Source organism: Amycolatopsis sp. NBC_00348 (assembly GCF_036114655.1).
Classification (GTDB): Bacteria; Actinomycetota; Actinomycetes; order Mycobacteriales; family Pseudonocardiaceae; genus Amycolatopsis.
In genome coordinates this window covers 674979-899045 of the sequence record NZ_CP107994.1, presented here as the reverse complement: position 1 = coordinate 899045, position 224067 = coordinate 674979, and the positions used below count along the sequence as shown (strand labels likewise).

At 71.0% G+C, this 224067-nt stretch carries 226 protein-coding genes, 1 tRNA gene and 3 pseudogenes (2 of these 230 running past the window's edge); 113 read left to right on the top strand and 117 right to left on the bottom strand.

Going from position 1 to position 224067, the window contains the following annotated elements; all coding sequences use genetic code 11:
• The 6 genes from OHS58_RS04375 to OHS58_RS04350 form a co-directional block, all read left to right on the top strand.
• Positions 1-683, top strand: partial view of a GntP family permease gene (locus OHS58_RS04375; protein WP_247054053.1) — the end only. It extends 706 nt beyond the left edge of the window; only the last 683 of its 1389 coding nucleotides appear in the window; its start codon lies off the left edge, out of view; the stop codon is at positions 681-683.
• A gap of 78 nt (positions 684-761) precedes the next feature.
• Entirely contained in the window at positions 762-1889 is a 1128-nt protein-coding gene (locus OHS58_RS04370) for a lactonase family protein (RefSeq protein WP_328647222.1), read from the top strand.
• Between the two features lie 71 nt (positions 1890-1960).
• On the top strand, positions 1961-3244 hold the full coding sequence (locus tag OHS58_RS04365) for an extracellular solute-binding protein (RefSeq protein ID WP_328647221.1): 1284 nt from the start codon (positions 1961-1963) through the stop codon (positions 3242-3244).
• Positions 3244-4194 carry a carbohydrate ABC transporter permease gene (locus OHS58_RS04360; RefSeq protein WP_328647220.1) on the top strand — a complete coding sequence of 317 codons (951 nt, stop codon included), beginning with the start codon at positions 3244-3246 and terminating at the stop codon, positions 4192-4194. The genes OHS58_RS04365 and OHS58_RS04360 overlap by 1 nt, the downstream gene beginning before the upstream one ends.
• Positions 4185-5060 carry a carbohydrate ABC transporter permease gene (locus OHS58_RS04355; protein ID WP_328647219.1) on the top strand — a complete coding sequence of 292 codons (876 nt, stop codon included), beginning with the start codon at positions 4185-4187 and terminating at the stop codon, positions 5058-5060. Before OHS58_RS04360 ends, OHS58_RS04355 begins: the two co-directional genes overlap by 10 nt.
• 1 nt (position 5061) lies before the next feature.
• Positions 5062-6432: a beta-N-acetylhexosaminidase gene (locus OHS58_RS04350; RefSeq protein ID WP_328647218.1), complete on the top strand. Its 1371-nt coding sequence runs from the start codon at positions 5062-5064 to the stop codon at positions 6430-6432.
• 9 nt (positions 6433-6441) lie between these two features.
• Here the strand turns inward: OHS58_RS04350 and OHS58_RS04345 are convergent, their stop codons facing one another.
• The 3 genes from OHS58_RS04345 to OHS58_RS04335 all read right to left on the bottom strand — a co-directional run bounded on the left by OHS58_RS04345 (position 6442) and on the right by OHS58_RS04335 (position 10523).
• A complete protein-coding gene (locus tag OHS58_RS04345) occupies positions 6442-7173 on the bottom strand; it encodes an alpha/beta hydrolase (protein ID WP_328647217.1) in 732 nt (243 codons plus the stop codon).
• 184 nt (positions 7174-7357) lie between these two features.
• Positions 7358-9115: a M64 family metallopeptidase gene (locus OHS58_RS04340; RefSeq protein ID WP_328647216.1), complete on the bottom strand. Its 1758-nt coding sequence runs from the start codon at positions 9113-9115 to the stop codon at positions 7358-7360.
• A gap of 88 nt (positions 9116-9203) precedes the next feature.
• Positions 9204-10523, bottom strand: coding sequence for an amidohydrolase family protein (locus tag OHS58_RS04335; RefSeq protein ID WP_328647215.1), 1320 nt, complete (start codon positions 10521-10523; stop codon positions 9204-9206).
• A gap of 79 nt (positions 10524-10602) precedes the next feature.
• On the opposite strand from OHS58_RS04335, the gene OHS58_RS04330 reads away from it, so the two are divergent.
• The gene (locus OHS58_RS04330) at positions 10603-11058 is read left to right on the top strand and encodes a MarR family winged helix-turn-helix transcriptional regulator (RefSeq protein WP_326951190.1); all 456 of its coding nucleotides are present in this window, start codon (positions 10603-10605) and stop codon (positions 11056-11058) included.
• A 21-nt stretch (positions 11059-11079) separates the two neighbouring features.
• Here OHS58_RS04330 and OHS58_RS04325 read toward each other — a convergent pair whose 3' ends face one another.
• Both OHS58_RS04325 and OHS58_RS04320 read right to left on the bottom strand, forming a co-directional pair.
• On the bottom strand, positions 11080-11748 hold the full coding sequence (locus tag OHS58_RS04325; RefSeq protein ID WP_247054077.1) for a response regulator: 669 nt from the start codon (positions 11746-11748) through the stop codon (positions 11080-11082).
• A complete protein-coding gene (locus OHS58_RS04320) occupies positions 11745-13382 on the bottom strand; it encodes a sensor histidine kinase (protein WP_328647214.1) in 1638 nt (545 codons plus the stop codon). The genes OHS58_RS04325 and OHS58_RS04320 overlap by 4 nt, the downstream gene beginning before the upstream one ends.
• A 91-nt stretch (positions 13383-13473) precedes the next feature.
• Between OHS58_RS04320 and OHS58_RS04315 the strand changes: the two genes are divergently transcribed.
• A complete protein-coding gene (locus OHS58_RS04315; protein WP_328647213.1) occupies positions 13474-14841 on the top strand; it encodes a cation:dicarboxylate symporter family transporter in 1368 nt (455 codons plus the stop codon).
• A gap of 137 nt (positions 14842-14978) precedes the next feature.
• On the opposite strand, the gene OHS58_RS04310 is transcribed toward OHS58_RS04315, so the two are convergent.
• The gene (locus tag OHS58_RS04310) at positions 14979-15380 is read right to left on the bottom strand and encodes a winged helix-turn-helix transcriptional regulator (RefSeq protein WP_326952041.1); all 402 of its coding nucleotides are present in this window, start codon (positions 15378-15380) and stop codon (positions 14979-14981) included.
• Positions 15381-15485: 105 nt separating this feature from the next.
• Here OHS58_RS04310 and OHS58_RS04305 point away from each other — a divergent pair, with 105 nt between their 5' ends.
• Entirely contained in the window at positions 15486-16904 is a 1419-nt protein-coding gene (locus OHS58_RS04305) for a DHA2 family efflux MFS transporter permease subunit (protein ID WP_328647212.1), read from the top strand.
• 57 nt (positions 16905-16961) lie between these two features.
• On the opposite strand, the gene OHS58_RS04300 is transcribed toward OHS58_RS04305, so the two are convergent.
• The 4 genes from OHS58_RS04300 to OHS58_RS04285 form a co-directional block, all read right to left on the bottom strand.
• Positions 16962-17405: an SRPBCC family protein gene (locus tag OHS58_RS04300; RefSeq protein ID WP_326952040.1), complete on the bottom strand. Its 444-nt coding sequence runs from the start codon at positions 17403-17405 to the stop codon at positions 16962-16964.
• A gap of 4 nt (positions 17406-17409) precedes the next feature.
• Positions 17410-18132, bottom strand: coding sequence for an anti-sigma factor family protein (locus tag OHS58_RS04295; RefSeq protein ID WP_247054088.1), 723 nt, complete (start codon positions 18130-18132; stop codon positions 17410-17412).
• Complete coding sequence (locus OHS58_RS04290) at positions 18129-18683, bottom strand: sigma-70 family RNA polymerase sigma factor (protein WP_247064425.1); 555 nt, start codon at positions 18681-18683, stop codon at positions 18129-18131. The genes OHS58_RS04295 and OHS58_RS04290 overlap by 4 nt, the downstream gene beginning before the upstream one ends.
• 144 nt (positions 18684-18827) lie before the next feature.
• Positions 18828-19331, bottom strand: a complete 504-nt coding sequence (locus OHS58_RS04285; RefSeq protein WP_328647211.1) for a COG4315 family predicted lipoprotein — start codon at positions 19329-19331, stop codon at positions 18828-18830.
• Positions 19332-19552: 221 nt separating this feature from the next.
• Here OHS58_RS04285 and OHS58_RS04280 point away from each other — a divergent pair, with 221 nt between their 5' ends.
• Positions 19553-20146, top strand: a complete 594-nt coding sequence (locus tag OHS58_RS04280) for a fibronectin type III domain-containing protein (RefSeq protein WP_328647210.1) — start codon at positions 19553-19555, stop codon at positions 20144-20146.
• Positions 20147-20159: 13 nt separating this feature from the next.
• On the opposite strand, the gene uvrA is transcribed toward OHS58_RS04280, so the two are convergent.
• Positions 20160-23021 carry an excinuclease ABC subunit UvrA gene (uvrA, locus tag OHS58_RS04275; protein WP_326951199.1) on the bottom strand — a complete coding sequence of 954 codons (2862 nt, stop codon included), beginning with the start codon at positions 23019-23021 and terminating at the stop codon, positions 20160-20162.
• Positions 23022-23095: 74 nt separating this feature from the next.
• Entirely contained in the window at positions 23096-24343 is a 1248-nt protein-coding gene (locus OHS58_RS04270; protein WP_328647209.1) for an acyltransferase family protein, read from the bottom strand.
• Between the two features lie 129 nt (positions 24344-24472).
• On the opposite strand from OHS58_RS04270, the gene OHS58_RS04265 reads away from it, so the two are divergent.
• Positions 24473-25150: an MBL fold metallo-hydrolase gene (locus OHS58_RS04265; protein ID WP_326951201.1), complete on the top strand. Its 678-nt coding sequence runs from the start codon at positions 24473-24475 to the stop codon at positions 25148-25150.
• 194 nt (positions 25151-25344) lie between these two features.
• The gene (locus OHS58_RS04260) at positions 25345-25833 is read left to right on the top strand and encodes an AMIN-like domain-containing (lipo)protein (protein ID WP_328647208.1); all 489 of its coding nucleotides are present in this window, start codon (positions 25345-25347) and stop codon (positions 25831-25833) included.
• Between the two features lie 18 nt (positions 25834-25851).
• Here the strand turns inward: OHS58_RS04260 and OHS58_RS04255 are convergent, their stop codons facing one another.
• The 5 genes from OHS58_RS04255 to OHS58_RS04235 all read right to left on the bottom strand — a co-directional run bounded on the left by OHS58_RS04255 (position 25852) and on the right by OHS58_RS04235 (position 29476).
• Positions 25852-26631, bottom strand: coding sequence for a DUF1684 domain-containing protein (locus tag OHS58_RS04255; RefSeq protein ID WP_328647207.1), 780 nt, complete (start codon positions 26629-26631; stop codon positions 25852-25854).
• Between the two features lie 21 nt (positions 26632-26652).
• Positions 26653-27279, bottom strand: coding sequence for a hypothetical protein (locus tag OHS58_RS04250; RefSeq protein WP_328647206.1), 627 nt, complete (start codon positions 27277-27279; stop codon positions 26653-26655).
• Positions 27280-27314: 35 nt separating this feature from the next.
• A complete protein-coding gene (locus tag OHS58_RS04245; RefSeq protein WP_328647205.1) occupies positions 27315-28280 on the bottom strand; it encodes a hypothetical protein in 966 nt (321 codons plus the stop codon).
• 223 nt (positions 28281-28503) lie between these two features.
• Positions 28504-28650, bottom strand: a complete 147-nt coding sequence (locus OHS58_RS04240; RefSeq protein WP_328647204.1) for a hypothetical protein — start codon at positions 28648-28650, stop codon at positions 28504-28506.
• A 112-nt stretch (positions 28651-28762) separates the two neighbouring features.
• Positions 28763-29476: a Crp/Fnr family transcriptional regulator gene (locus OHS58_RS04235; RefSeq protein WP_326951207.1), complete on the bottom strand. Its 714-nt coding sequence runs from the start codon at positions 29474-29476 to the stop codon at positions 28763-28765.
• An 89-nt stretch (positions 29477-29565) separates the two neighbouring features.
• On the opposite strand from OHS58_RS04235, the gene rnhA reads away from it, so the two are divergent.
• The 4 genes from rnhA to OHS58_RS04215 all read left to right on the top strand — a co-directional run bounded on the left by rnhA (position 29566) and on the right by OHS58_RS04215 (position 35086).
• Positions 29566-30045 (top strand): ribonuclease HI, encoded by a 480-nt coding sequence (rnhA, locus tag OHS58_RS04230; protein WP_326951208.1) that lies wholly within the window; start codon positions 29566-29568, stop codon positions 30043-30045.
• Positions 30046-30096: 51 nt separating this feature from the next.
• Positions 30097-30477, top strand: coding sequence for a YchJ family protein (locus tag OHS58_RS04225; RefSeq protein WP_328647203.1), 381 nt, complete (start codon positions 30097-30099; stop codon positions 30475-30477).
• A 168-nt stretch (positions 30478-30645) separates the two neighbouring features.
• A complete protein-coding gene (locus tag OHS58_RS04220) occupies positions 30646-31878 on the top strand; it encodes a hypothetical protein (RefSeq protein ID WP_328647202.1) in 1233 nt (410 codons plus the stop codon).
• Between the two features lie 124 nt (positions 31879-32002).
• Positions 32003-35086: a glycosyl hydrolase 2 galactose-binding domain-containing protein gene (locus OHS58_RS04215; protein WP_328647201.1), complete on the top strand. Its 3084-nt coding sequence runs from the start codon at positions 32003-32005 to the stop codon at positions 35084-35086.
• Between the two features lie 60 nt (positions 35087-35146).
• Here the strand turns inward: OHS58_RS04215 and OHS58_RS04210 are convergent, their stop codons facing one another.
• Entirely contained in the window at positions 35147-36538 is a 1392-nt protein-coding gene (locus OHS58_RS04210; RefSeq protein ID WP_328647200.1) for a carboxylesterase/lipase family protein, read from the bottom strand.
• Positions 36539-36566: 28 nt separating this feature from the next.
• Here OHS58_RS04210 and OHS58_RS04205 point away from each other — a divergent pair, with 28 nt between their 5' ends.
• Positions 36567-37055: a hypothetical protein gene (locus OHS58_RS04205; RefSeq protein ID WP_326951214.1), complete on the top strand. Its 489-nt coding sequence runs from the start codon at positions 36567-36569 to the stop codon at positions 37053-37055.
• Here the strand turns inward: OHS58_RS04205 and OHS58_RS04200 are convergent.
• Positions 37052-38629, bottom strand: a complete 1578-nt coding sequence (locus OHS58_RS04200; protein ID WP_328647199.1) for a beta-N-acetylhexosaminidase — start codon at positions 38627-38629, stop codon at positions 37052-37054. The genes OHS58_RS04205 and OHS58_RS04200 overlap by 4 nt on opposite strands.
• A gap of 139 nt (positions 38630-38768) precedes the next feature.
• Between OHS58_RS04200 and OHS58_RS04195 the strand changes: the two genes are divergently transcribed.
• Entirely contained in the window at positions 38769-40652 is a 1884-nt protein-coding gene (locus tag OHS58_RS04195; protein ID WP_328647198.1) for a Na+/H+ antiporter, read from the top strand.
• Between the two features lie 10 nt (positions 40653-40662).
• Entirely contained in the window at positions 40663-41349 is a 687-nt protein-coding gene (locus OHS58_RS04190; RefSeq protein ID WP_328647197.1) for a histidine phosphatase family protein, read from the top strand.
• On the opposite strand, the gene OHS58_RS04185 is transcribed toward OHS58_RS04190, so the two are convergent.
• Both OHS58_RS04185 and OHS58_RS04180 read right to left on the bottom strand, forming a co-directional pair.
• On the bottom strand, positions 41333-42076 hold the full coding sequence (locus tag OHS58_RS04185) for an ABC transporter permease (protein WP_328649768.1): 744 nt from the start codon (positions 42074-42076) through the stop codon (positions 41333-41335). The two genes, OHS58_RS04190 and OHS58_RS04185, sit on opposite strands and share 17 nt — an antisense overlap.
• 17 nt (positions 42077-42093) lie before the next feature.
• Positions 42094-42594 (bottom strand): MmpS family transport accessory protein, encoded by a 501-nt coding sequence (locus OHS58_RS04180; RefSeq protein ID WP_442875514.1) that lies wholly within the window; start codon positions 42592-42594, stop codon positions 42094-42096.
• Between the two features lie 190 nt (positions 42595-42784).
• Here OHS58_RS04180 and OHS58_RS04175 point away from each other — a divergent pair, with 190 nt between their 5' ends.
• Positions 42785-43216 carry a YybH family protein gene (locus OHS58_RS04175; protein WP_328647195.1) on the top strand — a complete coding sequence of 144 codons (432 nt, stop codon included), beginning with the start codon at positions 42785-42787 and terminating at the stop codon, positions 43214-43216.
• A 174-nt stretch (positions 43217-43390) separates the two neighbouring features.
• On the opposite strand, the gene OHS58_RS04170 is transcribed toward OHS58_RS04175, so the two are convergent.
• Entirely contained in the window at positions 43391-43813 is a 423-nt protein-coding gene (locus OHS58_RS04170) for an NUDIX hydrolase (RefSeq protein ID WP_328647194.1), read from the bottom strand.
• 9 nt (positions 43814-43822) lie between these two features.
• Here OHS58_RS04170 and OHS58_RS04165 point away from each other — a divergent pair, with 9 nt between their 5' ends.
• The 4 genes from OHS58_RS04165 (at position 43823) to OHS58_RS04150 (ending at position 47692) form a co-directional block, all read left to right on the top strand.
• Positions 43823-44536 (top strand): helix-turn-helix domain-containing protein, encoded by a 714-nt coding sequence (locus OHS58_RS04165; protein WP_328647193.1) that lies wholly within the window; start codon positions 43823-43825, stop codon positions 44534-44536.
• A 104-nt stretch (positions 44537-44640) separates the two neighbouring features.
• The gene (locus OHS58_RS04160; protein WP_326952022.1) at positions 44641-45618 is read left to right on the top strand and encodes a LacI family DNA-binding transcriptional regulator; all 978 of its coding nucleotides are present in this window, start codon (positions 44641-44643) and stop codon (positions 45616-45618) included.
• 784 nt (positions 45619-46402) lie between these two features.
• Complete coding sequence (locus OHS58_RS04155; protein ID WP_247054136.1) at positions 46403-46984, top strand: DNA-binding protein; 582 nt, start codon at positions 46403-46405, stop codon at positions 46982-46984.
• Between the two features lie 51 nt (positions 46985-47035).
• Positions 47036-47692, top strand: coding sequence for an RES family NAD+ phosphorylase (locus OHS58_RS04150; RefSeq protein WP_326951223.1), 657 nt, complete (start codon positions 47036-47038; stop codon positions 47690-47692).
• 13 nt (positions 47693-47705) lie between these two features.
• Here the strand turns inward: OHS58_RS04150 and OHS58_RS04145 are convergent, their stop codons facing one another.
• From OHS58_RS04145 to OHS58_RS04135, 3 genes are read right to left on the bottom strand one after another with little or no spacing between them, the layout of a single operon-like run.
• A complete protein-coding gene (locus OHS58_RS04145) occupies positions 47706-48038 on the bottom strand; it encodes a hypothetical protein (RefSeq protein ID WP_247054140.1) in 333 nt (110 codons plus the stop codon).
• Positions 48039-48086: 48 nt separating this feature from the next.
• Complete coding sequence (locus OHS58_RS04140) at positions 48087-50042, bottom strand: S9 family peptidase (protein WP_328647192.1); 1956 nt, start codon at positions 50040-50042, stop codon at positions 48087-48089.
• 52 nt (positions 50043-50094) lie between these two features.
• Positions 50095-51057, bottom strand: a complete 963-nt coding sequence (locus OHS58_RS04135) for a TerC family protein (RefSeq protein ID WP_326951225.1) — start codon at positions 51055-51057, stop codon at positions 50095-50097.
• A 315-nt stretch (positions 51058-51372) separates the two neighbouring features.
• Between OHS58_RS04135 and OHS58_RS04130 the strand changes: the two genes are divergently transcribed.
• The 3 genes from OHS58_RS04130 to OHS58_RS04120 all read left to right on the top strand — a co-directional run bounded on the left by OHS58_RS04130 (position 51373) and on the right by OHS58_RS04120 (position 55989).
• The gene (locus OHS58_RS04130) at positions 51373-54234 is read left to right on the top strand and encodes an alpha/beta fold hydrolase (protein ID WP_328647191.1); all 2862 of its coding nucleotides are present in this window, start codon (positions 51373-51375) and stop codon (positions 54232-54234) included.
• Positions 54231-55163: an ABC transporter permease gene (locus tag OHS58_RS04125; protein ID WP_328647190.1), complete on the top strand. Its 933-nt coding sequence runs from the start codon at positions 54231-54233 to the stop codon at positions 55161-55163. The genes OHS58_RS04130 and OHS58_RS04125 overlap by 4 nt, the downstream gene beginning before the upstream one ends.
• Before the next feature lie 61 nt (positions 55164-55224).
• Positions 55225-55989, top strand: coding sequence for an enoyl-CoA hydratase/isomerase family protein (locus OHS58_RS04120; protein ID WP_328647189.1), 765 nt, complete (start codon positions 55225-55227; stop codon positions 55987-55989).
• A 147-nt stretch (positions 55990-56136) separates the two neighbouring features.
• Here OHS58_RS04120 and OHS58_RS04115 read toward each other — a convergent pair whose 3' ends face one another.
• A complete protein-coding gene (locus OHS58_RS04115; protein ID WP_328647188.1) occupies positions 56137-56640 on the bottom strand; it encodes an SRPBCC family protein in 504 nt (167 codons plus the stop codon).
• A 236-nt stretch (positions 56641-56876) separates the two neighbouring features.
• Between OHS58_RS04115 and OHS58_RS04110 the strand changes: the two genes are divergently transcribed.
• Positions 56877-58283, top strand: a complete 1407-nt coding sequence (locus OHS58_RS04110) for a S28 family serine protease (protein ID WP_328647187.1) — start codon at positions 56877-56879, stop codon at positions 58281-58283.
• Between the two features lie 66 nt (positions 58284-58349).
• Positions 58350-58739 carry a VOC family protein gene (locus OHS58_RS04105; protein ID WP_328647186.1) on the top strand — a complete coding sequence of 130 codons (390 nt, stop codon included), beginning with the start codon at positions 58350-58352 and terminating at the stop codon, positions 58737-58739.
• A gap of 1 nt (position 58740) precedes the next feature.
• On the opposite strand, the gene OHS58_RS04100 is transcribed toward OHS58_RS04105, so the two are convergent.
• The 6 genes from OHS58_RS04100 to OHS58_RS04075 all read right to left on the bottom strand — a co-directional run bounded on the left by OHS58_RS04100 (position 58741) and on the right by OHS58_RS04075 (position 64242).
• Positions 58741-59088, bottom strand: a complete 348-nt coding sequence (locus tag OHS58_RS04100) for an MmcQ/YjbR family DNA-binding protein (RefSeq protein ID WP_326951230.1) — start codon at positions 59086-59088, stop codon at positions 58741-58743.
• Positions 59085-59483, bottom strand: a complete 399-nt coding sequence (locus OHS58_RS04095; RefSeq protein ID WP_328647185.1) for a type II toxin-antitoxin system VapC family toxin — start codon at positions 59481-59483, stop codon at positions 59085-59087. The genes OHS58_RS04100 and OHS58_RS04095 overlap by 4 nt, the downstream gene beginning before the upstream one ends.
• Positions 59480-59752 (bottom strand): type II toxin-antitoxin system VapB family antitoxin, encoded by a 273-nt coding sequence (locus OHS58_RS04090; protein ID WP_328647184.1) that lies wholly within the window; start codon positions 59750-59752, stop codon positions 59480-59482. Before OHS58_RS04090 ends, OHS58_RS04095 begins: the two co-directional genes overlap by 4 nt.
• 92 nt (positions 59753-59844) lie before the next feature.
• Positions 59845-62001 (bottom strand): excinuclease ABC subunit UvrB, encoded by a 2157-nt coding sequence (gene uvrB / locus OHS58_RS04085; protein ID WP_326951233.1) that lies wholly within the window; start codon positions 61999-62001, stop codon positions 59845-59847.
• Between the two features lie 46 nt (positions 62002-62047).
• Positions 62048-62662 (bottom strand): carboxymuconolactone decarboxylase family protein, encoded by a 615-nt coding sequence (locus OHS58_RS04080; RefSeq protein ID WP_328647183.1) that lies wholly within the window; start codon positions 62660-62662, stop codon positions 62048-62050.
• A gap of 11 nt (positions 62663-62673) precedes the next feature.
• Complete coding sequence (locus OHS58_RS04075) at positions 62674-64242, bottom strand: DUF5685 family protein (protein WP_328647182.1); 1569 nt, start codon at positions 64240-64242, stop codon at positions 62674-62676.
• A gap of 117 nt (positions 64243-64359) precedes the next feature.
• Here OHS58_RS04075 and OHS58_RS04070 point away from each other — a divergent pair, with 117 nt between their 5' ends.
• From OHS58_RS04070 to OHS58_RS04060, 3 genes and pseudogenes are all read left to right on the top strand, one after another.
• Positions 64360-64878 carry a DUF402 domain-containing protein gene (locus OHS58_RS04070; RefSeq protein ID WP_326951236.1) on the top strand — a complete coding sequence of 173 codons (519 nt, stop codon included), beginning with the start codon at positions 64360-64362 and terminating at the stop codon, positions 64876-64878.
• 133 nt (positions 64879-65011) lie between these two features.
• Positions 65012-65770, top strand: a pseudogene (locus tag OHS58_RS04065) (sensor histidine kinase); the annotation flags it as partial.
• Entirely contained in the window at positions 65767-66408 is a 642-nt protein-coding gene (locus tag OHS58_RS04060; protein ID WP_247054180.1) for a response regulator, read from the top strand. The pseudogene OHS58_RS04065 and the gene OHS58_RS04060, both read left to right, overlap by 4 nt.
• Here the strand turns inward: OHS58_RS04060 and coaE are convergent.
• A complete protein-coding gene (coaE, locus tag OHS58_RS04055) occupies positions 66405-67589 on the bottom strand; it encodes a dephospho-CoA kinase (RefSeq protein ID WP_328647181.1) in 1185 nt (394 codons plus the stop codon). The two genes, OHS58_RS04060 and coaE, sit on opposite strands and share 4 nt — an antisense overlap.
• A gap of 159 nt (positions 67590-67748) precedes the next feature.
• On the opposite strand from coaE, the gene OHS58_RS04050 reads away from it, so the two are divergent.
• Together OHS58_RS04050 and OHS58_RS04045 are read left to right on the top strand one after the other, a co-directional pair.
• The gene (locus OHS58_RS04050; protein WP_328647180.1) at positions 67749-67994 is read left to right on the top strand and encodes a hypothetical protein; all 246 of its coding nucleotides are present in this window, start codon (positions 67749-67751) and stop codon (positions 67992-67994) included.
• A 144-nt stretch (positions 67995-68138) separates the two neighbouring features.
• Positions 68139-68387, top strand: a complete 249-nt coding sequence (locus tag OHS58_RS04045; RefSeq protein ID WP_247054187.1) for a hypothetical protein — start codon at positions 68139-68141, stop codon at positions 68385-68387.
• A 10-nt stretch (positions 68388-68397) separates the two neighbouring features.
• Here OHS58_RS04045 and OHS58_RS04040 read toward each other — a convergent pair whose 3' ends face one another.
• Together OHS58_RS04040 and OHS58_RS04035 are read right to left on the bottom strand one after the other, a co-directional pair.
• Complete coding sequence (locus tag OHS58_RS04040; RefSeq protein WP_326952008.1) at positions 68398-68844, bottom strand: OsmC family protein; 447 nt, start codon at positions 68842-68844, stop codon at positions 68398-68400.
• Between the two features lie 5 nt (positions 68845-68849).
• Positions 68850-69476: an HD domain-containing protein gene (locus OHS58_RS04035; protein ID WP_328647179.1), complete on the bottom strand. Its 627-nt coding sequence runs from the start codon at positions 69474-69476 to the stop codon at positions 68850-68852.
• 210 nt (positions 69477-69686) lie between these two features.
• Between OHS58_RS04035 and OHS58_RS04030 the strand changes: the two genes are divergently transcribed.
• Entirely contained in the window at positions 69687-70301 is a 615-nt protein-coding gene (locus OHS58_RS04030; RefSeq protein WP_326951590.1) for a TetR/AcrR family transcriptional regulator, read from the top strand.
• 367 nt (positions 70302-70668) lie between these two features.
• On the opposite strand, the gene rpsA is transcribed toward OHS58_RS04030, so the two are convergent.
• Positions 70669-72171: a 30S ribosomal protein S1 gene (gene rpsA, locus OHS58_RS04025; RefSeq protein WP_328647178.1), complete on the bottom strand. Its 1503-nt coding sequence runs from the start codon at positions 72169-72171 to the stop codon at positions 70669-70671.
• A 336-nt stretch (positions 72172-72507) separates the two neighbouring features.
• On the opposite strand from rpsA, the gene OHS58_RS04020 reads away from it, so the two are divergent.
• From OHS58_RS04020 to OHS58_RS03995, 6 genes are all read left to right on the top strand, one after another.
• A complete protein-coding gene (locus OHS58_RS04020) occupies positions 72508-73359 on the top strand; it encodes a class I SAM-dependent methyltransferase (protein WP_247054195.1) in 852 nt (283 codons plus the stop codon).
• Positions 73356-74267 (top strand): GNAT family N-acetyltransferase, encoded by a 912-nt coding sequence (locus OHS58_RS04015; RefSeq protein ID WP_328647177.1) that lies wholly within the window; start codon positions 73356-73358, stop codon positions 74265-74267. Before OHS58_RS04020 ends, OHS58_RS04015 begins: the two co-directional genes overlap by 4 nt.
• Positions 74268-74287: 20 nt before the next feature.
• On the top strand, positions 74288-75208 hold the full coding sequence (locus tag OHS58_RS04010) for a GNAT family N-acetyltransferase (RefSeq protein WP_326951591.1): 921 nt from the start codon (positions 74288-74290) through the stop codon (positions 75206-75208).
• Positions 75209-75315: 107 nt separating this feature from the next.
• Positions 75316-76008, top strand: coding sequence for an ABC transporter ATP-binding protein (locus OHS58_RS04005; protein WP_328647176.1), 693 nt, complete (start codon positions 75316-75318; stop codon positions 76006-76008).
• Positions 76005-77900: a YhgE/Pip domain-containing protein gene (locus OHS58_RS04000; protein WP_328647175.1), complete on the top strand. Its 1896-nt coding sequence runs from the start codon at positions 76005-76007 to the stop codon at positions 77898-77900. Before OHS58_RS04005 ends, OHS58_RS04000 begins: the two co-directional genes overlap by 4 nt.
• Positions 77897-78469, top strand: coding sequence for a TetR/AcrR family transcriptional regulator (locus OHS58_RS03995; protein WP_328647174.1), 573 nt, complete (start codon positions 77897-77899; stop codon positions 78467-78469). Before OHS58_RS04000 ends, OHS58_RS03995 begins: the two co-directional genes overlap by 4 nt.
• A gap of 173 nt (positions 78470-78642) precedes the next feature.
• Here the strand turns inward: OHS58_RS03995 and OHS58_RS03990 are convergent, their stop codons facing one another.
• The 3 genes from OHS58_RS03990 to polA all read right to left on the bottom strand — a co-directional run bounded on the left by OHS58_RS03990 (position 78643) and on the right by polA (position 83832).
• Complete coding sequence (locus OHS58_RS03990; protein WP_326952002.1) at positions 78643-80250, bottom strand: S1 family peptidase; 1608 nt, start codon at positions 80248-80250, stop codon at positions 78643-78645.
• Between the two features lie 114 nt (positions 80251-80364).
• On the bottom strand, positions 80365-80898 hold the full coding sequence (locus tag OHS58_RS03985; protein WP_326952001.1) for an EF-hand domain-containing protein: 534 nt from the start codon (positions 80896-80898) through the stop codon (positions 80365-80367).
• A 192-nt stretch (positions 80899-81090) separates the two neighbouring features.
• Positions 81091-83832: a DNA polymerase I gene (gene polA / locus OHS58_RS03980; protein ID WP_328647173.1), complete on the bottom strand. Its 2742-nt coding sequence runs from the start codon at positions 83830-83832 to the stop codon at positions 81091-81093.
• 62 nt (positions 83833-83894) lie between these two features.
• Between polA and OHS58_RS03975 the strand changes: the two genes are divergently transcribed.
• Both OHS58_RS03975 and OHS58_RS03970 read left to right on the top strand, forming a co-directional pair.
• Positions 83895-84335 carry a PaaI family thioesterase gene (locus OHS58_RS03975; protein WP_247054211.1) on the top strand — a complete coding sequence of 147 codons (441 nt, stop codon included), beginning with the start codon at positions 83895-83897 and terminating at the stop codon, positions 84333-84335.
• 3 nt (positions 84336-84338) lie between these two features.
• A complete protein-coding gene (locus OHS58_RS03970) occupies positions 84339-85310 on the top strand; it encodes a LysR family transcriptional regulator (protein ID WP_326951254.1) in 972 nt (323 codons plus the stop codon).
• Here OHS58_RS03970 and OHS58_RS03965 read toward each other — a convergent pair.
• Positions 85276-86088, bottom strand: a complete 813-nt coding sequence (locus OHS58_RS03965; protein ID WP_328647172.1) for an alpha/beta hydrolase family protein — start codon at positions 86086-86088, stop codon at positions 85276-85278. The two genes, OHS58_RS03970 and OHS58_RS03965, sit on opposite strands and share 35 nt — an antisense overlap.
• A gap of 538 nt (positions 86089-86626) precedes the next feature.
• On the opposite strand from OHS58_RS03965, the gene OHS58_RS03960 reads away from it, so the two are divergent.
• The 5 genes from OHS58_RS03960 to OHS58_RS03940 all read left to right on the top strand — a co-directional run bounded on the left by OHS58_RS03960 (position 86627) and on the right by OHS58_RS03940 (position 91456).
• Positions 86627-87784 (top strand): branched-chain amino acid ABC transporter substrate-binding protein, encoded by a 1158-nt coding sequence (locus tag OHS58_RS03960; protein ID WP_326951256.1) that lies wholly within the window; start codon positions 86627-86629, stop codon positions 87782-87784.
• A gap of 112 nt (positions 87785-87896) precedes the next feature.
• Positions 87897-88859, top strand: coding sequence for a branched-chain amino acid ABC transporter permease (locus tag OHS58_RS03955; RefSeq protein ID WP_326951997.1), 963 nt, complete (start codon positions 87897-87899; stop codon positions 88857-88859).
• Positions 88856-89983 carry a branched-chain amino acid ABC transporter permease gene (locus tag OHS58_RS03950; RefSeq protein ID WP_326951258.1) on the top strand — a complete coding sequence of 376 codons (1128 nt, stop codon included), beginning with the start codon at positions 88856-88858 and terminating at the stop codon, positions 89981-89983. The genes OHS58_RS03955 and OHS58_RS03950 overlap by 4 nt, the downstream gene beginning before the upstream one ends.
• On the top strand, positions 89980-90753 hold the full coding sequence (locus OHS58_RS03945) for an ABC transporter ATP-binding protein (RefSeq protein ID WP_326951259.1): 774 nt from the start codon (positions 89980-89982) through the stop codon (positions 90751-90753). Before OHS58_RS03950 ends, OHS58_RS03945 begins: the two co-directional genes overlap by 4 nt.
• Entirely contained in the window at positions 90743-91456 is a 714-nt protein-coding gene (locus OHS58_RS03940) for an ABC transporter ATP-binding protein (protein WP_247054225.1), read from the top strand. Before OHS58_RS03945 ends, OHS58_RS03940 begins: the two co-directional genes overlap by 11 nt.
• Before the next feature lie 44 nt (positions 91457-91500).
• On the opposite strand, the gene OHS58_RS03935 is transcribed toward OHS58_RS03940, so the two are convergent.
• Positions 91501-92040 (bottom strand): DUF4352 domain-containing protein, encoded by a 540-nt coding sequence (locus OHS58_RS03935; protein ID WP_328647171.1) that lies wholly within the window; start codon positions 92038-92040, stop codon positions 91501-91503.
• Between the two features lie 33 nt (positions 92041-92073).
• Positions 92074-92688, bottom strand: a complete 615-nt coding sequence (locus OHS58_RS03930; RefSeq protein ID WP_247054229.1) for an ANTAR domain-containing response regulator — start codon at positions 92686-92688, stop codon at positions 92074-92076.
• Positions 92689-92862: 174 nt separating this feature from the next.
• Here OHS58_RS03930 and OHS58_RS03925 point away from each other — a divergent pair.
• A tRNA-Leu gene (locus OHS58_RS03925) sits at positions 92863-92936 on the top strand.
• Positions 92937-93091: 155 nt separating this feature from the next.
• On the opposite strand, the gene OHS58_RS03920 is transcribed toward OHS58_RS03925, so the two are convergent.
• From OHS58_RS03920 to OHS58_RS03910, 3 genes are all read right to left on the bottom strand, one after another.
• Entirely contained in the window at positions 93092-94483 is a 1392-nt protein-coding gene (locus OHS58_RS03920; protein WP_328647170.1) for a tyrosine-type recombinase/integrase, read from the bottom strand.
• Positions 94480-94695, bottom strand: a complete 216-nt coding sequence (locus OHS58_RS03915; RefSeq protein ID WP_328647169.1) for a helix-turn-helix transcriptional regulator — start codon at positions 94693-94695, stop codon at positions 94480-94482. Before OHS58_RS03915 ends, OHS58_RS03920 begins: the two co-directional genes overlap by 4 nt.
• Positions 94696-95102: 407 nt before the next feature.
• A complete protein-coding gene (locus OHS58_RS03910; protein WP_328647168.1) occupies positions 95103-96680 on the bottom strand; it encodes a hypothetical protein in 1578 nt (525 codons plus the stop codon).
• A gap of 191 nt (positions 96681-96871) precedes the next feature.
• Here OHS58_RS03910 and OHS58_RS03905 point away from each other — a divergent pair, with 191 nt between their 5' ends.
• Together OHS58_RS03905 and OHS58_RS03900 are read left to right on the top strand one after the other, a co-directional pair.
• The gene (locus tag OHS58_RS03905; protein ID WP_328647167.1) at positions 96872-97639 is read left to right on the top strand and encodes a DUF4145 domain-containing protein; all 768 of its coding nucleotides are present in this window, start codon (positions 96872-96874) and stop codon (positions 97637-97639) included.
• A 369-nt stretch (positions 97640-98008) separates the two neighbouring features.
• On the top strand, positions 98009-98578 hold the full coding sequence (locus OHS58_RS03900) for a hypothetical protein (protein WP_328647166.1): 570 nt from the start codon (positions 98009-98011) through the stop codon (positions 98576-98578).
• Between the two features lie 85 nt (positions 98579-98663).
• Here the strand turns inward: OHS58_RS03900 and OHS58_RS03895 are convergent, their stop codons facing one another.
• From OHS58_RS03895 to OHS58_RS03865, 7 genes are all read right to left on the bottom strand, one after another.
• Positions 98664-98888 carry a hypothetical protein gene (locus OHS58_RS03895; RefSeq protein ID WP_328647165.1) on the bottom strand — a complete coding sequence of 75 codons (225 nt, stop codon included), beginning with the start codon at positions 98886-98888 and terminating at the stop codon, positions 98664-98666.
• 155 nt (positions 98889-99043) lie between these two features.
• Positions 99044-99937, bottom strand: a complete 894-nt coding sequence (locus OHS58_RS03890) for a phosphoadenosine phosphosulfate reductase (protein WP_328647164.1) — start codon at positions 99935-99937, stop codon at positions 99044-99046.
• A complete protein-coding gene (locus OHS58_RS03885) occupies positions 99937-100263 on the bottom strand; it encodes a hypothetical protein (RefSeq protein ID WP_328647163.1) in 327 nt (108 codons plus the stop codon). The genes OHS58_RS03890 and OHS58_RS03885 overlap by 1 nt, the downstream gene beginning before the upstream one ends.
• Before the next feature lie 268 nt (positions 100264-100531).
• Entirely contained in the window at positions 100532-101491 is a 960-nt protein-coding gene (locus OHS58_RS03880; protein ID WP_328649767.1) for an arsenic resistance protein, read from the bottom strand.
• Positions 101492-101615: 124 nt separating this feature from the next.
• Complete coding sequence (locus OHS58_RS03875; RefSeq protein WP_328647162.1) at positions 101616-101933, bottom strand: hypothetical protein; 318 nt, start codon at positions 101931-101933, stop codon at positions 101616-101618.
• On the bottom strand, positions 101930-102700 hold the full coding sequence (locus tag OHS58_RS03870; RefSeq protein ID WP_328647161.1) for a MerR family transcriptional regulator: 771 nt from the start codon (positions 102698-102700) through the stop codon (positions 101930-101932). Before OHS58_RS03870 ends, OHS58_RS03875 begins: the two co-directional genes overlap by 4 nt.
• 138 nt (positions 102701-102838) lie before the next feature.
• A complete protein-coding gene (locus OHS58_RS03865) occupies positions 102839-103678 on the bottom strand; it encodes a helix-turn-helix domain-containing GNAT family N-acetyltransferase (protein WP_328647160.1) in 840 nt (279 codons plus the stop codon).
• 98 nt (positions 103679-103776) lie between these two features.
• Here OHS58_RS03865 and OHS58_RS03860 point away from each other — a divergent pair, with 98 nt between their 5' ends.
• The 4 genes and pseudogenes from OHS58_RS03860 to OHS58_RS03845 all read left to right on the top strand — a co-directional run bounded on the left by OHS58_RS03860 (position 103777) and on the right by OHS58_RS03845 (position 108773).
• Positions 103777-105099, top strand: coding sequence for an FAD-dependent oxidoreductase (locus OHS58_RS03860; protein ID WP_328647159.1), 1323 nt, complete (start codon positions 103777-103779; stop codon positions 105097-105099).
• An 8-nt stretch (positions 105100-105107) separates the two neighbouring features.
• Positions 105108-106340: an MFS transporter gene (locus tag OHS58_RS03855; protein WP_328647158.1), complete on the top strand. Its 1233-nt coding sequence runs from the start codon at positions 105108-105110 to the stop codon at positions 106338-106340.
• Positions 106337-107421 (top strand): annotated as a pseudogene (locus tag OHS58_RS03850) (flavin-containing monooxygenase). The gene OHS58_RS03855 and the pseudogene OHS58_RS03850 overlap by 4 nt, the downstream one beginning before the upstream one ends.
• A gap of 65 nt (positions 107422-107486) precedes the next feature.
• Positions 107487-108773: a hypothetical protein gene (locus OHS58_RS03845; RefSeq protein WP_328647157.1), complete on the top strand. Its 1287-nt coding sequence runs from the start codon at positions 107487-107489 to the stop codon at positions 108771-108773.
• Here OHS58_RS03845 and OHS58_RS03840 read toward each other — a convergent pair.
• Complete coding sequence (locus OHS58_RS03840; RefSeq protein ID WP_328647156.1) at positions 108770-109108, bottom strand: ArsR/SmtB family transcription factor; 339 nt, start codon at positions 109106-109108, stop codon at positions 108770-108772. The genes OHS58_RS03845 and OHS58_RS03840 overlap by 4 nt on opposite strands.
• 106 nt (positions 109109-109214) lie before the next feature.
• Between OHS58_RS03840 and OHS58_RS03835 the strand changes: the two genes are divergently transcribed.
• Genes OHS58_RS03835 through OHS58_RS03820 form a run of 4 tightly spaced genes read left to right on the top strand, consistent with a single transcriptional unit; the run spans position 109215 to position 110765 of the window.
• Positions 109215-109364: a hypothetical protein gene (locus tag OHS58_RS03835; protein ID WP_328647155.1), complete on the top strand. Its 150-nt coding sequence runs from the start codon at positions 109215-109217 to the stop codon at positions 109362-109364.
• 26 nt (positions 109365-109390) lie between these two features.
• Positions 109391-109606, top strand: coding sequence for a hypothetical protein (locus OHS58_RS03830; protein WP_328647154.1), 216 nt, complete (start codon positions 109391-109393; stop codon positions 109604-109606).
• A complete protein-coding gene (locus OHS58_RS03825; protein ID WP_328647153.1) occupies positions 109603-110223 on the top strand; it encodes a hypothetical protein in 621 nt (206 codons plus the stop codon). The genes OHS58_RS03830 and OHS58_RS03825 overlap by 4 nt, the downstream gene beginning before the upstream one ends.
• A complete protein-coding gene (locus OHS58_RS03820) occupies positions 110193-110765 on the top strand; it encodes a M28 family metallopeptidase (protein ID WP_328647152.1) in 573 nt (190 codons plus the stop codon). The genes OHS58_RS03825 and OHS58_RS03820 overlap by 31 nt, the downstream gene beginning before the upstream one ends.
• Here OHS58_RS03820 and OHS58_RS03815 read toward each other — a convergent pair.
• The 4 genes from OHS58_RS03815 to OHS58_RS03800 form a co-directional block, all read right to left on the bottom strand.
• Positions 110755-111267 carry a DinB family protein gene (locus OHS58_RS03815; protein WP_328647151.1) on the bottom strand — a complete coding sequence of 171 codons (513 nt, stop codon included), beginning with the start codon at positions 111265-111267 and terminating at the stop codon, positions 110755-110757. The two genes, OHS58_RS03820 and OHS58_RS03815, sit on opposite strands and share 11 nt — an antisense overlap.
• A 78-nt stretch (positions 111268-111345) precedes the next feature.
• A complete protein-coding gene (gene arsB / locus OHS58_RS03810) occupies positions 111346-112431 on the bottom strand; it encodes an ACR3 family arsenite efflux transporter (RefSeq protein WP_328647150.1) in 1086 nt (361 codons plus the stop codon).
• 32 nt (positions 112432-112463) lie between these two features.
• Positions 112464-112868, bottom strand: coding sequence for an arsenate reductase ArsC (locus OHS58_RS03805; RefSeq protein WP_328647149.1), 405 nt, complete (start codon positions 112866-112868; stop codon positions 112464-112466).
• Between the two features lie 17 nt (positions 112869-112885).
• A complete protein-coding gene (locus OHS58_RS03800; protein ID WP_328647148.1) occupies positions 112886-113533 on the bottom strand; it encodes an arsenate reductase/protein-tyrosine-phosphatase family protein in 648 nt (215 codons plus the stop codon).
• A 130-nt stretch (positions 113534-113663) separates the two neighbouring features.
• Here OHS58_RS03800 and OHS58_RS03795 point away from each other — a divergent pair, with 130 nt between their 5' ends.
• Together OHS58_RS03795 and OHS58_RS03790 are read left to right on the top strand one after the other, a co-directional pair.
• The gene (locus tag OHS58_RS03795) at positions 113664-114074 is read left to right on the top strand and encodes an ArsR/SmtB family transcription factor (protein WP_328647147.1); all 411 of its coding nucleotides are present in this window, start codon (positions 113664-113666) and stop codon (positions 114072-114074) included.
• 417 nt (positions 114075-114491) lie between these two features.
• A complete protein-coding gene (locus OHS58_RS03790; protein ID WP_328647146.1) occupies positions 114492-115112 on the top strand; it encodes a hypothetical protein in 621 nt (206 codons plus the stop codon).
• Between the two features lie 445 nt (positions 115113-115557).
• Here OHS58_RS03790 and OHS58_RS03785 read toward each other — a convergent pair whose 3' ends face one another.
• Both OHS58_RS03785 and OHS58_RS03780 read right to left on the bottom strand, forming a co-directional pair.
• Positions 115558-116235, bottom strand: a complete 678-nt coding sequence (locus tag OHS58_RS03785; RefSeq protein ID WP_328647145.1) for a hypothetical protein — start codon at positions 116233-116235, stop codon at positions 115558-115560.
• A 519-nt stretch (positions 116236-116754) separates the two neighbouring features.
• Entirely contained in the window at positions 116755-117618 is an 864-nt protein-coding gene (locus tag OHS58_RS03780) for a hypothetical protein (protein WP_328647144.1), read from the bottom strand.
• 561 nt (positions 117619-118179) lie between these two features.
• Here OHS58_RS03780 and OHS58_RS03775 point away from each other — a divergent pair.
• The 3 genes from OHS58_RS03775 to OHS58_RS03765 are packed head-to-tail and all read left to right on the top strand — an operon-like array spanning position 118180 to position 123094.
• Positions 118180-118767, top strand: a complete 588-nt coding sequence (locus OHS58_RS03775; RefSeq protein WP_328647143.1) for a hypothetical protein — start codon at positions 118180-118182, stop codon at positions 118765-118767.
• Complete coding sequence (locus tag OHS58_RS03770) at positions 118764-120938, top strand: ATP-binding protein (protein ID WP_328647142.1); 2175 nt, start codon at positions 118764-118766, stop codon at positions 120936-120938. Before OHS58_RS03775 ends, OHS58_RS03770 begins: the two co-directional genes overlap by 4 nt.
• Positions 120939-120973: 35 nt before the next feature.
• On the top strand, positions 120974-123094 hold the full coding sequence (locus OHS58_RS03765) for a hypothetical protein (protein WP_328647141.1): 2121 nt from the start codon (positions 120974-120976) through the stop codon (positions 123092-123094).
• 230 nt (positions 123095-123324) lie between these two features.
• On the opposite strand, the gene OHS58_RS03760 is transcribed toward OHS58_RS03765, so the two are convergent.
• Entirely contained in the window at positions 123325-124134 is an 810-nt protein-coding gene (locus OHS58_RS03760) for a hypothetical protein (RefSeq protein WP_328647140.1), read from the bottom strand.
• Complete coding sequence (locus OHS58_RS03755; protein ID WP_328647139.1) at positions 124131-124268, bottom strand: hypothetical protein; 138 nt, start codon at positions 124266-124268, stop codon at positions 124131-124133. Before OHS58_RS03755 ends, OHS58_RS03760 begins: the two co-directional genes overlap by 4 nt.
• 655 nt (positions 124269-124923) lie before the next feature.
• Here OHS58_RS03755 and OHS58_RS03750 point away from each other — a divergent pair.
• Positions 124924-125391, top strand: coding sequence for a hypothetical protein (locus tag OHS58_RS03750; protein ID WP_328647138.1), 468 nt, complete (start codon positions 124924-124926; stop codon positions 125389-125391).
• Positions 125392-125520: 129 nt separating this feature from the next.
• On the opposite strand, the gene OHS58_RS03745 is transcribed toward OHS58_RS03750, so the two are convergent.
• From OHS58_RS03745 to OHS58_RS03735, 3 genes are read right to left on the bottom strand one after another with little or no spacing between them, the layout of a single operon-like run.
• Positions 125521-128850, bottom strand: a complete 3330-nt coding sequence (locus OHS58_RS03745) for a tetratricopeptide repeat protein (RefSeq protein WP_328647137.1) — start codon at positions 128848-128850, stop codon at positions 125521-125523.
• Between the two features lie 16 nt (positions 128851-128866).
• Complete coding sequence (locus OHS58_RS03740; RefSeq protein ID WP_328647136.1) at positions 128867-129649, bottom strand: 5'-methylthioadenosine/S-adenosylhomocysteine nucleosidase family protein; 783 nt, start codon at positions 129647-129649, stop codon at positions 128867-128869.
• The gene (locus tag OHS58_RS03735; protein WP_328647135.1) at positions 129646-130389 is read right to left on the bottom strand and encodes an NUDIX hydrolase; all 744 of its coding nucleotides are present in this window, start codon (positions 130387-130389) and stop codon (positions 129646-129648) included. Before OHS58_RS03735 ends, OHS58_RS03740 begins: the two co-directional genes overlap by 4 nt.
• A 93-nt stretch (positions 130390-130482) precedes the next feature.
• Between OHS58_RS03735 and OHS58_RS03730 the strand changes: the two genes are divergently transcribed.
• Positions 130483-130641 carry a hypothetical protein gene (locus OHS58_RS03730; RefSeq protein WP_328647134.1) on the top strand — a complete coding sequence of 53 codons (159 nt, stop codon included), beginning with the start codon at positions 130483-130485 and terminating at the stop codon, positions 130639-130641.
• A complete protein-coding gene (locus OHS58_RS03725; protein ID WP_328647133.1) occupies positions 130628-132340 on the top strand; it encodes an nSTAND1 domain-containing NTPase in 1713 nt (570 codons plus the stop codon). The genes OHS58_RS03730 and OHS58_RS03725 overlap by 14 nt, the downstream gene beginning before the upstream one ends.
• 486 nt (positions 132341-132826) lie before the next feature.
• On the opposite strand, the gene OHS58_RS03720 is transcribed toward OHS58_RS03725, so the two are convergent.
• Positions 132827-133513 carry an HU family DNA-binding protein gene (locus tag OHS58_RS03720; protein WP_328647132.1) on the bottom strand — a complete coding sequence of 229 codons (687 nt, stop codon included), beginning with the start codon at positions 133511-133513 and terminating at the stop codon, positions 132827-132829.
• A 481-nt stretch (positions 133514-133994) separates the two neighbouring features.
• Here OHS58_RS03720 and OHS58_RS03715 point away from each other — a divergent pair, with 481 nt between their 5' ends.
• Positions 133995-135122, top strand: a complete 1128-nt coding sequence (locus tag OHS58_RS03715) for a glutathione-independent formaldehyde dehydrogenase (RefSeq protein ID WP_328647131.1) — start codon at positions 133995-133997, stop codon at positions 135120-135122.
• Positions 135123-135186: 64 nt separating this feature from the next.
• Here the strand turns inward: OHS58_RS03715 and OHS58_RS03710 are convergent, their stop codons facing one another.
• Both OHS58_RS03710 and OHS58_RS03705 read right to left on the bottom strand, forming a co-directional pair.
• Positions 135187-135666 (bottom strand): pyridoxamine 5'-phosphate oxidase family protein, encoded by a 480-nt coding sequence (locus OHS58_RS03710; RefSeq protein WP_328647130.1) that lies wholly within the window; start codon positions 135664-135666, stop codon positions 135187-135189.
• Between the two features lie 32 nt (positions 135667-135698).
• Positions 135699-135842 (bottom strand): hypothetical protein, encoded by a 144-nt coding sequence (locus OHS58_RS03705; protein ID WP_326951297.1) that lies wholly within the window; start codon positions 135840-135842, stop codon positions 135699-135701.
• Positions 135843-135882: 40 nt separating this feature from the next.
• On the opposite strand from OHS58_RS03705, the pseudogene OHS58_RS48670 reads away from it, so the two are divergent.
• Positions 135883-136134: pseudogene (locus OHS58_RS48670) on the top strand (hypothetical protein); the annotation flags it as partial.
• 160 nt (positions 136135-136294) lie between these two features.
• Here OHS58_RS48670 and OHS58_RS03700 read toward each other — a convergent pair.
• Positions 136295-136492 (bottom strand): hypothetical protein, encoded by a 198-nt coding sequence (locus OHS58_RS03700; protein WP_328647129.1) that lies wholly within the window; start codon positions 136490-136492, stop codon positions 136295-136297.
• Positions 136493-136541: 49 nt separating this feature from the next.
• Entirely contained in the window at positions 136542-137978 is a 1437-nt protein-coding gene (locus OHS58_RS03695) for a DNA-binding protein (RefSeq protein ID WP_328647128.1), read from the bottom strand.
• Between the two features lie 319 nt (positions 137979-138297).
• On the opposite strand from OHS58_RS03695, the gene OHS58_RS03690 reads away from it, so the two are divergent.
• Complete coding sequence (locus tag OHS58_RS03690) at positions 138298-139692, top strand: DNA-binding protein (protein ID WP_328647127.1); 1395 nt, start codon at positions 138298-138300, stop codon at positions 139690-139692.
• Between the two features lie 10 nt (positions 139693-139702).
• Here the strand turns inward: OHS58_RS03690 and OHS58_RS03685 are convergent, their stop codons facing one another.
• The 13 genes from OHS58_RS03685 to OHS58_RS03630 all read right to left on the bottom strand — a co-directional run bounded on the left by OHS58_RS03685 (position 139703) and on the right by OHS58_RS03630 (position 151104).
• Positions 139703-139897, bottom strand: coding sequence for a recombination activating protein 1 (locus OHS58_RS03685; protein WP_326951301.1), 195 nt, complete (start codon positions 139895-139897; stop codon positions 139703-139705).
• A gap of 71 nt (positions 139898-139968) precedes the next feature.
• Positions 139969-141651, bottom strand: coding sequence for a PQQ-dependent dehydrogenase, methanol/ethanol family (locus OHS58_RS03680; RefSeq protein WP_328647126.1), 1683 nt, complete (start codon positions 141649-141651; stop codon positions 139969-139971).
• Between the two features lie 16 nt (positions 141652-141667).
• Complete coding sequence (locus OHS58_RS03675; protein WP_326951303.1) at positions 141668-142123, bottom strand: MSMEG_3727 family PQQ-associated protein; 456 nt, start codon at positions 142121-142123, stop codon at positions 141668-141670.
• Between the two features lie 137 nt (positions 142124-142260).
• Positions 142261-144480, bottom strand: a complete 2220-nt coding sequence (gene katG, locus OHS58_RS03670) for a catalase/peroxidase HPI (protein ID WP_328647125.1) — start codon at positions 144478-144480, stop codon at positions 142261-142263.
• Positions 144481-144497: 17 nt separating this feature from the next.
• Positions 144498-145046: a manganese efflux pump MntP gene (locus tag OHS58_RS03665; RefSeq protein WP_326951305.1), complete on the bottom strand. Its 549-nt coding sequence runs from the start codon at positions 145044-145046 to the stop codon at positions 144498-144500.
• 80 nt (positions 145047-145126) lie between these two features.
• Positions 145127-145201, bottom strand: coding sequence for a pyrroloquinoline quinone precursor peptide PqqA (gene pqqA, locus OHS58_RS48665; protein WP_442788329.1), 75 nt, complete (start codon positions 145199-145201; stop codon positions 145127-145129).
• A gap of 122 nt (positions 145202-145323) precedes the next feature.
• The gene (gene pqqE, locus OHS58_RS03660; protein WP_328647124.1) at positions 145324-146424 is read right to left on the bottom strand and encodes a pyrroloquinoline quinone biosynthesis protein PqqE; all 1101 of its coding nucleotides are present in this window, start codon (positions 146422-146424) and stop codon (positions 145324-145326) included.
• Positions 146421-146696, bottom strand: a complete 276-nt coding sequence (gene pqqD, locus OHS58_RS03655) for a pyrroloquinoline quinone biosynthesis peptide chaperone PqqD (RefSeq protein ID WP_326951308.1) — start codon at positions 146694-146696, stop codon at positions 146421-146423. The genes pqqE and pqqD overlap by 4 nt, the downstream gene beginning before the upstream one ends.
• Positions 146696-147400, bottom strand: coding sequence for a pyrroloquinoline-quinone synthase PqqC (gene pqqC, locus OHS58_RS03650; protein WP_328647123.1), 705 nt, complete (start codon positions 147398-147400; stop codon positions 146696-146698). Before pqqC ends, pqqD begins: the two co-directional genes overlap by 1 nt.
• Positions 147397-148290 (bottom strand): pyrroloquinoline quinone biosynthesis protein PqqB, encoded by an 894-nt coding sequence (pqqB, locus tag OHS58_RS03645; RefSeq protein ID WP_328647122.1) that lies wholly within the window; start codon positions 148288-148290, stop codon positions 147397-147399. The genes pqqC and pqqB overlap by 4 nt, the downstream gene beginning before the upstream one ends.
• A gap of 133 nt (positions 148291-148423) precedes the next feature.
• The gene (locus OHS58_RS03640; protein WP_328647121.1) at positions 148424-148846 is read right to left on the bottom strand and encodes a YkvA family protein; all 423 of its coding nucleotides are present in this window, start codon (positions 148844-148846) and stop codon (positions 148424-148426) included.
• A gap of 172 nt (positions 148847-149018) precedes the next feature.
• Entirely contained in the window at positions 149019-149711 is a 693-nt protein-coding gene (locus tag OHS58_RS03635; protein ID WP_328647120.1) for a class F sortase, read from the bottom strand.
• Complete coding sequence (locus OHS58_RS03630; protein ID WP_328647119.1) at positions 149704-151104, bottom strand: ferritin-like domain-containing protein; 1401 nt, start codon at positions 151102-151104, stop codon at positions 149704-149706. Before OHS58_RS03630 ends, OHS58_RS03635 begins: the two co-directional genes overlap by 8 nt.
• A 558-nt stretch (positions 151105-151662) precedes the next feature.
• Between OHS58_RS03630 and OHS58_RS03625 the strand changes: the two genes are divergently transcribed.
• Complete coding sequence (locus OHS58_RS03625) at positions 151663-152193, top strand: sigma-70 family RNA polymerase sigma factor (RefSeq protein ID WP_326951957.1); 531 nt, start codon at positions 151663-151665, stop codon at positions 152191-152193.
• Between the two features lie 6 nt (positions 152194-152199).
• On the opposite strand, the gene OHS58_RS03620 is transcribed toward OHS58_RS03625, so the two are convergent.
• The 4 genes from OHS58_RS03620 to OHS58_RS03605 all read right to left on the bottom strand — a co-directional run bounded on the left by OHS58_RS03620 (position 152200) and on the right by OHS58_RS03605 (position 157013).
• Complete coding sequence (locus OHS58_RS03620) at positions 152200-152529, bottom strand: hypothetical protein (protein ID WP_326951956.1); 330 nt, start codon at positions 152527-152529, stop codon at positions 152200-152202.
• Positions 152526-154025: a nickel/cobalt transporter gene (locus OHS58_RS03615; protein ID WP_328647118.1), complete on the bottom strand. Its 1500-nt coding sequence runs from the start codon at positions 154023-154025 to the stop codon at positions 152526-152528. Before OHS58_RS03615 ends, OHS58_RS03620 begins: the two co-directional genes overlap by 4 nt.
• Entirely contained in the window at positions 154022-155335 is a 1314-nt protein-coding gene (locus tag OHS58_RS03610; protein ID WP_328647117.1) for a tetratricopeptide repeat protein, read from the bottom strand. The genes OHS58_RS03615 and OHS58_RS03610 overlap by 4 nt, the downstream gene beginning before the upstream one ends.
• 64 nt (positions 155336-155399) lie before the next feature.
• A complete protein-coding gene (locus tag OHS58_RS03605; RefSeq protein ID WP_326951319.1) occupies positions 155400-157013 on the bottom strand; it encodes a DUF4331 domain-containing protein in 1614 nt (537 codons plus the stop codon).
• Between the two features lie 246 nt (positions 157014-157259).
• On the opposite strand from OHS58_RS03605, the gene OHS58_RS03600 reads away from it, so the two are divergent.
• Positions 157260-158390 (top strand): HoxN/HupN/NixA family nickel/cobalt transporter, encoded by a 1131-nt coding sequence (locus OHS58_RS03600; protein WP_328647116.1) that lies wholly within the window; start codon positions 157260-157262, stop codon positions 158388-158390.
• Positions 158391-158429: 39 nt separating this feature from the next.
• Here the strand turns inward: OHS58_RS03600 and OHS58_RS03595 are convergent, their stop codons facing one another.
• Together OHS58_RS03595 and OHS58_RS03590 are read right to left on the bottom strand one after the other, a co-directional pair.
• A complete protein-coding gene (locus OHS58_RS03595; RefSeq protein ID WP_328647115.1) occupies positions 158430-159101 on the bottom strand; it encodes a fasciclin domain-containing protein in 672 nt (223 codons plus the stop codon).
• A 110-nt stretch (positions 159102-159211) separates the two neighbouring features.
• On the bottom strand, positions 159212-160795 hold the full coding sequence (locus OHS58_RS03590; protein WP_328647114.1) for a molybdopterin-dependent oxidoreductase: 1584 nt from the start codon (positions 160793-160795) through the stop codon (positions 159212-159214).
• 198 nt (positions 160796-160993) lie between these two features.
• On the opposite strand from OHS58_RS03590, the gene sigK reads away from it, so the two are divergent.
• The 3 genes from sigK to OHS58_RS03575 all read left to right on the top strand — a co-directional run bounded on the left by sigK (position 160994) and on the right by OHS58_RS03575 (position 164230).
• The gene (gene sigK / locus OHS58_RS03585; protein WP_326951323.1) at positions 160994-161611 is read left to right on the top strand and encodes an ECF RNA polymerase sigma factor SigK; all 618 of its coding nucleotides are present in this window, start codon (positions 160994-160996) and stop codon (positions 161609-161611) included.
• Positions 161608-162300, top strand: a complete 693-nt coding sequence (locus OHS58_RS03580; protein WP_328647113.1) for an anti-sigma factor — start codon at positions 161608-161610, stop codon at positions 162298-162300. The genes sigK and OHS58_RS03580 overlap by 4 nt, the downstream gene beginning before the upstream one ends.
• A gap of 133 nt (positions 162301-162433) precedes the next feature.
• Positions 162434-164230, top strand: coding sequence for a GAF domain-containing SpoIIE family protein phosphatase (locus tag OHS58_RS03575; protein ID WP_328647112.1), 1797 nt, complete (start codon positions 162434-162436; stop codon positions 164228-164230).
• Between the two features lie 42 nt (positions 164231-164272).
• On the opposite strand, the gene OHS58_RS03570 is transcribed toward OHS58_RS03575, so the two are convergent.
• From OHS58_RS03570 to OHS58_RS03560, 3 genes are all read right to left on the bottom strand, one after another.
• The gene (locus OHS58_RS03570) at positions 164273-164581 is read right to left on the bottom strand and encodes a hypothetical protein (RefSeq protein WP_328647111.1); all 309 of its coding nucleotides are present in this window, start codon (positions 164579-164581) and stop codon (positions 164273-164275) included.
• Between the two features lie 156 nt (positions 164582-164737).
• Positions 164738-165049, bottom strand: a complete 312-nt coding sequence (gene trxA / locus OHS58_RS03565; protein WP_326951326.1) for a thioredoxin — start codon at positions 165047-165049, stop codon at positions 164738-164740.
• 86 nt (positions 165050-165135) lie between these two features.
• On the bottom strand, positions 165136-166890 hold the full coding sequence (locus OHS58_RS03560; protein ID WP_328647110.1) for a cytochrome c biogenesis protein DipZ: 1755 nt from the start codon (positions 166888-166890) through the stop codon (positions 165136-165138).
• Between the two features lie 163 nt (positions 166891-167053).
• Between OHS58_RS03560 and OHS58_RS03555 the strand changes: the two genes are divergently transcribed.
• Positions 167054-167509, top strand: coding sequence for a hypothetical protein (locus OHS58_RS03555; protein ID WP_326951944.1), 456 nt, complete (start codon positions 167054-167056; stop codon positions 167507-167509).
• 79 nt (positions 167510-167588) lie between these two features.
• Here OHS58_RS03555 and OHS58_RS03550 read toward each other — a convergent pair whose 3' ends face one another.
• Complete coding sequence (locus OHS58_RS03550; RefSeq protein ID WP_328647109.1) at positions 167589-167861, bottom strand: hypothetical protein; 273 nt, start codon at positions 167859-167861, stop codon at positions 167589-167591.
• A gap of 355 nt (positions 167862-168216) precedes the next feature.
• On the opposite strand from OHS58_RS03550, the gene OHS58_RS03545 reads away from it, so the two are divergent.
• Positions 168217-168888, top strand: a complete 672-nt coding sequence (locus OHS58_RS03545) for a fasciclin domain-containing protein (protein WP_326951942.1) — start codon at positions 168217-168219, stop codon at positions 168886-168888.
• Between the two features lie 260 nt (positions 168889-169148).
• Here the strand turns inward: OHS58_RS03545 and OHS58_RS03540 are convergent, their stop codons facing one another.
• A complete protein-coding gene (locus tag OHS58_RS03540) occupies positions 169149-169334 on the bottom strand; it encodes a hypothetical protein (RefSeq protein ID WP_328647108.1) in 186 nt (61 codons plus the stop codon).
• A 110-nt stretch (positions 169335-169444) separates the two neighbouring features.
• Here OHS58_RS03540 and OHS58_RS03535 point away from each other — a divergent pair, with 110 nt between their 5' ends.
• The 3 genes from OHS58_RS03535 (at position 169445) to OHS58_RS03525 (ending at position 171895) form a co-directional block, all read left to right on the top strand.
• The gene (locus OHS58_RS03535; protein WP_326951334.1) at positions 169445-170446 is read left to right on the top strand and encodes a ferritin-like domain-containing protein; all 1002 of its coding nucleotides are present in this window, start codon (positions 169445-169447) and stop codon (positions 170444-170446) included.
• A gap of 76 nt (positions 170447-170522) precedes the next feature.
• Positions 170523-170867 (top strand): Sec-independent protein translocase TatB, encoded by a 345-nt coding sequence (locus OHS58_RS03530; RefSeq protein ID WP_326951939.1) that lies wholly within the window; start codon positions 170523-170525, stop codon positions 170865-170867.
• A 50-nt stretch (positions 170868-170917) separates the two neighbouring features.
• Positions 170918-171895, top strand: a complete 978-nt coding sequence (locus tag OHS58_RS03525; RefSeq protein ID WP_328647107.1) for a beta-ketoacyl-ACP synthase III — start codon at positions 170918-170920, stop codon at positions 171893-171895.
• 19 nt (positions 171896-171914) lie between these two features.
• Here OHS58_RS03525 and OHS58_RS03520 read toward each other — a convergent pair whose 3' ends face one another.
• The 3 genes from OHS58_RS03520 to OHS58_RS03510 form a co-directional block, all read right to left on the bottom strand.
• Positions 171915-172313 carry an ATP-binding protein gene (locus tag OHS58_RS03520; RefSeq protein ID WP_326951337.1) on the bottom strand — a complete coding sequence of 133 codons (399 nt, stop codon included), beginning with the start codon at positions 172311-172313 and terminating at the stop codon, positions 171915-171917.
• Between the two features lie 89 nt (positions 172314-172402).
• Positions 172403-172546, bottom strand: coding sequence for a hypothetical protein (locus tag OHS58_RS03515; RefSeq protein WP_328647106.1), 144 nt, complete (start codon positions 172544-172546; stop codon positions 172403-172405).
• A gap of 92 nt (positions 172547-172638) precedes the next feature.
• A complete protein-coding gene (locus OHS58_RS03510; RefSeq protein WP_328647105.1) occupies positions 172639-173220 on the bottom strand; it encodes a TetR/AcrR family transcriptional regulator in 582 nt (193 codons plus the stop codon).
• 115 nt (positions 173221-173335) lie between these two features.
• Here OHS58_RS03510 and OHS58_RS03505 point away from each other — a divergent pair, with 115 nt between their 5' ends.
• Both OHS58_RS03505 and OHS58_RS03500 read left to right on the top strand, forming a co-directional pair.
• Complete coding sequence (locus tag OHS58_RS03505; RefSeq protein ID WP_326951593.1) at positions 173336-174859, top strand: MFS transporter; 1524 nt, start codon at positions 173336-173338, stop codon at positions 174857-174859.
• Between the two features lie 9 nt (positions 174860-174868).
• Positions 174869-175369, top strand: coding sequence for a universal stress protein (locus OHS58_RS03500; protein WP_328647104.1), 501 nt, complete (start codon positions 174869-174871; stop codon positions 175367-175369).
• A 9-nt stretch (positions 175370-175378) separates the two neighbouring features.
• Here the strand turns inward: OHS58_RS03500 and OHS58_RS03495 are convergent, their stop codons facing one another.
• The 3 genes from OHS58_RS03495 to OHS58_RS03485 are packed head-to-tail and all read right to left on the bottom strand — an operon-like array spanning position 175379 to position 177284.
• Complete coding sequence (locus OHS58_RS03495; protein ID WP_328647103.1) at positions 175379-176281, bottom strand: alpha/beta hydrolase fold domain-containing protein; 903 nt, start codon at positions 176279-176281, stop codon at positions 175379-175381.
• Positions 176282-176289: 8 nt separating this feature from the next.
• Positions 176290-176721, bottom strand: a complete 432-nt coding sequence (locus OHS58_RS03490) for a DUF3237 family protein (RefSeq protein ID WP_328647102.1) — start codon at positions 176719-176721, stop codon at positions 176290-176292.
• On the bottom strand, positions 176718-177284 hold the full coding sequence (locus OHS58_RS03485) for a TetR/AcrR family transcriptional regulator (RefSeq protein ID WP_328647101.1): 567 nt from the start codon (positions 177282-177284) through the stop codon (positions 176718-176720). The genes OHS58_RS03490 and OHS58_RS03485 overlap by 4 nt, the downstream gene beginning before the upstream one ends.
• 82 nt (positions 177285-177366) lie before the next feature.
• Here OHS58_RS03485 and OHS58_RS03480 point away from each other — a divergent pair, with 82 nt between their 5' ends.
• A complete protein-coding gene (locus OHS58_RS03480; protein ID WP_326951933.1) occupies positions 177367-178029 on the top strand; it encodes a HEAT repeat domain-containing protein in 663 nt (220 codons plus the stop codon).
• Positions 178023-179042, top strand: coding sequence for a MerR family transcriptional regulator (locus OHS58_RS03475; protein WP_328647100.1), 1020 nt, complete (start codon positions 178023-178025; stop codon positions 179040-179042). The genes OHS58_RS03480 and OHS58_RS03475 overlap by 7 nt, the downstream gene beginning before the upstream one ends.
• Here OHS58_RS03475 and OHS58_RS03470 read toward each other — a convergent pair.
• From OHS58_RS03470 to OHS58_RS03460, 3 genes are read right to left on the bottom strand one after another with little or no spacing between them, the layout of a single operon-like run.
• On the bottom strand, positions 179026-179463 hold the full coding sequence (locus OHS58_RS03470) for a response regulator (protein WP_326951346.1): 438 nt from the start codon (positions 179461-179463) through the stop codon (positions 179026-179028). The genes OHS58_RS03475 and OHS58_RS03470 overlap by 17 nt on opposite strands.
• Positions 179460-181016, bottom strand: coding sequence for a sensor histidine kinase (locus tag OHS58_RS03465; RefSeq protein ID WP_328647099.1), 1557 nt, complete (start codon positions 181014-181016; stop codon positions 179460-179462). Before OHS58_RS03465 ends, OHS58_RS03470 begins: the two co-directional genes overlap by 4 nt.
• Positions 181013-182209, bottom strand: a complete 1197-nt coding sequence (locus OHS58_RS03460) for a PP2C family protein-serine/threonine phosphatase (RefSeq protein ID WP_328649766.1) — start codon at positions 182207-182209, stop codon at positions 181013-181015. The genes OHS58_RS03465 and OHS58_RS03460 overlap by 4 nt, the downstream gene beginning before the upstream one ends.
• 315 nt (positions 182210-182524) lie before the next feature.
• On the opposite strand from OHS58_RS03460, the gene OHS58_RS03455 reads away from it, so the two are divergent.
• Complete coding sequence (locus tag OHS58_RS03455) at positions 182525-182932, top strand: hypothetical protein (RefSeq protein WP_326951348.1); 408 nt, start codon at positions 182525-182527, stop codon at positions 182930-182932.
• A 25-nt stretch (positions 182933-182957) separates the two neighbouring features.
• Here the strand turns inward: OHS58_RS03455 and OHS58_RS03450 are convergent, their stop codons facing one another.
• Positions 182958-183683 (bottom strand): SDR family oxidoreductase, encoded by a 726-nt coding sequence (locus OHS58_RS03450; protein WP_328647098.1) that lies wholly within the window; start codon positions 183681-183683, stop codon positions 182958-182960.
• A gap of 89 nt (positions 183684-183772) precedes the next feature.
• On the opposite strand from OHS58_RS03450, the gene OHS58_RS03445 reads away from it, so the two are divergent.
• The 3 genes from OHS58_RS03445 to OHS58_RS03435 all read left to right on the top strand — a co-directional run bounded on the left by OHS58_RS03445 (position 183773) and on the right by OHS58_RS03435 (position 187604).
• On the top strand, positions 183773-184627 hold the full coding sequence (locus OHS58_RS03445) for a LysR family transcriptional regulator (protein WP_328647097.1): 855 nt from the start codon (positions 183773-183775) through the stop codon (positions 184625-184627).
• A gap of 422 nt (positions 184628-185049) precedes the next feature.
• Entirely contained in the window at positions 185050-187092 is a 2043-nt protein-coding gene (locus OHS58_RS03440; protein ID WP_328647096.1) for a cellulose binding domain-containing protein, read from the top strand.
• Between the two features lie 119 nt (positions 187093-187211).
• Positions 187212-187604 (top strand): hypothetical protein, encoded by a 393-nt coding sequence (locus tag OHS58_RS03435; RefSeq protein ID WP_328647095.1) that lies wholly within the window; start codon positions 187212-187214, stop codon positions 187602-187604.
• Here the strand turns inward: OHS58_RS03435 and OHS58_RS03430 are convergent.
• The gene (locus OHS58_RS03430; RefSeq protein ID WP_328647094.1) at positions 187488-187994 is read right to left on the bottom strand and encodes a hypothetical protein; all 507 of its coding nucleotides are present in this window, start codon (positions 187992-187994) and stop codon (positions 187488-187490) included. The genes OHS58_RS03435 and OHS58_RS03430 overlap by 117 nt on opposite strands.
• A 133-nt stretch (positions 187995-188127) precedes the next feature.
• Here OHS58_RS03430 and OHS58_RS03425 point away from each other — a divergent pair, with 133 nt between their 5' ends.
• Positions 188128-189306: a sialidase family protein gene (locus OHS58_RS03425; protein WP_328647093.1), complete on the top strand. Its 1179-nt coding sequence runs from the start codon at positions 188128-188130 to the stop codon at positions 189304-189306.
• Between the two features lie 45 nt (positions 189307-189351).
• On the opposite strand, the gene OHS58_RS03420 is transcribed toward OHS58_RS03425, so the two are convergent.
• Complete coding sequence (locus OHS58_RS03420; RefSeq protein WP_328647092.1) at positions 189352-190539, bottom strand: cytochrome P450; 1188 nt, start codon at positions 190537-190539, stop codon at positions 189352-189354.
• Entirely contained in the window at positions 190536-191984 is a 1449-nt protein-coding gene (locus OHS58_RS03415) for an MFS transporter (protein WP_328647091.1), read from the bottom strand. The genes OHS58_RS03420 and OHS58_RS03415 overlap by 4 nt, the downstream gene beginning before the upstream one ends.
• Positions 191985-192146: 162 nt before the next feature.
• Here OHS58_RS03415 and OHS58_RS03410 point away from each other — a divergent pair, with 162 nt between their 5' ends.
• The 5 genes from OHS58_RS03410 to OHS58_RS03390 all read left to right on the top strand — a co-directional run bounded on the left by OHS58_RS03410 (position 192147) and on the right by OHS58_RS03390 (position 196633).
• Positions 192147-192722, top strand: coding sequence for a TetR/AcrR family transcriptional regulator (locus OHS58_RS03410; protein ID WP_328647090.1), 576 nt, complete (start codon positions 192147-192149; stop codon positions 192720-192722).
• A gap of 80 nt (positions 192723-192802) precedes the next feature.
• A complete protein-coding gene (locus tag OHS58_RS03405) occupies positions 192803-193825 on the top strand; it encodes an amidohydrolase family protein (RefSeq protein ID WP_328647089.1) in 1023 nt (340 codons plus the stop codon).
• Positions 193826-193834: 9 nt separating this feature from the next.
• Positions 193835-194746: an amidohydrolase family protein gene (locus OHS58_RS03400; protein WP_328647088.1), complete on the top strand. Its 912-nt coding sequence runs from the start codon at positions 193835-193837 to the stop codon at positions 194744-194746.
• Positions 194747-194768: 22 nt separating this feature from the next.
• Complete coding sequence (locus OHS58_RS03395; RefSeq protein ID WP_328647087.1) at positions 194769-196124, top strand: MFS transporter; 1356 nt, start codon at positions 194769-194771, stop codon at positions 196122-196124.
• Positions 196125-196201: 77 nt separating this feature from the next.
• Positions 196202-196633 carry an ATP-binding protein gene (locus OHS58_RS03390; protein WP_247054377.1) on the top strand — a complete coding sequence of 144 codons (432 nt, stop codon included), beginning with the start codon at positions 196202-196204 and terminating at the stop codon, positions 196631-196633.
• Between the two features lie 28 nt (positions 196634-196661).
• Here the strand turns inward: OHS58_RS03390 and OHS58_RS03385 are convergent, their stop codons facing one another.
• The gene (locus tag OHS58_RS03385; RefSeq protein ID WP_328647086.1) at positions 196662-197075 is read right to left on the bottom strand and encodes an STAS domain-containing protein; all 414 of its coding nucleotides are present in this window, start codon (positions 197073-197075) and stop codon (positions 196662-196664) included.
• A gap of 559 nt (positions 197076-197634) precedes the next feature.
• Here OHS58_RS03385 and OHS58_RS03380 point away from each other — a divergent pair.
• Entirely contained in the window at positions 197635-198042 is a 408-nt protein-coding gene (locus tag OHS58_RS03380) for a histone-like nucleoid-structuring protein Lsr2 (protein WP_247054381.1), read from the top strand.
• A 204-nt stretch (positions 198043-198246) separates the two neighbouring features.
• Here the strand turns inward: OHS58_RS03380 and OHS58_RS03375 are convergent, their stop codons facing one another.
• Positions 198247-198852, bottom strand: coding sequence for a TetR/AcrR family transcriptional regulator (locus OHS58_RS03375; protein ID WP_326951362.1), 606 nt, complete (start codon positions 198850-198852; stop codon positions 198247-198249).
• Positions 198853-199054: 202 nt separating this feature from the next.
• On the opposite strand from OHS58_RS03375, the gene OHS58_RS03370 reads away from it, so the two are divergent.
• From OHS58_RS03370 to OHS58_RS03335, 8 genes are all read left to right on the top strand, one after another.
• Positions 199055-199507 carry a (2Fe-2S)-binding protein gene (locus tag OHS58_RS03370; RefSeq protein ID WP_247064444.1) on the top strand — a complete coding sequence of 151 codons (453 nt, stop codon included), beginning with the start codon at positions 199055-199057 and terminating at the stop codon, positions 199505-199507.
• On the top strand, positions 199494-200456 hold the full coding sequence (locus tag OHS58_RS03365; RefSeq protein WP_328647085.1) for an FAD binding domain-containing protein: 963 nt from the start codon (positions 199494-199496) through the stop codon (positions 200454-200456). The genes OHS58_RS03370 and OHS58_RS03365 overlap by 14 nt, the downstream gene beginning before the upstream one ends.
• The gene (locus OHS58_RS03360) at positions 200453-202642 is read left to right on the top strand and encodes a xanthine dehydrogenase family protein molybdopterin-binding subunit (protein WP_328647084.1); all 2190 of its coding nucleotides are present in this window, start codon (positions 200453-200455) and stop codon (positions 202640-202642) included. The genes OHS58_RS03365 and OHS58_RS03360 overlap by 4 nt, the downstream gene beginning before the upstream one ends.
• A 312-nt stretch (positions 202643-202954) precedes the next feature.
• Entirely contained in the window at positions 202955-204337 is a 1383-nt protein-coding gene (locus tag OHS58_RS03355) for an FAD-binding oxidoreductase (RefSeq protein WP_328647083.1), read from the top strand.
• The gene (locus tag OHS58_RS03350; RefSeq protein WP_326951916.1) at positions 204334-205773 is read left to right on the top strand and encodes a carboxylesterase/lipase family protein; all 1440 of its coding nucleotides are present in this window, start codon (positions 204334-204336) and stop codon (positions 205771-205773) included. Before OHS58_RS03355 ends, OHS58_RS03350 begins: the two co-directional genes overlap by 4 nt.
• A 133-nt stretch (positions 205774-205906) precedes the next feature.
• The gene (locus OHS58_RS03345) at positions 205907-207184 is read left to right on the top strand and encodes a sensor histidine kinase (protein WP_326951367.1); all 1278 of its coding nucleotides are present in this window, start codon (positions 205907-205909) and stop codon (positions 207182-207184) included.
• A 98-nt stretch (positions 207185-207282) separates the two neighbouring features.
• Positions 207283-208704, top strand: coding sequence for an APC family permease (locus OHS58_RS03340; protein WP_328647082.1), 1422 nt, complete (start codon positions 207283-207285; stop codon positions 208702-208704).
• Positions 208705-208811: 107 nt separating this feature from the next.
• On the top strand, positions 208812-209246 hold the full coding sequence (locus OHS58_RS03335; RefSeq protein WP_328647081.1) for a hypothetical protein: 435 nt from the start codon (positions 208812-208814) through the stop codon (positions 209244-209246).
• Position 209247: 1 nt separating this feature from the next.
• On the opposite strand, the gene OHS58_RS03330 is transcribed toward OHS58_RS03335, so the two are convergent.
• The 5 genes from OHS58_RS03330 to OHS58_RS03310 form a co-directional block, all read right to left on the bottom strand.
• Positions 209248-209925 (bottom strand): GNAT family N-acetyltransferase, encoded by a 678-nt coding sequence (locus OHS58_RS03330; protein WP_326951913.1) that lies wholly within the window; start codon positions 209923-209925, stop codon positions 209248-209250.
• Between the two features lie 95 nt (positions 209926-210020).
• Complete coding sequence (locus OHS58_RS03325) at positions 210021-210683, bottom strand: hypothetical protein (protein WP_328647080.1); 663 nt, start codon at positions 210681-210683, stop codon at positions 210021-210023.
• A gap of 89 nt (positions 210684-210772) precedes the next feature.
• Positions 210773-211177, bottom strand: coding sequence for a VOC family protein (locus OHS58_RS03320; protein ID WP_247054401.1), 405 nt, complete (start codon positions 211175-211177; stop codon positions 210773-210775).
• A 69-nt stretch (positions 211178-211246) separates the two neighbouring features.
• Entirely contained in the window at positions 211247-211819 is a 573-nt protein-coding gene (gene pspAB / locus OHS58_RS03315) for a PspA-associated protein PspAB (RefSeq protein ID WP_326951373.1), read from the bottom strand.
• Positions 211820-212022: 203 nt separating this feature from the next.
• Complete coding sequence (locus OHS58_RS03310; RefSeq protein WP_328647079.1) at positions 212023-213030, bottom strand: zinc-dependent alcohol dehydrogenase family protein; 1008 nt, start codon at positions 213028-213030, stop codon at positions 212023-212025.
• Between the two features lie 88 nt (positions 213031-213118).
• Here OHS58_RS03310 and OHS58_RS03305 point away from each other — a divergent pair, with 88 nt between their 5' ends.
• The 5 genes from OHS58_RS03305 to OHS58_RS03285 all read left to right on the top strand — a co-directional run bounded on the left by OHS58_RS03305 (position 213119) and on the right by OHS58_RS03285 (position 217709).
• Positions 213119-213448 (top strand): ArsR/SmtB family transcription factor, encoded by a 330-nt coding sequence (locus OHS58_RS03305; protein WP_328647078.1) that lies wholly within the window; start codon positions 213119-213121, stop codon positions 213446-213448.
• A 79-nt stretch (positions 213449-213527) separates the two neighbouring features.
• Positions 213528-213968 carry a MarR family winged helix-turn-helix transcriptional regulator gene (locus tag OHS58_RS03300; RefSeq protein WP_326951376.1) on the top strand — a complete coding sequence of 147 codons (441 nt, stop codon included), beginning with the start codon at positions 213528-213530 and terminating at the stop codon, positions 213966-213968.
• Entirely contained in the window at positions 213965-214768 is an 804-nt protein-coding gene (locus OHS58_RS03295; RefSeq protein WP_326951907.1) for an ABC transporter ATP-binding protein, read from the top strand. Before OHS58_RS03300 ends, OHS58_RS03295 begins: the two co-directional genes overlap by 4 nt.
• Entirely contained in the window at positions 214728-215549 is an 822-nt protein-coding gene (locus OHS58_RS03290) for an ABC transporter permease (protein WP_326951906.1), read from the top strand. Before OHS58_RS03295 ends, OHS58_RS03290 begins: the two co-directional genes overlap by 41 nt.
• A 36-nt stretch (positions 215550-215585) precedes the next feature.
• Positions 215586-217709, top strand: coding sequence for a transglycosylase domain-containing protein (locus OHS58_RS03285; protein ID WP_328647077.1), 2124 nt, complete (start codon positions 215586-215588; stop codon positions 217707-217709).
• Between the two features lies 1 nt (position 217710).
• Here OHS58_RS03285 and OHS58_RS03280 read toward each other — a convergent pair whose 3' ends face one another.
• On the bottom strand, positions 217711-218136 hold the full coding sequence (locus OHS58_RS03280; RefSeq protein ID WP_326951380.1) for a nitroreductase/quinone reductase family protein: 426 nt from the start codon (positions 218134-218136) through the stop codon (positions 217711-217713).
• Between the two features lie 201 nt (positions 218137-218337).
• Between OHS58_RS03280 and OHS58_RS03275 the strand changes: the two genes are divergently transcribed.
• Positions 218338-218742 carry a zinc-ribbon domain-containing protein gene (locus tag OHS58_RS03275; RefSeq protein ID WP_328647076.1) on the top strand — a complete coding sequence of 135 codons (405 nt, stop codon included), beginning with the start codon at positions 218338-218340 and terminating at the stop codon, positions 218740-218742.
• 3 nt (positions 218743-218745) lie between these two features.
• On the opposite strand, the gene OHS58_RS03270 is transcribed toward OHS58_RS03275, so the two are convergent.
• Positions 218746-219354: a PhoU domain-containing protein gene (locus OHS58_RS03270; RefSeq protein ID WP_328647075.1), complete on the bottom strand. Its 609-nt coding sequence runs from the start codon at positions 219352-219354 to the stop codon at positions 218746-218748.
• Positions 219355-219479: 125 nt separating this feature from the next.
• Here OHS58_RS03270 and OHS58_RS03265 point away from each other — a divergent pair, with 125 nt between their 5' ends.
• The 3 genes from OHS58_RS03265 (at position 219480) to OHS58_RS03255 (ending at position 221426) form a co-directional block, all read left to right on the top strand.
• Positions 219480-219920 carry a single-stranded DNA-binding protein gene (locus OHS58_RS03265; RefSeq protein ID WP_326951382.1) on the top strand — a complete coding sequence of 147 codons (441 nt, stop codon included), beginning with the start codon at positions 219480-219482 and terminating at the stop codon, positions 219918-219920.
• A 194-nt stretch (positions 219921-220114) separates the two neighbouring features.
• On the top strand, positions 220115-220402 hold the full coding sequence (locus tag OHS58_RS03260) for a hypothetical protein (RefSeq protein WP_247054422.1): 288 nt from the start codon (positions 220115-220117) through the stop codon (positions 220400-220402).
• 46 nt (positions 220403-220448) lie between these two features.
• A complete protein-coding gene (locus tag OHS58_RS03255) occupies positions 220449-221426 on the top strand; it encodes a pirin family protein (RefSeq protein ID WP_328647074.1) in 978 nt (325 codons plus the stop codon).
• Positions 221427-221471: 45 nt separating this feature from the next.
• Here the strand turns inward: OHS58_RS03255 and OHS58_RS03250 are convergent, their stop codons facing one another.
• Positions 221472-222149, bottom strand: a complete 678-nt coding sequence (locus OHS58_RS03250) for a GntR family transcriptional regulator (RefSeq protein WP_328647073.1) — start codon at positions 222147-222149, stop codon at positions 221472-221474.
• 2 nt (positions 222150-222151) lie between these two features.
• Here OHS58_RS03250 and OHS58_RS03245 point away from each other — a divergent pair, with 2 nt between their 5' ends.
• Entirely contained in the window at positions 222152-223819 is a 1668-nt protein-coding gene (locus OHS58_RS03245) for a thiamine pyrophosphate-dependent enzyme (RefSeq protein ID WP_328647072.1), read from the top strand.
• Here OHS58_RS03245 and OHS58_RS03240 read toward each other — a convergent pair.
• Positions 223816-224067, bottom strand: partial view of a pyridoxal phosphate-dependent decarboxylase family protein gene (locus OHS58_RS03240; protein WP_328647071.1) — the 3' end only. Its footprint extends 1134 nt past the window's final position; only the last 252 of its 1386 coding nucleotides appear in the window; its start codon lies beyond the right edge, outside the window; its stop codon occupies positions 223816-223818. The two genes, OHS58_RS03245 and OHS58_RS03240, sit on opposite strands and share 4 nt — an antisense overlap.

The window sequence follows — 224067 nt, the reverse complement described above, 5'->3', positions numbered from 1 at the left end:
AGCACGAGAACCCGCCGTCGCTCGGCCTGGTCGGCGGCATCATCGCGGTGCCGCTGGTGCTGATCCTGGCGGGCACGTTCGGCAGCATCTGGCTGCCCAAGGGCTCGACGCTGGCCGGGGTCGCCGCGTTCATCGGGACGCCCGCCGTCGCGCTGACCATCGCGGTGCTCCTGGCGTCGTGGCTGCTCGGGCACCGGCGCGGGATCAACGGCAAGCAGCTCGGTGAGCTGTCCGCCGCGGCACTGCGGCCGGTCGCGATGATCCTGCTGGTCGTCGGCGCGGGCGCGTTCTTCGGCGCGGTGCTCTCGGCCACCGGCATCGGCACCGCCGTCGCCAAGTCGCTGGGGGACGCCGGCCTACCGGTGATCCTCGCCTCGTACGTGATCAGCTGCGGCATGCGGATCGCCCAGGGATCCGCGACGGTGGCCATCGTGACCACGAGTGGCATCGTCGCGCCGACCGTCGCCGAGCTGCACTACTCCCAGGCTCAGCTGGCGCTCATCGTCGTGGCCATCTCGGCCGGGTCGATCATCGCCTCGCACGTCAACGACGGCGGGTTCTGGATCGTCTCGCGCTACTTCGGGATGACCGTGCCGGAGACGCTGAAGACGTGGACCGCGCTGGAGACCGTGCTTTCGGTGTCGGGCTTCGCGGTCGCCGCACTGGCCATGCTCGTGGTCTAGACCACAGCGGAATTTCCACTACACTGGACCGATACGCCGCCACGTTCGCCGTCACCGATACCCTTGGGAGACACCACGATGGCCGAGCTTTCCCGTCGCACGTTCCTCGGCGCGGCCGGTGCCGCCGGCGCCGCCACCGTCCTGGGCGCGCAGTTCGCGTCCGCCGCCGCGCAGGTCTGCACCGCTGGAGCCACTGTGTACGTCGGCAGTTACACCAGCGGGGCCGACGGCCACGGCCTGGACGTCACGAGCCGTTCCGGCGCCGCGCTGACCCAGGTCCGCACGGTGCCGGGGATCAGCGACACGTCCTGGTTCGGCCGCAGCGCCGACGGCAAGACGCTGTACGTCACCAACGAGGGCGACCCGAACGGGTTCGTCTCGGCGCTGAACATCACCGACGTCACGAACCCGAAGCTGCTCAACAAGGTTTCGACGAAGGGCAGCGCGCCGACGCACCTGAGCGTGCATTCGAGCGGGAAGTACGTGCTGGCGGCCAACTACGGCACCGGCAGTGTCGTCGTGCTGCCGATCCTGACGGGCGGGAAGCTCGGCGCGGCCACGGATCTGGCCCAGCACCAGGGATCCGACCGCGCGCCGAACGCGCACCAGGTCGTCAACGACCCGAGCGGGCGCTGGGTGCTCTCGGTCGACCTCGGCGCGGACTCGGTGTACGTCTACTCGCTCGACGTCGCCACCGGGAAGCTTTCGCAGCACCAGCAGCTGAAGCTGCCCACCGGCGCCGGGCCGCGGCACCTGGCGTTCGACCCCACCGGGAAGTTCGCCTACATCGTGCAGGAGCTGCGGCCCGAGATCACGGTGGCGAGCTGGGACGCCGCGGCAGGCACGCTCAAGGCGCTGTCGGTCGTCCCGGCCGTGCCGGCGGGCAGCACCGGCGACCTGTACCCGGGTGAGATCGTCGTTTCGCGCGACGGGAAGTTCGTCTACGCCACGGTGCGCGGGCCCAACACCCTGGCCACGTTCGCCGTCTCCGGCGGCGGCGCGACGCTCAAGCTGGTGTCCACTGTGTCCAGTGGCGGCAACTGGCCGCGGCACGTGTCCCTCGATCCCGCCGAGGCCTGGTTCTACGTCGCGAACCAGCGCTCCGGCACCGTCACCTGGCTGCCGCGCGACCCGGCCACCGGCCTGCCCGGCGCGGTCGCCGGCAGCCTGGCCGTCGGCAGCGTCAACTCCACTTACTTCGTCTGAGCACCGGTCGTGAGTGCGTAACAGTGTTCTAACACTGTTACGCACTCACGACCTCCCACTGGAGGGACCCCATGAGACTGCGCCGCACCCTGCCCGTCGTCGTCGGCCTCGCGTTGCTGGCCGGCTGCGCCCCCACCCAGTCCGCGCCCGCGGGCGCCGGCGCGGACGACAAGACCGGCACCGTCCGCGTCTGGCTGTTCGACGAGGCCAGCCGCGCGCCGAAGGAGGCGGCGGTCAAGGACGCGATCGCCGAGTTCAAGGCCGCGCACCAGGGCGTCGAGGTGGACGTCCAGTGGGTGCCGGTCGAAGGCCGCGCCGACAAGTTCTCCGGCGCCTTCAACGACCCGGCCAACGCGCCGGACGTCGCCGAGTTCGGCAACACCGACGTCTCCAACTACGCCGCCACCGGCGCGCTCGCCGACCTGACCGGCGACCTCGCGTCGTGGAGCGAGGGCAAGGACCTCATCCCGACCGTCGTCGACACGGCGAAGTCCGGCGGCAAGACCTACGGCCTGCCCTGGTACACCGGCGTCCGCGCGTTGTACTACCGCACCGACGTCTTCACCGAGCTGGGCCTCAAGCCGCCGACGACGCTCGCCGAGCTCACCGACGACGCCCGCAGGGTCCGCGCGGCGAAGCCGGACCTCTACGGCATCTCCGTCGGCGGCAAGTACACCTACGCGATGCTGCCGTTCCTCTGGGCCAACGGCGGTGAGCTGGCGCAGGAGAGCGACGGCAAGTGGAAGTCGACGGTCACCGGTGAGCAGGCCAGGTCCGGCGTCACCCAGTACGCGGACCTGCTCAAGGACGACATCTGCCCGCCCGCGCAGTGCGCGAACCTGACCGGCACCCAGAGCGTCACGGCGTTCGCGGGCGGCAAGGCCGGGATGACCGTCGGCGGCGACTTCAACCGCAAGGCCGTCGACCAGGGCGCGGTGAAGGGCAAGTACGCCGTCGTGCCGATCCCGGGCACCACGGCGGGCAGCGTCGCCCCGGCGTTCGCCGGCGGCAACCTGCTGGGCGTGTTCAACGCGAGCAAGCACCGCGGCCTGGCCTTGGAGTTCATCGAGCTGCTCGGCGGCGCGAAGTACCAGGAGAAGATGTACACGGCGATGGGCAACCTGCCGACGCTGAGCTCGGTGCAGCAGAAGCTCGCCGCGAACGACCCGTTCCTCAAGCCGTTCGTCGACACCCTCAAGGCGGGCACGAAGTTCGTCCCGGCGACGCCGGCGTGGTCCAAGATCGACAGCCAGAACGTGCTGCCGACCGCCGTGCAGCAGATCGCCACCGGCGGCAAGGACCCGGCCGCCGCGCTGACCGACGCCGCCGCCGCGATGGACAAGGCCTTCGGGTAGTGGTCGCCCAGCAAACCCGTCCGGTTGTCGCGGCGCCCGCCAAGGCGCCGCGACGGCGGCGGCGGGACGGCCGGGCCGCGATCCTGTACCTGCTGCCCGCGGGCATCCTGCTCGCCGCGCTGCTCGCGTACCCGATCTACGAACTGGTCCTGATCTCGTTCTACGACTACGGCCAGCCGCAGGCCGCGGGCAACGCGCCGCTGGTGTTCCTCGGCTTCGCGAACTACGCCGACCTACTGTCGCAGGTGCAGTTCTGGACGGTGCTCGGCAACACGGTCGGGTTCGCCGCGGCCTGCGTGCTCGGCAGCTTGCTGGTCGGCACCGGGCTCGCCGTCCTGGCGAGCCGGGTGCGCGCGCTCCCCCGGATGCTGCTGTTCCTCGCCGCGCTCGGCGCGTGGTCGACCCCGGCGATGGCCGGCTCCTACGTCTGGCTGTTCCTCTTCGACACCGACTTCGGGCTGGTCAACGGGGTGCTCTCGGGGATCGGGCTGCCGTTCGAGCACCACTCCTGGACGTTCGGCACGATCGGCGCGTTCGGCCTGGTCGCCGCCGAGGTCGTCTGGTGCTCGTTCCCGTTCGTCATGGTGACGATGTACGCCGGGATCAAGGGCATCCCGGACGAGGTCCTGGAGGCCGCGTCGCTCGACGGCGCGTCGGCCTGGCGCTCGACGTGGGCGATCGTGCTGCCGATGGTGCGGCCGCTGCTGGTGATCGCGACCGTCCAGTCGATCATCTGGGACTTCAAGGTGTTCACCCAGATCTACGTGATGACCAACGGCGGTGGCGTGGCCGGGCGCAACCTGGTCCTCAACGTCTACGCCTACCAACAGGCCTTCGCCGGGCAGGAATACGGCCTCGGCTCGGCGATCGGAGTCGTCATGACGCTGTTGCTGCTGTCCGTCACCGGGCTCTACGTCCGCTCGCAGCGCCGGAGCGCGGCATGGCTGTGATCGCGAGCCGGCGCGTCCGGCGCGTCCGCCGTCCGGGCCGGCTGATCGCCGAGATCGTCACGGTCGTGATCGCCGGGATCGTCGCGTTCCCGCTGTACTGGATGCTGCTCTCGGCGTTCAAGCCGCCGGGCGAGATCCAGTCGGCGAACCCGAAACCGTGGACGTTCAGCCCGTCGTTCGACAGCTTCCAGCGCGTGCTCACGGTGTCCGGCTTCGGGCGGTTCTTCCTGAACAGCCTGGTGGTGGCCCTGGTCGTCGTGGTGCTGTCGCTGCTGCTGTCGTTCCTCTCGGCCGTCGCGCTGACGCGGTTCTCGTTCAAGGGCCGGACCGTGCTGCTGGTGATGATCCTGGTCGCGCAGATGGTGCCGGTGGAGGCGCTGACCATCCCGTTGTTCTTCCTGATGCGCCAGATCGGCGGCGTGGCGCCGGCGTTCGGGCTGAACGAGCTGGGGTCGCTGGTGCTGGTGCACCTGGCCTTCAGCCTGCCGTTCGCGATCTGGATGCTGCGCGGGTTCGTCGCGGCGGTGCCGGTGGAGCTGGAGGAGGCGGCCAAGCTCGACGGCGCGTCCCGGATGCGCTTCACCTGGCAGATCCTGTTCCCGCTGGTCGCGCCCGGGCTGGTCGCGGTGAGCGTGCTGGCGTTCATCCACGCGTGGAACGACTTCCTCTTCGCCAAGACGTTCATCATCTCCAAGACCGAGAACCAGACGCTGCCGCAGGCGATCCTGGTGTTCTTCAAGCCGGAGGACACCGACTGGGGCGCGGTGATGGCGTCCTCGACGCTGATGACCGTGCCGGTGCTGGTGTTCTTCGTCCTCGTCCAACGACGGCTGGTGTCCGGCATGGCCGGCGCCGTGAAGGGCTGACATGTCTTTTGCCACCTTGCTCCCCCGCCCGGTTTCGGTGACGCCCACCGCGGGTTCGTGCCCGTGGCCCGCGCCGGTCGAGGTGCGGCCGGCGGACCTGCCCGCCGAGGGCTACCGGCTGGAGATCGCGCCGGACGGCGTCGTGTTGTCCTGCGGTGACGCGGCCGGGGAGGTCTACGGGCGGCAGACGCTGCGCCAGCTCGTGGGACCTGACGCGTTCCGCGCGGCTTCGCTCGGCCGGGAACTCTCGATCCCGTGCGGCGTGGTCGAGGACCACCCGCGCTTCGGCTGGCGCGGCTGCCTGCTCGACGTCGCCCGGCACTTCCGCACCAAGGCCGAAGTGCTGCGGTTCGTCGACCTGCTGGCCGCGCACAAGCTCAACGTGCTGAACCTGCACCTGACCGACGACCAGGGCTGGCGCTTCGAAGTCCCCGGGTTCCCCCGGCTGACGTCGGTGGGCGGCTGGCGGCCGTCGTCGATGGCGGGCAGCGGGGGCGCGCAGGACGGCCGGCCGCACGGCGGTTTCTACACCGGCGACGACCTGCGGGAGATCGTGGCTTACGCCGCCGAACGGGCGATCACCGTGGTCCCGGAGATCGACATCCCCGGCCACGCCCGTGCGGCGCTGGCGGCGTACCCGGAGCTGGGCACCGAGGCGTCCTACGAGATCTGGACCGCCTGGGGCATCAGCACTTCCCTGCTCGATCCGTCCGAGTCCACTTTGGACTTCTTCCGCACGGTGTTCGACCACCTGCTGGAGATCTTCCCGTCCCCGGTGATCGCCCTGGGCGGCGACGAGACGCCGGGCGCGACCGACGAGCACCGCAAGTTCGTCCGGCTGCTGGCCGAGCACCTGGTGGCCCGCGGCCGGACGCCGATGGGCTGGGACGAGGTCCTCGACGTCGGCGGCCTGCCCCCGATGGTGATCGGCTCCTGGCAGAACGAGACCGCAGGGCAGCAGGCCGCCGCGGCCGGGCACGACGTCGTCATGTGCCCCGAGCAGCACGTGTACCTGGACCACCGCCAGTCCGCGCACCCGGACGAGCCGATCCCGGTCGGCATGGTGCACACGCTGGAGGACGTCTACGCCTACGAACCGGCGTTGAGCGGACCGCGGCTGCGGGGGGTGCAGGCCCAGGTGTGGAGCGAGCACCTCGACAGCGTCCGGCGGGTCGACTACATGGCTTTCCCACGGCTGTCGGCGTTCGCCGAGGTGGCGTGGAGCAGCGGGCCGCGCGACTACGCCGAGTTCCTGCCGCGGCTGCGGGACCACCACCTGCCGCGGCTGGACGCACTCGGCGTCGAGTACCGGCCGCTCGACGGGCCACAGCCGTGGCAGACCCGGCCGGGAGTGCCGGGCCGGCCACGCTGAACCGCCGCCTTACCTCAGGTGCCGGCCGAAGAACCGGTTCCCGTCGTCGCCCTCGAACGCCGGAATGCCGGTGTGCCCGCCCATGTTGGCGTGCAACGTCTTCTCCTTCGAACCGAAGGCGTCGAAGACGTCCAGGGCGAGCTGCCGGTCGTTGCCTTCGTCGTCCCACTGCAGCAGGACCAGCAGCGGGATGGTGACCTGACGGGCCTCGTCGAACATGCTCCGGGGCACGTAACTCCCGGCAAACAGCCCCGCGGCCACGATGCGCGGCTCGACCACCGCCAGCCGGATGGCGATCGCGAGCACCCCGCCCGAGAACCCGACCGGGCCGCCGATCCCGGGCTGCGCGAGGAGGGCGTCCAGGGTGGCCCGCCATTCCGGGACCGCCCGCTCGACCAGCGGGAGGATCAGCCGGTCGACGATGTCGCCGGTGACCGGCTCACCGGCCCCCAGCGCCCGCTGCAGGTCGGCGCGGGCCTCGTCGACGGCGGCGAACCGGGGCCGGTCACCGCTGCCGGGCAGCTCGATGGTGGCCGCGGCGTAGCCCGCCGCCACCGCGGCCCGGGCCCGGGCCGCCAGCCGGGGGTACATCCTGCGCAGGCCGCCGGGGTGGCCGAGCAGGATCAGCGGAGTCGGCGCGGCCGTGGTTTCGGGCGTCCACAGGATGCCGGGGATCTCGCCGAGGGTGAACTCGCGCTCGAGGACGCCGTCGTCGAGGCGTTGTTCTGAGGTGAAGTACATGGTCGTGCCTTTCGGGAGTGCGCTGAACGGCGCTCCTCAGGCGACCTATCGCCCGGCCGTGACCCTGGAGGGGAGCACCCATGTCGTAACTGCGGTCACGGGTACCACCTCCTCGTTCTCTGGCACGGCTGCCGGGACGGTAGCAGTGGCCGCCGTGGATCGCCAACGGGTTTACGCACGCGCGTCACGGCAGCAGCGTGACCGTGAACGACTTCGTCGGGCCGACGTTGCCTGCCGCGTCGGTCGAGCGGTACTCGATGCGGTGACGGCCGTAGCCCGGGGTGCGGGGCGCGAACGGCGACACCGTCAGCCCGCCCGGGCCGAGGTTGCCGTACGCCAGGCCGTCGATCTCCGTTCCCCGCGGGGTGAACAGGAACGGCGCGTCCGGGTCCGTCGGCCAGCCGTAGTACTTGTGCCAGCCGTCGCCGTCCACGCGGAACTCCGGCATACCGTCGGACGCCGTCAGGCGCATCGTGAACGAGCCGTGGAAGACGTGGTCCTCGCCCGCCGGCAGCTCGGCCGTCGTCGTCGGGCCGGACGCGTCCACCGCCCAGGTCAGGGTCGTGCCGCCGGTGGTCGCGGTGAGGGTGTGCGCGCCGCGGGACTCGCCGAGGGCGAAGTCGGGGCCGCTCGCGACCGGACGACCGTCGAGCTTCCAGTGCACGGACGGGATCGAGCCGGTCGGCTCACCGGTTTCGACGTAGACGACGTCGTGCCCGCCGACCGGCTGCGACGTCGGCGTCGACCCGACGACCGCGGGGCCACCGGAAGGTGCGGTGGTCACCGTCGGGTCGACGGTCCACGTGCGTGTCGCCGTCGGCCGGGCCGCCGGGTCCCGGACGAACGGCGTCGGGTCGGTCACCTTCGCCGTCAGCGTGTGCTTGCCCGGCGAAACGCGAACCTGCCGCAGGTCGAGCGCGTCGGAGCCACGCACGGGACGGCCGTCGAGGGTCCAGGTGACGTCGAGGCGGTGACCGACCGGGTGCATGGTCCGGATCCACACGACGCGGTCGGCGCCGATCGTCCCGGCCGGGGTGCCGTCGCCCAGCAGCGGCACCTTCGCGGAGATCCGCTGGGTCATCCGCTCGCGGCCGACCTGGTCGTAGGCGTAACCGAGGGTCTTCATCATCGAGTGCGCACTGGGCCGCCACACGCCGGTCTGGGTGTAGAGCCCGCCTTCGTAACGCCCGATCGTGCCGCCGGACTCGCTGGGCTCGCCGAGCCAGCGGTACCACTTCGCGTGCTGCTCACGCATCTGCTGCTCGGTCAGCGTGGTGTGGTGGATCGACGCGGGCTCGCCGCCGTCGTACGCCCCGCCCGGGACGCCGCGCGCGTAGTAGTCGTACTCGTCGTCGAGGCCGCCGAGCGAGTGGCCCAGTTCGTGCGGCGAGATGAGCGCCGACAGCGCGTTGCCGCCCGACGCCGTCGCGTAGGTGCCGCCCGCGCCGCCGTAGGTGGTGCTGTTGCCCAGCGCGAGGATCTGCCGGTTGGCCTTGGTCGTGCCGGGCACGAGGTCGGCGTAGCGCTGGGCGGCCGCGTCGTCGACGGTCAGCAGCCGCTGCACGCTCCCGGCGTCACAACCGCCCCAGAACCCCATGTTCAGCGGGGTGTTCCGCTGCGGCGCGTCCAGCCCGGGGTCACAGTCCACACCGGACTCCGGCGAGGCGATCGACACGGCGTAGACGTTGAAGTAGCTGCGGTAGGACTTGAACGGCTCGAGCGACCAGAGCGTGTTCATGTGCCGCGCGACGTCGGCCTGGAACTTCGGCTGCTCGGCCGCGGTGTAGCCGTCGCCGAGGACGACGAGGTTGAACCGCTGCGCGACCGGCCCGGTCACCTGGACGTCGGTGACGGTGCCCGCGGGTTCGCCGGCGTACGCCGGGGTGGCGACCCCCGCTGCCAGCAGCAGCACCGCAGCGACGAGACCGGCCCAGTTCCGCATGCGGCTTTCCCCTTCATCGGCAGGTTCCCGTTGTACCGCAATGCTTTCCCCACCGGAACCCCCGGAAGTCGCGCCGCGGTATAGGGCGTTATACGGGAAGCCGCGACCCGTCGAGGGGAATGCCGGCGGCCGCGGCGATCCGGGCGCGGGAGCGCAACGCGCGTTCTCGCAGCTCCTCGAGGTCGACGCCGACCAGCGCGCCGCCGCGTTTGACGATTTCCCCGGCGACGAGCACGGTGTCGACGAGCCCGGGATGTCCGGCGGACAGGATCGCGCCCGCCGGGTGGTTGACCGGGAAGAGCGTCAGGTCGTCGGCGCGCAGCAGCACGAGGTCGGCCTGCTTGCCCGGGGTGATGCTGCCGGTCCGGTCGCCGAGCCCGAGGGCGCGGGCGCCGTCGACGGTGGCGAACTCCAGCACGTCACGGCTGGTCAGCGACGGCGGCCGGCCGTGCGCGGTGTCGAGGCCGCGTTGCACGCCGAGTGCGGTGCGCATGGCCGAGAACATGTCGCCGCCGGCCGTGGGGCAGTTGTCTACGGACAGCGTCGGGCGGATGCCCGCGGCGAGCACGCGGCCGGTTTCCGGCCAGCCGAGGCCCATCTTCAGCTCGACGTCGGGGCTGATCGACACCGAGGAGCCCGCGTCGGCCAGCATCGCCAGCTCGTCGTCGTCCAGGCCGTTGCCGTGCACGATCGTCGTCCGGTCGTCGAGCAGCCCGTGCTCCCCCATCGCCGCGATCGGCCGGCGGCCCGTCGTCGCCCCGGCGCGGACGTGCGCGTGGACGCTGACCCGCAGCCCGAGGTCACGGGCCGCGGCGACGTCGGCGGCCGTGGTCTCGATGGTGGTCCGCTGCGGGCCGCGCAGGCCGGCCGCCATCGTCACGAGCCCGTCGTCGCCGGGGCACCGGTCGCGCATCCGGGCGAGCTCGGCGGCGACCGGACCGTCGGTGGCAATGCCAGCGCCGTAACAGAAAACGCTCCGCCCGGGCGACTGGCGCAGGGCGTCGAGCGCCGCGTCGCCGTGGGCCGGGGTGTCGGTGCAGTGGCACCAGTCCAGCAGCGTGGTGACGCCCGAGTGCAGCGCCTCGAGCCGGCCGAGCAGCGTGCCGACGAGCACGTCCTCGGGCCGGTAGAGCGGCCGCAGCAAGCCGTGCATCGCCGGGCCGTACCGGGCGAACGTCCAGTCGGCGGCGAGCCCGCGGAACACCGCCTGCCACGTGTGCCGGTGGGTGTCGACGAAGCCGGGCAGCACCAGCATGCCGGTCGCGTCGAGCACGTCCGCGCCCGGCGCGTCGACCCGCTCGGCGACGGCGCTGATCCGGCCGTCCTCGACGAGCACGTCCCCGCGCGGCAGGTCGCCGATCGCCGGGTCGACGCTGATGATCGTGCCGCCGCGCACCAGAGTTCCCATGATTCCCCTTTGCTCAGTTGACACATCAACTGTAGGTCGCCTCCAGTTGACACGTCAACTCTCGGGTACGCTTCGCGTCATGACGGAGACTCCGGAGCTGACCCCCGACGAGTGGGAGTTCTGGCACTCCTGGACGCAGGCTCAGCGCCTGCTCACCCGGGAGCTCGACCGCGGCCTGCAACGCGACTCCGGCATTTCGAAGGCCGAGTTCAGCGTGCTGCTGACCCTGCAACGCGCACCCGGGCACGAACTGCGCGTCAGCGAGCTCTGCGCGTCCCTCGACTGGGAGAAGAGCCGCGTCTCGCACCAGCTGACCCGGATGGAGAACCGCGGTTTCGTGGCACGCACGGAGTCCGGGACCGGCGGCCGCCGCACGCGGGTCGGGCTGACCGCCGAAGGCGACCGCGCCGCACGGGACGCCGTCGCCGGGCACGCCGGCAACATCCGCCGCTACTTCCTCGACACGCTCACCCCCGGCCAGGCCGCGGCCATCCGGGCCTGGAGCGAGCAGCTGACCGGCCGCCTGGAGCCGTGACGCGCCGGTGCCGTGACGCCGTCACGCGCGGGTCAGGCGGTACCAGACCTCGGGCCGGCCGACCTGGCCGTAGTGCGGCTCGCGGTGGGCCATTCCGTTGTCCGCCAAGTACTCCAGGTACCGGCGGGCCGTGACGCGGGACGCGCCGATCGCCGCCGCCGCCGCGCCCGCCGACAGGCCGTCCGCCGCCCCGCCCAGCGCGTCGGTGATCGCTTCCAGCGTCTGGACGCTCATGCCCTTCGGCAGCGGCGGTTGCTCGGTCGTGCGCAGCGTGCCCAGGGCGCGGTCGATCTCGGCCTGGCCGGACACCTCGCCGGACGCGTCGCGGAATTCGGCGTAGCGCTCCAGTTTTTCGCGCAGGGTGGCGAAGGTGAACGGCTTGAGGAGGTACTGCACGACACCGACCGACACCGCGGCCTTCACCAGCGCGAGGTCGCGCGCCGACGTCACGGCGATGACGTCGATCGGCAGCCCGGCCGCGCGCAGCGAGCGGCAGACCGCCAGGCCGTGGGTGTCCGGCAGGTAGAAGTCCAGCAGCACCAGGTCGACCGGCTCGCGTTCGCAGAACCGCAGCGCGTCGCCACCGGAGTGGACCACGCCCGCCACGGAGAACCCCGCGAGCCGCTCGACGTACACGCGGTGCGCCTCGGCGGCCACCGGTTCGTCCTCCACCACCAGCACCCGGATCACCGGCCGGCCTCCTGCCGCGGCAGGCGCACGGTGAACACCGCGCCGCCGTCCCGCCCGACGTCGACCGTACCGCCGTAGCGGCGCACCGCCTGCCCGACGAGCGCGAGCCCGAGGCCGTGTCCTTCCCCGGCCTTCGTCGACCAGCCGCGGCGGAAGACGTCGGCGTCGTCGGGGACGCCCGGACCGGTGTCGGCGACGCGCAGCAGCAGCTCGTCCGCGTCGGACCGGGCGGTGACGACGACCGCCGGCCGGCCGCCGCCATGCACCGCGGCGTCGATGCCGTTGTCGATCAGGTTGCCGAGGATGGTGACGAGGTCGCGCGCGGCGACGCCGTGGGTCGCGTCGTCGATCATCGTGTCCGGCGTGATCGTCAGCTCCACTCCGCGTTCGCTCGCCTCGGCCGCCTTCCCCAGCAGCAGCGCGGCGAGCACCGGTTCGGCGACGGCGCCGACGACGCGGTCGGTCAGTTCCTGGGCGAGCGCGAGCTCGGCCGTCGCGAACTCGACGGCCTGCTCGGGTTTGCCGATCTCCACCAGGGAAACCACGGTGTGCAGCCGGTTCGCGGCCTCGTGCGCCTGCGACCGCAGCGCTTCCGCGAGCCCGCGCGCGGTGGTCAGCTCCCCGGTCAGCGACTGCAGTTCGGTGTGGTCGCGCAGGACCACGACGGTGCCCTGCGCCCGGCCGCCCGCGCGGACGGCGGTCGTGCTGACCAGCAGCACGCGCGCGTCGGTCAGGTGCAGCTCCTCGGCGCGGGTCTCGGCCGAGCCGAACGCCGTCACCAGCTCGGCGGGCAGGCCCAGCGCGCCCAGCTCCCGGCCGACCGGGTCCGCGTCGAGTCCGAGCAGGACACGCGCGCCGTCGTTGCAGAGCCCGACCTTCCCGTCGCGGCCGACCAGCAGCACCCCTTCACGGACCGAGTGCAGCACGGCTTCGTGGTACTCGAACAGGTTGCTCAGCTCGTCCGGCGCGATCCCGCGCGTCTGACGGCGGAGCCGGGCGCTGATCAGCCAGCCGCCGAACGCGCCCACCAGCAGCACCGAACCCGCGACGCCGAACAGCGGCCAGAGCCGTTCGCGCAGCTCGGCCGAGATCGCCGCGACGGTGATCCCGACGGCGACCAGCGCGATCACCCGCTGGCCCGCGCCGAACACCGGGACGACCGTGCGGATCGACGGGCCGAGGGAGCCGGTGTAGGTCTCGGTGAGCGGCTGCCCGCGCTGCGCCAGCGCGATGTTCCCGATGTAGTGCTGCCCGATCAGGGCCGGATTCGGGTGGGTGAAGCGGATCCCGGCCGGGCTCATGATCGTGATGAAGTCGACGCCGGTGTCGGCCTGCACGCGCACCGCGAACGGCTGCAGCGTGGCGCTCGGGTCCGGCGCGCCCACCGCGGCGATGACGGACGGCGCGTCGGCCACCGTCGCGGCGACGGCGCGCACCTGGTCCTTGGCGTTCTGGTCGGTCGCCCGCCACGCGTCGAGGTAGGCGAACGTGATCCCGGCGCCGGCGAGCACGCAGAGCACCACCAGCTGCAGCACGAGCAGCTGGCGCGCCAGGCTCCAGCGGGACGACGTCGGGGACACCTCCTCATACCAGCACACCGGGGCCCGGGTGTCCGAACGGGACGGTGCGATCATCGCGCGAACTCAATGAACACAAGTGAGCCGGGTCACCTCCGTGCGCCTACAGTGTGCCGCAACCTGGAACACCCCTGAGCTGGAGGCAACGGTGCCGACCCCACCGACAACCGAGGAGACCCCGCGCAAGCGGGACAAGACCCACTACCTGTACCTGGCCGTGATCGTCGCGGTGGCCCTCGGGATCCTGGTGGGTTTCCTCTTCCCCGGCTTCGCCAAGGGCCTCAAGCCCCTCGGTGACGGCTTCGTCAACCTGATCAAGATGATGATCACGCCGATCATCTTCTGCACCATCGTCATCGGCGTCGGCTCGGTCGCGAAGGCGGCCAAGGTCGGCAAAGTCGGTCTGATGGCGCTGTTCTACTTCATCATCATGTCGACCTTCGCCCTGGCGATCGGCCTGGTCGTCGGCAACATCCTGCACCCGGGCACCGGCCTGCACCTCAACCCGGCCGACGTGAAGAGCGTCCAGAAGTCCGCCACCGGCGCCGAAGGCCCGGTCGACTTCCTGCTCGGCATCATCCCGAAGACCTTCGTCTCCGCCTTCACCGACGGCGAAGTCCTGCAGGCCCTGCTGGTCGCGCTGTTCGTCGGGTTCGCGCTGCAGAAGCTGGGCCCCAAGGGCGCCCCGATCCTGCGCGGCATCGAGCACATCCAGCGGCTGGTCTTCCGCGTCCTGTCCATGATCATGTGGGCCGCCCCGATCGGCGCGTTCGGCGCCATCGCCGCGGTGGTCGGCGCGACCGGCTGGGCCGCCTTGAAGAGCCTCGCCGTGATCATGATCGGCTTCTACGCCACCTGCCTGATCTTCGTGTTCGTGATCCTCGGGATCGTGCTGTGGCTCGGCGCCCGGGTGTTCATCTGGAACCTGCTGCGCTACCTCGGCCGCGAGTTCCTGCTGATCCTCTCGACGTCGTCCTCGGAGTCGGCGCTGCCGCGGCTGATCGCGAAGATGGAGCACGTCGGCGTCAGCAAGTCGGTCGTCGGCATCACGGTCCCGACGGGCTACTCGTTCAACCTGGACGGCACGGCGATCTACCTGACCATGGCGACGCTGTTCATCGCCGCCGCGCAGGACGAGCCGCTCTCGATCGGTTCGCAGATCGGCCTGCTGGCGTTCATGATCATCGCGTCGAAGGGCGCTGCGGGCGTCAGTGGCTCGGGCATCGCGACGCTGGCGTCCGGGCTGCAGTCGCACCGGCCGGAACTGGTCAACGGCGTCGGCTTCATCCTCGGCATCGACCGGTTCATGTCGGAGGCCCGCGCGCTGACGAACTTCGCCGGCAACGCCGTCGCGACCGTCCTCATCGGAAACTGGACGAAGGAGTTCGACCGGGAGAAGGCCGAGCGGGTCTTCGCCGGGCAGGAACCCTTCGACGAGGCGACCATGCTCGACGACCACAGCCACGCGGCCGGCACCGACGACCTGGACGACGCGGCCGAGCAACCCGCGAAGTAACCCCACCACGTTCGTGCTCACGCCCCCGCTGAGCACGAGCCACGCGGGCCGCGGTGCGAGTTCCCCGACTTCGCACCGCGGCCCGTTTCCACGTCTTCAGGGCGGCACTTTCACGTGAAAGTGCCGCCTCCGGCGTCTCAGCAGGCGGCGTGGCCGTCGTAGACGACGCGGGCGGCGGCGATCGACTCACGGTGCCGCTCCGCCCAGCCGAGCAGGCCGCTCAGGGACTGGTACAGCTCCTTCGCCATCGGCGTGGCCTCGTACTCCACGCGCGGCGGGACCGTCGGGTAGACCGTGCGCACCAGCAGGCCGTCACGCTCCAGGTTGCGCAGGGTCAGCGTCAGCATCCGGCGGCTGATGCCCTCGACCGCGCGCTCCAGCTCGGTGAACCGCACCGGGCCGCGCATGGCCTCCAGCAGGATGCCGATCGGCCACTTCCCGCTGACCCGGTTGATGACCTCGAGCAGCGTGCAGGCCTCGAGTTTCGCCGGGTCCACCTCCGCTGCCTGGACAGGTACACCGATGTTCCCCTGGGACATGGAAGTGCCTCCTTCACGGCGTCCCCATGGTCACACATGATGGGCACTGTTACAAGAAGTGCCCTGGAGACGACCAGGGGAAACGCTCGACTGGAGGGGCCTGCCATGGCCGAGAACCGTCCCACCCGATCCCGCGGCCTCGCCTTGGCGGTGCTGTGCGCCGCGTCGCTGATGGTCGTGCTCGACAGCAGCATCGTCGCGGTGGCGCTGCCCGCGATCCAGACCGACCTCGGCTTCACCGCCGCCGGGCTCGCCTGGGTCGTCACCGCTTACCTGGTCGCCTTCGGCGGCCTGCTCCTGCTCTCCGGCCGGCTCGGCGACCTGCTCGGCCGCCGCCGGGTCTTCCTCGGTGGCCTGGGCCTGTTCACGGCGGCGTCGCTGGCCGCCGGCCTCGCCGGGAATCCGACCGTCCTGGTCGCGTCGCGGTTCGTGCAGGGCGTCGGCGGCGCGCTGGCGTCGGCCGTGGTGCTCGGGATGATCGTCACGATGTACCCGGAGCCGCGGGCCCGGGCGAAGGCGATCGGCGTCTACAGCTTCACACAGGCCGCGGGCGCGTCGATCGGGCTCATCGCGGGCGGCGCGCTGACCCAGGCACTGACCTGGCACTGGACGTTCTACGTCAACCTGCCGATCGGCGCCGTCGCGCTGGTGCTGGCCGTCCGGGTGGTCGAAGCGGACCGCGGCAGCGGCCTGCGGGCGGGCCTGGACGCGCTCGGCGCCGTCCTGGTCACCGCCGCCGTGATGCTCGGCGTCTACGGGATCACGGGCTACAACCGGATCGCCCTGGGCGCCGCCGTCGTCCTGCTCGCCGGATTCGTGGTGCGGCAGGCGAAGGCGCGCACGCCGCTGCTGCCGTTGCGGCTGTTCCGCAGCCGCGCGGTCACCGGCGCCAACCTGGTGATGGTCCTGATGGTCGCCGGGATGCTCGGTTTCCAGTTCGTCACCGCGCTGTACCTGCAGCAGGTGCTCGGCCTCGACGCGCTGCGCACCGGCGTCGCGTTCCTGCCGGTGCCGGTCGTGATCGCCATCGCGTCGCTCGGCTTCGCGGGCAAGCTCGCGGAGCGGTTCGGGCCGCGCACGGTGCTGTTGTCCGGCCTGGGCCTGGTGATCGCCGGCCTGCTGCTGCTCACCCGGGTTTCGGTGCGGGGCGACTACTTCACCGACGTCCTGCCGCCGTTGCTGGTGATGGGTCTCGGCGCCGGCGTGGCGATCCCCGCGTTGATGGGCCTGGCGATGTCGGGTGCCGCGCCTGCGGACTCCGGAGTGGCGTCCGGGCTGATCAACACCACGCAGCAAGTGGGGGCGGCGATCGGCACCGCGGTGCTGGCCACGGTGGCCGCGTCTCGCACGGCGAGCCTGGGCTCGGTGGACCACCGCGAGGCGCTGGCGTCGGGCTTCCGGCTGGCCTACGGCACGAGCGCGGGGTTCCTGATCGCGGCGATCGCGCTCGGGGCGGCGGTGCTGGCCCGCCGTCCACACCGGAGCGCCACCGAGCCGGAGGTGTGCGTCGCCGGTTCCGCGTGATCGGGGCGCGTTATCGGGGCGACGACCCGGGTTCTCCCGGCCGGGTCGCCGCCCCGCTCACGCGAGGTAGGTGCTCAAACCCCGGTGACCCCGGCGCATCATCAGCGCGTGGTTCACGCGGAAGAGTGGCCGGGCCACCGTGTCGAACCGCCGCAGCAACGCCTTGCGCGCGTGGACGTCCTGGGTGATCTCCAGCAGCGTCCCCGCGCCCGTCGCGCGGACGGTGCCGGCCAGCACCCCTTCGAGGTCTCCGCTGAGCCTGACCCGCATCAGGCCCGCCCGCTCGTCCTGGTGGTCGCGGTGCATCCGGACGACCAGCCGGAACGGGAGCCGCGAACGGCAGACCAGTTCGGCGGTGTCGTCGTCCACCCGGCGCACCGTGCGGACGTCCGACCACCACCGCGGGTAGCCGGCGAGGTCGGTGACCGCGCCGAACACCCGCTCGGGCGCGGTACCGGGCAGCAGCCAGGAGCTGCTGAACCGGTAGCGCGCGCCCGTCACGACCTCACACCTGGGCCGAGACCAGCTTCCGGCCGTCCACCGTGACGATGTCGACCGACTTCACGTCGTCGGGCGCGACCAGCGCGGACCCGTCGAGCGAGAAGCCCTGGCTCTCCCATTTCTCGGACACTTTCCAGCTGCCGGCGGTGACCGCTTGGCCTTCCTTGGTCACGACCTGCAGCAGGCACTGTTCCCCGGCCTTGACGCCCTTGACGGCGACGTTGACCTTGACCCAGCCCGCGAAGGGCGCCACCGACGCGGCCAGCTGCACGCCGGTCGTCGGATCCCGCCCTTCGACGCTCTTCGTCCCCGCCGGGGTGTCCGGGGGGAACGCCGGCGCCGCGATGCTCGAGTCGGACGTCTGCCGCCCGACCAGGATCCCGCCGCCGAGTGCGGCCACGACCAGCACCGCCGCCGCGACCAGGGCCAGGCCCCGCCGGGACGCCGGCCGCGACGCGGTCCGCGCCGGCGCCGCCGTCTCCTCTTCGCGCACCCGCCGGAGGGTCTTCTGCAGCAGCAGCTCCCCGCCTTCGGGCGGCCCGTCGAGGAACGCCTCGGGCGGCACCTCGTCGAGCGACTCGCGCAACGCCACGAGCTCGTTCAGGTCGAACCTGCACTGGGCGCAGGTTTGCAGGTGCCGTCGTTCGAAGTCGGCCGCCTCCGCCGGGTCGAGCGCCCCGAGGGCGTACGCGCCGAGCTGTGTATGACTTTCGTCCACCGCGTTCACCGCGCCACCTCCGTTCCGCTTCCCGAGATCATCGAGGCTCTGAGAGCCCTGAGTGCGTAGTACGACCTTGATTTCACGGTACCCGGTGCGACGCCCAGTGTTCTCGCCGCTTCGGCCACCGTCCGTCCCCGGTAGTAGATCTCCACCAGGACCTCTCGATGTTCGTTGGACAACCCGTCCATCGCACCGAGCACCGTCATCGAGTCGACCACGCCCTGGGCGTGATCGCGCTCGACGGACGGCGTGGGCACGCCTTCGGCCGGTTCGGCCACTTCCTGTGGCCGTGCCGCCCGGGCTCGCGCCCGGTCGGTGACCAGGTTGCGCGCGACGGTCAGCAACCAGCCGCGCACCGAGCCCTTCCCGTCGTTCTGCAGGTCGTCTGCGTGTTTCCACGCCCGTACCAGCGTCTCCTGGACCACGTCCTCGGCTGCCGCACGATCACCGGTCAGCCTCGTCGCGTAGGCCAGCAGGCTCCGCCCGTGTTCGGCGTAAAGCTGCCGAATCAGGTCTTCGCCTTTGGCCTTCTTCGGCCGCCTGCCTCCGATCGCCACCCTCGTCCTCCCGACGGTGTTCTGAGTCGGCGAGGACAGTACTGCAACCCGCAGCGCCACCGGCGGTGCGTGGGTCGAGCGCAGCGCGACCATGGTGTTCATCGGCTGCCCGTCCTTCCTCGTTCTGCCCGGAAACCGTCGGTATCAGTAGCCGGAGCCGCCGGCCACGGCCGGGGCGGTGATCTTGCTGCCGTCCGGGGCGACGGCGAACCAGGTGCCGTTGACGCCCTGGCCGTTCGCCTGCTCCGGTGCCTTGTCGCCCGAGAACTCGTACAGCGGCCAGCCGTTCAGCGTGAGCTGCTTGCTGCCGTCCTTGCGGGCCAGCGTGCCCACCTGGGTGTCCTGGATGCCCTTGAGCATCGGCGCGGCCTCCCCGGCGAGCACCGGCGGCCAGGTGGCCGCGCACTCACCGTCGCAGGTGGACGTCGGCGGCTGCGACATGTCCTTGTCGAACCGGTACAGCGTCTTGTCGGAGGCGTCCGTGACGACCGCCCCGATTCCCGGTACCGTCGCGGCGGCCAGCATCACGTGGCCGGGCTGGCCGTGTTCCGGACCCTGGGCCCCCGACGCCATGTCGCCACAGGCCGACAACGGTGCGACGACGGCGAAAGCGGCAGCGCAGACGACGGCCGTCCGGATGCGGTTCATCACGTTCTCTCCTCGGTGAGGGCGGCACCGCCGTGCGGCGGACCTCGACACCTCAGACACGGACGCCCGCGGGAAACGGTTCAGCGGGAGTTCGCGCGGTTCGGTGCCGGTTCGCGGGTGGATTGGTGGGTACCGGTGACCGGCACGGTCTTGTCGCCGTGCGGGCGGGTTCCTAAGCTGATCACCGTTCCGCCGCCGCCCCCGTCGTCCCGGGAGCCGCCGTGTCCGCGAAACCCCTCGTCCTGGTGGCGCTGCTGGCCGCGGGCTGCGCCGCGACGCCGTCCCCGGCCCCGCCACCGTCGTTCACCGCGACGCTGACGTCCCCCACCGACGTGGTGCTGTCGTGGCCCGACGACGACGCCGCCGGGCACCGCGTGGAGTACGCGAACGCCCCGGCCGGGCCGTGGACGACGCTGCAGTTCCTGCCGCCGCACGCGACGAGCTACCACCACCCGGACCTGATCCCGGAGACGCCGTTCTACTACCGGGAGCAGCCGTTCACGGGCCCGGTGTCGGCCGAGACGACCGCGGGCGCGCCGGCGGCCACGGACGCGACGGCGCTGCACGCGGTGGCGGACGGCGACGCGGTGACGTTCACCTGGGCCGACCGCTCGGCCGACGAGGCCGGGTTCCTGCTCGAGATCCGCCGCCCGGGCGAGCCGGGCTTCTCGCCGATCGAGGTGACGGACCGGGACACGACGACGTGCGCCCTGTCCACCCTCCCGGGTGAACAGGGCTCGGCCTACCGGCTCCGGGCGCTGCACTACGGGCCGCTCTCGCCGGTGGTCCACGAGACCACCGGCAAGGAGCGGTGACGCGCTACTCGGCCTACTCGGCCGTGAGGACGTGGCGCAGGAACTCGCCGGTGTAGCTGGTCTCGACCCCGGCCACGTGCTCAGGCGTGCCCTCGGCGATCACCGTGCCACCGCCGTTGCCGCCCTCCGGGCCCATGTCGATGATCCAGTCGGACGTCTTGATCACGTCGAGGTTGTGCTCGATCACGATCACCGAGTTGCCCTTGTCGACCAAGCCGTTAATCACGCCGATGAGCTTGTTGATGTCCTCGAAGTGCAGACCGGTGGTCGGCTCGTCGAGGATGTAGACCGTCTTGCCGGTGGAGCGCTTCTGCAGCTCGCTCGCCAGCTTCACGCGCTGCGCCTCACCACCGGACAGCGTCGGCGCCGGCTGGCCGAGCCGGACGTATCCGAGGCCGACGTCGACCAGGGTCTGCAGGTGCCGGTGGATCGCCTTGATCGGCTCGAAGAACTCCGCCGCCTCTTCGATCGGCATGTCGAGCACGTCCGAGACGGTCTTGCCCTTGTAGTGCACCTCGAGGGTCTCGCGGTTGTACCGCGCGCCCTTGCAGACCTCGCACGGGACGTAGACGTCCGGCAGGAAGTTCATCTCGATCTTGATCGTGCCGTCGCCGGCGCACGCCTCGCAGCGGCCGCCCTTGACGTTGAACGAGAACCGGCCCTGCTGGTAGCCGCGCACCTTCGCCTCGGTGGTCGCCGAGAACAGCTTGCGGACGTGGTCCCAGACGCCGGTGTAGGTGGCCGGGTTGGACCGCGGGGTCCGCCCGATCGGCGACTGGTCGACGCGCACCAGCTTGTCGACCTGGGCCAGGCCGTTGATCCGGGTGTGGCGGCCCGGCACCTGGCGGGCGCCGTTGAGCTTGTTCGCCAGCACCGTCGCCAGGATGTCGTTCACCAGCGTCGACTTGCCCGAGCCGGAGACGCCGGTGACCGAGACGAGGCAGCCGAGCGGGAACGAGACGTCCAGCCCGCGCAGGTTGTGCTCGCGCGCGCCGATGACGGTCAGCTGCCGCTTCTTGTCGATCGGCCGCCGGATCGCCGGGACCTCGATCCTGCGGCGCCCGGACAGGTACTGCCCGGTGAGCGACTCCTTGCTCTTCAGCAGCTTCTTGTACGGTCCACTGTGGACGATGTGGCCGCCGTGCTCGCCGGCGCCCGGGCCGATGTCGACCACCCAGTCGCTGGAGCGGATGGTGTCCTCGTCGTGCTCGACGACGATCAGCGTGTTGCCCAGGTTGCGCAGCCGGGTCAGCGTCTCGATCAGCCGGTGGTTGTCGCGCTGGTGCAGGCCGATCGACGGCTCGTCCAGCACGTACAGCACGCCGACCAGGCCGGAGCCGATCTGCGTGGCGAGCCGGATGCGCTGCGCCTCGCCGCCCGACAGCGTGCCCGACGCGCGGTCGAGCGAGAGGTACGTCAGGCCGACGTCGAGCAGGAACCGCAGGCGGGCCTGGATCTCCTTGAGCACGGCCCCGGCGATCATCGACTCGCGCTGGCCGAGCTCCAGCTCGTCGAGGAACTGCGACGCCTCGGCGATGGAGAGCCCGCAGACCTCGGCGATCGACATGTCACCGCGGGTCTTGTGCTGCAGCGTGACGGCGAGGATCTCCGGCTTGAGCCGGGTGCCCTGGCAGGTCGGGCACGGCACCTCGCGCATGTAGCCCTCGTACCGCTCGCGCATGTACTCGGACTCGGTCTGCTCCTGGCGCCGCTCGAGGAACGGGATGACGCCCTCGAAGCTGGCGTAGTACGACCGCTGGCGGCCGTAGCGGTTCTTGTAGCGGACGTGCACCTGCTCGTCGACGCCGTGCAGCACCGCCTTCTGGGCGCGCGCGGGCAGCTTGCGCCACGCCGTGTCCATCCGGAACCCGATGGTCTCCGACAGCGACTCGAGCAGCCGGACGAAGTAGTCCGCGCTCTGCCCGCCCGCCCACGGCGCGATCGCGCCCTCGGCCAGCGACAGCTCGTCGTCCGGCACCACCAGCTCCGGGTCGACCTCCTTGCGGATGCCGATGCCGGTGCACACCGGGCACGCGCCGTAGGGCGAGTTGAAGGAGAACGAGCGGGGCTCGAGGTCCTCGATGGCCAGCGGGTGGCCGTTCGGGCAGGCCAGGTTCTCGGAGAAGCCGCGGATGCGGTGCGGGTCGTTCTCCGGCAGGTCGACGAACTCGAGCTCGATCAGCCCGTCGGCCAGCCGCAGCGCCGTCTCGACCGAGTCGGTGAGCCGCTGGCGCGAGCTCGACTTCACGCTCAGCCGGTCGATCACCACGCCGATCTGGTGCTTCTCCTGCTTCTTCAGCTTCGGTGGGTCGGTGAGCGGGTGCACCGTGCCGTCGACGACCACGCGCGCGTAGCCCTGCTGCTGCAGGTTCTCGAACAGGTCGACGTACTCGCCCTTGCGGCCGCGCACGACCGGCGCGAGCACCTGGAAGCGGACGCCCTCGTCCATCTCCAGCACCTGGTCGACGATCTGCTGCGGGGTCTGCTTGCTGATCGGCTCGCCGCACTTGGGGCAGTGGGCCTTGCCGGCGCGGGCGTAGAGCAGCCGGAGGTAGTCGTAGACCTCGGTGATCGTGCCCACGGTCGAGCGCGGGTTGCGCGAGGTGGACTTCTGGTCGATCGACACCGCGGGCGAGAGGCCCTCGATGAAGTCGACGTCCGGCTTGTCCATCTGCCCCAGGAACTGGCGGGCGTACGCGGACAGCGACTCGACGTACCGGCGCTGCCCCTCGGCGAAGATGGTGTCGAAGGCGAGGCTCGACTTACCGGAGCCGGACAGACCCGTGAACACGATCAGGCTGTCGCGGGGCAGGTCGAGATCCACGCCGCGGAGGTTGTGCTCGCGGGCGCCGCGAACAACGAGGCGATCAGCCACGCCAGGGTCCCTTCAGTGTCATTCTCAGCTGGTTGCCGGCTCGGTCGGAGACTGCACGAGCGGCGGCCTCCATGCTACGAGCCACCACCGACAAAAACCGGCTCCGAGTCCGTGACCTGCGGTTCTTCCGGCTTGCGACGGCGATCCCGGCGAGCGGTGAGCCACCGGTGGACCGGCCGTTCGACGCCCGCGGTGATCGCCCAGCCCGCCAGCACGGCGGCGGCCACGACCGCGGGGAGCCGCAGCCAGCCGGGGACGCCGAGGTTGATCAGGGCGCGCGCCAGGATGTAACCCAGTTCCTGGTGCACCAGATAAAGACCATACGAGATGCCCGCGAGCCAGGTGACGGCCGGGGCGATCCGGCGCAGCCCGGGGAAGCGCCAGTCCGGTCCGCGCGCGGCGAAGCAGACGCCCGCGAGCAGCACGGCGAACCCGATCGTGGACGGCCAGCGCTGGGCGTCCTGCGGCAGTTCGCGGTGGAACGGGAACACCTGCAGGTCCTGCGCCACGCAGGTGGCGAGCACGAACAGCGCGATGTGCCAGTGCGCGAGCCGCTCCTTCGACCACAGCCAGAGGGCGGCGCCGATGGCGAAGACGTGCGCGCGGTGCAGGCCCAGGCCGTAGAAGACGGAGTCGACGACCTTCTGGTGCGTGGACGGCTCCAGCGACGGCGGGACGATCGCGAACCGGATCACCAGCGGCACCAGGATCAGCGCCCACAGCAGGCCGACGGTCACCCGGTGTGTCCGCCACGCCCGCGGCCACAGCAGCGCCGCGCAGGCGAAGGCCGCGAGCTGCACGGGGAGTGTCCAGTAGGAGCCGTCGAGGTAGTAAAACCACTCGAAGCGGTAACCCCATTCGGGGACCATGCCCAGGTTGGCGAGCAGGTCGGCCCAGGTCGGGATGTACCAGGGCGAGGGGTCCGTCGGCAGGCCCTGCGGCACGCCGAAGAGGAAGCCGGTCAGGCCCGGCGGGAACGGCAGCCCGCTGAAGCGGATGGCGGCGTACCGCGTCACCAGGTAGGTGACGAGCACCGCGACCAGGTAAGCGGGCACGAGCCGCGCGACCCGGTTCCACAGCCACCGGCCCGGATGGCCCTTGCGGAGGCTCGCACACACGAAGAACGCGGAGATCACCAGGAGGATCGCCGCCCCGAACTGCGCGGTCACCCGCACGGGGTACCCCGTGAGCTCCGGGTGCAGAAGTGCACCCTGGTGGGTGACATGTCCGAGGATGACCGCGAGGACGGCGAAGACGCGCAGGAGGTCCCAGCTGATCCGGCGTACGCCTCGCACCGGGGTCGGCGTCGGAGTCGTCGGCACGGTCTTCCCTGGGTCGGCACGGGTCGGCGCGGGGGTCGGCTTGCGGGGCTCCGGCGAGCCTACGTGGCGAGGTGAGCGCACGCTTGTGCGGGTGGAACCGCTTGCGGTGCCCCGACTACCGTGGGCGGGGTGAACATCGTGGAGACCTACACCGGGCACGTCGACCCGGGCGGCGACGCCTCCCGGCGGACCCTGGACGCGCTGACCATCACCAAGCTGTCCGTCGGTCCGATGGACAACAACGCGTACCTGCTGGTGTGCCGGGCAGACAACGAAGCCCTGCTCATCGACGCGGCGAGCGACCCCGAGCGCATCTCCGACCTGATCGGCCACGGCCCGGACCGCCCGGCCCTGCGCACGGTCGTCACGACCCACCAGCACCAGGACCACTGGCAGGCCCTGGGCGCGGTGGCCGGGGCCAACGGCTCGAACACCGCGGCGCACCCGCTGGACGCCGAGCCGTTGCCGGTCCCGCCGGACTTCCTGGTGGAGCACGGAGACACGCTCACGGTGGGCAAGGTCACCCTTTCGGTGATCCACCTGCGCGGTCACACCCCGGGCTCGATCGCCCTGCTTTACCGGGATCCCGCGGGCCACCCGCACTTGTTCACCGGCGACTCGCTCTTCCCGGGCGGCGTCGGGCGGACGACGTCCCCGGAGGACTTCTCGACGCTGGTGGACGACGTGTCGTCCCGGATCTTCGACGAGCTGCCGGACGACACGTGGTTCTACCCGGGCCACGGCGACGACTCGACGCTGGGCGCGGAGCGCCCGAAGCTGGCCGAATGGCGCGAACGCGGCTGGTGACGTGCCGAACGCGGTCGTGAGTGGGGAAACAGCGTCAGAGCACTGTTTCCCGCTCACGACACGTTCGGAGCAGCCGGATAACGCTTGGGCCGCCGATCCCGGGCACCGGGCAACTCCCCGGACGAACCGGGCGTCCCCCGCATGACCCCAGCGCTGGGGCTTCCACCGGTTCGCACCCGCCAGGAGGCCCACCCATGTCCAGACCCGTCAGACGCGCCCTCGTCGCCGTCACCATGTTGCTCGCCGCCGCGGTGACCGCGGCCGCGGCGCCCGCGAACGCCGCCGTGTCCAGCGTTCCCACCCTGACCGCCATCCGGACCGGGGCCAACCCCGGGTTCGACCGGATCGTGCTCGACCTCACCGCCGGCGGCGCGCCCAGCCCCAGCTACCAGCTGTTCGACGAGCTCACCGCCGACCCGACCGGGGACGTCGTGTGGCTCACCGGGCAGTACTTCATCAACGTCACCGTGCCGTTCGCCGCCGCGCACGACGACAACGGCGTGCCCACCTACACCGGGCCGCAGAAGTTCCGGACGTGGAACCTGCGCAACGTCATGGCCGTCGCCGTCACCGGGGACTTCGAAGCCCAGCTGACCGTCGGGCTCGGCGTGCGGTCGCGGACGACGGTGAACGTCTTCACGCTCACCGCGCCCAACCGCGTCGTGATCGACGTCGCCAGCTGAAGCCTGGGGCAGACCCCGTCAGCGCTCGTACGGGGTCTTCTCCCCCGCCTCCACCGCGAAGGCCAGGTGGTTGCCCGCCGGGGGCAGGGGGCACGTCGCGAAGTCCGTGAACGCGCACGGCAGGTTGACCGCGCGGTTGAAGTCCAGCGTCACCGTGCCGTCCGCGGCCGGCGCGCCGACCGGCAGCGAGCGGTTGGCCGCGTACGTCGTGACGCCGCTCGTCCCGTCCGTGAACAGGATGCTGAAGCCGCCTTCCTTGCCGTTGAACGCGGTCAGCGTGTGCGACACGCCGTCGTGCTCGAAGTGGACCAGGCCCGGCGCGGTGTAGACGTGGCTCAGGCCCTCGACCACCGCACCCACCGTGGTCGGCCGCGGCGCGTCGAACGGCTCGAAGCGGCCGGACAGCACCCACGACGGCGACGGCTCGTACGCCGGGACGCCGTGGAAAGCGCGCAGCACCTCGGCCTTCGGGTCGTGCACCCGGATCAGGTACCCCGAGCGGCGGGCCACCTCGATCTCGACGTCGCCGGCCAGCACGCGCGTGCCTGCGCCGCTGTTGACCAGCTCGAAGCGCCGGACGTCCGTGATCGGGGTGCCGTCGTGCTCGAGCGAGGCGCCGGCCGGGTCGACGTACGCCGCGTCGGCGTCCTGCCACCAGCGGCCGGGGATGCCCGGGTACTCGCGCGGGGCGTCGGTCAGCCAGTCCAGCGACACCAGCGCCAGCCAGCCGTGCGGTGCGGCGAGGTCCGACTCGCGCCCGGTCTTCCAGTCCTGCCACTCCTGCGTGAACGTGCTCATCGCTGGGCCCCTTCCCGTCGGCTACACAGGAGGCAACCCGTCCCCCGCCCCACTATTCCGCGTCCCAGCATCCGGACGGGCGTGCAGCCAGCCGATCTCCCGCCCGCCGCCGGCCGCGACGACGACCCGCCGGAACACCGCCGGGTCCAGGTCGTGCTCGCCCTCACCGGCGACCTCGTCGTAGAGCCGGTCGGACACGATCAGCACCTGGTCCGCCTCCGGGGCCGCGGTCATCGCTGCCTTCAGCTCGTCCGAGTCGCACAGCCAGGACGACAACGCGACCGCGGCGCCGCCGAAGTAGGGCGGGCGCAGCACGACGTCGCCGTGGGCGACCGCCAGCCGCAGGCGCAGCCGGCCGAACTCGTTGAGGTGGCGGTTGCGGCGGCCCAGCGCCTCGGCCACCAGCTCGACCAGCCCGGTCGCGACCCACCGCGGCGGCACCGCCGGCGGGATGACCAGCGTCGTGTTGTCCCCTTCCGGGCGCCGATACCAGCTCGGGGTGCGGTACGGCACCGGGACGCGCTCGAACACCTCGTCCAGCACCGCGTCGAGGGTGACGGCGAGGTGCACCGAACGCGCGGTGCGGCCGCGGCTCGGGGCGACGATCCCGATCCGGACGACGGTCGCGGCCAGCGGGACGGTGCGCACGGCCTCCTCATTCCTCCCGGCTCATTCAGTCCGGCTCAGTCACCCCGGGGGTCGAACGACCACTGCAGGCCGTAGCTCAGCCCCTGGTGCAGCTCGTGGAACTCCAGCCCCACCTCGCCGACCCGGTTGACGGTCAGCGCGTCCCCCGAGTCGACGCCGTCGTCGACCACCCGCCCCGGCACGCCGTTGAGCCGCCACACCCGGGCCGGCGGATCGGCGCGGTCGAAGCGGACGCGGACCGAGAACTCCTCGCAGCGGCGCAACGGGGTGAGGGCGTAGTACGGCCGCAACGACGTCCGCTGCGGCGTGAACCGGATGCCGTACTCGTGGCGCTGGCCCAGCCGCAGCGGGCTGGGCAGCCGCATGACGAACTGCGCGTGGCTCGCCGAAACCTGCTTGGCCTCGACGATCTCGCCGCCGAAGAGCACGTCGGCGGTGATGTCGGGCACCGGGTCGGTGCCGGGCACGGCCGGGACGCTGAAGGACAGGACCAGCTCGTCGAGCTCGTCGACCTCCGCGACGATCCGGCGTTCCTCCTGCAGGTCCGGGAGTTCGCGGTCGAAGCGGAGCATCACCTTCATCGACTCGACGTACCAGCCGGCCAGCGGATGCAGGTCCCGGCCCCGGCTGGGTTCGCCGAGCAGCTCGTCGAGCCGGCGGAAGGCGAGGTCGATGCGCCGGCGCGCGGTGCGCGGGTCCCGGTCGAGCATGCCGGCCAGCCACGAGATCCGCCGGTCCAGGAACTCCCCGGCCGCCTCCTCGTGCAGGCCGAGTGCCGCCAGCGCGGCCAGCCGCAGGTCCGCGGGCAGCCGGCCGCAGAGCTCGGTGAGCCGCAGGACGAGCTTGTGCCGCGCGGCGGCGGGCGAGTCGGCCTCGGCGATCCGGCACGCTTCGCGCAGGCACGGCCCGATCCGCTGGTGCAGATCGGTGGCGTCCAGACCGCGGCCGCGGCGCAGTTCGTTCAGCTCGCGCACGAACGGGAAGGAGTTCTCCGCCGTCACCCGGCCCTCCTTCTCACTGCGGCAGAAAGAGAGTCGCAGAACGGCTCGTCACCTTACCAGCGGCAGTTCCGCGGCGGCATGACAAATAGCGGACAGTTGCGTGCGGGCGAATAGCCCGGCCGGTCGACCCCCCACGAGCCGGCCGACCGGGCCGCACCGCGGGTGCGTCAGTTCGCGCCGAAGATCAGCGCCCAGATCGAGTGGCTCTCCATCACACACCTCCTCATCGCTGCACCCAGGACGAGGCGGGGATCGGTGCCGCCGGTTCCGCCGCGGTTCCGGAGGCCACCAGCAAACCCGCTACGACGCCGGCGGCGAACGCGGCGGAAACGGATTTCACCAGGGTCCGGATTTTGCAGTAGACGTTCACGACAAGCACTCCCCCGAGCCTCGCTCAAAAACGGAATCCGGCCGGTGGCATCTCTTTCTTTTCCGGCCGATCCCAGAATCGCGCGAGGCGGGCGGTTCTCAGAGGCCCGTTGTCACGGGCGTTGTGTGCCGTTCGGCTCAGAACGGGCCAGCGCGCGCAGGACGCGCATCCGGCGGATGAGGATGCGGCGGCGGCCGGTCTCCACGACGCCCCGCTCCCGCAGGACGGCCAGCGCCCGCGCGACGGTCCGGCGGGCGGCGCCGACCTGCCCCGCCATGTCCTCCTGCGAAAATCCCGCCTCGATGAGGATGCCGTCGGCCACGGTACGGCCGTGCTCGTCGGCCAGCCGCACCAGGTGGACCGCCACGCGACGGCTCACGTCGTACGCCGCCGAGTCGACGCGGGCGGCCTCGGCGGCGCGCAGCCGGACCGCGACGGTCTTGATCGTCGCGATGGCGATCTCGGGCCGGGCCCGCAGCGCGGCGAGGAACCGGTCGCCGGTCAGCTGGACGACGTGGCACGGTTCGATGGCGCGGCACGACACCGTGCGCGGCCAGCCGTTGATCGCCGCCAGCTCGCCCAGCACCTCGCCGGGGCCGCGCAGCCCGAAGAGCACCTCGCGGCCGTCCTCGACGATCGTGGAGATCCGTACCCAGCCCGAGACCAGCACGTGGACGTGGTCGGACGGGTCGCCTTCCATGAGCACGACGTCGTCCGCCCGGAAGCGGCGGCGGACGCCCTGGGCGAGCAGGTACTCGCGATCGGCGTCGGTGAGGTACCCCAGCAGCGCGCCGTCGGTCGTGTCACTCGCGTCGTGCCCGTTCATCGGAGCGCCTCCCACTCCGTTCCGGATCTCCACCGTAACCCGGCGTGGTGGCCCGGGGCGAGGGCAAGACGACCGGTAGGGTCGCCGCCGTGGCAGGCGAGGACGGACAGGCCGTGGAGATCTACACCGACGGCGCGTGCAGCGGAAACCCGGGACCCGGCGGCTGGGGCGCGGTGCTGACGTACGGGCGGCACGAGCGCGAGCTGTACGGCGGTGAAGCCACCCCGACGACGAACAACCGCATGGAGCTGACGGCGCCGATCCGCGCGCTGGAGAGCCTGAAGCGGCCGTCGCAGGTCCGCGTGTTCACCGACAGCACGTACGTGCGCAACGGCATCACGCAGTGGCTCCCGAGGTGGAAGAGCAACGGCTGGAAGACGGCGGCGCGCGAGCCGGTCAAGAACGCGGACCTGTGGCAGCGCCTGGACGAAGCGGTCCGCGAGCACGAGGTGGAGTGGCTCTGGGTGAAGGGCCACGCGGGCCTGCCGGGCAACGAGCGCGCGGACCGCCTCGCGGTGCGCGGCGCCCAGGAGGCGCGGGAAAGCGGCAAGCCGGTCAACGCGGGTTAGTCCACAAAGGACGGCTGCCGCCCGCTCGGCGCGCCGTGGCACAATTCCGGGATGTCTCCCGCTTCCTGCCCGTGTGGCCTCACCGGGTCCTACGCCGCCTGCTGTGGCCGGTTCCACGACGGCGGCCTGGCGGCGCCGACCGCCGAGCTGCTGATGCGGTCGCGGTTCAGCGCCTTCGCCGTCGGGGACGCCGGTTACCTGCTGCGCACCTGGCACCCGGACACCCGGCCGCGGAAGCTGGCGCTCGACGCCGGCCAGGAGTGGACGCGGCTGGAGATCCTCGCCCGCACCGGCGGCGGCCTGCTGCACAACGAGGGCACCGTCGAGTTCCGCGCGCACTACCGCCACCGCGGCCGCGACGGCTTCCTGGAGGAGAACAGCCGCTTCCGCCGCGACGACGGCCGCTGGGTCTACCTCGACGCGGAAGCCTGACGCGGCCGCGTCGAGCAGGCGACCGGAAGCCGAGCGTCGCGCACGCCGGACGACGCGCCCGGCCAGCTACAGCAAGCCGCGGCAGCCTGAAGCCGGGCGGACCGGATCAACGGCAGTCGCCGAAACCCGTCCCGCGAACCGCCGTAGCCGTGCTAAAACAGTGCGGCGATGGGAAAACTGACGCGCCGCGCGCGGGCGAAGGCGGACTACTTCGGCTTCATCGGTGCCCGGGAATGGCCGCTCGCCGCGTCCGGGCTCGGGGTGTTGCTCGGCGTCGTCACCATTCTGCCCAGTGCCGTCGGCGTCGTGCTGTCGGTCGTCGCGCTCGCGCTCGGCGTCACCACCTTCACCCGGGACGTCCGGCTGCTGCGCCGCCGCTGGGCCGGGTTCGAGTTCACCGCGATCGCCGCGCCCTTCCCCACCGGTGACCTGCCGCCGCCCGCCGCTTATCCGCCGTCCGAGTACCTCGCCGTGCCCGCGCGCGGGACCGCGCTGGTCAGCGCCGCGATCGACCGGGACCTCTGGGCGGGGCAGCACACGATCACCGTCGCCGAGGAGCCCTACCGGCTGCCGCCCGCGCTGAAGGCGACCGCGCCGCACGTGCTTCCGCTGCGCGCCCGCGGGCGGTTGCTCTTCAACGGCCCCGTCGTCGGCATGCACGGCGACCCGCTGCCCGCCGCCGGCTCGCGACCCGCGCCGATCCGGCTGCACCGCGCGCGGTTCTTCGACGCCGTCTGCTCGAACGAGCTCGGCACGCTGCGCATCACCCGCGGCGAGACCGGCGAGGAGTACGACCTGCGCAAGGCCGAGCTCACCGACTCCGCGGGCGCGCTGCGGACGTTGAGCAGCAGCGCGCTGACGGACCTGGTCGGCGTCTCCACGGTCGCCTTCACCACCGACGGCAAGCTCGTCACCGTCCGGCAGTCGTCGCTCAACGCCGCGAGCGGGCTGCTGCTGGCGCCCTCGGGCAGCGGCTCGCTCGAACCCCGTGACCTGCGGACGCCGGCCGGCGAGCCCAGGCCGCTGCTGCACGACGCCGTCCGCGCGGGCATGGAACGCGAGCTGTGCGAGGAAAGCGGCCTCAAGCCCGAAGACCTCCGCGAGACCCGGCTGGTCGGCTTCGCGCGCTGGATGGAACGCGGGGCGAAGCCGGAGTTCTTCGGGCTGACCGAGCTGGACGTCGACAGCACGGACGTCGCCGGACGCCGGCCGGTCAGCGGCGAACGGCTCTACAGCGCCGGATTGACGCTCTTCGACGTCGATCTCGCGGTGGTCGGCGCCGCGCTGGCCGGCGGTGTTCCGCTGAGCGAGGCACTCCCGCGGCGGATCTGGGAAGACGGCTCGCTGCCGCTCCTGCTGGCCCTGCGCGCGGCGGCCGCGTGGCACGCGGCGCGGGCCTGACCAACCGGACGAACACCCCTGTTCCCGGAGTGACCGGACCGCTACTATCGTCCGCAATTGTTAGGAAAGTTCCCTAACGATGGTCACCGTCCCTCGCCGCCGTGGTGCCTAGGAGGCGCAGCTAGTGAGTCATCGGCAAAGAACAACCTTACGGCTGCTGGCGGCGGTCACGCTGGCCGTCGCGCTGGGCGGGGCGGCCGTTCCGGCGGCCAGTGGGCAGGTGGCGGCGAAAGCCACCGTCGCCGCGGCCGGCCCGGCCACCGCGGTCCCCGGTTTCCTGATCCAGACCTCGGCCCAGGTCAGCGACGACTCGGCGGTGTCGAAGCCCGGCTTCAACACCGCCGGCTGGTACCCGGTCGGCCCGCGCTCGACGGTCTACGCCGGGCTGCTGGCCAACGGCAAGTACGCCGACCCGTTCTACTCGACGAACATGAAGAACGTGCCGACCGCGGACTTCAAGGTCCCGTGGTGGTACCGGACCGACCTCACCGTCACCGACACCACCCAGCGCACCTACCTCGACTTCAGCGGCGTCCTGTCGAAGGCCGACGTCTGGGTCAACGGGACGAAGATCGCGGACAAGGCGCAGGTCAACGGCGCCTACACGCGGCAGGACCTGGACATCACCGCGCAGGTGAAGGCCGGCACGAACAGCGTCGCGTTCAAGGTCTACCCGAACGACCCGGACAAGGACCTGTCGATGGGCTGGATCGACTGGGCGCAGACCCCGCCGGACCAGAACATGGGCATCGTGCGCGACGTCCTGGTCCGCCGCAGCGGGCCGGTCGCGCTGCGCGGCGGCCACGTCGTGACGAAGCTGACCGGCACGACGCACGCCGACCTCACGGTCAAAGCCGACGTCCGCAACGACTCGGCGGCCGCGGTCTCGGCGACCGTGTCCGGCACGGTCGCCGGCAAGACGATCAGCCAGACGGTTTCCCTGGCGGCCAAAGAAAAGAAGACAGTGACCTTCCCGGTCGTCGGGATCGACAACCCGCAGGTGTGGTGGCCGGCCGGAATGGGCGGGCAGCCGCTCTACGACCTCGACCTCAGCGCGAACGTCGGCGGCACGGCGTCGGACACCTCCCACGAGAGCTTCGGCGTGCGCGAGGTGAAGTCGACGGTCAACTCTGCCGGCGGCCGGGCGTACACGATCAACGGGCGCCCGCTGCTGATCAAGGGCGGCGGCTACTCGCCGGACCTGTTCCTGCGCTGGAACGCGCAGTACGCGGCGGACAAGCTGGCCTACGTCAAGGACCTCGGGCTCAACACCGTGCGCTTGGAAGGGCACATCGAGCCGGACGAGTTCTTCGACCTCGCCGACCGGATGGGCGTGCTGACGCTGCCCGGCTGGGAGTGCTGCGACAAGTGGGAGGGCCAGGTCAACGGCAGCGAGAAGGGTGACCCCTGGACCGCCGCCGACTACCCGATCGCCAAGGCGTCGATGACCGCGGAGGCCGAGCGGCTGCGCGATCACCCGAGCGTCATCTCGTTCCTGATCGGCAGCGACTTCGCCCCCGACGCGACGATCGAGAAGAACTACCTCGACGCGCTGAAGGCCGCGGACTGGGCCACCCCGATCGTCCCGGCCGCGTCGGCGAAGTCGTCGCCGCAGCTCGGCGCGTCCGGCATGAAGATGAACGGGCCGTACGACTACGTCCCGCCGAACTACTGGTACGACAAGGCGCACACCGACCTCGGCGGGGCGTTCGGCTTCAACTCCGAAACCAGCGCCGGGCCGGACATCCCGACGATGGACACGCTCAAGCGGATGATGTCGCCGAGCGAGCTGGACACGTTGTGGAAGAGCCCGTCGACCGCGCAGTACCACCGGTCGTCGTCCTCGACGTTCGCCAACCTGAAGCTCTACGGCGACGCGCTGACCGGCCGCTACGGCAAGCCGGCGAGCCTGGACGACTTCGTCCGCAAGGCGCAGCTGGCGCAGTACGAGAACGTCCGCGCCGAGTTCGAGTCGCACTCGCGCAACTTCAGCGACAGCTCGAACCCGTCGACCGGGATCATCTACTGGATGCTCAACAGCGGCTGGACGTCGCTGCACTGGCAGCTGTTCGACGCCTACCTCGACCAGAACGGCTCGTACTTCGGGGCCAAGAAGGCGAATGAACCGCTGCACATCCAGTACTCCTACGACAACAAGTCCGTCGTGGTGGTCAACCACAACCACGACGCGGCGGCGAACCTGACCGCGTCGGTCAAGCTGTACAACCTCGACGGGACGGAGAAGTTCACCCAGTCAAAGACCGCTCTCTCGGTCGGCGGTGACGGCGCGAAGACCACCGCGCTGACCATCCCCGCGGTGAGCGGCCTGTCGACGACGTACCTGGCGAAGCTCGTCCTGACCGACCCGTCGGGCAAGGAGGTCAGCCGCAACGTCTACTGGCTGTCCACCAAGGCCGACACGCTCGACTGGGACAACAGCGACTGGTACTACACGCCGACGACGTCGTACGCCGACCTGACCGGGCTGAACAGCCTGGGCCAGGTGGCGGTCGACACCACCGCGAACTCGGCGGCGAACTCCGACGGCACCACGACCACCAAGGTGACGCTGAAGAACAGCTCCACCGGCAAGCTGCCGGCGTTCTTCGTCGACGCGCACGTCCTCGGCGCGGCGGGCGCACCGGTGCTGCCGGTGACGTGGACCGACAACCAGGTCAGCCTCTGGCCCGGCGAGTCGGCCACGCTCACCGCGACGTACCGGACCGCGGACCTCAAGGGCGCGACGCCGTCCGTGCGGGTCGCGGGCTGGAACACCGGCACGAAGACGGTCCCCGCGAACGGCACCACCGATCCGGGCACCCCCGGCACCCCGGCTGACTACCAGGCCGAGGACGCCACGATCACCAGCGGTGTCGCGGAGTCGAACCACGCCGGGTTCACCGGCAGCGGGTTCGTCAACTACGACAACGCGACCGGCAGCGCGGTGGAGTTCTCCGTCGACGCGGCGGCCGCCGGCCCCGCCGACGTCGTCCTGCGGTACGCCAACGGCACCACGGTGAACCGCCCGATGGACGTCTCGGTGAACGGCACGAAGGTGGCGTCCGCGCTGTCCTTCGGCGGCACCGGGAACTGGGACACCTGGCAGACGGTCACGGTCCACGTGACGCTGACCGCCGGGCCGAACAAGATCAAGACGACCGCGACGACCGCCAACGGCGGCCCGAACGTCGACAAGATCACCGTCTAGCCCAAGTCCGTGAAGGACTCCTTACCGGCTCTTAGCGCCGGTAAGGAGTCCTTCACGGCTTTACAAGGTGTCCCAGAGCAGGCGCTGGGCGCGGTCCGGGTCGGGGACCGTGGTGCTGACGTCGTCGAAGAGGCGCGTGATGCGCTCGGACGGCGTGTAGCGCGGCCAGCCCGGGTCGCCCGTGGCGATGAAGCGCACCCAGGCGCTCGACATCTCCGTCGCCAGTGCCTGCAGGCGCTCGGTGGGGCGCGGGCGGCCGGCGAAGAGGAAGCGCCAGTTCTTGTTGCCGATGTCGTCGAACATCAACGGCAGGTCCAGGCCGTGCGGCGCGCCCAGGCCGCGGCCGCGGGGCGCGATCCGCCAGTCGAGGCGGTACATCCAGGCGTCGCGCTGCTTCTCGGCGAACCGGATCGCCGGGATCCACCAGTCCCCCGCCGTCAGCGCCCGGTTGCGGACCTGCTCGTCCGGCCAGTCGAGCAGCTCGGCGTACGCCGCGACGGCCTTGTCGATCGCGGCGGGCCCCAGCATCGTCGAGCCGGCGCCGAGGAGCTTCGCACCGCCCGACTGCAGCCAGCTGAACAGGTCTTCCTCGTCGGCCGTCGTCCCGATGAGCAGCGGGACTTCGCGGACGCCGTCGAGCGGGCGCGAAGGCAGCAGGTCGCCGTCGACGACCACGCGGTAGGTGACCTTGGTGCCCGAGGCGGCCGAGACCCGTTGCTGCGCCTGGAGAACCCGCGTCACCGGCAACGTCGCCAGCTCCGCAGCCGAGACGTCCAGCTCCTTCAGGACGGCCGACGCGATCGCCGCGCCCTCGGCCGGGGTGTGCACCACCGCGCCGACGCCGGTGCCGCTCTGCACGATCGCCTGGTGGACCAGGCCGCGCGTGGCGGGCACGGCCAGCAGCGTCCCGACCGTGCGACCGCCGTTGGACTGCCCGGCCAGCGTCACCCGCGCCGGGTCGCCGCCGAACGCGGAAATGTTGTCACGCACCCATTCCAGCGCGGCGACCTGGTCGCGCAGCGAAAGGTTCGCGTCGGCGACGCCGGGCAGGTGCAGCATGCCGAGGACGCCGAGCCGGTAGGCGACGGTCACGACGACCACCCCGCGCCGGGCCAGCGCCGACCCGTCGAACTGGTGCGGCGCGCCCATCACGCCGCCACCACCGTGGATCCACACCAGCACCGGGTACGGACCGGGCCCCTCCGGCGAGTAGACGTTGACGTAGAGGCAGTCCTCGTCGCCGGTGAAGCCCCGCCCGGTCAGCTCGGGCTGCGGCGCCCGCGGGGCCCACCGGGTCGCGTCGCGGACGTCGGACCAGGGCGGCGCCGGCCGCGGTGCGCGGAACCGCAGCGCCCCCACCGGCGGCTCGGCGTACGGCACGCCGAGGAACGTCCTGACCCCGTCCCGCGCGGAGCCGCGCACCGCGCCGCCCGCGATCTCTGCTATCGTCACGAAGCCAGCCTAGGCGGACAATGCCCGCATGGTGATCCGCGTCCTGTCGGTCGTCCTGCTCCTCGCCCTCACCGCGTTCGGCGCGGCCGCGGTCGTGACGGGCATCGCGGAACAGCACGCCGCCGACACCGCGTACCTCGCCGACTTCTCGCGGCCCGGCGCCGAGTGCGGTGCCGGCGAAGCGCACTTCGACGAGTCCGACGGCCTGGTGCTGGCGTGTATGCCGCGCGGCGGCTCCTCGGTGCGCTACCCCGGGTTCAGCGAAGCCCAGAACCACGCCGTCGAAGCGCTCGCGAAGGACCTGGGCGCCGACTCGCTCTCGACGGTCGACCGGGCCCGCATCCAGCAGCGCGTCGACGAGTTCGCCGCGACCTTGCCGGCCGCCGCCCGCCCGCACTACGACGAGGGCGTCTCACTCGGCCCGGTGTGGGGCGCCGGGCTGGCCTGGGCGGGCGGCGCGGCGGCCCTGCTCGGAGTGCTCGGCCTGTACTTCCGCCTGCGCCGCCGCCGCGGCTAGGAACCGGCCGGCCAGGGCACCTGCGGCGACTTGTAGTACTTGAGCCCCAGCAGTTTCCAGAGCGGTCCCTGTGCGGCGAGCCGCTTCGAGAACGCCGTCCAGTCGTGCGTGCTCTGCGGCGACCAGCCGAGCTCGGCGATCGCCGCGAGCCGCGGGAAGGCCAGGTATTCGACGTCCGCGCTCGTCGTGACCGTCTCCGTCCACAGTGGAGCTTCGACGCCCGAGACGGCGGACTCGGCGACGCCGGACAGGTACGCGCCGGGGTTCCAGTCGTAGGCCTTCTTGACCTCGACCAGCCCGGCCCAGTCCTGCCCGATCGGCGAGCTCGACGTGTACTTCATGTCGAGGTAGGCGTGGTTCGCCGGGGACAGCACGAGCTTCGTCCCGTTCCTGGCCGCCGTCGCCACCGCGCTGTTGCTCGTGGTGGTGTCCCAGAACTGCGCGACCGTGCCGGCCGCCGGGGTCGCGTTGACGACGTCGTGCCAGGCCAGCGCGCTCTTGCCGTGTGACGCGGTGATCTGCTGGACGCGGTTCATGAACGTCTTGTAGTCGGCCGGTTTCGTCGACTGCGCCTCGTCCCCGCCGATGTGCAGGTACTTCCCCGGGGTCAGCGCCGCCAGCTGGCCGATGACGGCGTCGAGGAACGTGTACGTGATCTCCTTCGACGTGCACAGCGAGCTGAACCCGACGTCGGTGCCGGTGTAGAGCGGGCGTGCCTTGCCGTCGCAGTTCAGCTCGGCGTAGGAGGCCAGCGCGGCGTTCGTGTGGCCCGGCATGTCGATCTCCGGGACGACCGTGATGTACCGCGCCTGCGCGTAGGCGACGATCGCGGCGTAGTCGGCCTGCGTGTAGTAGCCGCCCGGCCCGCCGCCGGTCTGGGTGCTGCCGCCGTAGGTCGCCAGCCGCTCCCAGCCGTTGATCACGATCCGCCAGCCCTGGTCGTCGGCCAGGTGCAGGTGCAGCGTGTTCACCTTGTAGCGGGCGAGCTGGTCGACGTACCGCTCGACCTGCGCGACGGAGAAGAAGTGCCGGGCGACGTCGAGCATCGCGCCGCGGTAGCCGAACCGCGGCTGGTCGGTGATCCGGCCGCCGGCCAGCACCCACGGCCCGGCCGCGGTGGTGGCGCCCTGCGCGGCGGGCGGGAGCAGCTGCAGCAGCGTCTGGACGCCGGCGAACAGGCCCGCGGCCTGCCGGGCCCGCACGACCACGCCCGACGCCGTGACGTCGAGCTGGTAGCCCTGGTCACCGACCGAATCCGGCGCGCCCGAGAGCAGCAGCCGGACGCCGTCGGTGCCCGACGGCGGCGTGTGCACCGGGATCGCGTAGCCGGTCGACCGGCGCAGGGTCGTCGCGAGCTGGTCCCCGATCGCGGCGACGTCGGCGGAGATCGCGACGCCGGAACCGAGTGTGTAGCTCACCCCGCTCGCCGGGACGGCGCTCGCGGGCGCCGGGACGACGCTGGTGAACGGGACGGACGCGGCCGAGGCGGTGGCCACCCCGCCGGCCAGTGCCGCGGCCGTCAGCGCGGCCACCAGGCCGAGCCGCAGCAGACGTCGTGTTCGCGAAACCGCCATCAAAACCCTCCATGATCGGACGAAACGGATCAAGCAGGGCTTCAGGAGCCGGCGGCGTCCACTCGCTGAGCCAGGGAGGATTCAACCAGAACCGACCCGCGCGGCACACCGCCACGGCGGTCCGGGTGATGATTACCCCGTGCACATCGCGGCAGAGATAGTGGCCCTGGTCGTGACCGTCCTCGTCGTCAGCGCGCTCGCGCGGCGGCTGGACTGGTCCGCACCCCTGTGCCTGATCGTCGTCGGCGTCGGCGCGTCCTACGTGCCGGGCGTGCCCGAGTACCACCTGGACCCCGAGGTCGTGCTCCTCGGCCTGCTCCCGCCGCTGCTGTACTCGGCCGCCATCCAGACGTCCCTCGTGGACTTCCGCAAGAACCGCGGCGCGATCGGGCTGATGTCGGTCGGGCTGGTCGTGTTCACCGCCTTCGGCGTCGGGCTGGTCGCCTGGGCCGTGGTCCCCGACCTGCCGCTGGCCGGCGCGATCGCGCTCGGGGCGATCGTCGCGCCGCCGGACGCGGTCGCCGCCAGCGTCGTCGCCCGCCGCGTCGGCATGCCCCGCAAGCTGATCCGGCTGCTGGAGGGCGAGAGCCTGTTCAACGACGCGGCCGCGCTGGTCGCGCTGCGCACGGCCATCGCCGCGCTGGCCGGCTCGGTCAGCATCTGGCAGGTCGGCGCCGACTTCCTGCGCGCGGCCATCGGCGGGATCGTGGTCGGGCTGGTCATCGGGTTCGTGGCCGCGTTCATCCGCGCGCGGATGAACGAAGCGGTGCTCGACACCGCGCTGTCGTTCGCGGTGCCGTTCATCGCCTACATCCCGGCCGAGGCGATCCACGGATCCGGTGTGCTCGCGGTGGTCGTCGCCGGGCTGATCCTCGGGCACAAGGCCCCGAAGATCCTCTCCGGCTCGGCGCGCCTGGCCAGCAGGCTGAACTGGCAGACCATCGCGTTCCTGCTGGAGAACATGGTCTTCCTGCTGATCGGCCTGCAGCTGCGGCGGATCCTGTCCGAGGTCAGCGAAACCGGGTTGTCGCTCGGGTTGCTGACCTGGATCTGCGTCGCGGTGCTCGGCGCGACGATCGCCACGCGGATGCTGTGGATGCTCGGGATCGGCACCGTGAAACGGCTGGAACGGCGGCTCATCCCGAAGCGGCAGAAGGCGAAGATCTGGCCGTGGCGCTACTCGGCGGTGATCTCCTGGGCGGGGATGCGCGGGGTGGTCACGCTCGCCGCCGCGTTCGTGCTGCCCGCCGACACCCCGCAGCGGGCCGTGCTGGTGCTCGCGGCGTTCGTCGTCGTGGCCGGCACCCTCGCCGTGCAGGGCATGACGCTGCCGCCGCTGATCCGGCGGCTGCGCCTGCCCCGGCCGGACCCGGCGGAGGACGCGCTGCAGGAGGCGTCCGTGCTGCACGACATGACCACCGCGGCCCTGCTGAAGCTCGAGGAGATCCAGCAGCCCGACGACCCGCCCGAGATCATCCAGCGCATCCGCGACCGGCTGCAGAACCGGTCCGACTCGGCGTGGGAGCAGCTGGGCCGCCAGAGCGTGCTGGCCGAGACGCCCAGTGACGCCTACCGCCGGCTGCGGATCCAGCTCCTCGAGGTCGAACGCGACCAGTTCCTGAAGGCCCGTGCCGCCGGCAGCGCCGACGACGACGTCCTGCGGAAGGTCCTGGAGCGCCTCGACATAGAGGAGTCCATGCTCGACCGCGCCGAGGAGGAACCCGAGGTCGAGGGCCGCGAGCTGCGCACCCCGGCCGCGACGGCCGGCTCGTGCAAGCACCTGGCCCACGAGTGGGTCGACAAGGACCCCAGCTCGCCGGACACCTGCGCGGCCTGCGTCGAGGAGGGGACGACCTGGGTGCACCTGCGGATGTGCCTCAAGTGCGGCAACGTCGCGTGCTGCGACTCCTCGCCGCGCCGCCACGCGACCCGTCACTTCCACGAGAGCCGGCACCCGGTGATGCGCAGCTTCGAGCCGGGCGAGACGTGGCGATGGTGTTTCGTGGACAAACAGCTCGGCTAGGGTCGGGGCCATGAGCACGCCCGAGCAGGAGATCGAGTACCGGCAGCACCGGTTCACCCCGCCGTCCGGCGCCACCGAGATCTTCCTGGTCCGGCACGGCGAATCCGCGCCGGCCCGGGCCAGCGCCCCGTTCGACCTGGTCGACGGCCAGGCCGACCCGGACCTCGCGCCGGAAGGGCGCGACCACGCCCGGCGCGTCGGCGACCGGCTGGCCGGTGAGCGCATCGACGCGATCTACGTGACGACGCTGCGCCGCACGGTGCAGACCGCCGCGCCGCTGGCCGAGAAGCTGGGGATCACCCCGGTCGTCGAGCCGGAGCTGCGCGAGATCCACCTCGGCGACTGGGAGAACGGCCTGTTCCGGAAGTACACGACCGACGGCCACCCGATCGTCGACCGGCTGTGGGCCGAGCAGCGCTGGGACGTCATCCCCGGCGCGGAGTCCGACGAGGCGTTCGGGGCCCGGCTGCGCGACGCGCTCACCCGCATCGCCGCCGCCCACCCCGATCAGCGCGTCGCGGTCTTCACCCACGGCGGCGTGATCGGCGAGGTGTTCGCCCAGGCCGGCCGCTCGGTCGAGCGGTTCGCCTACCTCGGCGCGGACAACGGCTCGATCTCGCACCTGGTGCTGCACGGCGACAACTGGATCGTGCGGCGCTTCAACGACACCGCGCACCTGGCTAACCCGCTCGGCTGAGCTTCCCGGCCGCGACGCACTGCACGGTCACCAGGATCGCCACGGCCTCCGCGGCCAGCAGCCCGATCAGGACGAGCACCTGCGTCGTGCCCGCCTGAATCGGGCCCGCGCCGCCGAGCAGGACACCGACGTACGCGCCGGGCAGCGTCACCAGACCGACCGTGCGCGTCTGGTCCAGGGCCGGGATGAGTGCGTGCCCGGCTGACGGGCGGCAGATCTCGAGGGCGGCCGGGCGGGGCATGAAGCCGAGGGCGAGGGCGGCTTCGTACTCGCCGTGGCGGGCCTCGAGTTCATCGAGGGCCCGGCGCGCGGCCTGCGACGTCGCCGTCATCGCACCGCCGATGACGATGCCGGCGATCGGCACGACCGCGATCGGGCGCAGCGGGACGACCCCGGCGCCGAGGACCAGGGCGAGCACCGGGGCGACGCCGGCCGCGATCGCGAGGGCCGTCCACGGCAGGTTCGCCCAGCCGCCGGCGCGGCGCGCGGACGTCGCCGCGGCGATGCCGAACATGAGCAGCACGAACAGGCCGGTCAGCGGGTTCGAGCGCAGGATCGTGGTGATCACCAGCGACACGAGGGCCAGCTGGGCGACCGCGCGGACGGCGGCGATCAGCACCGCCCGTCCCTGGCCCAGCTCACCCCAGCGAACGATGGCGGCCCCGGCCGCGGTGAGCAGGACCAGCACCGCCACCAGGGCGGGCCCGAAGGTGATCACACCGCCGATCCTGCCTTACGCGGCTTTCAGACGGCGCAGCTGAACTGGCGTCCCGGCGCGCTCACGCCCTTGTCGGCGAGCACGACGCCGTCGACGACGATCCGGCAGCGCAGCTCGCCGGGGCCGGGGTTCTGGGCGGCGATGCTGTAGAACTCGGTGCGGTCGGCCGGGCCGACGCGGGTGAAGGTGGTCGACCACGGCGTGGTGACCTCGGTCTGCTGGGCCAGCGTCGACCCCGCGGCCGAGTAGGTGACGTTGCGGGCGCCGTTCGCGCCGAGCAGCTCGTAGACGACGGAGTGGGTCACGGTGCGGACCGCGGCCGGCGCGACGGGGGCGGCGACGGGCTCGTCCCGCACCGGGCCGCCGCCGGACCGCGGCACCACGTACGACGTCACCGCGAAGGCCAGGGCGAGCACCCCGAGCACGACGACGACGTTGCCCGCGGGCCGGCAGCGGCCGCGGTCCCGCTCGGCGGACTTCGCGTGCTTCGCACGCTTCACGGTCTGAGTCACGATGGGAACACTCATGGAGAGGTCTTCTCTCGTCGAGCGCACTTCCGTCGAGTACGTCGTCTACATCTCGCCGTGACCTAACTCCGCGTTAACGCCTGGTCGGCAAGAAGTCCAACTTTCACCCAATCGGGTGCGCCGTGGACCTCACATTCCCACGGGCTGCGTCGTCGTTATCAGTGAAGGTCCACAACCGAAGGGGACGACGATGACGACAACGGCACACGACGCGATCCGGCAGCAGGTCGGCAAGATCGTCGAGGGGATCCAAGCCAAGGATCTCGACGCGCTGAGGCGGATCTACGCGGCGGACGTCGTGTCGTTCGACGTCGAGCCGCCGCTGCAGCACGTCGGCGTCGAGGCGAAGCTGAAGAACTGGGCGAGAGCGTTCACGTTGTTCTCGGAGGTGAGGTACGAAGTACGCGACCTGACGCTGACGGTGGGTGACGACATAGCGTTCGGCCACTGCTTCGGCCGACTCAGCGGCACCCTGGGCGACGGAACGGCGACGAACGGAATGTGGGTCCGGGCGACGTTCGGCTTCCGCAAGATCGAGGGCGCCTGGCTGATCGTCCACGACCAGGCATCGGTGCCATTAGACATGCCAAGCGGCCGCGGCGTCGTGGACCTGGAGCCGTGAGCCGCGTGGCCATCCACCAACCCGGCTTCGGGTCGGCATCGTCGGCCTCGAGCCGTGAGCGGTGTCGTCAATCCACCAACCCAGCTCCGGCAAGCACCCACAACACCCGCTGACCGGCGGGCGGACACACGAAACGACCACGGCATCGCCGACCTGCAGCCATGAGCCGCGTGGTCAATCCACCAGCCCGGCGTCAGCGAGCATCCGCAGCACCCGCTGACCAGCAGGCGGGCACACCGGCGCGTCCGCCGTGCTCAGCCAGGCCGCCTCCGCGATCTCCCGCGACGGCGCCGGCTCGCCCTCGTGCGCGGCCGTGTAGCAGGTCATCCGCACCAGGCGGCCGTCGGCGAACCCGTCGGCCTGCTCCTCCATCGCGGCGAAGAACCGGAAGCTGAGCGGGTCGAGCGTGATCCCGAGCTCCTCGCGGATCTCGCGGCACAACCCCGCGACGTCGCCTTCGCCCGGCTCGCGCTTGCCGCCCGGCAGGTAGAACTTCGTCTTCCCGGTGGTGCGGACCGACAACAGCCGCCGGTCGCGGACGTGGATCCAGGCCAGCGAGTCGATGGGCGGCGCGAAATTGTCGGACCCCAGGTGCATGATCGGAGTATGTACGAAGAGGTCGCGCCACCCCCGCCGCTGCGGGGCGTCGCCCGCTGCGTGTGGCGGTCGGCCGCCTCGGCGCCGAAGCGGATCGTGCCCGACGGCTGCCTGGACCTGGTCGTCGGCGCGAGCGGGGTGTTCGTCGCGGGCCCGGACACCCGGGCCTGGTCGTCGGTGACCGTGCCCGGCGAGGTCATGCACGGCGTGCGGTTCACCCCGGGCCGCGCGGCGGCGGTGCTCGGCGTGGCCGCCGACGAGCTGCGCGACCACCGCGTCCCCCTGCGCGAGCTGTGGGGTCACGAGGGTGAGCTGCTCACCGAGCGGCTGCTTTCCGGCGAACTCTCCCCAGCGGCCGCGATCGCCACCCGATTGCCGGACGCCCCACCGCCCGACCCCGCGGTGGCGGCACTGGTCGCCCGGCTGGACGCCGGAGCCACCCGGGTCGCGGAGGCCGCCGGTCAGGTCGGCGTCGCCGAACGCCGGCTGCGGCGGCGCTTCGTCCAGGCGATCGGCTACGGGCCGGCCACCTACCTGCGGGTGAGCCGGTTCCAGCGCGCGGTCTCGCTGGCGATGCGGGCGCCGGGGCTGGCCGCGCTGGCCGCCGCCGCGGGGTACGCCGACCAGGCCCACCTCAGCCGGGACGTCCGGGCCCTGACCGGCCTGACCCCGCGCGCCTACTTCGCCGGGCGGTCCACAGTGGACGAGGTCCGTTCGGCCTAACGGCGAGGGTGCCCCGGCCCGGATCGGTGAGCGGACGGTGAACGACCACCGGGAGCGCTATCCTCCCCCTCGAAGTGTGACCAGGGCTTCGATCGGGAGGGCGTGTGGCCACCATCAGTGACGTCGCGGCGAGGGCCGGCGTCTCCACGGCGACCGTGTCGCGCGCGCTCAACGGCAAGTCCACAGTGGACCCAACGCTGGCCGCGCGGGTGCAGGAAGCCGCCACCGAGCTGGGCTATCACCCGAACGGGCTGGCCCGGAACCTGCGCCGTCAGGAGACGGCGGTGCTCGCGCTGATCATCTCCGACGTCGAGAACCCGTTCTTCACGGCGATCGCGCGCGGTGTCGAGGACCTCGCGCAGCGGTCCGGGTACTCGGTGGTGCTCTGCAACTCCGACGAGAACGAGGACAAGGAGCGGCGCTACATCGAGGTCGCGCTGCAGGAGCGGGTCGCCGGGGTGGTGCTGTCCCCCACCGGCCGGTCGACGAACGTCGAGGGCCTGCACCGCCAGGGCACGCCGCTGGTGGCGGTCGACCGGCCGCTGCCGGAAGCGGCGGGCGACCAGGTGCTGGTCGACACGCGCCACGCGGCGGCGGAAGCGACCCGGCACCTGCTGGCGGGCGGCTACGACCGCATCGGTTGTCTGACCGGCCCCGCGGGCGTCCGCACGGCCGACGACCGCCTGGCGGGCTACGCCGACGTCGTCGGCGAGGAGAACGCCGTGTTCCGGCGGGCGGAGTACCGCGCGGAAGGCGCCCGCTTGGCGGCGCTGGAGCTGCTGGACGAGCCGTCCCCGCCGGACGCGCTCCTGGTCGCGAACAGCACGATGGCGATCGGGGTCCTGGAGGCCCTGTCGTCCCGCGGCCTGCGTTCGGGCCGCGACATCGGCATCGTCTCGTTCGACGACGCCCCGTGGACAACCCTGATCGACCCACCCCTGACGGTGGTCGCCCAACCGGCGTACGAGGTCGGCCGGGTAGCGGCACAGCTGCTGCTGGCCCGGATCTCGGACAGCACCCGCGACACGACGACGACCACGCTGGAAGCACGTTTGATCGAGCGGAAGAGCTCCCGCCGCTGACCCGCACGACCCCCTCGCACACCTGAGACCAGCTCCGGGCAGCGTCGGAGCGCGCACCTGACGGGTCGGCTCACGCACACAGCCAGTCGCCCGCGTACCTGGAGAGTCGGCTCGCGTACCTGGAGAGTCGGCTCGCGCGCCTGAACGGTCGGCTTGCGCACCCGAACACCGGCACCGCACTCGGTGGGTCGGCTCTCGCACTCCAGGGCCGGTTCCCGGCAGAGCCGGCTCGCGCGCCAAGAAGATCAGCTCACACACCAGGCGGTCGGCTCACGCACCTGGAGCATCAGGTCGCGCAACTGCCGGCCCACGTACCCAGACTGTCGGCTCGCGTACCCAGACTGTCGGCTCGCGTACCCAGACTGTCGGCTCGCGTGCCCGGAGCGTCGGGTCGCGTGGCCGGAGGCTCGGGGCGCGGGCGTTCGGCGTGGACTCGCGTGAAGCTGGACCGGGGACAAACGTGCCTGGGGGGCCGGCTCGTGCCAGGCCCCCCAGGCACGCCCCACCCCCTGTGTCCCCCATGACCGGCGCCAACTCGCCGGATCCTGTGAGCACGGAGCGGAAATCGTTTACTCACACGGAACCTAAGTCGGCGGAGGCGGGGTGTCAAGCGCATGGGCGACTGGACAACCTCGCCCGATGCGGGCAAACTTTGCGGAAGTTGCCTACTCAACGTGTTGGATGATGTGCGTAAAGTGTCGATCTCTGGTGAATTCGCCCACAGATAGGGCACGAACCCGCACGAACCCGCACAGCCGCGCTGTTTCGGGTTAACCTGAGCGGCATGTCTGTAGCGCTGGAGAACATCCTCGCCAAGGCGGGTCTGAAGGTCGACGCGAACGAGTTCCTCACGCTCGTCGAAGACGCCGCGCGCAGGCTTTCCCCACCGAATCCCGATCCCTCGCACTACTTCTCGGCCGATCAGCGCGCCGCGCTCACCGATGTCGGCCTGGATCTCTCGCCGCGGCGGGAAGAGGAACCGGACTTCCGGGCGCGCACCGTCGCCGCCCACGCCGTGCTCGCCGAAGGCGCCCTGAGCGTCAACGAAGCGGCGAAGACCCTCGGGGTCGACGACAGCCGCATCCGGCACCGCCTCAAGGAAGGCCGGCTGACCGGCTGGAAGGACAGCGGCTGGCGGCTCCCGGCGTGGCAGTTCGCCGGCTCGGGTGTGCTGCCCGGCCTCGAGGTCGTGCTCAAAGCCCTGCCCGAGGACCAGCCCGCGCTCGTCGTCGCCGCGTTCATGAGCACCCCCCAACCCGATCTGGTGATCAACGACCACCCGGCGACCCCGCGCCAGTGGCTCCTCTCGGGTGGTGACCCGGAGCACGTCGCGCGCCTCATCGCCACGCTCGGCTCGCCGTTCTAGGCTGGACCTCCCCGAGCAAGATCACCGACAAGGACGGACCACCCCCGACCCATGGCCCGGCTACCGCTGCCGCCCGCCCGATCCGTCTTGGTCCGGCAGCTGAATCGCGCCAGTGACGTGGTGACGGTCCAGCCCGCGACCAGGCTGGTGCGGATCTTCACGGCGCACGGCAACCACCCTCAGCAGTGGAACTCGTTCCGCTACACCGGCCCGCTCCCGCACGGCCGGTTCGACCAGCAGTCGCCCGGCCGCGGCGGCGCGCCGGTCACCGACCCCGCCAACGGGGTGCTCTACTTCGGCCTCACCGTGCGCACGTCGATCGCCGAGGTCTACCAGACCAGCTCGACGGTCGACCGCCGCACCCGCGGCCCCCGGCTGGTCGTGGTCCGCCCGACCCGCACGCTGCGTCTGCTCGACCTGACCGGCCTGTGGCCGACCCGCGTCGGCGCGTCGCAGGAGATCTCGAGCGGGCCGAAGAAGCTGACGCAGGCCTGGGCCCGGGCGATCCGCGCGGCCTTCAGCGACCTCGACGGCCTCTGGTACCGCTCCTCGATGGACTCCGGCGACCCGGCGATCTGCCTGTGGGACCCGCCGGCCGGCGCGGCCCTGCCGATCGCGCCGGACGTCCTGCTGCCCCTCGACCACCCGGGCCTGGACGTCCCGCTCGGCCGCGTCTGCGAAGAGCTGAACTACACGCTCCTGAACTGAGCGCCGGGCCCGCTCAGCCGAGCGTGCCCCGCGGGCAGACGAACCCGACGATCTCCGACGCGATCAGCCCGGCCTGCTCGGCCGGGTCGGCGTCGAGGATCGCGCGCGTCTCCGCCTCCGACGTCCGGAAGAACGCCACCCCGGTCACCGGCAGCGCGGCCGACGGCTCCGGGATCGCGCCCGCGAGCCGCAGCGACCCGGCCGCCTGCTGCTGCCGGGCGGCCGCGAGGTGGCGGGCCCGCAGTTCACGAGCCATCTCCTCGGAGATCTCGTCGGCGCGGGGTCCCTTGCGAAACAGCACCATGCGCCAGGTCTCCAGCTCGAAGTCCACCTCGGGCAGCGTCATGGGTACGAAGATTCGCAGGCGGCCGGGGCCGGGACAAGACCGGTGCGGTTACAGGTGCCGCGCCCACCACTCGAGGATCGCGTCGAACCGCTGGACGCGGTGACGCGGCCGGCCGGAGCGGGACAGCTCGTGGCCTTCGCCGGGGAACAGCAGGAACTCCGCGTCCGCGCCGGCGCGCCGCAGCGCGACGAACATCCGCTGCGCCTGCTCCAGCGGGCAGCGCCAGTCCTCCTCCGAGTGCACCACCGCGAACGGGATACGGATCTTGTCCGCGTAGCTGAGCGGGCTGCGGTCGCGCTGCACCTCGGGGTCGGCGCCGATGTAGGAGTCGACGAACGTGTAGCCGATGTCGGAGCTGCCGGCCATCGAGTCCCACGCGTTGACCGCGCGCTCGCTCCACGCCGCGCGGAACCGCTCGCCGTGGTGGGAAGCCAGCCAGCTCGTCATGAACCCGCCGTACGAGCCGCCCATGATCCCGACGCGCGAGGCGTCCAGGTCCGGGCGCTCCAGCGCCTTGTCGAGCAGGGCCAGGACGTCGTCGGCGTCGACCGTGCCGAAGGCGTGGGTGATCGCGTGGCCGTGCTGCTGGCCGTAGCCCGCCGAACCACGCGGGTTGCCGAGCACCACGGCGTACCCGGCGGACGCGAACACCTGCGCCTCGTCGAACACCGCCCAGTCCTGCTGGGCGAACGGGCCGCCGTGCACCACGCGCAGCACCGGGTGCGGGCCCTCGCCTTCGGGCAGCACCAGCCAGCCGTGCACCGGGTAGCCGTCCGGCGCGGTGGTCTCCAGCTCGAGAACCGGGCGGAGTCCCTTGTCCCGCAACGGCTTCGAGTAGTCGGTCAGCACCCGCGGGGCGACCGCGCCGAGCACCACGAGGTCACCCGAGGTCTCCAGGGTGGCGACGACCGCCGCGATCACCGGACCGTCCACAGTGAACGACCGGACCGCGGAGCGGTCCGCGTAGACCACGGTCAGGTCCGCCAGCGGCGCGTCGACGGCGTCGAGCGGGACCGCGCGCAGCTCCACCGCGCCGCGGTTGCGGACGGCCACGAGCACGTCGCCCTCGCGCGGCGCCGGCGGCCCGGCGGATGCCTCGCAGTCGACCGTCTCGATGTCGGTGAGCCGGCGCGCCTCCACCGGTCCGGCGCCGAACGCCGGCGTCGCGGCGTAAAGCCCCGTCGCCGCGGCTTCGCGGTGGTCCTCGAAGGACTGTCCGAAGTAGAACAACGTGCCGCCGGGGCCGAACACCGGGCGCTCCGAGTACCCCTCGCCGCGCACGAGGACCTCGGGTTCGCCGCCCTCGGCGGAGATCGCGCAGATGTCGCGCACGTCGCTCTCGGCCGCGTCCCAGTCCGGCGCCGCGGTGAAGACGATCCGGCTGCCGTCCGGCGTCCACACCGGCTGGGCCGGTTCGAACTCGCCCGACGTCAGCGGTTCCAGGGCCGGCTCGTCGCCCGCTTCGAACGCCGCCACGGCGTCGACGGCGAACAGGCGTTGCACGCGGTCGCGGAGGAAGCCGATGTCGTCGATCCGGTAGTCCATGCGCGTGATCCGGCGCGGGGCCTCGGCCGCCGGCTCCGGCGTCTCGCCGTCGGCGTCTTCGGTTCCGTAGCGCCCGGCCTCGGGCACCCGCGCGACGAAGGCGACGCGCCGGGAGTCCGGGGCCCACACCGGCTCGCCGGCGCCGAGGTGCAACGACGTGAGGCGCCGCGCGTCACCGCCGTCGGCCGGCATCAGGTGCAGCTGCGGGCGCCCGTCGGCCCCCTCGCCCTCCCCGGCGCGCAGGAACGCCACCCAGCGCCCGTCCGGGGAGATCGACGGCGCAGAGTCACGCGGACCGTGCGTCCACGCGGACTCGCCGCCGTCGAACGACACGCGCCGCAGCGCGCTGTGCGCGGCGTTCGTCTTCAGGTCGGGGTTCTGGACGGCGGTCAGCAGCAGGTCTCCGCGCAGGGCGGGACGGCCGGGGACGACGAGGCTTTCGATGTCGGCAGGGCGCACCCGTCCGACGGTACCCGAATCCCTTAGCGGTGCGAACGACTTTCGTCGGTCGTCACGCGGTCACCTGTTTGCGCTCGTCGCGCCGCGCCTTCGCGAGGCTCGTCACCGTCGTGACGGTGAGGACGACGATGATCACGCCGAGGGAGATCCAGTTGTTGATGTCCAGCCAGTCCGGCACCACGTGGTACTCGTGCAGCGCGTGCAGGAACAGCTTCGCGCCGATGAACGCGAGGATCACGGCGAGGCCGTAGGTCAGGTAGACGAGCTTCGTCACCAGGCCGCCGAGCAGGAAGTACAGCTGCCGCAGGCCCATCAGCGCGAACGCGTTGGCGGTGAAGACGAGGAACGCCTCCTGCGTGATGCCGAAGATCGCCGGGATCGAGTCGACGGCGAACAGCAGGTCCGCGGAGCCGATGGCCACGATCACCAGCAGCATCGGCGTGATCATCCGCTTGCCGTTGATCTTCACGGTGTACTTGTGGTCGTGGTAGTCGTCGGTGACCGGGGCGATCTTGCGGACCTGCCGGGTGACGGCGTTCTCGTGGTACTCCTCGTCCTCGCCCTTGCCGCGCAGCATGCTGATCGCGGTCCAGACCAGGATCGCGCCGAAGAGGAAGAACACCCAGACGAACTGCTCGATCAACGCCGCGCCGACGGCGATGAACACACTGCGCATCGCCAGCGCCAGCAGGATCCCGACCAGCAGCACGCGGTGCTGGTGGATGGCGGGCACCTTGAACGACGCCATGATGATCATGAAGATGAACAGGTTGTCGACGCTCAGCGAGTACTCGGTGATGTACCCGGTGAAGAACTCGACACCCGGGTCGTGCCCGGCGAAGAACCACACGCCGGCGCCGAAGAGCACCGCGCAGGACACGTAGAAGACCACCCAGCGCGCGGCTTCACCCGTGGTGACCGCGTGCGGCTTGTGATCGACGATGACCAGGTCGAGCGCGATGAGCGCGAGCAGGCCACCGATCGTGGCGATCCACAGCCACAGGGGGACAGTCATGGAACCAGAACCTCCGGATAGCGCGCATGAGCAACTAACCGGAGGTCTCTTCCGCCGGTGCGAACACCGGCCGACGGTGCCGGGGGCGCATGGCCACCGTGCTGACGACACCGCCGCGAAGGAATACTCCCCTCACAGCGCGTCCAGTTTGCCGGTTCTCCCCGCCCGAGCGCCAGCCGGAATCGCGCACGTCACCAGGTTGGTCCTGTAATTCCGGTCACTTCGGTCCACCAGGTGGTCCCGAGCGTGTGATCAGCGTGTGATCGACGTGAGTTGCGGAGGGCACTCTCAGGAAACTTCACATACGGTCACCCCGTGCCCCGACTCCCGCTCCCGCGCTCCCGCCGCGGCCGCCTCACCGCGCTCGGCGCCGTCGTGGTGGTCCTGGCCGCCGCGACCGTCCTCTGGGCGACGCGCGACACGGCCCCGCCCGCGGTGCCCACCCAGGACGCGCTGATCGACATGCCCGCCGCGCCGGGTTCGGCCGACCAGGTCAAGATCGACACGACCACCTACCTGCCCGCCACCGTGCCCGCGCCCGCGGTGCTGCTCGCGCACGGCTTCGGCGGCGACAAGACCAGCGTCGCCGACGACGCCCGCGAACTCGCCCGGAAGGGCTTCGTCGTGATGACGTGGTCCGCGCGCGGGTTCGGCAAGAGCACCGGCAAGATCGGGCTGAACGACCCGGACGGCGAAGTCGCCGACGCGAGCCGGCTGATCGACCGGCTCGTCGCGCAGCACCAGGTGACCACGGACAGCAGCGGCGACCCGAAGATCGCCGTCACCGGCGCGTCCTACGGCGGTGCGCTGTCGCTGCTGCTGGCCGGCACGGACAAGCGCGTCGACGCGATCGCGCCGGTGATCACCTACAACGACCTCGGGCAGGCCCTCGTCCCGAACGCGGCCGCCCCGAAGGCACCGGCGGCGGGCACCCCGGCCGCCGGGGCGTTCGCGACCGACGGCGTGTTCAAGAAGAGCTGGGCCGGCATCTTCTTCTCCGCCGGCTCCGGTCCCGCCTCGAGCGGTGCGCCGTCGGCCGACGCGCCCGAAGCCGGGCAGGCGACCGACACCGGGTCTACCGGCGCCGCCGGGGCCGCAGCCGCCGTCCCGGCCGCGCCTTCGGGCGGGGGCGGGCCGCGCGCCGGGTCGGCCGACCCGTGCGGCCGGTTCACCGCCGCCGTCTGCAAGGCCTACACCGAGCTGGGCACCACCGGCGCGTCCAGCCAGGCGAGCCTCGACCTGCTGCGCCGCGTCTCCCCGGTGTCCGTGACGAGCAAGATCACCGTGCCGACGATGCTGGTGCAGGGCGAGAGCGACACCCTGTTCGGCCTCGACCAGGCCGACGCGACCGCCCGGCAGATCACCGCGGCGGGCGGCAAGGTCAAGACCGTCTGGTACACCGGCGGCCACGACGGCGGCAAGCCCGGGCCGCAGCTGCGCGGGAAGATCGGCGACTTCCTCTGGACCGCCGTCACCGGCGGCGACCCCGGCACCGGGTTCAGCTACGACGTCCAGGGCACGTTGCGCGCCAACGGAACGCCGTCGGTGCGCACGGTCAACGCCGCCGCCTACCCCGGCCTGACCGGCCCGGCCACCGAGCGGCGGCTGCTGCCGATGTCCGGCCCGGTCCAGCCGGTCGTGCGCCCGGCCGGGGCGAACCCCGCGGCGGTGAGCGGGATCCCCGGGCTCAACGGCCTCGCGAGCAGCACGTCGCGGCTCGGCGCGCTGTTCAGCAACGACCCGCCCGGCCAGGCCGCGCAGTTCACCACCGCGCCGGTCGACGGGCAGGTCGTCGTCAGCGGCGCCGCCACCGTGCGGCTGCAGGTCGCCGCGGACCCGGCGCAACCGCAGCCGGAAGCCGTGCTGTTCGCGAAGCTCTACGACGTCGGCCAGGACGGCTCGCGGGTGCTGCCGGCGAACGCGATCGCCCCGTTCCGGGTGAGCGGGCTGCCCGCCAACGGCAACCCGGTCGAGGTCACCGTGACGCTGCCGGGCATCGTCCGGCCGATCGAGGGCGGGCACTCGCTGCGGCTGGTCGTCGGCACCACCGACCAGGCGTTCGCCGCGCCGGCCGCGCCCGCGGTGTTCCGCGTCGCGCTCGCCGGCGGCGGCGCCGCGCTGGCCCTGCCGGTCGTGCCCGGGACGTCGGTCGGCACCCCGGCCCCGGTCGGGCAGATCGTCGGCATCGCCGTCACCCTGGCGATCGCCCTCGCCGCGGTGCTGTTCGCGGCCCTGCGCCGGCGCCGGGCGACCGACGTCGACCCGGAGCTGGCCACCACGCCGCTGGTCATCGAGGGCCTGCGCAAGACGTACGCGGGCGGGTTCGTCGCCGTGAACGACCTGTCGTTCCGCGTCGAACCGGGCCAGGTGCTGGGCCTGCTCGGGCCGAACGGCGCGGGCAAGACCACCACGCTGCGGATGCTGATGGGCCTGATCACGCCGACCGAAGGCAGCATCCGCGTGTTCGGCCACAAGATCACCGCCGGCGCGCCGGTGCTCTCGCGCATCGGCTCGTTCGTCGAGGGGTCCGGCTTCCTGCCGCACCTGTCCGGCCGCGAGAACCTCCGGCTGTACTGGGCGAGCACCGGGCGGCCGGCGGAGAAGGCGCACTTCGGCGAGGCGCTGGAGATCGCCGGGCTCGGCAGCGCGGTCGACCGCCGGGTGCGGACCTACAGCCAGGGCATGCGGCAGCGGCTGGCGATCGCCCAGGCGATGCTCGGCCTGCCGGAGCTGATGGTGCTCGACGAGCCGACCAACGGGCTCGACCCGCCCCAGATCCACCAGATGCGCGAGGTGCTGCAGCGCTACGCCGCGACCGGGCGCACCGTGGTGGTGTCCAGCCACCTGCTGGCCGAGGTCGAGCAGACCTGCACGCACGTCGTGGTCATGCACCGCGGCGCGCTGGTCGCCTCGGGCGAGGTCGGCGAGCTGGCCGCGGCCGGCGGCGAGGCGACGTTCCGGGTCGACGACCCGGCCGCGGCCGCCGCGGCGCTGAAGGCGATCGCCGGGGTCAGCACGGTCGACGTCGAAGGCGATCTCGTGCACGCCGACCTCGACGGGCTGCCGCGTGCCGAAGCGGTCGCGGCCCTGGTCCGCGCCGGGGTCGCCGTGGAGCAGGCCGGGCCGCGGCGCCGGCTGGAAGACGCGTTCCTGCAACTGGTGGGAGACCAGTCGTGAACAGCTCGAACTCAGGGGTCCACACGGACCCGCACGCGCTGGACGAGCTGAGCGACCTCGCCTCGAGCGAACACGCCGGGGTCGGGCCGGACGGCGCCGTCGCGGGCTACTCCGCGCGGCGGACGCTCGGGCTCGGCGTCGAACTCCGGCGTCAGCTCAAGCGGCGGCGGACGCAGCTGCTGCTCGGGTTCGTCGCGATCCTGCCGTTCATCCTGGTGATCGCGTTCGAGGCGGGGCAGTCGAACCCGAACCGGCGCAGCGGCGGGTTCGTGGACCTGGCCACGGCCAGCGCGCCGAACTTCGTGGTGCTGGCGCTGTTCGTGTCGGGCACGTTCCTGCTGCCGATGATCGTCGCGCTGTTCTTCGGCGACACCATCGCGAGCGAGGCGTCGTGGTCGAGCCTGAAGTACCTGCTGGCGATCCCGGTGCCGCGGCACCGGGTGCTGCGCCAGAAGGCGATCGTGTCCGGGCTGCTGTCGGCGGCGGCGCTGATCCTGCTGCCGCTGGTCTCGCTCGTCGTCGGCGTCATCTGGTACGGCGCGGGCGACGCGATCAGCCCGACCGGCGACGCGGTGTCCTTCGGCGACAGCCTGCTCGCCATCGCACTGTCCACTGTGTACATCATCCTGCAGCTGGCCTGGGTGGCCGGGCTCGCGCTCGCACTGAGCGTGACGACCGACGCCCCGCTCGGCGCGGTCGGCGGCGCGGTGCTGGTGGCGATCCTGTCGCAGATCCTCGACCAGATCACGGCGCTGGAAGGCCTGCGCAACTACCTGCCGACGCACTACGGGTTCTCCTGGATGGACCTGATCTCCACCGACGTCGACTGGACGAACCTGGCCAGCGGCCTGCTGTCGGCGACGATCTACGGCGCGGTGTTCTTCCTCTACGCGGGCCGCCGGTTCGCCACGAAGGACATCACCAGCTGAGGCGGCCCGGCCGGGCGGTTTCCGCTCGGCCGGGGTCGTCCCGGCGCGGTACGGTCGCGCTGTGCCGATCACCGTGGAGACCCAGTCCGACGTCGCCGTGCTCCGGATCGACCACGGCAAGGGCAACACCCTCGACACCGATTCCTGCCGGGACCTCGTGCTGCGGCTGGAGGAAGCCGGCGCGGCCCGCGCGGTGGTGCTGACCGGCACCGGCGGCATCTTCTCCGCCGGCGCCGACCTCCGGCGCATCAGCGACGGCGGCGCCGCGTACGTGTCCGAGTTCCTGCCGCTGCTGTCGGACGCGCTGCTGGCGGTGTTCGGCTTCCCGCGTCCGGTCGTCGCGGCGCTCAACGGCCACGCGATCGCCGGCGGCGCGGTCCTCGCCGCGGCGTGCGACCACCGCGTGCTCACCACCGGACCCGGCCGGATCGGCGTCACCGAACTGCTCGTCGGGCTGCCGTTCCCGCTCGCCGCGCTGGAGATCCTGCGCTGCGCGTACGGCACGACACCACTGCCGTCGCTGACCTACTCGGGCGCGACCGTCGGCGGCGAGGACGCGCTCACCCGCGGCCTGGCCGACGAACTCGCGCCGCCGGAGGAGGTCCTCGAGCGGGCCGTCGCCATCGCGGCCCGGCTCGGCGACCTGCCCGCCGAGCCGTTCGCGCACACCAAAGCCCAGATCCGGCAGCCCTACCACGAGCGGATCGCGGAGTACCGCCACGCCGACGACCCGCGGATCGAGCGGATGTGGCGGGCGCCCGAGGCGCTCGGCGCCGTCAAGTCCTATGTGGACAAGGTGCTGGGCGGCCAGGCGCGGCCGGAGTGAGTCTGCTCGATGTGCTTCGTGATCCAGGTGGTTCCTGACGGTGCGGGCGGGTCGCCCTCGTACCGGGGTTGTACTCGGGCGGGCCGCCCGTGCCGTCAGGGGCCGCCTGGGCGCGAAGACCGCGAGCGTGACTCGCTCCGGCCGCGCCTAAACCGCGCGGACGCCGGACTCGGCGAGGGACTTGATGCCTTCGACCGTCCGCTGCATGTTGTCGTGCAGCTCGCCCAGGCGCATCGCGACGATCTCTTCTTCGTGCTCCGGCATCGAGCCGATGATGGTCGTCAGGTTGGACGGGCCCGGGCCGATCTGCGCCCACTGGCGCAGGATGGTGCCCTCGCCGTCCGGGACCAGCTGGAACTTCCACGACGCGGCCGGGTCGGCCACGTCCATCACGGCCCACGCGAACAGCCGGCCGGGCTCGAAGCCGGTGATGGTCGAGACCGTCTCCCACTCCCCCGCGACGGGGTGGGAGTTGCGGCCGCGGAACTGGGCGCCGAGGCCGGGCGCGCTGCCTTCGACCCAGCCGCCGCCCTGGAACTCGGTGGAGAAGCGGGCCGGCAGGTCGACGTCCAGCAGCCAGTGCCAGACCTCGGCCGGCGACGCCTCGATGCGGACCTCGACCTGGGTGGTCGGGCAGTCGGAAACCTTCATGGCGGACCCCTCGCTCGATGCCGGTGCCTTCTGGATCCGGACGGTAACGTGGCGCCGATCACCCGGACAACTTGCACAATGCGCGCGACTGCGCAGCGGCGAGGACGCCACCCGGGAGCCGCGGTACCCGCCGAAAGTCGGTTTCCGGCGAAGGGTGCGCCCGGTCAGCCGATTGCCCACCCCGGCCGGTTCTGTGAGGGTCCCACGCAGTGGTCCGAAGCCGGGGAAGGTGCTTCATGCGCAGACTGTTCACCGCCTGTTCGGCGGCCGTGCTGGCACTGGCCGCGCTGACGGGCCTCGCGCCGTCGGCCGGCGCGGCGACCGACATCGAAGCGGCCCTGCGGGGCATCCCCGGCCTGACGATCGTCAAGGAGGACCCGGCGCCGGCGGGGTTCCGGTTCTTCGAGCTGACCTTCACCCAGCCCGCCGACCACCGCCACCCCGGCGCAGGCACGTTCCAGCAGCGGTTCACCCTGCTGCACCGCGACTTCGCCGCCCCGACGGTCGCCTTCACCAGCGGCTACAACGTCAGCACCGCGCCGAACCGGTCGGAGCCGACGCAGATCGTCAACGGCAACCAGCTTTCGATGGAGTACCGCTACTTCACGCCGTCACGGCCGCAGCCGGAGAACTGGGCGCAGCAGCTGACGATCTGGCAGGCCGCCGCCGACGAGCACAGCGCCGTGCAGGCGTTCAAGGCGATCTACCCGGGCAAGTGGCTGGCCACCGGCGGCAGCAAGGGCGGCATGACCGCGACGTACTTCCGGCGCTTCTTCCCCGACGACGTCGACGGCACGGTCCCCTACGTCGCGCCCAACGACGTCATCGACCCGATCGACGTCTACAACAAGTTCCTCTCGCGCGTCGGCAACGATCCCGGCTGCCGCGACGCGCTCAAGGCCATCCAGCGCGACGCGCTGAAGCGGCGTGACGAGCTCGGCGCGATCGCCGCGGTGGACGCGGCGAAGCGGGGGCTGACGTTCTCGATCGTCGGCTCGGCCGACAAGTCCCTCGAGATTTCGGTGATCGACTCGTACTTCGCGTTCTGGCAGTACCAGACGCAGGCGGACTGCGCGACGGTGCCGAAGCCCGGCGCGCCCGCGGCCGACGTCTACGCCTGGTACGAGCGGGTGGAGAGCCTCAACACCTACTCCGACCAGGACCTCTCGCCCTACATCCCGTACTACTACCAGGCCGCGGTCCAGCTCGGCGCGCCCGAGGCGTACGACGGCTACCTGCGCGACCTGCTGCGCTACCCGGGCGCCGACCAGCCGAAGACGTTCGTGCCGAGCTCGGTCCGTCTGCCGCGGTTCGACTACCTGGCCATGCCGGACGTCGACTTCTGGGTGAAGTCGCGCGGCACGCGGCTGCTGTTCGTCTACGGCTCGAACGACCCGTGGGGCGCCGAGCCGTTCGAGCTCGGCTTCGGCAGCCGGGACTCGTACCGCTACTACGTCCCGGGCGGCAACCACGGCTCGAGGATCGCCCAGCTGCCCGCGGCCGACGCCGCCGCGGCGACCGCGACGGTCCGGCGCTGGGCCGGGCTGCCCCCGGCCGCGTCCGCGCAGAGCGCCCGGAGCGCGCCGGCCGGCTTCCCGGAGTTCGACGCCGATCTCACCCTGTCGGGGCACCCACGGCTCTGACCTCCCGAAACCGGGCCGGCAGGCGTAGTCTCCCGTCACCTGCCGACCCGGCCTGAGGAGGCGAGCATGCCTCGTCCGATCCACTTCGAGATCCACGCGGCCGATCCCGAGCGTGCGGTGGCGTTCTACACCGCGGTGTTCGGCTGGAAGTTCGAACGCTGGGGCGAGGTCCCGTACTGGATGATCTCCACCGGCGACGGCGAGGGCATCGACGGCGGCCTGGTGCCGCGGCAGGGTCCGGCACCCGCGGATTCGGGGCCGGTGCACGGTTTCGTCAACACGATCGACGTCGCCGACGTCGACCACACCCTCGGCGAAGTGGCGCGGGCGGGCGGGACGCTGGCGCTCGCGAAGCAGCCCGTCCCGGGTGTCGGGTGGCTGGCGTACTGCAAGGACACCGAGGGCAACATCTTCGGGATGCTGCAGGCGGACGAGAACGCGCCGGTGCCGGACTGAGTCAGGGCCGCTTGGCGCGGGGCAGCTTCTTCACGATGGCCTCGTAGGAGGCGTCGAGGAGTTCTTCCAGCTCGGCGTCGGACACCCCGGCACCGAGCCGGACGCGGTTCCAGCCGTACCGGCCGAGGTAGTCCATCACGGTCACGGCCTCGGGGTGGCGCTCACGCAGTTCGGCCGCTTCTTCCCGCGTGGCCCCGCACTTGACGGCGACACTGCCGGGCTCTTCCTGGCCGATGAAGGCGAACCCCTTGCCGCCGACCTTCGCGACGAGCACGTGGTCACCGAACGGATAGGTCTCCTCGGCACCCGGCAACCCCAGGCAGTACGCGACCACGGCTTCGATGTTCACGACCCGAGCTTCACCAGCTCGAGATCGGTCTGCGGGAAGTCGTCGCCGATGCAGAGCAACGGTTCCCGGGCGATCTTGGCGGTGGCATAGCTGTAGCAGTCGCCCATGTCCAGCTTGGCCGGGTGGTGTCCCTTCCCGTACTGCTTGAACGCTTCGATCGCCACCTCCGCGTGTTCATCGGTGAAGGGCGCGGTCGCGATGTGGTTGTCCTGGAGGAACCTGGCGAGCACCAGCTGGCCCCGCGCGCCGAGCCTCGTGGTGAGCACGATGCCGACCTCGACGAGAGTGGGCGCGCCGATCCTGGCCGAGTCCGCCTCCGCGAGGCGCTCCTCGAGTCGTTCGTGGTCCGGTTCCCGGCGCAGGATCGCCACAATGGCCGAGCTGTCGATGATCACACGCCACCCGGCCCGAACCCGAGAATCTCTTCCCACTCGTCCTTCGGGATCGGCTTCCCGAGCTCCTCAGGCGGGATCAACGGCCAGATCTCCTCTTCCAGTACTCGCCGCATCCGCTTCAGCCGCAGTTCGGTGTTGTCCTGCGCCATGAGCTGGTCACGGCGCAGGCGCAGGGCTTCGCGGACGGCACCGGTCTTGGTGTCACCCGTCAGTGCGGCGACCTCGGCGGCCAAACGCTCGGCCTCCGGGTCTTTGATGTTCATCGCCATGGTGTAAGCGTACCAATCGGGGTGTAATACTCGATCGGGCGATCACTGTTCGGCCCACGCGACAACCGCCACCCTGCTGGTATCGCGTCCGGCTACTTGATGCCGGCCGCGTCCATTCCGCGCAGCTCCTTCTTCAGGTCCTGGACTTCGTCGCGCAGGCGGGCCGCCAGCTCGAACTGCAGGTCGCGGGCCGCCTGCATCATCTGGTCGGTCATCTGCTGGATCAGGTCCGCGAGCTGGGCCCGCGGCATCGCCGAGACGTCCTTGTCCACCAGCATCCCGGAGCTGCGCACCCGGTCGCCCTGTTCCGGCTTCTTGCCGCGCGAGGAGTTGCGGCCCGAGCCGCCGACCGAGACCTGCTCGGTGTCCTCCGCCTCGCTGTAGACCCGGTCGAGGATGTCGGCGATCTTCTTCCGCAGCGGCTGCGGGTCGACCCCGCGCTCCACGTTGTAGGCGACCTGCTTCTCACGGCGGCGGTCGGTCTCGTCGATCGCGTGCCGCATCGAGTCGGTGATCTTGTCGGCGTACATGTGCACTTCGCCCGACACGTTGCGCGCCGCGCGGCCGATCGTCTGGATCAGCGACGTCCCGCTGCGCAGGAAGCCTTCCTTGTCCGCGTCGAGGATCGCCACCAGCGACACCTCCGGCAGGTCGAGGCCCTCGCGCAGCAGGTTGATGCCGACCAGCACGTCGAAGTCGCCCGCCCGCAGCTGCCGCAGCAGCTCCACCCGGCGCAGCGTGTCCACCTCGGAGTGCAGGTACCGCACCCGGATGCCCAGCTCCAGCAGGTAGTCCGTGAGGTCCTCGGACATCTTCTTCGTCAGCGTGGTGACCAGGACGCGCTCGTCCTTCTCCGCGCGCTCCCGGATCTCGTGCACCAGGTCGTCGATCTGGCCCTCGGTGGGCTTCACGACCACCTTCGGGTCGACCAGGCCGGTCGGCCGGATCACCTGCTCGACGAACTCGCCGCCCGCCTGGCCCATCTCGAACGGCCCCGGCGTCGCCGACAGGTACACCGTCTGCCCGATCCGGTCGGAGAACTCCTCCCAGGTCAGCGGCCGGTTGTCGACGGCGCTCGGCAGCCGGAAGCCGTATTCGACCAGGTTGCGCTTGCGGGACATGTCGCCCTCGTACATCCCGCCGATCTGCGGGACGGTCTGGTGCGACTCGTCGATGACCAGCAGGAAGTCTTCCGGGAAGTAGTCGATCAGCGTCGCCGGCGCGGTGCCCGCGCCGCGGCCGTCGATGTGCCGCGAGTAGTTCTCGATGCCGGAGCAGAAACCGACCTGCCGCATCATCTCGATGTCGTAGGACGTGCGCATCCGCAGCCGCTGCGCTTCCAGCAGCTTGCCCTGCTTCTCCAGCTCCGCCAGGCGATCCTCGAGCTCCTGCTCGATGCTCTTGATCGCCTTCTCCATGCGTTCCGGGCCCGCGACGTAGTGCGTCGCCGGGAAGATCCGGACCTCGTCGACCTCCTTGACGATGTCGCCGGTCAGCGGGTGCAGGTAGTACAGCTTCTCGATCTCGTCGCCGAAGAACTCGACGCGGATCGCGAGCTCCTCGTACGCCGGGATGATCTCGACCGTGTCGCCGCGCGCGCGGAACGTGCCGCGCGCGAACGCGATGTCGTTGCGCGTGTACTGCACGTCGACCAGCGCGCGCAGGAAGACGTCCCGGTCGAGCCGCTCGCCGATCTTCAGCTTCGAGGACCGGTCGAGGTAGGACTGCGGCGTGCCCAGGCCGTAGATGCAGGACACACTCGCGACCACGATGACGTCACGCCGGGACAGCAGGTTCATCGTCGCCGAGTGCCGCAGCCGCTCGACGTCGTCGTTGATCGACGAGTCCTTCTCGATGTAGGTGTCCGTCTGCGCGATGTACGCCTCGGGCTGGTAGTAGTCGTAGTAGCTGACGAAGTACTCGACCGCGTTGTGCGGGAACAGCTCGCGCAGCTCGTTCGCCAGCTGCGCGGCGAGGGTCTTGTTCGGCGCCATCACCAGTGCCGGCCGTTGCACGCGCTCGATCAGCCAAGCTGTCGTCGCCGACTTGCCGGTACCGGTGGCGCCCAGGAGCACGACGTCCTTCTCGCCGGCGTTGACGCGCCGTTCGAGCTCGTCGATGGCCGCCGGCTGGTCACCGGCGGGCTGGTAGTCGCTGACGACCTCGAACCGGCCGCCTTCCCGGGGGATCTCCGAGACGGGCCGGAAGTCGGACTGCGCCAGCACGGGGTGTTCGGTTGCGAAAGCCACGTCGACCAGAGTAAGCCTCGGCACCGACAATTTCCGTCGGCCCTGGTCAGCAGGGTCGGAACACCGTCGCGAAGGCCACTTCACCGCCGGCCACCACGCAGTGCACGACAGCGCCCGGCGCGGGCCCGGGGCCGAAGCACGAGACCAGCACCCGGTCGGGCCCGGTCGCCTGGACCTCGGTGCGCGGGAACTCCGCGAGCACCTCGGCGACCTCGGCGCCCGGCGCTTCCAGGTACCCCAGGACGACCTCGCGGGCCGACGCCGGTGGCGGGATCGGCAGGCCGTGGCCTTCGAAGAGCCGGTTCAGCTGGTCGGCCGCGGAAACCGCGCGGGGGAAGCCGGCGAACGCGGCCGTCTGGACCACGATCTCGCCCACCTCGGCCGACGACAGCCCGGACGCCAGGCCGGTGCGGAGGTGCACGCTCAGCGGCGGCCCGACCATCCCCGCCGCGGCGAGGGTGGCGGCGAGGGTGGCGGCTTCGCGCGTGCGGGCGTCGAGGGCCGGGCGCTCGTGGAGGTGGCCGTAGACCGTGCCGACGGCCAGCTCACCGAGCGCCGGGACGGTGGCGAACAGGGCGTCGAGCCGGGCTTCGCCGCCCTCGACCAGCCCCGCGAAGGTGGCGCGGCCGCGGTCGTGCAGCTGGTCCATCGGCTCGGTCATCACGGTTCCCCTCAGCAGTTGCAGTCACAACAGGAACAGCAGTCGCAGCAGTCACAATCGCAGTCGCAGCCGCCGGTCGCCGACGGTTTCCCGCTCCACGGCCCGGGATAGGGATCCCGGCAGCAGAACTGGCAGGTACAGCACATGTAGGAGGCTACGGCGCAGCCGAAGAAGAAGTTGCGCTTCTTCGGGGGCACGACGAACTTCGGGACCCAGAGGCCACCGCCCTTGCCGTCGAGGGGCTCGGGTTCCGGGCCGTCGGGACCATCCGGCCCGCCGGGGCCGCCGGGGCCGCCAGGTCCACCCGGGCCGCCGGGGCCTCCCGGACCACCGGGTCCGCCCGGGCCGTTGGGTCCGCCGGGACCTCCCGGACCGCCTGGGCCTCCGGGTCCGCCCGGACCCCAGGGACCGCCGGGTCCGGCAGGACCACCTGGGCCGCCGGGGTTTCCGGACCAACCCGGGCCACCCGGGTTTCCCGGCCGGCCGGGACCGCTCGGACCGCCGCCCCACTGCGGACCTCCAGGCGGCGGCTGCTGCCCCGGCGGCTGGTGCGGATGCTGCTGAGGACGCGGCCCCGGCCCGATCCACCCCGGCGGCGGTTGCTGCCCGGCGGCACCGCCCGGCCGGAGGTCGTGGCCGTCGGTGAGCAGTAGGCCCCGCCCACCGGGACCGGACGAATCTCCACCGTCCGCGGGCTGCCGGAAGCCGCGGTCGTGGTCGTGCGCCGAGCCGTGACCGAAGGCGCGGCGGACCGCTTGCCTCAGCTCGTGCACCAGCAGTGCGTGCACCAGCGCCGGTTGGGCGAACTCCGCCTCCCGCAGTGCCAGCTCGACCCCCAGCACCGCGTCGTCGCACAGCCGGCGGGCCTCCACTAGATCCGTTCCCGTGGCCAGCAACGGGTTCCACGCTCCCGCCGCCGCGTCCGCCGCCTGGTCCTCGACCGCGTCCAGCAGGTGCGCCGCGCGGCCGAACAGGCGGCCCGCCTCGACCAGGGGCGCCACGTTGCCCGGCCGTCCGGCCAGCTCCGCCGTGCGGGCGAACGCCGCCGACGTGGCCAGTTCCGCGGGCTCGGTCGCCAGCAGCGCCGAGTCGCCCGGGCGCATCGCCCGTTCCAGCTCGCCCTGGCGGTCGACGGCCTCGGTCAGCACCGTCGTGTCGAACCCGACGCGGCCGCCCGTGCGGCTGCCCTGCTTCGCCCAGCGGGACGCGACGCGGCGGGCGGCCGCCGCCACCGGCCGCCTGCCGAACGCGCCGTCGCGGTCCTCGACGTGGTCGCCGACCTTCGCCGCGGCCAGCACCAGCGACACCGCCGCGGCCAGCTGGGCGCCTTCGCCGCGGGCCACCGACGCCGAGCGCATGCCGCGCAGCGGGCACGGACCCGCGTCGCGCCGGCCGTCCGCGCGCGGCGTCTGGGCCTCGACGAGGACCGAGATGATCAGCCCGTCGTAGTTGGTGACGACGCGCGCGAGCTGGCCGTGCTCGTCGCGCAGCGTGAGGCAGAGCCCGCACAGGTGCGCGACCCAGTCGGCGTGCAACGAACCGGACAGCCGGTGCCGGCACGGCCTGATGATCCCGAACATCCCCAGTCCCCTCGGTTCCCCCGGTCGTCGGCGCACTTTAGCCCGAACGTGTGGCTCGCACCGCCGCCGTTCGCGATTCGTGACCGGGTTCCGCTCGGTTGCGGGCAGGATGGGGCCATGACGGGACTGCACCCGCCCAAGGTCGAAATCTTCGACCCGGCCGCGCGCACGAACATCGACCCGAAGGGCATCAGCCGGGAGGTCGAGGAGTTCCGCGAGGAACCGTTCGGCCTGTACCTCGCCCGCCCGGCGCCGGGCCGTGCCCAGTTCCACTACCTCGAGTCGTGGCTGCTGCCGGAGCTCGGCCTGCGCGTCACCGACTTCTGGTTCTCCCCCGGCCACGAACGCGACCAGGACTTCTACCTGGACGTCGTCCGCGTGAACCGCGACGGCCCCCGCTGGATCGCCACCGACCTCTACGTCGACATCGTGCTGAAGGACAAGCTCTCCCTGCGCACCATCGACACCGACGAGCTGCTGGAAGCCCGCACCGCGGGCCTCGTCACGGCCGACGAGGCCGAGGCCGCGCTGGAGACCACCTACGCGGCGATCGAGGGCCTGGCCTCGCACGGCTACGACCTGGCCGCCTGGCTCGCCACGAAGGACGTCACGTTGACCTGGCGGCGGCACCCCTAGGGGCCGGCGGGTCCACCATCCGGTGGACGCGGGGTCCTCCGGTGGAGGACCCGATCCCGGCCGTCCCGACGATTCGCCGGCCCCCGCCGCCGGTCATCCAGGTCGAGCACCTCCACAAGCGGTACGACGAGAAGGTCGCGGTGGACTGTCGACGGCCGTCGCCCGGCAGAACGAGCAGCGCCGCCGCACCCTGGACGAGCTGGCCGCCGCGCACGCGGAGAACGAAGGCCTGCAACGGCAGCTGCTCAGCCAGGCCAGGGAAGCCGGGATGCTCGACGAACGGCAGCGGCTCGCCCAGGAGATTCACGACACCCTGGCGCAGGGGTTCACCGGCATCATCACGCAGCTGGAAGCCGCCGCGCTCGCCAAGGAGCACCCGGCCGAGTGGCAGCGGCACCTGGACTCGGCGACCGCGCTCGCCCGCGAGAACCTCACCGCCGCGCGGCGCTCGGTGCGCGCGCTGCACCCCGAACCCCTCGACGGCGCAACGCTTCCCGACGCGCTGGCCGACGTCACGGCGCGGTGGAGCGAGCGGACCGGCGTGCCCGCGACGTGCACCGCCACCGGCGACCCGCGGCGGCTGCACCCGGAGATCGAGGCGACGATCCTGCGGATCACCCAGGAAGCCCTGTCCAATGTGGACAAGCACGCGGCGGCGGGCCGGGTCGGTCTCACCCTGTCGTACATGGACGGCGAAGTGACCTTGGACGTCCGGGACGACGGCGCCGGCTTCGAGCCCGCGACCGGGGACGGCGGGTTCGGGCTGCCGGGCATGCGCCGCCGGGTGCGGCGGCTCGCCGGTACGCTTCACGTCGAGTCCGAGCCCGGCGCCGGGACCGCGATCTCCGTCGCCCTGCCCGCCGTCCCGCTGCTCCCGGAGGCTCCCGCATGACGATCACCGTGCTGATCGCCGACGACCACCCGATCGTCCGGGACGGCCTGCGCGGCATCCTGTCCGCGGAACCCGCCCACGGCGAAGAGGGTTTCGAGGTGCTCGGCGAGGCGGCCGACGGCGCCGAAGCCGTCACCCTGGCCGAGCGGCTGCGGCCCGCCGTCGTGCTGATGGACCTGCGGATGCCGGGCACCGACGGCGTCACGGCGATCAGCGAGCTCGCGCGGCTGGGGAATCCGGCGCGGATCCTGGTGCTCACGACGTACGACACCGACTCGGACGTCCTGCCGGCGATCGAGGCGGGCGCAACCGGCTACCTGCTCAAGGACGCGCCGCGCGAGGAGCTGTTCCGCGCGGTCCGGGCGGCGGCCCGCGGGCAGGCCGTGCTCTCCCCCGCCGTCGCCGGCCGGCTGATGGGGCGGATGCGCCGGCCCGCGCGGGAACCGTTGTCGCAGCGCGAGCTCGAGGTGCTGACGCTGGTCGCGCGCGGCTCGTCGAACAAGGAGACGGCGAAGAAGCTGTTCATCAGCGAGGCGACGGTCAAGACGCACCTGATCCACGTCTACGCGAAGCTCGGGGTGAAGGACCGCGCGGCCGCCGTCGCCGTCGCGTTCGAACGCGGACTGCTCGGGTCCTAGGGCGTCCAGCCGGTCGTCTCGGCCCACTTCTCCGCCCGGACGAACGCGCCGTTGACCCAGTCCTGCTTCTCGTCGGCGTAGGCCGCGACGTTGCCGTCGGCAGCGTGCTCGTCGGCCAGCCGCAGCTTCACGTCGCGGTAGTCGTCACGCTCGTCCGGGTGCGCGCGCACGAAGTCGCGGAACAGCAGCGCGAGCCGCCACGCGGGCGTCTCGACGGACCGGACGTGCAGGTTCACCGGCCGTTTCGGGTCGGCGCCGACGTGCAGCCGCTTCGGCCAGGTGCCGGCGCCGTCCTGGGCGTCGTCGACCCACTCCCCGGCCAGGCGCGGGAAACCGGCGTCGGCGAGCAGCTCGGCGAGCTTGTCGGCGTCGTCCAAAGTGGACACCGTCAGCTGCAGGTCGAGGACGTCCTTGGCCGGCAGGTCCGGCACGGCGGTGGACCCGATGTGGTCGGCGCGCCGGGCCAGCTCGCCGCTCGCGGCGCGGACGCGGGCGAGCACCCGCTCGGCCTGCTGCGGCCAGGTGAGGTCGTACCCGGCGATCTTCGGCGACACCGGGGGCCGCGGCCGACGCAGGCGGACGTTCGCCTCGAACGGCACCAGCCGGTCCGCCCAGAGCGCGTCGACGTCGGCGAGCACCGCGTCCTCGGCACCGCCGTTGTCCAGCCAGACGTCGGCGACGGCGCGGCGCTGCTCGTCGCTCGCCTGCGCCCGGATCCGCGCGCGAGCGTCGGGCTCGGCCATCCCGCGGGCCGACACCAGCCGCCGGACCCGCACCTCGACGGGCGCGTCGACCACGACGACCAGGTGGTACGCCGTCGCGAGCCCGCCCTCGACCAGCAGCGGGATGTCGTGCACGACGATCGCGTCCGGCGCGGCGGCGGCCATCAGCTCGCCGGTGCGGGCCCCGACGAGCGGGTGCACGATCGCGTTGAGCCGGCGGCGCGACTCGTCGTCGGCGAACGCCTTGGCGGCGAGCACCGGCCGGTCGAGCGAACCGTCGGCGGCCAGGATCTCCGGGCCGAACTCCTCGACGAGCCGGGCGAGCCCCTCGGTGCCGGGCTCGACCACCTCGCGGGCGATCTTGTCGGAGTCCACCAGCACGGCGCCGTGTTCGGCGAGCCGGTTCGCCACGGTCGACTTGCCGGCCCCGATCCCACCCGTCAACCCCACACGCAACATGCCGATCACCCTAGCCAAGCTCCCCCGGCGGCCGCCCGCGGACTTCGGCAGCGGTCTGGGCCATTCGCGTGACACACCGCTGGCGCCCGTAACGCGGGTAATCGTTTTCCGACGCCCCCGGCAGCGGGTCTTCCGGCTCGCGTCATCGAGGGAGGGCTCATGAGGATGACGGACATCGGCAGGCCGGCGGCGGCCGTGCTGTGCGCGGGCGGGCTCGCGTTGACCGTGCCGGACGTCGCGGCCGCCACGCCGCCGGCCGGCGTCGCGGTGACGCAGTGCGTGTCCGGCGTCCGCCGGGTGCAGGTGACCTGCCGGCACACGCCGCAGCGCGCGCTCTGCGCGGTGGGCAGCACGTGGATCCCGTTCGGCACCCTGTGCGTGAAGGGCGATGTCCGGCCCGCTTAACACGAAACACACGGACGGGTGATCCGCAAGCCGATCGTGACGCGTGACTCAACCGAAATGTGGACACGCCGCGTTTCTTGCTCACCTTCATCGGTGCAGATGCGTACCGTGCGCCGCGACGAGGGTCGCCCACACGGAGGAACGATGGCGGACAGCAAGCACGTCGGGAGGCACCGGCTCGGCTCGCCGGGGCTGGTGCACTGCCTGGTTCACCACTCCGTGGCGACGGCCCTGGAGGATTACCGGCGGACGTGGCTGAGCACCCTGCTGGTCCCGGCGAAGCACAGCTTCGCCGGGCTCCGCCGCAAGGCCCGCGCGGCCGCGCTCGAACGCATCTGGGTCCCCGCCGTCGGCGTCGCCACCGTGCGGCCGGTCACGGCGCAGGCCGCCTGACAGGCTCTGCTCAGCGGCCCGTTTCGCGCGTCTCGATCACGATCTCCGACGACAGCGTCCGGTGCACCGGGCACTTGTCGGCGATCAGCATGAGCTTGGCGCGCTGGTCGTCGTCGAGGTCGCCGGCCAGCTCGATCTCGCGGGTGATGCGGCTGAGCATCCCGTGCTCGGTCTCGCACTTCTCGCAGTCCTCGGCGTGGATCCGCTCGTGCCGCAGCCGGATCGTCGCGGCGGCCAGCGGGATGCCCTTGCGGTCGGCGTACATCCGCAGCGTGATCGCGGTGCACGACCCCAGCGACGCGAGCAGCAGCTCGTACGGGTTCGGGCCGGCGTCGGCCCCGCCGACGGACACCGGCTCGTCGACCAGCAGCGTGTGCCCCGCCGTGCTGACCTGCTGCGTGTAGGTGCCGTCGCCGGTCGCGGTGACGACGACGGTGCCGGGCTCGGGGTGCTCCATCCGGTTCAGTCCTCCCAGGGTGAGTCCAAGATCGTGGTGACGAAGTCCTGCCGCTCGAAGCCTGGCACGAACCGGGCCAGCACATCGGCTTTGACGTTCCCGAACGCCGTGTCGGGCCGGTCACGGATGCCGTCGGTGAACGCGGCGAGGATGCGGCGCTTGAAGTCCGGCCGCGGGTGCGCGGCGACGATCGCGGCGCGGTCCCGCGCGGGCAGGTCGTGGTAGCCGATGCCGAGGACGTCGTACTCGACCCCCGCGGTGACCAGCGCGATCTCCGGCTCCATGTGCTCGGGGATGCCGGGGGTGGTGTGCAGCGCGATGGCCGTCCAGGCGATCCGGGCCCGTTCCGCGTCGATGCCGTGGCCGAGCAGGAAGCGCCGGGCTTCGTCGGCGCCGTCGAGCTCGAAGCGGCGATCGGTGCGGTGGCGCTCGACCAGGCCGAGGTCGTGGAACAGGGCCGCGACGTAGAGCAGTTCGGCGTCGAAGGCGAGGCCGCGGCGCCGGCCCTGCAGCGCGCCGAACAGGTAGACCCGCGAGGAGTGGTCGTACAGGAGCGGGCCGGCGGTGTCGCGCACGAGCTCGGCGGCTTCGCGGGCCAGCGCGGTGTCAGGGACGGTGGTGGTGTCTGTCATCGGGAAGCCCTTTCGTCGGTGCTTCCGACGCTGCCAGGGTTCGCCGCGGCCCGACCGGTGCCCATCGGACGGGAATGCCGCACATCCGGACATCCCGCGCATTCCCAAGACGCTGCGGATATCGTATCTTTTGCTGCGGGTGAGTAACCCGAACGCCGTTGTGCGCGGCTGCTGCGAAGGGGGTGCGCCGTGGCCACCAGGCACGTCTCGATGCGCCCCGTCGAACAGGGACACCGCGAGCGCTACCTCGACGCGGCGCTGTCGGTGCTGTTCGACCGCGGCGTCACGGCCCTCACGGTGCGCGGCGTGGCCGAGGCCGCTGGCGCGTCGACGATCTCGGTGTACGCCCGCTTCGGCGGCCGCGACGGCCTGCTCGACGCCCTGTACGAGCGCACGTTCGACTCGCTGCGCGAGATGCTGGAGGCGCTGCCGCCGGAAGGTCCCGACGGCTTCGCGGACCTGCTCGACCTGGCGATGGCGTACCGGCGCTTCGCCCGCGAAAGCCCCGCGCGCTACGCGTTGATGTTCGAGCGCCCGATCCCGGGGTTCGACCCCGACCCGGCGTTGCGCTCGGCCGTGGTGCGCACGACGTTCGGCCTGTTCATCGACCGGGTCCAGCGGATCAGCCCCCCGGCCGTCGACGCCCGGACGGCGGCGTACCACCTGTGGACGACGATGCACGGCCTGGTCGGCGCGGAGCTGATGCTCGCCTCCCGGACGGCGCTGCCGGAGTGGTTCATCCCGCCGACGGACGAGGCGAACGCGGAGGTCTACCGCCGCGGCGTCACGGCGATGACGACCGGCTTGGGCCTGCGCAACCACTGACGTCACGACCGCGGCCGGCGAGCCTGCGCGAGGCTGGGGCCGGTCCGGGCCGACGGACGGCGCGAGACTGCTCGAACCGGCGGACGGCTCGCGTGTCCGGACCCGCGACCCGCGTGATCGGAGCCGGAACTCGCGTGATCAGGACCGGGACTCGCGTGATCCAGGCCGGAACTCGCGTACGAGGGCCGTGACCTGCGTGATCGGGGCCGGAAGTCGCGTGATCGGGGCCGTGACTCGCGTGATTCGGGGCGTGACTCGCGGAAACCCGGAACCCGGGCCGGGCCGGGCAGGCGGGGCTGGAACGCAGCGAACCCCGGGCCGTTTCCGGACCGGGGTTCGCTGGGGTTTCAGCTCAGAGAGCTAGTGCTCACGCACCGCCGGAGAGCTTCTCGCGGAGAGCCGCGAGCTGCTCGTCGGAGGCGAGGGTGCCACCGCTGCTCTTCGTGTCGGCCGGGGCCGAACCCGACGAGGTGTAGCTTTCCGCGCCACCCTCGATGCCGGTCGCCGCGTCGGCGGCGGCCTCCGCGTCGGCCTCGACGGCCTTCACGACCTGCTTCATGTGGGCCTCGTAACGAGTGTGGGCCTCGGCGTACTGACGCTCCCACTCCTCACGCTGCTTGTCGAAGCCTTCCTGCCACTCCTGCGTGTCCGGGTCGAAGCCCTCGGGGTAGATGTAGTTGCCCTCGGGGTCGTACTCGGCGGCCATGCCGTACTGGGTCGGGTCGAACTCGGTGTCCGGCGTGACACCCTCGTTCGCCTGCTTCAGCGACAGCGAGATGCGACGGCGCTCGAGGTCGATGTCGATGACCTTGACCATGACGTCGCCGTTGACCTGGACGACCTGCTCCGGGATCTCCACGTGGCGCTCGGCCAGCTCGGAGATGTGGACCAGGCCCTCGATGCCCTCTTCGACGCGCACGAACGCACCGAACGGAACCAGCTTCGTGACCTTGCCCGGCACGATCTGACCGATCGCGTGGGTGCGGGCGAACTGGCGCCACGGGTCTTCCTGGGTCGCCTTCAGCGACAGCGAGACGCGCTCGCGGTCCATGTCGACGTCCAGGACCTCGACCGTGACCTCCTGGCCGACCTCGACGACCTCGGACGGGTGGTCGATGTGCTTCCAGGACAGCTCGGAAACGTGCACCAGGCCGTCGACGCCACCCAGGTCCACGAAGGCACCGAAGTTGACGATGGACGACACGACGCCCTTGCGGACCTGGCCCTTGGCGAGCGCGTTGAGGAACTCGCTGCGCACCTCGGACTGGGTCTGCTCGAGGTAGGCGCGACGGGACAGGACCACGTTGTTGCGATTCTTGTCCAGCTCGATGATCTTCGCCTCGAGCTCGCGGCCCACGTAGGGCTGCAGGTCGCGGACGCGGCGCATCTCGACCAGCGACGCGGGCAGGAAGCCGCGCAGGCCGATGTCCAGGATGAGGCCGCCCTTGACGACCTCGATGACGGTGCCCTTGACGGGCTCGTCCTTCTCCTTGAGCTCCTCGATCGTGCCCCAGGCGCGCTCGTACTGCGCGCGCTTCTTGGACAGGATCAGACGGCCTTCCTTGTCCTCCTTCTGGAGGACCAGGGCTTCGACCTCATCGCCGACGGTGACAACCTCAGCCGGGTCGACATCGTGCTTGATGGAGAGCTCACGCGAGGGGATGACGCCCTCGGTCTTGTAGCCGATGTCGAGCAGGACCTCGTCGCGGTCGACCTTGACGATGGTGCCTTCGACGATGTCGCCATCGTTGAAGTACTTGATCGTCTTGTCGATAGCCGCAAGGAAGTCTTCCTCCGACCCGATGTCGTTGATGGCGACCTGAGGGGCCGCGTTCGGGGCGGTCGGGGCGGTGACGGTGTCGATGGTCATTAGGCGGGTTGCTCCGGTGGATGGGAATCGAGGGTTGGCAGTTGTCGGCGCGATGGGCTGTTGGGAGCATGCGACGACCCTGCGAGCAAACGTCCACCAGTGAACGACCGCGGCATGACCCGCAAACGGTGCGCGACCCGAGCCCGAGACGAAGCTGAGCGGAAGGCAGCGCGAACCCACTGCGCTAACACTGATCCTACGCGGCAGTCGCTAGGCGGCACAATCAGGGTCCCCCGGCGATCGCTAAGGTCCTCGCGAAGGCAAATCGCAGGCTGGAGGACGCGGGTGGAGCAGGCAGCAGGGCAGCCGCCGGCGGCCGGGACCGGAGACACCATCATGCCACCGAACGAGCCCGCCGCGCCGGGGCGCCACGACGCCGCCGAGCACCGGCTGGGCACGACCGCCGTCGCCTACCGCGAGGTCGGCGGGCCGGAGGCCGCGGCCGCGAACCTCGCCTGGTGGGACGCCGACGCCGACGACTACCAGGCCGAGCACGGCGGGTTCCTCGGCGACGCCGACTTCGTCTGGTGCCCGGAGGGCGTGCGGGAAGACGAGGCGCGGCTGCTCGGCGACGTCCGCGGCAAGCGCGTGCTGGAGGTCGGCTGCGGCCAGGCGGCGTGCGCGCGCTGGCTGCGCGCCCAGGGCGCCGACGCCGTCGCGACCGACCTCTCCGCCGGCATGCTGCGCCACGCGCAGGCCGGCAACGCGCGCACCGGCGTCGCCGTGCCGCTCGTGCAGGCCAACGCCGAGTACCTGCCGCTCGCCTCCGGCAGCTTCGACGCGGCCTGCTCGGCGTTCGGCGCGATCCCGTTCGTGGCGTCGGTGGACGCGGTGTTCGCCGAGGTCCACCGGGTGCTGCGGCCCGGCGCGCCGTGGGTGTTCTCGGTGACGCACCCGATGCGGTGGATCTTCCCGGACGACCCGGGCCCGCAGGGGCTCACCGTCACCCAGCCGTACTTCGACCGCACGCCCTACGTCGAGGTCGACGACGACGGCACCGCCACCTACGTCGAGTACCACCACACGCTCGGCGACTACGTGCGCGCGCTGGCCGCCGCCGGGTTCACCCTCACCGACCTGGTCGAGCCGGAGTGGCCGGCGGGGCACACGCGGCCGTGGGGCCAGTGGAGCCCGCTGCGCGGCCGGCTGTTCCCGGGCACCGCGATCTTCCGCACGCACCGCTCGTGACGTCCCTCGAAGACCAGCAGAACGCGCGGTTCGCCGCGCTCGACCCGCAGCTGCCGCCGATCGCGGCCCCGCCCATGACGAGCGAGCCGCTGCTGGTGACCGTGGGCGGCCGGAAGGCGGGCGGCCTGCTGACGCACGCCGTGCACGCGCCGGCGTCGTGGCCCGCGCTGTGGGGCCCGGCGGAGATCCACGAGCTGACCGCGGTGCCGGGCGAGACCGGCGCGGCGGGTCTCGCGGCGCTGCTGGGCGCGTGGCGCGAGCGGCTGCGCGGGTCGGGCAGCGGGCCGGACTCGGGCTGCATGCTGACCTGGCCGAGCCGGGACGACGAGGCGTCCGCCGTCCTGCTGGCGCACGGCTTCGCGCCGACGACCTGCCTGGCCGTCCGGCCCGTCGAGCCGCCGCCGGACCCGGGCCCGGCGCGGGTGCGCGTCCGGCGGGCCGGCAGCGGCGACGTCGAGGCGCTCACCGAGCTGCGGCTGGCCGAGTGGCGCTACACGTCGCTGGTCGGCACCGCGGTGCCGCGGCCGGACGCGCGGGCCCGGCTGCGCGCGGAGGTCGTCCGGGCGCAGCGGTTCAGCGGCCTGGCCTGGCTGGCCGAGGACGACGGTGTGCCCGCCGGGATGGCCGCCTGCGCCCTGACCTCGCCGGCGCCGGGCGACAGCATCCACGGCCGGCTGCTCCCGGGGCTCTGGGGCTACGTCGACACGCTGTCGGTGGCGCCCGCGGCGCGCGACGGCGGCGTCGGCCGGGCGCTGATGGCGGCGGCCCATCGCTCCCTGCTCTCGTACGAGGTGCGCGGTACCTTTCTCTTCTACCACCCGGCGAACCCGCTCTCCCCGGTGTTCTGGCACCGGCAGGGTTATCGTCCACTGTGGACGATGTGGATCCGGCGACCGGCCTGGTCCTGACCGACGACCAGAGGGGAACCATGGACATCGCCGAGCCGCTGCTCGCTGCCCACAAGGCACGCTTCGCGGCCGTCGACGCGCTGCTGCCGCCCGCCGCGCCGCCCGCCGAGGGCCTGCGGCTGGACGCGGCGACGGCGGACGGCACCCAGGTCACCGGCGTGCTGCAGCGGCACCGGCTGGGCCCCGGCGACGCGGCGACGCTGTGGTCGGCCGCCGACACCTGGCAGCTGTTCCCCTACCTGGGTGACACCGGCACCGAGGGCGCCGACCTGCTCTTGCGCGCGCTGAAGGGGCAGCTCGAGAGCGAGGCCACCGGCGACGACTCGGCGTGCGTGGTCGTCTGGCCCAGCCGGGACGCCGAGGCGATCCGCGCCTTCCTCGACCACGGCCTGGTCCCGCTCGGCGCGCTGGGCGTGCGGACCGCTCCCCCGGCCGCGCCGGACCCCGCGGCGACCGTCCGCCGGGCCGGGCCCGCCGACTTCGCCGTGGCGCTGGAGCTGGCGACGGCGACGTTCGACTACACCGGCCTGGTCGCCGCGCCCCGCCGCGCGAACACCGCCGGCCTGCTGGCGCCCGCCCTGCGCGAGGCCCTCGACGCCGAAGAACCGCTGGTCTGGCTGGCCGAGGACGACGGCGAGGTGCGCGCGATGGCGCACTGCGCGTGGGTCGAGGCGACCCCCGGCGGCGCGGCGGCCGAGCTGCTCCCGCCGGGGCGCTGGGGTTACGTGAACAACGTCGTGACCGCGCCCGGCGAGCGGGGCGGCGGCGTCGGCCGGGCGCTGATGGCCCGCGTCCACCGGGAGCTGCACGCGGGCGGCGCGACCGGCACGTACCTCTACTACAACCCGACCAACCCGCTGGCCTCGGTGTTCTGGCACCGGCAGGGCTATCGTCCACTGTGGACGACGTGGGAGGTGCGGCCGGCGGCCGCGCTGCGGTGAGTCACCCACTGGTGTGACGTGCGTCCGGTGATCTTGCTCCACACCCCGGCGAGGGCTAGCTTTTGAACTGACCGGTCAGTTCAAAAGTCTTCCACGCTGGAGTCCCCGTGCAGGTCCGAGCCGATCGGGTGTCCCTCGAAGGGCACCACGGCACCTTGTTACCGCCCACCTCGCTGACCGTCGGCGAGGGCGACCTGGCGATCGTGCACGGCGAACCCGGCGTCGGCGTCACCGCGTTCGGACTGGCGCTGGCCGGGCGGCTCAAGCCGAGCACCGGCACGGTCACGGTCGACGGCTCGGACGCCGGTCTGCCCGCGCTCGTCGCGGTCGTCGACGCGCCCGAGGTCAGCGAACCGGACGACGCGCTGCCCCTGCGCGTGGTCGTCGGCGAGGAGCTGGCCCTGGCGCACCGCCCTGCGGGCAAGGAGGACGTCGCCCGCTGGCTCACCGAGCACGACGCGGCGCCGTACGCCGGCACCCGGTTCGAGAACCTCGCCCCGGCCCTGCGCACCCGGCTGCTCACCGAGCTCGCCGCGGCGCGCAAGGGCGTGCGCGTCCTCGTGCTCGACACCCCCGACCGGCACACGAGCGACGTCGACAGCTGGGCCGGGCTTGCCCGCGAGCAGGCCGGACGCGGCCTGGCCGTGGTCGTGCTGACCGCCACGACGCCGGCGTCCGCGCTGCCCTTCACCCCCGCGCGCATCGGCTCGGCCGAGCAGCCGGAGTCGCAGCACTGCCTTCCCGAACTTCCCCAACCGACCGAAGAGCTCCCTGTGAGCACTGACGGAGTCTCCGAATGAACGCCTTCCGGATCGCCCGCAACGAACTGCGGCGGCTGTCCACCGGCACGATGCCCAAGCTGGCGCTGGTCGCGCTCGTGCTGGTGCCGCTGCTGTACGCGTCCTTCTACCTCTACGCGAACTACGACCCGTACGGCCGGCTGGACAAGCTGCCCGCCGCCGTCTTCACCAGCGACATGGGCGCGCAGGACTCCACCGGGCAGCAACGCAACGTCGGGCGTGAGGTGACCGACGAGCTGGTCAAGTCCGGCACGTTCCAGTGGCACGAGGTGTCGGAGCAGGACGCCCGTGACGGCGTCCGCGACGACAAGTACTCCTTCGCGATCGGCATCCCGAGCGGCTTCTCCGCCGCGCTGCTGTCGGTCGGCAACTTCCAGCCGCAGCAGGCGACGATCACGCTGACCACCAACGACGCCAACAACTACCTGTCCGGGACGATCGCGAAGCAGGTCGCCGAGCAGGTGCGCAAGACGATCGCGGAGAAGGTCGGCAGCGAGGCCGCGGACCGGTTCCTGGTCGGCTTCTCCACGATCTACGGGAAGATCCAGGAAGCGTCGACCGGCGCGTCGCAGCTCGCGGACGGCGCTACGCAGCTGAAGTCCGGCCAGCAGCAGCTCGCCAGCGGCGCGGCCCAGCTCGCCGACGGCTCCTCGACGCTCGCCACCGGCCTCGGCACGCTCAAGAGCAGCACCGCGGATCTGCCGTCCCAGACGCAGAAACTCGCCGACGGGGCCTCGCAGGTGGCCGCCGGGGACCAGAAGGTCGCCGACGCCGCGTCCGTCGCCGCGACCGCGTCGTCCGACATCCAGGGCAAGCTCGACAGCTACCGCACGCAGCTGCAGACCGATCTCCGCAACGCCGGGGTGCCGGAGGAGCAGGTCACGGCGATCCTCGCCAAGGCCGATCAGCTGCGCTCCCCCGTCGACCAGGCCAACAGCAAGATCCAGCAGGCCAACGGGGATCTCGCGAAGCTGGCCGACGGCGCCAAGCAGGTGTCCGACGGCGCGGCCAAGCTCGCCGCCGCGTCGCCGCAGCTGGCGAACGGCATCGCGCAGGCGTCCGACGGCGCGAACCAGCTCAAGGACGGCGCCGCCAAGCTCAACGACGGCGAGAAGACCGCGGTCACCGGCACGAACCAGCTCGCCGACGGCGCGGTGAAGCTGCGTGACGGGCTTTCGGCCGGGCTCAAGGAGATCCCGAACCCGGACGACCCGACGCGCGCGGCGACGGCCAACACCATCGCGGACCCGGTGGCGGTCAACGCCAACGGTGAGGCGTCGGCCGGGACGTACGGCGCGGGCCTGGCGCCGTTCTTCATCTCGCTGGCCACCTGGATCGGCGCGTTCGTGCTGTTCCTGATCCTGCGCCCGCTCTCGACGCGCGCGCTGACCGCCGGCGCGTCACCGTTCCGGGTCGCCGTGGGCGGCTGGCTGTCCTCCGCACTGCTCGGCATCGCGCAGGTGATCGTCCTGTTCGGCGCGGTGACGTGGCTGGTCGGCATCCACATCGCGCACCCGCTGGGCGCGATCGGGTTCGCGGTGCTGGTGTCGCTGACGTTCACCTCGGTGGTGCACGCGCTCAACGCGTTCTTCGGCGCGGTCGGCAAGTTCCTCGGCCTGGTGCTGCTGGTGCTGCAACTGGTCAGCGCGGGCGGCACGTTCCCGTGGCAGACCATCCCGGACGCCTTGTACCCGCTGCACGTCGTGCTGCCGATGGGGTACGCGATCGACGGCTTCCGGCACCTGTTCTACAGTGGCGCCACCGTGCAGATCCTCGGCGACATCGGCGTGCTGCTGGCCTACCTGGCCGGCGGGATCCTGGTGTCCACGCTGGCCGCGCGCAAACGCCGGGTCTGGACGGTGTCGGCGCTCAAGCCCGAGCTGAGCCTGTGAGCGGCGGGACCAAGCAAAAGCTCTTCGAGGCCACACTGCGGCTCGCGAAGAGCCGGGGCCTGGTGGGCCTCACCGTCGACGACATCGCCGCCGAGGCGGGCGTCGCGAAGGGCACCGTCTACTACAACTTCGGTTCGAAGGACGGCCTGGTCGACGGCCTCCTGCGCTACGGCGTCGACACGCTCGCCGGGCGGCTGCGCGACGCGGTTTCGGATGCCGATCCGCTCGACGTGATCGAAGCGCAGGTCGACGTGACGCTGGAGTTCATCGCCCGGTATCCGGGGTTTTCGCAGATCCTGGTGAGCGAGCTGTGGCGCACACCCGGCCAGTGGCACGGCACGCTTTCCTTGCTGCGCGAGGAAATCATCTCGATCGTGAAGAGCCAGCTCTCCCGCTTGGAGGAGGCCGGACGGCTGCCGGAGGGAGTCCAGATCCCGACGGCGGCGGCCGGGCTGTTCGGCACGATGCTGGTGGTCGCGCTGGACTGGCAGGTGTTCGGCCCGGAGCGAACGCGGGCGGAGGTCCGGGACGCGGTGATGGTGCTGATCCGCGGCCTGGGCCGCCGCTAGCCGCTTTCGCCGCCGGCCGCGGGGCGCGCCCCCCGTCTTCCACTTTACCGTCCGGCACCGACAGTTCTGCCGCCCCGACGGCGCCCGAAAGCCGTGAAGGCCTCCTTACCGGCCGTAAGAGCCAGTAAGGAGGCCTTCACGGCTTTTCCTTGCGCCGAACGGAAAGCGGGCGGTCAGCGGTCTTCGATGCGGGCGCGGACCGCGGCCGCGTACGTGTCGACCGCGGTGGCCGCCGCCGTGAGTTCGCAGGGGCCGTCGATCAGCAGGCGCTTCGCCGGGACGTACACCTGCTCCAGCTCCGGGTCGGTCGCGACGCCGTGTTCGCGCGCCAGTTCGTTGTCGCCGGCCAGGCGGGCTCGCAGTTCCTCGCGGCGGGCGACGAGGCCGTCGAGCACCGCGCGCTGGCGGCGGCCGTCCTCGACCGCCGGGGCGACCGCGTGCTCGTGGCCGTCGATGTGGCGCTCGACCCACTCGGCGTCGCCGTCGACCTCCGCCGAGCGGAGCTGCTTGAGCGTGCCGCGCAGCCGGTGGGCCCGCGCGGGCAGCATCGCGACGCCGGTGAAGCGCGTCGCCACCCGCAGCTGGTAGGCCTCGATCTCGGCGAGCTCCTCGACGGCCTGGGTCAGGACGTCCAGGCGGCCGGCGAGGTCGTCGGTCGCCGGGCGGGCCCGCTCCGTGCTCGCCCGCACCGCCGCCACCCCGGGCGAGGACTCCTCGCGGAAGCCCAGCAGCAGGCGGATGCCGAGCTCGGCCGCGCGGCCGGCGAGCGGCCCGAGCACCTCGCCGACGAGCCGATCCGGTTCGGCGGAGTCGTCGATCGCGTCGACGACGAGCGTGCGGCCGGCGACGCCGCCGATGAGCCGTTCTTCGATGCGGTGGCGGACGGCGTCGGCGGTGCGGCCGGTCGCGTCCACCGCGAGGTCGACGCTGCCGGCCGGGGGCATCTGGCCGAGCGCCGGCGGCAGCCCGGGGACGCCGAGCGAGCGTTCGCGGTCGGCCAGCACGATGCCGAAGCGCAGCGCCGCCGCGACCGGCGAGCCGGCCTCGCCGGTGTCGACGACCCAGACGGTGCCCGGCTCGGCCTTGGCGAACCAGTCGACGACGCGCTGGACGAAGGAGACGTCGACGGTTTCGCCGACGGGGCGGGAGAAACTGGCGTCGACGGCGGGGCCGCCGGAGGTCCAGATGCTCAGCTGCGGCAGGTGCCCGAGCATGGTCTCGACGGGGATCATCCAGGTCCCGGTGTCCTTGCCGACGACCATGCCGACGACGTGCCCGGTCGCTTCGTCGAGCACCGCGGTGCCGCCGAACCCGGGGCCGAGCGACTCGGCCTCGGCCGTGCGCAGCAACCGGATCCATTCGCCGCCCGGGCCGCCGGGGTGTTCGGCGCCGCCGAGGCGGGCGTGGGTCCAGCGGCCGACCGAGCCGGGCGGGAAACCGAAGGCGCGCACGAGCTGGTGCTCCCCGAGCGGCATCCGGTGCAGCGGCGCGCGGAACACGCGGGACTCGGGACGTTCGAGGCGCAGCAGGGCGAGGTCGCCACGGCCACCGCCGTCGGAGGGCACCCAGCACCCTTCGACGACGGTGGCCGTGCCGGGCAACGCCTCGGCCAGGCCGACGAAGTCGACGCTCAACGCGGATCGCGCGCCGCCGGCGGTCTCGACGACGTGCGCGCTGGTGAGGACGTGGTACTCGTCGAGTACCGTGCCCGCGCCGCACAGCCGGCCGAGTTCGTCGTGCAGCCGGACCCGCCAGCGTCGTCGCTCACGCTCGAACCCCATTCGGCGGACCCTACGCCGTGATCGGCTCGCGTCGGCGCGGGACCCGCTACCCAGCAGTAACACCTGCGCCGGACGGCATCCGCCATTCGGCGCAGCGGCGTCCCGGTGAGCGGATCACACGCGGCCGAAAACCCAGCTGCCCGGGGCGGCGGGGTTGTCGCCCGCCCAGAACTCCAGCCAGTGCCCGGTGAACTCCTCGCGGGAGAGCCGGCCGTCGCCGTCGAGGTCGAGGTGGGCGAAGACCTCGTCGGTCGGGGTTTCGGTGCCGTTCCAGGCTTCGATCAGCTGCCGGTACTCGGCCGCGGAGATGGCGCCGTCGCCGTTTTCGTCGACGGCTTCGAACATCGCGTCGGCGGTGCCGGTGACCGCGGCGGGTGTCTTGGGCAGGTCGTCGACGACGTCGAGGACCTCGTCGAGGGTGACCTTGCCGTCGCGGTCCCGGTCCGACGCCGCGAGCAGCGTGCCCCACCAGCCCATCATGATGGCGGCGAGCTTCTGCCCCTCGGCCGTGCTGTCGTCGGTGCCGCGCAGGTCGAGCCATCTCGTGGTGAGCGCCCGGAAATCGGACTCGGTGAGGTAGCCGTCGGCGTCGGCGTCCATCGCGCCGAAGACGCCGGAGATCTTGCGCCGCTGGAAATCGGTGGCCATGGTGGTCCTTTCGGCCGGGCCCGGTGGGCCGTTCGGGCCACCCAGCTTCGTCCGGCGGACCGGCGCGCGGCGCCGTCCGGCCGAGTAGTCCCGCCCCACGACCCGGTGATTCCAACGGCGACGCAGCGTAGGCGACGTCACCCGGACGTGGACGAACCCCGCACCGGACGGTGCGGGGTTCGCCGGGGAACGTCAGTGCGCGGCGTCGTTCCAGGACCGGCCGTAGCCGACCGAGACCTCCAGCGGCACCGCGAGCTCGTAGGCCGAACCCATGCCGTGGCGGACGAGCTTCTCCAGCTCCTCGCGCTCGCCCTCGGCGACCTCGAGCACGAGCTCGTCGTGCACCTGCAGCAGGATCCGGCTCTCGAGCTTCGCCTTGACCAGCTCGCGGTGGACGTTGAGCATCGCGACCTTGATGATGTCGGCCGCGCTGCCCTGGATCGGGGCGTTGAGCGCCATCCGCTCGGCCATCTCGCGGCGCTGGCGGTTGTCGCTGTTGAGGTCCGGCAGGTAGCGGCGGCGGCCGAAGACCGTCTCGGTGTAGCCGTTCTTCGCCGCGATGCCGACGACCGAGTGGAGGTAGTCGCGCACGCCGCCGAAGCGGTCGAAGTACGCCTCCATCTGGGACTTGGCGTCGTCGGTCGAGATCCGCAGCTGCGCCGAAAGCCCGTAGGCCGACAGCCCGTACGCGAGGCCGTACGACATCGCCTTGACGCGGTAGCGCAGCTCCGGCGTGATCTCCTCCGGCGGCAGCGAAAACGCCCGCGACGCGACGAACGTGTGCAGGTCCTCGCCGCTGTTGAAGGCCTCGATGAGGCCGGCGTCCTGCGAGAGGTGCGCCATGATCCGCATCTCGATCTGGCTGTAGTCCGCGGTCATCAGCTCGCTGTACCCCGCGCCGACGACGAACGCGTCGCGGATGCGGCGGCCTTCCTCGGTGCGGACCGGGATGTTCTGCAGGTTCGGCTCGGTCGACGACAGCCGCCCGGTGGCCGCGATCGTCTGCAGCAGCGTGGTGTGGATGCGGCCGTCATCGGCGACGGACTTGATGAGCCCCTCGACCGTCGTGCGCAGCTTCGTCGCGTCCCGGTGCTCCAGCATGTGCTGCAGGAACGGGTGCTCGGTCTTCTCGAACAGCCCCTGCAGCGCCTCGGCGTCGGTCGTGTAGCCGGTCTTGGTGCGCTTGGTCTTCGGCATGCCGAGCTCGTCGAACAGCACGACCTGCAGCTGCTTCGGCGAACCGAGGTTGATCTGCTTGCCGATGACCTCGTACGCGGCTTCGGCGGCCTGCGTGACACGGCTCAGGTAGTGCGCCTCGAGCGTGGTCAGCTGCTCCAGGTCGACGGCGACCCCGGCGACCTCCAGCGCGGTGATCACCTCCAGCAGCGGCAGCTCCAGCTCGGCCAGCAGCTTCGCGCCGCCGATCTCGTCGAGCTCCTTGTCGAGCGCGCCGGCCAGCTCGAAGACGGCCCGCGCCTTGACGAGCTCCTCCTGGATCTCCTTCTGCTCCAAGCCTTCGGCGCCGCCGTCGAGCAGCGACAGCTGCCCGTCGCCGCCGTCGGTCTCCGAGCGCAGCTCGCGGTGCAGGTAGCGCAGCGCGAGGTCGTCCAGGTCGAACGTGCGCTGCCCCGGCCGCACCAGGTACGCGGCCAGCGCGGTGTCCATCGCGAGCCCGGCGAGCGCCCAGCCGCGGGCGTGGATCGCGTGCAGCGCGACCTTGAGGTCGTGGCCGGTCTTGCGGATCTTCGGGTCGGCGAACCAGCCGGCGAGCGCCGCGTCGTCGGCCTGGTCCATCGCCGTGACGTCGACGTAGGCGCCTTCGCCGTCGGCCGTCGCGAAGGCGACCGCGCGCAGGTCGGAGCGGACCGAGGTGCCCATGGTGCGGAAGGACAGCGCCACCGGCTCGGCCGGGCCCGCGTGCGCGGTGAGCCAGGCCGCCAGCGCGCCGGGGGCCAGCGCGTCACCCGAGACCTCGAACCCTTCGTCGGCCTCGGGTTCGGCGCTCTGCAGCGTCGCGAACAGCCGGTCCCGCAGCACGCGGAACTCCAGCTCGTCGAACAGCGCGTGCACGGCCTCGCGGTCCCACGGGCGCAGTTCCAGCCCGCCCGGGCCGATCTCCAGCTCGACGTCGCGGATCAGCTCGGTCAGCTGGCGGTTCAGCTGCACCGAGCTGAGGTTCGCCCTGAGGGCCTCCCCCGCTTTGCCTTTTACTTCGTCCACCCGGTCGATCAGGTCGTCCAGCGAGCCGAACTGCTTGATCCACTTGGCCGCGGTCTTCTCGCCGACGCCGGGGATGTTCGGCAGGTTGTCCGAGGGGTCGCCGCGCAGGGCCGCGAAGTCCGGGTACTGCCGCGGGGTGAGCCCGTACTTCTCCTCGACGGCCTCCGGGGTGAACCGGGTCATCTCCGAGACGCCGCGCTTCGGGTAGAGCACGGTGACGTGCTCGGTGACCAGCTGCAGCGCGTCGCGGTCGCCGGTACAGATGAGGACGTCGAAGTCCTCCGCCGTGGCCTGCGTCGTGAGCGTGGCGATGATGTCGTCGGCTTCGTAGTTCTCCTTCGTCAGCGAAGGGATGCCGAGCACGTCCAGGACCTCGCGGACCAGGTCGACCTGGCCGCGGAACTCGTCCGGCGTCGCGCTGCGGTTCGCCTTGTAGTCGGCGAAGGTCTCCGACCGGAACGTCTTGCGCGAGAGGTCGAACGCCACCGCGAGGTGGGTCGGCGCTTCGTCGCGCAGGAGGTTGATGAGCATCGACGTGAACCCGAAGACCGCGTTCGTGACCTGCCCGGTCTTGGTCCTGAAGTTCTCGGCGGGCAGCGCGAAGAACGCGCGGTAGGCCATCGAATGGCCGTCGATCAGCAGCAGCTTCGGCCGCTCCGCGACTGCAGTGGTTCCTGTGGCGTTGGCAACGGTCGTCTTCTCACTCGGGCTCACGTGCCCGAGTCTAGGCTGGGGGTACGACACTCTTACGTGTCGCATCAGCAGAGGAGCAGTGAGTGACGGAACGTCCCGCCCACATCGACGTGGACCGGTTGGCGGGCATCGACCCGGCGGCGGCCGACCAGCAGCTGAACGACAAGGTCGGGATGCAGCTCATCGAGGTGACGCCCGAGCGCGTGGTCGGCACGATCCCGGTCGAGGGCAACCTCCAGCCGTACGGCCTGCTGCACGGCGGCGCCAACGCCGTGCTCGCCGAGGCGCTGGGCTCCACGGTCGCCGCGCTGAACGCCGGCCCCGGCCGCGCCGCGATGGGGCTCGAGCTGTCCTGCACCCACCACCGGGCCGTCCGCTCGGGCAAGGTCACCGGGGTGGCGACGCCGCTGCACGTCGGCCGCGGCACCATCACCACCGAGATCGTCCTGACCGACGACGAGGGCCGCCGCACCTGCACCGCCCGGCTCACCTGCGTCGTCCGGGACCGCCCGCCGGGCTCCTGAGCCGTGGACCTCGACATCGCCCAGGTGCGGGCGTTCACCGTCACCGCGGAGCTGCGGCACTTCGGCCGCGCGGCGCAGACGCTGTTCCTCACGCAGCAGGCGCTGTCGAAGCGGATCCGGAAGCTCGAGGACGCCCTGGCGGTGCCGCTGTTCCTGCGCACCAACCGGTCGGTCGAGCTGACCGCCGACGGCGAGCGGTTCCTGCCGCACGCGCTCGAGCTGCTGCGGGTGGCCGACGCCGCGGTCGCCGCGATGGGCGCCGACGACCGGCCGCTGCGCCTGGACGTCGTCGACTTCCGGCTCGCCCCGATGTTCCTGCTGCGCCGGCTCGCCGAGCGCGACCCGGCGCTGCGGATCGACCGGATCGCCGGCGGCGGGTTCGCGCACGCCGTCGAGCCGCTGCTGTCCGGGGAGCTGGACGTCGCGGTCGGCCGGGTCACCGGGTTCGGCAAGCCGCTGCCGGACGAGCTGGAGCACCGGCCGATCCGGCTGGAACCGCTGGTCGCGCTGCTCGCCCCGGAACACCCGCTGGCCGTGCTGGACGTGCTGCCCCTCGACGAGCTGCGCGCCGACGGGATCTGGCTGCCGGGGCACGGCGGGGCCGCCGAATGGCAGTCGTACGTGGCCGAGCTGTGCGGCACGTTCGGCGTGCCGATCGACGACTCCGGCGTCAGCTACGACCTGCGGCACACCCTCGAGCAGACGCGCTACGGCAAGCGGCGCGTCACCCTCGCCGGGGCGGACATGGAGCTGGCGCCCGACCTCGACCTGAAGGTGCTGCCGTTCGAGCCGTCGCCGCTGTTCCCGTGGTCGCTGGTCTGGCGGCGCGGGAAGGCGCGCCCGGCACTGCGGCGGCTGCTGACGCTGGCCTGGCGCACCGGCCGCGAAGAGGACTGGTGCGCCTACGACCCGGACCGCGCCTGGCTGCCGGAAGGCGACCTCAGCGTCGCAACCGCGGACCGAACCACGCGCTGAACGCGGCGTCGACCCGGGCCGCGTCCGCGGTCTGCGGCGCGGCGTCGAGCCCCGGCGCTTCGGCGAACTCGTGCCCCATCCCCTCGATCGTCACCAGCTCGGCCCGGTCGCCGAGCCGGTCCCGCAGGGCCGCGGCGGGCTCGCGGACCGCGATGTCGTCGGCCGACCCGGCCACGATCAGCAGCGGCGCCGACAGCTCGGCGGCCCGCCTGACGTAGTCGTGGTGCGCCGCGACCGCGTGGGACCGCGCGCTCCACGGGTAGGTGACGTCGTAGAGCCGCTCGTTGCGCCCGATGACCGGTGCCAGCTGGGCGACCGGGCTCACGACCGCGCCGGCGGCGACGTCGGCGTCTCCCCGGGCGAGCACCTCCAGCGCCACCAGCGAGCCGGCCGAGCCGCCGAAGACGCCCAGCGGGCCGTCCGCGCCCGGCAGCCGGTCGCGCAGTGCGGCGAGCGCCGCCGGGAACTCCCCCGCGGCCTGGTCGGTCACCGGCTCGAAGACGTTGAGGACGGCGTCCTCGCTCGCCAGCCGGAAGAGCTCGGCGGGCCCGCCTCCGGGCAGCCGCGCCCCGGTGAGCGGGAGCCCGAAGTACACCCGCCAGGCCTGCAGTCCCGCCATCGGCAGCGCCGCCGCCAGCGCGCGCTCGCTCGCGGGCGGCTCCATCAGGTGCCAGCCGGCCAGCAGCGCCGCCGGCGCGGCCGGGTCGGCCGGCGGCAACGCCACGAACGGCACCCCCGCCGCGACCCCTTCGACGACTTCCAGCTCCGCGATCCGCATCTGTTCTCCCTTGTTCCGCTGGTCTGCGCCCAGCGAACCGCGGGACGCCCGCGTGGGTCCAACAGCCTTTCCGGCGTCGACGACAACCGGTGGTTGTGACAGGAGTTCCCGGGCGGGAAGCCTTTCGGGCAGACCTGCGGCGGGGGCGGTGCGCCGGGCCGGGCGAACCGGACGTAAGGTGCATCCCGGCGACGGCGCCCGGCCCGCGCGGGGCGACGGCGGATCGCCGGGAAACCGGCCACGCACCGGCCCGGGAAATGGGCGACGACATACGGCGGAAACACGGCCGTCATCCATTCGTCCGGTGGACGTGGATAGTTGACTTCTCTGCGTGACCAGCACGACCTTGAAGCGAAACGTTGTTCGGCTTTTCGTGCAATTCGTGTCGGTTGCGATCGTCACGATGTGGACACAGAGTAGTGAGGCCGCCTGTGCACATGACGGGCGAGAGGGATATCTTCCTGCCCTAACCTAGCCCCTGTGTCGGGGGCAACGCCTACCGGCGGTGGTTGGTCATGGGAGGTAGTCGGTGTCAGGAGTGCGTTTTGGACGGGTCCTCGCCCTCGCGGCGGCGACGTCGCTTGCGCTGGCGGGCTGTGCCGGCGGCAGCAGCTCGTCGGGCAGCGGTGACGGCAGCACGCTGAAGATCGGGTTCATGGGCGACCTGACCGGGGAGAACTCCGGGATCGTGATCCCGCCCAACAACGGCGCCAAGCTCGCGATCGACGAGTACAACGCCACGAATCCTTCGGTGAAGCTCGAGCTGAAGAACTACGACAGCCAGGGCAAGCCGGAGCAGGCCACCTCGCTGGTGCAGACCGCGATCGGCACGGACAAGATCACCGCGCTGATCGGCCCGGCCTTCTCCGGTGAGTCGAAGGCCGTCGGCGGCGTCCTCGAGCAGGGCAAGGTCCCGAGCGTGTCGCCGTCGGCGACCAACCCGGGTCTCGCCGCGAACGGCTGGAAGTACTGGCACCGCGTCGTCGCGAACGACAACGACCAGGGCCCCGGTATCGCGAACTTCCTCATCACGGCGAAGTCGCCGAAGAACGCGTACGTCCTCTCGGACGACCAGGAGTACAGCGTCGGCCTGGCCGACGCGTTCGAGAAGACCTTCAAGGACAAGGGCATCACGACCGAGCGCGACAAGTTCGCCAAGGACGCGTCGGACTACTCCTCGACCGTCCAGAAGGTCAAGGCGGCCAACCCGGACGTCATCACCTACGGCGGTTACTACGCCCAGGCCGGCCGGCTGCTCAAGCAGCTCCGCGACGGCGGCGTGAAGGCCGTCTTCGCCACCGGTGACGGTTCGCTCGACCCGCAGCTGGTCTCGGGCGCGGGTGCCGCGGCCGCCGAAGGCGCCGTCGTCGGCTGCCCCTGCAACATCCCCGACGCGGGTGCCCCGGGCAACGACTTCGCCACCAAGTACAAGGCGAAGTTCAACGTCGACCCGGCGATCTACGCGACCGAGGGCTACGACGCCGCGACCGCCATCATCAACGCGGTCAAGGCGGGCAACACCACCGGCGAGAAGATCAACGACTTCCTGAAGACCGAGGACTTCAAGGGCGCGTCGAAGCAGATCAAGTTCAAGGACAACGGCGAGCCGCAGACCAACGCGATCTACGTGTACCAGGTCGTGGGCGGGGTCATCAAGAACCTCGGCGCCTCGACCGAAGCCAAGATCACCGGCTGACGGAGCGGTAGAAACACCTAACGGGAGCGGGGGCGCTGTGGTCGGCCACAGCACCCCCGCTCTCCGCCAATGTGGCGACCATCCTCGCCCCGTCAGGTAAGGCAACTACGTCATGTTCCAAGATCTGCAGAGCCAGTTTCTGGGCAGCACCATCGGCGGCCTGGTAGCCGGCTCCATCTACGCGCTCATCGCCCTGGGCTACACGATGGTCTACGGCGTGCTGCGGCTGATCAACTTCGCGCACTCCGAAATTTTCATGATCGGGACGATGACGTCCCTGTTCATCCTCATCACGATCGCGCCGGCGGCGCCGTTCACGATCTTCTCGATGATCGGCATCCTGGTCCTGCTCATCGTCGTCTCGGCGCTCGTGTCGGGCGGTTCGGCGATCGTGCTGGAGCAGGTCGCCTACCGGCCGCTGCGCAAGAAGGGCGCGACCCGGCTCGCCGCCCTGATCTCGGCCATCGGCGCGTCGCTGTTCCTGCAGGAGCTGTTCGCGCTCATCGTCATCCCGGACGTCTTCGGCAAGTCCGGCCGCGTGCAGCAGTCCGCGCCCCGGTTCATCCCGCACGAGGAACTGTTCCGCATCGGCAACGGCGTCGTGCGCACCGACCACGTCTTCGTCATCATCGGCGCGGTCATCGTGATGGTCGTGCTCGACCAGCTGGTGCGCCGCACCCGGATCGGCCGCGGTATCCGCGCCACCGCGCAGGACCCCGAGGCCGCCGTCCTGATGGGCGTGAGCATCGACCGGATCGTCCGCATCACCTTCCTGCTCGGCGGGGCCATGGCCGGCGTCGCCGCCGCCCTGTTCGTCATGGAATACGAGAACACCGACTACCGCATCGGGTTCCTGCTCGGCATCAAGGCGTTCACCGCCGCCGTGCTCGGCGGTATCGGCAACCTGCGCGGCGCCCTGCTGGGCGGGATCGTGCTGGGCCTGGTCGAGAACTGGAGCTCCATCTTCCTGGGCTCGGCCTGGAAGGACGTCACCGCTTTCGTGATCCTGGTGCTCGTGCTCATGTTCCGGCCCACCGGCATTCTCGGTGAATCGCTGCAGCGGGCACGCGTATGAAAGGCGACGAAGTGGTAGACGGAAACGAATCGCCGGCCCGCCGGGGGTTCCACCCGATCGACGGCACCCGGGACTGGTGGGCCGACGCGCCCCAGTGGCAGCGCTACGGCGTCTACCTGCTGGTGATCGTGTTCGCGTTGATCCTGCCCGCGCCGTGGATCGGCTCGTTCATGTCCCCGGACTCGGACTGGACGACGGTCCTGATCTTCCCGATCGGGACGTACATCCTGCTGGCGGTCGGCCTCAACATCGTGGTCGGCCACGCCGGCATGCTGGACCTCGGGTACGTCGCGTTCTTCGCGATCGGCGCCTACACGTGGGCGGCGATCGGGACGAAGTACGGCTGGTCGTTCTGGCCAACGGTGGTACTCGGCATCTTCCTGGCCTCGGTGTCCGGCGTCATCCTCGGCGCCCCGACACTACGGCTACGGGGTGACTACCTGGCGATCGTCACGCTGGGCTTCGGTGAGATCGTCCGGATCACCGCGAACAACACCGACGCCATCGGCGGCGCGCGCGGCATCACGAACGTCCCGCACCCGGAGCCGCTGTTCGGCATGGAGTTCTTCCTCGACCCGGCGCCGTACTACTACCTGATGCTGTTCGCGATCGTGCTCGTCGTCGTCTTCTCGATCCGGCTCAACAAGAGCCGCGTCGGGCGGGCGTGGGCGGCGATCCGCGAGGACGAGGACGCGGCCGAGCTGATGGGCGTGCCGACGTTCAAGTTCAAGCTGCTCGCCTTCGCCATCGGCGCCATGATCGGTGGCTTCGCCGGCACGATCTACGCGAGCAAGGCGGTCTTCGTCGAGCCGAACAACTTCCCGTTCATCCTGTCCGCGACCATCCTGGCCGCGGTCGTGCTGGGCGGGGCGGGCAACCTGCCGGGCGTCATCCTCGGCGCGTTCGTCGTCGCGTGGCTGCCCGAGCGGTTCCGGGACTTCGCCGACTACCGCATCTTCGTCTTCGGCGCCGTGCTGGTGCTGATGATGGCGCTGCGGCCGGAAGGCATCCTGCCGTCCCGGCAGCGGAAGGCCGAACTACGGGAAGGAACCGGCGGCATGGGCGCGATGGGTGCCGAAGTGGCCGGCCCCGACTCCGAGGCGTCGGCGGAGGTGACCAAGTGAGCCCCTTGCTCCAGTTCGACAACGTGACCATGCGGTTCGGCGGCGTCACCGCCCTGCGCGAGGTGAACATCAGCATCAACGAGGGCGAGATCTTCGCCCTCATCGGCCCGAACGGCGCCGGCAAGACCACGGTGTTCAACGTGGTCACCGGCGTCTACTCGCCGACCGAGGGCGAGGTCCGCTTCGACGGCGATCGCATCGACGGCATGAAGCGGTTCAAGGTCGCCAAGCGCGGCGTCGCCCGGACGTTCCAGAACATCCGGCTGTTCCACAACATGTCGGCACTGGAGAACGTCATGGTGGGCGCGGACGCGCACCACAAGACTGGCGCGATCGGCGCGGTGCTCGGCCTGCCGACGCACCGCAAGGAAGAGAAGCACGGCCGGGACCGGGCGCGTGAGCTGCTCGACTTCGTCGGCATCGGCCGGGTCGAGCACCACGTCGCGAAGAACCTCTCCTACGGCGACCAGCGCCGGCTGGAGATCGCCCGGGCGCTCGCGACCGACCCGAAGCTGCTGCTGCTCGACGAACCGGCCGCGGGCATGAACCCGGCGGAGAAGATCGCCCTGCAGGAGCTGATCCGCAAGATCCGCGACGACGGCCGCACCGTGCTGCTGATCGAGCACGACATGGGCCTGGTCATGCACATCAGCGACCGGCTGGCCGTGCTGGACTTCGGCCAGAAGATCGCAGAAGGGCTGCCGCACGAGGTGCAGAACAACCAGAAGGTGATCGAGGCGTATCTGGGGGTGTCCGAAGATGCTTCTTGAGGTCGAGGACATCAACGTCCACTACGGGAAGATCGCCGCCCTCAAGGGCATGAGCATCCAGGTCGACGAGGGTGAGATCGTCTCCCTCATCGGCGCCAACGGCGCCGGCAAGACCACGACGCTCAAGACGATCTCCGGCCTCCGCCCGCTGACCAGCGGCCGGATCGTGTTCAACGGCCAGGACATCTCGAAGACCCCGGGGCACAAGCGCGTGCTGCTCGGGATCGGCCAGTCTCCGGAAGGCCGGGGCGTGTTCCCCGGCATGACGGTGCAGGAGAACCTCCTGATGGGTGCCTACACCCGCAAGGACGAGCTCCAGGGCGACCTCGACGAGGTCTACGAGCTGTTCCCCCGGCTCAACGAGCGCAAGACGCAGTTCGGCGGCACGATGTCGGGCGGCGAGCAGCAGATGATCGCCATCGGCCGCGCGCTGATGACGAAGCCCAAGGTGTTGCTGCTCGACGAGCCGTCGATGGGCCTGGCGCCGATGCTGATCGCGCAGATCTTCGACATCATCCGCGAGATCAACAAGCGCGGCACCACGGTGCTGCTGGTCGAGCAGAACGCCCAGCAGGCGCTGAAGCTGTCGGACCGCGCGTACGTGCTCGAGACGGGCCGTGTGGTCCAGAGCGCCCGCGGGGCCGACCTGCTGAACGACCCGAAGGTGCGGGCCGCCTACCTCGGTGGCGACCTCGGCGTCTGACAGCTGTTCCGAGAAGGGCCCGGTCTTCGCGACCGGGCCCTTTCTCATAGCTTGATGTCAGTGCCGTTGACGTTCTTCATGTCGGTGATGGTGGGGCCGCCGAAGGCCCTGACGCTCACCGGCTTCCGGTCCTTCGGGATGTCCCAGTAGAGGTCGAACTCGACGCGCACGCTGTGCCCGAGGTCGAACTGGGCGGGCTGGCGCTTGATCAGCATGGCCTGCTCGTCCGGCGGGTGGGTGGCGCCCTGGTCGTCGACGAGCAGCTGGCGCATCGCGTCGAACAGGACGCTCGAGGTGCCGGTGTTGGTCACGACGAGCCGCAGCCGCACGTACTGGCCCTTGGCGGGCATTTCGGTGTGGCTGCCGGTGATGCTGGGCAGCCCCGCGGCGAAGCCGATCAAGTCGAACTCGGTGTCGCCGTTCTTCGCGGGCGGCACCTTGAGCGCGGTCTCGTCGGGCCGCACCTGACGCGGCGGCAGCTCGTAGGTCGTCGGCGCGGGCGTGCTCGGCTCAGCGGCGGTGCAGCCCACCGTCAGTCCCAGCACCAGTCCCAGGACGACGAAGGCCGGCAGGCGGAGTTTCACTCACGTGATTCTGCCTGCCGGCCGCCGTCGTATCTAGGTCCCGATGCTCTCCACGACCGCCTCGGCGACGGCCTTCATCGTGGTCCGGCGGTCCATCGCGGTGCGCTGGATCCACCGGAAGGCATCCGGCTCGGTCAAGCCCTGCCGGCTCATCAGCAGGCCCTTGGCGCGGTCGATGACCTTCCGCGTCTCGAGCCGGTCGGTGAGGCCGGCGACCTCCGCTTCGAGGGCCTGCAGCTCGGAGAACCGGCTGACGGCGAGCTCGATGGCCGGCACGAGGTCACGCTTCGCGAACGGCTTGACGAGGTAGGCCATGGTGCCCGCGTCCCGCGCCCGTTCGACGAGGTCACGCTGGCTGAAGGCGGTCAGGATCACGACGGGCGCGATCCGATCGCCGGTGATCTTCGACGCGGCCTCGATGCCATCGAGCTTGGGCATCTTGACATCGAGGATCACGAGGTCTGGTTTGAGATCGGTGGCCAGCGCGATGGCCTGTTCGCCATCCCCTGCCTCACCGACGACCTCGTAACCCTCTTCACGCAGCATTTCGACGAGGTCCAGCCGGATGAGCGCCTCGTCCTCCGCAACGAGCACCCGACGCTGCGGCACGGTGGCGGCACCGTTGGCCTCGGTAGCCTGATCGGTCACCGGGGTCCTCCTGAAGACTCGGCGGAACGTTCGGTTTCGCGGCGTTCCGCGAAGCCTGAAGCCTACCGGGAACGATCCAGTTGAAGAGATGGCGTTCACCACGTAGTGGCCAGCGCGACACCCCGCCCCCGACCACGCCCCGCGTGCGGTGATCCCGTAGAGTCACCATGCCAAGCCCCCGTAGCCCAACTGGCAGAGGCAACGGATTCAAAACCCGTCCAGTGTGAGTTCGAATCTCACCGGGGGCACGCACTCCCACCAGCAGAAACAGGCCCCGCGACCAGGCAAAACAGGTGCGGGGCCTGTCCCGTTGTGTCCGGCTGTGTCCAGCCAGAAGCGGCTGATTACGAGTGTCCACCCCCAATACGCCAGCAAGTTCTGGCGCGATCAGGGCCTCCGGGGCCTACTCGCCGTGCCAGTCGAGCGCCCGCTCGATCCGCTGGTGAGCAGCAGACTCCAAACCGGCGATGACCTTGGCGTAGATCTGGTGGAGAACGGCGACCGAGTGCCCGGCCCACTCCGCGCACTGCGTCGATGGCACGCCGGCCGCCAGCCAGGTCGACACACACGCGTGCCGGAGGTCGTAGGGCCGCCTCGCGAGCGGCGAGGCGTACTCGTCCTCGGTGAGCGCCGCGTGGCGCGCTCTATCCCACACCCGGGCAATGGTCGACTCCGCGAGATCCCCGCCGGTGAGGTTCCGGAACAGCCGACCGTCCGCAGCTGTCCCGAGGTTATTCAGGTGCTTGTGGAGGATCACCGTGAGAGGCGGCGGAGACGGCACGGCCCGCACCTCCCCCTTGCCGCGCTGCTTGAGCTGTCGGCGGTCACGTCGCTCACCCGAGTCAGTCCACGCAGCACCGGTGATCGGCGCGGCCTCCGACAGCAGCAGCTCACCCCAGCCGCTTTCCGGTAGCTGCAGGTCCCGACGACGTAGCATGGCCGCCTCTTCCGGCCGCAAAGCCGAGTAGTACATCACCGCGAAGAAGGCCTTGAGCATCGGCCCGGACGATCGCCGCGGTGCGCTGTCCACCTTCTGCGCCGCGACGGCCGCCAGCAGCGTCCTCCCTTGAGCAGGGTTGATGACTACACGCTTGTCGATCGCGCGCACGGACTTCGGCGCCGTCCACTTCACTTCGGACAGTCGGTTAGTCCTGATCAGTTTCAACTCCTCGGCGTACTCCAGCGCGTTGTAGATCACCGCGCGTTTGCGGTTGACGGTCTTGGCGGCGGCCTGCTTCCCGTCGAGCTTGAGGGAGATCTGGTCTAGGACCTCTCGAAGCTTGGCCGTGTCATCCATCCGCGACACGGGAAGGGTGTTCGCCTGCAGCCACTTCAGTGCCCGCTCGATCTCGGCAGGCTTCGGGGTATCTCGCCTCTTCGTGTTGAAAGCCCACCCGGTCAAGGCGCGACGAAGAACCCTGTCTTCGGGCTTGCCGCGCGTTGTCGACAACATTGCTGGCAATGCTGATGCGAGGGCGTCAGCGTTGCCAGCACGCGACTTCCCAGCAGCACGCGGCCACTTCATGTCGACGTACTTGCAGGCGAATGCGAAGAACGGCATGTCCGACTCATTACGTAGCTTGGATATCGGAAGCCCGCGGACGCGGTCGAACCCCTCACCTCGTCGAGCAGCTGCGACCAGGTCCGAGCGGAAGCTGTCGGCCAGGGCGTAGGTGCCCGCCTTCTCGTCGAACCGCTCCCCTGCCACGAACCAGGTCACGCGGTATGAAGTCTTCCGCGTTCCCGCACGTGTTTCGATGTTCCAGATCTTGACGTCGTAGCTGATATCGCTCACGCGGCCTCCTCGGTGCGGCTGTCGAGCCAGTGCTCAAGGTCGGAGCGGCGGACACGGATTTCGCCGTTCGGGAGCTTGATGCACTTAGGGGCGCGGTTCTTGGCACGCCATTCGTAGAAGGTGGAGCGGGCGATCTCGTTGAGCTCTTCGCAGACTTCGGCAATCGTCAGGAGTTGCCGCGGGCTTGAGTTGGTGGTGCGCTGGTGCGCCATGGCTTGCCTCCAAGCGCCCGACGAGCGGGCATGACGAGATCGGCTCGACGTGGAGGGTCGAGGCCGTTATGTGACCTTGCGTAGCGGGTCAGTTCTCTTGCTGGCAGAGAGGTGACGAACTGAGAGCGGCGGGTTTGTGGCGGGGGGCGGCGGGGCGCCGAAGAAACCCGCAAAACCCGCAAACCCGCGAAATGGCCTCTGACCTGCGGGGTTGCTTGCGGGTTTTGGTGCGGGTTTCTCCGGTGACCTCCGAGAAACCCGCGGGTTTGCGGGTTTTGCGGGTTTCCCGATCGGCTCGAACCCGAGAAACCCGCCTCCTTCTGCCAGCCTCTTTCACCTGGTCACAGCCCTACAGACTTGACCTTGCGGGTTTTGCGGGTTTTGCGGGTTTTTCTCCGCCTGATCTCTTACGACGTCTGCCGCTCCACCCACCACAGCTTGCTGTTGAGGTGCTTGTCGGTCGCGCTGCGTAACACGACGTCGCCATGCCAGCGATCTATCTGGCCCCGCAGCCGCCAGCCCAGCGACTTCACTGTGAGCGGCTTGCCGTGCCGGTCGGTCGGGAACGTTCCGGCCCACGGGTCGGTCCCCGCCGTCGGCTCGCCGGACTGGCGCAGCTGCTGCGAGGTCACCCGGACATCGCCGTGCACGTCGTCCCAGGCCATCAGGAACGCGCGCCACTCGCCGTCCTCCTCGTCCAGCTCCCGCACCGCATCGGCGTTGCTGAGGAACCCGCCGACCTGGTGGTGCTCCAGGAACCCCCCGAGGTGCCGCGCCCACGGCGTGAACTGCCGCATCTGCGGCACTGAGTCCGCCGTCGGAGCGCCATTGTTCGTCCAATCCAGAATCATGATCAGCACGTGGCGCAGCACGGCGGCGCGGTTGACCGGGTCGAGGATCCAGGAGTCCAGGTTCGGGATTGTGAACCCCGTGCGGGCCTCGGGGCGTGGGCAGTTCGGGTCGAGGCGCACCCACACCGAGCGGGACGCCATGTCCCCGCCGGTGCGCAGGTTGTTGCCGGTGGCCAGCCACAACCGGTCGTTGATGAAGTTCGCCGCGGCGTTGGTGCCCAGCCGGCGATCCGACCAGTTCCGTTCGGTCACCAGCCGGGCCAGCACGGCGGAGTTCACCATGGCGCCCTCGGCCAGGTTGTCGAACACGATCACCCCGACGCTGTCGGCCAGCACCGTGGTGATGGCCTTGCGCAGCTCATCCTCCGAATCCGTCCAGGTCAACACGCGCTGCCCGACCAGCAGCCCGACGCAGCCGGCCAGGATCGTCTTGCCCGACCCGGGCATCGACGCCTCGATCATCCCGAACGGCGACAACGCCCGCGTGTACGGTCGGATCAGCGGCGTGACCAGCATCGCGAGGTAGTTGGCGCGGTCCGCGGGACTGCGCCATGGGAAGTCGGCCAGGAACCGTTCGAGCAGGAACTCCCGCGCTTCGGCGACCTCGGCCGCGGTGGGCTGCTCCGGGACGCGGCCGAGGTGCTGGTTGCCGGCCAGGTAGAACCCAGTCGCCGGGTCGTAGCCGGGGTTCTGCAGAAGCGTCCCGTCGCGGCGCAGCACCGGGGTGGAGATGATCCGGTGCAGCACCGGCAGCTTCGGCCACGACCGCCGCGACAGCACCGCGTTGAGCACGGTCGCGTTCGGCGTGGTCTCCACCTCTTTCCCGTCACGGCGGACGTCGAGCACTTCGGCGTGCTCGGCCAGCAGCGACGCCATCAGCGGCGGTTTGAGGACCGAGGCGATGATGGGCAACGCCACGTCGGCATCCCCGGCCTCGGTGTCCTCGGTGGCGCCGGAGATTTCCTCCACCACCACCGGGGCGCCCTCGGACCCGTAGGTGTTCGGGATGATCCGGTCGTCCAGCGCGCCGGTCAGGATCCGGATGGCGTCCGGGTCTTCACCGATGCGCAGCCGCGGTCGCCCCGTGTTGCCCAGCGGCCACAGCGACCGGGCTTGTGCGGGTGAGCTGGCCATGGCGTTCCCTTCCATCGTGCGGGTTTGCATACCGCCTAAGGCGGGTTTCTGTAGTTGGCTGGGTCCCACGTCGAGGGCAGTCAGAACAAAGCGTCAGGCCTTCGCAGGTGCTAGGGCGTGGCAGGCGAACGACGGTGTTGGCGCTGGTTTAAGCTGACTACGTCGGAACCAGGCTCGGCAGGGAGGCCGTTATGTCGACACAAGCTGGGGTTCTTCCACCGAAGCCTGACGACGCGCTCCCCGATTCGACGGAACGGTTCGGTCCGTGCCCGCGGTGTGAGCGGCTGAGCAACTTCAAAACCTTCGGTCACCCCCTGCCGGTGACTCTTCTGGACCACACTGTGCAGATCGGACCCCAGACCGTCGCACGCGATCACGTCGAACGCATATCTGTGTTGACCTGTATGGGTTGCGGCCAGAATGTCGTCGTCCTTGAAGAGGAGTTCGTCGGCGGGAAACGATGGCAGGAAGGCCTGAACAGCGGGACTATTCAATGGCGGGGTATCCATTGGTGGCCCTCACCTGGGATGCAGCCGGCCAATCAGGACGTGCCCGCTGCGGTCGGTGACGCAATGGCTGAGGGAACGCGCTGCCTAGCTGTCCAGGCACCTCGGGCCGCTGTCGTGATGTTTCGAGGCGTCCTCGCCGAGATTGTTGCAGACAAGGGTTCTTCCGCAGCCAAAGGTAAGAACAACCTGGCAGCGCAACTTAAACAGATGGCCACTGACGGCGACCTCCAGCCGACACTAGCGGACTGGGCAGACCATATTCGGCTGATCGGCAACGCCGGCGCTCATCCCAGCACGCTGGCGCCGGTTTCTGGCGAGGAAGCCGCCGAGCTTGCCCGCCTGCTCATCTCGATGCTTGATTATCTCTACGTCATGCCTGCGAAGATCACACGCTCTCGCGCTGCTAGGACGCCCTCTGCTCCTCCGTCGGTGACGCCGCCCGGTCCGTGAGTTCGACAGCCTGCGCGATCGGTCAAGGTATGCTTCGGTGTCCTCGGTGGCGCCGGAGATTTCCTCCACCACCACCGGGGCGCCCTCGGACACGTAGGTGTTCGGGATGATCCGGTCGTCCAGCGCGCCGGTCAGGATCCGGATGGCGTCCGGGTCTTCACCGATGCGCAGCCGCGGTCGCCCCGTGTTGCCCAGCGGCCACAGCGACCGGGCTTGTGCGGGTGTGCTGGCCATGGCGTTTCCTCCATCAGGCTGTAGTGCAACGCAGTTAGCGCCTCTGCCTCGCCAGTTATCGAGCGAGTCTTGCCTCGCCTGCTCCGTTCGGCGGCGTAGACTCCCTTCCACGTTTCCGGATCATGAAGGGGTTCCATGGCCGTTAAAAAGACGCATTCGGCTGAGGTGCACGGCCGTTTAACTTCAGTGAAAATGTGGCTAGAGGATATCGAAGAGATCGGCTTCTGGGTCCAAGAAGTGCCATCCAGTAAGCCCATTAAAATCAAGGTGGAAATTGCGGGATCCGAATATTCTCTCGACCGGATAGCAGATCTGGAAGAAATTAAGAATGACAAGATTGATTCAATTGAAATTAAGCACGGTGACGGGCTTCTTGAAGTAAGATTCGGAAGCAGTGGGAGTAGTCTTAGCTATACCGAAGGAGATCCGCGAGTAAAGGCGAGTGTTCGTCAGATTAGTTTTCTCGCCAAGCAACACTGTCGAAGTAGAATTGTTCCCTGGTATCACCCGGCCGATCCGGGTGCTAGATGGATTTTATTGTTAGGCTTGGGGGTCGTTTCTCTAACTATCGGAGCCCCTCGCTGCCACGGCAGGCCAGTCGGCGACACCTCGGTGGCTCATGAATGCTCCAGTTGCCGCCATCCTCTTGACTGTTGGCATAATCGCGACGCCGACTGTTCTTTGGGTAGCATTCGCAAAATTTGAACGAAGTCAGCTGTTCACAAAAACGCGAGCGAACCTGCCGCCATTTGGAAACGCAAACGCGATGATCTGGCTATCACTATAGCGTCTAGTGTTGCATCACTTCTGATTGGCGGAGTGATAGGATATTTTGTGAATAAAATTTCCTGATTTTGGGATAGCCGTGAGCGTGAGCGGAAGGGGTGACTGGTCGAAGTCCCGGTTCTGTTCGCAGCCATCCGTTCGCGGCGGACACGACGGCGATGACCAGAAAGTCGACACGGGGGAACTTGCCGATGTCGGCTTTGGCGATGTCGCCTTCGTAGTGGTCCATCCGGGGTGGTCGAGGGCGCGGGTGGCGATCGTGTCGGGTTGTGGTTGGCGGCCAGGACGCCTTCGGTGCCGGATACGGCCAGCACGCCGGTGGTGTCCCCGCCGAACCCGCCGAACCCGAGGTAGATGGTGATGATCATTGGCGGTCTCGCCCCTCTAAGTCATGCACCAGCCGGAGTCACAGCTGCCGTCGCCGTCGTCGCCGAAGGGCAGCAGCTGCACACCGGGGTCGATGGCCCGCCGCAGTGGCCGGCCGGTGCGGGTCAGGTAGACCGGGTCCTTGCCCAAGACGGCGCGCCGGTCGTTGAGCAGGTCTTCCAGCTCGCACGACTTCTCGAACAGCTCGGGCTCCTCGGCCCGCATCACGGCCCAGGTCGTGAGCCGATGGAACGGGCAGAACCAGCACGAGGACTTCGGCGGCACCGGAAGGCGAGTGAAGCCGCTGCGGACCAGCTGGCGCCGCACGTCCGGATGCTGGCCGTCGACGGTGGCGCGGGCACGTTCGGCCATCGCCGTCGACAGCGGCTGCGCGGCGATCAGCGTGGCGCACTCGGCCCGACGCATCCCGAGATCCAGCAGCGGGTAGATGATCCGTTCGTAGGGCTCGACCCGGCGGGTGTTGGCGCGGTGGATCTCTTCCGGGCTGATCCCGATCGCCACGGTGGCCGGGTCTTCGGCGGTCGCACCGTGGGCTTTGAGCCACTTGCCGATCACGCGAATCTTGAAGTCCGCCGTGCAGGAGCGCGTGCCGGGCGCGCCGTTGGACATCCGCACTGGGATCGGCAGCGACCGCGATCCCGGTCGGGTCAGCCGCCCCAGCAGCGTCTCCACGGTGCCGTCGCGGCGATGCCGGTCCAGGGTGGTGACGGTGATGCCGTGCTCGGCTGCCCACGGAGTGGCGATGTCGCGGACGTAGGCGAGCGTGCCGGGATGCTCGGAGTCGTCGCCGACGTTGGCGAACAACACCGCGTCCAGCGCGAGCCGGCCCGTTGCGGCCAGCACCAGCAGTGCGGTCGACTGCTGGCCCCCGCCGTAGGACAGGCACCGCATCAGCCACGTCCCGTCCGCCGGGTGCGGCGTTCGATCGCCTCGGCCCAGCAGACCGCAGTGGCGGCGACCTGGACCAACTCGTCGGCCAGTGCGGCGACGTCGTGTTCGGCGAAGCCTTCGTAGACCTCTTCGCGCAGGATGTGCAGCCAGGTGAGGCGGCCTTCGGCGCGGGCCATCTCGGTGGTAAACCTCGCGGTGTGAGCGGCGTCGGCGGCGCGGCGCAGGAGCCCGGTCAGCTCGACGTCGGGGCCGGTGCCGTCGGGGTGGTTCTGCTCGCCCCACAGCGCGTCCTGGCGGGCACGTTCGGCGGCGACCTTGGCCAGCACGGTGGCGGTGCAGCAGCCCGAGCCTGTCCTGCCGCCTCTACCTCGACCCCCGACGGGGGAATGTCCGGCGCCCCCTCGGTCGCCGGCCTACGCCACGCACTGCTCAGCCATGCCGAGGCATCTTCCCCAGACGACGCCGGACCGTCCTGCACGCCCGCCGGCCACGAGACGCCCCTCCTGCTGCCGGGTGAAGACCAGCAGGTGTGACCGGCCGGACCCGGTTCGCCGACGGGTGCGACACCTCTCTTGGCGCGACGGCGCGGTGAACTCAGCGTGCGGCGGAGTCCGCGTGGGCGGGGATGAGCCGAGGGACAAGGCGGACGTAGGCGACCATGCCGAGCACCTCGACCAAGGTCTGGGCGACGACGACGGCCGCGGCGAGGGACAGCCGGTCGGGCAGCGCGAGAGCCAGGGGCAGCACGACCAGGGAGTTGCGGGTCGCGCCGGTGAACACCACCGCCCGCGCGGCCGGAACGTCGAGCCGGAACGTGCGGGCAACCGCCCAGCCCACGAACGCCATGACCACCAGGAACGCGACGTAGAAGGGGATGACGGCGGCCACGTCGGCGAGGTTGCCGCCCAGCTTCGGGACCTGGGACGCCACGACGATCAGGAGGGTCGCGGCCATCAGCGGCACCATCGTAGTGCTCGCCGCCGCGGACACGGTGCGCCCGGCGGCGGCGCGGGCCGCCCATGCCTGGGTGGCCCAGGCCAGGGCGAGCGGGATCACGATCAGCACCACGAACGCCTCGACGAACGGGCCGATCTCGACGATGTCGGCCAGCTCCGATCCCATGAACAGGTAGAGAAACAGCGGCAGCAGCACCATCTGCGCGACCAGCAGCAGCGGGGTGGCGGCCAGCAGGCGCCGATTGCTGCCCCCGGCCAGGCCGCTGAATACGATCACGTAGTCCACGCACGGGCACAGCAGCACCAGCAGCACCCCGATCCGGATGGCCTGCTCGGCGGGCAGAAACACGAACATCGCCGCGACGACCAGCGGTACCACGACGAAGTTGACCACCAGCGTCGCGGAGAGGAACCGACCATCGCCCAGTGAGCGCACCAGTTCGGCCGCGGGGACCTGGAGGAACGTCACATACAGCAGCGCGCCCAGCACCGGGTTGATGGCGTGCGCCAGGCCCGGTCCCGCCGCCGACCACGCCCAGCCCAGCAGCCCGCCGGCCACCATCGCCGCGAGGTAAACCACGACCTGGTGGCGTTCCATCCGCTCGACCAGACCCTGCGGTTGCTGCGCCACTCCCTGAAAGCTCCTGTCCGTACCCCTCACTGCGCCCCTCGCGAGTCACCATCCTCTCAGGACACAGCCGACCCGTCCGTCGACGAATCGATCATCCGCCGAGATGGGGCGGGGCAGGCTCGCCGGTGTCCGCGCCGACGGCGGGCAACCCCAGCTCGACCGGACCGGGATTACTGGCACACGCCGCGACCCGGCGGCGCCAACGGACCACGAAGATCGCCACGACAGCAGCGGCGGCGAGCAAGGCCAGCGCCGGATCCCAGATCGCCCCCACCATCGAGCCGACGCCGAGGCCGCCGAGCAGCACCAGCAACGGTCCGGCGCAACACACCGCGCAGGCCGCGACCACGGCGGCGGCACCGGCGAGCCGGGCCCAGGTGCGAGCCGGGCGAGGGTTCGGTGTGGTCATGCGTTCACACCGAACAGATCGGCGAGCAGTGTTCCGGCGGTGTCGGGCGCGCGCACGATCAGCTCCAGCGCCGCCGGTGTCAGGTGCAAGGTGAAGTCGAAGAACGCGCAGCAGTCCTGCTCGGCCGCGGCGAGCGCGGCGACCTCGGCGGCCAGCTCCGCTGTCGCCGGGAACGTCAGCTGGATGCCGCCGGCGATGTCGCGGCGGCCGATGGCACGGCGGGTGATCTGCTGCCACCGTGCGGTCCGCTGCCCGAGCTGGGCGCCGTCGAGCGTGCACGCCACCGGCGCTTCCCGCCATGGCTCGGCAGGGATGTCCTCCGTGCGGGCAGGCGAGAGCGTCAGGGGAACCGGGCCGGGCGCGTTCGCGGTGACGCATCCGCAGTCCGGGCCGCAGGCACCGGCGGGAGCCGGTTGCGACAGCCGCTCGTGCACCCCGGTCAGCCGGGCGGAGAACGCGGCGAGCTCGGCTCGTCGGCGATCGGCGTCGGCGATGCGGTCGGCGACCAGCGGCAGCATCCGCTCTCGCACCGCCGCGCACACTCCCTGCTCCCACACCCCGAGCAGTTCCCGGATCTCCTCCAGCGGGAGTCCCAGCACCTTCGCCGAGGAGATGAACTCCAGCCGCGCCACGGCGTCCTCGCCGTAGACCCGGTAGCCGGAGCCGGTGCGCTCGGCCGGCAGCAGCCCGGCTGTTTCATAGAACCGCAGCGTCGTCGCCGGAACACCGGTCCTGGCGGCGAGCTGGGAGATCCGCAAACTGGTCACGCTTCGAACCTAAACCTTCGACTCGACTCGAAGGTCAAGCCCAAATCCACCGGCCCTCGGCGGAAACCAGCCGCGACAGCACAGAGACGGCGAGTTTGGTGCGCGGCCACACTCACTGTCCCTCTCCGCAGTCGGCGTCTAGGAGACTGGGCTGCGGCGCTCGAGGAAGATGGTGTCCTGCCAGGCTCCATCGCGCTGGGCGATGCGTTCACGGACGCCGACTGTGCGGTAGCCGGCGGCGTGGTGCAGTGCCAGACTCGCGCGGTTCTCGGTGAAGATCGACGTCTGCAAGGTCCACAGGCCGTCCTCGTCGGCGGCCATGACCTGCTTGCGCAGCAACGCTTTTCCGACGCCGCGGCCTCGCTGGCCGTCGGCGACGTAGACCGACGTCTCGGCAACACCGGAGTAGCAGTCGCGAGTGGAGATGGGCGTCGCGGCGGCCCAGCCGACGACCTGGCCCTCACGCTCGGCGACCCAGCGGTGTCCGGGAAGCCATTTCGCGTCGAGTTGGGTACGACTGGGGACGGTGGTTTCGAAGGTCGCGATGCCGGTGGCGATGCCTTCGCCGTAGATGCGCCGCACCGACGCCCAGTCCGCCGGCTCCAGCGCCCGGACGGCCACATCGGCGGGCACGTCATCCGGGCAGCACGGGCGCGGGGCGAGCAAACCCATGACGGCGTCTGCAGCGTGCGGGAGACCGGCGCAGCACGCCTGGTTGACGGTGACGACGGTGGCGGCGCCGACCTTCTCCAGGTGCACGAACCCGACGTCGGCGAGCTTGCGGACGTGGTGGGACGTCGTGGACTGGCTGGTGCCGAGGATCTCGGTGAGCGCGCCGACGGTGATGCCCTTCGGCGTAGTGGCGACGGCGTGCAGCAACCGGACGCGGACAGGTTCAGCGAGGCAGGCGAACCAGTCGGCGTAGGTGTCCGCTTCCGCGGCGGGCAGCACCTGGGCCTGGGGCAGGGCGATCGGCATGCCGTCAGTGTATCGACTGGGATCGATGGTTGCATCCATCGATCCACATCGATACTCTCGCCTTATTAATCGATCTGAATCGATGAAAGGTGCCGGGGATGGACGAGTTGCCCGTCGTTGTGGTCGGAGCGGGACCCGTGGGCTTGGCCGCGGCTGCGCAGCTGCTGGAACGCGGACTCGAGCCGCTGGTGCTCGAGCAGGGCGAGCAGGCCGGCGCTGCCGTCGCCGAGTGGAACCACGTCCGGCTCTTCTCGCCCTGGTCGGAGCTGGTCGACCCGGCGGCAGCGCGGCTGCTCGAGCCGACCGGCTGGGTCCGGCCGGACGGCAGCGCCTACCCGACCGGTCGCGAATGGGCCGAGACGTACCTGCGTCCACTGGCCGCCGCGCTCGGCGAGCACGTGCGGTTCGGGACCGAGGTCGTCGGCGTCGCTCGGCGAGGCCGGGATCGGATCGTCGACAGCGGCCGCGACGACGAGCCGTTCTCGGTGCACCTCCACACCGCCGACGGCGAGGAACGGGTTCTGGCCCGCGCCGTGGTCGACGCGTCGGGCACGTGGACGACCCCGAACCCGCTCGGCGGCGAAGGGTTGCCCGCGATCGGTGAGCGCGCCGCAGTCGACCGGGTCTCCTACCGGGTTCCGGACCTCGCAGCCGAGCGCGCGCGATACGCGGGCAAGCACGTGGTCATCGCGGGCAGCGGGCATTCGGCGTTGACCGCGCTGGTCGCACTGGCCGGGCTCGGTGACGCCGGGACGCGGATCAGCTGGGTGCTGCGCCGCGGCGGGATCGGCGACACCTTCGGCGGCGGCGAGGCCGACCAACTGCCCGCCCGCGGCGCGCTCGGACTGCGCGCGAAGGAGGCGGTCGACGCCGGACTCGTCACGGTCGTGACCGGGTTCCGCACCGAAGCCATCGAGCGGACCGAAGACGGGCAGCTCGCCCTGGTGTCGGCAGTCGGCGCGCGCATCGAGGCGGTTGACGAGGTCATCGCGCTGACCGGGTTCCGGCCTGAGCTGGGGTGGTTGTCGGAGATCCGGCTGGAGCTGGACCCGACGCTGCAGGCACCGGTCGCGCTGGCGCCGCTGGTAGACCCGAACGTGCACTCCTGCGGCACCGTCTACCCGCACGGCGCGAAGGAGCTGTCACACCCCGAGCGGAACTTCTACCTGGCCGGGATGAAGAGCTACGGCCGCGCGCCGACGTTCCTCGCCCAGACCGGCTACGAGCAGGTCCGCAGTATCGCCGCCGCCCTCGCCGGGGACCACGAGGCCGCCGCCCGGGTCGAGCTGATCATGGCCGAGACCGGCGTCTGCGGCGGCGCCGGACTGTTCGACGAAGCCGCGCCCTCCGCCGGCGGCTGCTGCGGCGCCCCCGAGCCGGAGATGCTGACACTGTCGGCGCCGCCGGCCGCGTCGCACTGAACCGGCCGGTGTCGGCGAGCACCGGCGCCTCGGCGCAGCCGGAGACCTTGAGCAAGTCCGGGCTGCGCCGGGTGCTCGCGATCTTGTGCGTCACCCAGATCACCAGCTGGGGGATCCTCTACTACGCGTTCCCGGTGCTCGCACCTGACATCGCCCGCGCGACCGGGTGGCCGACGACGGCGGTGGTCGCGGCGCTCTCCGGCGCGCAGCTCGTCACGGCGGTGGCGGGGATCCCGGTCGGGCGGTGGCTGGACCGGCGCGGGCCCCGCGCGGTGATGACCACCGGCTCGATCCTGGGCGTGCTGGCGGTGGTCGCGGTGGCGACGGCGCAGAACCTCGTGTGGTTCGTCATCGGGTGGGCGGTGGCCGGGGTGGCGATGAGCGGGGTGCTGTATCCGCCGGCGTTCGCCGCGCTAACCCGCTGGTACGGGCCGCGCCGGATCTCGGCCTTGACCGTCCTCACCCTCGCCGGCGGCCTGGCGAGCACCGTGTTCGCGCCAGTCACCGCACTCCTGGCCGCGCACTTGGACTGGCGCCACACCTACCTCGTGCTCGCCGTCGTCTTGGCGGCGATCACCATCCCGTTGCACGCATGGGGATTGAAAGGTCCGTGGCCGGAAGTTGGGCCGCCGCTGGCGGAGCACGCCGAGCACAGCGATCCGCGGCGGATCGCCCGCAGCGGCGCGTTCCTGGTCCTGGTGGTCGCGCTGAGCCTGGCGACGTTCTCGGCGTTCGCCGTCGTGGTGAACCTGGTGCCGCTGCTGACCGAACGCGGTGTCAGCCCCGGGATCGCCGCGGTCGCGCTCGGTCTCGGCGGCGCCGGGCAGGTCCTCGGCCGCCTCGGGTACGCCACTCTGTCGCGGCGCACCAGCGTCCGCGCCCGCACCGCCGTCATCCTGCTCGCCACCTCGGTCACCACCGCGCTGCTGTCGGTCTTGACCTCGGTCGTCGCGCTGATCGCCGCGGCGGTCGTGGCGGGGATGGCCCGCGGGGTGTTCACGCTGCTGCAGGCCACCGCGATCACCGATCGCTGGGGCGCTGTCCACTACGGACGGCTCAACGGGCTCATGTCCGCGCCGATGACCATCACCATGGCGCTCGCTCCGTTCGCGGGCGCCGCGTTCGCCGGCGTGCTCGGTGGCCACGCCCACGCCTTCCTCGTTCTCGCCACAGTCAACATCGCGGCCGCCGCGCTGGCCATGGCCAGCAACCCCCGAACCTCGACTGGGAGAACCACATGAGCGAGCACGACGCGATCGTCATCGGCGGCGGCCAGGCCGGCCTCACCGCCGCCCGCGCCCTGCGCACCCACGGCCTGCAACCCGTCGTCCTCGAAGCCGGCGCCGAACCGGTCGGCTCCGGCCGCGCTACTACGACAGCCTCACCCTCTTCTCCCCCGCCCGCTACAGCAGCCTGCCCGGCCTGCCCTTCCCCGGCGACCCCGAGCGCTACCCACACCGCGACGAGGTCATCGACTACCTCCGCACCTACGCCGGCTGCCTCGACGCCGACATCCGCACCCACCACCGGGTCGACGCGGTCGCCCGAGAGGACGGCGCGTTCACCGTCCACACCACCGACGCGACGCTGACCGCACCGGTCGTGATCGCCGCCAGCGGCGGATTCTCCCGACCGCACCGGCCCGCGCTTCCCGGCCTGGACACGTTCACCGGCACCGTCCTGCACAGCAGCGACTATCGCGAGCCGAGCCCGTTTGCCGGGCAGCGGATCGTCGTGGTCGGCGCCGGGAACTCCGCGGTCCAGATCGCCACCGAACTCGCCGAGCACGCCCAGGTCACCCTCGCCACCCGCACGCCGATCAAGTTCGCGCCCCAGCGGCCACTCGGGCGCGACGTGCACTTCTGGTCCGCCGCAGTCGGGTTCGACCACCTCCCGATCGGGCACCTGCTGCGCACCCCGCCGACCTCCCCAGTCAACGACCCCGGCCGCTACCGCGCCGCCGTGAACGCCGGACGCCCGGACCAGCGGCGCATGTTCACCAGCATCGAGGGCGGCGACGTCGTGTGGCAGGACGGGAAACGCGAGACCGTCGACACCATTCTGCTGGCCACCGGCTTCCAATCGGGACTGTCCTACCTGGACCCGATCGGCGCACTGGACGCCAACGGACGACCGCGTCACGACCGCGGCCTGTCCACCACTCATTCCGGGCTCGGCTACGTCGGGCTGGAATGGCAGCGCAGCTTCGCCTCGGCGACCCTGCGCGGCGTCGGCCGGGACGCCGAGTACGTCGCCAAGCGGCTGCCGATCAGCCGCGGCGCCGCCCGTGCGAGGTGCTGCCAGCCGGCCTGCGCTCAGTAGGAATCCGGTAGCGGACTCGGCGAGCTCGTGGTGCGATGCATGCCTGAACGGCGGAAGAAGGCATTGTGGCTGAGTCACTCACGCTGGTGATCGAGACAGATTCCGGCACCGCGATTCGTCGCGTCCCGGACGTCTCACCGTTGTCGGATGGCGAAACCCAGGGCTATGCGGCAGAGGACGCCATCCGCGACGCGGCAGCGACGTGGGGCCTGCCGGACTTCGTGTTCCTGCCTGAGCAGCAGCGCGTCGGGTCCGGCGTGCGTGAACTCGGCGACGGGCTCTTGCTCGTCGGCGACCAGGCGGCCGTGATCCAGTCCAAGAGCCGCACCGATCCCACAGACAACGTCGAGCGCGAACTGTCCTGGCTGGGCAAGAACGTCACGAAGGCGCTGAAGCAGGGTAGTGGAACGGTCCGCCTCCTGAAGCTCGCGAGCGCGAACATGACCAACGCTCGCGGCCGTACGGTGCCGGTGGACGGCAAGGACTACACCTGGCTGACCGTGGTCATCGTCGATCACGCCGACCCGCCACGCGGCTTCGTGCCACCGCCTACCCCGACCGAAGTTCCCGCGATCGTCCTGCTGCGTCGGGACTGGGAGTTCCTGTTCGACCACCTGCGCTCGACGCGGCACGTGCTCGCCTACCTCCTGCGCGCGGCACGCGCCGGCGACGTCGTTGAACTGGGCGACGAACCACGCCACTACCACGAGTACGCCCTTGCCGACATCGCCGCCGAGCCCGATCCGGTGCACCCCTCGGTCACGGCTCTCATGGGTGCTAAGGATGCATCGATCATCTCCAGTTCCCGCGCGCCCCTGACACCCGCCGGAGACGATGATCGGCCGGCACACGTCATGCTGCGCATGATCATGGAGGACATCGCGAACACGCCGATTCCGGCCGAGCAGGAGCCGGACCGGCTCCTCATGCTGGCCGCGATCGACGGGCTGGCGGTGGAACGGCGGACCGAGCTCGGCGCCACGCTCATCCGCTTCATGGACTCCGTCGCCCGGCACACAGGACCTGGAACGCTGATCCACAGCCGGACAGTGATCCCCAACCCCGGCGAGTTCACGCCGCTGGTATTCCTGGTCGCCTCCGAACGGTCCGACCTGGCCAAGGAAGCGTTGACCATTCGCACGAACCTGTTGCACTGCGACTTCGGCGCAGCCGTCGGGGAGTGGGAGCACTCCACTGTCAGTGTGATGCTCACGCCCAGCACCGTGTCCGGACGGCTGTGGGATACCAGTACGTCGGCGTTGTGGGGCGACCCCGAACATTCGCCCGAACTGGTGGAGCAGATGCGTGCGTTGGTCGCGCAGGCCGCCGTGCCGCCGGCGTCCGCGAACTAGGGCGCCGGCGCGAGCCCTGGAGCCGCCAGCAGGGCGCTGAGCTGCCCGAGGTCCTTCACACGAGGCCGGTAGTACACCCAGGTCCCGCGGCGCTCGCTGTCGACCAGGCCGGCTTCGCGCAGGACCTTCAGGTGGTGGGAGATGGTCGGCCCGGTGAGGTCGAACGCCGCGGTCAGGTCGCAGACGCAGCTCTCGCCCTCAGCCGAGGTGATCAGCGACAGCAACCGCAGGCGCACCGGGTCGCCCAAGGCCTTGAACGCCTTGGCCAGGTCGACCGCCTGCTCGGCGGACAGTGGTGCGGCGACCAGCGGTGCGCAGCACCCGTCGGAGATCACCGGCAACTCAATCCTCTGTTTAGCCACCTGTCTATATTGACATCCATCTATTCCGGCGGCAAACTGAGGCACGTTGATTAGATGGACATCTAGATAGGTTGCTCTCATGATCACGCTGATCCGACGCCTCTTCCGCACCGCCACGACGGTGGAGTTCTGCGAGCCCTGCGCGCAGGTCTGCACCGGCCAGTGCCGCGCCGACGCCCTGCTCGACCGGGCACGCACCCAAGCGCTGCAGCTGTCCTCCCGCTTCTGAAACCTCAACCACCACAAGGAGTTTCGATGACCAACGAGACGATCGGCGGATTCGCCGGCGACCCGGCCGAGGCCTTCACCCCGCCCGCTTCCAGCGGCTGTTGCGGCTCCGCACCCGCCACCGCCACGGCGACCGCGACAACGTGCTGCGGCACCACCGAGGCCGCGACCGCGGCCGGCGCCTGCTGCGACCCGGCCGCCAAAGCCGACGCAGTCGCCGACGGCGCCGGATGCTGCGGATGACCACGACCCGCCCCGCGCCGGCCGTCTCCAGTGCCCGGCTGCGGACCACGGTCACCGCCCTCGCCGAGGACCGCTTCACCGGCCGACGGGTCGGCACCACGGGCGGCCGCACGGCCGCCGCCTGGCTCGCCGAGCAGCTGCGGGCGATCGGCGCGACGGTCACCACCGACGCGTTCCCGGTGCCCCGCGTGCGGGAGCTCTACCGCACGCCTCACCTCACCTGGGATGGCCGGGCGCTGGTGCACCGCCGGGATTTCGTGGAACACCTCGCGTCTGCGGACCTGCCCGCACCGGCCACCGGCGAGCTGGTGCGCGCCGACGCGGATGAGCTGGGTGGTCTTTGGGTGCTCGCGCCGGACCTGGGGGTTTCGGCGCGAGCATCCCGCGAAGGCGCGGTGGGTCTGCTGGTGCCGCGCGGGACCGACGAGGCCGGGTGGATGCCGAAGATGATCGCCGGCCCGCCGCCCGGCAACCTTCCGGTTCTCGCGATCCGCACCGAGCTGCACCGGCAGCTGCCGACGCGCCGACGGTCGCCGCGTCGATCCCGCTGCGCACGGTCGACGTCACCGGCTCGAACGTGCACGGCGTGCTGCGCGAACCTGCCGCGGAGGGGTTGAACGTCCTGCTCACCGCGCACTTCGACGGCGTCGGCGACGATCCGGACCAACGGCTGCCCGCTGCGGCCGACAACGCCTCCGGCGTCGCCGCTGTTCTCGAAGCCGCCCGTCTCCTCGCACCGGCCATACCGGACGACACGGGGCTCGCGGTGGCGTTCCTCGACGCGGAGGAAGCCGGTGCGCGCGGCTCCGCTCACCACGCTCCGGCCGTCACGCCCGGCACGGTGGTGATCAACGTCGACGGCGCAGCCCAGCTCGGCGACGCCGCAGCCGTGGAAGCCGGAGGTCCGGCCCACGCGCTGCTAGCCGCGCTCGACCAGGCCGGCCGCAAGACCGGAGTTCCGCTGCGGGCCGGGGCGATGGCGTCGGACAACCGCCGCTACGCCGCGGCCAGCCTGCCCGCGATCGGGATCGGGATGGGCATGCCCGGCTACCAAACCCCGGCCGAGACACCCGACCGCGTCGAGACCGACACCCTCGTCGCGGCGACCCGGCTCGTCGTCGCCACGGTTCGACAGCTGGTGGCTCCGGTTACCGGCTGAGGGTGAGCTGGCGCTGGTGGAAGGCGAAATGCTGGGCCGGATAGCAGTAGAGGTCAGCGAGGGTCATGTACGGCTGGAAGAACGGGTCCCAGCGAGGCGGATAGTGCATCCCGCGTCTCAGGGCCGCGTCGTCGGCCCGATCCAGGCTTCGGTGAAGCGAGGCGATGATGTGGTCGAGCCAGCGGGCCGCCCGCTGGGGTCCGATCAAGCCGCCTCCGCAGGAACCGAGGTAGTTGATCACGTGGAACGGTCGCGTCGCCGCGTTCAGCGTCGCGGCGAACCCGCGGCTCACCGGGTCCGGAAGGCGCCCGAACACCCGGACCAGAACCAGCAGCGCGCGCACGATCTGGTAGCCGAACACCAGGTGGAACAACAGTTGCTGGTTGGTCCACCGGGTGCCGTCCGACCGGCGCCGCAGATCCGTGGTCGTCGCAGCGGCCACCAGCTCATGGAACGTCGCGCAGTCCTGTTCCCACTGCTCGTGCACAGCCTGCCGGTCCATCGCCCAACCTTCCGGGTGCCCCGGACGAGCATCCCACCGACCAGCTGAAGCCGCCCTCAGCCAGCTGACCCGAGGAGGTCACTTGAGTCGCGGGGTCTTCTCGACCCAGCGCTTGCGCAGCCAGAGGCTGACGTACACGAGGCCGACCAGCACGGGCACCTCGATCAGCGGCCCGACCACTCCGGCGAGGGCTTGACCGGAGGTCACGCCGAACACGCCGATGGCGACGGCGATCGCGAGCTCGAAGTTGTTGCCCGCAGCGGTGAACGCCAGCGTCGTCGTCCGCGCGTACGACAGGCCGGAGGCCTTGCCGAGCAGGTAGCCGCCGCCCCACATGATGGCGAAGTACGCCATCAGCGGCAGCGCGATCCGGGCGACGTCCAGCGGCCGAGACGTGATCGTCTCGCCCTGCAGCGCGAACAGCACGACGATCGTGAACAGCAGCCCGTACAGCGCGATCGGGCCGATCTTCGGCAGGAACTTGCCCTCGTACCAGTCGCGGCCCTTGCTGCGCTCCCCGATCCGCCGGGACAGGTAGCCGGCGGCGAGTGGGATGCCGAGGAAGATGACCACGCTCAGGGCGATCTCCCACGGCGAGAAGCTGACACTGGCCGTGTCGAGGCCGAGCCAGCCGGGCAGCAGGTCCAGGTAGAACCAGCCGAGCACACCGAACATGATCACCTGGAACACCGAGTTCAGCGCGACCAGCACGGCGGCGGCTTCGCGGTCGCCGCACGCGAGGTCGTTCCAGATGATCACCATGGCGATGCAGCGGGCGAGACCGACGATGATCAGCCCGGTCCGGTACTCCGGCAGGTCCGGCAGCAGCAGCCAGGCCAGGGCGAACATCAGCGCCGGGCCGAGGACCCAGTTCAGGACCAGCGACAGGACCATGGTGCGCTTGTCGCGGGTGACGGTGTCGAGCTTGTCGTAGCGGACCTTCGCCAGCACCGGGTACATCATCAGCAGCAGGCCGAGTGCGATCGGCAGCGACACCTGCCCGATCTTCACTGCCTCCAGGACACCCTGCAGACCGGGGATGACGCTGCCGAGCAGCAGCCCTACGGCCATCGCGGCGATGATCCAGACGGGCAAGAACCGGTCCAGGAAGGACAGTCGGTGCAGAACGTCGGCGTCAGTGGGCTTGTCGGCGGTCTGGGTCACGGACCTGGCCTCCTGGGTCGGAAAGTGGATGGTCAGTTGTCGAGAAGTTCGGCGACTAGCGTGCGGACGCGGCGGTCGATCTCGTCGCGGATCGGGCGGACGGCGTCCACGCCCTGGCCGGCCGGGTCGTCGAGGGGCCAGTCGAGGTACCGCTTGCCGGGGAAGATCGGGCAGGCGTCGCCGCAGCCCATGGTGATCACCACGTCGGAAGCTTCGACGTCCTCGGTGGACAGCTTGGTCGGGACCTCGGCGGCGATGTCCAGGCCCCACTCGGCCAGCGCCCCGGCGGCGGCGGGGTTGACCTTGTCGGCCGGTTCGGAGCCGGCCGAGCGCACGGCGATCCGGCCGAGCGCGTAGTGCTGCAGCAATGCGGCGGCCATCTGGGAGCGGCCGGCGTTGTGCACGCAGACGAACAGCACCTCGGGAGTGCGGGACATGAACGGTCCTTTCGGTGTCAGGGGTGGTTGCCGAGCTCGTCGAGCAGGCCGCGGACCCGGCGGTCGATCTCGTCACGGATTCGGCGGACCATGTGCAGCGGCTCGCCGTCCGGGTCGGGGATGTCCCAATCCAGGTAGCGTTTGCCCGGGTAGATCGGGCAGGCGTCGCCGCAGCCCATCGTGATCACCACGTCGGAGGCGCGCAGCACCTCGTCGGTCAGCGGCTTCGGGTACGCGGCCTCCAGAGGAACGTGCAGCTCCCGCAGCGCCGCGGTGATGATCTCCGGGATCTCACCCTTGGGCTGGGAGCCGGCCGAGCGGACGCTGACCCGGCCGAAGGAATGGTGGTTGAGCAGGGCGGCGGCCATCTGGGAGCGGCCAACGTTGTGGACGCACAGGAACAGCACCTGCGGCACGGTCACCTGCGTCAGCCCTTCGGCTCGACCGAGGTCGACCAGTCGTTCGCGGGCGAAGCGGGCGGTCAGGGCGGGCAGGTGGACGGTGATCGTCGCGGTCTCGGCGAGCAGGTCGTAGGTCTCGCGGACGAACAGCTCGACGGTTTCACGGCCGAAGACACCGTGGAAGCGGTCGGCCAGCTCGTCGGCGATGCGATCCAGCTGCAGCCCGACCTCGCGTGCGGGCAGGCCGTCCGTGGCGTGCGTCATGAGCTCTCCTCGAGCAACCGGCTTGGATCGAAGTCTGCCGATGCAATTGGAGACGCTTGGATCGACTCTTGTCAATCCAGCTGCGGTACGATCGACGCAGCCGAGGTCACCGAGCCGACGAGGAGGAGCCATGGCCGCGTACGGTCACGTCCGCTCGAAGCCGGTCGCGGTGACGCTCCTGCTGGCCGAGCCCGCTGCCGTCGTCTCCGAGGTCGAGGCCGAGACGACCGCGAAGTTGTTCAAGGCCCTGTCCGACCCGGTCCGGATCCGGCTCGTCTCCCTCATCCGGCACTCCCCCGGCGGCGAAGCGTGCTTCTGCGACCTCGCCGAGGACTTCGACATGCCCCAGCCCACGCTCAGCCACCACCTGCGAGTACTCGTCACCGCCGGCATCCTCAACCGCGAACGCCGCGGCACGTGGAGCTGGTACAGCCTCATCCCCGAACCACTCGAAGGCCTTGGCCGGCTTCTTGCGCCGGGTGGACCGCTGGCCGACCGTCCGGCCCCGATCACGGATGCCGAGCGCCACAACCGCTGCTGACAACAGGAGCGGCCCGGCCATCGATGGCAGGCCTGCCGAGCCGGCCAATGCCAACTCGCTCTCGGCAACACCTGAACCTGTGAGGGTTCGTGATGCAGGCTGGATCGGGTAAGTACAAGCCGCCGTCCTCGCAGCAGGAATCGACCGATGCCGTCGTTGTCGACGGCCGAACTGGTTGCCAGCCTGCTGGAGCTGGCGCGGCGACTGTTCGGGAGCCGTCAGCCCAGCACGTCGTCTCGCCGCTCAGGTGCCCTTCACCCGCCGTACAGTCTCGTGCCACGGTTGCCCCGGCCGCAGCCGAACTGACTGCCGAGCGGTTGTCGGTCCGCTGACCGAGGGCCGTGGCCGAGTCGGCCGCTCCAGTGAACTTCTCTCCCCAGACTCGCAGACCTCGGCCACCGCAAGTAGTCTCGGATCATGCTGGAAACGGTTAAAACTGTTCTTCCGTACGCATCTCAGCTTCTGACAGCGATAATCGCGGCCATCGCCATCATCGCCACCCGAAGATCAACTAAGCAGACACTCGATCTGCAGATCAAGCAGCGCCTCTGGGAACAACGAGTCAAGGTGTACGTCGAGATCATCGACAACGCCAAGAAGCTGAATCCCTACAACGCCCCCACCCTCGAACACATGGCCGAGGAGACGGCGGAGAGCGAGGATTCGATCCCAATGTTGGCCATGGACACTGACTCCGACGATTGGCACAGCTTCGAAACTCGCGTCGACGCGTTTGCCTCGGACGACATCTTGTCGCTCTATCAGCTGTGGAAAAGTTCCCTCTACGAGTACACGTGGATCACCGGAAAAGCCCTCATACACCGAGACCCTACCTCCGAGCACCACGAAGAATCCATAGCACAACACGAGAAAGTACAGGAGGCAGTTCACGAAGCCCAAGAGCTTCTTGTCGAGCACGTCCGTGCAGAACTGAGATTCCAGCCTATGAAACTCCCGAAGATTATGGTGAAGCCGGGCATAAGCGGAGTGCAAGAGATTATCTCAGTGTCAAAGCCAGGGGGCGGTATGAAGAGGTAACGCGTTGATCGATAGACCGCCGCTCTACGAGATCAGCGACCCCTGATGAGCTCGGGTCGTACACTTTCGAAACTCCGCCGAGCCCGCGCCAACTCGGCGACCTGCGCCAGCTCCTGCTTCGGGATCGCACTGAGGGGCGTGTCGTCGTGAACCAGAAGCACGCTCAGCAGCTCCGCGTCCGACCGGGCCGACACCTGGACCGAACCCGCGTCCGCGACGGGCGATAGCCCTGTACGAGCACACGTCTGGCCTGACGGGTGACACACGAGATGGGTCGCAGAAGCACCCGATGATCGAGGGTGACTCACAAGGCACTAATGATTGTTCGATTAACCTCGCCTGCTTGCGCAGGGGCCGCCACTAGCTCCCGACCGGTCACACCACTGGTCGATCTCACCGCAAATTACGTGCGAACCAATCAAGGGACACCACTAGTCCTCACTTGTCAATAGCAGCCTTTGTTATCTTTCGGATTAAGCTCCTGACAAGCCACCCTTAGGAAATTTCTGTATGCTGCTATAAATTTTGCGCTATCGACATCTACTATCTCGACGCGTTCCACGGATGCAGGCAAGACAGACGCCATCACTTTGTGCGCTTCCCAAGCCGCCTTGCTTCCGTATATTGATACAAGGTTTACTGAATCCTGATACGCAGATCTACTGTCCACCCAATCTTTGAGCGGACCTGGCATATCAGTGGACTCCGCCCCCCTTATGCCGGCTGCAGCTCGAGCCTTTACATGTGCAAGGTAGACTCCATTTTTTATGGAATAGTTGTCTGCAGTTTTTAGATATTCCGTATAGATCTCGGATCGCTTGGCTCGAATCTCGGCGTCAATAGATGCTGAGATCGATAATTTTTGCTGCTCCAAGGCAGCCTCCCTTGCCCCCGACGCGCCGATATAGCTTCCCCAGAGAGCCACCCCGCCGGTTAGCGCCGCCGCGATAAGGACAAATAACACGTTAAGCCAACTAGCTCGATCGACGCCCCAAAATCTCCTCGCGGACGCATCGATCCTCGAATTTCCGCTTCGGTATTTCTTATCATCGAATGGAACGTTCGGTTGACTCCCTTCTTCGTCGAGGCCATGCTTGTCAACCAAAGGGTTCTCTTCCTGCACTTTTCCTCCAGCAACACCCCGACCAACCGGCCTTATTTGAAGAACGTACACGGTGCGTGGCTGCGCCGAACCGCTCACTGCAAGCGACCGCGGACCGACGCGGCGATGGCTCGCTCACTCACCCCGATGACTAGCCACCAGCGACATCGTGCAGTTGGGGCGCAATCCCCAGGAGGTCATCAACGGGCAGTCGCTGCAACTGCAGCTCGACTCGGTAAGTTAAGACGTCGGCGACGCGACCAGTCATCGCATAAGGCAGCCCAAAGGCCCACGGCTCGCGAGGTCGCGGGCTCCAACGTTCGCCCACCTAGCGGATCCGGCACCTGATCGGAACCCACCAACACCGAGTTCCGTGCCGGACACCGATGCGGTCGCACCCGATCAGCTCGGCCGCCCACGCTACCGCCGCTCGTCTGGCAACATGCGGCGACCTAGCAGTGCGGCCACCGATGGGCGGCAGCCCCACCTGTGGTCGTTCCTGCCCGAGGCTTCGACCTCGCTCGAGCAGATCCCGCGACTTCAGCCACCGTTTCGGAAACTGACCCGTTCCGCCAGTCGGCCGAGCAGGCCGGCCGTACTGCCGACCAGAGCAATGGCGTCACTGCGAGTCCATGTGAAATGCTCGGTAGTACCCTGATCATCATGTGCGGCCCCACTTAGCAGAGAAAAGGTGTCTTCGACGAAGTAGGCCCAGCGTTCGCGCAGGTCACGATCGCGGGGGTTCTTGCCCTTGGCCTGCTGCACGATTTGCAGGGTTCCTCCTGTTTTCCGCACGAACTCCAGGGCCTTACGCGCCTCGGCGAGCGCCTCCTCCACACGATCGTCCTGGATCAGGGTACGTGCGTTACGCAGGCGGCGGACGGCGTTCGCGTGCTCGGTGTTGCTGGTCAGCGGAACCAGAATCTCAACGTAGGCCGCAGCGTCGACACGTTCAAGCCCCTGCAACCACTCCCCAGCAGGAATCGCGAAGGAGAGTTCCCCAGTCCCGCCCACCATGGTCGGCGGCTCGCCGTCTACGCACGTGACACTGACCTGGAGCACCACCCAGATCGAGTCCGCTCCCGAGCGCAACTCTTCGACGATGCGGAGCTGCTCGACGCTGATGAAGCCGGTAAGCCTGAACTCGGTGGCGACCTGTGCCGGGTTGATCAGGTGACTTGCCGCGAGCGGCGCCAAAGGGCGCCGATCCCGGCTCGGGTTCTGGCCCACGAGCATGGCGGCAGAGACCTGGCAAGAAGGAGCATCCTTGCGGTCTGCCGTTCGCCTGACGGTGAGGGTCAGCTCGATCTGCGCGCCTCCGATGGCAGGCCAGAAATGCAACGTCTGGCGGGCTGGCTCGAACACGAGCGACTCGGTCGAGGAGATGGCGAGGTTGAGCGTCATGAGTCCAGCCGTTCATGTGAGAGGAACCAACCTGACAGTATGCGCCCACCAAGGCCACATGCGGTCACGACATTGCGGCGCGTTGTGGCGAATGCGCCGGCAACTCTCACCGAGTGCGACGGGATGGATCGTGCTCAACCCGACATGCTGCGCGGCCGATGCAGCTGCATCCGCCGATGCCCTTCGTCGGAGTATTGCCTCCGCGCGATCTGAGGGATCTGCGCAAGCCGCTATTCAGCATCAGTTACATACCGTGTCTGTCACATGACGTATCCATCCGTAACAGATGGCGCGTCGGTCCGACGTGCTTGGCGGCGTGATCTTGTGCCGTGAGGCCACCGCGCTGCCGCCTGTGAACACGCTGGCGGCCGTTCTGGTGAAGGTCGCCTGGTCGACTAGCGGCGATTCTAGGGGAATGCCAAGTTGGACAAGATGGCCACCGCAGCGGAGTCCGGAGATGCCGAGGGGCGCCCTGCTGCAACGCGAACCCAGCACGCCATTCGTTTGCTCGTTCTCCTGGGCGGATGCGGTACGCCGACCGTAGATGGAGATCCACCTGGCATGGTCAAGTCCGTCCGAAGCGAGCTACGGCTCCAGGCGATGGACTTTTGGCTGCGAAACCCGGACTACCTCGCCGACGAGCTGGTGTCGATGGTGGAAGCGGGCACGGCCGACTCCAGCTACCTGGTCACGGCGCGGTCTCTCCTGGATGACCCGGAGCCTGACCTGCGCTGGTACCCGATGCCGCGGTGGTTCTTCGGCGCGTACGAGCAGCTCGACGACGCGTTCTCCCTCCTGGAGACGTACGGCCTTGCCTCGCTGCGCCGCACCGGGCAGCCAGGCAAGCAAAGCAAGCGCAACCTTTTCTTCCTGACGGATGCCGGCGCCGCCGCGGTCGCCGAGCTCTCGACGGATCCGATTCTGGGGTGGTACGCCGAGCAGGTGAAGCTGGTCGCTCTGGTCGCGGGAGACGACGGTGGACAGGCGCTAAAGGACCGGCAATACCGGCAAGCCACGTACGCGGGAACAGACCTGGGAGTGGCTATCGCGCCGATCGCGCCGCGGGTGCGCGAACGGCTCGAAGCTCTGAGCGCAGCCGCACCTGTGTTCGCCCCCGAAGTCGTCGGTCAGGAAGGGGAACAAGCATGAGTGCCCTGGGCAAGGAGGTTGTTGACGTCCTGGCGAGGCGGCGAGCAGGCGGTCCGATCAGCCTCACCATCGACGAGGTCGACCAGATCCTCAGTGGACTTGGCATCCCGCTCGGCGGCACCAAGGCGGTTCCAGTGCCGCTGCGCGCGACCCGGATGCACTTCAGCGGCACGAAGTGGCTCAAACCGGATCACCCCGATGCCCAAGGACACCCACTGGTCGACGCCGCCGATCTCCCTGAGGGGATCCGACCGGACGCCGACGAGCTCTCTCCCACGACCGACTCTGACGGAGATGGTCAAACGCCGGACATCGATGAGCAGGCGGGGCCGAAGGCACGAGTCCCGTTTAGCTTCGAATGGTCACCCCAGCCGGGTGTCAACGGGATCGGTTCGGGACGGAACCTGCGCGGCAAGTCGACCCTCTTGAACGTTCTCATGTGGTCGCTGACCGGTCGGTGTCCGCAATTCCAGAACGATGTCCGCAGCTGGATCGAGCACGTCGAGGTCGATTGGAAGGTGGGTGCCGAGCGGCTGCGAGTGGAGTTCCATGCGGTGGACGGGGTAGCCACCGGGCAAGTGGTCAGGGTCGCGAAAGTCGAAACGGACACCAGGTCCATGGTCCTCGGGCAGTTCGACGGCGCGGACTTCGAGGGCGTCATGGGTTCGTTGATGATGACCCGGTTGCGGCTGGAGAACATCCCCGTGTGGACGGATACAGCGGCGCGGGTGCACGCGTGGCCCGCGTACTCCAGCTCGTTCGTGGTCCGCGCGAACCAGCTTGATCCGATCGTCGGCAATGAACAGACCATCGGCGTGCGGATGATGCAGATGTTCATCGGCACGGACTGGGCACCGGTGCAGGCTGCCACTATGACGGCGCGGCGCGGCATGGACAAGGCACGAGCCGCCGCGAATGACAAAGCTCAGGCGGCCGGGGAGGCGGTGGAGGCGAGCCGAAGCGCCGCGGAGAAGCAGGTCACGGACCTCCGAACGACTATCGCGAAGTTGCCCGCTGGGACGCCGGATGTGCAGGTGATGCTCAACGCGGCGACCCGCGCATCCGACCTCGCACGAGAGGTGCACCGGCTTGAGGCGAAGTTGATCGCGCAGACGTCACTCGCCGGAACGGCACGTCAGCAGCTCAAAGCGCTGAAGGCCCATGTGCACACCAGCTATGAGGACGCGCTCGCGGCCAGGTTCTTCCACCGCATGCGTCCGTCGGTGTGCCCACGTTGCGCTGCGCAGGTCACTCCGGAGCGGCAGGCGGCGGAACCGGACAAACACGAGTGTTCGGTGTGCACCAGTGACCTGAATCTCGATGCCCTCCAGTCCGACGTCATCGTGGCCGCGTCCGTACCGGACGAGCTCGTGGCCGGCATGGTCGCGAGGACGTCCGAGGGTGAGGACGCGGATGCCGAAGACGGACCTGCGGACGAGGTCGACGCGGCCCAGACCGCAGTGACCACCGCCGAGGCCGCGGTGGCGGAGCTGACTGCCGAAATCACGGCTCTCACGAATGAGCGTGACGGAGCGGCAGCGCTGGTCGAGGTGGGGAGCGAATTTCTTTCGGCTGCGAGTGAGCGCCGCGCGATCGAACTGGACTTGGCTCGCGCCGAAGGCGCGCTGGGGGCGCTGACCCGATCAAGCGACCCGGCGACGGTCGATCCGGTCGACCCGATGCAGCTCGCCGTCGCGGATGCGGCCGAGCAGGTGCTGAAGAAGTGGGTGAAGAGCGACCAGGACCCGATGCTCGCACGAATCTCTGCCGACATCGAGCGTCTGACGCAGAGCTTCGGCGCCGAAAACCTCAGCGGTTTCGCGCTCAGTGGCGCTGCCAACATGGCGCTCCGGGAGAACGGCGTCAAGCAGAAGTACTCCGGGCTGACGGACGGCGAGAAGCTGAGGGTCAAGATCGCGACCGCCATCGCCCTCATCCAGCACGGCTACGTCGAGGGGATCGGCCGTCACCCTGGTTTCCTGGTCCTCGACTCGCCTTCCGCCGAGGAGATGCCGGAGGAGGACCTCGCCACCATGGTCAAGGCATTGCGGGACGTCGCGGGCGAGGCCGAGATGCAGATCTTCGTGGCCACCCGCAATGCTGCACCGCTCGTCGAACTTCTTCCGAAGGCCAACCGGGTTGTCGCGGAGGGCAACTCCTACGTGTGGTGAGAAGCTGGACGGTAACCGCGGACGAGAGGAAAGCCATGAGCGGCGGTGCGGCCGTTGAGCTGGAGGGGGACCTCACAGCGCTGCTTTCGGCAGCCTCGGGAGGACAGCCTTCTGAGGGTGCTTTCGCCACGCTCGGCGGCTGGGAGCGACTGGCTCGACACGCCGCTGATCTCGCCGATAGCCCGGTGCTTCCGCCCCTGGTCCACCTGGTCGCGCACGAGGCCGCGAACTCCGGCGGCCGAACCGGCAGCTACCCGGAAGCCATGCGCCGCGTGTCGACCGCGGTCACCTCGACCATGAACCCCGCCATCCTCACCGCCAGTCTGGAGACTCTGCTCACCAGCGGACCCGCGCTGAACGAGGTCGGCGCTGCTCTGGCCAAGGCCCTGGAAGACGCTGTCCAGGAATTCCTCGACTCGCCGGATCCGGACGGCCGTGCGGCCCTGCGAACGGCGGGCGTGCTGGAGGCTCGCACCCGGCTTGCCCTGTGCGAGATCGGATCGCCATTCGCGTTGCCGGCTCTTCTGGCGCGCTTCGATGCGCCGATGCCCAAGCCGCTCGGCACCGCGGTCGTCCGCGCCGTCGGTGTCGCGGTCGACCGCTGGCCGCATACCGCGAGCCTCGCCGGCGTTGTACGCCTCGTCGCTGGGATCGACCCGCCAGTCGGCCGGTCGCGTCCAGGCGCCGATCCGGAGGACGTCGCCTCCGACGCCGCGTGGGTGCTGGCGGGAATCGAGCTGGTCAGCGCCCTCCGCGCCGCGGACCTGCCGCTCATGCTGCGCAATCTCAAAGCGTCCGCGGGGTACTTGCAAGTCGCCTGGGACACCTACGAACGTGATGACGCCAGCATCCTCTTGACCGTGGTCGAAGTGCTGTGTGCGCTCCTCGAGGAGTCCTCACTGAGGCCGGATGTGGATGCCCTGTCGACGTCTAGGCTCGAACCACACGCTTTGGCCGACCTGGTTGAGCGGGTTCGCCGGATCAATGTGACGGCCATGGGCCTAAACCACTGGTACGGGGATCCGAAGCGAGCAGCGCTGCTGGCCTGGAGCCAGTTGGCCGACGACCTGGGCAAGCTCCGGGAGGAGTTCAAACGGGACAGCTTCTACAAGGCTGAGGTGGTCGTCGACGACCTGCTCCAGATCTACATGGGCTCGCGCTCCACCGAGGTGGTATCCCACGAGGAGGACATCGACGGCCTGCTCAGGCTCGTCCAGCCGGTCATCGAATCGGGGTTCGCCAGGACCGCGGGCCTTCTGAGCAACCTTGAAGATCACACCCACGCCTTGAAGCAGGAGGGCGCGACCGCGGTGGGTGACCGCGCACGCGAGGTCACCGAGAAGCTCGCCGCCGCGCAGGCGGTCCTTCAAGCGGCGAAGGCGCAAGCATTGGCAGGTGCAGGGCCGGGAAAAGGCGGTAGCGGCACGGCAATCGCGTCGCTGCCGCAGCCACTCAACCAGCTGGTCCTACCCGGATCTACGGCAGCGATCGAACTCACCGAGAAACTGTCGCCCGAGGCCCTCGCCGAACTGGCCAAGGTGGTCAGCGACGCCACCATCGGCAGACACAGCCTCAACCTGATCGAGGCGGAGGTGTACGCCACGATCCAAACCTGCTTGGAGGCCAGCCCCGATTACGCCAGAGAGCCGAAGGATGCCGTCGACGACGTTCTCCGGCTGATCATCCAGTTCGTCAGCTCACGGACCAATGCCCAATCGGACCTGTACCCGTACCTGTTCGACCCGACGGCCGTCGAGAACCACATCCACAAGGATCTCCTCGACTACTTGAAGTCTGGGAGCCACGGTGCGATCACGGAGTACGAGGTCCAGCATGTCGGCGGCGGGCGGATCGACCTGCGACTCAAGTTCAGCGGATTCAGCATCTGCATCGAGATGAAGGTCGATTCGATGAAGCAACCCTTGAGTGACAAGCAGGCGTACCTCAAGCAGGCAGTCACATATCAGACCACGGACATCCGGATAGGATTCCTGGTCTCGCTGCGCCACAAGGCATTTGATCCCACCGGGGCGCCGCCACACCTGAGCGCGCTCATCGGTCATACGCTGTTTGACGTGCCCGGCGACTCGGCCCCGAGGCACATCATCACCGTAGGCGTTCCTGGCAGCCGGACCAGACCGTCGGACATGAAGTAACGCCGAATTCGTTCCCAGCCTGTCAAGCCGGTGGCGACAGGTCAGACCGCAGGCAGCGATGCACGGTGGCGGCCAAGACGACGTCGGCGCTCTGGCCTTCGCCTATGTGCAGCTCGTTCCTAGGGCAAGGCACCCAGCCGGTCAGCGTCCCGTCACCGGTAAGCATGCCGGGCGTGACGTGTGATCAGCGATCTCCCTCCGCAAGACTGTCACCAGGTCGCCGGCAAGGGCTAGGGGCGTGATCGTGCCAGCTTGCCGGAGGACCCGGCTGATGCCATAGACCCCAGCTCAGCGCTGACCTCAGCCAAAGTTCCGAGCTCCATCAGCTTCTCCGCACGAATGATCTTGACTAATCGACGTGCTCGACCAGCACCGACGCGTAGACGAACACGCAGCGTATCGGCGGATATCGGCTTTTGGTGTTCTGCGCGATGAGCCGCATCTTCCCGTCTCGCACGATCCAGAAGTGCGTCGAGCGAGCCCTCGGCCAGTAGCGGGCGACCATCTGCCTGCTCGGCAGAGTCGATCTGAGCGACTGCTACATCGCCAAACTTCTCCCGTTCGTGCTCTGCAGCTTTTCCTACGTTCGGGACGACCCCGGAATCGTCCGCCTGACTTACTGCCACGATCGCCTGCAACAAGCCTGCACCGACCTCGGACCAACCGATGAGCAGGAGCGGGCCAACGGCATCAAAAGCCGCCTTCCCGTACTCACCTACCACGAGCGGCTCCGCGACATTCAACGCCAATGTGACCACACTCGCGAAGATCAGCAGCCGACGGGCCGGACGCAGCACGTCCCTCGACGCGCCGGCGAGCGCCAAGTGCCTCGTGCCAAGAAGGAGGCCGAGGATCGAGAGGTCGACTGCAGGAGCAACGAGCGGCGCCACCCACACCGGCACGCCCAGGCGGAGAGCCAGACTGAGGACGTTGCCGAAGCCGAACAAGAACGTCAGCCCGACAACCGTACCCATGATCACCGAGACCGCCCGCCCGATGATCGCCGAATCGGGTGACGAGCTGCGCTCTGGCGCGATCATCGGGCGTCACCGCCCAGGTTGTCGACCTCGAAGCTGCGTTCGCTGACCGACCCTTCAGCTGAAATCCGCTGGCCGGGAGTGACACCATCCGGGTAGTACCCTGCCGAAGGCTCGAACCTGCCCACGCTGCTCATCGCGTGCTCCCCCGCGGTCGACGCTCCATCACGAGCAGCACGTCAGCCCGGATCAGCAGCCCTTCGGGCAGAAGGATTGGTGTGATAGCTGCCGGAATCTCACCGGGGGCACTCGCGAGCACCAGCAGAAAACGGCCCTTGACCAGGCACTACCTGGACGGGGGCCGCACTTGTCTGGTCCGGCCGTCTAGGGCCCCACCCGGCGCAGACCTCGACCTGATCGCCGGGACGCACAACCACGGGCGCAGCATCGTCCGCAAGTGGCGCGCCGCCGGTCACGTCAGCCCCATCTCAACCACGGCAAACCGGTCGGACAGACCCCCCAGGTACGGCGCATCGACGCGGCGGCGGGCTCGGCGAGATCCGACACCAGAGCGCACCGGCGGCGTCAGACAACTTCGTCGGAGAGAAAGCGCTGGTTGGTGGCATCTCTTGTCTGTCACCTGTCCCACCCGGTTGGTCATTGTCCGGACGTTGTTGTCCGATGCCCAGACCCCGGCGCCGGACAACCCCTTGGCACTACACCGATGGATGGCACCCAGCACCGAGGGGGGAACTGGGTGCCACTTCGCCACTACCGATCACAGGAACACGCGATGCCGGGCAGTGCCCCTAGCGCATCGACTCGGCCGCGTATCTACGAAAGAGGATCATCATGGGATTCACCGAAGGCGTTCGCCAGGTTGCTCGAGCCGGGACCACGGGCCTGCCTCACCGCGTCAAGGCGGCTGCGGGCGTCACTGCGGCCGCTGCTGTCCTCACGGGAGCACCGGCTGTCATCGCGGCGCCGGCCGCCACCGCGGCAACCGCCGCCGATCCGTCCAGCCAGTTCGATGTGCGCTACGGCGCGACCTACGGGGTCGGCACCATTCGCTGGCACCAGCGGTCCGTCGACGTCGACTACTCCCTCAAGGCCAGCTACTGCCGCCGCCTCTACGCGTTCGCCCACGACGCCAACGGCAACGAGCGTTCCCGCAGGAGCACCAGCCTGCACTGCAACGACGTCTCCAGCGACACGTGGAACCTGCCCGTGGACATCCCCGGTGGTCCTCACTACGTCATCATCTGCCTCGCCGACGAAACCGACCACTACGTCAGCTGTGAGCAGTACGACCGGCCCTGATCTACAGCCGCCGGGCGAGTGATCGCACGTCTGCGTCGGCCGCGGCTTCCTCGCGGCCGACGCGGACGGTCCGGCACACGTCGTCCTCGCGCAGCGGACGCCGGGTTGATCCCGAGGTCTGCCGGCAGGTCACCGGCCTGCCGCATCTCCCCCGCCGCTCCGGAAACGCGTCAGTTCTTCGAGGCAGCCCGAGGTTTCGGGGTGATCCGGCCCGAAGACACGGCGCAACTCCGGCAGCAAACGCTCGAGGGCCGCCACCGCGCCCGGCAGATCTCCCGTTTCCCCACGCAAACCGGCGAGAGTGTGGGAGGCCGGCAAAGTGTGGGGGTGATCCGGCCCGAACACCCGGACCAGATCCGGCAGCAGGTTCTCGAGATCCGCCACCGCACCCGCCGGATCCCCGGCCATGCCCCGGAAGCGCGCCAGGTTGTGGCGGGTGGTCAACACGTTCGGGCTGGCGGGCCCGAACACACGATGCAAGTCCGGCAGCAATTCTTCGATGACGGCCACCGCTCCCGCCGCGTCCCCCGCCGCGCCCCGCATCGCGGCCAGGTTGTGCCGGGTGACAAATGCGCTGGGATTGTCCGGGCCGAGCACGCGTTGCTGGTCCCGCACCAGGCTCTCGTACGCGGCCACCGCCCCTGCCGCATCTCCCTCGGCGCCCCGCAACCACGCGAGCTTGCTGCGGGTTTCCAGGGTCTCCGGTGCATCGGGACCGAACACACGGTGCCGGTCCTGCACCAGGCTCTCGAATCCGGCGATCGCTCCGGCGAGGTCTCCCGACTCGCCCAGCACGTCGGCCAAACCACTGCGGGCGGCCAAGGTCACCGGATGATCGGGGCCGAACGCCCGGCGCAAGTCGGGCGCCAGACTCTCGTAGGCCGCCACAGCTCCGGCGAAGTCTCCCGAATCACCCCGCGCAGCAGCCAAAGCACTGCGGGAGCTCAGCGTGTCGGGATGGTCCGGCCCGAGCCTGTCCTGCCGCTCCATCACTACGCGCTCGAGCGCGGCCACCGCTCCCGCCACGTCGCCTGTCCCGCTCCGCATGACGGCCGAGTTGTGACGGGTGGCCGAGGTGCTGGGGTGATCGGGCCCGAACACCCGTTCCATGTCCGGCAGCAAGCTCTCGTACTCCGCCACCGCTCCGGCGACGTCCCCCGATTCCCCCTTGTACCGGGCCAAAGCGCTGCGAGCCGTCAAGGTCATCCGGTTCTTTCGCGTGCGAGAACGGTGCAGATCCGTCACCAGAGCGCTCAAGGCCGCCACCGCGCCCTTCGGATCACCCGATGCCCCCTGGGCCAGGGCCAGTTCGTACCGGGCCATCATCGTGTGCAAGTGGTGGGCACCGAACCGTTCGCCGGTGGCGAGGCTGAGCCGCTGGAAGTAGACGACTGCCGCGGCGGCGAGCCCGTGTTCTGCGAGACTTCGCCCGGCTTGGAAGAACAACTCCCGAGAGCGCAAGCGCCAAAGCTGCTGCGGGTCTCCGGACGCCTGCAGGTGAAAGGTGTTGCTCCGCAAGGCCGCGTCCAACGCCGGGTCGGACTCGTTCGCTTCCCACACGCGCATCAGTGAGTCCGCGGCGACCTTGGTGATCCGGGCGAACGACTTCGGGCGCAGATCGTCCCGGGTGGCCCGCTGCACGAGTGCGTGGACACGAACAGCCTGATGCGGGGTTTGTGAGCTGAGGGTGACGAGGTTCAACCGGTGCAGGCACGCGAGCGCGTCGTGGGCGCTGTCCGGGGTCACGCGTCGCCGAGCCGTTTTGCCGAGGAAGTCCATGACGGCGGGCGCGGTGATCAGATCACGGGGGATGCCGTGCGGGTCCAGGACGCTCAGGAACCGCAGCAGCGGGCCGGCCAGTCCGGCAGGTTCGAGCTGATCGGCGTGGGCGATCGACAGCGCCCAGGTCGCCGCCACCGTCGCCTGGTGGTCGCCGGGCAAGCTGTGGCGGTCGGGCAGGACCGCTGCCAGCTTTCGCCGCGCGAACCTGCGGCGGTACTCCGAGCAGGGAATCTGGCGGTCGAGGAGGTACACCGCGGCTTGGGCCAACGCCAGTGGCAGGTGCCCGAGCTCGCCGGCCAGTTCGGCGACCTCATCGGCCAGGTGGGCCTGACCGGCCAGCTTGCGGCCCAGGTAGGCGCGAGACTCGGCGGGGGTGAACTCGTCGACGCCGACGATCCGCCGCCGGTCGCTGACGAGCGAGGCGTCGCGACGGCGTGTGGTGACCACGACCTTGCCCGTGCCGGATTCCGGTGGCCAGAGGCCGTGCAGGTCCGCCGGCTGCTGCAGGTCGTCGAGAACCAGCAGCCATCGCTTCGGGGTCGCGGCCAGCCAGGACAGGAGGCGGCGCGCACCCGATTCGGCATCGGCGTCATCGATGCCGGTGAGGCTTCTCGCCAGCTGGGCGTAGGCCGTCAGGATCGACTCCCGGGTCTCCGCCGTGATCCAGACCAGCAGATCGATCTCCCGGCCGGCCCACGCCCGTTCCGCGTAGTCCGCGGCGAGCTGCGTCTTGCCGACACCACCCAAGCCCGACAGCACGGTTGTCCGCGCCGGACCGCCGGAGGTGGACCCGGGGAGTTCGCCCGTGACGTCGACGAGCACACGTGCGAGATCGCGATCCTGGAAGTTGTCCGCGCGGGCCGGGACCACGCCGACCCGGTACGGCCAGCTCATGCCCGTCGTCACGGTCCCCGGCTGGGCGGCGGGGATCTCGACGGCCAAGGCGAGGGCGAAAGCGGCCGCGCGCGCGGCCGCGACGGGCTGCCACCCGGCTTCGCCGGTGACGCGCTTGTCGCCGTCGGCTTCGTCGCTGATGCCCCGGATGGTCACGACCGGCAGGCCGCGGTTGAGGTGGCCGGCCTTCGCCACGCCGGCGCTTTCCCGTTCGACCGCGGCCGCGTCGTCGTAGTTCGTGCGCAGCTGCCTGGCCAGCGGCGTGGTGGTGGAGTTGAGCACGACCTCCCCGGCGGCGATCGGGCGGAAATGCACCGGAGGCCAGTCCTGGGGAGCAGAGCGCAACAGCGTGGTCCACTCGCCTTCGCGGGCGACGTGGCGGGCGATCTGATCAAGCTGATGCGGGATTTCCCAGGCTTGCGGCCGGGCGTGGAAACCGCCGTCCTCGTCCCGGCCACCGTGGTAGGCGTAGACCTTCGTGGCCACGATGATGTCTCCGAGGCCGATGTCGTCGTGCAGGGCCCCCGCGATGCCGACGAACACCAACGCGCTGGGGGCGAAGGTGGCGATAGCGCGCTCGGTGAGGACGGCCGCTGCCTGGTTTCCCTGACCCGTGAGGGCGAGGACGATGGTTCCGCGGCCGTGGGGCGGCTCACCCACCTCGAACCGGGTACCCGAGGGATGGGACGTGATCCGGCGGTTGCCCAGCAGTGCCCGCACAGCCGCGTATTCGACTTCCAAGGCGGTCAGCACCACGACGGTGGGTGCGGGGGTCGTGTTCACCGGTCACCTGCCCACGTCAGGAGCCGCTGCCGTGGTCTGCGGCGGGAAGTTCGGCGGCGAGAGCGAAGGCGAAGGCGGCTGCGTGAGCGGCCGCGATGGGCTGCCAGCCCGCTTTGTCGGCGATGTGCTTGTGACCATCGGCCTTGTCGCTGATACCGCGAACGGCGACGACCGGCAGGCTGCGATTCAGGTGACCCGCTTTGGCCACACCGGCACTCTCCATCTCGATCGCGGCCGCGTCGTCGTAGTGCGCGCGCAACTGCTCGGCCAGCGGCGTGGTCCGGGAGTTGAGCACGACCTCCCCCGCGGCGATCGGCCGGAAGTGCACCGCCGGCGGCTGGTGCTCGGGGGTGGCGGGAAGGTGTGTGGCCCAGTCCTCTTCGCGGGCGACGTGGCGGGCGATCTGGTCGAGCTCGTAGGGGATTTCCCAGGCTTGCGGGCGGGCCCGGAAGCCGCTGTCCTCGTCTTTGCCGCCGTGGTAGCCGTAGACCTTGGTCGCCACGACGACGTCCCCGGGTTCGAGATCGTCGTGCAATGCCCCGGCGACCCCCACGAACAGCAACGCCTGCGGCGCGAACGTGGCTATCGCCCGTTCGGCGATGATGGCGGCCGCCTGGTTTCCCTGGCCGGTCAGCGCGAGCACGGCCGATCCCCGGCCGTGCGGCGGCCGGCCCACTTCGAACCGGGTTCCCGACTGGTGTGTCTCCACCCGGCGCTCGGTCAGCAACGCGCGAACGGCTTTGTATTCCACTTCCAGGGCGGTCAGCACCACGATCGTGGGCCGCGAAGTGCTGTTCACGGGTTGGGGTTCTCGCTTTCCGCGCTGTTCGGGGTGTGCACCCGCAGGATCGAGGGGTGCAGCACCGTGGCCGGACCACGCCGGTAGAGCGCGGCCGGCCGGCCGCCGTTCCGGACCGTTCGTTCGCCAGTGGGCTCGAGGAACCCGGCCACGCCGGTGATCTTGCGGTTGAAGTTGCGGTGGTCCAGGCGGTAGCCCCAGACGATCTCGTAAACCCGGCGCAGTTCGGTGATCGTGAATTCGGCGGCGCAGAACGCGGTGGCCAGCGTGGTGTACTCGAGTTTGCCGCGGGCCCGTTCGACCGCGTCGGCGATGATCGCCCGGTGGTCGAAGGCGACCGGAGCACCCGCGCCCGCGAGGTTGCGGACCGGTTCCCAGCGCGCGGCGCGCGCGTCACCGCCCGCCGTCGGGATGGGCAGGTCCGGCACCAACGCCAGATAGCACACGGTCACCACCCTCCCCCGAGGATCACGGTCCGGACTGCCGTAGGTGCGCAACTGTTCCAGATGCAGCCGGCCGGACGCCAGCCCGGTCTCCTCGGCCAGCTCGCGGGCCGCGGCGGTGTCGATGTCCTCGTTTTCGGAGGCGATGAACCCGCCGGGGAGCGCGAGCTGCCCGCGGTACGGGTCGTCCGCCCGCTCGATCAGCAGGATGTTCAGCTGATCTTCGCGCACGGTGAGGATCGCGAGGTCGACGGCGACCGCGACCTTCGGAATCTGCCATGTCGTGTCCTGGGGCACTCCCGCAGCTTAGCTTCCTGTCACCTTGACGCAAAGCACGGTCGGGCCTTAACCTGATCCCACTTAGTGTCAAAACGACGAAAAGAGGTAGTGATGCGGGTGCACCTGCCGATCTCGCTCGCCCTGAAGCTGGCCGCGGTCCTCCTCCTCGCCGGGCTGTTCGGCGGGTTCTGCCTCGCCGCGTCCTGGCAGGCGCCCGCCGGCACCGCGCTCGGCCCGCACAGGAGCGTGATGGCCCGTGCCTCGCGCTGAGAAACCGCTCGAGCCGGGCGATTCCGCGTTGACCGGATTCGCGGGCGATCTGCGCACACTGCGGGAGAAGGCCGGCAGCCCGCCTTACCGAGAACTGGCGCGGCGGGCGCTTTTCTCCTCCACCACCCTGTCCGACGCCGCAGGCGGGCGGAGGCTTCCCAGCCTGGCGGTGACCCTCGCCTACGTCCGCGCGTGCGACGGCGACCCCGACGTCTGGGAGCGTCGCTGGCGCACGACCGCCGCAGAACTGAACACCCCGGCCGCCGCCGACGGCACCGCCGCTCCGTATCGCGGACTCGCCGCCTACTCCCCCGAGCACGCCGGATTCTTCAGTGGACGAGACCGGCTCCTCGACACGCTGACCGCCCGGGTCGCGGCGGACCGGCTCGTGGTCGTGGTCGGCCCGTCAGGTGCGGGAAAGACCTCGCTCCTGCGAGCCGGGCTCGCCGCGAGACTGAGCGGTCCCATCGTCTCCTTCACCCCAGGCGCCCATCCGCTGCGCACGTGCGCACAGCACCTCGCGGACGTCGGCGGCTGCGCCGCCGGGACCGATCCACTGGCCGGCGTGGACGACCTGCGCCGGCGGATCCAGCAACTGCTCGGCGCCGAACCGGCCGGGACCGAACTGCTGATCGTCGTCGATCAGTTCGAGGAGTTGTTCACGCTCTGCAGCGACGACGAGCGAGCACAGTTCGTCACCACGCTGCTCACCGCCACAGCGATGGCCGACAGCAGGTTGCGGCTGGTGCTCGCCGTGCGCGCCGACTTCGAACACCGCTGTGCCGCGGTTCCCGGCCTGGCCGACGTCCTCGCGCACGCCCGGCTCCACGTCGATCCGATGACCGCCGACGAACTGCGCTTGGCGATCACCACACCAGCGACGCGCGCCCGGTGCATGATCGAAACGCCGCTGCTGACCACCGTCGTCGCGCTCGCCCACGTACACCCCGGGGCGTTGCCGTGGCTGTCGCTGGCCTTGCGCCTGACCTGGCGGCGGCGCAGCGGCACCACCCTCACCCTCGCCGGCTTCCAAGCCATCGGCGAGTTCGGCGGCCTGATGGCCTCGGCCGCCGAAGACGTGTTCAGCACGCTCAGCCGACCTGAGCAGGCCGTCGCCAGAGACCTGTTCCGGCGGCTGGTCGATCCCGGTGACCGACCACTCTTCCGCACCTTCGATACCGGCGAACTCGACGGAGCCCCGGTCACCGCCGACGTGATCGAACGGTTCGTTCAGGCGCGGGTGCTCGTGCACGACGCGCACGGCGTCCGGCTCGCCCACGACACCCTGCTCGACGCCTGGCCGCGCCTGACCACGTGGCTCGACGAGGACCCCGCAGATCTGCGCGCCCACCGCGAACTCAGCCAGGCGGTCTCCGTGTGGCGACGTCACGACCAAGACCCGTGCCTTCTCCTGAGAGGTGGCTACCTCACCGCCATCCGCGCATGGGCCCGGCACCCGCGGCTGCTCACCATCCACGAACAGGCCTACCTCGACGCCAGCATCTCCGCCGAAGCCATCTGCGAAAACCGCCCCGCGTCGGGCCGACGCCGGGACCGGCTCCTCGCGACGTTCGCCGCCCTGCTGGTCCTCGCATTCCTGGCCGGGATCGACCTCTACCCCGGTGCTTGCAGCTCAACCTCCGGCGACCTCGCGGCCGTGGACTTCCCTTTCGCGTTTCGAACCACGCGGCACCAATGAGCCGTTGAACGGGGCAGCTGTGCCTTCACCGGTGGCCGGCCAAGTGCGTAGCCCGAGTACCGGTACCGGGGCAGACAATCCCGGAGTGTCGGCAACCGTTCGATCGGCAGCAAACGCACACTCGACCGAAGATGCCGACGGGTCGCCGTCCAACCTTCCTGAAGAGGTGGCCGAGCGGATCCTGGCCGAACTTCCCACGCAGGGTCAGAAGGTCCTGGCGGCATTGCGGACTGCGGCCGCACTCTCGAGCTCACGGACGGTACGGTCGACACCGATCCCGGCCGGTAGCACGAAGATCCTCCTGGTGCTCCAAGACCACGGCGAACGATGGGAACAGCACCACAATGCCCGGGTCGCGCTCAACGTCCTGAGAAACTCGAGCAGGTGTCGGCCCGATGAGAACTGGTTCGGACTCAAGATCCCGGACATGCGGAAGGGCCCCGCACGAGGTGTGCGGGGCCCTTCCGGCATTCGAAATCAGCGAACCTACTTCTTGGCAGCCGACGTGCGCTTGGCCGGGGCCTTGGCTGCGGCGGGCTTCTTCGCCGCCGCGGTCTTGGTGGCGGCCGGCTTGGCCGCTGCCTTTGCCCGGGTGGTGGTGGCCTTGGCGGCGGTGGCCTTGGCCGGGGCGGCCTTGGCGGCCGCGGTCTTCGGGGCGGCCTTGGTGGCGGTCGCCGCCTTGGTCGCGGTGGCCTTGGCGGCCGGCTTCGCCGTGGTGGCGCGCGTGCGGGTGGCCGTCGCGCGGGCGGTGGCCGGCTTGGCCGCGGCCGCGCGGGGCGTGGTGGCCCGCGTGCTGGTGGCCTTCGCCGGGGCCGACGCCTTCGCCACGGACGCACGAGTCGTCGTGGACGCCGCCGTGGCGCGCTTCACCGGCGCAGCCTTGGCCAGCTTCTTCGTGCCGGAGATGACGTCCTTGAAGGTGGTGCCGGCGCGGAAGGCGGGCACGTTGGTCTTCTTGACCTTCACGGCCTGACCGGTGCGCGGGTTGCGCGCGGTGCGAGCGGCGCGGGCGCGCTTCTCGAACACGCCGAAGCCGGTGATGTTCACCTTCTCGCCCTTGTTGACCGTCCGGATGATGATGTCCACCAGACCGTCAACGGCCTGCGCAGCCACCTTCTTGTCGTCACCCAAGCGCTCCGACAGAGCCTCGATCAGCTGGGCCTTGTTCGTCATTCCAGTCCTCCAAAGTGGAACTCGTCAGGCCCGTACTGGCCGACGTCACACAGAGTATTACCAGAACGGCTGAATCTCCAAACCTGGTGACCACGAACTTCGTTGCGCCGCACCGCAGAGAGTCGGCGAGGCGTCCATATAGGACATCGTGATGTCGATCATTTGTTCTAATCCGAGCAGGTCAAGGCTTGCCGCAGCTCCGGAATCGACACGTCCGGCTGCGCGAGAGCACGGCGGGCGAGGCCCTGGGCCATGGCCTACGCCACGGCAAGAGGAGCCCAGCTCGCCTGGAGGGCGGCCGAGCAGACGCAGTCACGTGCTCGCCTCGGCTTGCGGGTCGCCGCCGCGGGACTCCTTGTCTGCTGCCTCGGAACGCCGGCGCAGGGTGGCGCGGTACCGGCTTCCCGAAGCCCCGCGAGGTTTCCGATCGGGCGTCCCGGGAATCCGGGGGTACGACCAAGATCGGGAAAGAGGGCCTCCCATGAGGGCATTGGTGTACCAAGGACCGTACGACGTCACCGTCAAGGACGTCGCGGACGCGCGGATCGAGGACCCCAAGGACGCGATCGTCCGGATCACCACGACCAACATCTGCGGCTCGGACCTGCACATGTACGAAGGCCGCACCGACGTCGAAGAAGGCAAGGTCCTCGGCCACGAGAACATGGGCGTCGTCGAGTCCGTCGGCGATGCCGTCGAGCGGATCGAGGTCGGCGACCGCGTCTCGCTGCCGTTCAACATCGCGTGCGGGACCTGCGGCAATTGCTTCAAGGGCCTGACCGGCTTCTGCCTGCGCGCCAACCCCGGTTCCGCGGGCGCCGCGTACGGCTACGCCAGCATGGGCCCCTACAACGGCGGCCAGGCCGAATACCTGCGCGTCCCGTGGGCCGACTTCAACGCGCTCGTGCTGCCCGAAGGCACCGAGCACGAACTCGACTACACGATGCTCTCGGACATCTTCCCGACCGGCTGGCACGGCGTCGAACTCGCCAAGATGCAGCCCGGCGAGACCATCGTCGTCTACGGTGCCGGGCCCGTCGGGCTCATGGCCGCGCACGCCGCCAAGATCAAGGGTGCGTCCCGCGTCTTCGTCGTCGACCAGCAGCCCGACCGGCTCAAGCTCGCCGAGCAGCTCGGCGCGATCTCCGTCGACCGCTCCGCCGGCGACGCCGTCGAGCAGCTCACCGACCTCACCGACGGCGGCGCGGACCGCGGCGTCGACGCGGTCGGCTACCAGGCCCACGGCGCCGACGGCGTCGAGCAGCCGGAGATCGTCCTCAACGAGCTGGTCGCCGCGGTGAAGCCGACCGGTGGCATCGGCGTCGTCGGCGTCTACGTGCCGCAGGACCCGGGCGCCGAGGGTGAGCTGGCCAAGCAGGGCAAGCTGGCGTTCGACTACGGCACGTTCTTCTTCAAGGGCCAGTCCATGGGCACCGGCCAGTGCAACACCAAGCAGTACAACGCGCAGCTGCGCGACCTGATCACCGAAGGCATCGCCACGCCGGGATTCCTGGTGTCGCACGAGCTCAGCCTCGACCAGGCCGCCGAAGGGTACGAGCACTTCGACAAGCGCGAGGACGGCTGGACGAAGGTCGTCCTGCACCCCTGACCGCCGAGGAACTCAAGCCGTGACCAGCCCGTCAGGGCAGGTCACGGCTTTCCTCGCTTGAATCCTACAGATCGACGGTTTCGTTGCTGCCGGGGTCAGGAGCCGACCCGGTGACCCGCGCCTTGGCCATCTCGAACAACGCCCGCGGTTTGCCGCCGGGGGTCGTCCAGTACTCCGCCGACTGCGCGTCCACCTTGAGCAGCACGACGTCCGCGTCCTCCGGACCACCCGGGAACCACGCCTCGACGAACTCGTTCCACAGCGCCTTCTTCCGGGCGACGTCGTCCACCACGGACGCGGCACCGCTGAGCGACAGCCACGAACCGGAGCCGGCGTAACCGACGTTGACCCGGCTGTCGCGGGCGACCTCGTCCACCATGTCGGCGCTTCTCGCGACGAAGAACCACGCCGACCCGTCGAACTCCACCCGCTGACCGGTCATCGGCCTGCTCACCAGCTTGCCGTCGGCCTGATGGGTGGTGATCATCGCCGTACCGACCTTCTTCGCGATATCGGTGACGATCTGGTTGTCTTCGGCACTCATGTCCGCTCCGCTCTCTCGACGATGTCGCGTGGTCAGGCCGGGTGGACAGCGTCCGGCCGGTGGACGGCGGTGCGCCCGGTCTTTTCGCTCCGGACCAGGAACTGCGGGGCGTCCGTCGAACTCTCGTTGCCCGCGTCCCAGCGGACCCGATCGCCCTTCTTGAAGTCGTGAGCCATGGTTGGGTCTTCCCGTTTTCGGCCGGTTTACTCATCCACCGTGCCTTGGCACCCACCCCCACGCCGGGCAGAAAGCGAGCAGGGTGGCAGCACGACTCGTGCCGTGGGCAAGGTGACCGAGGCCCTCGAGACGATCGAACGCGCGCGGGGGCACCTCTACGCGTTCCTCCAGCAGACGGGCTGGGCCGACCTCCTCTTCGGCGACGCGGTGGAGCGGCTCGAGAAGGCCGGCCACACGGCGTGGGCGGAGCGGATCCGCGAGGAGCTGATCGGGCTGAACGTGCTCCCCAACGCGCCATCGCCGACTGCGGCGGGAAGCAGGTCATGTTCTGGCGACAACTCGACCCCGACCGAAGTACAGATAAGTCTTCCGGGCGCCGGCCTGGTGGCCACCGAGCACCCGGACCTCGCCGGCACCGGCGGTGAAAGCGCTGTCTCCCGTGCCGGGGAGTTCACCAGTACCGCACGGAACAGATCCAGCACGGCGCCGTCTTCTCGTCGTGCTCGCACAGTGCGTTGCAGGCGGCTTTCGCACGCCCGTGGTCCGTCAGGCGTCCGCGCAGCCACTCGCGTGCGGTCAGGCGCCGGAGTTCGGGCAGCTCCGGGGCATCCGCGTTGTGCTCCCGCTGGAACCATCCGTTAGCGGCCATGGGGACGGCACCTCTTCGTCTCGTGGTACTGGAAGCGCTTTCCCGCTGGTCACACTCCCAGCATGCGCCGCAGGTCCGGGGCGTGGCGCCGGGAAACGGGGACCAGCTCGTGGGTCCGGGAGTCCATGATCAGGAACAGCTCTCCCTTGATGCCCCGCTCCACTTCCGCCACCCGGCGCAGGTTCACCAGGAAACGGCGGTGCGCCCGGCGGAATCCGTAGGACGTCAGGGACCGCTCGACGTTGTCCAGGCCGCGGGTCGCGGCCTGGATCCGGCCCCGTTCCGTGACCAGCCAGACGATGTTCCGCTGGGCCTCGGCGTAGCGGATCTCCGACGGGGCCAGCAGGACCAGCCGGTCGTTGCGCATCCCGATGACGCACCGGGGCAGCGGTCCGACGACGTCGTCGGCGCCTCCCCCGTAGGCCTCCCCCTCCTGCACCCCGAACGCGCACAGCATGCCCACCACGTGGTTCGCGTCGACGACGGACCGCATGGTCACCGGCGTGGGCTCTTCACCGGGACGCACCGGCAGCCGGGCGTGGCCGCTCCACTCGGCGCTTCCCCGCGCCCGGTCCTTCGCCCACCGCAGCACTTCCGGCAGTCCCGTGATGTCCGGGGTCCACCGCCGCGCCGGTTCGGTCACCCCCGTGACGATGCGGGCTTCGCCGGTCAGCCCGAGCATCGCGACGGCCGATGCGTTCGCGGCGAGCACGTTTCCCCCGCGATCCACCGCCAGGAACGAACCACCGGCGTGCGCGCACTTCCTGGTGAACTCGGCGACGACCTTGTCGGCTTCGTAGATGGCGCGCCGGTAGATCTCCTGTTCCACGAACGCGGCCGCTTGCGTCAGCCACGGCGGCACGCGCTCGGACAGCGACGCGTTCCACCGCGAGATGTTGATCGACGCGACCGGTGCACCGGTCACCACGTCGCGGATGGAGGTGCCCGCGCACGCCCACTGGTGGAACGCTTCGCACCAGTGTTCCGGCCCCGTCACGGTCACCGGACCGGACACCTCGAGCGACGTCCCCATCCCGTTCGTGCCGGTGCACTCCTCCGACCACGACGACCACGGCGCGAGGTTGTGCAGTTCGGCGCGCCGCTGCGCGGTGGGGTCGCCCCAGGCACCGAGGACGCGCCCGTCCCCGTCCGTCACGGTGACGACGGCGCCGTCACGCTCCACTTCCCGGCCGGCCAGCGCACCGAGGCCGCCGAGCGCGGTGAAGATCACGCCGGTGTCGCTCCGCCGGCCCTCGTCGCCCCGGGCCTCCGGCGCGACGTCCAGCGCGCGGTCCACGTCGTAGCGATCCCGGCACCGGTACCACGAGGCGAGGATCTCGGGCCGGACGCCCGTTTCGATGTTTTCGCCCCCGGCGAAGTCCTCCCACGCCCGGGCCACTTCCTTCGCCGACGAGGTGGCCATCAGGGAGCCGGCGGACCCGGGCCGGCTCGGTGCGATCACCAGTGGCGGCACTGTCCCGGTCATCGCGACCTCCTTGTCGCCGGGCGAAGGGTCTCACGACTTGTCCACGCCGTTCGGCCACTTCGCTGTAGAACTACCCGGACGAACGGGTGGGCTGGCGAAGAATTCCGGGCAGGCTCCGAGCATATGCCCGGCTGGTGGCCAAACGCCGTCCCGACCGCCGATGGGTGAATGGCCGCCGCCCGTCATCGCCGCACCACCGTTCGTGGGACGTTCGCCCGCAGTCATCACGCGCGGCTTGCCCTCGCTCCGATGCCCGGTTTAGCTTGCTACGAAGGCCAATCGCCGCGCCCGGGCCCGACAGACCAAAGGCGGTCTCCGCATGGCACAGGTACGCCAGCTCGACCCGAGCTCCCGCAGCCGTGGTGGCGCGTCGGTGTTCCAGGCGTGGGAACGGTTCGCGCGAGGCGGGGACGACCTCAGCGGGGTGCGGCCCGAGATAGCGATTTCCTGGCACCGGTGCCGGGACCAGTACCGGGTCGACCCGGGCCTGACCGAAGCCCCGGCGGCCGTCGCGGAGGTCGGCCACGCGCCGGAGCACGACGTCGTGTTCGCCGAGCTCGGCTTCCGCGCCGCCTCGCTGGCCCACGAGGTCGGCACCCTCGGCGGCATCGTGACCATCACCGACGGCACCGGCCGGGTGCTGGCCCAATGGGGCGACCAGGCCACGCAGGACGTGGCCGCCGAAGCCAACCTGGCCCGGTGGTTCTGCTGGTCCGAGGGCGCCACCGGGACGAACGGCATGGGTACCGCGCTCATGTCCTACGCCCCGGTGCTGATCCGCGGCGCCGAGCACTGGTGCCGGGCGTTCCACGACTGGACCTGCGCCGGGGTGGCGATCCGGGACGTGGTGACCCGGGAACCGGTCGCGGTGCTCAACATCTCGTGCTGGCGCGGCGACCTCCCCGGCACGGTAGGAGCCTGGCTCGGCAACGCCGCCACGATGACCCAGCGCATCCTGCGCCGGCGCGCCAAGGACGACGGCGCCGAGCTGATGGCCGCCTTCGGCCACGTCAGGTCGGGCTCGAGCGCGGCGCTCGCGGCCGTGGACGCCGCGGGCCGGGTCGTGCTCGCCGACGACACGGCGGGCGTGCTCCTCGGCATCCCGGGCTCCACACCGGCGCCCGATCCCGCGGTGCGGTGGAAACCGGAGCTGCCGGAGTTCATCCGGGCCGCCAAGTACGCCGCCGCCCAGGCGGTGCGCAATCCCGACTGGGCCGGTTCGACGCAGATCGCCACCCGGCTGGCCAGCGAACCGACGTCGATCAGCTTCCAGCCGGTCTTCCTGTCCGGGCACCTGGTCGGCAACGTCGTTTCGTTCGGTGTGGCCGAAGGGGATCCGTTGCCCCGGGCGAAGGAGGACGTGCCGCCGCACGTGCAGCCGCACCGGATGGTCGCGACCCGCGAGAACCGGATGGTCCTGCTGTGGCTGCCCGAAGTCTCCTTCGCCCAGTCGGACGGCAACGACGTCTGGCTGTCCACCGACCAGGGACTGCTGCGCTCCGCCTCGCCGGGCCTCGACCGGCTCGAAGCCGAGCTGACCGATTCCGGGTTCCTCCGGGTGCACCGCCAGTACGTGGTGAACCTCAGCCGGATCCGGGAGGTCGAGCGCCGGCACAAGGGCGAGCTGTTCCTGGTCATGGACGACGACGCCCAGACCATGGTGCCGGTCTCCCGGCGGAACGCCCCGACCGTGCGCCGGGCGCTGGAGATCTGACCGGCGCTCGTCAGCCGCGGTACCGGTGCACGTCACAGACGCAGTACATCAGGCGGCAGTCGAAGCACGCGGGCTTGTCGACGCACGTGATGCAGCGCCCGCAGCGCACCGGCTCGGTGTGCCGCGCGACGTCGTCGGGCCCGTAGCGCTCGCCGCAGTACAGGCACGGCAACCGCACACTTCCGGGTATCGACGGCTGGTCCATCACATCACCTCGGTCCCGTGGCCGGGCCGTCGCCGCGGCGACGGCCCGGCCACGTCAGCGGTGGTTTCCCGTCACAGGGCGAAGACGATCAGCGCGGCACCGTGTCCCTGACCGGACATGCCGGGGACGATGCCCTCGAGCCAGCCACCCCAGCCGACCGGCACCGCGATGTACTGCTTGCCCTCGACGCTGTAGGTGCTCGGGCTGCTGTGGTGACCGCAGCCGCACTGGAAGCTCCAGAGCTTCTCCCCCGTTTCCGCGTGCAGCGCCAGGAAATCGCCCGCGGGCGTGCCGGCGAACACGACGTTCCCCGCGGTGCTGAGGGTCGACGCGGCCATCGGCATGCTGTCGAGCCGGTGACGCCACTTCTCTTCACCGTGGGAGTCGAACGCGCTGACCGAGCCGGCCATGTCGTCGATGTCGACCTCGACGGCGGCGCCCCAGTAGGGCATGCCCTCCTTGAACTCGCGACGCCGCCGGGTGGCGGTGGCGCCCACGTCGGCCACCGGGACGTAGAACAGGTCGTGGTCCGGGTTGTACGACGCGTGCGTCCACTCCTTCGCGCCGGCGGGGCCGGGGAAGAAGTGGCAGGGCTCGCCTTCCTTGTCCGGGTACTTCCGCGCGGTCACCTTGCCGTCGCGGGTGATGACACCCCAGTCGATCCGGTCGACGAACGGCGTGACGTGCTGCAGCTCGCCGTTGGTGCGGTCGAGGACGAACATGTACCCGTTCTTGTCGAAGTGGGCCAGCAGCTTCTTGCCGTCCCGCTCGAACAGGGTCATCTCCATCGTGGAGTCGTAGTCCCACAGGTCGTGCGGGGTGAACTGGTAGTGCCACTGGATCTCACCCGTGTCGACGTCCAGCGCGACCACGCTGTCGGTGTAGAGGTTGTCCCCTTCACGGACCTCGCCGTCGAAGTCGGGAGCCGGGTTCCCGGTGCCCGCGTAGTAGAGGTTCAGCTCCGGGTCGAAGCTTCCGGTGACCCAGTGGTTCGCGCCGCCGCGCTGCCAGGCCTCGCCGTCGGCGGGCCAGGTCTCCGAGCCGGGCTCACCCGGCTTCGGCACGGTGTAGGTGCGCCAGCGCCGCTCGCCGGTCTCGAGGTCCCAGCAGTCGATGTGGCCGCGGACGCCGTACTCGCCGCCGGAGGACCCGGTGATGAGGGTGTCCTTGATGACCAGCGGGGCGATCGTGGCGCTCTCGCCGGCCCGCACGTCACCGATGGGCTTCTGCCAGATCTTCCGCCCGGTGGTGGCGTCGAGCGCGACCAGCTGGGCGTTCTGGGTCACCATGTAGACCTTGCCGCTCGCCACCGCGCAGCCGCGGTTGACGTTGGCGCAGCACAGGGTCACGTCGATCGGGATCGCGTGCTTGTAGCGCCACAGCTGTTCGCCGCTCTTCGCGTCGAGCGCCCAGAGCCAGCCGTCCCAGCCGGTGACGAACATGACGCCGTCGACGACCAGCGGGCAGGCCTCGAACGCGTAGGTCGACGTCGAGGCGATCATTCCGCTCGCCCCCGCCTGGAAGATCCAGGCGACCTTCAGGTCCTTGACGTTCCCGGCGTCGATCTCCTCGAGCAGGCTGTGCCGCTTGCCGTCGTAGTCGCCGTAGTAGGTGATCCAGTTGTGTGATTCGCTGCGCGCCTGGAGGATGCGCTCGTAGCCGAGGCCGCGCGTCACGTCCGGCGCGCGGTGCGGCAGGTTGGACAGCTTGCCGTGGTCGATCGCCTTGCCGGCGTCGAGGTATTCGATCGTCATTGTGGTTCCTGCCTTTCTACGGCCGCGGCTGGGCGGGTCGGTCGAGCTTGGCCTCCGGCGGCACTTCGCCGGTCACGACGATGGCGGCGGTCAGGCCCCGGCCCTCGTCGTTGCCGGCCGGCGAGCCGTACCAGTAGCAGCCGGGACCGTCCAGTTCGAGGGTCGCGCTGCCCTTCGAATGGTTCAGCAGGCCGATGAACTGCTTGTCCCCGTTGCTGGGCAGCAAGCAGGCGTGGGTGTTCTTGTCGTCGTTGATGATCGTCAGCTCGAGGACGCCGGAGTGCGGCATGATCAGCACCCCCGGTTCCCACGCCATGGCGTCCTCCCGGATCCGGATGGTCGCTTCCATCGTCCCGTCGGCACGCTCGGTCGCCTTGGCGATCGTGCCGGACCCGAGCACGGCACCGATGGTCGCCTTGTTCTGTCCGCGGAGTTCGACCAGGAGGTCTTCTCGTTCCTGGGCAGTCGTCATCGGACCTCACCTCCTACAGGTGCTTCGGACTTCTGTTGTCCTGCAACGCGTTCGGACTCTACCGCCGGGCACGTCCGCACGATATCCGTTGCCACAGAACAGCCGGGGCCCACCGTTCGGCCGCCGAGAGGTACCGTTCACCGCAGGTCGAACCGGTCGAGTTCCATGACCTTCACCCACGCCGCGGCGAAGTCCCGGACGAACTTCCCGCCCGCGTCGTCGCTCGCGTACACCTCCGAAAGCGCTCTCAGCTCGGAGTGCGAACCGAAGAGGAGGTCGACCCGGCTCGCGGTCCACTTCACCTCGCCGGTGTCCCGGTCGCGGCCCTCGTAGATCGCGCTCCAGCCGGCCCCGTCCCGTTTCGGCGCCCACACCGTCGCCATGTCCAGCAGGTTGACGAAGAAGTCGTTCGTCAACGACCCCGGCGCCGAAGTCAGCACGCCCACCGGAGAACGCCGGTGGGTGACTCCGAGCACCCGCAGCCCGCCGAGCAGCACCGTCATCTCGGGCGCGCTCAAGGTCAGCAGGTTCGCCCGGTCGACCAGCAAGTGCTCCGGTGGCAGCCGGAAGCCGTCGCGCAGGTGGTTCCGGAAGCCGTCCGCCCAGGGGTGCAACGCGCCGAACGACTCGACGTCGGTCCACTCCTGGGTCGCGTCGGTGCGCCCGGGCCGGAACGGGACGCCGGCGTCGTGGCCACCGGCCGCGGCGGCGTGCTCCACCGCGGCGCATCCGCCGAGCACGATCAGGTCGGCCATCGAGATACGTTTGTCCCCCGGCTGCGCGGCGTTGAACCGCTCCTGAATCCCTTCCAGCACGGGCAGGACGACGTTCAGCTGCCCGGGTTCGTTGACCGGCCAGCCGCGCTGCGGTTCGAGCCGGATCCGCGCGCCGTTCGCGCCGCCGCGCTTGTCGCTGTCGCGGTACGTCGAAGCCGACGCCCACGCCGTCGCCACGAGCTGGGTGGTGGTCAGGCCGGAGCCGAGGATCTCGCGCTTGAGGACTGCGACGTCGCCGGCGTCCACGAGCTCGTGGTCCACGGCCGGCACCGGGTCCTGCCAGATCAGCGGTTCGGCCGGGACGAGCGCCCCCAGGTACCGCCGGCGCGGGCCCATGTCGAGGTGGGTCAGCTTGAACCAGGCCCGCGCGAACGCGTCCTCGAACTGTTCCGGGTGCTCCAGGAACCGCCGCGAAATCGCCGCGTAGACCGGGTCCTCCTGCAACGAGAGATCGGTGGTGAGCATGACCGGGTGGTGTTTCACGTCCGGGTCGAAGGGGTCCGGCACGGTGCCCTCGCCCTGGCCTTCGCTCGGGATCCACTGCCACAGACCGGCCGGGCTGAGCTCGACGTCCCACTTGTACGCGAAGAGCGTCTCGAAGAACGTGTGGTCCCACCGGGCGGGTGTGCGCGTCCACATCCCCTCCAGCCCGCTGGTGACCGTGTCCGCCGCGATGCCGCTGCCGTGCCGGCCGGTCCAGCCCAGGCCCTGCGCGGTGAGCGGCGCGGCCTCGGGTTCGGGCCCGCAGACCGCGTTCGGCTCCGCCGGGCCGTGGGTCTTGCCGAAGGTGTGCCCGCCCGCGATGAGCGCCACCGTTTCCTCGTCGCCCAGCCCCATCCGCTGGAAGGTCTCCCGGATGTCGCGGGCCGCGAGCCGCGGGTCCGGGTTGGTGGCCGGGCCCTGCGGATCGACGTAGATCAGCCCCATCTCGGTGGCGGCCAGGGGCTCGTCGAGCTCGCGCAGGCCGCTGTAGCGCTCTTCGGCCAGCCACTTGCGTTCCGGACCCCAGTACGTCTCGTCGGGCTCCCACACCTCGGTGCGGCCACCGCCGAACCCGAAAGTCTTGAAGCCCATGGACTCCAGTGCCCGGTTGCCGGCGAAGACCATCAGGTCCGCCCAGGAGATCCGGCGGCCGTACTTCTTCTTGACCGGCCACAGCAACCGGCGCGCCTTGTCCAGGTTCCGGTTGTCCGGCCAGCTGTTCAACGGGGCGAAGCGTTGCATGCCGGCAGCGGCGCCACCCCGGCCGTCGCTGACGCGGTAGGTGCCCGCGGCGTGCCAGGCCATGCGCAGCACGAGGGGACCGTAGTGCCCGAATTCGGCGGGCCACCAATCCTGGGACGTCGTCAGCACCTCGTCGATGTCCCGCGCCAGTTCGCCGAGGTCCACGGTCGCGAATTCCGCGGCGTAGCCGAAGTCCGCGGGCGGGCGCCGGCGCAGGGCCGTCAGGTCGACCCGGTGCGGCCACCAGTCGTTGGCGTCGCCGCTCGCCACCGGCGGGTTCCGCCGCCGGGCCGCCCGGGTCGTGCCCAGGACCTCGTCGTAGGTGCGGTAGACGTGGGTGTCGGGATTCTCGGGCATCCGGTGTCACCCACGGTTCAGCCGAAGGCCAGTGGCAGCAGGATCGCCGCGCCGAGCAACGCGATCCCGCTGAACAGGTCGGACCGGACCCGGACGACCTTGGCGGCCAGCCGCCCCACGTACAGGCCGGCGAACGACATGATCACGGTCATGCCGCCGAAAGCCAGCATCGGGACCACGAGGGAGAACCCGGCGATGCCCAGGCTCGTGCCGGCGATGAAGTTGTCGATGCTCAGCGAAAGCGGCATCCCGAAGAGCGTCACCCAGGGGTGGTCCATGTCCTCCGGCTCCGGGTGCCGGATCGCCCCGACGATGAAGTACACCCCGTACAACCCGAGCGCGGCCGCCCCGATGTACTCGGCCCAGTCACCGAGGAAGTCGCCCAGGAAGTGACCGAGGAATCCGCCCAGCAGCGGCCCCACCGCGTCCCACACGCCGAAGACGAGGGCCACCTGCAGAGCGCGCCGCCAGCCGAACGGGATGGTGCCGATGGCGATCGACGAGCGGAAGTTGTCGAGGCTGAGACCGAAAGCGAGGGCGATCAGCGGAAGGAATTCAAGCGTCACTCGAACCACCTCGTGAGAGTGATCAGGGTGGCGCAAGGCCCCGGGAGCCGGGGCCTCACGCCGACGCGGGGACCCGGCTGTCAGCCCCGGTAGAAGTAGCCGGTGACCTCAGCGCACACCTCGACGATCGTGTACTCCGGAGTTTCCCACTGCATGTTTTTCCTCCTCTTTCGCGGACATCGAAGAGCATCTGGGATCCGGTGGAGGCGCTACAACCGATCTTGGACCAGCGGTCGGCAACCGGTGCCGAACGGCGCTCCGCGGCCCACGAATGGGACTACCGCTCGCGCGCCGGAACCGTCGGCCTGCGGTGGACGAGCTGCCCGCCGGGATCCTTCTGGTTGGCCCGGAGCAGGGCGTCCTGCACCAGGTGGTGGTCCGGCGAGTGCCGGCACACCGGGTCGGTGCGTCCCGCGTCGCCGGTCAACGCGAAGGCCTGGCACCGGCAGCCGCCGAAGTCCAGCTCCTTGCGCGGGCAGCTCCGGCACGGGTCGGGCATCCAGTCCGTGCCCCGGAACGCCTCGAACGCGGCCGACTTCGTCCAGATCCACGCGAGGTCGTGGTCGCGCACCGAAGGGAACTCCATCGTCGTGATCCCGGCGGCCACCGGGCAGGGGTAGACGACGCCGTCCGGGGCGACGGTCAGCGCCGTGCGCGCCCAGCCGCCCATGCACGGCTTGGGGTAGGTCTCGTAGTAGTCCGGGAGGATCCAGAGCAGCTCCAGCCGCTCCGCCAGCTCGGACTTCCGGCGGGCGTAGACGCCGACCGCCTCGTCCAGCTGGGCCTTGCTCGGCATCAGCGGTTCGCGGTTGCGCAGCGCCCAGCCGTAGTACTGGGCGTTGGCGAGCTCCAGCCGTTCGGCGCCCCACTTCACGCAGACGTCGATGATCGCGTCCAGCCGGTCCAGGTTCAGCCGGTGCAGGACGACGTTCATGTTCAGCGGCAGCCCGGCGTCGCGGATGACCCGCGCGGCCGCCTCCTTCTTGTCGAAGCGCTTGCTCGCCGCGATCAGGTCCGTCGCCTCGGCGGCGTCACCCTGGATGCTCAGCTGGGTGCTGTTGAGCCCCGCCGCGACGAGCGATTCCGCGCGGCGCTCGGTGAGCCCGAGGCCGCTGGTGATCAGGTTCGTGTACAGGCCGAGGCGGCGGCACTCGGCGACCAGCGTCTCCAGATCGCCGCGGACGAGGGGTTCCCCGCCCGAAAAGTGGACCTGCAGGACGCCGAGCCCGGCCGCTTCGCCGAGCACCCGCAGCCAGTGCTCGGTGCCGAGCTCGTCCTGCCGCTCGAGCAGCGCCAGGGGGTTCGAGCAGTAGACGCAGTGCAGCGGGCACCGGTGGGTGACCTCGGCCAGCAGGCCGTAGGGCGGCGGTGCGGTCACTTGACCACCACCCAGCCGCGGCCGCTGGCGTCCTGGAGGAACGCCATGACGTCGCTGGTGAGATCGGTCGCCTCGAAGTCGTGCTCGAGCCGCTCGACCAGCTGCCGCACGGTCCGGCTGCCGTCGCAGAGTCCCAGGATCGCCGCCCCGGACTTGTTCAGGAGCACCACCCTCTCGGGCAGCAGGAGCAGCTCCACGTCCCGCACGCTGTCGTGCTTGAGCACCGCTTTGGTGGCCAGCCGGGGCGTGGCCGTCAGGTCGCCGGTGTCCATCACGACCTCTTGCCGTACGCGAGCTGCACGGCGTCGAGCAGGCTCCAGAGGACGTCGCACTTGAACTCCAGCGCCCGCGCGCAGGCGTCCTGCTGCTCCCGGGACTTCGCGTGGCCGAGCACCAGTTCGAGCAGGTGCGCGATGTCCTTCGGCTGCTGGGTGAGCCGGGCCCGGAAGTAGTCCAGGCCTTCCGGCGCGATCCACGGGTAGTGGTGCTCGACGTCGGTGATCCGCCGGCTGAGCAGATCCGGCGCGAACAGCTCGGTCAGCGCCGACGCCACGGACTCCAGCCACGGCCGCCGGCGGCAGAAGTCCACGTAGGCGTCCACGGCGAAGCGCACGCCGGGCAGCACCGTGTCGTCGTCGAACAGCTGCTCGCGGGTCAACCCGACGGCTTCGCCCAGGCGCACCCACTTCTCGAGGCCGCCCTCGTCCCCCGTGCGCCCGTCGTGGTCGATGATGCGCCGGATCCACCGGCGCCGGTCGTCCCGGCCGGGGAGCTTGGTCAGGATGAACGCGTCCTTCACCGGCAGGTTCACCTGGTAGTAGAAGCGGTTCCGCACCCACCCCCGGAATTCCTCTTCGGTCAGCGAGCCCGCGTGCATCCGTTCGTTGAACGGGTGCAGGTGGTGGTACCGCTTCTCCCCGATCGACCGCAGCCGCGCTTCGAACTCCTCCGTCGCTTCCGAGGACCAGGCGTTCACACTTCCACCTCCAGGCCGGCCCGACCGACCTCGATGCCCAGGTCCGTCAGCCGGCGTCGCTCCGGGGACTCTTCGTCGAGGATCGGGTTCGTGTTGTTGATGTGCGTGTAGATCTTCCGCTTCGCCGGCAGCGCGGCCAGCGCGCGAGCGGAGCCGTCGGCGCCACCGACGGGCAGGTGTCCCATCGAGCGCCCGGTCCGGTTTCCCGCGCCCTGGCCGGACATTTCGTCGTCCGTCCAGAACGTGCCGTCCAGGAAGACGCAGTCGGCCGACGCCACCTGCTTGGCGAACGCCGCGTCCCACCGGGGCAGCGTCGGCGCGTACACCACGGTTCCGCCCGTCACCCGGTCTTCCAGCCGGAACCCCACCTCCCACTCGGCCGAGGCGCACGGACGCCCGACGTAGCGAGGTGCCTTGGACCCGGTCGGGAAGGCCGTCACGCGCAACCGGTCGTCCAGGTCCAGGGGCAGCCCGGTGTCGAGCCGGGTCCAGGAGAGGTCCGCGTAATCGCTGAGCAGGTCCCGGACCGGGAAGGACGTGGTCAGCGCTTCGAGCACGGGGGACGTCCCGTACACCGTCAGCGCCGACCCCTCACGCAGCACCAGCAGGCCGATCGTGTGATCGAACTCCGCGTCCGTCAGGAGCACCCCGGCCACCGGTGTTTCGCGGATCGCCGGGCCCGGGTGCAGCGCGGGATCCGCCGCGATCTGGTGGTGGACGTCCGGGGTCGCGTTCAGCAGGAACCACCGCTCACCGGTTCCGGAGACGGCGATCCCGGCGTGGGTCGTCGCGGCTTCGGGCTTGGCACGGGCCTTCCGGCAGCCGGCGCACGCGCAGTTCCACTGCGGATATCCGCCGCCCGCCGCGACTCCGAGACAGTGAACGAACATGTCCCTCCCGAGCTCGGCTTTCTCCCGCAACCTTCATCGCCCCGCGCCGGACCTGGCAACCGATCGCGAACGACCGGTACCGGATCACGGACGAACGGCGACCGTCCCCGCACGAGCGGACCGCACCGGCCGCTCAGTTCGCCGGGGTCCGGATTCCGGCCAGGCGGGCCGCCGCGGCGAAGCCGTCGTCGGTGCCGGGCCAGTGGGCGCGCACGGCGTCGAGCCCCGCGCGGCGGACGACGCCGCGGAGGACGGCCGTGACGATGATGGCGTCGTCGGCGTGGCCGAGCACCGGGATGAAGTCGGGGATCAGGTCGATCGGCATGGCGAGGTAGACCAGCAGGAGGCCGAGCCGGATCCGGATGCCGCGGGGCAGGGCGGGGTCCGCGGCCAGGCGCCGGATGAGCCGCAGCACGTCAGGCAGCAGCCGCAGGGCCTCGCGCAGGAGACCGCCCCGCGGCCGGACGACGACGAGCGCGACGATCAGCGCGAGCCAGGCCAGCACGAGCGTGATGGCGGCGCCGATCAGCAGGTCCCACCAGAACGAGCCGGTCACTGCCGGCCGACGGCGCGGCGCCGGAGTGCCGGGCGGCCACGAGGTTCGACACCCATTCCGCGCACGTTACGCCCGTAGCATCCGGCTGGTCCAGGCGTGACACAAGCGCCGAGGCATCCGTCACGGTCCTGTGTGGACGAACGACCTCGGGTACCGATTCGCGTCGGGCTGCTCAGCTCGTGCCCGTGAGGTGTGCGTAGGCGACGATGTTGTCCAGGTAGCTGCGCGCCGCCCGGTCGAATTCGCCGCCGCAAGTGACGAGGCGTAGGCCCGCGTACTCGACGGCTCCGTAGACGTCCTCCGCCGGGAAGCGGCTCTTCGGGTACTGCCTCAGCGCGTCGACCGTGAACGTTGCCGTTTTGCCGTCGCTGCGGCCGATGTGGATCTCGGCCCCCGGCGTGAGCTTGGACAGCCGGTAGAACACGGCCGGGCCGCGGTAGGAGTCGATGTGGCCCAGGATGACCGACGCACCCGCCTCGCCCGGGGTCGGGCCGTAGTCGTACCAGCCGGCTCGGCTGAAGTCCTTGGGCGACTCGACGGTCCGGTCGGGGTTGAGGCCCAGCGACAGCAGCGAACCGTCCACGCCGATGCTGGGCACCTGGATCGAGACCGGCGTCGACCGGGGCAACGGGACCGTCGGGCGGGTGGGCGGGCGGCCGGTGGTGGGCGGCGGGGTCGTCGTGGTCGGTGCGGGGACGCTGCCGGCCGCGGCCACGGGGGCCTGGGCGGGCTTGTGGGTGACGCCGGCCCAGACCAGGCCGCCGCCGGTCAGGGCCAGCACCACCGCCAGCGCCGGCAGGAGCGCGCGGCGGCGCCGGCGGGCGTCGGCTTGACGCCCGCCGGGCTCGGGAACCTGGTCAGCCACGGGTTTCTTCGTCGCCGCCCGGACGGCGATGACGGCTCACGGCGACCGCCGCCGCGCCGGCGATCAGGACCGCTCCGGTGGCTGTGAGGGCGACGCCGGTCTGGTCGTCGCTCGCCCCGCCCGCCCCCATCGCCGGCGCGCCCTTCGGCACGGTCGGCGTGGCGACCAGGAACGGCGCGACGGCGGCGAGCACCGCGGCCTTGTCCTTCGAGGTCTCGGTGTTGCCCATGAAGACCCCGCCCTTCGCGGGCAGGCCGAGCAGGTTCCCGACGATCGCCGCGTGCCGGGCTTCGACACCGAAGATGCCCGCCGCGGCCTGCAGGATGGTCTTGTCCTTCACGAAGCCCGCCGCACCGAGGTACGCGCCGACGCCGACGTTCTCGAAGGTGTGGCTGGCCGTCAGGAAGCTCATGCGGTTGTCGAACGCGGCCCCGAAGTTCACCATCGGCGCTTCGACCGGGGTCCCGCCCAGCTTCTTGATCGTCGCGGTCAGGGTCGTGACGTGCGACTCCTCGTCGGACTGGATCTGCTTGAGGTAGTCGGCTTCCGCCCCGGAAAGGGCGACGGCCTGGTTGCCCTGGACGTAGAACGCCGATTCCAGGTACTCCAGCGTCAACGCGTAGTTGAGGACGTCGAGGTCGCTGCCGAAGTCGCCGGCCTGGGCCAGCGCCCAGCGGTTGCCGAGCGCGCCGAGTGCCAGCCGGGGCGAGACGTCGGTGGCCTGCCCGTGGATGAGATCACGCCTGTTCATGAGTGCTTTCCTTACGAGGTCGGGAAGTCGGGAGAGGAACGGCTTGACGATGGCGAGGACTTCGTCCTTCGTCCGCTGCTTCTCGATGGGCGCGGGGAACGGCGCGCCGCCCATGAGCGAGGCCAGCACGGCCGCGTGCCGCGACTCCACACCGGCGATGGACGCGGCCGCGCCCAGCACGTCACCGCTCTTGATCAGCCCGACCTGACCGTGGTACGCCGTCACGCCGACCTCTTCGAAGGTGGACGCCGCTTTCAGGAAACCCGCCTTGTCCTTGAACGTCTCGTCCGGGTACTTGATCGCCGGCTTGGCGACCGGGGTGCCGCCGAGCTGCTTGATCAACGCCGTGACCGCCGTGACGTGCGCGCTCTCGTGGTCGGCGATCTCGGTGATCAGCTCGAGCTCACGGCCGCTGACGAGTTTCTTCGCCAGCCCCGTGGTGTAGAAGTCCGACTCCAGGTACTCGAGTGTCAACGCGTAGTCGAGGATCTCGAGATCGCCCGCGTCGCCGGCGGCCGGCGCGGCGATCGCCGAGGTCACCACCGACCCCAGGCCGCCCGCGACCAGCGTCGCGCCGACCCCGACCAGACCCGCCATCCGGAGGAAGGCCCGGCGGTCGGTCTCGGTGGCGATACCCAGCACCGGCTTACCGCCGAAAACCCTGTCGTTCCTGAAAGATCGCATTCGACACCACGCTCTCTGCGCGCTGCGTCCGGCTCGAAGCCGAGCAGGCTCGTTGGTGAGATCCGGCCGGAGCAAAGAAGAAAGTCAGCGAAACCGGCGATCACCCGAGGGCGGCGGCAACCTCACCGGCTGCCGCGCACCCCGGGTCGGACCGCCTCGGCCGGATCTCGGATCGGTGTCCACCGACCACCATGGTTCGGAGGCCCACCCGATCGGGTTCACCCGGCAAGGCGACCCGGCCGGCCTCCCGAGCGCGCGGAATCTCCGGGCTCATCCCCCACCACCTGCGGCGAAACGCAGATCAGGGTGAGAAATCCCCTGACCCGATCCTCGCGAGGATCACTCTGATGGCCCAGTAGCCGCAGCACCGGTCCGTCCACGCGTCGCGCGCCGCCGGCCCGGACCAAGCTCGACGCGCCAATGCCTCGAACGCTTCATGGACAGGCAGCCCGGCCCCCGCTGCTCGAAACGAGTTCACGTTCTGTCGTTCAGACTGCCGAGACAGGAATCGCGGCCATGGAAGAACTGCTCGAGCGGGTGGCGTGCGGAGACCGTTCCGCCTTCGACCGGTTGTACCGGGAATTCTTCGGTCTGGTCTTCCACATCGTGTACAGCGTGGTGCAGGACCACGCACAGTCCGAAGAGGTCACCCAGGAGACGTTCCTCGAACTCTGGGCGACGGCGGCCCGTTTCGACGTCACGCAGGGCACCGGCGCCCGCTGGGTCACGATGATCGCGCGGCGGCGGGCCGTCGACCGGGTGCGCGCGGCACAGGCGGCACGCGAGCGCGACAACCTGGTCGCCCGCCAGGCGTTGATCCCGACCGAGCCCGATCCCAGCGAACAGGCGCTCACCGGGGCCGAGGTCCGCCGGCTCCGGGACGCGCTGGCGAAACTGCCGAAGGAGCAGCAGATCCTGCTCACGCGGGCCTACATCGACGGGATGGCCTACCGGGAAATCGCCGCGGCACTGGGGATCCCGGTCAACACCGTGAAGTCGCGCGTCCGGCTGGCCGCGGCCAAGCTCCGGGAGCTGATCCCGCGTTGAGCGCCGTCAGCCCAGGATGCCCGCGACGTTCGCGCGGTCGGCACCCAGGGTGACGTACACCCCCGCCCACGCCCGGTCGGCGTCGGACGGCGCCGCGCGGTCGCAGTAGGGCTTCCGCCCGTTGGCGGTGTAATACCGAAGCAGGGGCAGGGTTTCGTCGGTCCGGACCTGCGCCGGATCGCGGTAGCGGGCGCCCGGACCGGCCGGCTGGTGCTTCATGCAGCCGACCGGCTGGTTGCCCTCGTTGTCGAACACCGGCCCCGGATCGGGCGGGGCGGCCGAACACCCGGCGAGCAGGAGCAAGCAGGCCAGTGCGGCGATCGCGCGCATCGTCATCCGTTTCCCGTCGCGGCGCGGACGGCCAGGCCGAGCCCGACCACCAGCACCAGTGTCGCGGTGAGCACCGGCATCCAGCCGGACAACCGGGCGGCCCGGGCCCGCAGCCGGTCCATGCGGCGCATCGTCTCCAGGCGGTCGCGCAGCCGGACCAGGATCAGGCCGACGGCCGTCAGGGTGGCCGCCATGCCGAACCCGTAACCGAAGACCAGCAGGACGCCGAACCACGTCCGGCCGAGCGCGACCGCGCCCAGCAGGACGACGAGCGCCGACGGGCTCGGGACCAGTCCCCCGGCGACCCCCATCCCGATCAGTCCGCCTCGCCCGAAGCCCTGCCCGTGACCATGTCCGTGCCCGCGCCCGCGCCCGTGCCCGTGCCCATGACCGTGGCCGTGGCCGTGACCGTGCGTTCCCGCTCCGGCGACGACACCGACCAGGACCGGTTCCTCCTGCACCTGCTTCGCGCGGTTGCGCAGCGCCGACACCAGCAGCCAGGCGCCGATGCCCGTCACCAGCAGCCCGCTCGCCACCCCGAGCCAGCTCAGCACGCTCTCCCCCGCGAGCGCGCTCGACCCGCTGATGACCAGCCCCAGCAGCAGCACCCCGGCGGTGTGGGTCACCGTCACCGTCGCGCCGACGACCAGCGCGTCCCGCGTCGACCCGCGTTTCCCGGCCAGGTAGGCGGCGATCAGCGTCTTGCCGTGCCCGGGCAGGGCGGCGTGCGACGCGCCGAGGAGCAGCGACAGCAGCACGGCGAGCGCGCCCACCGCCGGGGTCAGGTCGTCGGTGCCGACCAGGTCGGTGAACGTCCGGGTGACCGTGCCGACCACGGCGTCGAGCGGCCCGAGGTGCGGGGCGACGTCGGCGGCGGCACCCCCGCCGGCCCCGGGTTCGACGCGCAGGGTGGCCTCGCGGACGTCGAGCGGGTCGGCCAGCAGGTCGTCGGGGTAGGCGCGCAGTTCGTTGCTGACGCTGGACGTCGGCAGCCCGTCGGCCGGGAGGCGGACGCCGTCGCCGACGGCGGTCATCTCGCGCCAGCCGATCCGGTCGGTGCGGAAGCCGTCGCGGATCGTCAGCGTCGCGGCCCGGTCCAGCCGAGCGGGCGCGGACATCGCGCAGGTGAGCCTGCTCGTCGCGAGCCCGGCCTGGCCCGCTGGGAACTCCAGGGTGCTGGAATTCAGTGTCAGCGGCACGAGCCGGCCGTCGACCGTGACGGGCGTGGCCGACAGCAGGGCCGCGCAGTCGACGGCGGCCCGGGCACCGGCCTCCGCGGCGCTGACCACGCCGTCGTGGTCGGTGTCCACGGCCGGCCTGTCCTGGACCGTCGGGATCTCCGCACTGTCCACAACGGACAGCAGGTCGAGTGTGCCCGGGTGCAGCGTCAGCCCGTCGTAGTGGTTGACGGTGAAGTTCCCGAGCGGGTGCGCGGCCGCGGCCGGCGCGGTGAGGAGTGCGAGCGCCAGCAGCCCGAACAGGACGGCCACGAACCGTTTCATCGCGCCGCCTTGAGCCGGTCGAGCGTCCGGCGCGCGTCCGGGGCGCCGAGCGGGGAGAAGTACGGGTTGGTGCCGAGGGCGTCCGACAGCGCGGCGACGGCGTCGGCGTTGCGGCCCAGCGCCGCGAGCGTCATGCCCCGGTGGTACGCGAACGTCGCGGTGCGCCCGCCGAGCGAGGCGGCGCGGTCGAGGTAGGTCAACGCCTCGGCGTCGCGGCCGTTGAGGTGCAGGGCCCAGCCGAGGGCGTCGGCGACGAGCACGTTCTGCCGGCGCCCCCATTCGGCCTGCGCGTGCGCCAGCGCGCCGGCGTTGTCGCCGCGGCTCGCGGCGACGGCGGACGCGGTCAGGTCGTCGGTGACCCCGGCCGCGGCGAAGAGCCGCTGCTGGCTGTCGAGCACCGCGAACTGCTGCTCGGCCTCGGGCCCGCGGCCGGCCGCGACGAGCAGGTCGGTGTACTCCTGCAGGTACTGCGGCAGCGGCACACGGGCGACGATGTCGCGGTAGCCCGCAAGAGCGTCGTCGACCCGGCCGCGCGCGGCGGCGACCTTGGCCTGGCCCTCCAGCAGCGAGACGTTCCGCGCGTCGACGGCCAGCCCCTGGTCGTACTCGGCCGCGGCGGCGTCGAGATCGCCGGAGTTGAAGGCGAGTTCGCCGAGGTAGTAGCGGCAGAAGGCGACGTCGCTGGGGCTGGTGGCGTCGGCGACCGCGCGTTGCAGGGCCGCCCGCGCGTCGTCGACCCGGCCGTGCAGCTCGAGGTCGTAGGAGGCGCGGGTGAAGGAGGACACGCCGGGCTTGTGGTCGAGCATCCGCTGGATCGCGTCGGTGGCCGCGCCGGCGTCGCCGAGCTGGGTCAGCGCGTCGGCGAGCACTCCGTAGGACTCGGCGGTGTCGGGCAACACGGCTTCCGCGCGTTCACCCCAGGTCTTGCCGGCGGCGAAGTCGTGGCGGGCGTTGGCGAGCGCGCCCATCCCGATCAGCGCCGGGCCGTTGCCGTCGGGCTGCTGCCGCAGGGACTTCTCCAGCGCGCCCTGGGCTTTCGGGTAGTAGGCGGGGTCGGCGGTGATCCGGGCCTGCTCGACGTAGGCGCTGCCCAGCTGGGCCCAGGTGAGCGGGTCCTGGGGTGTCCGACGCAGCTTGTCCTGCGCGACGCCGATGCTGTGGGCGAGCGTGTCCTGCGCGACGGGCACCGGCGCCGGTCCCGCGGCGGGCGTGGACTGACCGGCCGACACGCTGGCGACGAGCACCACCGCACCGGCGACCAGGACGGCGACGGCGAGGATCCGGCGTGACCGGGTGGAGCGTTCGGACATTCGGGGACCTCACGGCCGGACGCCGGTGGCGGGTGCCGGGCACCCGCCACCGGCGTCGGTGGACTTATTCGACCGCGGTACCGGGACGGCGGCGCAGCAACCACACGCCGGACCCCAGCAGCACCGCGGCGGCCAGGCCGCCGAGCGCGGGCTTGACCGGGAACGGGGTGCCGGCAGCGGGACCGGCGGCTCCTCCGGACGTGGCACCTCCACCGACGGCCCCGCCTCCGCCGCCACCGCCCGCGTTCACCGCGGAGTTGTGCGGCAGCGCGACGTACGGGAAGGCGCTCCCGAACGGCACGTCGTTGGCGTTCACCTTGTCCCCGGTCGCCAGTGCCGGGACGATGACGCCGGTCTGCGCGGCGCCTTCGAGCGCCTGGACCTCGATGTCCACGACGTCGTCGGTGAGCCGGCGGCCGTTCGGGAAGCCCTGCAGGTCACCGGCGAGGACACCGAGCCGGTTCGGGTTCGCCGCGACCGGCACCGCGGTGTTGAGCCGCAGCATCTCCGACGGCGTGAACTTCTTGGCGTTGACGTCGGCGTTGTTCAGCTGCGAGTTGAGGTCCGCCTTGATCGGGCCACCGGCCTTGGTGGTGACGCCGGTCAGGAAGATCTCGGCCAGGTCGTTGCGCGGGGTCGCGGGGGCCGGGAGCCCGTAGATGGCCTGGATCAGCTTGGGCACCTCGGGCGAGGTCACGCGGTCGACCAGCTCCGGGACGTTGTGGTCCTGGTCCGGGGTGAGCGCGTTGAACTTGTCCTTGAGCCCGGCGGGCACGACGACCTCGTTGACCAGCGGGTTGCCCAGGCGCGAGACCTGGACGTACGGGCCGGCCTGGGTGTTCTTGCCCGGTGTCTTGATGCTCAGCGACTGCCGTTCGGTGTCGCTCCACACGCCGATCACCGGGTTGCGGGCCGCGTTGCCGTTCAACGCGAGCGCGGACTTCGGCACCTGCAGGGCGATGGTGTTGACGTTGTAACCGCGCAGGGTGTCCTGGCCGACCTCGGACAGGTTGCCGCCGTAGAGCAGGTCGAAGACGCGCAGGTCGAGGAAGAAGGCGTCGTCGGCCTGGCCGGCGAAGCTCTTGCCGCCGCCGGGCAGGTTCGTCACGGCCTGATCGCGCAGCGCGCCGTAGTTCGGCATCGACGCCGCACCGGTGTTCGACGGCGCGGTCTTGCCGGCGTGCACGACGTTCTTCGAGCGGCCGTACTTGTCGATGACGTCGAGGTCGTAGCTCTGGCGGAACAACAGGTTCGGGTCGTCGAGCGAGGTGACCGGGCCGTTGTCGTAGAGGAACGTCGACTTGCCGCGGCGGTCGTCGGTCTTGAACGTCCACCGGTAGGTCAGGTCCGGCTTGGCGTCGCCGTCGCTGTCGATGTTGATGTCGTAGTGGGCGTCGGTGGCCCAGGGGTAGAAGTTCGGGCCGCCGTTGGGTTCCTCGAACGGGTACCAGTTGGCGACCAGCGTGACCGTGTCCGGCTTGTCCGGGCTGACGAAGGCGTAGACGTCGGTGTTGTCGACCGGCGGGTCCCCGGCGATGAGCGGCGCCTCGCGGTGGCTCGACGCGGCGGCGAGATCGGTGCCCAGGCCGATCAGCGCGCTCGTGAGCACCACACTCCCCACCGCGAGCAGGGAGAGGCCCACACGCCGGGTCCGGCGGGACGGGAGCAGTACTGGCATGCAGCAGACCTTTCACCGACGGCACCGTCGCCGGTGCCGTTCCGGGTCGTTCCCGCCCGATGCGGAAACAGCCTCCGGGCCCGTTTTTCCGGGCAAGCACGATCCCATTCGGAGCCGTGTGTGGTCCGGTTCACTCCCGAACAGGTGAACATTCCGGCCGTTGCTTTCGACCTGTTCATCTGTCTAGTGTCACCGATATTCCCTGCTCCACCGTGTCCCCCGAAGTCCCCCGAACTCGAGGCGGCGATGAGCGCGATCCCGAAGAACACCACCATCCGGCGCGCCCTGTCCCGCCGCGACCGCGCGTCGATCGCGGGCATGGCCGCGGTCATCCTGACGCTCAACCTCGCCGGCTGGGGCGTGCTCGGCCTGGTCGTCGCACCACGCCACTACGCACTCGGGACGTCCGGGGTGTTCGGCCTGGGGCTGGGGGTCACGGCGTTCACGCTCGGCATGCGGCACGCGTTCGACGCCGACCACATCGCCGCGATCGACAACACCACCCGCAAACTGATCGCCGACGGAAAACGGCCGTTGTCGGTCGGTTTCTGGTTTTCCCTCGGCCATTCGACCGTCGTTTTCCTGCTGTGCCTGCTGCTTTCACTCGGGGTTCGCGCGCTCGCCGGCCAGGTGGGCGACGACGGATCCGCCCTGCACCGGACGACCGGCCTGATCGGCACGTCGGTCTCCGGGGTGTTCCTGTACGTGATCGCGATCCTGAACCTCGTGGTGCTGGGCGGGATCCTCCGCGTCTTCCGGAGCATGCGACGCGGCGACTTCGACGAGGCGGAGCTGGAGCAGCAGCTGGACAAGAGGGGGTTCCTGAACCGGATCCTCGGCGGCGTCACCAAAGCGGTGCGCAAGCCGTGGCACAGCTACCCCGTGGGTGTCCTCTTCGGACTCGGCTTCGACACGGCCACCGAGATCGGCCTGCTGGTGCTCGCCGCGGGCGCGGCCGCGTTTTCGCTGCCCTGGTACGCGATCCTGGTGCTGCCGGTGCTGTTCGCGGCCGGCATGACCCTGTTCGACGCGATCGACGGGTGCTTCATGAACTTCGCCTACGCCTGGGCGTTCGCGCGGCCCGTCCGCAAGATCTTCTACAACCTCGTGATCACGGCGCTCTCGGTGGCGGTCGCCCTGATCGTCGGCACGATCGAGCTGCTGTCCCTGCTCGTGGACAAGCTGGGCATCACCGGTCCGGTCGCCGTCGTCGCCCACATGGACCTCGACCACATCGGCTTCCTGATCGTCGGGCTCTTCGTCGTCACCTGGCTGGCCGCCCTCGCCGTCTGGCACTTCGGCCGCATCGAAGAGAAGTGGAGCCCGCCCGCTTCCCCGGTGCTGCCGTCGAACGCGGAAAACCGGCCGTCGCCGTAGCCATGGAGATTCGGCTACGGCGACGACCGGACGACGGACTTACTTGTTGGTGCCGGGGGTGAGGACCTTGTCGATGACGAAGACGGTGGCGTTCTTGGTGGGGATGTTGCCGCACAGGATCTTCGCGCCGTTGACGGTCATGTTGTCACCGGTGCCTTCGATCTTCAGCGGCCCACCGGCGGCGTTGAGCGAGTCGAGCGTGCCTGCGGCGGCGAGGCCCTTGGCGTCGTAACGCTTGCCGACGACGTGGTACTGCAGGATCGGCGACAGCTCGGCCGGCTTCCCCGCCAGCTCGTTGAACTTCGCGTCACCCAACGCCGCGAAGGCCGGGTCGGCCGGGGCGAACACCGTGATGGCGGGGGCGCTGTTGAGGGTGTCGACCAGGTTGGTGGCCTTGACCGCGGCGACCAGCTTGGTCAGCAGCGGGTTCGTCGACGCGGCCGAGGCGACCGGCTGGGGGCCCATCGAGTCCAGCGAGCCCGGCGCGGAACCCTGGGGGAGCTGGCTGCAGGCGGGGCCGAAGACGTCGGCGTTGGTCGTCATGCCATCGGAAGCACCGGCGGCCGCGCTGGTCGAGGGGGCGGCCATCGAGGACGACGGGGCCGGGGCGCTGGAGCTGCCCGACGACGCGGTGTCGCTGCCGCTGCACGCGGTCAGGGCCAGGGCGGCAGCCGCGGTGAGACCGATTCCGGCAATACGAAGCTTGCTCATGAATTCACTCCAGAGGATTACGCGGTGGAAACGGAACTTCAGCGGTTTCCGTCTTGTTGCTGGTGATTCGGAACCCCCGGGGAACCGGATTGGTTTCGGGGAAGTTTTTCTCAGGCGGCCGTGAACGTGACGTTGTGCCAGCCGGTCGCGCCGTCGGGAACGGTGCCCGCGCGCATGTCGGTCTGGGTGTAGCCGGACTTGTCGGTGGCGCGGCAGAACACCTGGTGCACCCCGGCGGGCAGGTCGACCTCGGTCCACCACATCCGCCAGGTGTTGAGGTTGACCTCCTGCGACAGCGTGGTCTGCTGCCACGGGCCCTGGTCCACGCGCACCTCGACCTTCTCGATCCCGGTGTGCTGCGCCCAGGCGACTCCCGCGACGCGCGTCTTTCCCTTGGGGACGCTGGCGAACCCGCGGTGCGAGTCGAACCGCGACTCCGTCTTGATCGGCGCTTCCTTGCTCCAGCCGCGCTTGAGCCAGTAGGCCTGACGCGCGGCCCACGTCGTGACCTCGATGTCCACGACCCACTTCGTCGCCGACACGTAGCCGAACAGGCCGGGCGTGACGAGCCGCGCGGGGAAACCGTGTTCCAGCGGGAGCGGCTCGCCGTTCATCCCGATGGCGAGCATCGCGCCGCGGCCGCGGTCCTGGGCCGCCGCGACGGGCGTGCCCGACGTCCAGCCGTCGACGCTGGTGCAGAACAGCTGCTCGGCGCCGGGTTCCACGCCGGCTTCCTGCAACAGGTCGGCCAGGTCGACGCCGATGAAGTTCGACGTCGAGACGTAGTCGCCGCCAACTTCGTTGGACACGCACGTCATGGTGACGGTGCGCTCGACCAGCGGCCGGTTGCGGATGTCGTTGTAGCTGTAGCGGATTTCGCGGCCGACCATGCCGTGCAGCCGCAGGCTCCAGTCCTCGGTCCGCACCTGCGGAACGGACAACGCCGTGTCCACGCGGTAGAACTTGTCGTTCGGCGTCAGGAACGGCGGCGTGCCCAGCTTGGCGAAGTCGGCATCGGCCGGGATCATCGGCGCCGTGCGCGCCGGGACGAGCTTGCCGACCGCTTCACGGGACGCGGTGGCGTCACGCGACGAGCTGATCAGCTGTCCGCCGAGACCGGCCGCGCCGGCACCCACGACGACACCCGCGCCGCCGATCAGGAACCGCCGCCGGGACGTGCCGGTCTTCTCGTCCGTCTCCGGGTCGCGCCACACGCGCGGCGCGATCCGGTGCAGGAGAAGGAAAACCGCGACACCGGCGATCAGGCTGGCGACCGGGGCCAGCAGCGCGACCGCGCTCAGGTCCGGACGCTGGTAGACGGCGAACGCGCCGACCAGGCCGAACACGGCGATGAGCACGGTGCCCGGCACCGGCGACCGTCGCGAAAGGACACCCGCGACCGCGGCGACTCCCACCATGACCACGGCCATGCTGCCCAGCAGCACGAGCTTGTCGTAGGTGCCGAACGTGCGGACGGCGAAGTCCTTCAGCTCGATCGGCGTGAGGTCGATGGCGCCGTTGCCCACCGCCAGGTAGGGCGAGGCGTTGATGCTGATGAACCCCGCGACCAGGTGCCCGACCGCCAGTGCGGCGGCCAGTGCGAGGACGCCGGTGAAAGCGGCCGCGAAAAACCGCAGCCGCGTCTTCCCCGGTGGTGCGGGTGTCTCGGGGCGAGCCAGTTCCGTTGCGGTCATACCCGGCGTTCGGCTCTGACCCGCCCAGCGTATTGGTGCCGTGACCTTCCCGACACCCACGATCACCCGAAAGGTGCGCCCGCAGCTCAGCTGAAACAACGACCAATACGCACCGGGGTCGACCTCGAACATCTGAAGACAGGCCGCTCGCAGTGATCCACTGCGTCACAGGCTCGGCTCCGGCCGGGAAGGATTTTCATGGCCGCCGCCGCACGCGCCACCACCGTAACCCTCCTCCATCGACCCACCGGCACCCACCCGGACAACGCGCCCGCCACCCCCGAAGAGCTCCTCCGGCGATCCGCGCTGGGCGACGAGCAGGCTTTCGCGCTGCTCTACGACCAGCTCGTGAGCCCGATCTTCGGCACCGTGATGCAGGTCCTGCGCAGCCGCGCGCAGTCCGAAGAGGTCACTCAGGAGGTGCTGCTCGAAATCTGGCGCAAGGCCGCCCAGTTCGACTCCGCGCGGGCGAAGGTCAGCACGTGGGCGCTGACGATCGCCCACCGCCGGGCCATCGACCGGGTCCGCTCCGAGCAGTCCGCCCGCAACCGGCAGGAACGATCCGACCTGCTGGACATGCGACGCCCGTACGACGACGTCGCCGAGTCGACGATGTCCACTGTGGACCGTGACCTGGTCCGGCAGGCGCTGGGCGTGCTCACCGATCTGCAGCGGGAGTCGATCCTGCTCGCCTATTTCCACGGACTCACCTGCCGGGAGGTCGCCGAAAAGCTCGGCGTCGCGATCGGCACCGTCAAAACCCGCATGCGCGACGGCATGATCCGCCTGCGGGACGCGTTGGGAGCGACCCGATGACCACCGCCGAAGCCCACACCCTCACCGGTGCGTACGTCCTCGACGCCGTCACCGACCTCGAACGCGCCGCCTTCGACCGCCACCTGGCCGAGTGCGGGACCTGCGCCGCGGAAGTCCGCGAGCTCCGGGAGACCGCCGCGCGCCTCGGTGCCGCGATGACCGCCGTCCCCGGCAACGGCCTGCGCAGCCGGGTGCTCACCGCGGTCGCCGAGACCCGGCAGCTCCCGCCCCAGGTGGCACCCGCCGCCGCGCGACGGACGTGGCGCAAGCGCGCCACGATCGTCACCGCGTCGATCGCGGCCGCCGCCGCGATCCTGGTCGGCGGCGTCGGCATCGGCCTGTCGCAGACCGGCACCACACCCGTTCCGGTGGCCGGCTCCGCCCAGGTCCAGAACGCCTCGGACGCGGTCACCGTCCGGGCCGGCGCGGCCACCGCGACCCTCTCGCGGTCGCTCGGCCGGGTCGTCGTGACCGCGTCGGGGCTGCCCGCGCTCGACGCCGGGCACGCCTACCAGGTCTGGCTGATCGGCCCGCGCGGTCCGCAGTCCGCCGGCCTGCTGCCGGCGGGCGACGGGACGCTCGGCGCGGTCCTGCCGGGCGACACCGACCGGGTCGCCATCACCACGGAGCCCGCGGCGGGCTCGCCGCAGCCGACCACCGCCGCCGTGGCGCGGCTCCCGCTTGCCTGACCGGACCCGTCGTCACAGCGAGGCGGGCGAGCGGGGTACCGCGATCCGGTGCCCCGCTCGCCCGGTCCGCCCGGGCCCACCACCTACGCTGTCCTGGTGCTCCGGACCGACCGGAGACGGGGAGGCGAGCCCGGTGCCGGACGGCAGACCCGACCTGGTCCTCTGCGACCCGGGGCGGACGGGCGCGTTGCACGACAGCGGGCTCTCGGCCCGCGCGGACAGCGCGATGGACCGGTTCGCCGCCATGGTCCGGGTGCAGCTGCGGGTCCCGGTGGCGCTGGTGTCCCTGGTCGAGCCGGACCGCCAGGTCTTCCCCGGCATGCAGGGGCTCCCCGAGCCGTGGGCCACCGCCCGCCACACCCCGCTCAGCCACTCGTTCTGCCAGCACGTCGTGATCACCGGGGAACCGCTCGTGCTCACCGACGCCCGCACCGTGGCGCTGACCAGCGACAACCTGGCCATCCCCGACCTCGGCGTCGTCGCGTACGCGGGCATCCCGCTGACCGACAGCGACGGCCACGTGCTCGGCTCGCTGTGCGCGATCGACACCCGGCCGCGGACCTGGACCGGCGACGAGATCGCCACGCTGACGGACCTGGCGACGATGTGCGCCACCGAGATCCGCCTGCGCCTGGCCACCCGGCAGAGCAAGCGCGACCGCGACCGCCGGGACGAGCTGGTCACCCAGCTCGACCGCGCCCACGCCCGCAACGAGATCCTGCTCAGCGCCGCGCAGGCGCTGGCCGGGAGCCGGACGCTGGAGCAGATCCGCCACGAGATCAGCTGGTTCGTCTCCGCCGAGCACCGGCCGACCTACATCGGGCTGGTCGTCGCCGAGCCCGGCGGGATGCTGCGCCGGGTGCCCGAGCCGGGCCGCCCGGCCCTCGCCGACACCGAGTTCGGCGTCTTCCGGGCCGACGCCGCCCTGGCCACGGCGAAGGCGTTCCGCGAACGACGGCTGCTGTGCTACGAGGACCCGGCAGCGATCGACGCGGAGTTCCCCGACGCCGTCGGGCGGCTCTACCGCGACCTGCGCCTGCACGCGACGGCCTGCGCGCCGCTCGTCGGTGACCGGGACGTCCTCGGCGTCCTCACCCTCGGCTGGGACCGGCCGCACACGCTCGACAGCGCCGAGCGCGCCGTGATCACCACCCTGGCCACCTACACCGCCCAGGCCCTCGAACGCGTCCGCCAGCTCGAGCGGCGGATCAGCGTGGCCCGCGAGCTGCAGGAAGCCATGCTCACGGACCTGCCGTCGGTGCCCGGCCTGCGGCTCGCGGCCCGCTACCGGCCGTCCGAGGTCGACGAAGCCGTCGGCGGCGACTGGTACGACGCCGTCCCGCTCCCCGGCGCGCCGGCCCTGGCCGTGACGGTCGGCGACATCACCGGCCACGACGTCCACGCGTCCACGCTGATGGGGCAGGTCCGCAGCATGATGCGCCAGACCGCGTGGAACCTGCCCGACGCCGGCCCGGCCGCGACCGTCGAAGCCCTGGAAGCCGCCCTGACCGGCCTGGATATCCCCGCGAGCGGCACGCTGCTGCACGCGCACCTGAGCCCGGACGGCACCGGCCGCTGGGGGCTGACGAGCACCAACGCGGGCCACCCACCCCCGATCCTGGTCCACGCCGACGGCCGCACAGAGCTGCTCACCGAGCACGACGCGCTCTTCAGCCACCTGGGCTTCCGGACCCGCAACCGCACGGACCAGCGACGAACCCTGGAGCCGGGCGACCTGGTCTTCCTCTACACGGACGGCCTCATCGAACGCCGCGGCGAAGACCTCGACCAGGCCATCGACCGCCTCCGCACACTGCTCGCCCGGCTGGCCGGCCAAGCCCCGGAGGCCGTGGCCGACGCCGCACTGGCACACATGGTGGAGCCGGGCGGCCACGAGGACGACGTCGTCCTGCTGGCGATCGGCACCTGACACCGTGCTCGCGCTCGCCGTCTTGGTCGAGGCCTGCCGCTGCTAGCGGGTCAACACGCCCCAGAGGGTGACCTTGTACCCCGTCGGACAGTCCCGCTCGGACCACAGCGCCGGCGAGTACCGCACGAACGGGCCGGAGTAGGCCCGCCCGTCGGTGCATTCGATGTAGGACGCGTACGTGGTCCCGGGGCCGCTCGTGCACGTGACCGTCGAATACGTGGAGCCGATCCCGCCGGACCGGGCGGGACAGACGGGACCGGCTTCCGTGCCCGCCGATGCCGTGCCCGCCCCCGCCAGTGCCGCGGAGCCGATCAACGCGGCCACCGTCATGAGCTTCGCGATGGTGATCACTTCGTGTGCCTCCCTCGTCGGGAGCCAGGACGTACCCGCACGCGGGTACTCCGGACTCGGATCACCACCTACACACGCGGCCGGCGGGACCGGTTGACGGCAGTGATCCACTCGCACCCATTCGGAGTAGCGGAGTCCGGCGGATGACGGGCGTGGCTACAGGGCGCCGGTGATGTCCGACAGCAGTGCGGCCTTCTTCTTCGCGCCCACGATCTGCTTCACCGGCTTGCCGCCCTGGAACAGGATGAGTGTCGGCAACGACATCACCTGGTAGTCGCGGGCGGTGTCCGGGTTGTCGTCGACGTTCAGCTTCACGAACGTCACGTCGCTCTGTTCGGCCGCGATCTCTTCGAGCACCGGCGTGAGCTTCTTGCACGGCCCGCACCAGGTCGCCCAGAAGTCGACCAGAACGGGCTTCTCGCTCTGGAGGACGTCGGTGGCGAAACTGGCGTCAGTGACTTCCAACATGGCTTCTCCTCAAAGGACCCGACCCGACGATGATCAGGTCCTGCGTCTCTTCTTGTCCCTCAAGCATTTCCGTGGTCCTCGCGTGCTCAGTCGAAGGTGAACGAGTAGGCCTGCAAACCCGGGCTGAGCGTCAACGTCAGCTGGCCGGTGTGCAGGTCCGGCGTCTGCGTCAAGCGGTACAGGTTCGGCGTCCCGGACACCGTGATCGTGCGTGACGGGCCGTCGCCGTTCGCGATCGTCACCGTGCCCTCGCCCGCCAGCACCAGGTTCGTGCTCCTGGCCGTGTAGCCGAGGCGGACCTCCGCGCCCGCGCCCGCTGTGGACTTCTCGTAGTCGATCGTCCAGTTGCCGGCGAAGGCGACCTTGCCGTCCGGCACCACCGGCGGGAACGCGTACGTCGCTTCCTTCTCCAGCGCCAGCGGGGTTCCGCCCGGGGCGTAGGTCTTCGGCAGCTCACCGCGGCTGAGGTACGTCTCGCGGGTCGTGCGCTCGTCCGTCGGCCTGGTGTCGGGCAGGTCCCCCGGCGCCGGCAGCGCCACGCCCGGCTCGGCCTGCTGCAGCAGCTGCCGGACCAGGTTCTCCGTCTGGTCGTAGTCGCCTTCACCGAGCTTGAAGTACCGGACCTGCCCGGTCGCGTCGATCAGGTAGCGGGCCGGCCAGTACTGGTTGCGGAAGTTGTTGAACGTGCTCGTCTCGTTGTCGATCGCCACCGGGTAGGTGATGCCGAACTTCTTCGTCGCGGCCTCGACGTTGCCCTTGTCGTGCTCGAACGCGAACTCCGGCGTGTGCACACCCACGACTTCGAGGCCGTCGGCCTGGTAACGGGAGTAGAGGTCCTTGATGTGCGGGATGCTGCGCTGGCAGTTGATGCAGGAGTACGTCCAGAAGTCGACCAGCACGACCTTGCCCTTGAGCCCGGCCATCGTCTGCGGCGAGCTGTTGATCCAGGCGTCGATGTTCTCGAACTCCGGCGTCGGCCCGCAGTCGCGCAGCTGGCCCTGGTCGTTGTTCGCGCACTTGTCCAGCGCCTGGTTGCTCGCGTCACCGAGGTTCGACAGCCGCAGCTTGCTGATCGCGTCGCTGCCCTCCACCTTCTCCTGCAACGCACCCGTGTAGTTCGGCAGCTTGGTCTGCAGCAGCGACGGCAGGTCGAAGTACAACGCCACCGCGAGCAGCAGCATCACGACCCCGCCGATCGCGCGGACCTTGCCGTTGTTCTTGCGGAAGAACTTCACCCGCTCCGAAATCTTGGCCCCCGCCAACGCGAACACCAGCAACGGCGCCGTCGCACCGATCGCGAAGGACACGGTGAGAGCAACGGTCTCGACGCCGATCTTCCCGTTGGCCGCGGCGATCGTGATCGCGGTCAGGACCGGCCCGGCGCACGGGACGTACAACAGCCCGAGCCCCAGCCCGAGGCCGAAACCACCGCCGTTGGGGTTGACCTTCCGCTGCGGCAGCTTCGAGAACGGCTTCTCCAGCAAGCGTTCCAGCGGCGGGATCAGCAGGCTCAGCCCCACGACCGACAACACGACCAGCCCGACGATCCGCAGGATGTCGTCCGGCAGGTTCAGCGCCTTGATCAGCAACGAGCCGAGCAGGGTGAAGACGGTGAAGCTCAGCACGAGCCCGCCGATCACCGCGTAGGGCCGCCGGTTGTGGGCCCGCTGCTGCTTCCTGGTGGCCAGGGCGACGCCCCCGTCCTGCTCCGGCGGTGGCTCACCGTCGGCCGTCTTCTTGGCTCCACCGGCGAAGAACACGACCGGCAGCACCGGCAGGATGCACGGCGACACCCCCGTGATCAACCCGCCGAGCAAACCGATCAGGATCAAGGTCCACATCGCCGCACTCCTCCGAAGTCCCCGGCCCGTCGTCCGAGGGCCTGCGTCGGTCATTCGCGGCAGCAGCGGCTCCAGGTGGGTACTTTTTGCCGCGTTATCGGTTCGAAAGATCTCTTCGACCCGCAAGTGCGGAATACTAGATCCCGGCGGGGAGGAGGCGGAGATGGAACGGACGCGGGTCGCGGTGCTGCTGGACCGCCACCAACCCGGCCGGTCGCCGCGCTCGATCGCGGCGTCGGCCGGCCTGCCCTCCCTGGGCGACTGGCTCCGGCCGGGCGAACGGCCCGCCGAGCTGATTCCGCCGGAGGCGATGATCCGGGTGGCGATGACGCTCGACCTGCCGGTGTCGATGGTCTCGCGCGCGTTCACCGGCACGTGGTACGACCTCAACGGCTGGGAGTGGAACCACTTCCACCGCGGCGACCGGGTCGTCGTGTTCAGCGCACCCGATCCCGCGACGGGCGCGCGCCGGGCCACCCGCGGCACCGTCCGCGACGTCGACCCGCTCGACATCATCGAGGTCGAGTTCGACGACGGCACCCGCTACAGCCGGATCCCGGAGACCGAGGGCATGATCTGCCACGCGAGCGGCGGCTGCCGCTGCAGCCTTCCCCGGTAACGCGTTTCGGCCGACGACAAAACGGGCGGGGCACCGGAGGTATCCGGTGCCCCGCCCGTTCCGGGGTACGAGGAACAGCTCAGCCGAGGTCGAGCAGGCCACCGCCGCCGAGCAGGCCGTCGTCGCAGCCGCCGTCGTGACCGCCGTGACCGTGGTGGCCGCCGGTGATCCGCAGGCCGAGCAGGATGCCGAGGTTCAGGCCGTGGTCGTGGTGGTGGTGATCGGCGACCGCGGCGGTCACCTGCGGAGTCGCGGTGGAGGCGGACGCCGCTCCCGGGGCGATCAGCAGGAAGCCGAGTGCCGCGGCCGGCAGTGCGGCGGTCGCCAGGACGCGACGGCGGAGTGTGCTCACGGTGGAACTCCTTCTCCTCGAACGAACAACGGACCCGATCCCGGCGGGATCACCGGTCGTTCGCCGCCGCCGCGGGCGGAAGACGGGCGCCGGAGCGTGGACCACGCCTGTGGGTGACGAGCGGAGATTCCGGCGAGCACGGTCCACACCGGACGCCGTGGTCTCGTCGGCGGGCGTTCCGGAAGCACGTCCGTTCACCTGATCGGGTAAATCGTGCGACCGGACCCGTCCGCCGGCGCGACGGCCGCGAATCCCAGCACGACGAACCGCCGAAACGTTCCGGCGGTCGGGCCGGACCACCGGCACCAGGTAGTCCACAGTGGACTGCTTCAGCCGCTCAATAGGAGTGATCTTTGTGACCAAGCTTCGTGTCGCCGGCATCGGCATCGCCGCGGCTGCCGCCCTGGCCCTGACCGCGTGTGGCAGCAGCGACACCGCTTCCTCGGGCAGCTCCAGCGCCCCGGCCCCGTCGTCCTCGATGGCCGCCCCCACGACCAGCGCGGCCGCCGCCGCCGACGGCATGACCACCAACGCCGACGTCTTCGGCCCCGCCTGCAGCCAGCTCCCCCAGGGTTCCGCGCCGGGCTCGCTGGACTCGATGGGCCCCCAGCCGGTCGCCTCCGCCGCGTCGACCAACCCGCTGCTGACCAAGCTGGTCGCCGCCGTCAAGGCCACCAACCTGGTCGACACCCTCAACAGCGCCCCCGCCATCACCGTGTTCGCCCCGGCCGACCCCGCGTTCGCGGCGCTGGGTGACGCCAAGTTCAACGAACTCGCCGGGAAGCCGGCCGAGCTGTCGCCGATCCTGCAGTACCACGTCGTCGGCAAGCGTTACGACGCCAAGGGCCTCGCCGCCGCAGGCACGCTCGACTCGCTCAACGCCGCCGGTGGGCCGCTGAAGATCGAAGGCACCGGCGACAACATGACCGTCAACGGCGCGAAGATCCTCTGCGGCAACATCCCCACCAAGAACGCCACCGTCTTCGTCATCGACAAGGTCCTCACCCCCGGCACCAACAAGCAGTAAGCACTTCCGGGCCGCCACTACCTCCCTTGCGGGTGGCCCGGTGACGACGACCGCCGCAGCCCGGTGACGACCGGAGCTGCGGCGGTCGCGTTGTGCGCGCTGGACAAGCGCGCCCGAAAGCCTGACGGCGGATTGCACGAGTCCGCCGCCGGGGAACGCCGAAGCGGCGGCGTTCCGCCGGTCGTCGCCACCGCCGGATCACTCCAGGGCCGTGGCGGCGACCGGCCCTCCCCGACGCGATTTCCACGCCCGGCAAGCGGTCAGACCGTCTCGCCCAGCATGCCGCGCAGCAACGTCGCGATCGTGCGCCGGTCGGTCACCCCGAGCACGACCCGGTCACCACCGTGACCGGATCGACGTTCGCCGGAAATGCCGCTGATGTACCCGATCTTCCACGTTCGACGCCTCGGTGGAAGACGATCACCCGATCCGGCGATCCACACCAATCCGCGATCGGCGCGGCCCCGAAAGGGGAAGGTCCACGAAGGATCCGCCCAGCGCCGGGAATCCGACGATGGGTTACGCCCGCCCTGCGCGGGCGGGGAGGAGTTCGTCCGTGTTTGGCAAGCGTTACGCCGCTTCGATGATCAACCGGAGCGCGGAGAACGACCAGGACCGCCGCCGCTTCCTCAAGGCCGCCGGCATGACCGGCCTCGGCGTCGTCGGCGCCGGTGCGCTCGGCGGTCTCACCGCCGGGACCGCGTCCGCGGCCACCGCGCGACCGGCCGCCGCCGCGGCGGCCGCGGCGAGCGGGGTGAGCGACGGGGCGGTGCTCAACTTCGCCCTCAACCTCGAGTACCTCGAAGCCGAGTTCTACCTGCACGCCGTCACCGGCAAGGGCCTCGCCGACGCGATGACCACCGGCACCGGCACCCGCGGCGGCGTCACCGGCGGCCGCGCGGTGAAGTTCAAGACCAAGGCCGCCAAGCAGTACGCGCAGGAGATCGCCGGCGACGAGAAGGCGCACGTCCAGTTCCTGCGTTCCGCGCTCGGCTCCGCCGCCGTCAGCCGGCCCGCGATCGACCTGCAGTCCAGCTTCACCGCCGCGGCCCAGGCCGCCGGTCTGGTCAAGCCCGGCCGCAGCTTCGACGCCTTCGCGTGCGAGGAGAACTTCCTGCTCGCCGCGTTCCTGTTCGAAGACGTCGGCGTCACGGCCTACAAAGGCGCGGCGCCCTTGATCACCAACAAGACCTACCTCGAAGCCGCGGCGGGGATCCTCGCCGTCGAGGCCTACCACGCGGCCAACATCCGCAGCGCCCTCTACCAGCACAGCGAAGGCATCCTCGGGCTCGGCCTGCTCGGCCGTGACCTCCGGGAAGCCAGCGTGAAGCTGTCCAACGCGCGGGACAGCCTCGACGGGCCCACCGACGACGACCAGGGCGTCATCGACAGCCACGGCAACGCCAACATCGTCCCCACCGACGCCAACGGCATCGCCTACAGCCGCTCACCCGGCCAAGTCCTCAACATCGTCTACCTGACGAACAAGGCCGCCACCTCCGGCGGATTCTTCCCCAAGGGCGTCAACGGCGAAGTGAACACCAGCGCCGCCAACTGAGCACCGGCCGCGGCGGGTGCCGGGTTCCGTCGGGGAATCCGGCACCCACCGCGTCCTGTCCGGAAAGGAGATCACGATGTTCGGACTCAGCGCCGAGCACCTGCTCGTCCTGCTCGTGGCCGCGCTGTTCATCATCGGCCCCGAACGGCTGCCGGGCGCGCTCACCACGGTCCGCAAAGCCGTGGTGAAGGGCAAGAACGCCCTCGGCGCGATGCAGCAGCAGATCACCGACGAGGTCGGGCCCGAGTTCGAGCAGCTGCGCAAACCCTTGCGGGAGCTGAACCAGCTGCGGGGCATGGATCCCCGCGCCGCGTTGACCCGGTTCGTCCTGGATCCGGCGCAAACTCCGGCGCAGGCTCCGGCCGAGCCGGTTGTGCCTCTTACGGCCAAAGTGTCCGGTGTGGACATGGAAGCCACCTGATTCCCAGCCGGGAAACGCAAACCGGTCCGCTCGCCGTCACGAACCACCTCGTGACCACCCCCCACCCCGGCACCAGAGCCGTGTCCTTCGGGCACTACCAACCCGTCCGTGTTGTGACCAACGACGAGCTGAGTGCCGCCCTGGGCACCTCCGACGCCTGGATCACCGAACGCGTCGGCGTCCGCACCCGGCACCTGGCCGCCCCCGGCGAGTCGGTCGCCGACATGGCCACCGCCGCGGCGGGCGACGCGCTGCGCCGGGCCGGGCGGACCGCCTCGGACGTCGACCTGGTGATCGTCGCGACCTGCACCGCCTTCGACCGGATGCCGAGCGTCGCCGCCCAGGTCGCCGAGCGGCTCGGGATCGCCGAGCCCGGCGTGTTCGACCTCAACGCCGCGTGCTCCGGCTTCTCCTACGCCCTGGCTGCCGCCGACCACGCCATCCGCGCGGGAGCGAGTCAGCGCGCGATCGTGGTCGGCGTCGACAAGATGAGCGATTTCCTCGACTGGACCGACCGCTCCACCTGCGTCATCTTCGGCGACGGAGCCGGCGCCGCGCTCGTCGAAGCGGCCGACGGGATCGACAGGATCGGCGGGATCGGGCCGGTCGTCTGGGGCTCGAACCCGGCCAAAGGCCAGAGCATCACCCTCGGCTCACCCGGCCCGCACAGCCTGCCGGCGACCTTCCGCCAGGAAGGCGCGGCGGTCTACCGCTGGGCGACGACCGCACTCGCGCCGATCGCCCGGAAAGCCTGCGCCCGGGCCGGGATCGATCCGGGCGACCTCGGCGGCATCGTCACCCACCAGGCCAACACGCGCATCATCGCCGCCCTCGCCCGCGACATCGGCGCCCGGGACGCGGTCGTCGCCACCGACGTCGCCGAATCCGGCAACACCTCCGCCGCCAGCATCCCCCTCGCCCTCTCGAAACTCCTCGAACGACGGGAAATCCCGGCCGGCGCACCGGTGCTGCTGTTCGGGTTCGGCGCCGGCCTGACCTACGCCGGCCAGGTCATCACCTGCCCGTGACGCCCGGAGCACGCGCGGCTCAGCCGGCGACGACGTCGGCCCACACCGTCTTGCCGGCGGTGCCGTGCGTGACGACGCCCCACCGGCGGCTGACCGCGTCGACGAGCAGGAGCCCCCGCCCCCGCGTGTCGTCCGGCGACGACCCACCGAGCCGGAGCCCGAGGTCCGGCCGCGAGTCGTCGACCTCCAGCCGGACCGGGGACCGGCGAGCCCGGTACCGGACGCGCAGCGCCTGCACGCCGTGGGCGTGATCCAGTGCGTTGGTGACCAGCTCGGTCGCCAGCAGCAGGACGTCCTGGACACCGTCGGGCGAGGCGCCGGCCAGCACGCGTCGCAACCACCCCCGCATGGCCGCCAGGTCGGGTACGGCACCGGCCTCGAAGCGGTATTCACGAGTGGAATGGTCCGGGTCGTCCATGAGGTCCTTTGCCGAGCGATGGGGAGCCGACGACTGCGTCTCCTCCCGGGGTTACCCGGACGACCGGCGATTACTCGCGAACCGGACCATCACCGTGAGGCGGCGTGCACCGTAGGCCGGTAGATCAGCTCCGGCGTGCGGCCGTTCCGCATCCTCGTGACCCACGGATCGGAGACCTCGGCGAGGCTCGCGGCCAGCATCGCCACGTGCTCCCGGAAGTACGTGGCGGTCATGGCGTTCTCCTCGCGAGCGGTGTGTGGGTACCGGCCTCTCACCTCCACCACGAACACGCACGCCGCCATTCGACACCGCGGGCGGCCGATGCTCAACGCAGTTGGACGCGCCCCAGCAGGCGGTCGACGACCTCGGCCAGCGGCTGCTCGCCCGGACCTTCCAGCCACCGCACGATTCCGGTCCGCACGACCGCGAGGAACGTCGCCGTCATGAGGCGGGCCAGCTCGTCGTCGACGCCGCCGCGGCGGGCGAGCAGCACTGCCGTGAGGTCGCGTTCCAGGGCGATCTGGTCGCCGGCCTGCTGCGCCAGCAGCGACGGGTGCCGCCGGAGCAGCCGCAGCTGCGCCACCCACTGGGGGTCGGGCACGGGCCGCGCCTGGTACAGCCCGCGGCTCGCCGCCCGCAGCGCCGCCCACGGCTCCTCGCCGGCCGGCCTGCTCTCGACCAGGGCCACCAGCTCCCGGGTCCGCTCGCGATCGGCGTGCAGGATCGCGTCTTCCTTGTTCGCGAAGTAGTTGGAGAACGTCCGCCGGGACACGCCCACCTCGTCGGCGATGTCCTCGACGGTGACGCCGTCGAGGCCGCGCTCCACCGCCAGCCGCAGCGCCGCCTCGTGCAGCGACTGCCGCGTCGCCGCCTTCTTGCGCGTGCGCAGCGTGTCGAGGGTGTCCATGCCGACAGCTTAACGACGGGCTTATAGTGCCCATTGCGCAAGTTTGCACAGTGGGCAATAATTTACGGAGACGTGAAGGAGTCCTGTGAAAGCGGAGAGAAACGAGGCGGGCGCGATGCGGCACCGCGAGGTGCTGGAGTCGCTGTCCGGGCTGCTGCTCGCGCTGTTCGTGGCCATGATCAGCTCGACGGTCGTCTCGACCTCGCTGCCGCTGATCATCGGCTCGCTGAACGGCACCCAGACCCAGTACACGTGGGTGGTCACGGCCACGCTGCTGGCGGCCACGGCCACGACCCCGATCTGGGGCAAGCTCGCCGACCTGTTCAACAAGAAGACGCTGGTCCAGGTCGCGATCGTGATCTTCGTGGCCGGATCGACGATCAGCGGGTTCAGCCAGGACACCGGGCAGCTGATCGCCGCCCGCGCGTTCCAGGGCATCGGCGTCGGCGGCCTGCAGGCCCTGGTCCAGGTCGTGATCGCGGCGATCATCCCGCCACGGGAACGCGGCCGGTACAACGGTTACCTCGGCGCCGTCATGGCGGTGGCCACGGTCGGCGGCCCGCTGCTGGGCGGCCTGATCGTGGACGTGCCGTGGCTCGGCTGGCGCTGGTGCTTCTTCGTCGGCGTGCCGATCGCGGCGCTCGCGTTCGTCGTCCTGCAGCGCACGCTCAAGCTGGAGACCGTGCGCCGCGACGACGTCCGGGTCGACTACCTCGGCGCCGGCCTCATCGCCGCCGGCGTGAGCGTCCTGCTGATCTGGGTTTCCTTCGTGGGCAACACGTTCGCCTGGGGCTCCTGGCAGACCGCCGTGATGGTGGCGGGCGGTCTCGTGCTCCTCGCGCTGGCCGTGCTGGTGGAGCTGAAGGTCCGCGAACCCGTGGTACCGCTGAAGATCGTCGTCCAGCGCACCCCCGCGCTGGCGATCATCGCCAGCCTCGCGGTCGGCATGGCCATGTTCGGCGGCGCGGTGTTCCTCGGCCAGTACTTCCAGATCGGCCGCGGCTTCTCGCCCACCGAGGCCGGTCTGCTGACCATGCCGATGATGGCCGGTGTGCTCGTCTCCTCGACCGTCTCCGGCCGGTTGATCAGCCGCACCGGCAAGATCAAGCCCTACATCGTGGCCGGCAGCGTGATCCTGGTGGCCGGGTTCCTCGTGCTGGGCCTGGTCGACCACGCCACGTCACTGTGGCTGATCGGCGTCGCGATGGCCGTCGTCGGTGTCGGGGTCGGCATGACCATGCAGAACCTCGTGCTGGCCGTGCAGAACGACGTGCCCCTGCGCGACCTCGGCTCGGCGAGCGCGTCGGTCACGTTCTTCCGGTCGCTCGGCGGCACCATCGGCATTTCGGTGCTGGGCGCCGTCCTGGCGAACCGGGTGACGGCAGACCTGTCCGCGGCGCTGCACGTGCCCGCGGGCCAGGCGTCGACCGGCAGCGTCAGCGCGTTGAACCTCAAAGCCCTGCCACCGCAGGTGCAGGCGGTCGTCCACACCGTCTACGGCGACGCGACCGCGCACATCTTCCTGATCTCCGCCGCGGTCGCGGTCGTCGGCGTGATCGCGGCGCTGCTGCTCAAGCCGATCACCCTGCGCACGACGATCGACGTCGAGCAGAAGACCGAAGAGCCGGTCGCGGGGTAGGTGGCCACGATGAGCCCCGCCGAGCTCGACGCGTCCGGGTCCAGTGCCTTCGAGTCCACTGTGGAGCGGTTCGGTCCGCGCCGGGGCCCGGCGGCGCGGGCCATCCTGGCCGGGGTCGACGGCTCCGACACCGCGATGCGGGCGGCGGCCTACGCTTTCGGCCTGACGCGACGCCAGGGCGGCCGGCTGATCGTCGCCTTCATCGCGCGGCACTCGGCCCTGACGACCCTCGGGCCGCCGGTCGCCGCCGCCGTCGAGCACGACACGACGTGGCAGGTCTACACCGAGCTGCGCGACCAGATCCGTTCGGGCGCCGAAGAACTCGAGGTGCCGGTGACGCTCCTCAAGATGTTCGGCGACCCGTACACGGCGTTGCGCGACACCGCCGACCGCTGCCAGGTGGACACGGTCGTCGTCGGCGCGTCGCAGAAGGCGGGTCACCGCTTCGCGGGTTCGGTGGCCACGAAGCTGATCAGGGCGGGCCACTGGCCGGTGCTGGTGGTGCCCTGAGGACACCGCTCAGGCCGTCACCGCGCGTTCGACGTGCAGGGCGAGGAACGCGTAGACCCGCCGGACCAGCTCGGGGTCGCCGGCCATGAGGTCGTACCCGTGGTCGACGCCGCGGATGTCGTAGTGCTCCACCAGTGCGCCGGCTTCCGCGAGCTTGGCCGCGTAGGCGACGGCTTCGGCGCGCAGCCGGTCGTACTCGCAGGTGATCACCAACGCGGGTGCGATGCCCACCAGGCCGTCGCCGTTGCTCCCCCACGCCGGCGACGCCAGCGGGTCGGTGCGGCGGGCGGCGTCGGGGATGTAGGCGGTGTCGAAGACCTCCCCCATCCACGGCCGGATCACCGCGCCCCGGGGCGCGGGCTTGGCCGCGGCCGGGGTGACGAGGTCCAGCGGCGGGTAGTGCAGCACCTGCAACGCGATCGCCGGACCGCCGTCGCGCAGCGCGAGCCGGGACGCCGCGGCCGCGAGCGAGCCGCCGGCGCTCTGGCCGCCGACGCACAGCCGGCCGCCGGCCCACTCGCGCTCGGGTGCGGCCGCCCACGTCAGCGCGTCGTGGACCTGTTCGCACGGCACGGGGAACCGCCGGGCCGGCGCGAGCGCGTAGTCGACGTTGACCACGAACACCCCGGCGTGCTCGGCGAGGTACCGGCACAGCGGGTCGTCGCCGATCGGGGCGCCGATCACGAACCCGCCGCCGTGGGCGTTGACGTAGACGCCGCGGGCGTCTCCCGGCGGGCGGTAGAGGGTGGCGGCCATCGGGCCGTGCCGGGTCGGGATCGTGATTTCGCCGGTGCGGCCCGGAATCTCGGGGAACAGCGGACGCGGTGTGATCGCGCGCGCGGCGGCGGCCCCCAGCAGGCGGGCCACCCCGTCGGCGACGAACGGCTTAGACAGGATCGACAGGATCGACACGGGCGACCTCACTTCACACGGACCTGGTGGAACTGCAGCGAAACCCCGCGCGGCCGCGCGCCGTCCAGCAGCGGGACGAGCGTGCCGACGAGAACGGCGTCGTTGAGCCAGGCATACGGGCCTTCGGGCGCTTCGATGCGCGGGCTCGTGACGATCCCCGGCGCGGTGAACGCGCCGGGGTTGGTCACGGTGAGCACGACGCCGTCGTCGGTGCGGATCAGGTACTTCGCCGTGACGGCGGCGACGCCGTCACCCCGCACGACGCTCCAGTCCGCGCCGATGCCGAGCACCTCGCCGGTGACGCGCGGGCCGTCGACGCGGCCGCCGGTGATCGGGATGACGCGCCGGTGCCCGGCCGGCGTCACCCCGGCGTCGATCGGCTCGGCGATCAGCACCTCCAGCCTGGCCACCAGTTCCATCGTGAGCTCGGGGTGAGTCATGCGTCCTCTTCCGAAGGTCCGCCGAGGGTGTGCAGGATGCGGACGAGGCGGTCGGCCAGGTCCTCGGGATCGAGCGTCTCCTCCGCGCCGAGCAGCCAGGCGTTGATCACCGCGCCGGCGCCCCCGGTGAGGAACACGGCGAGGTCGTCGGCCGTCCCGGCCGGCACGCGGTCGCCGAAGAGCGCCCGGACGGCGTGGCGGTTGACCGGCGCGAGCAGCTCACCCAATGCGGTGGTCAGCGCGAACGCGCACGGCCCGGTGAGCAGGGCGCGGTAGAACGCGCGGTGCGCGGCGAAGTGCCGGGCCGTGGCGAGCACCGCGGCGCGCCCGGTCTCCCGGGCGGGCAGCAGCTCGCGCCGCGCGAGGTCGAGCGCCGCGGCGACCAGCAGCGCGTCCCGGTCGGCGAAGTGCAGGTAGACGAGCTGACGGCTGACGCCGGCGGCTTCGGCGAGGTCGGTCACCGGGACGCTCGCGCTGCCGCGGCCGGACACGAGCCGCACGGCCGCCGCGTACAACGCCGCCCGCGACCGGGCGGCCCGCGGGTCACGGCTGTCGATGCTCACCCGCACTTTATAGACACCTGTCAAAGAACTGGCAAGCGCCTTGACCTTGACACCGTGACAAGGTCTTCACTGGGCGCAGGAGGTGATCACCGTGAACCCGACCCTGTTCGACGCGCTGGGCGCCGGGAACTCGTCGACGCGGCTGCAAGCGGCCCTGGAGGCCGGCACGCGCGCCGAACCCGGCTTCGCCGACACGCTCGTGGCGCGGTCCGCGATCGAGCCGGACTTCTTCGTGCGCGACATGCTCACCTGGGCGCTGACCCGCCTCCCGGCTGACGTCACCGTGCCCAGGCTGCTCGGGGAGCTCCGGTCCGGGCGCGCGCAGGCCCGCAGCCAGGCGCTGCACACGCTGTCCAAGATCGGCGACCGCGCGACGTGGCCCGCGATCACGCCGGCGCTGCTGCGCGACGCCGACGACGAGGTCGCGCGCAGCGCCTGGCGCGCCGCCGTCGTCCTCGTCCCGGACGGCGAACGGGACGCGCTGGCCGCGGAGCTGGTCACGCAGCTCGGTCGCGGCGACCGGACCGTGCGGCTGAGCCTCAGCCGGGCGCTCGTCGCGCTCGGGGACGGCGTCGAGCCGGCGCTGCGGCCGGGCCTGGCCAGTGCCGACCCGGCGGTGCGGGCGCACGCCCGCGCCACGGAACGGCTGCTGCGCGACCCGGACGCCGCGTTCGACCCGGGCGTCGACGAGGCGAAGCGGATCGTCGCGCTCGGCCCGGAGCACTCGGGCGGGACGTCGTGCTGATCGGCGAGGTGGCGCGCCGCTCGGGGGTGAGCAGCCGGATGCTCCGGCACTACGACACCCTCGGGCTGGTGCGCCCCACCGGCCGCACCGTCGGCGGCTACCGCGAATACGCGGCCCGGGACATCCGCCGGATCTTCCACGTGGAAAGCCTGCGGTCACTGGGGTTGTCGCTGCGCCAGATCGGCCGGGCCATGGAGGATCCCGCCTTCGCGCCGGCCACGCTGGTCGGCGACCTCATCCGGCGGACCGAAGACCGGCTGCGGCGGGAGCGGGAGCTGCTCGACCGCCTCCGGGCGGTCGACGCTTCGGCGCCCGAGGGCTGGCCGGACGTCCTGGGCATCATCGAGCTCCTGCGCGGGCTCGACTCGGCCAGTGCCGCGCGCCGGCAGCAGGCCGTCCTGGCCCCGGCCGACGACGTGCCGCTGCCCACCGACCTGCTGGCCGGCGCGGTCCTCGCCGAGGCCGACCCGAACGTCGCCGGCGCCCTGCGGTGGGCGCTCGCGCGGGCGGGCGGCGACGGCGTCGCGAGCCTGGCGCCCGGCATGACCTCGGCGGACGTCGTCGTCCGCCGACGCGCGGTCCGGGCGATCGCCGGGTTCGCCGGCGCCGAGGCGACCGCGCTGCTCACGGCGGCCCTCGGCGACCCGGACCCGGCCGTGCGCCGGCACGCCGCGCTGGCGTCGGCCACGCGCGGCGAGACCGCGGCCGTGCCGACGCTCGTCACGATGGTGGTCGAGGGCACGAACGACGTCGAGGCGGCCGAGCTGCTCGGAGCGCTGTCCCGGGACGCCGGCCACGCGGACCGGATCATGAGCGCGCTGACGGCCGAGCTGGCCGCGCCCACCGCGGACTCCGCGGTGCGGATCCGGCTGACCCAGGCCTTCGCCGAGATGCCGCCGGCGCTCGCGAAGGACGTCCTGCGGCGGCTGGCCGACGACGAGGACCGGGCCGTCGCGCTCATCGCCGCGGCCCTCGCGGGCGTGCTCGAAGACCGGCTCAGTGCGGAAGCTTGACCACCGTGACGAAGAAGCTGTCGATCTGGCGGACGGCCTCGACGAAGCTGTCGAAGTCGACCGGCTTGGTGACGTAGGCGTTGGCGTGCAGGTCGTAGCTGCGCGCGATGTCCTCTTCGGCCTCGGACGTCGTCAGCACTACGACCGGGATGCTCCGCAGCTCCGGGCTGGCCTTGACCTCGGCGAGCACCTCACGGCCGTCCCGCCGGGGCAGGTTGAGGTCGAGCAGGATCAGGCCGGGCCGCGGCGCGTCCTCGTAGGGCGGCTCGCGCCGGAGGAACTGCAGCGCCTGCTCGCCGTCGGAGACGACCGACAGGGTGTTGCGGATCTTGTAGTGCTCGAACGCTTCCCGCGTCATCAGGACGTCGCCGGGGTCGTCCTCCACGAGCAGGACGTCGATCGGTTCCGGGGGCTGGGTCATGCCGCGTCCTGTTCTTCGTCGACGGCACCGGCGAGTTCCGGGGCCACGGGTGCGGGGAGGGTGAAGCGGAAGCACGTGCCTTCGGTGACGTCGGTGTCCAGCCAGATGCGGCCGCCGTGGTGCTCGACGATCTTGCGGCACATCGCCAGGCCGATCCCGGTGCCCGGGTAGTCGCCGCGGCCGTGCAGCCGCTGGAAGATCACGAAGATCCGCTCGGCGTACTGCGGGTCGATCCCGATCCCGTTGTCCGTCACGGAAAACACCCAGTCCGCGCCGTCGGGCTCGGCGCCGACGGTGATCTCGGGCGGCCGTTCGCCGCGGAACTTCACGGCGTTGCCGATCAGGTTCTGGAACACCGCGGTCAGCAGCGACTGCTCACCCCGCACCGGCGGCAGGCCGTCGGCGACGCTCACCCGCGCGCCGGCGTCGGCGAGCACGCTCTCGAGGTTCGCCGTGGCCGTGGCCACCAGCGCCGCCGTCTCGACCGCCACCGGCTCGCCACCGCGGCGGCCGACGCGGGAGAACGCCAGCAGGTCGTTGATCAGCACCTGCATCCGCTTGGCGCCGTCGACGGCGAACCCGATGTACTGCTCGCCGCGCTCGTCGAGCTTGTCGTGGTAGCGCTTCTCCAGCAGCTGGCAGAAGCTCGTCACCTTCCGCAGCGGCTCCTGGAGGTCGTGCGAGGCGACGTAGGCGAACTGCTCCAGGTCGGAGTTCGACCGCTCCAGGGCGTGCGTCCGGGCCTCCAGCAGCGTGTGGGCCCGCTCCAGCTCGGCCACCTCTTCGAGGATGCGCCGGCGCATGGTGTCGACGTCGGCGCCGAGCTGGCGCACCTCCCGGGGCCCGGTCGCCGCCACCGGCCGGTGCAGGTCCCGCGCGGCCGTGTCGCGCACCGCGGCGGCCAGCTGCTGGATCGGCCCGACCACGGCCCGGCGCAGGCCCGCGAACAGCAGCACGAACGCCGCCGCGATCACCACGGCGATGGTGGCGAGGATCCAGGTCAGCAGGTTCGTCGCGGCCGCGAGGTCCGCGCGGGCGTCCATCCGGGCGGCGTCGAGGTGCGCGTCCTGCTCGGTGAGGCGGCCGCGCAGCGCGTCGAAGAGCTTCTTGTCCTGTTCGACCTGCCCCGACGTCGGCGCGGGCCCGCCCGGCGCCGCCTGGGCGAGGGCCGCACCGCGCCACGCGTCGGCGCCGGTCAGGACCGCGGCGAGGTCCCGGCCCGCCATGGTGTCCGGGGTCGCGCCCAGCCGGCGCAGCTCCGCCACCGCCCGGTCCTGGTCGGCGAGCCCGGCCCGGTACGGCTCGAGGAACTCCTGCTGCCGGGTCAGCAGGTAACCGCGGATCCCGGTCTCCTGGTCGACCAGCGCCGTCGAGAGGGCCTTGGCCTGCAGCAGCTGCGGCCCCACCACGTCGAGCAGCCGGCTCCGGGCGTCGTCGAGGCTGGACAGCGCGACCGCGCCGCCCGCGAGGGCGCCGACGAGCAGGACGGCCTCGACGAGCGCCAGCACCCCGGCCCAGCGCCGCAGCGGCCAGGACGCGCGCTCCCGCGTCATCGGGCGCCGCCGTCGGGCCGCTGGGTGAGCAGGACCAGCGCGATGTCGTCGTCCACCGGGCCGTCGTTCAGCTGCTGGACGCGGCCGATCAGGGCGTCCAGCGCCGCACCGGCGTCACCCGGCCCGGTGAGGAGCTCACCGGCCAGCGCGGCCATGCGGGTGCGGCCGAGGCGATCGCCGCCGCCGGACCGGCCCTCGAAGATGCCGTCGGTGTAGAGCAGCAGGGACCAGCCCGGCGCCAGCGCGACCTCGGTCCGGCGCCGGGGCCGCTTCAGCGGGAGGCCCAGCGGCGGGCCCAGGCCGTCGGAGGACAGGAACTCCGCCGGGCCGGCCCCGCCCAGCAGCAACGGCGGCGGGTGCCCGGCCAGCACCATCCGCGCGGACGTCCGGTCCGGGGCCACGGTCACCATGCACGCCGTGGCGAACAGCGGCTCGATCCGCTCGTTCACCAGGACCCGGTCCACTGTGGCCAGCACCTCGGTGGCCGGCAGCCCGGCCAGTACCAGGGCCCGCCACGCGATCCGCAGGGCCACGCCCAGCGCGGCTTCGTCCGGGCCGTGCCCGCAGACGTCCCCGATGATCACCTCGACGGTGCCGTCGGCGAGCTCGACCGTGTCGTAGAAGTCGCCGCCCAGCAACGCGCCGTCGCGGCCCGGGCGGTAGCGGACCGCCAGGCCGAGGCCGTCGTCGGCGAGCAGCGGGGTGGGCAGCAGGCCGCGTTCGAGCCGCGCGTTCTCCCCCGCGAGCAGCTGCTGCTCCAGGAGCCGCTGTTCGGCGCCCTCGGCTCGCCGCCGTTCCCAGGCGTAGCGCATGGCGCGCATCAGCAGCGGGCCGTCGACCTGGTCCTTGCCGAGGTAGTCCTGGGCCCCGGCGGCGACGGCGGCCACGCCGGTGGCGGTGTCGTTCTGCCCGGTCAGCACCACGATGGCGCTGCCCGGGCTGTGCCGGCGCAACGTCGTGAGGGCGGTCAGGCCGGACGCGTCGGGCAGCTGCAGGTCCAGCAGCACGCAGTCGACGCCGCCGACGTGCGGCAGCGCGGCCGCCAGCGTCGCCACCCGCAGCAGCGTGATCCGCTCGGCCTCGACCGGGACGTCGGCGAGCATCTCCTCGACCAGCAGCGCGTCGCCGTCGTCGTCCTCGACCAGCAGCACCGAGAGCCGGTTGACCGCGGGCGGCAGCGAAAGCAGTGGCACCGTGACGCGGGTGGAGCCGACCGAAGGAGCGGTCACGACATCGAGCCTCTCTCGAATGAGGCCTCACCAAGCCGCCCGCACACAGGCCACCGGATCAGGCGTAACGGCGCCCGCACAGGCAGGGCCACCGGTGGCTGCGTTCTCAACCGCGCGCACTGTATCCCGCGGTGATCCGGCGGAACCAGACCGGTGGCGCACCACGGACCCGGTCCCGGTCGCCCGCATCTGGTGTGCTCGCTCGATGCGGTGAACGACCCGGCCGGGGCCCGTCGCGGCGCGGTGCGCGGGTACCCCACCCGAAACGAGGAGGCGGCCATGGCCGGCAACGATCTGCTGGGGTTCCTGATCATCGGGCTGATCTTCGTGGTGGCGGACGGCCAGGTCCTCCACCGCGACGGCCGGCGCTACCTGCGCGGCCCGGACGGCGGCAGCGGCGGGCCGACGGCGTCGATGGTGGTGACGGTCTTCCACCTCGTCGCGCTGGGCCTGCTGGCCCTGCTCTCGGTGATCGGCCCCGGGTGGTCGGGCTCGGCGCCCGCGCTCGTCGGCCGGATCGGCGTGTTCCTGCTCCTGCTGGCCGTCGCGCACGCGGCGACCCTCTCGGCGCTGGTCCGCCGGAGGCAGGACGCTCGCGCGCGGACCCGCTTCCCCGGGAGCGACCCGGACGCCGCCGGCCCGCAGGTCAGCCCGGACCTCGGGAACCACGGCCCGTACCGCACCTGACCCGATGTCGGGCTGCACCCGTTCGCTACCAGGGCACCACGCCGTCGTCGTCGAAGAAGCCGCCCGTCGGGCCGTCGGCCGGCAGGGTCGCCAGCCGGATCGCCGTGGCCGCGCCCTGTTCGGGGGTGCGTACGCCGCGGAAGCCGTTCAGGTCCGTCGCGACGTAACCCGGGCAGGCGTTGTTGATCAGGATGTTCGTGTCGCGCAGTTCCTTGGCGTACTGGACGACGACGGCGTTGAGGAACGTCTTCGACGGCATGTACGCGGCGGACAGGAACCCGAAGTCGGCGTCCGGCGCGGACTGCCGGGTCAGCGAGCCGGTTTCGCTGGACAGGTTGACGATCCGCGGCGACGCCGAGCGGCGCAGCAGCGGCAGCATCGTGTTGATCACCCGGATCACGCCGTACACGTTGGTCTCGACGGCCGCGCGCACGGTGTCGAGGCCGGCTTTCGTGGGCTCCTGCGGGAAACCGCCGACAACGGCGGCGTTGTTGACCAGGACGTCGAGGCGGCCGAAGCGCTCGTCGAGGAGCGCGGCCGCGGCGGTCACGCTCGCGTCGCCGGTCACGTCGAGGGGTACGCCGAACGCGTCGGCGCCGCCCGCACGCAGCTTCGCCACGGCGGTCTCGCGCCGCTGTTCGTCGCGGGCGCCGACGCCCACGCTCCACCCGAGCGCACCCAGGCCGGCCGCGATCTCGTACCCGATTCCCTTGTTGGCGCCGGTGACCAGCGCGATCGTCTTTTCACTCATGGCCTCGAGCTTGGTCGCGCCGCGGCCGGGCACCAACACCATCCGCGTCGGCGATCGATACCCGGCCGGTATCGATGTAGCGTGAGGCCATGGAGACGCGCGAGCTGCAGTACTTCGTCGCCGTCGCCGAGGAACTGCACTTCGGCCGCGCGGCCGAGCGCCTGGGCATGGCCCAGCCCCCGCTGTCGCGTGCGATCGGCCTTCTCGAACGGCGGCTCGGCGTCACGCTGTTCGAGCGCACCAGCCGCTCGGTCACGCTCACCGACGCCGGATCCGTGCTGCTGGCCGAGGGCCGTGCCGTCCTCGGCGCGCTGGCCGCGGCCGAGCGGCGCACCCGGCGGGCCGCGACCGGCCGGACCGGCCTGGTCCTCGTCACCAAGGCCGGCGTTTCCGGTGACCTGCTGAAGGAACTGCTCGCCGCGTACGCCGCCGAGCCGGACGCCGCCGACGTCGACGTGCTGCTGTGCGAGGCCCGCGAGCAGGAACGGCTGCTGCGCGACGGGCAGGCCGACGTCGCGCTGATGCACTGGCCCTACGACTCGACGGCCGGGTTCGACACCGAGGAGCTGGGCACCGAGGGGCAGGTCGTGATCCTGCCGGCCGGGCACCCGCTCGCCGGCCGGTCGCACGTCCGGACCGCCGACGTAGCCGCGCTGCCCGACCTGCCGATGGCCCGCTGGCCGCGTCCCGACGGCGGTTACCCGGACGGGCCGGGCGCCGAGGTGCGGAACCTGACCCAGCTCTACCAGCTGATCGCGCTCGGCCGGACCACGGTGATCCTCGCCGAGTCGTGCCGCACCCACCTGCGCGCGGACCTCGCCGCCGTGCCGGTCGTCGACGCGCCCGCCGTGACGACGGTGATCGCGTGGCCGCCGCACAGCCGGTCCCGCGCCGTCGCCGGCCTGGTGCGCGCCGCGTCGCGCGAGCACGCGACGACCCGCTGAACCACCCGGGTTCTCGACCCACCTGCCACACCGACCTCGCTCGCGCGACCGCCGCACGGCCGATCCGCACCGCCGCCCGCCGGTCCACGCCGCGGCCGGCATCTGTTGCACCGCCGGGTCCTCGCCCCCACCACGATCCGTGCCCCCAATCCGGCCGACCCGCACCGCCGCCGGCCCCGTCCACGCCGCGTCGCGCGGACCAGCGCCCGCTGAACCGCCCGCCACCGCCCGGTCCTCGGCCTGCACGGCCGAACCCGCACCACTGCGGGTCTGGTCCGCGCCGCGTCGCGCGAGCACGCGACGACCCGCTGAACCGGCCGTCCCGGCGTTGACTTCCGGCAGCGCCGGTGGTTCGCTCTCTGGGAGCGCTCTCAGCCATCTTGCATTCTGTTCGATCCGGACGAGTGAGGGATGGACTCTTCATGACAGCTCGACCACTTCGCCGCGCCGTCACGGCCGCGGCGGTCCTGCTCGCCGCGGGCCTGGCCGGGGCCGCCCCCGCCACCGCGGCCGAGCCGGACGTCACCGTCACGGTGAACGCGCGGGCCGGCCTGGCCACCGTGGCGGACACCGCGCTCGGGGCCAACCACGCCGTCTGGGACAGCCAGCTGGGCACCGACACCGTGGCCGGCCTGCTCGGCGACGCCGGCGTGCGCGTGCTGCGTTACCCCGGCGGTTCCTACGGCGACATCTACCACTGGAAGGACAACACCGCGCCGGGCGGCTACGTCGCACCCGGCACCGACTTCGACACCTTCATGGGCGGCGCGCGGCGCACCGGGGCCCAGCCGATCATCATCGCCAACTACGGCACCGGCACCCCGCAGGAAGCGGCGGACTGGGTCCGGTACGCCAACGTCACCAAGGGCTACGGCGCGCGCTACTGGGAGATCGGCAACGAGCTGTACGGCAACGGCCACTACGGCGCGAACTGGGAAGCCGACAACCACGCCGACAAGAGCCCCACGGCCTACGCAGACGGCGTCGTCGCCTACGCCGAAGCCATGAAGGCCGTCGACCCGTCGGTCAAGATCGGCGCGGTGCTGACGACCCCGGCGAACTGGCCCGACGGCATCGTCGGCGACGGCGACACCGCCGACTGGAACCAGACCGTGCTGTCGATCGCCGGTCCCCATGTCGACTTCGTCGTCCTGCACTGGTACCCGGGCGGCGCTACGGCGGCGGAAGCGCTCGCCAAGCCCGAGCAGGTGGACGACATGATGTACGTCGTCCGGCGTGAGATCGCGCAGTACGCGGGCGCGAACCCCGGGCGGATCGGCGTCGCGCTCACCGAGACCAACACTTCGGTCGGCATGGACACCCAGCCCGGCGCGCTGTTCGCCGCCGAGACGTACAGCACGATGCTGGAGAACGGCGTGTTCACCGTCGACTGGTGGGACACGCACAACGGCGCGTCCCAGGTGTCCACAGTGGAGGGACAGACCGACTACGGCGACATGGGGATGCTCTCCAGCGCGACGTGCTTGGGCGACGTCTGCGAGCCGCCGCTGAACACGCCGTTCGCGCCCTACTACGGCCTGAAGATGCTGAGCCTCTTCGCCCGCCCCGGCGACCAGCTGGTCCGCGCCGGCACGAGCGCGCCGCTGGTCACCGCGCACGCCGCCCGCCGGCCCGACGGCGACCTTTCGGTGCTGCTGGTCAACAAGGATCCCGGCACCGCCCACACGGTCGCCGTCGACTACGCCGGTTACGCCCCGGCCGCCAGCGCGTCGAAGGTGTACACCTTCACCAACGGCGCGACGTCGATCGCGGAGGGCACCGGCGGCAGCAGCACGAGCCGGACGCTGCCGCCGTACTCGCTGACCACCCTGGTGCTGCACCCGGCGGCCGCGGTCACCGGAGCACCGGCCGCACCCGGCCCGGTGGCCGCCGGCCAGGTCACCGACCGCTCGGCGACGCTCACCTGGCCCGCGGCCGCGCCCGGCGGCCACCCGGTCGCGAAGTACGAGGTCTACCGGACCCTCGGCACGACCAGCGAGGCGTGGGGCGAGACCGCGGGCACGTCGTTCACCGTCGGCAACCTCGTCCCGGGCAGCCGGTACACGGTCAACGTGCTGGCGCGGGACACCGCGGGCAACGTCTCCTGGGCGTCACCGTCGCTGACGTTCACCACGGGGGCGCCGGCGCGGAGCACGTGCGCGGCCACGATGTCCGACGTCACCGACTGGTCGAGCGGCTTCGTCGGCGGCGTCCACCTCACCAACACGGGCACCGAACCGGCGCCGAACTGGACGTTGACCTTCACCTGGCCGACCGCGCGGCAGCACCTCACCGGCGGCTGGAACGGCACCTGGACCCAGACCGGGACCACCGTGACGGTCACGTCGGCCACGGCCCTGGCCCCGGGTGCGAGCGCGGACCCGGGCTTCACGGCCGACTACGGCGGCCCGAACATCCTGCCGACGGCGTTCACCCTGAACGGCACCCTCTGCAGCGCGTCGTGACCACCGGTGCCGGGCGGTACGCCCGCCCGGCACCGCGGCTACGGCGAATGCCCGATGGTCAACGGCGCCGGTTTCCGGCACGGTGGGAGGTTCCGGATCGCTGGAGCGGAAGGTTCGCCGTGCCTCGTCGTCGTGTGCCCGAACCCGCCACCGGCGGCACCGCCGGGCGGGTCTTCCTGCCGGTGATGCTGGTCCTCTTCGGGCTGGGCACGGCCGTGGTCCTGGTCCTTCAGATCACCGTCCTGGCCGACGAAATCGACCACGGTGCCGAGACGTCGCCGTGGCTCGTGCTGGCGTTGCCGGCCTCCGCGGTGCAGCTGGCCGGCGTGGTCGCCGTCGGCTTCCGGCGGCGCTGGGGCGCGAAGGTCTTCGCCGGGGCGGCCCTCGCCGGGGTGCTACTGGACCTCGGGCAGGTGACCGGCGCGAGCGCGCTGCTGATCATCGGCAAGATCGTCGTGGCCGGCCTGCTCGCCGCCGCGATCCTGGTCCGCTGGGACGACCTGGCCGAGTGACGCGGGGCGCGCCCACGGCTGGGCTTCGCGCCAGGCCAGGTACCCGGCGAAGATCGCGGCGGTGCCGCGCGCCCGGGATCGCGTCTCGAGGAATTCGTCCAGCAGCGTGAAGAGCAGGTCGACCGCGACCTGACGGCCGTCACCCGCCGCTTCGTCGTGCCACCCCGACGTGCTGCCGGGGAAGGCCAGGTACAGCACCAGCGACGTCCAGGTCAGGTTGTCGCCGGTGCCGACCCGGGGCACGAGCGACTCCTTGAAGCCGGTCAGCAGCCCGCCGTCGTGGCCCGCGTCCACACCGAGCAGGTACGTGCAGTAGTCGTGGTAGCTGCCGTCCAATCCGTACAGCTGGGGACGCCGGTGGATGTCGGCGAAGTGCTTCCGGTGGTCCACGGTCCTCCTCGTGCGCGCTCGGGTTCAGCGTAGTCCTTGACGAACCGCGCACCGCCTCCCTAGGTTGTCGGTCATAGGACGTCGGACATCCCATGTCCTACCATCCCATCCCCTCAGCGAGGAGGCGGAACCGGTGTCATCGAAACGCCGAGCGGGCGCGATCCTGCTGGCCGCGGCCGTGGTCTGGCTGCCTTTCACCCCGGCGGCCGCGGCCGCCGACCGACGATGCGCGTCCTCGGTGCCGTTCACCTCCGGCACCGAGGGCTACGACACCTTCCGGATCCCGGCGGTGGTGCGCGCCGCGAACGGGTCGCTGGTGGCGTTCGCCGAAGGCCGGCGCGACTCGGCCGGCGACTCCGGCGCGATCCAGACGGTGTCCCGTTCGTCGCGCGACGGCGGCTGCACCTGGGGCCCGCTCTCCGTGGTGACCACCAACGGCGACGCCACCGCGGGCAACCCGACGCCGGTGCTCGCCCGCAACGGCGACCTCGTCCTCCTGACCGTCCACAACGGACTCGTCTCGGAGAAGCAGATCATGACCGGCGCGGCGTCGGAGCAGGACACCCGCCGGGTGTTCGTCCAGCGCAGCGGCGACAACGGCCGCACCTGGAGCACCGCGCGCGACATCACGGCGGACACGAAACGGCCCGGCTGGCGGTGGTACGCCACCGGTCCCGGGCACGCCACGCTGCTGCGGCACGGCCCGCACGCGGGCCGGCTCGTCGTGCCCGCCAACCACTCCAGCTCGCCGCCCGCTGGCTCCACCGACGTCGGCACCGAGGCGAAGTACTACGGCGGCCACGACCTCTACAGCGACGACGACGGCCGCACCTGGCACATCGGCTTCACCGACGACCGCACCGACGGCGTCGTCGCCGCGAACGAGACGTCGGCGACGGAGCTGCCCGACGGCACGCTCTACTTCTCCAGCCGCAACCAGGGTTCCGCGGCCGAGCACCGGGTCGACGGCTACAGCGTGGACGGCGGCCAGACGCTCGTGCGGCCGTACCGGGCGCAGCCGGCGCTGTCCGGGACGAAGGTCGAGGGCAGCGCGCTGCAGACGACGATCCCGTGGCTGCTGCTGTATTCCGGCCCCTCCGACCCGGCGACGCGCACGGTGATGCAGCTGCGGTTGAGCACCGACCGCGGGCGCACCTGGACCCCCGGCCACACGCTGACCGCCGGGCCCGCGGCGTACTCCGACCTCGTGCAGGCCGATCCGCTCACCGCCGGGCTGCTCTACGAGACCGGTACGGCCGGGCCCTACGAAACCATCGTGTTCCACCGCATCCCGCTCACGCGGGTGCGCTGAGCCCGGTCCCGCACCCGGCGCGTGCCGGGTGCGGGACGGGGTCGCTCAGCCCCAGGCCAGCGGCAGCTGCAGCGGCCCGCGCGTCGACAGACCCAGCTTCCAGCCGATGCCGGCCTCGCCCTCGGCCAGCCGCAGTTCCGGCAGCCGCCGCAGCAGCGTGTCCAGCGCGACCTGCAGTTCCATCCGGGCCAGCGGCGCGCCCAGGCAGTGGTGGGCGCCGTGGCCGAAGCCGATGTGCGTCGCCTCCCCGCGGAGCAGGTCCAGCACCTCCGGGTCCGAGTACACCGAGCCGTCGCGGTTGGCGGACGCCAGCGCGGGCAGCACCGGTTCCCCCGCCCGGACCGTCACCCCGCCCAGTTCGACGTCTTCCGTCGCGTAGCGCGCGATGCCCGCGCCGGTGCCGAGCGGGACGAACCGCATCAGCTCCTCGACCGCCTTGGGCACCAGGCTCAGGTCCGCGCGCAGCAGCGCCAGCTGGCCCGGGTGCGTGAGCAGCGCGTACACGAAGTTCGGGATCTGGGACGCGGTCGTCTCGTGGCCGGCCACCAGCAGTGTCTGCGCCAGCGACAGCAGCTCCTCCTCCGAGAGCCGGTCGTCTTCGTCGCGGGCCACGACCAGCGCGCCGAGCAGGTCGTCGTGCGGCGTCTCCCGGCGCTGGGCGATCAAGCCCGCCATGTATTCGTTCATCTTCGTCATCGCGTCGAGGACTTCGTCCGGCGTGAACTTCGTCGTCGAGAGGAACGCGTCCGACCAGACGCGGAAGTCGCCGCGGTCCTCGAACGGGACACCCAGCAGCTCGCAGATCACCGTCACCGGGAACGGCAACGCGAAGGCCTCGACCAGATCGGTGGGCGGGCCCTGGGCGAGCATCGTGTCGACGAGCCCGTCGGCGATCTCCTGCGCCCGCATCCGCAGCGCGTCGATCCGGCGCATGGTGAACGCCTTCATCACCAGGCGCCGCAGCCGGCTGTGGTCCGGCGGGTCGAGGCTGAGGATGTTGCCCGGCGGCGGCAGGTGCGGGCGCAGCCGCGGCTCGTCGCGCCCGGTCGCCGCCGCGCGGCTGAAGCGCGGGTCGCCCAGCACCACCTTGACGTCCTCGTAGCGCGTCGCCAGCCAGGCCGGTTCGCCGTAGGGCATGGTGACGCGGCTCAGCGGCTCTTCGGTGCGCAGCTGCTCGAACAGCGGCTCGATGTCCAGCTTTTCCGGCTCGCTGAAGGGATAGGCCCTCGTCATGACGACTCCTCGGCGGTGTTGACGGCACGGTGCCGGTACGGGACGAACACAGCGGCGACGACCGCGAGGACGCAGATCGCGCCGGACACGGTGAACGCGGTGGTGTACGCGCCGACCGTGGGCAGGGGGAGGCCCGGCAGCAGGGTCGCGGCCAGGATCGCCGACGCCACTGCCGTGCCGATGGAGCCGCCGATCGAGCGCAGCGTCTGGTTGACGCTGTTGGCGACGCTCGTCTGCGCGGGGGTGACGCCGCTGTTGAGCAACGTCGGGATCGCGCCGAACGCCAGCCCCAGCCCGAGGCCGAGCAGGCCGGTCGCGACGTAGAAGTGCCAGTGCTCGGTGTGGAAGACGAGCAGGAAGGCGAACGTCGCGGTGGCGACGACCGTGCCGATCACCATCGGCCACTTCGGGCCGACGCGGCGGATCAGCACCGACACCGCGCCGGCGGCGAGCAGCGTGCCCGCGGTCATCGGCAGCAGCGTCAGGCCCGCGCCGAGCGCGTCGGACCCGAAGCCGTACCCGAACCGCCCCGGCGTCTGGACGAACTGGATCACCAGGATGAACGCGCCGTACATGCCGGCGCCGGTGAGGAAGGTGGCGATGTTGGTGCCCAGCACGACCGGCGTGCGCATCATCGCGATGTCCACCAGCGGTTCGCGGACGCGCCGCTCGACGACCACCCACGCGACCAGCAGCACGACGGCGCCGGCGAACAGGCCGAGGACGGTGGCCGAGCCCCAGCCCCACGCCGGCCCGCGGTTGATGCCGAGCACCAGGCAGACCAGGCCGCCGGCGAGCGTCAGCAGGCCGAAGACGTCGACGTAGAACTTGCCGGCCGTTTCCGGCAGCCGGATCAGCGCGGCGGTGCCGAGCAGGCCGAGCGCGGTGACCGCCGCCGAGATCCAGAACATGCCCTGCGCCGACACGCCCGCCTGCACCAGCAGCCCGGACACGAGCAGGCCCGCGCCCGCGCCGATGCCGGTGAGCGCGCTCAGCAGCGCGATGCTCGAGGGCACGCGCTCCGGCGGGAAGATCGACCGGACGATCCCGATGGCGAGCGGCATCGCCGCGAAGCCCATGCCCTGCAGGGCGCGGCCGGCCAGCACGACACCCATCGACGTCGAGACGGCCACCAGCACCGAGCCGAGCGTGGTCAGCGCGAGCGTCGCCATGAGGACGCGCTTGCGGCCCAGCTTGTCGCCGAGCGAGCCGAGCAGCGGCGTGAACACCGCCGCGGACAGCATGTTGACGGTCACGACCCAGGAGACGTCGGCCATCGAGACGTCCAGCGACTGCGCGAGGCCGGACAGGATCGGCATGACCATGCTCTGCATGACGACGATCGCGAACGTCGACAGCGCCAGCACCAGCAGCACCGCCGTCGGATGCGACTCCGCGCGCCGGGCGCGGCGCGCGGGTGCCGGGGCGGTGAGGGTGTCGGACACGGGGACCTCCATGCGATGACTTTGTAGTCAACTGACGACTTACACGGTAACCAGGTGCCGGAAGCCAAGTCAACGAGTGACTACTTAACCCCGCGGTGATCACGCTCACAGCGCGTTTGCGCTGGTCTACACTGCGAAAACCCCGACGAACGGAGATCGGCGATGGACACCGCGGCACCCCGCGCACGCCGCCGCGACGCGGCCGCCACCCGGGAAGCACTGCTGACCGCCGCTCGGACACTGCTGAGCGAGCACGGCGTCGAGGGCACGAGCACCCGGGACGTCGCCGCGCTGGCCGGGGTGAACCAGGCGCTGGTCTACCGCTACTTCGGCTCGAAGGAAAAGCTGTTCGCCGAGGCCGCGGGCCGCGGCTGGGACACGGCCGACACCGTGACGGCGGACGCCCCGCTGAAGGATCTCCCCCGCGCCCTGCTGGAGCGCGCCCTGAACGTCGGCGCCCAGCATCCCGGCGACCTCTCGGGCCTGGTGACGGCGGCGAACGACGACATGATCCGGGCCGTGGTGCGCGAGCGGATCGAGCGCGCCTTCGGCGAGCAGCTGGCCCCGCGCCTGAGCGGCTCGGACCGCGAGCTGCGCGCGGAACTGCTGGCCGCGGTGATCACCGGGATCGCCGTGCTGCGCGGCAAAGTGGGCACGAAGGCCCTGACCGCCGCCGACCGCGAGGCGCTCGGCGCGTACGTCGACCGCATGGCCGCCCCCCTGCTCGACCTCGACTGAACCCCACCTCTGGTCGCTTCCCGTAGACCTTTTCGTCGTAGATATTGTCAACAATTTCATCGACGATTAGGGTGCGAGTCATGCTCATCGACTGCCACGGGCACTACACCACCGCGCCGCCGGCACTGGCCGCCTGGCGCGAGCGGCAGGTCGCCGCCCTGGCCGGCGGGCCCGCGCCGGACCGCGCCGACCTGCGGATCAGCGACGACGAACTGCGGGCGACGATCGAGCCGAACCAGCTTCGGCTGATGGACGAACGCGGCATCGACCTGACGATCTTCTCGCCCCGCGCGTCCTTCATGGCCCACCACGTCGGGGACTTCGCGACGTCGTCGGCGTGGGCCGCGCTCTGCAACGAGCTCTGCTACCGCGTCAGCACGCTCTACCCCGGGCGGTTCGCGCCGGCCGCGATGCTCCCGCAGTCCCCCGGCGCCGACCCGGCCACCTGCGTCCCGGAGCTGACGCGGTGCGTCGAGGAGTACGGCGCCGTCGCGCTGAACCTCAACCCCGATCCCTCCGGCGGCCACTGGACGGCGCCGCCGCTCACCGACCGGTCGTGGTACCCCGTCTACGAGAAGATGGTCGAGTACGACGTCCCGGCGATGGTCCACGTCAGCACGAGCGTGAACCCGGCCTTCCACACCACCGGCGCGCACTACCTCAACGCCGACACCACCGCGTTCATGCAGCTGCTCCAGGGTGACCTGTTCGCGGACTTCCCCACGCTGCGGCTGATCATCCCGCACGGCGGCGGCGCGGTGCCCTACCACTGGGGCCGGTTCCGCGGCCTGGCGCTGGCGCTGGGCAAGCCGCCGCTCGAAGAACACCTGCTGGGCAACGTCTTCTTCGACACCTGCGTCTACCACCAGCCCGGCTCGGACCTGCTGTTCGACGTCATCCCGGCGAAGAACATCCTGTTCGCCTCGGAGATGATCGGCGCCGTCCGCGACGTCGACCCGTCAACCGGCCACCACTTCGACGACACCCGGCGCTACGTCGAGGCCGCGAAACTGTCCGAAAAGGACCTGGCCGCGATCCGGGAGCACAACGCCCGCGCCGTCTACCCCCGCCTCGACGCCCTGCTGACGCGCCAAGGCCGGTGAGGAAGCCCCATGACCGAACCGAAAACCCCCGGCTGGCTCGACTGGTACGCCCACCCGTCGAAGCCGGAGTTCCGGCTGCCGCCCGGCACCGTCGACGCGCACTGCCACGTCTTCGGCCCGCAGGCCGAGTTCCCCTTCGCTCCGGAACGCAAGTACACCCCGTGCGACGGCGGCAAGGACGACCTCTTCGCCCTGCGCGACCACCTCGGCGTCTCGCGCAACGTGATCGTCCAGGCCACCTGCCACGGCACGGACAACTCCGCCATGGTCGACGCCGTCCGCGCGGCGGGCGGCCGGGCGCGCGGGATCGCGACCGTCCGGCCGGACGTCGGCGACCGCGAGCTGCGCGAACTCGACGCCGCGGGGGTGCGCGGCGTGCGCTTCAACTTCGTGAAACGCCTGGTCGACGCCGCCCCGCACGAAGCGCTGGCCACCATCGCGCAGAAGATCGCGCCGCTCGGCTGGCACATCGTCCTCTACTTCGAGAGCGTCGACCTGCCCGAGCTGGCAGGGTTCTTCGGCTCGCTGCCCACCCCGCTCGTCGTGGACCACCTGGGGCGGCCGGACGTCACGCAGCCGGTCGGCGGGCGGGAGTTCGGCCGCTTCCTGCGGTTCGTCGAGCGCAACGACGTCTGGGTCAAGGTCAGCTGCCCCGAGCGCCTGACCGTGACCGGGCCGCCCGCCCTCGGCGGCGAGCGGCACGCCTACCGCGACGTCGTCCCGTTCGGCCGGCGCGTCGTGGCGGAGTTCCCCGACCGCGTGCTGTGGGGCAGCGACTGGCCGCACCCCAACCTCCTGGGCCACATGCCGGACGACGGCCTGCTGGTCGACTACGTGCCGCAAGTGGCGGTCACCGCCGAGCAGCAGCGGAAGCTGCTCGTGGCCAACCCGGCGCACCTGTACTGGCCCGGCAATGACTGACGCCTGAGCGACAGGAACTCCCATGCAGCAAGCCAACTCCCTGAACCGGCTGAACCGCCTGCCGATCTCCCGGTTCCACAAGATCACCCTGCTGGCCGTCTCGTTCGCCTACTTCTTCGAGTTCGCGGACATCAACAGCTTCGCCACCACCGCGCCCAAGCTGATCAAGCTGTGGGGCGTGACGGTCGACCAGGTCGCCTACGTCACGTCGCTGTCGTTCGTCGGGATGTTCTTCGGCGCGGTCATCGCGAGCGGCCTCGCCGACCGCTGGGGCCGCAAACGCGCGTTGCTGTGGACGACCTTGTGGTTCGGCGTCTTCTCCTTCGCCGCCGTCTTCTCGTGGGACGTCGTTTCCCTCGGTGTGTTCCGCGTCCTGACCTCGGCCGGGCTTTCGGCGATGACCGTCGTGGCCGTCATCTACGTCAACGAGCTGTACCCGGCCGCCAGCCGCGGCAAGTACCAGGCCTACGCGATCGTGATCGGCATCTGCGGCACCCCCGTCACCAACCTGATCGCCAGCGCGGTGGTGCCGATCAACGACTGGTCGTGGCGGCTGGTCTACCTGTGGGGCGCGCTCGGCGTGCTGCTCGTCTTCTTCACCCGGCGCCTCAAGGAGTCACCGCGCTGGCACGAGAGCCGCGGCGACCACGCCGAGGCGGACCGGATCCTGCGGGAGATCGAAGAGCAGGTCGCGGCGGAGCAGGGGCCGTTGCCCGAGCCCGAACCGCCCGTCGAAGAAGCTCCGGTGACGAAGGCGCCGCTGCGCTTGCTGCTGCAGAAGAAGTACCTGTACCCCACCTTGCTGCTGACCGTCGTGTGGGTGACGCAGACGATCGGCTTCTTCGGCTACTCGAGCTGGGCGCCCACACTGCTGGCCCAGGAGGGCTTCAGCGTCGAGAAGTCGGTCTTCTACGTGGCCCTGACGACCGTCGGCGCGCCGCTCGGGTCCTACCTGGCCGCCCTGGTCACCGACCGGTTCGAACGCAAGTGGTGCCTGGTCGCCTTCGGCACGGTCATCGCGCTGTGCGGCCTGCTCTACGGGCTGACCTTCAACCCGGTCCTGATCGTGGTCTTCGGGTTCCTGGTGAACCTGTTCGAACGCGGCTACACCGCCCTCGGCTACGCCTACTCCCCCGAGCTGTTCGACACGCGGAGCCGGTCGCTGGGCACCGGTGTCTCCTACGGGCTCGGGCGGCTGTCGAACGCGGCGGGTCCCCTGATCGTGGCCGCGCTCTACGCCGGCAGCGGCTATCGGAGCGTGTTCCTCTTCATCGCCGGGACCTGGCTGGTCGGCGCGGTGGTCCTGGCCGTGTTCGGCCCGCGGACCCGCCCGTCCGCCGTCACCCGGGCGGAACCCGATGTGCCGATTCGCGGGTAACCGCCGCCGGCCCGGGTAACCCTCCTCGGTAGAGGACGTCGCGCCCCCGGGCGCGCGCCCTCGGGAGGAGTCACATCGTGCCTGTGAACTGGACCACGGCGGACCAGCCAGGCTGGCAGACCCTGGACGTGGCCGGCACCGACCCGTCAGGTCTCGCCGATGCCCGGATGTGGGCCGAGTCGCGGATGACCGCGCTCGGGGACCTGCATCGGCTGGACGCGCTGTTGATCGTCGGAGAACTGCTGGACAACGCCTACTTGCACGCGGGCGGGCCGGTCGAACTGCGGCTGCGCTGCACCTGCGGGCCGTGCGAGGTGACCGTCGCCGTCGCCGACGTCGGCACCGGGGAACCGCGGTTGCGGGTCCCCGGCCGGGACGGCGGGCGCGGCCTGCGGGTCGTCGACCAGCTGTGCCTCGCGTGGGGCGTCAGCCACCACGACGACGGCAAGCTCGTGTGGGGCCGCCTGCGCTGCGCGGAGACGGAAGAGCCCTGCCCGCGGGCGAGTTAGTTAGTTCGAAGCAGCGAGCGGGGCCGAGCTAGCCGGTCGTGAGGTCCGGCAGCAGCGTCAGCCAGGCCAGGGCCTCGGAAAGGTCGGCGTGCAGCGGCAGGACGCGCTCCAGCCCGAGCACGCTCAGGGGGCGCAGCACCGCGCGGCTGCGGGTGACGACGGCGAAGGGCACGCCGGCCGCGTGGGCGTCGGCGGCGGAGTTGAGCAGGACGGTCAGCGCCCGGGCGGCGCAGAACGTCACGGCCGAGGCGTCGACGACCAGGGCGCGCGGCCGGAAGGCGAGCTCCCGCTCGATGAGGCCGGCGAGGTGATCGGTGACGCTGATGTCGAGCTCGCCGGTGGCCGAGAGCACGGCGGCGTCGGCGGTGGTGAGCACGTCGAAACTCGCGATGGCCGCTTGACCTGCGGGGTCTCTGGGCCGGGGCAGCGGAATCATGGTCATAGGCGAAGCCTCCTGGGGGAACCGTGAGGCCAAACCGCTCGTGCACCAGTCCAGTCCCACACCGGCCCCTGACGGGGTCGTGGGTCTCGGGGTGCGACGGCTGCCGGTTGAACCGCTGCCGGCCGACCGTACCGCACTCCCGGGCCCGCGGCGGTGTCACCCGTTCAGCGCAACAGCTCACAGCGGCGTGTCGCCGGACGCCCGCGCACGCCCGGTCCTACGCGCCGGGTCGGGCTGTTCACTCTCCGTTCACCGCAGCGTCATCAGCGGAAACCCGCCGCGCCCTTCCCGGCGTCGGCGATTCCGGACCACGACGGCCCGGTGGTCCACAAAGGACCGATGTGCGCTCGCTCGAGTTCGACGTACCGAAACGACGGCATCCGGCCGTCCCCGTCGTTTCCCCGAGACAAAGAGCGAATTATATCGACACTTGATTAGCTCATTCGATCGACAACGTACGCGTCGGTATGTCGACTGCTACGCTCCACAGTGGATCGGGCATTTATCGTGCGTTCGGTCACAGTCGCACTACGGACACCAACGTTCAAGGAGCAGCCCCATGGCCCAGAAGGTCCTCGTCGAAATGCTGGACGACATCGACGGCAGCCCGGCCAGCCACACCGTTCCGTTCGGCCTCGACGGCGTCAGCTACGAGATCGACCTTTCCGACGAGAACGCCGCCGCGCTGCGCGAGGAGCTCTCCCGGTTCATCGCGGCGGGCCGCAAGACCGGTGGCCGCAAGGTGCGCGTCGCGACCGGCCAGTCGACGGCGGCGAGCTCGGCCGACCGCGAGCGCTCGCGCGCGATCCGCGCCTGGGCCAACGAGAACGGCTACGACGTCTCCGAGCGGGGCCGCCTGTCCTCGGAGATCGTCAACGCCTACGACGAGGCGCAGCTGCAGGCCGCCGCCCCGGCGCCGGCGCGCAAGCGGGCGCCGCGCAAGAAGGTCGCCGCCGCGAAGAAGTAGTGCCGTGCCGGCCGATCTCTGGGGAGCGATCACGAAGGCCGATCCACCGGCGGCGAGGACACTGCTCACTCGCCGCCGGTGGATATCCTTCCGGCCGGCCACCTGATTCCGGCTCGGTCGTTTCCGGGCTCGGCTGTTTCAGGAAACGCCAACCGGACAGCCGTTGTCATTTCCCAGCTCACCGCGGGTGAATGCCGGTGGATTTCAGCCGCGGGCCGCCGCGCCGGGCGCGGCCATTCCGCGCCACAGCAGATCCGCCAGGGCCGCCGCGTCCCGCCGCCACTGGCCGTTCGGGTCGAGGTGCAGCAGCCCGCCGAGCCCCCGCAGCACCGTCACCGGATCCAGGTCCGCGCGGACCACGCCCGCCTCGGTGGTCGCCGCCAGCAGCGTCGAGACCGCGCCGACCATCGCTTCGTACGCGCTCGCCGGCAGTTCGCCGCGTGACGCCGTCGCCGCGCGCAGGGCGTCCGCCAGCCCGCGTTTCGTCATCATGTAGTGCGCCAGGTGGTCCGTCGCCCAGACGCGGAACGCCTCCGCCGGCGCGTACTTCTCCAGCAGCACCGGGACGACGTCGACCAGGTGGCGCACCTCTCGTTCGTAGACCGCCAGGATCAGCGCCTCCGGCGTCGGGAAGTGCCGGTACACCGTGCCGACGCCGACTTCGGCGTGCTTCGCGATCGCGTTGAACGAGACCTCGCCCGTCGCGGCGAGCGACTCGCCGGCCGCGACGAGGATGCGCTCGTGGTTGCGCCGGGTGTCGGCGCGCCGGGGGCTGACGGAACCCGTAGAGCCTGCCGCGCCGCTCGTCATCGTCCCTCCCGGTGGTGGATCCGTTCGCCGGTAATCTAGTGCAGCGCCGCCCCGGCCTGGAGCAACTCCAGCTTTCGGGTTCGTTGCGAGCCGGATTGTAATCCGCTAACCTCGCGAAAAGGTGAAGCGGATGAGTATCCGGTACACCACGCTCCCACCACGCCGCCAGCTCCCCACCCGGACGATCCGCGGAAAGAGACCAGTGGACATCTCACTCGAAGTCAATGGCAGTACCGAGCACCTGGACGTCGATCCCGGCGTGACCCTGCTCGACGCGCTGCGCGAGCGCCTCGACGTCACCGGCCCGAAGAAGGGCTGCGACCGGGGCCAGTGCGGCGCCTGCACCGTGCACGTCGGCGGCCGGCCCGTGCTCTCGTGCCTCACCCTCGCCGCCACCGTGCAGCAGCCGGTGACCACCGTCGAAGGACTGTCCACAGGGGACGACCTGCACCCGGTGCAGCGGGCCTTCGTGGACCAGGACGCGCTGCAGTGCGGGTTCTGCACCTCCGGCCAGATCATGTCGGCGGTCGCGGCCGTCGAGCAGGACGTCACCGACGTGCGCGAGTTCATGTCCGGCAACCTCTGCCGGTGCGCGGCCTACCCGAACATCGTCGCGGCGGTCCAGCAGGCGAGGCGGGTCGATGCGTCCCTTTGAGCTGACCGCGCCCACCACCCTCGACGACGCCCTCGCCACGCCCGGCACCTTCCTCGCCGGCGGCACGACGCTCGTCGACCTGATGAAGCTGAACGTCCTCACCCCGCGCCACGTCCTCGACATCAACAACGTCCCGTTGCGCGGCATCGACACCACCGATGGGCTGCGCTTCGGCGCGCTCGAGCGGATGAGCGACATCGCCACGCACCCCGGGGTGTACCCGGCGATCTCCCGCGCGCTGCTGCTGAGCGCGTCGCAGCAGCTACGGAACATGGCCAGCATCGGCGGGAACCTGCTGCAGCGCACGCGCTGCTCGTACTTCCGCGACGTCGCCACGCCGTGCAACAAGCGCGTGCCCGGCAGCGGCTGCCCGGCGCTCGAAGGCGCCAACCGGATGCACGCGATCCTCGGCAGCAGCGACTCCTGCGCGGCGACGCACGCGAGTGACGTCGCCGTCGCCCTGGTCGCGCTCGACGCCGAGCTGCGGCTGGCCGGCCCGGACGGTACCCGCACGGTGAAGCTGGCCGAGTTCTACCGGCTGCCGGGCGACACGCCCGAGGTGGAGAACGACCTGCGCACCGGCGAGCTGATCACCGAGGTCGTCGTCCCCGAGCTGGCCTGGGCGGCGAACTCCACCTACGTCAAGGTGCGCGACCGGCAGTCCTACGAGTTCGCGCTGTGCTCCGCCGCCGTCGCGCTGGACGTCCGGGACGGCGTCATCGCCGACGCCCGGATCGCCGCGGGCGGCGTCGGCACGGTGCCGTGGCGGCTGCCCGCCGTCGAGGACGCCCTGCGCGGCAAGCCCGCCACGCAGGCCACCTTCGAGGCCGCCGTGTCCGGCGCGGCCGACGGCGCCCGGCCGCTGTCCGAAAACGCTTTCAAGGTGCCGCTGCTGAAGCGGACCCTGATCCGCGCCCTGCTCGAGCTGACCGAGGGGACCGCCCGATGACCGCCGCCCGTCTCGACGCGCCGGTGAAGGTCACCGGCCGGGCCAAGTACGGCGCCGACCACAACGTGCCCGGCATGGTCTACGGCTACGTCGTGCTCAGCACGGCCGCCCACGCCGAGCTCGAAGCCATGGACGTCACGGCGGCGAAGAGCGCGCCCGGCGTGCTCGGCGTGTACTCCCCGTTCGACCCGCTGGAGCTGCGCACCCCGGTCTCGCCGCTGTTCGGTGAGACGTGGGTGCCCATGCAGGACAAGGAAGTCGCCTACTACGGCCAGGCGATCGGCTTCGTCGTGGCGGAGACCTTCGAGCAGGCCCGCGACGCGGCGATGCTCGTCGAGGTCACCTACCGCGCCAAGCCGGCGCTGACGTCGCTGGAAGACGGCCTCGCCGCGGCGGAGGACGCCCCGCCGGGCCGGGACGGCACCCCGTCGACGTTCGAGGTACTCGAAGACGGCGTCGAATCCTTCGACGACGCGCTGGCGGGGAGCCCGGTGATCGTCGAAGCGACCTACCACACGGCGACCCAGAACCACGCCGCGATGGAGCCGCACTCGGCCGTCGCGGTCTGGGACGACGGCGAGCTGACCGTCTACAGCGGAAACCAGGGCGCGCACCTGCAGGCCCAGGAACTGGCGAGCGCGCTGCAGCTGGACGTCGCGGCCGTGCACGCGCTGAACCCGTACGTCGGCGGCGCGTTCGGCGGCAAGGGCCGCACCTCGGCGCCGGCGTTCCTCGCCGCCGCCGCGGCCCGGGCGCTCGACCGGCCGGTGAAGGCCGCGCTCACCCGCGAGCAGGTGTTCACCGCGACCGCGGGCCGCGCGGCGACGGTCCAGAAGATGACGCTCGGCGCCGAACGCGACGGCACGCTCGTCGCCCTGCGCCACGACTCCTGGTGCAGCACCGACATCCACCGCGCGTTCGTCGAGCCGACGTCGCACGGCACGTCCCGCGAGTGGTACGCCACCCGCAACCTGCACATCAGCCAGAAGGTGGTGCCGCTGAACATCCCGCCGACGACGTTCATGCGGGCCCCCGGCGAGGCACCCGGGTCGTTCGCGCTGGAGAGCGCGATCGACGAGCTGGCCGTCGCGCTGGACATGGACCCGATCGAGCTGCGCATGCGCAACAACTCGACCGCGCCGCCCGGGCACGACCTGCAGTGGTCGAGCAAGCACCTCGACGAGTGCTTCCAGATCGGCGCGCAGCGGTTCGGCTGGGAGCACCGCAAGCCGCACGGGCACACCGACGGCGACTGGGAGGTCGGCCTCGGCACGGCCACCGCGATGTTCCCGGCCCTGCGCTTCCCGACGACCGTCGGGATCACCCTGCAGGCCGACGACACCGCCGTCGTCGCGACGAGCGGCGCGGACCCCGGCACCGGCCTGCTGACCGTGCTTTCCCTGGTGGGCGGCGAATCGCTGGACATCGCGCCGGAGAAGATCGTGCCCAAGCTCGGTGACTCGTCGCTGCCGCCGGGTGGGCTCTCCGGCGGCTCGACCGCGACGGCGAGCGTCGGCACGGCCATCATGATCGCCGCGACCAAGGCCATCGACGAGCTGGTGGCGCTGGCGGCCGACCCGGGCGCGCCGTTCGCGGGCGCCGAGGTCACCTACGCCGACGGCCGCGTGCTGGCCGACGGGAAGTCGATGACGTTCGGCGAACTGCTGCGCGCCGTCGGCCGGACGTCGCTGGACGTCACGGGCTCGTCGGCTCCCGGCGAGGAGCTGACGAAGCACTCCTTCAGCTCCTTCGGCGCGCAGTTCTGCGAGGTGCGCGTGCACAAGTGGACGCGAGAGGTGCGGGTGTCGCGGATGCTCGGCGTCTTCGACACGGGCCGGATCATCAACGCGCGGGCGGCCCGCAGCCAGCTCATGGGCGGGATGATCTGGGGCGTGTCGGCCGCGCTGCACGAGGGCCTGGAGGTCGAGGCGAACGGCCGGCTCGCCAACGGCGACTTCGCGAGCTACCTGCTCCCGGTGAACGCGGACATCCCGGAGGTCGACGTCCACTTCGTCGAATACCCGGACACGCTGCACAACGCCGTGGGCGCCAAGGGGCTCGGCGAGATCGGCACGGTCGGGATGGCCGCCGCCGTCGCCAACGCCGTGTACAACGCCACCGGCGTCCGGGTCCGCCACATCCCGATCACCATCGAGGACCTGCTGGCGGAGGCCCAGTCGAAGTAGCGATCCCGGCGGCCGCTCCCCGATGACACGCTCGACGTCGTCCGGGAGCGGCCGTCGTCGTTTCCGCGGTACGGCAGCAAGTGTGTCCACAAAGGATACATCGCGGCCGGGCGCCGGTCCGGCGACCTCGCGTGGTGTCACCGAGCGGTGCCGGAAAGTCACGTCCATCTGCTGAGTTGCGCACCAGGACTCACCTCTCCGGGACAGCCGGCCCCGCCGTTACCCTTCCGCGACGATCACGGGCCGATTCGCCCATGACGCGGCCCCTCCACAGTCCTAGGCTGACGGGCGACACCGAGGAGTCCCCCGAGAATGCTGATCGACGACCTGGCCGCCGCCCTGCCGGCCGACCGCCTGGTCCGCGACCCGGACGTGCTGCGCAGCTTCGCCCACGACGAGGCCGAATGGGCGCCCTGCGCGCTGCCCGTCGTCGTGGTCCGGCCGCACACCGCCGAAGAGGTCCAGACCGTGGTGCGCCAGTGCATCCGGCACCGCGCGCCGCTGGTCACCCGCGGCGCCGGCACCGGGCTCTCCGGTGGCGCGAACGCCGTCGAAGGCTGCGTGGTGCTGGTGACCGACCGGCTGCGCGCCATCAAGGAGATCGACGAGCAGGAACGGCTCGCGGTCGTCGAGCCCGGCGTGGTCAACGACGACCTGCGCGCCGCCTGCGCCGAGCGCGGGCTCTGGTACCCGCCGGACCCGGCGAGCTCGCCGTGGTCGACGATCGGCGGCAACGTGGCGACCAACGCCGGCGGCGTCTGCTGCGTCAAGTACGGCGTCACCCGCGACTACGTCCTGGCGATGCAGGTCGTGACCGGCACCGGCGAGCTCGTCCGGCTCGGCCGCCGCACCGCGAAGGGCGTGGCGGGCTACGACCTGACCGGGCTGATGGTCGGCTCCGAAGGCACCTTGGGCGTCATCACCGAGATCACCGTGCGGCTGCGCCCGGCGCGGGCCGCCGAGCGCACGGTGGCCGGCTACTTCGACACGACGGTCGCGGCCGGGGAGGCCGCCGCGTCGGTCGCGGCCCGCGGCGTGCTGCCCTCGGCGCTCGAACTCGTCGACCGGCACTGCCTCGCCGCGGTCGACGCGTGGAAGAACATGGGCCTGAGCACCGACGCGAACGTCGTGCTGCTCGGGCGCACCGACGCACCCGGCGCGCAGGGCGAACACGAAGCCGCCGTGCTGCTCGAATGCTTCGAACAGGCCGGTGCGACGTGGGCCGCCCAGTCGACCGACCAGGCCGAGGCGGACGCGCTGTTCGACGCCCGGCGCCTGGCCTACCCGGCGCTGGAACGGCTCGGGCCGGTGCTCACCGAGGACGTCTGCGTGCCGACGCGGGCCGTGCCCGAGATGCTCGCGCGGATCGACCGGGCCGCGCTGCGCCACGACGTCGTGATCGCCAACATCGCGCACATCGGCGACGGCAACCTGCACCCGCTGCTGGTGACCCCGCCCGGCGACGAGACCGCGCGCAAGAACGCCCAGGCCGCGTTCGACGACATCATCGCCGACGCGCTCGACCTCGGCGGCACGGTCACCGGGGAGCACGGCGTCGGCCTGCTCAAGCAATCCGGCCTGACGCGCGAGCTCGGCCCGGCGGTGCTCGAGCTGCACCGCGCGGTCAAACGGGCGCTGGACCCGCACCAGATCCTCAACCCCGGCAAGGTTTTCCACGAAGGGACCCCCGCATGACCGAGCCCGTCGTCCCCACCACGTCCGGCGCGGTCCGCGGGGAGCTCACCGCCGCCGGCGTCGCCCGGTTCCGCGGCGTGCCGTACGCCGCCGCGCCCGAGGGCGAGCTGCGGTTCGCCGAGGCCGTGCCGGCACCGCCGTGGGAGGACGTGCGCGACGCGCGCAGACCGGGGCCGACCGCCCCGCAGCGCCACCGCGACTTCCCGGGCCTCGACCTCGGCCCGATCGTCGGCCCCGGCTGGCGGCCGGGGCCGGAGTACCTGACGGTCGACGTCTGGACGCCGGACCCCGGCGCGGCCGGGCTGCCGGTGCTCGTGTTCGTGCACGGCGGCGCGTTCATCGGCGGCACCGGCTCGGCCTCGGTCTACGACGGCACGGCGTTCGCGCGGGCCGGGGCGATCCTGGTGACCGTGCAGTACCGGCTCGGCGTCGACGGGTTCCTGCCGCTGGACGGCGGCGTGACGAACCTGGGCCTGCGCGATCAGCTGGCGGCGCTGCGGTGGGTGCGGGAGAACATCGCGGCGTTCGGCGGCGACCCCGACAACGTCACCCTGGCCGGCGAGTCCGCCGGCGCGGTGAGCGTCGCGTGCCTGCTCGCCTCGCCGCTCGCGACCGGGCTGTTCCGCCGGGCCATCGTCCAAAGTGGACACCCCGACATGGTGCGCGGCGTCGTCGAGGCGCGGCGGCTCGCCCGCGTCGTCGCCGACGAGCTGCGCGTCGAGGCGACCGCCGAGGCGTTCCGCAAGGTGTCGACCGAGCAGCTGCTCGACGCCCAGGACGCGGTGCTGCGCCCGGGTGGCGCGCCCGACCTGCGCGACGCGCTGGGCTACGACCGCGGCTACGGGATCAGCCCGTTCCTGCCGATGGTCGGCGACGACGTGCTGCCGCAGCACCCGGGCAAGGCGATCAAGGCGGGCGCGGGGGCCGGCGTCGACCTGATCGTCGGCAGCTGCCGCGAGGAGATGCGGCTCTACCTGGTGCCGACCGGCGTGCTCGAAGCCGTCACCGACGACCAGGCCGTCGCGTCGCTGGCCGTGTCGCACCCCGACCCGGCCGGCGTCCTGCAGCGCTACGGCCTCGGCGGCGACCGCGTGGCGGGCGAGGTGCTCGTCGACGCGCTGACCGACCTGGTCTTCCGCGACTCGGTGCGGGACCTGGCCGAGAACCACGCCGGGCGCACCTACCGCTACGAGTTCGAGTGGCGCTCCCCGCTGATGGACGGCCGGCTGGGCGCGTGCCACGGGCTGGAGCTGCCGTTCGTCTTCGACGCGCTCGACGTGCTGTCCGGGCCGCGCGGCCTCCTCGGCGAGCACGCGCCCCGGCAGCTGGCCCACGACCTGAACGGCGCCTGGTACCGCTTCGCCACCACCGGCTCGCCGGGCTGGCTGGCCTACACCGGCGAGGACACCACATTCCACGCGGGGGCCACCTACTGATCACGTCCCGGCCGCCCGCTCGTACGGCGGGCTTTGGTCCACCAGGGCAGACTTGTCAGCCGGACGGTTGACTGTGCCCTGGCCGCGCTGTCAGGCTCAGGCCGCCCGGACGGCCGGATGAATGGGGACATCGATGCCCGAGGCGGGCTTTGGCGCGCCGCCGCGCGCGTACGTCCGCACGCTGCTGCGCAACGGCACGCCCGTGGAGACGGCGGACCCGGACGCCGACGGGGCCGACCTCGCCGCGGTCGGCGCCGCGACGCTCGCGCGGGCCTCGCGCTACTGGGTCGTCGTGCCGCTGGCCTACCGGATCGCGACGTTCATCAAGGTGTTCATCGGGTACACCGCCGCCAACGGCTCCCTCGGGCTGGGCCCGGTGCTCTCGGCCACGGTGTTCGCCGTCGTCGTCAACACCGCCGCCGTGGTGTGGGTGCTGCGGGCCGGCGGCCTGCGGGGCCGCGTCACCGGCCGCGCCCTCGCGCTGGACCTGGCGATCGGCGTGGCGCTCAACTTCGCCGTCGCGGTGAGCGCCCCGGCCGCGGTGCAGCCGTTCGCCGTCGACGTCACCTGGACGTGGCTGGTCGGCGCGGTCGCGATGTGGGCGGGCACCTCCGGCATCCCGACGGCGCTCTGGCTGTTCGCCGCGGCCCTGCCGCTCCGCTCGGCCCTCACCCTGGCCGGCGGCCTCCCGCTGGACGACCCGCTCGTGCTGACCCGGTCGGTCGGCTGCATGATCGCGCTCGCGGTCGCCATCGTGCTCGGCGCGGGCATCCTCATCCTGCTCGGCGTCGGCACCCGGTTCGCACTCGACATCGGGCTGCGCCGCGGGCGCGAGGCCGAGCGCCACCGGACCCGGCGCATCATGCACGACAGCGTCCTGCAGACCCTCGAAGCGCTGGCGATCTCGGCCCCCGGCGACGACGCGCAGGCCGTCGCCCGGCTCAAGGAGCTGCGCTCGGTCGCCAAGGCCGAGGCGGCCGAGCTGCGCCGGAAGATCACCGAGCCCGTCCAGTCCGGTTCGTCGCGCGGCTTCGCCGTCGAGCTCGCCGACGTCGCGACCGAGATGGCCCGCGACGGCCTGCGCACCCAGCTCGTCGCCGCGGACTTCGCCGACGACGACCAGCTCTCGCAGGACCGCCGGACCGCGATGTGCGAGGCGGTCCGGGAAGCGTTGCGCAACACCGTGAAGCACTCCGGGACCAAGCAGGTCGTGCTGCGTGTGGAGGAACGCGACGGCGGGATCGCCGTGGTCGCGCGGGACCAGGGCCAGGGCTTCGACGTCCAGGACCGCCCGCCCGGCTTCGGCATCACCCAGTCCATCATGGCGCGGCTGGCCGAGGTCGGCGGCCGCGGCACGGTCGACTCGCAACCGGGCCGCGGCACCCGCGTCACCCTGTGGGTGCCGAGCTAGGCGTCCCGCGACAACGGCCTTGCGCTGCCGGGCAAGACCGCGGGCCGCCGCGCGGCGCACGATGCCGGGGCATCGGTGCCGCAGCGGAGGAGACGTCCATGGCCGGATCGGAAGCGGGCGCCCTGCGCCGGGACGCCCTCGGCACGCCGGGGGTGGTGTTCCTCGTGCTGGCCGCGGTCGCCCCGCTCACCGGCATCATCGTCGTGGCCTCGCTCGGGATCGCCCTCGGCGACGGCGGCGGCATGCCCGGCGCGTTCCTGCTCGCCGCGGTGATCCTGGTGCTCTTCGGTGTCGGCTACGCCCAGATGAGCAAGGTCGTCGTCGGCGCGGGCGGGTTCTACGGCTACGTCACGCGCGGGCTGGGCCGCCCGCTCGGCCTGGTCGCGGCGCTCGTCGCGCTCCTGGGCTACAACTGCTTCGTGGCCGGCGCGGTCGGCACAAGCGGGTTCTTCACGGCCAACGTCGTCGAGCAGGTCTTCGGGTGGCACACGCCGTGGCCGCTGTGGAGCCTCGTGTCGGCCGTCGCGGTGTTCGCGCTCGGGCGGCGCGGGGTCGACGTCAGTGCGAAGGTGCTCGGGGTGTCGCTGGTGCTCGAGGTGTCGATCCTGCTCGTGCTCGACGTCGCGATCGCCGTCCGGACCGGCCTGGACGTCCACGCCTTCCACCCCGGCGTGGTGTTCTCCGGCTCGGCCGGGATCGCCTTCCTGTTCGCCTTCAACGCTTTCGTCGGGTTCGAGGCGACCGGCCTGTTCAGCGAGGAGGCCCGCGACCCGCACCGGACGATCTCCCGCGCGACCTACGCCGCGATCGTGCTGATCGGCGTCTTCGCCGCGGTCACGACGTGGGCGGTCGTCAGCGCGACCGGCGTCGAGCAGGCCGGGGCGGCCGCGCGGGACCACCTCTCGGCGGGTGACCTCGTGTTCTCCATCAGCGGCACCTACCTGGGCCCGGTCCTCACCGACGTGATGATGCTGCTGCTGGTCGTCAGCCTGTTCGCCGCGCTGCTGGCGCTGCACAACTCCGCGACGCGGTACCTGTTCGCGCTCGGCCGCGCCCGCGTGCTGCCCGCCGTCCTCGGCCGGACGAACCCCGGGAACGGCGCGCCGTACGTGGCCAGCGGCACGCAGATCCTCTTCGCCACGGCGATCGCGGCGGCCTACGCGCTGGCCGGGCTGGACCCGCTGGCCGACCTCACCGCCAGCATGACCGGCATCGGCACGCTCGGCATCATCACGCTGCAGGCCATGGCCGGGATCGCCGTGGTCGCGTTCTTCCGCCGCCGGCGCGACCCCCGCCTCTGGCGCACGGCGGTGGCGCCCGCGCTCGGCGGCCTCGGCCTGATCGCCGTGACGACCCTGGCGATCCTCAACTTCCCCACCCTCGCCGGCTCCGACGCGCCGGCGATCGCCCTGCTGCCGTGGCTGCTGGCGGTGGCCCTGGTCGCCGGGCTGGCCCTGGCGGCCTGGCTGCGACGCCGGCGACCGGACGTCTACGCGGGCCTGGCCGACCTCGACGGCTGACCCGGCGGGCGTTGGCCAGATCCCGGCGCTATCTGGCATTCCAGCCACTCCCGGTGTCGCGGGCGGGCCGATAACTTCGGCTCGTCCCCGCACGACCGAGGAGTTCCGTGTCGAAGTTCCTGCTTTCGGTGCACGTCCTGGCGGCGATCCTGGCCGTCGGCCCGGTCGCCGTCGCGGCCAGCATGTTCCCCGCGGCCGTGCGCCGCGTCGCCGCCGGTGGCGATCTCACCACGGTGACCGTGCTGCACCGGATCTGCCGCGTCTACGCCTACGTCGCCATCGCCGTGCCGGTGTTCGGCTTCGGCGTCGCGGGCACCATGCACGTCATGGGCGACCCGTGGCTGATCGTGTCCATCGGGCTGACCGCGGTCGCGGCCGCCGTGCTGGCGTTCGTGGTGCTGCCCGGACAGCGGCGTCAGCTGGCCGCACCCACGCCGGGCACCGTGGGCCGGCTGGGCATGACGACCGGCGTGTTCAACCTGCTCTGGGCCGCGGTCACCGTGCTGATGATCGTCCGGCCCGGCTCGTCGACCGGCGCCTGACTCAGGCCGGCACCCGCACCGCGACGAAGTCCGGCCGGTGCCGCAGGACGAACCCGAGCGACCGGTAGAGCCGGATCGCCGAGGTGTTGCGCGCGGCCGCGTGCATCATCGGCGTCTCGCCGCGCTCGCGGATGCCGAACGCGACCGCGTGCACGAGCCGCGTCCCCAGGCCCTGCCCGCGGAACGCCGGGTCGGTGCAGACGGCGCTGATCTCGGTGTAGCCGGGCGGGTGCAGCCGCTCCCCGGCCATCGCCACGAGCGCGCCCTCGCGCCGGATCCCGAGGTAGGTGCCGAGCTCGACGGTCCGCTTCCGGAACGGCCCGGGCTGCGTCCGCGCGACGAGGTCGAGCATCTCCGGCACGTCCGCGGGCCCCAGCCGCACGGCTTCCGGGTCTTCGGCGGCCGCGACCCCCTCGTCGACGAGCTGCACCCCCGGGAGCGCCTCGATCACCTCCCACCCGGCAGGCGGCCGGGCGAAGGTGGAGGCGACGACCACGGTCGCCCCGGGCCCGCCCAGCGTCGCGACGTCGCGCCAGTCCTGCTCCCCGGGGTCGTCGGGCAGCCCCAGGAAGGGCGCGACGTCTTCCGGGTACCGCAGCACGCGCCCCTGCCGCTCGGCGAAGCGGGCGTGCGGCCCGGCCAGCGACGTCCAGGTCGGGTTGTCCAGCGGAGAAGACATGCGCTACCTCGGGGGTTCCGGCTCGGGGTGATCACCCGCCAGGATGCGTCGAAAGCCCCGCCGCGCGCCGCCGCTCCCACATCGTGAGCGCGCGCTCAGCCGACCGTGGTCAGCTCGTCGTCCGAGAGCACCTGGCCGCCGTCCGACACCACGAGCCTGCCGCCGCCGACCTGGTAGCTGTACTGGCCGTTCACCGCGACGAAGCCGTCGCCCGAGGGCTGGGCCGGCAGCGTGATGTGGGTGTCGTCCGACGCACCCTGCCCGCGGGCCTGGCCGTCGTAGAAGATCCGGCCGTCGGGGGTCTTGCAGACCGTGACGACGGACTTGACCGTCTCCCCCACGAGCAGCGCCGTGCCCGCGCCGCCGGGCAGGTAGCGGGCGGCGTCACCCGGGCACGGCTTCCCGGCCGGGGTGGACGACGTCGACGGCGGGGCCGACGTTGACGACGGAGCGGACAGCGCGGGCGGGGCGGGCGGGGTGACGCCGTTCGCGGTCGTGACGACCGTCTTGGTCGTCGGCACCGCGGGTGTCGTGTACTGCGGGAACGGCCCGGACGCGGCCGGGGAGGGCTTCGGGCGCCCGGCGAACAGCAGGACGCCGGTCACCGCGACGGCGGCGACCACCATCAGGGTGAGCAGCACCCACAGCGCCCGCGCGCGGGCCCGGCCGGGGGCCAGGCTCGCGCAGGTGCCGCACCGCTGCGCGGCGGCGTCGTTGACCGCGCCGCACTGCGCGCACGTCCAGGGGGAACCCGCCATCGGGCCTCCTTCGGCCCCGGCGCAGTCTCGGGCACGCCGGTCCTCCATCGTCACCGACGACGGCGCCGGCTGCAACGCCCCGGATCGGGCTAGTGCCCGATGTTCACCATCCACGGGATGCCGAACTTGTCGATGCAGCAACCGAATTCGTCGGCCCACGCCTGCTTTTCGAACGGAACCGTCACGGTGCCGCCCGCGCTCAGCTTGTCCCAGTAGGTCCGCAGGTCGTCGGCGTCGTCCCCGCTGAGGCTGACCGTGATGTTCGTGCCCGGGTGGTATTCCATCCCTTCGGGGGTGTCGGACGCCATCAGCGTGTAACCGCCGTCGGTGTCCAGCTGCGCGTGCATGACCTTCTCGGCCTCCGGCCCGTCGGGGGCGCCGAATGACCCGAACGTGTGCACGGTGAGCTTGCCCCCGAACACCGTCTCGTAGAACTCCATGGCCTGGCGGGCGTTGTCCTCGAAGCTCAGGTACGGGTTCAGTCGGGAAGCCATGGCGCTCTCCTTCGGTCGGAAGATGCAGCATCCTCGCAGAAGCCCGTGACCACGCCAAACGCGAAATTTTCAGACGACGAAGCGGCGGTGCGCGTGCGGTTCCAACGGGAGCGAGCCGTGCAGCGCGGCCCGGGCGCGCAGCTCCAGCGCGCGGTCCAGGGTGCCCGTCCCGGGCGCCGCCGCGGCGTGGAAAGTGCCGCGTCCGAACAGGTACACCAGCTGCAGCCGGCCGTCCCGGCGGCCGTCCGGGTCGGCGAACTCGACGCTCGCGAAGCGCAGCGCGCCGCCGTAGCCGGCCCGCGCCAGCCGGTCGGCGACGTCCACCAGGTCACCGGTCAGCACGCGCAGGTCGCGGTTGCGGCGCCAGCAGCGGACCGTCGAGCGGCCGTAGAGGTCCTGGGTCACCAGCGGGTGCACCGGCAGCTTGGCCGACGTCGCGGCGAGCAGCTCGGCCTCGGTGCGGTCCAGCGCGTCGCCGTCCACCTTGAAGCTCAGCGTGCCGCCGCCGGTCGGGATCAGGCCGAGCGCGCCGCGCACCCGCGGAGCGGCCGCGGCGAGGCTGTAGAGGGACTGCAGGTTCGGGCGGGAAGTCCAGCAGCGGACGAGTTTGCTGTCCAGCAGGGTCACGGGCGGGGTGTCCATTCTCCGGTCGAGATGACGCCGGGCCGGGCACGCTGGCAATGTCCACAGTGGACGTCAGGTGCGGGGTCGCGGGGTCGGAAAGGACAGCATGCTCCCCGCCCCGGCGATTCCGGTCCGGAACCGGCCGATCACGCGGCGAACGGCGCCGGGGTGCCGCCGAACGGTCGACGTCACAGTGGTTCAGCCGATCAGCGGTACCCCTTTCACGGGGTCGTGATGACGACCTTCCCGAAGTTCCCCCGGCCCGCGAAGTGCCGGAACGCTGCGTCGGCGTCCCCGAACGGGTGAACGCTGTCGATGACCGGTCCGATCGGGCGGACGGCGAGCCGCCGCACGAGGTCCTCGGTGTCCTCGCGGCTGCCGACCCAGGTCTTCCGGACGGTCGCGCCGCTGCGGAACAGGTCCATGAAGCCGATCGGCGCCCCGCCCGCGCCGACGAAGCCGACGAGCGCGATCTCGGCGTGGTGCGTCCCGGCCGCGACGAGTGACTGCGCGAACGTGCCGGGCCCGCCCACCTCGACGATCCGGTCCGCGCCGCGGCCGCCGGTCGCGTCGAGCACGGCCCGGCCCCACTCGGGCGTCCCGACGTAGTCGATCACCGTGTCCGCCCCGAGTTCGGTCAGCTTGGCCGCCTTCTCGGCGCTCGACGTCGTCGCGATCACGCGCGCACCGTGCGCCTTCGCCAGCTGCAGGGCGAACAGCGAGACGCCGCCGGTGCCGAGGGTGAGCACGACGTCTTCCGGCCCCAGCGGCGTGCCGCCGTGGAGCGCCGTCCAGGCCGTGACCGCGGCGCACGGCAGCGTCGCACCCTGCTCGTAGGTGAGCGACCCGGGCAGCGCGACGAGCGCGTTTTCGGAGACGGCGCGGTACTCCGCGAGCCAGCCGTCCTGGGCGTTCCCGTACCCCCGCAGGGTTTCCGCGGCCGGGAGGCGGCCGCCGATCCAGTTCGCGTGGAAGGTGTTGATCACCCGGTCGCCGACCGCGAAGCGCGTGACGTCCTCGCCGACCGCGGCGATCTCGCCGGCGGCGTCGGACACCGGGATCAGGTTCCCGGGCCCGGTGGTGAAGTGGTCGCCGTTCAGGATGAGCAGGTCGCGGTAGTTCAGCGACGTCGCCCGGACCCGGACCAGCACCTCACCGCGCTGCGGCTCGGGCACGGGCTCCTCCAGCTGGACCAGGCTTCCGGCCGGACCGGGGCGGTATACGAGCACGCGAGCACTCCTTCATGTTAACCAATCGGCTAACATCGACCATGGCACACGATCCCGCGAACCCGCAACCACGAGGGATACTCGGTCCATGGCCAGCCGCACCGCGACCCCGCTCGAGCACCCGGCGCTCGAGGACGTCTCGTTCGGCGTGGCCCTCGAGGCCTTGCGCGACCCGCACCGGCTGATCATGATCGCCACGCTCGCCCGCGAACCCGGCCAGTCGTGCGGCGCGATCATGCCGCCGGTCAGCAAGCCCGCGGCGTCGCGGCACTTCAAGATCCTCCGCGCGGCCGGCCTGCTGCAGCAGTGGGACAGCGGCACGCAACGGCTGAACGCGCTGCGACGCGAGGAGTTCGACGCGCGGTTCCCCGGCCTGCTCGACCTGGCCCTCGCCGAGGCCGCCCGCCTCCCCCGCTGATCCGGACCTTCCCCCCGCTTTCTCGCCAACCAGACATTTAGCATTGCTAATAGTTCTGAGTCAGAGCTACTTTGGGCGCATGACCGAACTCGCCGAACGGCTCCTGGGCACCGTCCAGGGCATCCGCCGGGTGGTGCGCCGCCGGGTCCGGGCCGACGTCCCCGGCTTTCCCCTGCCCGGCGCGCAGGTCGAGGTCCTGCGCGTGGTCGCCGACCACCCCGGCGTCGGCGTCGCGGCGGCCGCGCGCGAGCTGCACCTGGCGGCCAACTCGGTCAGCACCCTGGTCAACCAGCTCGTCGAAGCCGGGCTGCTGCACCGCGAACCCGACCCCCTCGACCGGCGCGCGACCCGGCTGGAGCTCACCGCCGCGGCCACCGACCGGATGGCCGCCTGGCGCCGCGCCCGGACCGGCCTGGTCGCCGACGCCCTCACCGGACTGTCCGAAGAGGACAAAGCGGTGATCGAACAAGCCTTGCCGGCACTGGAAAAGCTCATGGGCATCCTTAAGGAGCGGCCGTGACCGAACCCGCGGTGCGGTGCACCGACCTCACCCACTCCTTCGGCGCGACCCGCGCGGTGGACGGCGTCGACCTGGAGATCCACCCCGGCGAGGTGTTCGGCCTGCTCGGCCCGAACGGCGCCGGCAAGACCACCACGCTGCGGATGATCACCACGCTGCTGCCCACCGGGCCCGGCCGGATCACGGTGTGCGGCCTCGACGTCGCCCGCCGGAAGATGGCCGTGCGGCGGCTGATCGGCTACGTCCCGCAGCAGTTGTCCGCCGACGGCGCGCTGACCGGACGCGAGAACGTCGCCCTGTTCGCCCGGCTCTTCGACGTCCCCCGCGCCCGGCGCGCCGAGGAGGTCGGGCGCGCGCTGGACCTGGTCGGCCTGACCGGCGACGCCGACCGCACGGCCAAGGGCTACTCCGGTGGCATGATCCGCCGCCTCGAACTGGCCCAGGCCCTGGTCAGCTCCCCGCGGCTGCTCATCCTCGACGAGCCGACGATCGGGCTCGACCCGGTCGCCCGCTCGGCGGTGTGGGAGCGGATCGCGCAGATCCGCGCCGAGACCGGGATGACCGTGCTCGTCACCACGCACTACATGGACGAGGCCGAGCAGTACTGCGACCGCGTCGCGCTGATGCACACCGGCAAGATCCGCGCGCTGGGCACCCCGGCCGAGCTCGAGGCCGACCTCGGCCCCGAGTCCACTTTGGACGACGTGTTCCGCGCGGTCACCGGCGACCGGCTCGCGAGTGAAGAAGGAGGGATCCGCAGTGTCCGTGCCACTCGCCGCACCGCCCGCCGTCTCGGCTGACCCCGGCCCGCTGCGCCAGCTGCGCATCCTGGCCGCGCGCGTCGGCGCGATGTGCCTGGTGGAGCTGCAGAAGCTGCGCCGCGACCAGACCGAGCTGCTCACCCGCGCGATCCAGCCCGCGCTGTGGCTGCTGATCTTCGGCGAGACGTTCACCCGGCTCAAGGCCATCCCGACCGGCTCGACGCCCTACCTCGACTACCTGGCGCCCGGCATCCTCGCGCAGTCGGCGTTGTTCATCTCGATCTTCTACGGCATCCAGATCATCTGGGAACGCGACGCGGGCGTGCTCGCCAAGCTCCTGGTGACGCCGACCCCGCGCGCGGCCCTCGTCGCCGGGAAGGCGTTCGCGGCCGGGGTCCGCGCGCTCGTCCAGGCGTTGATGGTGCTGATCCTCGCCGCGATCCTGGGCGTCGGGCTGACCGTGAACCCGCTGAAGCTGCTCGCGATGGCCGTCGTGCTGGTGCTCGGGTCGGCGTTCTTCTGCTGCCTGTCCATCGTCATCGCCGGGGTCGTGCTGTCCCGCGAACGGCTGATGGGCATCGGGCAGGCGATCACGATGCCGTTGTTCTTCGGGTCGAACGCGCTCTACCCGGTGGACCTGATGCCGGGCTGGCTCAAGGTGCTCAGCCACGTCAACCCGCTGAGCTACCAGGTCGACGCCCTGCGCGGGCTGCTGATCGGCACCCCGGCCCACCTCGGGCTCGACTTCGCGGTGCTGATCGTGGCAACGATCGTGGCGATTTCGGTCGCTTCGGCCCTGCTCGGCAGGTTGGCCCGGTGAGGCACATGTCTCACCGAACGGAGGCCTTATCCGGAAATGGCTAATCTCGATTCCGTGAATCGTGGCCGGGGCGTGGTCCCCTTTGTCGGTTTTTGTGTGCTCGCCGGAATTCTGGCGGCCGGCACAGTGGCGCCCGCCGCCATCGGCGCCGGCCTGCTGTCGAATGAGGTCAGCGATTCCGTCGACGCCATTTCCGCGCAGCTCGCCGCGGCCGATCCGCCGCTGACGACAACGGTGACCGACCGCGACGGCGCCCCGATCGCGACGCTGTACTCGCAGTACCGGCTGCCGGTGACCGCGGCCGGGATCGCGACGACCATGAAGGCCGCGATCATCGGCGTCGAGGACCGCCGTTTCTACACCGAAGGCGGCGTCGACCTGCAGGGCATGGCGCGGGCGGCGGTCAACGACAGCGCCGGCGGGTCGCTGCAGGGCGCGTCGACGATCACCCAGCAGTACGTCAAGAACTACCTCGTGAACGTCGTCGACCGGACCGACCCGGCGGCCCAGCAGGCCGACCGCGAGGACTCGCTCGCCCGCAAGCTGCGCGAGGCGAAAATGGCCGTCCAGCTCAACGACACGATGAGCAAGGACGACATTCTGGCCAGTTACCTCAACGTGGTCGAATTCAGCGGAACGGTGTACGGCGTCGGTGCCGCGGCAAAAGCGTACTTCGGGACGACGGCGGACAAACTGACCGTGCCGCAGGCCGCGTTGCTCGCCGGAATGGTGAACAACCCGAGCATCTACAACCCGTACTCGCACCCGGACAAAGCGACCCAGCGCCGCAACACGGTGATCGACGACATGGTCACCAACGGCTCGCTGCCCGCGGCCTACGCCGTGACGGCCAAGGATGCCCCGCTCGGGCTCCTGCCCGGCGGACCGGTCACGCCGTCCGGCACGTGCATGGGCGCGGCGCCGGACGCGGGGTTCTTCTGCACCTACGCCGAGACCTACCTCGCGCACGCCGGCTTCACGCCGGACGAGCTCGCGACCGGTGGCTACACGATCAAGACCACGCTGGACCCGCGCGTCTCGCAGGTGGCGAAGGACGCCGTCGACGCGAACGTGCCGACGACCCAGGACGGCGTGGCCAACACCTTCGCCGTCGTCCGGCCGGGCACCGACGGCGGACACCAGGTCCTCGCCATGGTCGCCAACCGGAACTTCGGCACCGACCCGGCGAAGGGCGAGACGTCCACCGACATCGTCGCCGACGCGAGCAACGAGTTCGGCGCGGGTTCGTCGTTCAAGATCTTCACCTCGGCCGCGGCGATGGTCACCGGCAAGGCGGGCCTGCAGACGCCGCTGCCGAACCCGGACAGCCAGTGCTTCACGCCGCCGAACGCCGACAACCACACCGCCTGCTACACCGTCCACAACGACGGCCACTACGCCGACCCGATCACCCTCGCCGACGGGCTCGCGACGTCGCCGAACGTCGCGTTCGTCGGGCTCGAGAACGAGGTCGGGATGCCCGCTGTGCTCGACATGGCGCAGAAGCTGGGGCTGCGCAACACCCTCGCGACGAACGACGCGGGCGCGGTGCCCGACCCGAAGTCGTCGAACCCGCAGTACAACGAACCGCAGTCGAAGTACTTCCAGAACCTGCTGTCGTTCACCCTCGGCAACAGCCCGGTCAGCCCGCTGGAGATGGCCAACGTCTCGGCGACGCTGATGAGCGGCGGCGTCTGGTGCCCGCCGAACCCGATCCTGTCGGTCACCGACCGGAACGGCAACGCCGTGTCCGTGCCGCAGCAGGCGTGCGAACAGGTCATCCCGGCCGGCGTCGCGAACACGCTCGAAGCGGGCCTGAGCAAGGACACCACGAGCGGCACGTCGGCCCAGGCCGCGCACGCGGCGGGCTGGACGCGCCCGGACATCGGCAAAACGGGCACGACCCAGCAGAGCGAGTCGGTCGCGTTCGTCGGCGGCGTCGACGATTACGCCGTGTCGTCCATGGTGTTCGCCGACGGTTCGCACCCGCGGGAGATCTGCCCGGGCACGCCCGTGCACCTGGGCAACTGCGGGCACGGCGCGTTCGGCGGCACGGTCGCCGCGCCGCCGTACTTCCACGCCATGAGCCAGCTGCTGGCCGGGGTGCCGGACCAGCAGATCCCCGGGCCGGACCCGGCGTACCTGACGGCCCGGTCGTGACCTACTTCGGTTCGAGGAACACGAGCGGGATCTCGCGCTCGGTCTTCGTCTGGTAGCCCGCGTAGTTCTTGAACTCGGCGGTGATCTTCGGCCACAGCCGGGCCCGCTCCTCGCCGTCGGCGACCCGGGCGAGCATCGGCCGCCGCGGCGCGCCCTTGACCGACACCTCGACGTCCGGGTTGTCGCGCAGGTTCAGGAACCACGCGGGGTGCGTGTCGTCGCCCCCGCGCGAGGCGACGACGACCAGCGCGTCACCCTCCTGGTGCGGCGAGGTCAGCATGACCGACCGCGGCTGCCCGCTCTTGCGGCCGACGGTGGTCAGCTCCAGGACGGGCATGGAAACGTTCCATCCCAGCCGCCCGCCGGTGATCTTGATCAGACCGCGGTGGACGGCGTTCATCGCTTTGAGGCTGAAGTCGCTCGGCATGATCGTGAATCTAGTCCCGGCGCCCCGAGCCGACCCTCCAGGTACGCGAACCGACTCCCGGGGTACGCGAACCGACCCTCCGGGTACGCGTATGTCCGCTTTGCCGGGAACCCGTCCGGCCGGTTTGGCGAAACCTCCACGGCCCGGCGCGCCGGTGTGCCAGGCTCCCCGGCGAACGCAGGACCGACAGGAGAGAAGACGATGCTGATCTGGGGCTACCGCACGAGGATCTTCGTGCTGGCGATGACGACGTTCCTCTGCGGCCGCTGCGGCAACCCCGCCTCGCACGCCGTCCGCAAGTCGGTCACGAAGTTCACCCTCTTCTTCATCCCGCTGTTCCCGATCCACGTCAAGTACACGGCGCAGTGCACGTTCTGCGGGATCGAGAACCGGATCCCGAAGGAGGACGCCGTCCGGCTGCAGGCGCAGGAGGAGCAGGCGCAGCAGCAGGCGTCGCAGCCCTACCCGCAGCACCCGTCCCAAGGTTTCCAGCAGCAGGGGTTCCCGCAGCAGGGGTTCCAGCCGCCGCACCCGTCGCAGCCGCAGGGCTTCCAGCAGCCGGGCCCGAACCCCCAGCAGGGCGAGTTCCCGCAGCAGGGCCACTGAGCACTAGGCACTGACCGCCGGGAGCCGCGCGAACCCGCCGGCCCGGCGGGCGATCCGGGCGGCCGTCCCGGCGAACCGGACGTGGGCCGCGGCGAGCAGCACGACGTCGACCGCGCCGTGCGGCCGCTCCGGCGACCCGGCCCACTCGCGCAGCTCCCGCTCGGCCGCTTCGGTGCCTTCGACGGCTTCGGCGAGCCCGGCGTCCGCTCCGGTGAGGATCTTCTGCAGGTCCCGCGCGGCGGCGACCGCGTGCGCGGCCAGCCGCGTGAACGCGGGCCGCGCGTCCACCGGCACCCGCCGCACCCGGTCCGCGACCTCGCCCGCGAGACCACCCATCCGAGTGAGATCCGCGGCCGTGTGCACGGCGGCGAGGACCGCCTTGACGTCCTCCTCGCGCGGGGCGTGCAGGGCCAGCAGCGCGCACGCCTGGTCCTCGCAGGCGGCCCCCAGCGCGGTCACCGCCGCGGCCTGTTCCCGCACGCGTCCGCCCAGCGTGAGGTCACTTTCGAGCAGGGCGCGCGTGGCCACCTCGAGCGTGCCCGCGACCAGCCCGCACAGGTCCGCGAGCCGGTGGGCCAGTGTGACGAGCTCCTTCTGAAACGCCGTCGGCATGGCGGCATGCAACCACCTCGGCCGGGGGACGGCGACTCGTCGCCTCCGCCCGGAATTGTCGGGCCCCCGTGCTCTGCTCGTCGGCGAGAGCGGTGCACCCCGCACCCGAGGAGAAGGAGGACCCGATGGCAGGCGAAACGCTGGTCACGGTGGTCGGCAACCTGACGACGGACCCCGAGCTGCGGTTCACCCCGGCCGGCGCCGCGGTCGCGAACTTCACGGTCGCGTCCACGCCGCGCACGCTGGACCGCGAGTCCGGCCAATGGCGCGACGGTGACGCCATGTTCCTGCGCTGCAGCGTGTGGCGGCAGTACGCGGAGAACGTCGCGGAGTCGCTCGGGCGCGGCGCACGCGTGGTCGTCCACGGCCGGCTGAGACAGCGGTCGTACGACACGAAGGAGGGCGAGAAGCGCACCGTGCTGGAACTGGACGTCGACGAGATCGGCCCGTCGCTGCGGTACGCCACGGCGAAGGTGACCAAGGCCGTCCGGGTCGGCGACGGCGTGGGAGGCGGCGCCTGGATGCCGGAACCGGTGGCCGCCGGGGTGGGGGAACCGCCCTTCTGAGCCCGGCCGTACCCATCCGCTCCCGACTCCCTTCCGAACGACTGTCGACGGGAAGTCGAGCCCGGCTGGACCGGCCGGAGCGACGATGAGGCACACGCTCTGGCCGGGCCGGTACCGGATGTGATGTCGAAGTCCCGTCATCTGGTTCGACGCATGAGTAGGACGATGCCGAACCACGAGCGGGAGGGGCCGGGATGGACGGGGACGGAAAGCCACGGACGACGGTGCACCCCTTGGTGAACCACCGCATGCTGGCGATGCTGCGGGCCGTCGGGGCCGGGAGGGGCCTGGTGTCGTGCAGCAGCGAACCCGACCTCTTCATCGACGGCCTGTCGTGCGGCGACCAGTTCGCCGCGCACGCGCTGGCCCACCTGGGGCTGATCAGCGCGACCTGCACCGGGCGGCCGGGCGAGCTCGTGCCGGCGGTGCTGACGCCCGCCGGCCAGGCGATCGTCACCGGAGAGCAGCGGCCCGCCGCCTGAGCGGCCGAGGTGTTTGACAACTCCAGAACGCAAGTACGGTGGCGGCATGAGCAACATCGAGGCCGACCCCGCCGAGCTCGCCTGCGGCGACCGGCCCGAGGCGGCCGACCCGCTGCGCCCGGCCGTGGAAGTCCTCACCCCGCGCGAAGTACCGCTGGGCGGCCCGCGGGCGATGCGCGTGCGGCGGACGCTCCCCCAGCGGTCCCGCTCGCTGATCGGCGCGTGGTGCTTCGCCGACCACTACGGCCCGGAAGACGTCGCCATGGACGTCGCGCCGCACCCGCACACCGGCCTGCAGACGGTCAGCTGGCTGTTCGCGGGCGAGGTCGAACACCGCGACAGCATGGGCACGCACGCAATGGTCCGGCCCGGCGAGCTCAACCTGATGACCGGCGGCCACGGCATCTGCCACTCGGAGGTCTCGACCCCGGCCACGAAGACGTTGCACGGCGTCCAGCTCTGGGTGGCGCTGCCCGAGCGGCACCGGCACACGGCCCGCGGCTTCCACCACTACGTGCCGTCGGTGAACCGGATCGAGGGCGCGGAGATCCGGGTGTTCCTCGGGTCGCTGGCCGGGCGCACGTCGCCGATCCCGACGTTCACCCCGTTGCTGGGCGCGGAACTGGTGCTGCACCCGGACGCCCACATGTCCCTCGGCGTCGACCCGGACTTCGAGCACGGTGTCCTCGTGGACACCGGCGCGGTGACCGTCGCCGGCACCGCCGTCCGCGCGGCGGAGCTGGGTTACGTCGGCACCGGCCTGCGCCGCCTGACGTTGAGCAACAACGGGTCCACGCCCGCGCGCTTCCTGGTGCTCGGCGGGACCCCGTTCGACGAAGAGATCCTGATGTGGTGGAACTTCGTCGGCCGGACGCACGAGGAGATCGCGGACTTCCGCGAGGCGTGGCAAGCGGAGTCCGATCAGTTCGGCAGCGTCACCGGCTACACCGGCACCCCGCAGCGGCTGCCGGCCCCGGAGTTGCCGGCGGTCCGCATCAAGCCACGCCACAACCCGGCTCGCTGACTCACCGGCCTCCGCCAGCCGGACCGGGGCCCCGGGCGAACGGGCTCAGCGCTCCCGGGCCTGGTAGGCCGCCAGCGTCGCCAGCCGATGCTCCCGCGCGTACTGCTCGACCTCCGCCGGGTCGCTCCCGCCCTCGATCAGGTCGAGCAGCCGGTCGTGCTCGGCCACCGAGCGCGGCGCCCGCCCCGGCACGGAGGCGAACGTGCTGTCGCGGACCGCGGCGAGCCGCGTCCAGCAGCGCTGCACCAGGTCGACCAGGTTGGGGTTCGGGCAGGCGCTGAAGAGCACCTCGTGGAACTCCGCGTTCAGCGCGGTGAACGCGAGCGGGTCGAACTCGGCGAGGCTGCGGCGCATCCGGTCGTTGAGGGCGCGGGCCCGCGCGAGCGTCTCCGGCGTGAGCAGCGGCGCGGCGAGCCCGGTGGCCGCGCCTTCGACGATCGCCACCGTCTGCATGGCGTGCTGGTAGGCGGTGGGGTCGATGGCGATCACCCGGGCCCCGACGTTCCGCTCGAACTCGATCAGCTCCTCGGCCTCGAGCCGGCGCAGGGCCTCGCGCACCGGCACCGCGCTGACGGCCAGCTCGCGGCCGATCTGGTCGAGCACCAGCCGGTACCCGGGCCCGTAGCGGCCGTCGACGATCCTGGCCTTGATCGTCTCGTAGGCCAGCTGGGACTTGGTGACCGCCGGTCTTCCCGAGGAGGCGCTGATCATGTAGGAAACCATATATGGTCCCGCCGACGGACGACGCCCAGGAGGCCGTGCCGATGCCGATGTCCCCGCCTTCCCCCACCGCGGCCGACCTGATCGTCGGCGGGCTGCGCGCCCACGGCGTCGACACCGTGTTCGGGCTGCCCGGCGTGCAGACCTACGACCTGTTCGACAGCCTGGCCCGCACCGGCGGCATCCGGGTGATCGGCGCGCGGCACGAGCAGACCGTGGCCTACATGGCGTTCGGGTACGCGCAGGCGACGGGCCGGACCGGCGTCTACACGGTGGTGCCGGGGCCCGGCGTCCTCAACGCCTCGGCCGCCATGCTCTCGGCCCACGGGGCCAGCGCGCCGGTGCTGTGCCTGACGAGCGAGATCCCGCGCGCCTACCTCGGCCGCGGGCTCGGGCACCTGCACGAGATGCCCGACCAGCTCGCCACCCTGCGGACGATCACCAAGTGGTCGGCACTGGTCGAGCACCCGGCCGAGGTCCCGGACGCACTGGCGACGGCGTTCCGGGAGGCCGCGGGCGGGCGGCCGCGGCCGGTCTCGCTGGCCGTCCCGTGGGACGTGCTGGGCCTGCGCGCCCCCGCCGAGCCGGCCGGACCGCTGCCGCTGCCCCGCCCGATCGTCGACCCGGACGCGATCGCGGCGGCCGCGGAACTCCTGGCCGGCGCCAAGAATCCGATGATCATGGTGGGCGGCGGCGCCCGGCACGCGGCCGCCGCGGTCCGGGCGCTGGCCGAGCGGCTGCAGGCGCCGGTGGTGCCGTTCCGCGGCGGCCGCGGGATCGTCGGCGACGACCACCCGCTCGGCTTCACCTGCGTGTCCGGGTTCGAGCGGTGGCCCGAGACCGACGTCGTGATCGGCATCGGCTCGCGGATGGAGCTGTCCTGGTTCCGCTGGCCGGAGAAACCCGCGGGGCTGAAGACGATCCTGCTCGACATCGACCCGCGGCAGGCGACCCGGCTGGAGGCGGACGTCGCGATCGTCGCCGACGCGGGTGACGCCGCGGCGGCGCTGGATGCCGCCGTCGGTCCACAACGGACGGACCGAACCGCGGAGTTCACCGAGCTGAAGGCGAACGCCGCCGAGCGGTTCTCCGACGTCGGCCCGGAACTGGAGTACCTGCGCGCGATCCGGGACGTGCTGCCCCGCGACGGCTTCTTCGTCGAGGAGATCTGCCAGGTCGGGTTCGCGTCCTACTTCGGGTTCGAGGTCTACACCCCGCGCACCTTCGTCACCTGCGGCCACCAGGGCACGCTCGGCTTCGGCTACCCGACGGCGCTGGGCGTGCAGGCCGCGTTCCCCGGCCGGCCGGTGGTTTCGGTGGCCGGTGACGGCGGCTTCATGTTCGCCGCGCAGGAGCTGGCCACCGCCGTCCAATACGGACTGAACGTGGTGGCCGTGGTGTTCGACAACGGCTACTACGGCAACGTCCACCTCGACCAGGAGCGGCTGTTCGAGGGCCGGGCCCTGGGCGGGCGGCTGCGCAACCCGGACTTCGCCCGGCTGGCCGAGACGTTCGGCGCGCTCGGCCTCACCGCCCGCACCCCGGACGACCTGCGCGGCGCCCTGGACAAGGCGTTCGCCTCGGGCCGCCCGGCGCTGGTGCACGTGCCGTGCGAGCTGGGCACCGGCGCGTCGCCGTGGAAGTACCTGATGCCGAAGTCGGACCGGAGCTAGGCGGCGGCCACCCGCTCCAGCGCGGCGAAGACCCGCTTGACGTCGGCCGCGGTCGTCCGCCAGTTGCTGAACGCGGCCCGCAGCGCCGGGCGGCCGTCGTGGACCGTCGGGGTCAGGAACGTGGTGCCCTCCGCGGCGATCCCGGCGACGAGGGCGTCGATCCGCGCCTGGGTCACGTCCCCGGCCGCGGTGAAGCAGACGACGTTGAGCCGCACCGGCGCGAGCAGCCGCCAGTGCGGCGAGCCGTC

Coding starts and splice junctions, on each gene's coding strand:
- OHS58_RS04370 (WP_328647222.1), top strand. CDS start 762: ATGGCCGAGCTTTCCCGTCGCACGTTCCTCGGCGCGGCCGGTGCCGCC.
- OHS58_RS04365 (WP_328647221.1), top strand. CDS start 1,961: ATGAGACTGCGCCGCACCCTGCCCGTCGTCGTCGGCCTCGCGTTGCTG.
- OHS58_RS04355 (WP_328647219.1), top strand. CDS start 4,185: ATGGCTGTGATCGCGAGCCGGCGCGTCCGGCGCGTCCGCCGTCCGGGC.
- OHS58_RS04350 (WP_328647218.1), top strand. CDS start 5,062: ATGTCTTTTGCCACCTTGCTCCCCCGCCCGGTTTCGGTGACGCCCACC.
- OHS58_RS04345 (WP_328647217.1), bottom strand. CDS start 7,173: ATGTACTTCACCTCAGAACAACGCCTCGACGACGGCGTCCTCGAGCGC.
- OHS58_RS04340 (WP_328647216.1), bottom strand. CDS start 9,115: ATGCGGAACTGGGCCGGTCTCGTCGCTGCGGTGCTGCTGCTGGCAGCG.
- OHS58_RS04335 (WP_328647215.1), bottom strand. CDS start 10,523: ATGGGAACTCTGGTGCGCGGCGGCACGATCATCAGCGTCGACCCGGCG.
- OHS58_RS04330 (WP_326951190.1), top strand. CDS start 10,603: ATGACGGAGACTCCGGAGCTGACCCCCGACGAGTGGGAGTTCTGGCAC.
- OHS58_RS04320 (WP_328647214.1), bottom strand. CDS start 13,382: ATGATCGCACCGTCCCGTTCGGACACCCGGGCCCCGGTGTGCTGGTAT.
- OHS58_RS04310 (WP_326952041.1), bottom strand. CDS start 15,380: ATGTCCCAGGGGAACATCGGTGTACCTGTCCAGGCAGCGGAGGTGGAC.
- OHS58_RS04305 (WP_328647212.1), top strand. CDS start 15,486: ATGGCCGAGAACCGTCCCACCCGATCCCGCGGCCTCGCCTTGGCGGTG.
- OHS58_RS04285 (WP_328647211.1), bottom strand. CDS start 19,331: ATGAACCGCATCCGGACGGCCGTCGTCTGCGCTGCCGCTTTCGCCGTC.
- OHS58_RS04260 (WP_328647208.1), top strand. CDS start 25,345: ATGTCCAGACCCGTCAGACGCGCCCTCGTCGCCGTCACCATGTTGCTC.
- OHS58_RS04255 (WP_328647207.1), bottom strand. CDS start 26,631: ATGAGCACGTTCACGCAGGAGTGGCAGGACTGGAAGACCGGGCGCGAG.
- OHS58_RS04235 (WP_326951207.1), bottom strand. CDS start 29,476: ATGAACGGGCACGACGCGAGTGACACGACCGACGGCGCGCTGCTGGGG.
- OHS58_RS04225 (WP_328647203.1), top strand. CDS start 30,097: ATGTCTCCCGCTTCCTGCCCGTGTGGCCTCACCGGGTCCTACGCCGCC.
- OHS58_RS04220 (WP_328647202.1), top strand. CDS start 30,646: ATGGGAAAACTGACGCGCCGCGCGCGGGCGAAGGCGGACTACTTCGGC.
- OHS58_RS04205 (WP_326951214.1), top strand. CDS start 36,567: ATGGTGATCCGCGTCCTGTCGGTCGTCCTGCTCCTCGCCCTCACCGCG.
- OHS58_RS04200 (WP_328647199.1), bottom strand. CDS start 38,629: ATGGCGGTTTCGCGAACACGACGTCTGCTGCGGCTCGGCCTGGTGGCC.
- OHS58_RS04190 (WP_328647197.1), top strand. CDS start 40,663: ATGAGCACGCCCGAGCAGGAGATCGAGTACCGGCAGCACCGGTTCACC.
- OHS58_RS04180 (WP_442875514.1), bottom strand. CDS start 42,594: ATGAGTGTTCCCATCGTGACTCAGACCGTGAAGCGTGCGAAGCACGCG.
- OHS58_RS04175 (WP_328647195.1), top strand. CDS start 42,785: ATGACGACAACGGCACACGACGCGATCCGGCAGCAGGTCGGCAAGATC.
- OHS58_RS04170 (WP_328647194.1), bottom strand. CDS start 43,813: ATGCACCTGGGGTCCGACAATTTCGCGCCGCCCATCGACTCGCTGGCC.
- OHS58_RS04165 (WP_328647193.1), top strand. CDS start 43,823: ATGTACGAAGAGGTCGCGCCACCCCCGCCGCTGCGGGGCGTCGCCCGC.
- OHS58_RS04155 (WP_247054136.1), top strand. CDS start 46,403: ATGTCTGTAGCGCTGGAGAACATCCTCGCCAAGGCGGGTCTGAAGGTC.
- OHS58_RS04150 (WP_326951223.1), top strand. CDS start 47,036: ATGGCCCGGCTACCGCTGCCGCCCGCCCGATCCGTCTTGGTCCGGCAG.
- OHS58_RS04145 (WP_247054140.1), bottom strand. CDS start 48,038: ATGACGCTGCCCGAGGTGGACTTCGAGCTGGAGACCTGGCGCATGGTG.
- OHS58_RS04135 (WP_326951225.1), bottom strand. CDS start 51,057: ATGACTGTCCCCCTGTGGCTGTGGATCGCCACGATCGGTGGCCTGCTC.
- OHS58_RS04115 (WP_328647188.1), bottom strand. CDS start 56,640: ATGAAGGTTTCCGACTGCCCGACCACCCAGGTCGAGGTCCGCATCGAG.
- OHS58_RS04110 (WP_328647187.1), top strand. CDS start 56,877: ATGCGCAGACTGTTCACCGCCTGTTCGGCGGCCGTGCTGGCACTGGCC.
- OHS58_RS04105 (WP_328647186.1), top strand. CDS start 58,350: ATGCCTCGTCCGATCCACTTCGAGATCCACGCGGCCGATCCCGAGCGT.
- OHS58_RS04090 (WP_328647184.1), bottom strand. CDS start 59,752: ATGGCGATGAACATCAAAGACCCGGAGGCCGAGCGTTTGGCCGCCGAG.
- OHS58_RS04080 (WP_328647183.1), bottom strand. CDS start 62,662: ATGACCGAGCCGATGGACCAGCTGCACGACCGCGGCCGCGCCACCTTC.
- OHS58_RS04075 (WP_328647182.1), bottom strand. CDS start 64,242: ATGTTCGGGATCATCAGGCCGTGCCGGCACCGGCTGTCCGGTTCGTTG.
- OHS58_RS04070 (WP_326951236.1), top strand. CDS start 64,360: ATGACGGGACTGCACCCGCCCAAGGTCGAAATCTTCGACCCGGCCGCG.
- OHS58_RS04060 (WP_247054180.1), top strand. CDS start 65,767: ATGACGATCACCGTGCTGATCGCCGACGACCACCCGATCGTCCGGGAC.
- coaE (WP_328647181.1), bottom strand. CDS start 67,589: ATGTTGCGTGTGGGGTTGACGGGTGGGATCGGGGCCGGCAAGTCGACC.
- OHS58_RS04050 (WP_328647180.1), top strand. CDS start 67,749: ATGAGGATGACGGACATCGGCAGGCCGGCGGCGGCCGTGCTGTGCGCG.
- OHS58_RS04045 (WP_247054187.1), top strand. CDS start 68,139: ATGGCGGACAGCAAGCACGTCGGGAGGCACCGGCTCGGCTCGCCGGGG.
- OHS58_RS04040 (WP_326952008.1), bottom strand. CDS start 68,844: ATGGAGCACCCCGAGCCCGGCACCGTCGTCGTCACCGCGACCGGCGAC.
- OHS58_RS04035 (WP_328647179.1), bottom strand. CDS start 69,476: ATGACAGACACCACCACCGTCCCTGACACCGCGCTGGCCCGCGAAGCC.
- OHS58_RS04030 (WP_326951590.1), top strand. CDS start 69,687: ATGCGCCCCGTCGAACAGGGACACCGCGAGCGCTACCTCGACGCGGCG.
- rpsA (WP_328647178.1), bottom strand. CDS start 72,171: ATGACCATCGACACCGTCACCGCCCCGACCGCCCCGAACGCGGCCCCT.
- OHS58_RS04020 (WP_247054195.1), top strand. CDS start 72,508: ATGCCACCGAACGAGCCCGCCGCGCCGGGGCGCCACGACGCCGCCGAG.
- OHS58_RS04010 (WP_326951591.1), top strand. CDS start 74,288: ATGGACATCGCCGAGCCGCTGCTCGCTGCCCACAAGGCACGCTTCGCG.
- OHS58_RS04000 (WP_328647175.1), top strand. CDS start 76,005: ATGAACGCCTTCCGGATCGCCCGCAACGAACTGCGGCGGCTGTCCACC.
- OHS58_RS03990 (WP_326952002.1), bottom strand. CDS start 80,250: ATGGGGTTCGAGCGTGAGCGACGACGCTGGCGGGTCCGGCTGCACGAC.
- OHS58_RS03985 (WP_326952001.1), bottom strand. CDS start 80,898: ATGGCCACCGATTTCCAGCGGCGCAAGATCTCCGGCGTCTTCGGCGCG.
- OHS58_RS03965 (WP_328647172.1), bottom strand. CDS start 86,088: ATGCGGATCGCGGAGCTGGAAGTCGTCGAAGGGGTCGCGGCGGGGGTG.
- OHS58_RS03955 (WP_326951997.1), top strand. CDS start 87,897: ATGTTCCAAGATCTGCAGAGCCAGTTTCTGGGCAGCACCATCGGCGGC.
- OHS58_RS03950 (WP_326951258.1), top strand. CDS start 88,856: ATGAAAGGCGACGAAGTGGTAGACGGAAACGAATCGCCGGCCCGCCGG.
- OHS58_RS03940 (WP_247054225.1), top strand. CDS start 90,743: ATGCTTCTTGAGGTCGAGGACATCAACGTCCACTACGGGAAGATCGCC.
- OHS58_RS03915 (WP_328647169.1), bottom strand. CDS start 94,695: ATGGCGCACCAGCGCACCACCAACTCAAGCCCGCGGCAACTCCTGACG.
- OHS58_RS03910 (WP_328647168.1), bottom strand. CDS start 96,680: ATGGCCAGCTCACCCGCACAAGCCCGGTCGCTGTGGCCGCTGGGCAAC.
- OHS58_RS03905 (WP_328647167.1), top strand. CDS start 96,872: ATGTCGACACAAGCTGGGGTTCTTCCACCGAAGCCTGACGACGCGCTC.
- OHS58_RS03900 (WP_328647166.1), top strand. CDS start 98,009: ATGGCCGTTAAAAAGACGCATTCGGCTGAGGTGCACGGCCGTTTAACT.
- OHS58_RS03895 (WP_328647165.1), bottom strand. CDS start 98,888: ATGGACCACTACGAAGGCGACATCGCCAAAGCCGACATCGGCAAGTTC.
- OHS58_RS03890 (WP_328647164.1), bottom strand. CDS start 99,937: ATGCGGTGCCTGTCCTACGGCGGGGGCCAGCAGTCGACCGCACTGCTG.
- OHS58_RS03880 (WP_328649767.1), bottom strand. CDS start 101,491: ATGGAACGCCACCAGGTCGTGGTTTACCTCGCGGCGATGGTGGCCGGC.
- OHS58_RS03875 (WP_328647162.1), bottom strand. CDS start 101,933: ATGACCACACCGAACCCTCGCCCGGCTCGCACCTGGGCCCGGCTCGCC.
- OHS58_RS03865 (WP_328647160.1), bottom strand. CDS start 103,678: ATGCCGATCGCCCTGCCCCAGGCCCAGGTGCTGCCCGCCGCGGAAGCG.
- OHS58_RS03860 (WP_328647159.1), top strand. CDS start 103,777: ATGGACGAGTTGCCCGTCGTTGTGGTCGGAGCGGGACCCGTGGGCTTG.
- OHS58_RS03835 (WP_328647155.1), top strand. CDS start 109,215: ATGATCACGCTGATCCGACGCCTCTTCCGCACCGCCACGACGGTGGAG.
- OHS58_RS03830 (WP_328647154.1), top strand. CDS start 109,391: ATGACCAACGAGACGATCGGCGGATTCGCCGGCGACCCGGCCGAGGCC.
- OHS58_RS03825 (WP_328647153.1), top strand. CDS start 109,603: ATGACCACGACCCGCCCCGCGCCGGCCGTCTCCAGTGCCCGGCTGCGG.
- OHS58_RS03815 (WP_328647151.1), bottom strand. CDS start 111,267: ATGGACCGGCAGGCTGTGCACGAGCAGTGGGAACAGGACTGCGCGACG.
- OHS58_RS03805 (WP_328647149.1), bottom strand. CDS start 112,868: ATGTCCCGCACTCCCGAGGTGCTGTTCGTCTGCGTGCACAACGCCGGC.
- OHS58_RS03800 (WP_328647148.1), bottom strand. CDS start 113,533: ATGACGCACGCCACGGACGGCCTGCCCGCACGCGAGGTCGGGCTGCAG.
- OHS58_RS03795 (WP_328647147.1), top strand. CDS start 113,664: ATGGCCGCGTACGGTCACGTCCGCTCGAAGCCGGTCGCGGTGACGCTC.
- OHS58_RS03790 (WP_328647146.1), top strand. CDS start 114,492: ATGCTGGAAACGGTTAAAACTGTTCTTCCGTACGCATCTCAGCTTCTG.
- OHS58_RS03780 (WP_328647144.1), bottom strand. CDS start 117,618: ATGACGCTCAACCTCGCCATCTCCTCGACCGAGTCGCTCGTGTTCGAG.
- OHS58_RS03775 (WP_328647143.1), top strand. CDS start 118,180: ATGGTCAAGTCCGTCCGAAGCGAGCTACGGCTCCAGGCGATGGACTTT.
- OHS58_RS03770 (WP_328647142.1), top strand. CDS start 118,764: ATGAGTGCCCTGGGCAAGGAGGTTGTTGACGTCCTGGCGAGGCGGCGA.
- OHS58_RS03765 (WP_328647141.1), top strand. CDS start 120,974: ATGAGCGGCGGTGCGGCCGTTGAGCTGGAGGGGGACCTCACAGCGCTG.
- OHS58_RS03760 (WP_328647140.1), bottom strand. CDS start 124,134: ATGATCGCGCCAGAGCGCAGCTCGTCACCCGATTCGGCGATCATCGGG.
- OHS58_RS03755 (WP_328647139.1), bottom strand. CDS start 124,268: ATGAGCAGCGTGGGCAGGTTCGAGCCTTCGGCAGGGTACTACCCGGAT.
- OHS58_RS03750 (WP_328647138.1), top strand. CDS start 124,924: ATGGGATTCACCGAAGGCGTTCGCCAGGTTGCTCGAGCCGGGACCACG.
- OHS58_RS03730 (WP_328647134.1), top strand. CDS start 130,483: ATGCGGGTGCACCTGCCGATCTCGCTCGCCCTGAAGCTGGCCGCGGTC.
- OHS58_RS03720 (WP_328647132.1), bottom strand. CDS start 133,513: ATGACGAACAAGGCCCAGCTGATCGAGGCTCTGTCGGAGCGCTTGGGT.
- OHS58_RS03715 (WP_328647131.1), top strand. CDS start 133,995: ATGAGGGCATTGGTGTACCAAGGACCGTACGACGTCACCGTCAAGGAC.
- OHS58_RS03710 (WP_328647130.1), bottom strand. CDS start 135,666: ATGAGTGCCGAAGACAACCAGATCGTCACCGATATCGCGAAGAAGGTC.
- OHS58_RS03705 (WP_326951297.1), bottom strand. CDS start 135,842: ATGGCTCACGACTTCAAGAAGGGCGATCGGGTCCGCTGGGACGCGGGC.
- OHS58_RS03700 (WP_328647129.1), bottom strand. CDS start 136,492: ATGGCCGCTAACGGATGGTTCCAGCGGGAGCACAACGCGGATGCCCCG.
- OHS58_RS03695 (WP_328647128.1), bottom strand. CDS start 137,978: ATGACCGGGACAGTGCCGCCACTGGTGATCGCACCGAGCCGGCCCGGG.
- OHS58_RS03690 (WP_328647127.1), top strand. CDS start 138,298: ATGGCACAGGTACGCCAGCTCGACCCGAGCTCCCGCAGCCGTGGTGGC.
- OHS58_RS03685 (WP_326951301.1), bottom strand. CDS start 139,897: ATGGACCAGCCGTCGATACCCGGAAGTGTGCGGTTGCCGTGCCTGTAC.
- OHS58_RS03680 (WP_328647126.1), bottom strand. CDS start 141,651: ATGACGATCGAATACCTCGACGCCGGCAAGGCGATCGACCACGGCAAG.
- OHS58_RS03675 (WP_326951303.1), bottom strand. CDS start 142,123: ATGACGACTGCCCAGGAACGAGAAGACCTCCTGGTCGAACTCCGCGGA.
- katG (WP_328647125.1), bottom strand. CDS start 144,480: ATGCCCGAGAATCCCGACACCCACGTCTACCGCACCTACGACGAGGTC.
- pqqD (WP_326951308.1), bottom strand. CDS start 146,696: ATGGACACCGGCGACCTGACGGCCACGCCCCGGCTGGCCACCAAAGCG.
- pqqB (WP_328647122.1), bottom strand. CDS start 148,290: ATGTTCGTTCACTGTCTCGGAGTCGCGGCGGGCGGCGGATATCCGCAG.
- OHS58_RS03625 (WP_326951957.1), top strand. CDS start 151,663: ATGGAAGAACTGCTCGAGCGGGTGGCGTGCGGAGACCGTTCCGCCTTC.
- OHS58_RS03620 (WP_326951956.1), bottom strand. CDS start 152,529: ATGACGATGCGCGCGATCGCCGCACTGGCCTGCTTGCTCCTGCTCGCC.
- OHS58_RS03615 (WP_328647118.1), bottom strand. CDS start 154,025: ATGAAACGGTTCGTGGCCGTCCTGTTCGGGCTGCTGGCGCTCGCACTC.
- OHS58_RS03610 (WP_328647117.1), bottom strand. CDS start 155,335: ATGTCCGAACGCTCCACCCGGTCACGCCGGATCCTCGCCGTCGCCGTC.
- OHS58_RS03605 (WP_326951319.1), bottom strand. CDS start 157,013: ATGCCAGTACTGCTCCCGTCCCGCCGGACCCGGCGTGTGGGCCTCTCC.
- OHS58_RS03600 (WP_328647116.1), top strand. CDS start 157,260: ATGAGCGCGATCCCGAAGAACACCACCATCCGGCGCGCCCTGTCCCGC.
- OHS58_RS03595 (WP_328647115.1), bottom strand. CDS start 159,101: ATGAGCAAGCTTCGTATTGCCGGAATCGGTCTCACCGCGGCTGCCGCC.
- OHS58_RS03590 (WP_328647114.1), bottom strand. CDS start 160,795: ATGACCGCAACGGAACTGGCTCGCCCCGAGACACCCGCACCACCGGGG.
- sigK (WP_326951323.1), top strand. CDS start 160,994: ATGGCCGCCGCCGCACGCGCCACCACCGTAACCCTCCTCCATCGACCC.
- OHS58_RS03580 (WP_328647113.1), top strand. CDS start 161,608: ATGACCACCGCCGAAGCCCACACCCTCACCGGTGCGTACGTCCTCGAC.
- trxA (WP_326951326.1), bottom strand. CDS start 165,049: ATGTTGGAAGTCACTGACGCCAGTTTCGCCACCGACGTCCTCCAGAGC.
- OHS58_RS03560 (WP_328647110.1), bottom strand. CDS start 166,890: ATGTGGACCTTGATCCTGATCGGTTTGCTCGGCGGGTTGATCACGGGG.
- OHS58_RS03555 (WP_326951944.1), top strand. CDS start 167,054: ATGGAACGGACGCGGGTCGCGGTGCTGCTGGACCGCCACCAACCCGGC.
- OHS58_RS03530 (WP_326951939.1), top strand. CDS start 170,523: ATGTTCGGACTCAGCGCCGAGCACCTGCTCGTCCTGCTCGTGGCCGCG.
- OHS58_RS03520 (WP_326951337.1), bottom strand. CDS start 172,313: ATGGACGACCCGGACCATTCCACTCGTGAATACCGCTTCGAGGCCGGT.
- OHS58_RS03515 (WP_328647106.1), bottom strand. CDS start 172,546: ATGACCGCCACGTACTTCCGGGAGCACGTGGCGATGCTGGCCGCGAGC.
- OHS58_RS03510 (WP_328647105.1), bottom strand. CDS start 173,220: ATGGACACCCTCGACACGCTGCGCACGCGCAAGAAGGCGGCGACGCGG.
- OHS58_RS03505 (WP_326951593.1), top strand. CDS start 173,336: ATGCGGCACCGCGAGGTGCTGGAGTCGCTGTCCGGGCTGCTGCTCGCG.
- OHS58_RS03500 (WP_328647104.1), top strand. CDS start 174,869: ATGAGCCCCGCCGAGCTCGACGCGTCCGGGTCCAGTGCCTTCGAGTCC.
- OHS58_RS03490 (WP_328647102.1), bottom strand. CDS start 176,721: ATGACTCACCCCGAGCTCACGATGGAACTGGTGGCCAGGCTGGAGGTG.
- OHS58_RS03470 (WP_326951346.1), bottom strand. CDS start 179,463: ATGACCCAGCCCCCGGAACCGATCGACGTCCTGCTCGTGGAGGACGAC.
- OHS58_RS03465 (WP_328647099.1), bottom strand. CDS start 181,016: ATGACGCGGGAGCGCGCGTCCTGGCCGCTGCGGCGCTGGGCCGGGGTG.
- OHS58_RS03455 (WP_326951348.1), top strand. CDS start 182,525: ATGGCCGGCAACGATCTGCTGGGGTTCCTGATCATCGGGCTGATCTTC.
- OHS58_RS03450 (WP_328647098.1), bottom strand. CDS start 183,683: ATGAGTGAAAAGACGATCGCGCTGGTCACCGGCGCCAACAAGGGAATC.
- OHS58_RS03445 (WP_328647097.1), top strand. CDS start 183,773: ATGGAGACGCGCGAGCTGCAGTACTTCGTCGCCGTCGCCGAGGAACTG.
- OHS58_RS03440 (WP_328647096.1), top strand. CDS start 185,050: ATGACAGCTCGACCACTTCGCCGCGCCGTCACGGCCGCGGCGGTCCTG.
- OHS58_RS03420 (WP_328647092.1), bottom strand. CDS start 190,539: ATGACGAGGGCCTATCCCTTCAGCGAGCCGGAAAAGCTGGACATCGAG.
- OHS58_RS03410 (WP_328647090.1), top strand. CDS start 192,147: ATGGACACCGCGGCACCCCGCGCACGCCGCCGCGACGCGGCCGCCACC.
- OHS58_RS03405 (WP_328647089.1), top strand. CDS start 192,803: ATGCTCATCGACTGCCACGGGCACTACACCACCGCGCCGCCGGCACTG.
- OHS58_RS03400 (WP_328647088.1), top strand. CDS start 193,835: ATGACCGAACCGAAAACCCCCGGCTGGCTCGACTGGTACGCCCACCCG.
- OHS58_RS03395 (WP_328647087.1), top strand. CDS start 194,769: ATGCAGCAAGCCAACTCCCTGAACCGGCTGAACCGCCTGCCGATCTCC.
- OHS58_RS03385 (WP_328647086.1), bottom strand. CDS start 197,075: ATGACCATGATTCCGCTGCCCCGGCCCAGAGACCCCGCAGGTCAAGCG.
- OHS58_RS03380 (WP_247054381.1), top strand. CDS start 197,635: ATGGCCCAGAAGGTCCTCGTCGAAATGCTGGACGACATCGACGGCAGC.
- OHS58_RS03375 (WP_326951362.1), bottom strand. CDS start 198,852: ATGACGAGCGGCGCGGCAGGCTCTACGGGTTCCGTCAGCCCCCGGCGC.
- OHS58_RS03365 (WP_328647085.1), top strand. CDS start 199,494: ATGCGTCCCTTTGAGCTGACCGCGCCCACCACCCTCGACGACGCCCTC.
- OHS58_RS03360 (WP_328647084.1), top strand. CDS start 200,453: ATGACCGCCGCCCGTCTCGACGCGCCGGTGAAGGTCACCGGCCGGGCC.
- OHS58_RS03355 (WP_328647083.1), top strand. CDS start 202,955: ATGCTGATCGACGACCTGGCCGCCGCCCTGCCGGCCGACCGCCTGGTC.
- OHS58_RS03350 (WP_326951916.1), top strand. CDS start 204,334: ATGACCGAGCCCGTCGTCCCCACCACGTCCGGCGCGGTCCGCGGGGAG.
- OHS58_RS03345 (WP_326951367.1), top strand. CDS start 205,907: ATGCCCGAGGCGGGCTTTGGCGCGCCGCCGCGCGCGTACGTCCGCACG.
- OHS58_RS03340 (WP_328647082.1), top strand. CDS start 207,283: ATGGCCGGATCGGAAGCGGGCGCCCTGCGCCGGGACGCCCTCGGCACG.
- OHS58_RS03330 (WP_326951913.1), bottom strand. CDS start 209,925: ATGTCTTCTCCGCTGGACAACCCGACCTGGACGTCGCTGGCCGGGCCG.
- OHS58_RS03325 (WP_328647080.1), bottom strand. CDS start 210,683: ATGGCGGGTTCCCCCTGGACGTGCGCGCAGTGCGGCGCGGTCAACGAC.
- OHS58_RS03320 (WP_247054401.1), bottom strand. CDS start 211,177: ATGGCTTCCCGACTGAACCCGTACCTGAGCTTCGAGGACAACGCCCGC.
- pspAB (WP_326951373.1), bottom strand. CDS start 211,819: ATGGACACCCCGCCCGTGACCCTGCTGGACAGCAAACTCGTCCGCTGC.
- OHS58_RS03305 (WP_328647078.1), top strand. CDS start 213,119: ATGGCCAGCCGCACCGCGACCCCGCTCGAGCACCCGGCGCTCGAGGAC.
- OHS58_RS03300 (WP_326951376.1), top strand. CDS start 213,528: ATGACCGAACTCGCCGAACGGCTCCTGGGCACCGTCCAGGGCATCCGC.
- OHS58_RS03285 (WP_328647077.1), top strand. CDS start 215,586: ATGGCTAATCTCGATTCCGTGAATCGTGGCCGGGGCGTGGTCCCCTTT.
- OHS58_RS03280 (WP_326951380.1), bottom strand. CDS start 218,136: ATGCCGAGCGACTTCAGCCTCAAAGCGATGAACGCCGTCCACCGCGGT.
- OHS58_RS03275 (WP_328647076.1), top strand. CDS start 218,338: ATGCTGATCTGGGGCTACCGCACGAGGATCTTCGTGCTGGCGATGACG.
- OHS58_RS03270 (WP_328647075.1), bottom strand. CDS start 219,354: ATGCCGACGGCGTTTCAGAAGGAGCTCGTCACACTGGCCCACCGGCTC.
- OHS58_RS03265 (WP_326951382.1), top strand. CDS start 219,480: ATGGCAGGCGAAACGCTGGTCACGGTGGTCGGCAACCTGACGACGGAC.
- OHS58_RS03260 (WP_247054422.1), top strand. CDS start 220,115: ATGGACGGGGACGGAAAGCCACGGACGACGGTGCACCCCTTGGTGAAC.
- OHS58_RS03255 (WP_328647074.1), top strand. CDS start 220,449: ATGAGCAACATCGAGGCCGACCCCGCCGAGCTCGCCTGCGGCGACCGG.
- OHS58_RS03250 (WP_328647073.1), bottom strand. CDS start 222,149: ATGGTTTCCTACATGATCAGCGCCTCCTCGGGAAGACCGGCGGTCACC.
- OHS58_RS03245 (WP_328647072.1), top strand. CDS start 222,152: ATGGTCCCGCCGACGGACGACGCCCAGGAGGCCGTGCCGATGCCGATG.